The organism is Kitasatospora sp. NBC_01539 (assembly GCF_045040525.1).
Lineage (GTDB): Bacteria > Actinomycetota > Actinomycetes > Streptomycetales > Streptomycetaceae > Kitasatospora.
This window is the reverse complement of record NZ_CP109390.1, coordinates 230687-461372: the sequence shown is the minus strand read 5'-3', so window position 1 is coordinate 461372 and position 230686 is coordinate 230687. Positions and strand designations below refer to the sequence as shown.

The 230686-nt window shown below is 74.0% G+C and carries 175 protein-coding genes and 2 pseudogenes (2 of these 177 cut by a window edge); 96 read left to right on the top strand and 81 right to left on the bottom strand.

Annotated features, from left to right (window positions below):
* Positions 1-1172 carry the start of a GH92 family glycosyl hydrolase gene (locus OG335_RS01900; protein WP_405009187.1) on the bottom strand. The gene continues 1951 nt to the left of window position 1, outside the view, so the window shows 1172 of its 3123 coding nt (coding positions 1-1172); the start codon lies at positions 1170-1172; its stop codon lies off the left edge, out of view.
* A gap of 292 nt (positions 1173-1464) precedes the next feature.
* Between OG335_RS01900 and OG335_RS01895 the strand changes: the two genes are divergently transcribed.
* The 7 genes from OG335_RS01895 to OG335_RS01865 all read left to right on the top strand — a co-directional run bounded on the left by OG335_RS01895 (position 1465) and on the right by OG335_RS01865 (position 9341).
* The gene (locus OG335_RS01895; protein ID WP_405009186.1) at positions 1465-2304 is read left to right on the top strand and encodes an ATP-binding cassette domain-containing protein; all 840 of its coding nucleotides are present in this window, start codon (positions 1465-1467) and stop codon (positions 2302-2304) included.
* Complete coding sequence (locus OG335_RS01890) at positions 2301-3359, top strand: ABC transporter permease (RefSeq protein WP_405009185.1); 1059 nt, start codon at positions 2301-2303, stop codon at positions 3357-3359. Before OG335_RS01895 ends, OG335_RS01890 begins: the two co-directional genes overlap by 4 nt.
* A gap of 115 nt (positions 3360-3474) precedes the next feature.
* Complete coding sequence (locus OG335_RS01885; protein ID WP_405009184.1) at positions 3475-4470, top strand: ABC transporter substrate-binding protein; 996 nt, start codon at positions 3475-3477, stop codon at positions 4468-4470.
* A 292-nt stretch (positions 4471-4762) separates the two neighbouring features.
* On the top strand, positions 4763-6124 hold the full coding sequence (locus tag OG335_RS01880; RefSeq protein ID WP_405009183.1) for an ABC transporter substrate-binding protein: 1362 nt from the start codon (positions 4763-4765) through the stop codon (positions 6122-6124).
* Complete coding sequence (locus OG335_RS01875; RefSeq protein WP_405009182.1) at positions 6124-7131, top strand: carbohydrate ABC transporter permease; 1008 nt, start codon at positions 6124-6126, stop codon at positions 7129-7131. Before OG335_RS01880 ends, OG335_RS01875 begins: the two co-directional genes overlap by 1 nt.
* Positions 7128-8045, top strand: a complete 918-nt coding sequence (locus OG335_RS01870) for a carbohydrate ABC transporter permease (RefSeq protein ID WP_405009181.1) — start codon at positions 7128-7130, stop codon at positions 8043-8045. Before OG335_RS01875 ends, OG335_RS01870 begins: the two co-directional genes overlap by 4 nt.
* Positions 8046-8297: 252 nt before the next feature.
* The gene (locus OG335_RS01865; protein ID WP_405009180.1) at positions 8298-9341 is read left to right on the top strand and encodes a LacI family DNA-binding transcriptional regulator; all 1044 of its coding nucleotides are present in this window, start codon (positions 8298-8300) and stop codon (positions 9339-9341) included.
* Between the two features lie 168 nt (positions 9342-9509).
* On the opposite strand, the gene OG335_RS01860 is transcribed toward OG335_RS01865, so the two are convergent.
* From OG335_RS01860 to OG335_RS01850, 3 genes are all read right to left on the bottom strand, one after another.
* A complete protein-coding gene (locus OG335_RS01860; protein ID WP_405009179.1) occupies positions 9510-10640 on the bottom strand; it encodes a ricin-type beta-trefoil lectin domain protein in 1131 nt (376 codons plus the stop codon).
* A gap of 235 nt (positions 10641-10875) precedes the next feature.
* Entirely contained in the window at positions 10876-13260 is a 2385-nt protein-coding gene (locus tag OG335_RS01855; RefSeq protein ID WP_405009178.1) for a ricin-type beta-trefoil lectin domain protein, read from the bottom strand.
* 242 nt (positions 13261-13502) lie between these two features.
* The gene (locus OG335_RS01850; protein ID WP_405009177.1) at positions 13503-14897 is read right to left on the bottom strand and encodes a glycoside hydrolase family 76 protein; all 1395 of its coding nucleotides are present in this window, start codon (positions 14895-14897) and stop codon (positions 13503-13505) included.
* A 434-nt stretch (positions 14898-15331) separates the two neighbouring features.
* Here OG335_RS01850 and OG335_RS01845 point away from each other — a divergent pair, with 434 nt between their 5' ends.
* Together OG335_RS01845 and OG335_RS01840 are read left to right on the top strand one after the other, a co-directional pair.
* Positions 15332-17938: a lectin gene (locus OG335_RS01845; protein ID WP_405015284.1), complete on the top strand. Its 2607-nt coding sequence runs from the start codon at positions 15332-15334 to the stop codon at positions 17936-17938.
* A gap of 273 nt (positions 17939-18211) precedes the next feature.
* Positions 18212-19129, top strand: a complete 918-nt coding sequence (locus OG335_RS01840) for an aminoglycoside phosphotransferase family protein (RefSeq protein ID WP_405015283.1) — start codon at positions 18212-18214, stop codon at positions 19127-19129.
* Here OG335_RS01840 and fdxA read toward each other — a convergent pair.
* Positions 19114-19437 carry a ferredoxin gene (gene fdxA, locus OG335_RS01835; protein ID WP_405009176.1) on the bottom strand — a complete coding sequence of 108 codons (324 nt, stop codon included), beginning with the start codon at positions 19435-19437 and terminating at the stop codon, positions 19114-19116. The two genes, OG335_RS01840 and fdxA, sit on opposite strands and share 16 nt — an antisense overlap.
* A 97-nt stretch (positions 19438-19534) precedes the next feature.
* On the opposite strand from fdxA, the gene soxR reads away from it, so the two are divergent.
* The 3 genes from soxR to efeO all read left to right on the top strand — a co-directional run bounded on the left by soxR (position 19535) and on the right by efeO (position 22733).
* The gene (gene soxR / locus OG335_RS01830) at positions 19535-19999 is read left to right on the top strand and encodes a redox-sensitive transcriptional activator SoxR (RefSeq protein WP_405009175.1); all 465 of its coding nucleotides are present in this window, start codon (positions 19535-19537) and stop codon (positions 19997-19999) included.
* 978 nt (positions 20000-20977) lie between these two features.
* Positions 20978-21286 carry a MerR family transcriptional regulator gene (locus OG335_RS01825; protein ID WP_405015282.1) on the top strand — a complete coding sequence of 103 codons (309 nt, stop codon included), beginning with the start codon at positions 20978-20980 and terminating at the stop codon, positions 21284-21286.
* A 304-nt stretch (positions 21287-21590) separates the two neighbouring features.
* Positions 21591-22733: an iron uptake system protein EfeO gene (gene efeO / locus OG335_RS01820; RefSeq protein ID WP_405009174.1), complete on the top strand. Its 1143-nt coding sequence runs from the start codon at positions 21591-21593 to the stop codon at positions 22731-22733.
* A 97-nt stretch (positions 22734-22830) separates the two neighbouring features.
* On the opposite strand, the gene OG335_RS01815 is transcribed toward efeO, so the two are convergent.
* The 4 genes from OG335_RS01815 to OG335_RS01800 all read right to left on the bottom strand — a co-directional run bounded on the left by OG335_RS01815 (position 22831) and on the right by OG335_RS01800 (position 25748).
* Positions 22831-23064 (bottom strand): hypothetical protein, encoded by a 234-nt coding sequence (locus OG335_RS01815; RefSeq protein ID WP_405009173.1) that lies wholly within the window; start codon positions 23062-23064, stop codon positions 22831-22833.
* Between the two features lie 16 nt (positions 23065-23080).
* Complete coding sequence (locus tag OG335_RS01810) at positions 23081-24226, bottom strand: anion permease (RefSeq protein ID WP_405009172.1); 1146 nt, start codon at positions 24224-24226, stop codon at positions 23081-23083.
* A gap of 171 nt (positions 24227-24397) precedes the next feature.
* Positions 24398-25174, bottom strand: a complete 777-nt coding sequence (locus OG335_RS01805) for a class I SAM-dependent methyltransferase (RefSeq protein ID WP_405009171.1) — start codon at positions 25172-25174, stop codon at positions 24398-24400.
* A gap of 139 nt (positions 25175-25313) precedes the next feature.
* On the bottom strand, positions 25314-25748 hold the full coding sequence (locus OG335_RS01800; RefSeq protein WP_405009170.1) for a CBS domain-containing protein: 435 nt from the start codon (positions 25746-25748) through the stop codon (positions 25314-25316).
* A gap of 249 nt (positions 25749-25997) precedes the next feature.
* Here OG335_RS01800 and OG335_RS01795 point away from each other — a divergent pair, with 249 nt between their 5' ends.
* On the top strand, positions 25998-26528 hold the full coding sequence (locus OG335_RS01795) for a DUF5994 family protein (RefSeq protein WP_405009169.1): 531 nt from the start codon (positions 25998-26000) through the stop codon (positions 26526-26528).
* Positions 26529-26660: 132 nt separating this feature from the next.
* A complete protein-coding gene (locus tag OG335_RS01790) occupies positions 26661-27662 on the top strand; it encodes a magnesium and cobalt transport protein CorA (protein ID WP_405009168.1) in 1002 nt (333 codons plus the stop codon).
* A 146-nt stretch (positions 27663-27808) separates the two neighbouring features.
* Here OG335_RS01790 and OG335_RS01785 read toward each other — a convergent pair whose 3' ends face one another.
* A complete protein-coding gene (locus tag OG335_RS01785) occupies positions 27809-28735 on the bottom strand; it encodes an alpha/beta hydrolase (protein ID WP_405009167.1) in 927 nt (308 codons plus the stop codon).
* Positions 28736-29238: 503 nt separating this feature from the next.
* On the opposite strand from OG335_RS01785, the gene OG335_RS01780 reads away from it, so the two are divergent.
* From OG335_RS01780 to OG335_RS01765, 4 genes are all read left to right on the top strand, one after another.
* Positions 29239-32364 (top strand): discoidin domain-containing protein, encoded by a 3126-nt coding sequence (locus OG335_RS01780; RefSeq protein WP_405009166.1) that lies wholly within the window; start codon positions 29239-29241, stop codon positions 32362-32364.
* A 379-nt stretch (positions 32365-32743) separates the two neighbouring features.
* Positions 32744-33358 (top strand): hypothetical protein, encoded by a 615-nt coding sequence (locus OG335_RS01775; RefSeq protein ID WP_405009165.1) that lies wholly within the window; start codon positions 32744-32746, stop codon positions 33356-33358.
* 278 nt (positions 33359-33636) lie between these two features.
* A complete protein-coding gene (locus tag OG335_RS01770) occupies positions 33637-33807 on the top strand; it encodes a hydrophobic protein (protein ID WP_405009164.1) in 171 nt (56 codons plus the stop codon).
* A gap of 129 nt (positions 33808-33936) precedes the next feature.
* A complete protein-coding gene (locus OG335_RS01765) occupies positions 33937-34638 on the top strand; it encodes a metal-dependent hydrolase (RefSeq protein ID WP_405009163.1) in 702 nt (233 codons plus the stop codon).
* A 171-nt stretch (positions 34639-34809) separates the two neighbouring features.
* Here OG335_RS01765 and OG335_RS01760 read toward each other — a convergent pair whose 3' ends face one another.
* The gene (locus OG335_RS01760) at positions 34810-35001 is read right to left on the bottom strand and encodes a hypothetical protein (RefSeq protein ID WP_405009162.1); all 192 of its coding nucleotides are present in this window, start codon (positions 34999-35001) and stop codon (positions 34810-34812) included.
* A gap of 536 nt (positions 35002-35537) precedes the next feature.
* Between OG335_RS01760 and OG335_RS01755 the strand changes: the two genes are divergently transcribed.
* Together OG335_RS01755 and OG335_RS01750 are read left to right on the top strand one after the other, a co-directional pair.
* Positions 35538-35909 carry an STAS domain-containing protein gene (locus OG335_RS01755; protein ID WP_405009161.1) on the top strand — a complete coding sequence of 124 codons (372 nt, stop codon included), beginning with the start codon at positions 35538-35540 and terminating at the stop codon, positions 35907-35909.
* 206 nt (positions 35910-36115) lie between these two features.
* Positions 36116-36538, top strand: coding sequence for an ATP-binding protein (locus OG335_RS01750; RefSeq protein WP_405009160.1), 423 nt, complete (start codon positions 36116-36118; stop codon positions 36536-36538).
* Here the strand turns inward: OG335_RS01750 and OG335_RS01745 are convergent.
* Complete coding sequence (locus OG335_RS01745; RefSeq protein WP_405009159.1) at positions 36498-37535, bottom strand: hypothetical protein; 1038 nt, start codon at positions 37533-37535, stop codon at positions 36498-36500. The two genes, OG335_RS01750 and OG335_RS01745, sit on opposite strands and share 41 nt — an antisense overlap.
* Positions 37532-37891 carry a PadR family transcriptional regulator gene (locus tag OG335_RS01740; RefSeq protein ID WP_405009158.1) on the bottom strand — a complete coding sequence of 120 codons (360 nt, stop codon included), beginning with the start codon at positions 37889-37891 and terminating at the stop codon, positions 37532-37534. Before OG335_RS01740 ends, OG335_RS01745 begins: the two co-directional genes overlap by 4 nt.
* Before the next feature lie 406 nt (positions 37892-38297).
* Here OG335_RS01740 and OG335_RS01735 point away from each other — a divergent pair, with 406 nt between their 5' ends.
* The 3 genes from OG335_RS01735 (at position 38298) to OG335_RS01725 (ending at position 45756) form a co-directional block, all read left to right on the top strand.
* Positions 38298-42782: a HAMP domain-containing protein gene (locus tag OG335_RS01735; protein ID WP_405009157.1), complete on the top strand. Its 4485-nt coding sequence runs from the start codon at positions 38298-38300 to the stop codon at positions 42780-42782.
* Between the two features lie 82 nt (positions 42783-42864).
* Complete coding sequence (locus OG335_RS01730; protein ID WP_405009156.1) at positions 42865-45429, top strand: SpoIIE family protein phosphatase; 2565 nt, start codon at positions 42865-42867, stop codon at positions 45427-45429.
* A 6-nt stretch (positions 45430-45435) separates the two neighbouring features.
* Entirely contained in the window at positions 45436-45756 is a 321-nt protein-coding gene (locus OG335_RS01725; RefSeq protein WP_405009155.1) for a hypothetical protein, read from the top strand.
* 43 nt (positions 45757-45799) lie between these two features.
* Here OG335_RS01725 and OG335_RS01720 read toward each other — a convergent pair whose 3' ends face one another.
* The 3 genes from OG335_RS01720 to OG335_RS01710 form a co-directional block, all read right to left on the bottom strand.
* A complete protein-coding gene (locus OG335_RS01720; RefSeq protein ID WP_405009154.1) occupies positions 45800-46636 on the bottom strand; it encodes a hypothetical protein in 837 nt (278 codons plus the stop codon).
* A 98-nt stretch (positions 46637-46734) separates the two neighbouring features.
* Entirely contained in the window at positions 46735-46914 is a 180-nt protein-coding gene (locus OG335_RS01715; protein ID WP_405009153.1) for a hypothetical protein, read from the bottom strand.
* 106 nt (positions 46915-47020) lie between these two features.
* Positions 47021-47995: a helix-turn-helix transcriptional regulator gene (locus tag OG335_RS01710; protein WP_405009152.1), complete on the bottom strand. Its 975-nt coding sequence runs from the start codon at positions 47993-47995 to the stop codon at positions 47021-47023.
* A gap of 80 nt (positions 47996-48075) precedes the next feature.
* Here OG335_RS01710 and OG335_RS01705 point away from each other — a divergent pair, with 80 nt between their 5' ends.
* From OG335_RS01705 to OG335_RS01695, 3 genes and pseudogenes are all read left to right on the top strand, one after another.
* Positions 48076-48810 carry an alpha/beta fold hydrolase gene (locus OG335_RS01705; RefSeq protein ID WP_405009151.1) on the top strand — a complete coding sequence of 245 codons (735 nt, stop codon included), beginning with the start codon at positions 48076-48078 and terminating at the stop codon, positions 48808-48810.
* 22 nt (positions 48811-48832) lie between these two features.
* On the top strand, positions 48833-49225 hold the full coding sequence (locus OG335_RS01700; RefSeq protein ID WP_405009150.1) for a DNA glycosylase AlkZ-like family protein: 393 nt from the start codon (positions 48833-48835) through the stop codon (positions 49223-49225).
* Positions 49226-49430: 205 nt separating this feature from the next.
* Positions 49431-49571 (top strand): annotated as a pseudogene (locus OG335_RS01695) (IS5/IS1182 family transposase); the annotation flags it as partial.
* 23 nt (positions 49572-49594) lie between these two features.
* Here the strand turns inward: OG335_RS01695 and OG335_RS01690 are convergent.
* Positions 49595-49960 carry a YybH family protein gene (locus OG335_RS01690; protein ID WP_405009149.1) on the bottom strand — a complete coding sequence of 122 codons (366 nt, stop codon included), beginning with the start codon at positions 49958-49960 and terminating at the stop codon, positions 49595-49597.
* 115 nt (positions 49961-50075) lie between these two features.
* Here OG335_RS01690 and OG335_RS01685 point away from each other — a divergent pair, with 115 nt between their 5' ends.
* The 3 genes from OG335_RS01685 (at position 50076) to OG335_RS01675 (ending at position 53357) form a co-directional block, all read left to right on the top strand.
* Positions 50076-50960, top strand: coding sequence for a LysR family transcriptional regulator (locus OG335_RS01685; protein ID WP_405009148.1), 885 nt, complete (start codon positions 50076-50078; stop codon positions 50958-50960).
* A gap of 196 nt (positions 50961-51156) precedes the next feature.
* Positions 51157-52299, top strand: coding sequence for an MFS transporter (locus OG335_RS01680; protein WP_405009147.1), 1143 nt, complete (start codon positions 51157-51159; stop codon positions 52297-52299).
* Positions 52296-53357, top strand: coding sequence for a sugar ABC transporter permease (locus OG335_RS01675; RefSeq protein WP_405009146.1), 1062 nt, complete (start codon positions 52296-52298; stop codon positions 53355-53357). The genes OG335_RS01680 and OG335_RS01675 overlap by 4 nt, the downstream gene beginning before the upstream one ends.
* A gap of 50 nt (positions 53358-53407) precedes the next feature.
* On the opposite strand, the gene OG335_RS01670 is transcribed toward OG335_RS01675, so the two are convergent.
* Entirely contained in the window at positions 53408-54592 is a 1185-nt protein-coding gene (locus tag OG335_RS01670; RefSeq protein WP_405009145.1) for an acyl-CoA dehydrogenase family protein, read from the bottom strand.
* Between the two features lie 182 nt (positions 54593-54774).
* Here OG335_RS01670 and OG335_RS01665 point away from each other — a divergent pair, with 182 nt between their 5' ends.
* A complete protein-coding gene (locus tag OG335_RS01665) occupies positions 54775-56541 on the top strand; it encodes a CoA transferase (RefSeq protein WP_405009144.1) in 1767 nt (588 codons plus the stop codon).
* Positions 56538-58169, top strand: coding sequence for an AMP-binding protein (locus tag OG335_RS01660; RefSeq protein WP_405009143.1), 1632 nt, complete (start codon positions 56538-56540; stop codon positions 58167-58169). Before OG335_RS01665 ends, OG335_RS01660 begins: the two co-directional genes overlap by 4 nt.
* A gap of 65 nt (positions 58170-58234) precedes the next feature.
* Here OG335_RS01660 and OG335_RS01655 read toward each other — a convergent pair whose 3' ends face one another.
* The 3 genes from OG335_RS01655 to OG335_RS01645 form a co-directional block, all read right to left on the bottom strand.
* Positions 58235-58450, bottom strand: a complete 216-nt coding sequence (locus OG335_RS01655) for a heavy-metal-associated domain-containing protein (RefSeq protein WP_405009142.1) — start codon at positions 58448-58450, stop codon at positions 58235-58237.
* Between the two features lie 177 nt (positions 58451-58627).
* Complete coding sequence (locus tag OG335_RS01650) at positions 58628-59296, bottom strand: sigma-70 family RNA polymerase sigma factor (RefSeq protein ID WP_405015281.1); 669 nt, start codon at positions 59294-59296, stop codon at positions 58628-58630.
* A 135-nt stretch (positions 59297-59431) separates the two neighbouring features.
* Positions 59432-60229: a hypothetical protein gene (locus OG335_RS01645; protein ID WP_405009141.1), complete on the bottom strand. Its 798-nt coding sequence runs from the start codon at positions 60227-60229 to the stop codon at positions 59432-59434.
* A 442-nt stretch (positions 60230-60671) separates the two neighbouring features.
* Here OG335_RS01645 and OG335_RS01640 point away from each other — a divergent pair, with 442 nt between their 5' ends.
* Complete coding sequence (locus tag OG335_RS01640) at positions 60672-62219, top strand: DUF1214 domain-containing protein (RefSeq protein ID WP_405009140.1); 1548 nt, start codon at positions 60672-60674, stop codon at positions 62217-62219.
* Between the two features lie 89 nt (positions 62220-62308).
* On the opposite strand, the gene OG335_RS01635 is transcribed toward OG335_RS01640, so the two are convergent.
* Positions 62309-62683, bottom strand: coding sequence for a VOC family protein (locus OG335_RS01635; RefSeq protein WP_405009139.1), 375 nt, complete (start codon positions 62681-62683; stop codon positions 62309-62311).
* Between the two features lie 624 nt (positions 62684-63307).
* Between OG335_RS01635 and OG335_RS01630 the strand changes: the two genes are divergently transcribed.
* Positions 63308-64885 carry a carbohydrate-binding protein gene (locus tag OG335_RS01630; protein WP_405009138.1) on the top strand — a complete coding sequence of 526 codons (1578 nt, stop codon included), beginning with the start codon at positions 63308-63310 and terminating at the stop codon, positions 64883-64885.
* A gap of 176 nt (positions 64886-65061) precedes the next feature.
* Here OG335_RS01630 and OG335_RS01625 read toward each other — a convergent pair whose 3' ends face one another.
* Positions 65062-65691: a TetR/AcrR family transcriptional regulator gene (locus OG335_RS01625; RefSeq protein WP_405009137.1), complete on the bottom strand. Its 630-nt coding sequence runs from the start codon at positions 65689-65691 to the stop codon at positions 65062-65064.
* Between the two features lie 63 nt (positions 65692-65754).
* On the opposite strand from OG335_RS01625, the gene OG335_RS01620 reads away from it, so the two are divergent.
* The 9 genes and pseudogenes from OG335_RS01620 to OG335_RS01580 all read left to right on the top strand — a co-directional run bounded on the left by OG335_RS01620 (position 65755) and on the right by OG335_RS01580 (position 76393).
* Complete coding sequence (locus tag OG335_RS01620) at positions 65755-66345, top strand: peroxiredoxin-like family protein (RefSeq protein WP_405009136.1); 591 nt, start codon at positions 65755-65757, stop codon at positions 66343-66345.
* Positions 66346-66492: 147 nt separating this feature from the next.
* Positions 66493-67089 (top strand): TetR/AcrR family transcriptional regulator, encoded by a 597-nt coding sequence (locus OG335_RS01615; RefSeq protein WP_405009135.1) that lies wholly within the window; start codon positions 66493-66495, stop codon positions 67087-67089.
* A 121-nt stretch (positions 67090-67210) separates the two neighbouring features.
* Positions 67211-68134 carry a TauD/TfdA dioxygenase family protein gene (locus OG335_RS01610; RefSeq protein WP_405009134.1) on the top strand — a complete coding sequence of 308 codons (924 nt, stop codon included), beginning with the start codon at positions 67211-67213 and terminating at the stop codon, positions 68132-68134.
* Between the two features lie 162 nt (positions 68135-68296).
* A complete protein-coding gene (locus tag OG335_RS01605) occupies positions 68297-69619 on the top strand; it encodes an MFS transporter (RefSeq protein WP_405009133.1) in 1323 nt (440 codons plus the stop codon).
* 53 nt (positions 69620-69672) lie between these two features.
* Positions 69673-71382 carry an aldehyde dehydrogenase family protein gene (locus OG335_RS01600; protein WP_405009132.1) on the top strand — a complete coding sequence of 570 codons (1710 nt, stop codon included), beginning with the start codon at positions 69673-69675 and terminating at the stop codon, positions 71380-71382.
* Positions 71383-71537: 155 nt separating this feature from the next.
* A pseudogene (locus OG335_RS01595) lies at positions 71538-71888 on the top strand (AMP-binding enzyme); the annotation flags it as partial.
* Between the two features lie 103 nt (positions 71889-71991).
* Positions 71992-73815, top strand: a complete 1824-nt coding sequence (locus OG335_RS01590; protein WP_405009131.1) for a glycoside hydrolase family 15 protein — start codon at positions 71992-71994, stop codon at positions 73813-73815.
* Between the two features lie 61 nt (positions 73816-73876).
* Positions 73877-74767, top strand: coding sequence for a cyclase family protein (locus OG335_RS01585; RefSeq protein ID WP_405015280.1), 891 nt, complete (start codon positions 73877-73879; stop codon positions 74765-74767).
* Between the two features lie 45 nt (positions 74768-74812).
* Positions 74813-76393 carry a GMC oxidoreductase gene (locus tag OG335_RS01580; RefSeq protein ID WP_405009130.1) on the top strand — a complete coding sequence of 527 codons (1581 nt, stop codon included), beginning with the start codon at positions 74813-74815 and terminating at the stop codon, positions 76391-76393.
* A gap of 70 nt (positions 76394-76463) precedes the next feature.
* On the opposite strand, the gene OG335_RS01575 is transcribed toward OG335_RS01580, so the two are convergent.
* From OG335_RS01575 to OG335_RS01565, 3 genes are all read right to left on the bottom strand, one after another.
* Complete coding sequence (locus OG335_RS01575) at positions 76464-77483, bottom strand: cytochrome d ubiquinol oxidase subunit II (RefSeq protein WP_405009129.1); 1020 nt, start codon at positions 77481-77483, stop codon at positions 76464-76466.
* Positions 77480-78895 carry a cytochrome ubiquinol oxidase subunit I gene (locus OG335_RS01570; RefSeq protein WP_405015279.1) on the bottom strand — a complete coding sequence of 472 codons (1416 nt, stop codon included), beginning with the start codon at positions 78893-78895 and terminating at the stop codon, positions 77480-77482. Before OG335_RS01570 ends, OG335_RS01575 begins: the two co-directional genes overlap by 4 nt.
* Positions 78896-78962: 67 nt before the next feature.
* Positions 78963-79793: an SDR family oxidoreductase gene (locus OG335_RS01565; protein ID WP_405009128.1), complete on the bottom strand. Its 831-nt coding sequence runs from the start codon at positions 79791-79793 to the stop codon at positions 78963-78965.
* 264 nt (positions 79794-80057) lie between these two features.
* On the opposite strand from OG335_RS01565, the gene OG335_RS01560 reads away from it, so the two are divergent.
* From OG335_RS01560 to OG335_RS01550, 3 genes are all read left to right on the top strand, one after another.
* Complete coding sequence (locus OG335_RS01560; RefSeq protein ID WP_405009127.1) at positions 80058-80648, top strand: gluconokinase; 591 nt, start codon at positions 80058-80060, stop codon at positions 80646-80648.
* A 287-nt stretch (positions 80649-80935) separates the two neighbouring features.
* A complete protein-coding gene (locus OG335_RS01555) occupies positions 80936-84634 on the top strand; it encodes a S8 family serine peptidase (RefSeq protein WP_405009126.1) in 3699 nt (1232 codons plus the stop codon).
* Between the two features lie 88 nt (positions 84635-84722).
* A complete protein-coding gene (locus OG335_RS01550; protein ID WP_405009125.1) occupies positions 84723-85715 on the top strand; it encodes a helix-turn-helix domain-containing protein in 993 nt (330 codons plus the stop codon).
* A gap of 24 nt (positions 85716-85739) precedes the next feature.
* Here the strand turns inward: OG335_RS01550 and OG335_RS01545 are convergent, their stop codons facing one another.
* The 4 genes from OG335_RS01545 to OG335_RS01530 form a co-directional block, all read right to left on the bottom strand.
* Entirely contained in the window at positions 85740-87041 is a 1302-nt protein-coding gene (locus OG335_RS01545; RefSeq protein WP_405009124.1) for a DUF2254 domain-containing protein, read from the bottom strand.
* Positions 87042-87155: 114 nt separating this feature from the next.
* Entirely contained in the window at positions 87156-88925 is a 1770-nt protein-coding gene (locus OG335_RS01540) for a cation:proton antiporter (RefSeq protein ID WP_405009123.1), read from the bottom strand.
* 147 nt (positions 88926-89072) lie between these two features.
* The gene (locus OG335_RS01535; protein ID WP_405009122.1) at positions 89073-89336 is read right to left on the bottom strand and encodes a UBP-type zinc finger domain-containing protein; all 264 of its coding nucleotides are present in this window, start codon (positions 89334-89336) and stop codon (positions 89073-89075) included.
* 62 nt (positions 89337-89398) lie between these two features.
* Complete coding sequence (locus tag OG335_RS01530) at positions 89399-89878, bottom strand: DUF5709 domain-containing protein (RefSeq protein WP_405009121.1); 480 nt, start codon at positions 89876-89878, stop codon at positions 89399-89401.
* Between the two features lie 210 nt (positions 89879-90088).
* Between OG335_RS01530 and OG335_RS01525 the strand changes: the two genes are divergently transcribed.
* The gene (locus OG335_RS01525) at positions 90089-90454 is read left to right on the top strand and encodes a PRC-barrel domain-containing protein (RefSeq protein ID WP_405009120.1); all 366 of its coding nucleotides are present in this window, start codon (positions 90089-90091) and stop codon (positions 90452-90454) included.
* A gap of 148 nt (positions 90455-90602) precedes the next feature.
* Here the strand turns inward: OG335_RS01525 and OG335_RS01520 are convergent, their stop codons facing one another.
* The 5 genes from OG335_RS01520 to OG335_RS01500 all read right to left on the bottom strand — a co-directional run bounded on the left by OG335_RS01520 (position 90603) and on the right by OG335_RS01500 (position 95048).
* Positions 90603-92084, bottom strand: coding sequence for a cytochrome P450 (locus OG335_RS01520; protein WP_405009119.1), 1482 nt, complete (start codon positions 92082-92084; stop codon positions 90603-90605).
* A gap of 67 nt (positions 92085-92151) precedes the next feature.
* On the bottom strand, positions 92152-92769 hold the full coding sequence (locus tag OG335_RS01515; RefSeq protein ID WP_405009118.1) for a GTP-binding protein: 618 nt from the start codon (positions 92767-92769) through the stop codon (positions 92152-92154).
* A complete protein-coding gene (locus OG335_RS01510; RefSeq protein ID WP_405009117.1) occupies positions 92750-93109 on the bottom strand; it encodes a DUF742 domain-containing protein in 360 nt (119 codons plus the stop codon). The genes OG335_RS01515 and OG335_RS01510 overlap by 20 nt, the downstream gene beginning before the upstream one ends.
* Positions 93106-93513: a roadblock/LC7 domain-containing protein gene (locus tag OG335_RS01505; protein WP_405009116.1), complete on the bottom strand. Its 408-nt coding sequence runs from the start codon at positions 93511-93513 to the stop codon at positions 93106-93108. Before OG335_RS01505 ends, OG335_RS01510 begins: the two co-directional genes overlap by 4 nt.
* On the bottom strand, positions 93510-95048 hold the full coding sequence (locus OG335_RS01500; RefSeq protein WP_405015278.1) for a sensor histidine kinase: 1539 nt from the start codon (positions 95046-95048) through the stop codon (positions 93510-93512). The genes OG335_RS01505 and OG335_RS01500 overlap by 4 nt, the downstream gene beginning before the upstream one ends.
* Before the next feature lie 586 nt (positions 95049-95634).
* On the opposite strand from OG335_RS01500, the gene OG335_RS01495 reads away from it, so the two are divergent.
* Positions 95635-96648, top strand: a complete 1014-nt coding sequence (locus tag OG335_RS01495; protein ID WP_405009115.1) for a class I SAM-dependent methyltransferase — start codon at positions 95635-95637, stop codon at positions 96646-96648.
* Positions 96649-96740: 92 nt separating this feature from the next.
* A complete protein-coding gene (locus OG335_RS01490) occupies positions 96741-97178 on the top strand; it encodes an SRPBCC family protein (protein WP_405009114.1) in 438 nt (145 codons plus the stop codon).
* 171 nt (positions 97179-97349) lie between these two features.
* Here the strand turns inward: OG335_RS01490 and OG335_RS01485 are convergent, their stop codons facing one another.
* Positions 97350-97754, bottom strand: a complete 405-nt coding sequence (locus OG335_RS01485) for a cupin domain-containing protein (RefSeq protein WP_405009113.1) — start codon at positions 97752-97754, stop codon at positions 97350-97352.
* A gap of 217 nt (positions 97755-97971) precedes the next feature.
* Between OG335_RS01485 and OG335_RS01480 the strand changes: the two genes are divergently transcribed.
* The 12 genes from OG335_RS01480 (at position 97972) to OG335_RS01425 (ending at position 109410) form a co-directional block, all read left to right on the top strand.
* Positions 97972-98535 carry a carboxymuconolactone decarboxylase family protein gene (locus OG335_RS01480; RefSeq protein ID WP_405009112.1) on the top strand — a complete coding sequence of 188 codons (564 nt, stop codon included), beginning with the start codon at positions 97972-97974 and terminating at the stop codon, positions 98533-98535.
* A 38-nt stretch (positions 98536-98573) separates the two neighbouring features.
* A complete protein-coding gene (locus OG335_RS01475; RefSeq protein ID WP_405009111.1) occupies positions 98574-100100 on the top strand; it encodes a sugar ABC transporter ATP-binding protein in 1527 nt (508 codons plus the stop codon).
* Positions 100097-101104 (top strand): ABC transporter permease, encoded by a 1008-nt coding sequence (locus tag OG335_RS01470; RefSeq protein WP_405009110.1) that lies wholly within the window; start codon positions 100097-100099, stop codon positions 101102-101104. The genes OG335_RS01475 and OG335_RS01470 overlap by 4 nt, the downstream gene beginning before the upstream one ends.
* Before the next feature lie 34 nt (positions 101105-101138).
* Complete coding sequence (locus OG335_RS01465) at positions 101139-102092, top strand: sugar ABC transporter substrate-binding protein (protein ID WP_405009109.1); 954 nt, start codon at positions 101139-101141, stop codon at positions 102090-102092.
* A gap of 221 nt (positions 102093-102313) precedes the next feature.
* On the top strand, positions 102314-103225 hold the full coding sequence (locus tag OG335_RS01460) for a LysR substrate-binding domain-containing protein (RefSeq protein WP_405009108.1): 912 nt from the start codon (positions 102314-102316) through the stop codon (positions 103223-103225).
* A gap of 233 nt (positions 103226-103458) precedes the next feature.
* A complete protein-coding gene (locus OG335_RS01455) occupies positions 103459-104382 on the top strand; it encodes a VOC family protein (protein ID WP_405009107.1) in 924 nt (307 codons plus the stop codon).
* Positions 104383-104418: 36 nt separating this feature from the next.
* Positions 104419-105867, top strand: coding sequence for an NAD-dependent succinate-semialdehyde dehydrogenase (locus OG335_RS01450; RefSeq protein WP_405009106.1), 1449 nt, complete (start codon positions 104419-104421; stop codon positions 105865-105867).
* A gap of 4 nt (positions 105868-105871) precedes the next feature.
* Entirely contained in the window at positions 105872-106681 is an 810-nt protein-coding gene (locus OG335_RS01445) for a fumarylacetoacetate hydrolase family protein (RefSeq protein ID WP_405009105.1), read from the top strand.
* Positions 106682-106714: 33 nt separating this feature from the next.
* Entirely contained in the window at positions 106715-107086 is a 372-nt protein-coding gene (locus tag OG335_RS01440) for a VOC family protein (protein ID WP_405009104.1), read from the top strand.
* 29 nt (positions 107087-107115) lie between these two features.
* Complete coding sequence (locus tag OG335_RS01435) at positions 107116-107904, top strand: alpha/beta fold hydrolase (RefSeq protein WP_405009103.1); 789 nt, start codon at positions 107116-107118, stop codon at positions 107902-107904.
* The gene (locus OG335_RS01430; RefSeq protein WP_405009102.1) at positions 107901-108374 is read left to right on the top strand and encodes a heme-binding protein; all 474 of its coding nucleotides are present in this window, start codon (positions 107901-107903) and stop codon (positions 108372-108374) included. The genes OG335_RS01435 and OG335_RS01430 overlap by 4 nt, the downstream gene beginning before the upstream one ends.
* Positions 108367-109410 carry a methionine synthase II (cobalamin-independent)-like protein gene (locus tag OG335_RS01425; protein WP_405009101.1) on the top strand — a complete coding sequence of 348 codons (1044 nt, stop codon included), beginning with the start codon at positions 108367-108369 and terminating at the stop codon, positions 109408-109410. The genes OG335_RS01430 and OG335_RS01425 overlap by 8 nt, the downstream gene beginning before the upstream one ends.
* 60 nt (positions 109411-109470) lie before the next feature.
* Here the strand turns inward: OG335_RS01425 and OG335_RS01420 are convergent, their stop codons facing one another.
* Entirely contained in the window at positions 109471-109758 is a 288-nt protein-coding gene (locus OG335_RS01420; RefSeq protein WP_405009100.1) for a putative quinol monooxygenase, read from the bottom strand.
* Between the two features lie 176 nt (positions 109759-109934).
* Here OG335_RS01420 and OG335_RS01415 point away from each other — a divergent pair, with 176 nt between their 5' ends.
* From OG335_RS01415 to fdhD, 8 genes are all read left to right on the top strand, one after another.
* A complete protein-coding gene (locus OG335_RS01415) occupies positions 109935-111383 on the top strand; it encodes an aldehyde dehydrogenase family protein (protein WP_405009099.1) in 1449 nt (482 codons plus the stop codon).
* Between the two features lie 45 nt (positions 111384-111428).
* Positions 111429-112637, top strand: a complete 1209-nt coding sequence (lhgO, locus tag OG335_RS01410) for an L-2-hydroxyglutarate oxidase (RefSeq protein WP_405009098.1) — start codon at positions 111429-111431, stop codon at positions 112635-112637.
* Positions 112638-112768: 131 nt separating this feature from the next.
* A complete protein-coding gene (locus OG335_RS01405) occupies positions 112769-113629 on the top strand; it encodes an amidohydrolase family protein (RefSeq protein ID WP_405009097.1) in 861 nt (286 codons plus the stop codon).
* Between the two features lie 13 nt (positions 113630-113642).
* Positions 113643-115352 (top strand): thiamine pyrophosphate-dependent enzyme, encoded by a 1710-nt coding sequence (locus OG335_RS01400; protein WP_405009096.1) that lies wholly within the window; start codon positions 113643-113645, stop codon positions 115350-115352.
* Positions 115353-115372: 20 nt separating this feature from the next.
* Entirely contained in the window at positions 115373-116458 is a 1086-nt protein-coding gene (locus tag OG335_RS01395; protein ID WP_405009095.1) for an Ldh family oxidoreductase, read from the top strand.
* Positions 116459-116665: 207 nt separating this feature from the next.
* Positions 116666-117505: a siderophore-interacting protein gene (locus tag OG335_RS01390; RefSeq protein ID WP_405009094.1), complete on the top strand. Its 840-nt coding sequence runs from the start codon at positions 116666-116668 to the stop codon at positions 117503-117505.
* A gap of 386 nt (positions 117506-117891) precedes the next feature.
* Complete coding sequence (locus tag OG335_RS01385) at positions 117892-120186, top strand: FdhF/YdeP family oxidoreductase (protein WP_405009093.1); 2295 nt, start codon at positions 117892-117894, stop codon at positions 120184-120186.
* A gap of 48 nt (positions 120187-120234) precedes the next feature.
* Positions 120235-121059, top strand: a complete 825-nt coding sequence (gene fdhD / locus OG335_RS01380) for a formate dehydrogenase accessory sulfurtransferase FdhD (protein WP_405009092.1) — start codon at positions 120235-120237, stop codon at positions 121057-121059.
* A gap of 24 nt (positions 121060-121083) precedes the next feature.
* Here fdhD and OG335_RS01375 read toward each other — a convergent pair whose 3' ends face one another.
* The 9 genes from OG335_RS01375 to OG335_RS01335 form a co-directional block, all read right to left on the bottom strand.
* Positions 121084-121986: an aminoglycoside phosphotransferase family protein gene (locus OG335_RS01375; RefSeq protein WP_405009091.1), complete on the bottom strand. Its 903-nt coding sequence runs from the start codon at positions 121984-121986 to the stop codon at positions 121084-121086.
* Positions 121987-122142: 156 nt separating this feature from the next.
* On the bottom strand, positions 122143-127797 hold the full coding sequence (locus tag OG335_RS01370) for an amino acid adenylation domain-containing protein (protein ID WP_405009090.1): 5655 nt from the start codon (positions 127795-127797) through the stop codon (positions 122143-122145).
* The gene (locus OG335_RS01365; RefSeq protein WP_405009089.1) at positions 127794-131144 is read right to left on the bottom strand and encodes an amino acid adenylation domain-containing protein; all 3351 of its coding nucleotides are present in this window, start codon (positions 131142-131144) and stop codon (positions 127794-127796) included. Before OG335_RS01365 ends, OG335_RS01370 begins: the two co-directional genes overlap by 4 nt.
* Positions 131137-133035, bottom strand: coding sequence for a condensation domain-containing protein (locus OG335_RS01360; protein ID WP_405009088.1), 1899 nt, complete (start codon positions 133033-133035; stop codon positions 131137-131139). Before OG335_RS01360 ends, OG335_RS01365 begins: the two co-directional genes overlap by 8 nt.
* Entirely contained in the window at positions 133032-134360 is a 1329-nt protein-coding gene (locus tag OG335_RS01355) for a 2-oxo acid dehydrogenase subunit E2 (protein WP_405009087.1), read from the bottom strand. The genes OG335_RS01360 and OG335_RS01355 overlap by 4 nt, the downstream gene beginning before the upstream one ends.
* A complete protein-coding gene (locus tag OG335_RS01350; protein ID WP_405009086.1) occupies positions 134357-136408 on the bottom strand; it encodes a dehydrogenase E1 component subunit alpha/beta in 2052 nt (683 codons plus the stop codon). The genes OG335_RS01355 and OG335_RS01350 overlap by 4 nt, the downstream gene beginning before the upstream one ends.
* On the bottom strand, positions 136402-137754 hold the full coding sequence (locus tag OG335_RS01345; protein ID WP_405009085.1) for a glycosyltransferase family 4 protein: 1353 nt from the start codon (positions 137752-137754) through the stop codon (positions 136402-136404). The genes OG335_RS01350 and OG335_RS01345 overlap by 7 nt, the downstream gene beginning before the upstream one ends.
* Positions 137751-139274: a glycosyltransferase gene (locus OG335_RS01340; RefSeq protein ID WP_405009084.1), complete on the bottom strand. Its 1524-nt coding sequence runs from the start codon at positions 139272-139274 to the stop codon at positions 137751-137753. The genes OG335_RS01345 and OG335_RS01340 overlap by 4 nt, the downstream gene beginning before the upstream one ends.
* A 7-nt stretch (positions 139275-139281) precedes the next feature.
* Entirely contained in the window at positions 139282-139605 is a 324-nt protein-coding gene (locus OG335_RS01335; protein ID WP_405009083.1) for an acyl carrier protein, read from the bottom strand.
* Positions 139606-140326: 721 nt separating this feature from the next.
* Between OG335_RS01335 and OG335_RS01330 the strand changes: the two genes are divergently transcribed.
* The 3 genes from OG335_RS01330 to OG335_RS01320 all read left to right on the top strand — a co-directional run bounded on the left by OG335_RS01330 (position 140327) and on the right by OG335_RS01320 (position 146303).
* Positions 140327-141337 carry a hypothetical protein gene (locus tag OG335_RS01330; protein WP_405009082.1) on the top strand — a complete coding sequence of 337 codons (1011 nt, stop codon included), beginning with the start codon at positions 140327-140329 and terminating at the stop codon, positions 141335-141337.
* A 92-nt stretch (positions 141338-141429) separates the two neighbouring features.
* Complete coding sequence (locus tag OG335_RS01325) at positions 141430-143289, top strand: HSP90 family protein (protein ID WP_405009081.1); 1860 nt, start codon at positions 141430-141432, stop codon at positions 143287-143289.
* Complete coding sequence (locus tag OG335_RS01320) at positions 143289-146303, top strand: hypothetical protein (protein ID WP_405009080.1); 3015 nt, start codon at positions 143289-143291, stop codon at positions 146301-146303. The genes OG335_RS01325 and OG335_RS01320 overlap by 1 nt, the downstream gene beginning before the upstream one ends.
* A gap of 179 nt (positions 146304-146482) precedes the next feature.
* On the opposite strand, the gene OG335_RS01315 is transcribed toward OG335_RS01320, so the two are convergent.
* A complete protein-coding gene (locus OG335_RS01315; protein ID WP_405009079.1) occupies positions 146483-147472 on the bottom strand; it encodes an ornithine cyclodeaminase family protein in 990 nt (329 codons plus the stop codon).
* 254 nt (positions 147473-147726) lie between these two features.
* Here OG335_RS01315 and OG335_RS01310 point away from each other — a divergent pair, with 254 nt between their 5' ends.
* Together OG335_RS01310 and OG335_RS01305 are read left to right on the top strand one after the other, a co-directional pair.
* A complete protein-coding gene (locus tag OG335_RS01310; protein WP_405009078.1) occupies positions 147727-149349 on the top strand; it encodes an MFS transporter in 1623 nt (540 codons plus the stop codon).
* A gap of 391 nt (positions 149350-149740) precedes the next feature.
* A complete protein-coding gene (locus OG335_RS01305) occupies positions 149741-149989 on the top strand; it encodes a hypothetical protein (RefSeq protein WP_405009077.1) in 249 nt (82 codons plus the stop codon).
* Between the two features lie 406 nt (positions 149990-150395).
* Here the strand turns inward: OG335_RS01305 and OG335_RS01300 are convergent, their stop codons facing one another.
* From OG335_RS01300 to OG335_RS01290, 3 genes are all read right to left on the bottom strand, one after another.
* Positions 150396-150899, bottom strand: coding sequence for a hypothetical protein (locus tag OG335_RS01300; RefSeq protein ID WP_405009076.1), 504 nt, complete (start codon positions 150897-150899; stop codon positions 150396-150398).
* Between the two features lie 72 nt (positions 150900-150971).
* Positions 150972-157865: a polymorphic toxin-type HINT domain-containing protein gene (locus tag OG335_RS01295; RefSeq protein ID WP_405009075.1), complete on the bottom strand. Its 6894-nt coding sequence runs from the start codon at positions 157863-157865 to the stop codon at positions 150972-150974.
* A gap of 239 nt (positions 157866-158104) precedes the next feature.
* A complete protein-coding gene (locus tag OG335_RS01290; RefSeq protein ID WP_405009074.1) occupies positions 158105-162349 on the bottom strand; it encodes a LamG-like jellyroll fold domain-containing protein in 4245 nt (1414 codons plus the stop codon).
* Between the two features lie 1221 nt (positions 162350-163570).
* On the opposite strand from OG335_RS01290, the gene OG335_RS01285 reads away from it, so the two are divergent.
* Positions 163571-165541 (top strand): amino acid transporter, encoded by a 1971-nt coding sequence (locus OG335_RS01285; RefSeq protein WP_405009073.1) that lies wholly within the window; start codon positions 163571-163573, stop codon positions 165539-165541.
* Between the two features lie 72 nt (positions 165542-165613).
* Here the strand turns inward: OG335_RS01285 and OG335_RS01280 are convergent, their stop codons facing one another.
* Together OG335_RS01280 and OG335_RS01275 are read right to left on the bottom strand one after the other, a co-directional pair.
* The gene (locus tag OG335_RS01280) at positions 165614-166015 is read right to left on the bottom strand and encodes an STAS domain-containing protein (RefSeq protein WP_405009072.1); all 402 of its coding nucleotides are present in this window, start codon (positions 166013-166015) and stop codon (positions 165614-165616) included.
* A gap of 253 nt (positions 166016-166268) precedes the next feature.
* Positions 166269-166844 carry a MarR family winged helix-turn-helix transcriptional regulator gene (locus OG335_RS01275; RefSeq protein ID WP_405009071.1) on the bottom strand — a complete coding sequence of 192 codons (576 nt, stop codon included), beginning with the start codon at positions 166842-166844 and terminating at the stop codon, positions 166269-166271.
* 83 nt (positions 166845-166927) lie between these two features.
* Here OG335_RS01275 and OG335_RS01270 point away from each other — a divergent pair, with 83 nt between their 5' ends.
* Positions 166928-168121: a PP2C family protein-serine/threonine phosphatase gene (locus tag OG335_RS01270; RefSeq protein WP_405009070.1), complete on the top strand. Its 1194-nt coding sequence runs from the start codon at positions 166928-166930 to the stop codon at positions 168119-168121.
* A gap of 83 nt (positions 168122-168204) precedes the next feature.
* Here OG335_RS01270 and OG335_RS01265 read toward each other — a convergent pair whose 3' ends face one another.
* Both OG335_RS01265 and OG335_RS01260 read right to left on the bottom strand, forming a co-directional pair.
* Positions 168205-169629: an SGNH/GDSL hydrolase family protein gene (locus OG335_RS01265; RefSeq protein WP_405009069.1), complete on the bottom strand. Its 1425-nt coding sequence runs from the start codon at positions 169627-169629 to the stop codon at positions 168205-168207.
* A 151-nt stretch (positions 169630-169780) separates the two neighbouring features.
* A complete protein-coding gene (locus OG335_RS01260) occupies positions 169781-171139 on the bottom strand; it encodes an endo-1,4-beta-xylanase (RefSeq protein WP_405009068.1) in 1359 nt (452 codons plus the stop codon).
* A 571-nt stretch (positions 171140-171710) separates the two neighbouring features.
* On the opposite strand from OG335_RS01260, the gene OG335_RS01255 reads away from it, so the two are divergent.
* Positions 171711-173045 carry an ABC transporter substrate-binding protein gene (locus OG335_RS01255; protein WP_405009067.1) on the top strand — a complete coding sequence of 445 codons (1335 nt, stop codon included), beginning with the start codon at positions 171711-171713 and terminating at the stop codon, positions 173043-173045.
* A 96-nt stretch (positions 173046-173141) separates the two neighbouring features.
* On the opposite strand, the gene OG335_RS01250 is transcribed toward OG335_RS01255, so the two are convergent.
* The 3 genes from OG335_RS01250 to OG335_RS01240 all read right to left on the bottom strand — a co-directional run bounded on the left by OG335_RS01250 (position 173142) and on the right by OG335_RS01240 (position 174830).
* Complete coding sequence (locus tag OG335_RS01250) at positions 173142-173429, bottom strand: hypothetical protein (protein WP_405009066.1); 288 nt, start codon at positions 173427-173429, stop codon at positions 173142-173144.
* Positions 173430-173480: 51 nt separating this feature from the next.
* Positions 173481-173798 carry a hypothetical protein gene (locus OG335_RS01245; protein ID WP_405009065.1) on the bottom strand — a complete coding sequence of 106 codons (318 nt, stop codon included), beginning with the start codon at positions 173796-173798 and terminating at the stop codon, positions 173481-173483.
* A gap of 189 nt (positions 173799-173987) precedes the next feature.
* On the bottom strand, positions 173988-174830 hold the full coding sequence (locus tag OG335_RS01240) for a helix-turn-helix domain-containing protein (protein WP_405009064.1): 843 nt from the start codon (positions 174828-174830) through the stop codon (positions 173988-173990).
* 148 nt (positions 174831-174978) lie between these two features.
* Between OG335_RS01240 and OG335_RS01235 the strand changes: the two genes are divergently transcribed.
* The gene (locus OG335_RS01235; RefSeq protein WP_405009063.1) at positions 174979-175737 is read left to right on the top strand and encodes an SDR family oxidoreductase; all 759 of its coding nucleotides are present in this window, start codon (positions 174979-174981) and stop codon (positions 175735-175737) included.
* A 61-nt stretch (positions 175738-175798) separates the two neighbouring features.
* Here the strand turns inward: OG335_RS01235 and OG335_RS01230 are convergent, their stop codons facing one another.
* Positions 175799-176962 carry a tyrosine-protein phosphatase gene (locus tag OG335_RS01230; protein ID WP_405009062.1) on the bottom strand — a complete coding sequence of 388 codons (1164 nt, stop codon included), beginning with the start codon at positions 176960-176962 and terminating at the stop codon, positions 175799-175801.
* Between the two features lie 133 nt (positions 176963-177095).
* On the opposite strand from OG335_RS01230, the gene OG335_RS01225 reads away from it, so the two are divergent.
* On the top strand, positions 177096-177857 hold the full coding sequence (locus OG335_RS01225) for a GntR family transcriptional regulator (RefSeq protein ID WP_405009061.1): 762 nt from the start codon (positions 177096-177098) through the stop codon (positions 177855-177857).
* Positions 177858-177944: 87 nt separating this feature from the next.
* On the opposite strand, the gene OG335_RS01220 is transcribed toward OG335_RS01225, so the two are convergent.
* The 4 genes from OG335_RS01220 to OG335_RS01205 form a co-directional block, all read right to left on the bottom strand.
* Positions 177945-178256: a hypothetical protein gene (locus OG335_RS01220; protein ID WP_405009060.1), complete on the bottom strand. Its 312-nt coding sequence runs from the start codon at positions 178254-178256 to the stop codon at positions 177945-177947.
* A complete protein-coding gene (locus OG335_RS01215) occupies positions 178253-182458 on the bottom strand; it encodes a DUF6531 domain-containing protein (protein ID WP_405009059.1) in 4206 nt (1401 codons plus the stop codon). The genes OG335_RS01220 and OG335_RS01215 overlap by 4 nt, the downstream gene beginning before the upstream one ends.
* Positions 182455-183147, bottom strand: a complete 693-nt coding sequence (locus OG335_RS01210; protein WP_405009058.1) for a hypothetical protein — start codon at positions 183145-183147, stop codon at positions 182455-182457. Before OG335_RS01210 ends, OG335_RS01215 begins: the two co-directional genes overlap by 4 nt.
* A gap of 350 nt (positions 183148-183497) precedes the next feature.
* Positions 183498-183872: a transglycosylase SLT domain-containing protein gene (locus OG335_RS01205; protein WP_405009057.1), complete on the bottom strand. Its 375-nt coding sequence runs from the start codon at positions 183870-183872 to the stop codon at positions 183498-183500.
* 577 nt (positions 183873-184449) lie between these two features.
* Here OG335_RS01205 and OG335_RS01200 point away from each other — a divergent pair.
* Complete coding sequence (locus OG335_RS01200; protein ID WP_405009056.1) at positions 184450-185718, top strand: hypothetical protein; 1269 nt, start codon at positions 184450-184452, stop codon at positions 185716-185718.
* 52 nt (positions 185719-185770) lie between these two features.
* Here OG335_RS01200 and OG335_RS01195 read toward each other — a convergent pair whose 3' ends face one another.
* The 6 genes from OG335_RS01195 to OG335_RS01170 all read right to left on the bottom strand — a co-directional run bounded on the left by OG335_RS01195 (position 185771) and on the right by OG335_RS01170 (position 192667).
* Complete coding sequence (locus OG335_RS01195; RefSeq protein WP_405009055.1) at positions 185771-187996, bottom strand: FtsX-like permease family protein; 2226 nt, start codon at positions 187994-187996, stop codon at positions 185771-185773.
* On the bottom strand, positions 187993-188679 hold the full coding sequence (locus OG335_RS01190; RefSeq protein ID WP_405009054.1) for an ABC transporter ATP-binding protein: 687 nt from the start codon (positions 188677-188679) through the stop codon (positions 187993-187995). Before OG335_RS01190 ends, OG335_RS01195 begins: the two co-directional genes overlap by 4 nt.
* Entirely contained in the window at positions 188676-189200 is a 525-nt protein-coding gene (locus OG335_RS01185) for a PadR family transcriptional regulator (RefSeq protein WP_405009053.1), read from the bottom strand. The genes OG335_RS01190 and OG335_RS01185 overlap by 4 nt, the downstream gene beginning before the upstream one ends.
* Before the next feature lie 244 nt (positions 189201-189444).
* Entirely contained in the window at positions 189445-190719 is a 1275-nt protein-coding gene (locus OG335_RS01180) for a PQQ-binding-like beta-propeller repeat protein (protein WP_405009052.1), read from the bottom strand.
* A gap of 155 nt (positions 190720-190874) precedes the next feature.
* Positions 190875-191237, bottom strand: coding sequence for a VOC family protein (locus OG335_RS01175; RefSeq protein WP_405009051.1), 363 nt, complete (start codon positions 191235-191237; stop codon positions 190875-190877).
* A 116-nt stretch (positions 191238-191353) separates the two neighbouring features.
* Complete coding sequence (locus tag OG335_RS01170) at positions 191354-192667, bottom strand: D-alanyl-D-alanine carboxypeptidase family protein (RefSeq protein WP_405009050.1); 1314 nt, start codon at positions 192665-192667, stop codon at positions 191354-191356.
* A 275-nt stretch (positions 192668-192942) separates the two neighbouring features.
* On the opposite strand from OG335_RS01170, the gene gndA reads away from it, so the two are divergent.
* Positions 192943-194388, top strand: a complete 1446-nt coding sequence (gene gndA / locus OG335_RS01165; protein ID WP_405009049.1) for an NADP-dependent phosphogluconate dehydrogenase — start codon at positions 192943-192945, stop codon at positions 194386-194388.
* A gap of 84 nt (positions 194389-194472) precedes the next feature.
* Here the strand turns inward: gndA and OG335_RS01160 are convergent, their stop codons facing one another.
* Together OG335_RS01160 and sigK are read right to left on the bottom strand one after the other, a co-directional pair.
* Positions 194473-195225, bottom strand: a complete 753-nt coding sequence (locus OG335_RS01160) for an anti-sigma factor domain-containing protein (protein WP_405009048.1) — start codon at positions 195223-195225, stop codon at positions 194473-194475.
* Positions 195222-195806 carry an ECF RNA polymerase sigma factor SigK gene (sigK, locus tag OG335_RS01155; RefSeq protein WP_405009047.1) on the bottom strand — a complete coding sequence of 195 codons (585 nt, stop codon included), beginning with the start codon at positions 195804-195806 and terminating at the stop codon, positions 195222-195224. The genes OG335_RS01160 and sigK overlap by 4 nt, the downstream gene beginning before the upstream one ends.
* Positions 195807-196276: 470 nt before the next feature.
* Between sigK and OG335_RS01150 the strand changes: the two genes are divergently transcribed.
* Entirely contained in the window at positions 196277-197377 is a 1101-nt protein-coding gene (locus OG335_RS01150) for a M20 family metallopeptidase (protein WP_405009046.1), read from the top strand.
* Between the two features lie 94 nt (positions 197378-197471).
* On the opposite strand, the gene OG335_RS01145 is transcribed toward OG335_RS01150, so the two are convergent.
* The 3 genes from OG335_RS01145 to OG335_RS01135 all read right to left on the bottom strand — a co-directional run bounded on the left by OG335_RS01145 (position 197472) and on the right by OG335_RS01135 (position 200443).
* Entirely contained in the window at positions 197472-198437 is a 966-nt protein-coding gene (locus OG335_RS01145) for a hypothetical protein (protein ID WP_405009045.1), read from the bottom strand.
* Between the two features lie 136 nt (positions 198438-198573).
* A complete protein-coding gene (locus tag OG335_RS01140; RefSeq protein ID WP_405009044.1) occupies positions 198574-199707 on the bottom strand; it encodes an FAD-dependent oxidoreductase in 1134 nt (377 codons plus the stop codon).
* Positions 199708-200029: 322 nt separating this feature from the next.
* A complete protein-coding gene (locus tag OG335_RS01135) occupies positions 200030-200443 on the bottom strand; it encodes a contact-dependent growth inhibition system immunity protein (RefSeq protein WP_405009043.1) in 414 nt (137 codons plus the stop codon).
* A gap of 323 nt (positions 200444-200766) precedes the next feature.
* Between OG335_RS01135 and OG335_RS01130 the strand changes: the two genes are divergently transcribed.
* Together OG335_RS01130 and OG335_RS01125 are read left to right on the top strand one after the other, a co-directional pair.
* Positions 200767-202110: a 2-isopropylmalate synthase gene (locus OG335_RS01130; protein WP_405009042.1), complete on the top strand. Its 1344-nt coding sequence runs from the start codon at positions 200767-200769 to the stop codon at positions 202108-202110.
* Positions 202107-202835: a Sua5/YciO/YrdC/YwlC family protein gene (locus OG335_RS01125; protein ID WP_405009041.1), complete on the top strand. Its 729-nt coding sequence runs from the start codon at positions 202107-202109 to the stop codon at positions 202833-202835. The genes OG335_RS01130 and OG335_RS01125 overlap by 4 nt, the downstream gene beginning before the upstream one ends.
* Before the next feature lie 42 nt (positions 202836-202877).
* On the opposite strand, the gene OG335_RS01120 is transcribed toward OG335_RS01125, so the two are convergent.
* Both OG335_RS01120 and OG335_RS01115 read right to left on the bottom strand, forming a co-directional pair.
* Positions 202878-203798, bottom strand: a complete 921-nt coding sequence (locus tag OG335_RS01120) for a DUF6891 domain-containing protein (protein WP_405009040.1) — start codon at positions 203796-203798, stop codon at positions 202878-202880.
* Between the two features lie 91 nt (positions 203799-203889).
* Entirely contained in the window at positions 203890-204519 is a 630-nt protein-coding gene (locus OG335_RS01115) for a DUF899 domain-containing protein (protein WP_405009039.1), read from the bottom strand.
* Positions 204520-204688: 169 nt separating this feature from the next.
* Between OG335_RS01115 and OG335_RS01110 the strand changes: the two genes are divergently transcribed.
* From OG335_RS01110 to OG335_RS01095, 4 genes are all read left to right on the top strand, one after another.
* Positions 204689-208459 (top strand): S8 family serine peptidase, encoded by a 3771-nt coding sequence (locus OG335_RS01110; RefSeq protein ID WP_405009038.1) that lies wholly within the window; start codon positions 204689-204691, stop codon positions 208457-208459.
* A gap of 158 nt (positions 208460-208617) precedes the next feature.
* Positions 208618-209625, top strand: a complete 1008-nt coding sequence (locus OG335_RS01105) for a LacI family DNA-binding transcriptional regulator (protein WP_405009037.1) — start codon at positions 208618-208620, stop codon at positions 209623-209625.
* Between the two features lie 295 nt (positions 209626-209920).
* Positions 209921-211207 (top strand): sulfite oxidase, encoded by a 1287-nt coding sequence (locus OG335_RS01100; protein ID WP_405009036.1) that lies wholly within the window; start codon positions 209921-209923, stop codon positions 211205-211207.
* A 197-nt stretch (positions 211208-211404) separates the two neighbouring features.
* Positions 211405-211800 (top strand): ribonuclease, encoded by a 396-nt coding sequence (locus OG335_RS01095; protein ID WP_405009035.1) that lies wholly within the window; start codon positions 211405-211407, stop codon positions 211798-211800.
* 85 nt (positions 211801-211885) lie between these two features.
* Here the strand turns inward: OG335_RS01095 and OG335_RS01090 are convergent, their stop codons facing one another.
* Both OG335_RS01090 and OG335_RS01085 read right to left on the bottom strand, forming a co-directional pair.
* On the bottom strand, positions 211886-212248 hold the full coding sequence (locus OG335_RS01090) for a DUF4180 domain-containing protein (protein WP_405009034.1): 363 nt from the start codon (positions 212246-212248) through the stop codon (positions 211886-211888).
* On the bottom strand, positions 212241-212732 hold the full coding sequence (locus OG335_RS01085; RefSeq protein ID WP_405009033.1) for a helix-turn-helix domain-containing protein: 492 nt from the start codon (positions 212730-212732) through the stop codon (positions 212241-212243). Before OG335_RS01085 ends, OG335_RS01090 begins: the two co-directional genes overlap by 8 nt.
* A 516-nt stretch (positions 212733-213248) precedes the next feature.
* Here OG335_RS01085 and OG335_RS01080 point away from each other — a divergent pair.
* The 5 genes from OG335_RS01080 to OG335_RS01060 all read left to right on the top strand — a co-directional run bounded on the left by OG335_RS01080 (position 213249) and on the right by OG335_RS01060 (position 218391).
* A complete protein-coding gene (locus OG335_RS01080) occupies positions 213249-214505 on the top strand; it encodes an aminotransferase class I/II-fold pyridoxal phosphate-dependent enzyme (protein ID WP_405009032.1) in 1257 nt (418 codons plus the stop codon).
* A gap of 331 nt (positions 214506-214836) precedes the next feature.
* Entirely contained in the window at positions 214837-215490 is a 654-nt protein-coding gene (locus tag OG335_RS01075) for a hypothetical protein (protein WP_405009031.1), read from the top strand.
* Between the two features lie 188 nt (positions 215491-215678).
* Positions 215679-216089, top strand: a complete 411-nt coding sequence (locus tag OG335_RS01070; RefSeq protein ID WP_405009030.1) for an SgcJ/EcaC family oxidoreductase — start codon at positions 215679-215681, stop codon at positions 216087-216089.
* 116 nt (positions 216090-216205) lie between these two features.
* Positions 216206-216460 (top strand): hypothetical protein, encoded by a 255-nt coding sequence (locus tag OG335_RS01065; RefSeq protein WP_405009029.1) that lies wholly within the window; start codon positions 216206-216208, stop codon positions 216458-216460.
* Positions 216461-216642: 182 nt separating this feature from the next.
* Entirely contained in the window at positions 216643-218391 is a 1749-nt protein-coding gene (locus OG335_RS01060; RefSeq protein WP_405009028.1) for a serine/threonine-protein kinase, read from the top strand.
* A 149-nt stretch (positions 218392-218540) separates the two neighbouring features.
* Here the strand turns inward: OG335_RS01060 and OG335_RS01055 are convergent, their stop codons facing one another.
* Complete coding sequence (locus tag OG335_RS01055) at positions 218541-220331, bottom strand: S8 family serine peptidase (protein ID WP_405009027.1); 1791 nt, start codon at positions 220329-220331, stop codon at positions 218541-218543.
* 337 nt (positions 220332-220668) lie between these two features.
* Complete coding sequence (locus OG335_RS01050; RefSeq protein ID WP_405009026.1) at positions 220669-223641, bottom strand: AAA family ATPase; 2973 nt, start codon at positions 223639-223641, stop codon at positions 220669-220671.
* Positions 223642-223959: 318 nt separating this feature from the next.
* Here OG335_RS01050 and OG335_RS01045 point away from each other — a divergent pair, with 318 nt between their 5' ends.
* From OG335_RS01045 to OG335_RS01035, 3 genes are all read left to right on the top strand, one after another.
* Entirely contained in the window at positions 223960-224883 is a 924-nt protein-coding gene (locus tag OG335_RS01045; protein WP_405009025.1) for a DUF4394 domain-containing protein, read from the top strand.
* A gap of 628 nt (positions 224884-225511) precedes the next feature.
* Complete coding sequence (locus OG335_RS01040) at positions 225512-225715, top strand: cold-shock protein (protein WP_405009024.1); 204 nt, start codon at positions 225512-225514, stop codon at positions 225713-225715.
* A gap of 282 nt (positions 225716-225997) precedes the next feature.
* Positions 225998-227473, top strand: coding sequence for a DEAD/DEAH box helicase (locus OG335_RS01035; protein ID WP_405009023.1), 1476 nt, complete (start codon positions 225998-226000; stop codon positions 227471-227473).
* A 120-nt stretch (positions 227474-227593) separates the two neighbouring features.
* Here OG335_RS01035 and OG335_RS01030 read toward each other — a convergent pair whose 3' ends face one another.
* On the bottom strand, positions 227594-227974 hold the full coding sequence (locus OG335_RS01030; protein WP_405009022.1) for a hypothetical protein: 381 nt from the start codon (positions 227972-227974) through the stop codon (positions 227594-227596).
* 192 nt (positions 227975-228166) lie between these two features.
* Here OG335_RS01030 and OG335_RS01025 point away from each other — a divergent pair, with 192 nt between their 5' ends.
* On the top strand, positions 228167-228856 hold the full coding sequence (locus tag OG335_RS01025) for an SDR family oxidoreductase (protein WP_405009021.1): 690 nt from the start codon (positions 228167-228169) through the stop codon (positions 228854-228856).
* Here OG335_RS01025 and OG335_RS01020 read toward each other — a convergent pair.
* On the bottom strand, positions 228825-230686 hold the 3' portion of the coding sequence (locus tag OG335_RS01020) for an ATP-binding cassette domain-containing protein (protein WP_405009020.1). The gene runs 196 nt beyond the window's last position; only the last 1862 of its 2058 coding nucleotides appear in the window; its start codon lies off the right edge, out of view; it ends in the stop codon at positions 228825-228827. The two genes, OG335_RS01025 and OG335_RS01020, sit on opposite strands and share 32 nt — an antisense overlap.

Here is a 230686-nt window from a genome sequence, read left to right as displayed (position 1 = left end):
GTCGGCGCGATCAGGGCGATCAGCGCGGCCCAGGAGCGGTAGATGTCCCAGCCGGAGTAGTTCTGGTAGACCGGTCGTGACGAGTTGTGGACCGCTCCGTCGAAGCCCCGGTAGTCGCCGTTGACGTCGCTGGCGATGTTGGGACTCTGGAAGACGTGGTAGAGCGAGGTGTAGAACTTCTTCAGGTCGGTGGTGGAGCCGCCGGTGACGCGGGCCCGGTCGAGGATCTGGTTCCAGGCGGTGCCGGCGGCGGAACGGACGGCGCCGAAGTCCCAGCCGTTGTTCTCGGCGACCAGGTCGGCCTGGGCGTTGGCGATGCTCACATAGCTCAGGGCCACCTTGAACTGCACGGCCTGGGAGCCGGTGGTGTCGAAGGTGACGTAGGCGCCGGTGTTCGTGCCCGAGGTGTTCGTCGAGCCGGCGCTCACCGTGCCGCCCGACCAGGTGCCGAAGCCGCTCGGGGCGCGGTCGAAGCGGATGTCGAAGTAGATCTGGTAGGTCTTCGAGGAGCCGCAGAAGCCACCGGCGGTGACGCTTCCGGTCACCTCCGAACCGTTCACCTTCACCGAGCCGTTGCGGTTGCCGGTGGCGCTGCGGCTGGTGTTGATCAGCAGCTGCGAGGTGGTCGACGACGGGTAGGTCAGCCTGCCCATGCCGGTGCGGGTGGTCGCGGTCAGCTCCACCGAGGTGGCGTACCTGTCGAGCCGGTTCTTGTAGAAGCCGGGCGACGCGGACTCGTTGGCCTTGGTGTAACCCGAGGCGTAGCCGGTCCAGTTGGTGCCGGGGGAGGAGCCGAGGGCGCCGGTCACGGGTAACAGCGGCAGGTCCTCGTTGTTCTGGCAGCCGGCCCCGTCGAAGTGGGTGAGGCTGAAGTCCTCGATCGTGGTGTCGGAGTTGCGGTAGCCGGACGGCGAGGCCGTCGGTGTGTCGGGGCTGAACTGCACGCCGCCGAAGGGCACCACGGCGCCCGGGTACGTCGATCCGCCCGCACCGCCGCCGACGGGGTTCGGCGCGTTGCTGTCGTCGGTGCCGATGAACGGGTCGACGTACTGCGTGAGGTCGGCCGCTGCGGCGCGGGCCGGAGTCGAGGCGAATCCGCCGACGCCGAGGGTGGCCAGCAGGACGCTGCCGGCCACCGCGGCGACGCGGAACCTGAGGAGGGGTGAGAGCACGGGGGACCACCTTCGGCTGGAGACGGGTCGCGGCGGGAGAGCGGCGGCGAGCGGTCTCGGGGGAGGGGTGCGGTCATGGCTCCGAGCCATGTGAACGTTACCAAGCAGAACGCATTGTTTCCGCGCCGCCGATTGTGCGTCAAGCCTCTGATTCAACATCAAATACGGCTTGTGGCGCAGGACTTATGAGATGCATCGGTTGTCCGCACGGCTATTGACAGGCAGTCGGCCGCGCCCGCAGACTCCGGTCACTTGCGTGAACGTTACCAAGGCGCGTCCGGAGGACACCCTGATGACAGAACCCCTTTTGGAAGCCCGGAAGGTGAGCAAGCGTTACGGCCAGGTCCATGCCCTCCAGGGCGCCGACTTCACCGCCTACCCCGGCGAGGTCGTCGCGCTGATCGGAGACAACGGCGCAGGCAAGAGCACCCTGGTCAAGACGCTGTCCGGCACCATCCGGCCCGACGGCGGGCAGATCCTGGTGGACGGCGCACCGGTCGAGCTCACCAGCCCGCTCGATGCCAGGCGTTACGGGGTCGAGACCGTCTACCAGGACCTGGCGCTCGCCCAGGACCTCGACGCGGCGGCCAACCTGCACCTGGGCCGCGAGATCCACCGCCCCGGGCTGCTCGGCCGGCTCGGGGTCCTCGACCATGCCGCCATGCGCCGCTCGGCCGTCACCGCGTTCGCCGAACTCGGCGTCGACCTGCGGGATGTGGGCGTGCCCGTGGCGTCCCTGTCCGGCGGCCAGCGGCAGTCCGTCGCGGTGGCCCGCGCGGTCGCCTTCGCCAACCGCATCATCTTCATGGACGAACCGACCGCCGCACTCGGCGTGGTCCAGCGCGGCCGTGTGCTGGAGACCATCAGACGGGTCCGCGACCGGGGCATATCCGTGGTGCTGATCAGCCACAACATGCCCGAGGTCCTGTCGGTGGCCGACCGGGTCGAAGTCCTGCGACTGGGACGGCGGGTGGCGTCCTTCAACGCCGCGAACGCCTCGGTGGAGGAGCTCGTCGGCGCGATGACCGGCGCCCTGGACCCGCTGCCCGGCCCCGACGGAGCCGCAGGGACCGGCTCGCCCGGCCGCACCACGTCGGCAGAGCACTCCACCGGAAAGGACGGTGCCGCGTGAGCACCCAGGTACCAGACGAGGCGGCGGACACGACCACCGCACCGCCGAAGCCCCGGACGGCACCCGCCGTACCCGGCTGGGCGCGCCGCCTGGCCGCCGTGAACGAGGCCTGGACCTTCGGCGTCCTGGCCCTGCTCGTCGCGTTCTTCACCGCCGCCCGGCCCGACACCTTCCTGACCCGCTACGACATCACCCAGATCGCCACCAACGCGGCCATCTACCTGGTGCTCGGCGTCGGCATGACCTACGTGATCGTCGTCGCCGGCATCGACCTCTCCGTGGGTTCGGTCCTGGTGCTGTCCGCCGTGCTGTCCGCGGAGTACACCATCCACCACGGCGGTGCGGAGTCCGGCTGGGGCACCATCGGAGTGGCCACCGTGATCGCGCTGGTCACCGGCGTGGTCTGGGGCGCCCTGCAGGGCTGGCTGGTGGCGAAGGCCAAGGTCCCGCCGCTGATCGTCACCCTCGGAGGCTTCGGAGCCGCCCTCGGCATCGCCCAGATCATCACCGGCGGCCAGGACCCGACCGGCGCCGTCTCCAGCGAACTCCAGCACAGCGTCGGCTTCGGCAAGCTCTTCGGCCAGGTCCCCTGGCTTGTCGTCATCGCGTTCGCCACCACCGTCGTTTTCGGCCTGATCCTCGCCTTCACCCGGTTCGGCCGGTACACGTACGCCATCGGCTCCAACCCGGAGGCCGCCCGCCGGGTCGGCATCGACGTGGACCGGCACCTCGTCAAGATCTACGCACTGACCGGCCTGCTCTCCGGGCTCGGCAGTGTGATGTGGCTGGCGTACTTCGGCACCACCTCGATCGCCGGGCACTCCACCGACAACCTGAAGGTCATCACCGCCGTCGTGCTCGGCGGGGCGAGCCTGTTCGGCGGGCGCGGCAGCGTGCTCGGCGCGGTCATCGGCGTCTTCATCCCCGCCGTGCTCACCACCGGGCTGATCATCATGGACGTCCAGCAGTACTGGCAGGACGTCGCGATCGGCATCGTCCTGGTCGCGGCGGTCTACCTGGACCAGTTCCGCAGACGCGGCCGCGAACGGGGCTGAAGCCGCCGCGCCCCGTTCCGCCCCCGCCGACGTCCCTGCCGGCGTCCCCGCCGGGGCCTCCCTCCCTCCCTCTCCTCCTCTCCGTCAGATTCCCTCCCTCAGAAGGAAGTTCACCATGCTCGGATCCAGCAGACCCGGAACGATCGCCCGCTCGTGCGCCGTCCTCGCCCTGGTCGTCGCCGGCACCGCCGCCTGTGGCAGTGACGGCGGCAGCGGCCCGGCCGGCTCCAAGGGCACCACGCTGAAGCTCATCACCGGCGTCAAGAGCGACCCGTTCTACATCACCATGGCGTGCGCCGCCCAGGCGGAGGCCGAGAAGCGGGGGGTCAAGCTCACCGTGGACGGTTCGGCGCAGTGGGACGTCGCCGTGCAGCGGCCGATCGTCGACTCGGTCGCCGCCTCCCGCCCCGACGGCCTGCTGATCTCCCCGGTGGACACCGCGGCCCTCACGCCGGCGCTGTCGCAGTTGCAGAACTCCGGCACCAAGGTCGTCCTGGTCGACACCACGGTCAGCGACACGTCCATCGGCGTCTCCCGGATCTCCTCCGACAACGAGGCCGGTGGCCGCACCGCCGCCAAGGCCCTGGCCGAGCTGATGGGCGACAAGGGCTCGGCCATCGTGATCAGCGTCAAGCCCGGCGTGTCCACCACGGACGCCCGGATCAAGGGCTTCTCCGAGGAGATGAAGGCCAACCACCCCGCCATCACGCTGCTCCCGGTCCTCTACGACAACGACCTGCCCGCGACGGCCGCCTCCCAGATCCAGGCCACCCTGGCCGCGCACCCCGACCTCGGCGGGGTCTTCGCGGGCAACACCAACACCGCGCAGGGCGTCTCCACCGGCCTGCAGGCCGCGGGCAGGCAGGGCAAGGTCAAGGTCGCCGCGTTCGACGCGGAGCCCGACGAGATCACCGCCCTGAAGAACGGCACCCTGGACATCCTGGTCGCCCAGGACCCGGCCGGCATCGGCGTCCAAGGGGTCGACCAGGCGCTCGCCGCCATCGAGAAGAAGGAGGTGACCGCGCAGATCGGCACCACGATGGTGGCCATCACCAAGGCGAACATGGACGACCCCGCGGTCAGCAAGTACATCTACAAGGCCGCCTGCTGAACCCGGCGGACCGGATCCGTCCGGCGCCCGCCCGCGCGTACCGCTGAAGCGGAGGCAGGGGGCCGCAGCCCTCGGGCCGGCCCCCGCCCACCGGCCCCCGCCCACCGACCCCCGCCCACCGGCCCCTGCCCACCAGCTCCCGCTCACCGGCCTGCCCACCGGCCCCCCGCCCACCGGCCCCTGCCCACCAGCTCCCGCTCACCGGCCTGCCCACCGGCCCCCCGCCCACCGGCTCCCGCCCACCGGCTCCCGCCCACCGGCTCCCGGGCACCCCACACACCACGGAGGCACCATGTCCGATGTCGACCCGACCCGCGGAGACGATGTGAGAACGACGCCGTCACGCCGGGCGCTGCTCAGGAGCGCGGTCGGCGCCGCCGGGCTCGCGGCGGTGTCCGGGGGCCTGCTGACGGCCTGCGGCAGCGACCCGAAGCCCGCTCCGTCAGGCGGCGGGGCGCCCGGCTCCACCACGGTCGGCGGCACGGTCACCTTCGGGTCCAACTACTCGGACCCGTCCGCGAAGTCGGCCTTCGCGGCACTCACCACCGCGGCGTCCGCCGCCGTCGGCGGGGTGGACATCAAGATCAACACGGTCGACCACAACACCTTCCAGCAGAACATCACCAGCTACCTCCAGGGCACCCCCGACGACCTGTTCACCTGGTTCGCCGGATACCGCATGCAGTACTTCGCCGCGCAGGACCTCGCCCAGCCGCTGGACGACGTGTGGGAGAAGATCGGCGGCAACTTCGGCGAAGCCGCGAAGAAGCTCTCCACCGGACTCGACGGCCACCAGTACCTGGTGCCGATGTACAACTACCCGTGGGTCGTCTTCTACAGCAAGAGCCTCTTCGCCAAGCACGGATACACCGTGCCCACCACCTGGGACGCGTACGTGGCGCTGGCGAAGAGGATGAAGTCCGACGGCCTGGTACCGATCGCCTTCGGCGACAAGGACGGCTGGCCGGCGCTCGGCACCTTCGACATCCTCAACATGCGGATCAACGGCTACGACTACCACATCAAGCTGCTGAAGCACGAGATCCCGTGGACCGACCAGGGGGTGTACACCGTCTTCCAGCACTGGGCCGAACTCATGCCGTACGTACAGAGCGGCGCGAACGGGCGGATCTGGCAGGACGCGGTGAAGAGCCTGGAGAGCGGCGCGGCCGGCATGATGTTCCAGGGCAGCAACCAGGTCGCCGCGCAGTACGTCACGGACAAGGCCGACCTGGCCGACCTCGACTTCTTCCCCTTCCCCGCGGTCGACCCGCGGTGGGGACAGGACTACATGGACGCCCCCACCGACGGGTTCATGCTCAGCCGCAAGGCCAGGAACCCGGCCGCCGCCAAGGCCGTCCTGGAGTACATCGGCAGCGGCCGGGCCGAGGCCGAGTACCTGAGGACCGACCAGTGGGACGTCGGCCTCGCCAAGGGCCTGCAGGTGCCGACGTACAACGCCATCCAGCAGAAGTCGGTCGCCGCGATATCCGGTTGCAAGGCCGTGGCCCAGTTCATGGACCGCGACGCCGACCCGGCGATGGCCACCGCGATGATCTCGGTCATCCAGAAGTTCATCGACGACCCGAGCACCGGGAACATCGCCGCGCTGCAGAAGAGCGCGGAGACCCAGGCGAAGGCGATCTACACCTGATGAACTCCCCTTCCCAGGCACCCGGCCGGGTGCCGGCGGCGACCGGGGCGCCGGCCCCGGCCCGCCGCCGGCGGGGCGTCCGGACACTGACGCCCCGCGACCGCATCGTCGCCGCCGTCCTGCTGGGCATCCCGCTCCTGCTCGACCTCGCCCTCGTGTGGTTCCCGGCGGCCGGCACCACCCTGCTCTCCTTCACCCGGTGGAACGGCGTCGGATCCCTGCACGCCGACCCGTGCGATCCGAAGCTGCCGTCGGTGCTCAACAACGGCTGCCTGTACGGCATCCAGAACTACCACCAGGCCGCCACCGTCAGTCCGGAGTTCTGGCCGGCCGTCCGGCACAACCTGATCTGGCTGGCCGTCTTCGTGGTGATCGCCACCCCGCTCGGCATGCTCTTCGCCGTGCTCCTCGACCGCGGCCTCCGCGGCAGCCGCATGTACCAGAGCATCCTGTTCCTGCCGGTCATGCTGTCGCTCGCCCTGGTCGGCATCATCTGGGAGTTCATGTACTCCCAGAACTACGGGCTGATCAACGTGGTCCTCGGGCGCACCGGCGACGGCGACGCCATCGACTGGCTCGGCGATCCGCACCTCAACCTGTGGGCGGTGCTGACCGAGGCCACCTGGCGGCAGTCCGGGTACGTGATGGTGCTCTACCTGGCCGGCCTCAAGGCGGTCGACCCGACGCTGCGCGAGGCCGCCGTGATCGACGGCGCCAACGCCTGGCAGACCTTCCGGCGGGTGGTCTTCCCGGTGATGCGGCCGGTCAACATCGTCATCATGGTGGTCACCGTCATCGAGTCGCTGCGCGCCTTCGACCTGGTGTACATCACCAACAAGGGCATCAACGGCCTCGAACTGCTCTCGGTGCTGGTCACCTCGAACATCGTCGGGGAGACCCAGCGCGTCGGCTTCGGCTCCGCACTCGGAGTGGTGCTGCTGGCGATCTCGCTGGTACCCATCACCGTCTTCCTCCACCAGACCTTCCGCCGGGAGGACACGCCGTGAGCACCGACACCCTCGCCCGGACCCCCGCCACCTCCACGGCCGCGGGGGGCCGCCCGCCGAAACGCCCGCCCGCCCGGGTCGCCGCGCAGCTGTTCCTGGTCACCGCCTCGCTGCTGTGGCTGCTGCCGATCGCCTTCACCCTCTACGTGGCCGTCCGCCCCTACTCCGACACCCGCAGGTACGGATACGTCTCGCTGCCGCGGCACCTGACGCTCCGCAACTTCACCGACGCCTGGTCGCAGTCGGACATGCCGCACTTCTTCCGGAACTCCGCGCTGATCACCGTGCCCGCGGTGATCGTCGTGCTGGTCCTCGCGTCGGGGGCGGCCTTCGTCCTCACCCGGCTGAGGCTCAGGGTCAACGTGGCCCTGCTCATCCTCTTCACGGCCGGCAACCTGCTGCCGCAACAGGTCGTCATCACCCCGCTGTACCGGATGTACCTGAAGATCCACGTGCCGACGGCCCTGGCCGACAGCGGGCTCATGTACAACTCGGCCCTCGGCCTGATCGCCATCAACGTGGCGTTCCAGCTGGGCTTCTGCGTGTTCGTGCTGAGCAACTACATGAAGTCGATCCCCGGGGAGATGTACGAGGCCGCGCTCGTCGACGGGGCCGGCCTGTGGACCCGCTTCTGGCGGCTCACCGTGCCGCTCTGCCGGCCCGCCCTGGCCGCCCTCGCCACCCTGCTGACCACCTGGATCTACAACGACTTCTTCTGGGCCGTCACCCTGATGTCCTCCGGCGACAAACGCCCGGTCACCTCCGCCCTCGCCAACCTGCAGGGACAGTTCGTCAGCAACCAGAACCTGATCGCTGCGGGCGCCGTGATCGCCGCGATCCCGACGCTGGTCGTCTACCTGCTGCTCCAGCGGCAGTTCATCGCCGGGCTCGCGCTCGGATCGAGCAAGGGCTGAGTCCGCGGCGGTCCGCTGCGCCCTTATGGGCCACCGCGGACGCTTGCCGCCGTGCACCTTTCAGGAAAAGGTTGGTGACGGCCGATCGGCCGACGGGGGTCCGCATCACCCGGCCGGCGCCCCCCGAGGGCCGGGTGGCACTCCGCCGTAACCGGTGCCCCGCCGTGCCCGGGACGCCGGGCACCGTAGGATGCACTCCGGCGCTTGGGCAGACCGGCAGGCGATCCGGGAAGCGTGCCGAGGAGGAGGCTTGTGAAGCGCCCGACGATGAAGGACGTGGCCCAGGCGGCGGGGGTCAGCCTCATGACGGTCTCCCGGGTGATCTCCAGCGAACCGGGAGTGTCGCCCGACACCGCCGCCCGGGTCGAGCAGGCGGTGCGCAGACTCGGCTACCAGCGCAACGACAACGCGCGCAACCTGCGGCAGAAGAACCTCGGGACCTCCACGATCGGCCTGGTCGTCGACGACCTCGCCAACCCCTTCTACGCCCTGATGGCCCGCTCGGTCGAGGACGAGGCGCACCGCCGCGGCTACGTCGTCCTGGTCGGCAGCACGAACGACGAGCCGCGCCGGGAACGCGAGGTCATCGCCGCGTTCACCGCCCGCCAGGTCGACGGCCTGATCATCGTGCCCACCATCGGCAGCCACGGCTTCCTCAAACCGCCCATGGAGGCGGGCACCCAGGTCGTCTGCGCCGACCGCCCCGCCAAGGGCCTCGACGTGGACACCGTCACCGTCGACAACCGGGACGGTGCGAAGGGCGCCGTCGCCCACCTGCTGGGCCACGGTCACACCCGGATCGCCTACCTCGGCGACCGCTACGAGATCTGGACCCAGCGGGAGCGCTACGCCGGCTACCTGGACGCCCTCGCCGCCCACGGACTGCACGCAGACCCCGACCTCGTACGGCACGGGCTGCGCTCCCACCGGGAGGCGCGGGCCGCCCTGGCCGGCCTCCAGGCCCTGGCCGATCCGCCGACCGCCCTGTTCAGCAGCAACGACCTCATCACCCTCGGCGTGCTCGACGGCCTGGACCACCCCGCCCCGATGGCGGTCGTCGGATTCGACGACCTGCCGCTCGCCAAGCAGCTGGAACCGCCGCTGACCGTCGTCAGCCAGGACCCGGCCACGGTCGGCAGCACCGCGGCCAACCTGCTGTTCTCCCGGATAGCCGGCGATCGCTCCGCCCCGCGGAAGGTCGTCCTGCTGACCCGCCTCGTCGTGCGCAGCTCGGGGGAGCACCCCGTCCGGCGAACGGCCGCGGGGGCACCGGTCCCGCTGCGGGCAGCCGACTGACCCGCGGCCGCACGCCTGCGGGTATCCGACCGGCCCGCGGCCGCACGCCCCGGAACGTCCGGATGTCCCGGGACCCGGCCCCGGAGAGGAGATCCGGAGGGCCGGGCCCGGGACGGTGCCCGGGGTGCGAGCCGGGGCGGGGCCGGGAGCCACGGTGGGCGGGTGGCCCTAGGCGGGCTGCAGCGTTGTCCAGCGCTGGTTGACGTTGCCGTTGCAGTCCCACAGCACCAGTCGCGTGCCGTCCGTCGTGGAGGAGGCCGGATCGTCGAGGCAGCGTCCGGACACCGGGTTGCGGTACCCCCCGTTGTAGGCCTGCCAGACCTGGTTGGCGCCGCCGTTGCAGTCCCAGATCTGCATCCTGGTGTTGTTGGCGGTGCCGCGGGCCTCCGCGTCCAGGCACTTGCCCATCGACCGCAGGGTGCCGTCGGCGTACGCGTTCCACCACTGCGCCTGGGTGCCGTTGCAGGACCAGATCTGCACGGCGGTGCCGTTGGCGGTGCTGCCGGCGTTGACGTCCAGGCACTTGCCGGCGATGCCGGACTGCACCTGGCCCCCGAGGGCGACGGGCGCCTTGATCCAGCCTGCGGCGTCGGCGGCCTGGATGCCGGAGTTGAAGGCGGTGGCCATCTTCTCGAAGCCGTTGTCGTTCGGGTGCAGCGAGTCGGACAGGTCGGCGGCGGTCAGGGCGCCCATGTCGACGAGGCGGACGTGCTTGCCGGCGGACTGCTTCGCCTGGACGATGCCGGGCAGCTTCTGGTTGAAGGCGGGCCGGTTCGCCTCCTCGGTCGCGCTGGTGGAGATGATCAGGGAGCCGACCAGGACGGTGGCGTCCGGGGCGCCCCGGGTGATCTGGTCGATCACGGCGCTGAGGCGGTCGGCGGCCGTGGGCACCTCGTAGTTCTGGTTCAGGTCGTTGGTGCCGATCTCCAGCAGCACCACGTTGGGCCGGTAACGGGCCACGGTCGCGTCCGTGATGCCGGCGATCTGGTCGATCCGCCAGCCCGAGTGGCCCTCGTTGTCGGGATCGGCCATCGGTCCGTTGCGGACGGAGCCCACGAAGTCCAGCGCGTGGCCCTCCGCGGTCAGCTGGTTGGCGAGGAAGCCCCGGTAGCTGTTGCCGCTGGGGCTGCCGATGCCCCAGGTGATCGAATTGCCGAGGGGCAGTACCCGTAATGCTGCGGGTGCGGCGGCAGCGGCCCGGGCGTCCGCGGCCGTGGCGGTCGTCGCCGGCAGCAGGGCGGCGAGGCCGGAGGCGACGGCCAGCGCGGCGAGCAGGCCCGCTGTGGATCGTTTGGTCATGGTTCCTCTTCGAGGTCGGCGGATCGGTAGGTGCGGTGAGGTCCGTGCCCGGTGCGGCCAGGGGAGGCGCACCGGGTACGGACGAGGGGGGCACGGACGAGGGGGGCACGGCCGTCCGGACGCGCGACGGCCGTGCCCCGCCGATGAAGACCGACCGGCAATGGGGCCCGGGCTCACGGGCGTCCGGGCGGACGGTGTGAGGGGTGGTGGTGTCCGCCCGGGCGCCGTGGGTCGGTCAGGAGGCCACGGGCACGTTCCACTTCTGGTTCGCGCCGCCGTTGCAGTCCCAGATGTCGATCTGGACGCCGTTGGTGGTGTCGAACCCGGGGACGTCGAGGCAGCGGCCGGAGACCGGGTTCACCAGGGTGCCATTGGTCGGCTCCCAGCGCTGGTTGGCACCGCCGTTGCAGTCCCACAGCTCGACCGGGCTGCCGTTCGCGGTGGCGGCCCCGGTGATGTCCAGGCACTTGCCGTTGACCTGGAGGGTGCCGCTGTTCTGCGTCCACTGCTGGGCGCTGGAGCCGTTGCAGTCCCACACGTCGACCTTGGTGCCGTTGGCGTTCGAGGCGGTGTAGTCGTCCAGGCACTTCGCGGAGTTCAGGCCCGAGGTGATCGGGCCGACCGGGGGCTGCGCGATCCCGCTGCCGGCGACGATCGACAGGTTGTCGAACTGGTCGGTGCGGTAGCCCTGGATGCCGAGGCCCGCCTGGCCGGACAGGAACGACGAGTCGGTGACCGTGCCGATCTGGTTGCCGTCGACCTTGGCGGTGAGCCGGGTGCCCTGGAAGACGAACGACAGGTTGTGCCAGGTGCCGGTGCCCAGTGCGGTGGTGGTGCCGGTGGCCAGCGTGTGGTTGGAGCCGTCGGTGTACATCTTCTCGATCCACCACTGCCCGGTGTCGCGGATGCGCAGGTAGTACGCGTTCATGTGCGACTGCGGGCGCTGCTGGGTGTTGGCGCGGCCGATCAGTTCGGTGGTGCCCGCACCGCGCAGGAAGACGTCGGCGCTGACGGTGTAGTTGGACCAGGTCGTGTCGCCGATCAGCGAGTAGGAGTCCGAGTCGTCCTGCCACTCGATCGGCTTGACCGGTGCCATCTGCTGCAGGCACCGGCCCGAACGGCCGCCCGCGCACGTCTGGACCTCGTAGGAGCCCTGCATGTCGGACAGGTAGGTGGCCTCGTCGTTGATGGCAACGTTGTCAAAGTTGTCGGCGTAGGGCAGCGCGAGCGGGTGCGCGGCCGGTGCGGTCGCCGTGCCCTTGCCCTGGCCGGTCGTCGTGCTGACGGTGTAGACGTATCCGGGCTGCATGGTCAGCGAGTAGGAGCCGTTGCTCGGGGTGATGTCCTGGGTGTGGACGAAGGAGGTCGCCGGGCTCGGCGAGTTCACCCTGGTGGCCCACACGTGCACGGTGCCGGTCGACAGACCGCCCTGCACGTGGAAGTTGGCGGTCTGCGTGCCGGTGGAGGTGGTGGTCTCCAGGATGGTGGAGTAGTCGGAGTTGGTGTTCGACCTGATCGTCACGTAGGTGCCGTTGGACTCCGTGCCGCCGAGGTAGCCGGAGGCGGAGTCGATGAACTTCCAGCCCGGCTGGGTGAACTGGGTGACCTGGGCGGTGGCCCAGGTGCTGGCGCCGATGGTGTAGTTGCCCGACCAGGGGGAGTTGGCGGTGGCCAGGCCGACGGTGTTGTACGGCAGGTTGGGGTAGATCGCGGCGATCAGCGGCCAGTTGAAGTAGCTGACCATCTTCGCGTCGATGTAGCCCCGGGTGATGGCACGGATCAGCGCCGGAGCGCCGGTGTTCATGTCCTGCGAGCCGTTCTCGCTGTCCCACAGCGGCTTGCCGTTGTTCTTCGCCGCAGTGCTGCTGGAGCAGGAGTTGGCGTTTCCACCGTCGCCGCCCTCGCAGGAGTAGTGCGCGCCGATGATCGCGACGGCGTCGTTGAACGCCTTGTTCTTGGCCATGTCGTCGGCGACGCCCCAGCCGCTGTCGTCGGCGACGAGCTTCACGCCGGAGTACCCGGCGTTGTTCAGCGCCGAACGCAGCTGGACGAACCAGTTCGCGTCGTGGCCGCGCTCGTTCCAGCCGCCGAGGTAGCTGATGGTCAGGCCGTGCTGCTTGGCACAACCGAGCCAAGAGATCAGGTAGTTGATGGTGTCGGTGGACCAGAAGCCGCCGTTGATCCAGCCGGGCGCGGTCCACGCCAGCCCGTACAGGCCGATGGCGGGGTTGCGGGCCTTCGCCTGCTCGGCCAGCCAGAACTCGTAGCCGGCGTTGCAGTTGATCACGCCACGGCTGTGCTCGATCGACGGCTCCGAACCGTCGGTGGAGTTGGCGTCACCGCCGATCTCCAGCTTCAGCAGCTGCAGGTTCGCGCCGTACCCGGGCTTGAACAGGTAGTCCAGGATCTGCGCCTGCTGCGCGGCCGGATAGTCCTTCAGCAGACGGGAGTTGCCGCCTCCGCCGCTGATCGCGCCGATGCCGTCGAACGTGCGGCCGCCCTGGCCGCCGTCCACGGTGATCGTCGTCGTGGCCGCCTGGGACGGAGTGGCGCCGACCGCGAGCATCGCGGCGATCAGCCCCAACAACCACAGCGGGAGGAGTTTTCGGGTGTACTTCATCTGAAGGCCTTTCGGCTCGGGAGCCGCGCACGGCGTGCGGTGGCGTGCGCGACTCGGTTGACGTACGGATCCGTGGCTCCACGGCACCGGGTCGGCGTGCGGTGCGCGGAGCCGGGCTTCGTGCGGGTGCGACTGCCTCCCCGTCGGCCGACCGGCACCCGACCGGCCGTGGGTGGGCCGGTCGGGTGCCGGTCGGGATCCGGTCGGGCGGCCGACGGGTCGGTGGCGCGGCCCGCAGGCGGTCAGCCCGCGGCGTTGAGTAGGTCCAGCACGCTCTGCTGGCAGCCGTAGTCGGTGCTGCCGGCCCCACCGGCCCAGTGCGGCCCGTACTGGTCGAGCGGGTTGCGGTCCTTGGTGTAGGCGGAGTTGGCCCAGGAACTGAGGGTCGAGGCGTACGGGTGGTCGGCGAGCTGGGTGTTGAGCCGGCCGAGCCCGCGGACGTAGGCGCCCTTGAAGGACGGGCCGTCACCGGTGCAGCCGTCGCCCTCGCCGGGCTCGCGCAGCACCCCGCCGCTCTGGAGCCGGGTGGTGGAGGCGTTCGCGAGGGTGCGTGCGGTGGTCAGCAGGCTCGCGTCACCGGTCGCCCGGTAGAGCTCGGTCAGGCCGCCGAGTACCACGCCCTGGTTGTACGTCCAGGTGGGCTGCCCGTTGTTGGCGCAGGCGTCGTTCAGCCCGTCGTTGATCATGTGGTCGGAGTTGATCATCTTGCTGTTCTGGAACCAGGTCCACTCGTTCCTGGCCCGGTTCAGGTAGGTGGTGTCCCCGGGGATGCGGTTGTGCAGGGCGGCGGTGAGCTGGAGGAACAGCTCGTTGGTGATCGCGTTCTTGTAGTTGCCGTTCGTGCTCCAGCGCACCCCGCCGCCGCAGGTGCTGTTCCAGTTCGCGAACATGTGGTCGGCGTCGGCGCGTGCCGTGTTGAGGTACCGGCTGTCGCCGGTCCGGTCGTAGGCGGCCACCCAGGCGAGCCCCCACCAGCCGGTGTCGTCGAGGTACTCGTTGGTGAAGTTGCCGCCCTGGGCGCCGATGTTCTTGTTGTACGTGTCGGCGATCGCGTACATGTAGCTGCCCATGCCGCTGACCCGGGCGTTGTCGATGATCGCCGTCAGCGCGTTGGCGCTGGTCCACCAGCCGTTGCCGCCGAAGAGCTTGGTGGTGCGGTCGAACGACATCATGAGTGCGGTCGCCGCCGCGGTGCGCCGATCGCCGGCGTTCCAGGTGGTCCGGGCCCATGCTGTGCACGTGATGCCGGTGCCCACCCGGCCGCACGCCCGGAGCGCGCCGACGCCCTGGACGTTCCAGTCGTCCACGTTGTACATCAGCGTGCGCCAGCTGTTGCCCCCGGACGGCACGCTGGTGTCGCCGAGCTTGCTGCCGTTCGTCCAGGTCCGGCCGCCGTCCATCGAGCGGTCGAGCCACACCTCGTCGCCCGCCGCGCCGTTGGCGATCGAAGCCCAGCCCATCGCGTCCGTGTCGTCGAAGTGCAGTACGACGGAGCGGCCGGACAGGGTGGCGGACACCGGCTGGCGGTCCTGGGGGCTGAGCGAGGGGTCCCTGGTGTCGCAGTACTTGTTGCACACCGCTGCCGCGGTCGAAGCCGCCGTGGCAGTCCCGGTCAGGCCTGACAACGTTGTCGCCATGGTCGTGCAGAGGAGGGCGGCACAGAGTGATCTGGGCATACGCATGAGGAACTCCTAGGTACGCGTGGGGGGTGCGACGGCCCGGCGTGGGGGGCCGGCCGGGGGAGCGCTCTCCAGGAAGCTAGCCAGCCGTCGATGCTCCGTCAATGGTCTGAACATGTCGACAATCCGCGACGAGTGCCGGCAGGAGTCTCCGGCCGGTGTCGGCGCGGCCGCCCGAAACGGGGCAGAACCTGCTGGTGGCCCGGCAGTTCGGCTGCGGCCGGTCGCGCTCCGATCGGGTTTCGTCGGAGCGCGACGACCTGCGGGGTGGCCGTGAATCTTCGACGGGTTCGGTCGACCTCGTTGACAAGTGTCCACAACTTCCCCTTTGCTGGCCGACGTTCGAGTCCGACGGTCCGGCGAAAGCCGCAACTGCCCAACTCTGGAGCCGCATGATGAAGCGATGGCGTATTCCCGTCGCGGCCGGTCTGATGATCCTCGGGCTTGCCGCGCCCCCGACAGCGACAGCGGAGGCGGCCGTGGCCGCAGTGTCGGACCCGGCGTCCCTGGTCAACCCGCTGCTCGGAACGTCGCACGAGGGCAACACCTTTCCCGGCGCCGACGCGCCGTTCGGCATGGTCCAGTGGAGTCCCGACACTCCGTCACGGCCGCCGGGGGGTGACTATGCCTATTCTGACAACGTTGTCACAGGGTTCAGCCTGAACCACCTCTCCGGGCCCGGCTGCGGTGCGATGGGCGACATCCCGGTCCTGCCGACCGTCGGAGGCGTCGACGGCGGTGCGACGGTCGGCTTCTCGCACGCCAACGAGTCGGCGAGCGCGGGCGCCTACTCGGTCAACCTCAACAACGGCGTGAACACCGAGCTCACCACGACCGCCCGGTCCGGGATGGCGCGCTTCACGTTCCCCTCGACCACCCAGGCCAACCTGCTGTTCAAGCTGAACGCGGACAAGGCCACGAACCTCCACTTCAACAAGGTGAGCAGCACCGAGGTCAGCGGCTCGGTGGACGCCGGCCTCTTCTGCGCGTCCAGCCCGTCGTACACCGCGTACTTCGACATGGTCTTCGACCGGCCGATCACCTCCACCGGCACGTTCAACGGCGGCAACTCGATCACCTTCGACACCACGGGCACCCGCACGGTGCAGGCGAAGGTCGGCCTCTCCTACGTCTCGATCGCCGGCGCCACCGCCAACCGGGTGGCGGAGAACCCGAACTGGGACTTCAACGCCGTCCGCACCGCAACGCACAACGCCTGGAACAGCGTTCTGGGCCGGGTCTCGGTCACCGGCGGCACCTCGGACCAGCAGAAGGTGTTCTACACCGCGCTGTACCACGCGCTGCTGCATCCGAACCTGATCAGCGACAGCGACGGGAGGTACTGGGGCTTCGACCGCCAGGTGCACACCGTCAGCGGTCGGCAGAAGGCGCAGTACGGCACCTACTCCGGCTGGGACATCTACCGCACGCAGGCCCAGCTGGAGGCCCTGGTCGCCCCGCAGCAGGCCAGTGACAGCGCACAGTCGCTGGTCAACGACTTCGCCCAGGGCGGCTTCCTGCCGAAGTGGTCGCTGAACTCGGCGGAGACGCAGGTGATGAACGGCGACCCGGGGCCGGCCATCATCGCCGACTACTACGCCTTCGGCGCACGGGACTTCGACACCGCCGCGGCCAAGAACGCGATGGTCAGGCAGGGCACCACCAGCAACCCCATCCGGATGGGCCTGGACCTGCAGACCAAGTACGGGTACCTGCCCGCGGACGGCGCCTACCCGCGCGACTTCTACGGCTCGGTGGCCACGCTCCTCGAGTACTCGGCGCAGGACTTCGCGACCTCCGCGTTCGCGGGCGCACTCGGCGACACCACCACGCGGGACCAGTTCGCCAATCGGGCACAGGACTGGCGCAACGTGTTCAACCCCGCCTCCGGCTTCATGCAGCCGAAGCTGAAGGACGGTTCCTGGCGCAGTGGCTTCAACGCCACCAGCAGCGACCAGTTCGTCGAGGGCACCTCCTGGCAGTACACCGGCGCCGTCCCCCACAACATCCGCGGTCTCGCCGACGCGATGGGCGGCAACGCCAAGCTCGCCGCCTACCTCGACAGCGTCCTCTCCGACTTCCACGGCTCCGGCGGCTCCCACGCCGATCTCGGCAACGAGCCCTCCATCGAACTCCCCTGGGAGTACGACTACATCGGCCAGCCCTGGAAGACCCAGAAGATCGTCCGTGACGTCCAGAACCAGCTCTGGCCCAACAACCCGGCCAACTGGAGCGTGGGCAACGACGATCTCGGCACCATGAGCGCCTGGTACGTCTTCTCCGCCATGGGCTTCTACCCCGAGACCCCCGGCACCGGCGACCTGGCTCTCGGCTCACCCCTGTTCACCAACGTCACCGTCTCCCTCGCCAACGGCAGCAAGCTCACCGTCAACGCACCGCAGGCTGCCACCAACGCCCCCTACGTCCAGAGCGCCACCCTCAACGGCGCCAACTGGAACAACGCCTACCTCCCGGCCAACGCCGTGATCAACGGCGCCACCCTGGACCTCACCCTGGGCACCACCGCCAACACCAACTGGGCCACCGGCGCGAGTTCCGCACCCCCCTCCTACAACGGCAACGGCGGCGCGAAGCCGCCCGGCCCGCAGCCCGCCCCCACCGGAGCGGTCACCTCGGGCCTCAACACCGCCAAATGCCTCGACGACTTCGGTGGGTCGTCCACCGCCGGCACCGTCGTGGACATCTGGGACTGCAACGGCACCCCCGCCCAGCAGTGGACGTTCAGCGGCGGAACGCTGCAGGTCAACGGCAAGTGCCTGGACATCACCGGCGGTGGCACCACCAACGGCAGCCTGGTCGAGATCTGGGACTGCACCGGTGGCACCAACCAGCAGTGGCAGGCCCGCAACGGCGCACTCGTCAACCCCGTGAGCGGACGCTGCCTCGACATCCCCGGCTTCAACACCACCAACGGCACCCGGCTCGACATCTGGGACTGCGACAACGGCGCCAACCAGAAGTGGAACCTGCCGGGCTGAGGCCGGCCGGCGGGTCCCCCGGGCCCGGCCGACGGGCGGTTCGGGGTCACGGCACGCGCCACGACCCCGAACCGCCGTCACCCTCGCGACCGGAAGAGGAAGGAGCGATTCCTACCCTCTCCGTCCGTCGGAGACGCCGTGAGCGGACCGGCCACCGCTGCCCGGTCCACGGGCCCCGGGGTGGCGGCCATCCGGATGCTCACCCGTGCAGTGCACCGACCGCGTGTGCTCGACCGCCGGTGGCCGAGGAGCCGTTGATGGTTGAGTGGGACCATGGACGGCATCGAGATCGACGAGAACCTGGTGCGCTCCCTGGTGAGGGAACGGCACCCGGACCTGGCGGGGCTGGACATCCGTAGGGTGGCCGGCGGCTGGGACAACCAACTGTGGCGTCTTGGATCAGAGTTGGCCGTACGCATGCCGCGTACGGAGCGAGCGCCCGCCCTCCTGCGCAAGGAGTTCCGGTGGCTGCCCGCTCTGGCGCCGCGCCTTCCACTCCCGGTCCCGATCCCGCTGCGGATCGGTGAACCGTCCGCGCTCTTCCCGCGGCCGTGGACCATCGCCACCTGGGTGCCCGGCGAACCGGCCGACCACGCCCCGATCAGCCACGATCGTGCGGCTGACACCATGGCGGCCTTCCTCGGGGCGCTCCATACGGAGGCGCCCGCCGACGCGCCGATCAGTCCCGACCGCGGAGTTCCCCTCCGGACGCTCACGGACGGCTTCGGGAAGCTGGTCGGGGAAGTGGCTTCCGGCGGGGCTGCCGACGACCTCCGGCACGTCCGGGACATCTGGGACGAGGCCCTCGCGGCCCCCGCCTGGGAGGGCCCGCCGGTATGGCTGCACGCCGATCTCCACCCGGCGAACGTCGTCGTCTCGGACGGCACGCTCTCGGGCGTGATCGACTTCGGCGACATGTGCGCGGGCGATCCGGCAGTCGATCTCGCGGCGGCGTGGGTCCTGCTTCCCGCAGGCGCGGCACCGCGGTTCTTCGACGCGTACGCACGGGCGGACGAGGCGATGATCCGCCGCGCCCGAGGGCTGGCCGCCCTGAAGAGCCTCTTCCTCATCCTCATGGGCCAGGCCGGAGAACGGGGCCTTCCAGGCGGCAAGCCGACCTGGGGACCCGCGGGCCGGGCAGCCCTCGACCGCGTTCTGGCATCGGCCCGGCCGGATCACAAGGCGCACTGAGACGGCAGCGCCGCCACGACCGGATGGTCCCGTCCGATCGGGCCGAGCTTCGCGCTGCTGCCGGGGGAGCCCAGGTCGGCGAAGAACTCGGCGTTCACGGTGGTGAAGTGCTGCCAGTCCTGCGGTGTGTCGTCCTCGAAGAAGATCGCTTCGACCGGGCACACGGGCTCGCAGGCGCCGCAGTCGGTGCACTCGTCCGGGTGGACGTAGAGCATGCGCTCTCCCTCGTAGATGCAGTCGACAGGGCACTCGTCGATGCATGCCTTGTCCTTGACGTCCACACAGGGCATGGCGATCACAAACGTCATCGAACTGCCGTCCTCTCCGGATGGGTGCTGAGTGCCGTTCCGACACGGCCGACCGTAGGGCCTCAAGTAAGCTTGAGGTCAAGTGGAGGAGACCCGTATGGCGAGCGACCGTTCCGACAACGTCCGGGCGACCCCGGACGACTGGCTGAGCATCGGCGAGGTGAGCGTGCGGACCGGGGCGGCCGTCTCCGCACTGCGGTTCTACGAAGAACTCGGCCTGATCGCCTCCGAACGCGACCATCGCAACCAGCGCCGCTACCCGCGGCACATGCTGCGCCGTGTCGCGTTGATCTCGGTGGCGAAACGGATCGGCATCTCGTTGCAGGATCTCCAGGAGGCGTTCGCCGACGTGCCGCTCGACCGTCCGCCGAGTCACCAGGAGTGGCAGCGTGCCTCGCGCGGCTGGAAGCGCCGACTGGAGGAGCGCCGGCAGACCATCGAGCGCCTGGAGACCGAGCTCACCGGGTGCATCGGCTGCGGATGTCTCTCGATGAAGGCCTGCGCCCTGCTGAACCCCGGTGACGCGCTCGCCGGGGACGGTGTCGGGGCCCGGCGGTTGTGAGGGGCGGCCTCGTTCGTCCCGTGCCACCTGTGTCGGGTCACTTCGGCAGTTCACCGTCGCCGACTCCGGCCACCGCAGCCGCACCGCCCTGCGTGCCCGACTGTGGTGGCGTAGCAGGAGCGCCTGCCATGGCCGGGAGGTTCCGGCCGTTCGGCGCCGGGGGCGGCGCCTCGCGTCCGGGCCCGGCGGGCGGGCGTCGGGCCCGGACGTGTCACCCGCAATAAGGTCCCGCACCCGGGCGCGGAAATCTGTGCTGGCGAGAGTAGACATCGCCTGGTGGCGTGTGTAACGTTCCTGGTGTTGGAAGAGCAGGACAGCTGAACGGGCAGACACGAACTGCCCGGGCGGTCATGCAGTCGGCGGTACCAGTAGTGATGCAGGAGGCGTGCAGGTCGTCAGTACGCGGGACCCGGTTGCAGTCGGGGTTCCGGCGGAAGGCGGGTGACCTGCCAGGCGTCGCGGGCCCGGTTGTGCGTGGGGTCCGAGACGGTGGCGGTTGCGCACGTACGACGCAGTACCGGCAGCACTCGGCCGTACGGGGACCCGCAGGAGTGGAACTCGCACGACGCATCACCGGCAGGACGGGTGGTGTCGGCAGCTCGCAGTACCGGCAGTACCGGCAGTACGGACAGTGCACACCAGAGGAGAAGGGAAGGGTTCACCCCGTCGGATCGCCCGCCACGGCATGCATTCCCCCGCCGGGCGGTCACCGCAGTAGCCATCGTCATGGAACGTCATGGAAGAGGTGGTCCTCGGTCACGCATACGCGATCCCCGCGCCCTGCCCCACTCCGGGGCAGCGCGGACACCGCAGGCCGGCACACCAGCCGGCAGCAGTAGTGCAGTAGATGGTGCAGTGAATCCTCATATCCCTGGGCCCCGGCGCGCAAAAGCGCCGGGGCCCTCGACCCGTTTCCCGAGAAAGAAGGTGTTGGTGGAACAGGCCACCCTCGCCACAGACCCGATCACGGCGGACCACATGAGCGCAGAGACCAAGTTCGACGACGACGACTACCCCGCCTACACCATGGGCCGGGCCGCGGAGATCCTGGGCACCACGCCGGGCTTCCTCCGGACCCTCGACGAGGCGAAACTCATCACCCCTCAACGATCCGCCGGCGGCCACCGCCGCTACTCCCGCTACCAACTGCGCATCGCCGCCCGCGCCCGCGAGATCGTCGACCAGGGCACCCCCCTCGACGCCGCCTGTCGCATCATCATCCTCGAGGACCAACTCGAAGAAGCGCTGCGCATCAACGCCGAACTCCGCGGCGACCACCCCGGCTAGAAGGGGCCCCTGCCGCCTCGGTGGTGAAGCCGCACGTGCGGGCGGCCCGTCGGTACCCGACCGGCCGCCGTGCAGGGCTGCTGCCGTCGCCGTCGCCGTCGCCCGTCGAAGGGGCTGCCGTTCGCGGCCCTGGGCGCGCGGTCCGGGCGGCGTCCGTTTCGGAACGGGGTCGAGCCCGCGCAGATGACTACACGAAAGTAGACGGATTAGGCGACCCTCAGTAAGGTGTGCCTTGCCTTGCTGGTCGGGGCTCCGTCCCGTGCCCGGCCTGCCGACCGTCCTCGATGACTTCCCGGAGTGCGCCATGTCTGCCCGCCGCCGTTCGACCGCCGCGACCCTCCTGATCCTCGCCGTCGCCGGGGCCGCGCTGGCCGGTTGCTCCACGAAGGACGAGGCCGCCTCGGCCGACGCGGTCCAGGTCGACGCCTCGGACGACGCCTGCGCGCTCTCGAAGACGACCTTCCCGGCCGGCGCCGTCGAGTTCGCCGTGCACAACAAGGGCTCCAAGAGCACCGAGGTCTACGTCTACGCCGCCGGCGACAAGATCGTCACCGAGCGCGAGAACATCGGCCCCGGCACCAGGGTCACCATCCACGCCGAAATCAAGGCCGGCGCGTACGAGGTCGCCTGCAAGCCCGGCATGACCGGCGACGGCATCCGCCAGAAGATCACCGTCACCGGCGCCGGCGACGCCGCCGCCCCCAAGGCCGACGCCCGCCTGGAGGCCGCGGTCACCGCCTACCGCACCTACGCGCAGGAGCAGGCCGACGCCACGATCCCGGTCGTCGAACAGTTCGCCGCCGCGATCAGGGCCGGCGACACGGAGAAGGCCAGGTCGCTGTTCGCACCGTCCCGCGTGGGCTGGGAGCGCACCGAGCCGATCGCCGAGAGCTTCGGCGACATCGACCCGAAGACCGACGTCCGCGAGGACGGCCTGGAGCCCGGCCAGACCTGGACGGGCTGGCACCGCCTGGAGAAGTCCCTCTTCGCCGACAACCGGATCGGCGACGAGGAGAAGACCCTCGCCGACCAGCTGGTCACCGACCTGAAGGACTGGCAGAAGCGCGTCCCGACCGCGGAGATCACCCCGACCTCCATGGCCAACGGCGCCAAGGAACTCCTCGACGAGGTCGCCACCGGCAAGGTCACCGGCGAGGAGGACCGCTACTCGCACACCGACCTGTCGGACTTCGCGGGCAACGTCGAGGGCGCCGAGAAGGCCTACGAGCTGCTGAAGCCCGTCGTCGCCGAGAAGGACGCCGCGCTGGCCGCCACCCTGGACACCGAGTTCGCCGCGATCAGGACCCTGCTCGCGAAGTACAAGCAGGGCGACGTCTACACCTCGTACGACAAGGTCGGCGAGCCGGAGCGCAAGGTCTTCGCGACCGCGGTCAACGCCCTGGGCGAGCCGCTGTCGAAGCTGGCCGCCGCGGTCGTCGCCAAGTAACCCGGCACCCCGCACCCGCGCCCCGCCGTGGCGGCCCACCCGGCCGCCACGGCACCCGCGGGCAGGGGACCGGAACCGTGGCCGGTCCGGGGTCCGCTCAGCCGTGGAACTCCGGGATGATCAGGTACAGCCCGTAGAGCACGGCGCCGGCGCACACCAGGAAGCACAGGGCGGCCCCCGCCAGGGCGGCGACCGAACTCCGGCCCTCGTCCCTGGCGTCCTGGTGGCTCAGCATCGACCGCACCCCCAGGGTGAACACCACGGCGACGGCGACCGTCGTGCCGATGCTGACGGCGGCCACCTCGCCCAGGGCGCTGAAGTCCAGTGCCACGGCAGCGTCCTCGCTCTCAGCTGCCCGCCGGGGCGGGCTGCGGGTTGACGGTCACGGTGGAGGCGTCGTTGACGTTGTCGGCGGTGACCGGGCTGCGCCGGGACAGCAGGTAGATCACCGCTGCCGCGGCCACGGCGGCCACGGCCACCGCGACCGTCCCGGCCGTTCCGCCGTTCACCACGAGGGCGGAGGCGCCGCCGCCGATCAGGCCGGCCGCCGGCAGGGTGATCAGCCAGGCGACGGCCATCCGCCGGGCCGTGCTCCAGCGGACCTCCGCCCGGCGGCGGCCGAGCCCGGCGCCGATGATGCTGCCGCTGCAGACCTGGGTGGTGGAGAGCGCGAACCCGAGGTGCGCGGAGGTCAGGATGACGGTGGCGGAGGCCGTCTCGGCGGTGAAGCCCTGCGGGGAGCGGATGTCGGTCAGTCCCCGGCCGAGCGTCCTGATGATGCGCCAGCCGCCGAGGTAGGTCCCCAGGCCGATGGCCAGGCCCGCGGTGAGGACCACCCAGATCGGCGGCCCGGCGCCGGTCGGCAGCGCACCCGTGGAGATCAGGCTGAGGGTGATCACGCCCATCGTCTTCTGCGCGTCGTTGGTGCCGTGCGCGAGCGAGACCATCGAGGCCGACCCGATCTGCCCGAACCGGAAGCCCTGATCCAGGGACTTCTCGTGGGCCCGCCCGCTGAGTCGGTGGACCAGGTGGGTGGCCAGCAACGCGGCGATCCCGGCGACCACCGGCGCGGCGAACGCCGGAATGATGATCTTCTCGAACACCTCGGCGAAGTTCACGGCCTTCAGCCCCGCACCGACCCACACCGCACCGACCAGCCCGCCGATCAGCGCGTGCGACGAGCTCGACGGGAGTCCGACCAGCCAGGTCAGCAGGTTCCAGAGGATCGCGCCGACCAGCCCCGCGAAGATCATGCCCAGGGTGATCAGTCCGTCGTTCACGATGCCGCCGGAGATCGTCCTGGCCACCGCCGTGGAGAGGAACGCGCCGACCACGTTGAGCACGGCGCTCACCAGTACGGCCACCCGCGGGGGGAGCGCGCCGGTGGCGATCGAGGTCGCCATCGCGTTCGCGGTGTCGTGGAAGCCGTTGGTGAAGTCGAACGCCAGAGCCGTGACGATCACCATCACGAGGAGGAACGTGATGTGGGACATGCGGCCAGTAGAACAGTGTTCGGCGCCGACGGGCGGCAGGACACTCGCCGTTGCGGCCGACTTGTCCGTCGGCAGGTGGCATACACACGACCTTTTCCGGCAGGGCCGTCCTGCTCCGGGCAGGCCCGCCCTCCCACCCGGCCCCGCTTCCGTCCCGCCCCGGCCGCCGTCTCACAACCGCCGGAGGCGCAGCACGCCGGTCAGCATCGGCAGCGTGAACCCGCCGTGGGCGGTCTCCGGCCTGCTCGCGAGGAAGGCGCGGATCCGGCCGAGCGCCGCCGCCCGCTCCTGCGCCGGCATGACCAGCATTCCCGCGCGGGTGGCGAGCGTGGCGACGAGGGAGTCGGCGGTACGGCGCTGCCCGTGCGGGAACTCGGCCTGCTCCGGTGCGCCGAACCGGGCGGCGCCGGTGTCCGGGAGGTGCAGGTCCGACGTCGCGGTGCGCCAGCTGCCGAGCGTGTCACGCGGGCCGACGGCCGCGCTCCCGCCGACCCGCGCCAGTCCGGCCGCCCAGGCGACCCGGTCGTCGATGACGTTCCACAGGCCGCCCAGGACACCGCCGGGCGTCAGGACCCTGGCGATCTCGGGTCCCGCGACGGCCATGTCGAACCAGTGCATGGCGTTGCCGGCCAGCACGGCGTCGATGGACGCGTCCGGCAGCGGGATCGCCTCGGCGCTTCCCGGCAGGGCGCGGACCGCGGGCAGCGCACGGCGCAGCTCGGACAGCATCGCCGGGTCGGGCTCGACCGCGACGACCTCCGCGCCCGACGCGACCAGTGCGGCGGTGAGCTTGCCGGTTCCGGCACCGAGGTCGAGCACCCGCGGTCCGGGCGCGGCCTCCAGCACCCAGCGCACCGCGGCCTGCGCGTAGTCCGGGCGGTGCTCGGCGTACGCGGCCGCGGCCGCGCCGAACGCCGAACTGTGGAGAAGCCGTTCGTCGTGGTCCATGCGATGACCGTGCCCACGGGGGAGGCGGGCGACGCCGGTTCGTGCCCGGGTGATGTGCGGACGTGCTCGACCGGGCACCCCGGCCGGGCACGGCCGCGGCGAGCCCGGCACCGCTCCCGCCTCGACCTCGCACAGCCTGTCAGGCCGGGGCGTGCGCCATCATGCCGTCGACGTTCTGTGCGGTGATGATGCCGAGGACGTAGCCGTCGTCGTCGATGACCGGCCAGATCACCAGGCGTTTGATCCGCATGGCGAGCGCCGCCAGCGCCAGGGCCATCGACGGCCAGGCGAACGGGCCGCGCTGGTGCACGGCACCGTGGATCGTGACCTGCTCGCCGGAGCGGGGGTGGGGGCGGTCGAGGAAGGGGCGCAGGCTGTGCGGGGTCACCAGGCCCGCACAGCGGCCGTCGTGGCCGCGCACGACCAGGTAGCCGACGTGGGCGTTGTGGAAGATGTCGTCGACGCGGTCGACGCTGCTGTCGTCGGCGATCTGGTACTCGCACGGCTCCATCGCGTCGGCGACGGTCAGGGAGTTCACGGTTGCCGTTCGGCTGGTGGGGCGGGTCGTGGTCACGGTGTCACCGGGCCTGCCTCCGGGCCGGTCAGCGACTGCCCGGACGTGTGCCTCGCCCAGGACGAAGCCGGAACGGGGACCGGATACGGAATGCCCTGGACACCATCACCCTACTCCCGGCCTCCGCCCGGGGAGGACCGGCGCGGAGTACCGTCGGAGACAACCGAGGACATGTCGCACACCCGTACCCGCGCCGGTGTCGCCCTGGGTCATGATCGGTCCTCACCCGGACCGGACGGGCGGCTCCTCATGACGCCGATTCCCCTGCCGACCCCTTCCTCGCGACGGTCCAGGCCTGTCCCCGGCACGCTCCTCCTGCCACGCCTGGCGCTGGAACCGACGATGGCGCGCACCGGCATGTTCGACGGGGCGTGGTGGCCGCGGACGGCCGACGTGCGGGCCGAGCTGCCGGACCTGATCACCGCGCTCGGCGCCCACCTCGGCCCGATCCTCAGGGTCGGCCTCGACACCGTGGCCTGGCGCCACGTGCCCCGCTCGGTGGCCGTGAACGGCCTGGCGGTCAAGATCGGCCTGTTCACCGCCGACGGCGGGACGATCAGCCTCACCCGCGGCTTCCAGGACCACTTCCTCCTGCTGGTGGTACCGCCCGGCACGGACCCGCGGACCGCCGCCGCCGCCATGGCGGGCGCCGCCGAGACGGGCAACCGCACGCCGGCGGTGGAACTGCTCACCCCGGGGCTGCCCGGAGCCGTGACCGGTACGGTCCGCCTCGGACCCGAGGACCGGGCCGAACCGGTGGAACCCGCCTCTGACCGCTGACCGCTGACCGCTGACCGCCGACCGCCGGCCTCCGACACGAGGAGCCTGGGCGCGGTGGCGGTCGGGGTGGGCGACGGGCGGGCGTACCGGTTCGACGTGCGCGCCCGGTGCCCGCGGGGGAGGATTCCTTTCATGATCGTCGACTGTGCCGTCTACCGGGACGGGATGCGCACCGAGGGGTACGCGGACTTCTCCGGCGCCCTGGAGCAGGCACGGGCCTCGACCGGCGGCTTCGTCTGGGTCGGCCTCCACCAGCCGACGAAGGACGAGTTCGATCTGCTCGGCGACGTGTTCGGGCTGCATCCGCTGGCGGTGGAGGACGCGCTGGAGGCGCATCAGCGGCCGAAGCTGGAGGTCTACGACGGGTCGCTGTTCGTGGCGCTCAAGCCGGTGGTGTACGAGGCGGAGAGCGACACCGTCTCGACCGGTGAGCTCATGGTGTTCCTCGGAGACGCGTTCGTCGTGACGGTCCGGCACGGCGAGGGCGCGCCGTTGAAGGCCGTGGTGCGGCGGCTGGACGCCGAGCGGGAGCTGCCGCGCGCGTACGGCCCGACCGCGGTCCTGTACGCGGTCGTCGACGCCGTCGTGGACCACTACCTGGAGGTCGCGGCCGAGCTGCAGACGGACCTGCAGGAGCTGGAGGCGGAGGTCTTCTCGCCCGACGGCGGCGGCTCGCAGGCCGCGGCCGCGCGGATCTACACCTTCAAGCGGCAGATCCAGGAGTTCCGCAGGGCCACCGGTCCGCTGACCGCGCCGCTCGCCCGGCTGGCGGGCGTGGGCCCGCTCGCGGCCGCCGTGCCGTTCGTGGACGGGAGGGTCGAGCCGTTCTTCCGGGACGTCGCCGACCACGTGACCCGCGTGAACGAGTCCATGGACAGCCTGGACCGGCTGGTCTCCGACGCCCTGTCCGCCTACCTGGCACAGGTGGGGGTGCGGCAGAACGACGACATGCGGAAGATCTCCGCGTGGGCGGCGCTGATCGCCCTTCCGACGCTGATCGCGGGCGTCTACGGGATGAACTTCGAGCACATGCCGGAACTCCACTGGGTGTGGGCGTACCCGGCCGTGATCGGGGTCATGGCCGTCTTCGAGGTGCTGCTGTTCCGCCTCTTCAGACGGCGCGGCTGGCTCTAGGGTGTGTCCGACCATTCCCGACGGGCGCACGGCGCCGGGCCGGGCCGGGGGAGTGGGGGCGGGGCGGCGCGGTGGCCGCCCGGCGCGAGGGCGGCCACCTGCTGCTCTGAACCTGTGCGGCGCCGTGAGCCGTTGAGGACGTGGCGTCAGTCGGAGGCGGTGGAGAGGCGGTCCGCGAGCCAGCGCTCGATGTCGCGCAGCGCCGCCCGGGCCATGCCTGTCGGACGGGACGTGAAACCGTGCGGCGCTTCCGGGTAGATCCGGAGGTCGACCTCGCCGCCGGCTGCCGAAACCCGGGCGGCCATGGCCATGTTGTCCTCCAGCAGGATGTCCGAGCCGCCGACGACCATCAGCATCGGCGGCAGCCCGCGGAGATCACCGTAGACCGGGGAGACGTCCGGAACGGTGCGGTCGGTCACATGGCCGGCATACGCCCGGATGAAGTACTCGTCGACGATCAGCCGGCCTGCGGGGGTCAGACCGCTCAGGTCGTAGACGCCGAACTGCAGTGCGGCACCGGCGATCGCGGCGGTGAGACCGCGGTCGCGCAGGCGCAGGAGGGTCGTCACGGCAAGCGTGGCTCCCGCCGAGAAGCCGCCCGTCGTCAGCCGGTTCGTGCCGAAGCGGGCCTCGGCCTGCTCGACGAGCCAGAGTGCCGCCGTCTCGCAGTTGTCGGGCGCGGCCGGCCAGGGGTGTTCGGGAGCGAGCCGGTAGTCCACGCTCACGACGAGGATGCCGAGCGCATCCGCGAGCTGCTGGTTGCGCGCGTCCCGCCGTGCCGCCGGCCCCAGGTAGAAGCCGCCACCGTGGATGTCCAGATGGACGGCGCGCGGCACGCCGCTCCCGGGAGCGAGGATCCGCACGGGCACTCGCCGACCGGCGGCTTCGACCACCTCTTCGACGGCCGACGAGCCGGAGGGTGATGAGGCCGCGTCCCGCCGGGCTCGCGCCGCCCGCAGCTCGTCCAGGTTGCTCGGGCCCTTCGCGCCCCCCGACGCGGCCCTGGCCGCCCTGCACTCCTCGACGTGCACTGCGAGCTCCGTGTCGACGAGACTCTTCAACCCCAACTGCATGCGCGTCCTTCGGTCCACTGTGCCGCGGCGCTGCTTCGCCGCGGCTTCTCGACGGCAACCGGTCGACCCGATTGTCCCCTGCCGTCGTCGGGCGTGGCGTCGTGTTCGAGCCGGGCCGCGGGGTGCAGGTGCGCCCGGCGGTGCTCGCCGCGACGGTCCCCGGCGTTCCCGACGGGCAGCCGCAGGCGGCGACCCTTCCGAGGGTGCGGGCACATCGCGGGTGCCACGAACCGGCGGGGCCGGACCTGGACGGTCGCGGGGCAGGGGCAGGGGCAGGGGCAGGGGCGGGGACGGCCGCGTCGCCCCACCGCATGTGTGCGCACGGCATCCACTCGTCGCCGCACGGAGGTTGACAGTGGTCAGTCGTACCCCGAGACTCCCGAGAGAGCGCTCTCTGACGCTCGATGTGCGACCTGTCCCGCGCGTACCGCACCCGCCCGCAGCCGCCGTACCCCGCGACGGCTCCGGGTCGGTTCCGGCATCCCACCCCCAGGGAGATGCACATGCGACACCTGCCCCTGCTCTTACGACCCCTGGCCCGGGCCCTGCGACGACGACGCCCCCTGGTGGCCGTCCTGGTCGCGCTGGCCCTGGCGGCCGGCGGCGCGGTCGGCGTCTCGGCCGGCCCCGCGAGCGCCGTCTCCACCCTGCTGTCCCAGGGCAGGCCGGTCACGGCCTCGTCCGTGGAGAACGCCGGTACCCCCGCGTCGGCGGCGGTCGACGGCAACGCCGGTACCCGCTGGTCGAGTTCTGCCTCCGACCCGCAGTGGCTCCAGGTCGACCTCGGTGCCACGACCTCCGTCTGCCGGGTGGTGCTGAACTGGGAAGGCGCCTTCGCCAGCGGCTTCCGGATCGAGGTGTCCGACAACGCCTCCGCCTGGACGCCGATCCACACCAACGCCACCGGTGCCGGCGGCGTCCAGGACCTCACCGTGTCCGGCAGCGGCCGCTACATCCGCCTCTACGGCACCGCCCGCGCCACCGCCTGGGGTTACTCGCTGTGGGAGTTCCAGGTCTTCGCCGGCCCGGGATCCGGCCGCGGCGGCGGCGGAGGCGGCGGTGGTGACTTCTCCGGCACGGTGATCTCCGCCTACAAGCAGGTCACCGCCTCGTCGTACGAGGGCGGCAACGCCCCGGCGGCGGCGCTGGACGGACGCACCACCACCCGCTGGTCCAGCCAGCCCGGCGACGCCCAGTGGCTGCGGGTCGACCTGGGCGGCGCCGCCACCATCACCGGCGCCGTGCTCACCTGGGAGACCGCGTACGGCACCGGCTACCGCATCGAGGTGTCGGACAACGGCACCACGTGGACGCCGATCCACACCACCACCACGGGCACCGGTGGCACCGAGCGCCTGGCGATCACCGGCAAGGGCCGCTACGTGCGGTTCTACGGCACGGCGCGCGCCACCGCCTACGGCTACTCGCTCTGGGAGTTCCAGGTCTATGGCACGGTCGACTCCTCGGCCGCCACGCCGCCGCTGCTCTCCGGGCCCACCAGGGCGCCGGCCGCGCTCGGCCAGTTCGCGCTGTCCGCCCCGGCGGACAGGGCCATGGTCACCAGCACCCGTCGGCCTGCGTTCTCCTGGGCCGCGGTGCCGGGCGCCGCGCACTACGAGGTGTGGCTGAACCTCAGCCGCACCGACTACGACTTCACCCAGAACGTCGACCTGATCGACCTCTACACCAAGGTCGCCGAGCCCACCGGCACCACCTACACGCCGAGTTGGGACATCTCCGACCGCTGGACCTACCGGTGGTACGTGACCGCGGTGAGCGCCTCCGGGGTCCGCACCACCTCCGGCATCCGGACCTTCAGCCTCTACCTGCCCGACATCGAGACCACCGACGACGGCGTCGGCATCGTCAACGGCGCACGCGACCTCGACAAGAGCGGCACGATCGAGCCGTACGAGGACTGGCGGCAGCCCGTCGAGACCAGGGTCGGCGACCTCCTGGGCAGGATGACCCTGGAGGAGAAGGCCTACCAGATGTTCTACAACGTCCAGTCGTACCCCATGTCCGGCTGGCACTTCGGCCCGGCGCAGCCGGGTGACCTGCACCAGGTGCTGCTCTCCACGGCGGCCACCCGGCTGGGCATCCCGCCGGTCTCGGCGGGCGACACCACGGCCGGCTACCAGACGACCTATCCGCTGCAGAGTACCCTGGCGGCCGGCAAGGACTACGCGCTGGACTACCAACTGGGCAACATGCAGCGGCTGGAGGAACTGGAGGTCGGGGCGCGCGGCACCCTGTCGCCGCTGGCGGAGGTCGGCACCAAGGTGCTGTACCCCCGCATCCAGGAGGGCGGCGGGGAGAACGCCGAGGTCGCGGCCGCCCAACTGCGGGCGCTGGTGGCCGGTCTCCAGGGCGGCCCGGAGCTCAACCCCGGCTCGGTGCTGGCGACGGTCAAGCACTGGCCCGGCGAGGGCGCCGGGGGCGAGGCCGGGATCACCTACGACGGCGTCACCATCAAGTACCACATGATCCCGTTCCGGGCGGCGATGCAGGCCGGCGCGGTGAACATCATGCCGGGCTACGCGGGCAGTTCGTACCTGGACCCGGGCGGCCCGGGAGCGGGTGACAGCGCGAAGATCCTCGCGTACCTGCGGCAGAACCTCGGCTACACCGGCCTGATCACCACCGACTGGCTGCCCTCCTCGGCGTGGGTCGACGCGGCGAACGCCGGTTCCGACGTGATGGGTGGTGCCGACCCGGGCGCGCCCGGCTACACCATGGCGACCTTCGAGTCGCAGGTGCCCCTGGCCAGGATCGACGACGCGGTGACCCGCATCCTGCGGCTCAAGTTCCAGCTGGGCGTCTTCGAGCACCCGTACGGCGACCCGGTGAACGGGCCCTACCGGTTCCACCAGCCCGCCTACGTGGAACTCGCCGAGAAGGCCGCCAGGGAGTCCGACACGCTGCTCAAGAACACCGGCGTGCTGCCGGTCCGGCTGAACGCCGGGGACAGCATCGTGGTCGCCGGTCCGCGGGCCACCGACGGCTCGGCGTGCTGCATCTGGACCAGCTACTTCCACGACAACTACGGCTCCCGGACGCTGCTCGACGCGGTGAGGGCGCGGGCGGCCAAGGCCGGGGTCACCGTGTACCAGGACACCGCGCCCGCACCGAAACTGGCCGTGGTGGCGGTCGGTGAGCCCACGTACACCCACGCCACCGCGTGGGTGAAGGAACAGCCCCACCTGCCGGCCGACCAACTGGCCGTCATCCAGCGGTTCAAGCAGCAGGGCATCCCGGTGGTCGTGGTGCTGACGCTGCCGAGGCCGATCGTGATCAGCGAGTGGAACGACCTGGCCGATGCCATCGTGGTGACCTACCGCGGCGGCGAGGAGGTCGGCCCGGCCACCGCCGGGCTGCTGTTCGGCGACCACACGCCGTCGGGCAAGCTGCCGTGGCAACTGCCGCGGAGCCTGGACCAGGTGCTCAAGCCGGGCGGCACCGACACGCTTGCCGACGCGAACGAGAACTGGGACCTGCCGTACGACCTGGGCGCCACCGCCGCGGAACGGGCGGACATCCGGGCCAGGATCGACGCCGGGCAGCCGGTGCCGACGACCTACGGCAACCCGCTCTACCCGTACGGAGCCGGCCTGACCGGCTGGAACTGACGCCCGGTCGGCCGATCAGGTGCCCCCGCTCCCGGCGCGAACTCCGGGAGCGGGGGCACCTCGGACGCCGTCACGGGTGCCCGGCGCCGTCCGGGAGTTTCGCCGGGAAGGAGTCCGGTCCGGACCGGGAGAGGCAGGAGACGTTCAGTCGGGTCGGCCGCTTTCTGCGGCGGTTCGTGCCCGCCGGCGACTCCGGGCTGCGGTTCACCATGCGGGTCGACCTGACGGACCGACAGGCTGCTTTGCAGTCACCGTGGTTAGCCGTACGGGTTCCTCAGGTAGGTCCGTCACCAACCGGGAGATGACACGCTGTCCACGGAGGAACCGGTCAGCGTGGAACCCGTCCAACGGCAGCCGGACCCAACCGAAGGAGACCAGGGTGAACCGAAGCCAGGTCGTACGCCCGATCGCCGCGATCATCCTCACTGCGACCGTCCTCACCGGCTGCGCGTCGACCGGGGCCACGGAGGGAGGGCCCATCGCCGCGTCCAGCGGCACCGCTGGTGCGATCACTTCCACGGAGCTGCAGAACCTTGGGTTCGCTCTCAGCGAGCAGGGCAGGGAAGGACCGTACAGGGAGTTCTTCGGGTCGCTCGAACTGGACGACCGCACCGGCACCGTCACTCTTTACGCCACGGATGACGGCAAGGCGCGCGACATGGTCGACGCCGGGAAAGCCGCACACCCCGGCATCGACACCGGTCGGGTCCGCATCGCCAAGTGCCGTTACGCACGAGCGGACATCGATTCCGTCCTTGACGCGATCATGAGAGCATCCGACGCGCACACGCTGCCCTACGTGGTCCACCAGGCATCAGCGGCGCCCGGAGCGTCAGGCGTTCAGGTTGCCACCGACAAGGGCGGAGCGGCCTCCCCGGAGATGAAGAAGGCCCTCGAAGGCATCGCAGGCAGCATGCCGGTCACCGTTGCCGAGGGGCAGGCAGTCCACAACCTCGACGCCACTGCTCAACCGTCAAAGCCCTCCCCGTCCTGATCGGAAGGCGCGCCTCGGCCCGGCGTTCGTCCCGTAGGTCACTCGGCCTGCTGAGATCGGCTGGATCCGGGGGCGTGCGGGAGGACGTCCTGCTCGATCGAGGGACGGTTCATGGGTTGTGCCGGTCGTGGTGCCGGGAGCATGCCGGCCGCTGCCGCTGCCGCTGCCGCTGCCGCCGACAGTCGGTGCCGGGGTGGGGGCATGACGGTGCCGCAGGCCGGGCAGTCGCCCGGTGCCCGACCGCCGGGCCTGGACCACCGCCCACCGGGAGACCGCCCGTGCCTGTACTCGCCGCCGTCCTGCTGCTGGCCTTCCTGTTGTTCGCCGTGGGCTTCGCCCTCAAGGCCCTCTGGTGGGCCGCGCTCGCCGTCCTGGTGGTGTGGCTGATCGGGTTCGCCCTCCGCGGCACCCGTGCGGACGGCTCCCGCTGCCGCTGGTACCGCTGGTAGCCCGTGGCGGCCCGCCGAGACGGTCCGGCCGCGCACGGACCGTCTCGCGGCCGGGTGCATCGGCGGGCGGCGGCAGGGTAGCCGAACGGCGTCGCTGCAGGTCCGGACGGAGGGGAGTGGTGCCCGGTGATGGGGCACTCGCACGCGCTCGGCGGCGCGCTGGTGTTCGCGGGGGCAGGGCCGTTCCTGCTGCCGTCGCTGATCGGCCGCCCGCTGTCGCCGGGCGAGGTGCTGCTGGGCACGCTGCTCTCCGCCGGTGCTGCGCTGCTGCCGGACGCGGACCATCCGGACGGTACGGTTGCGCACCTCCTGGGCCCGGTGACGCGGCTCCTGTGCCGGGCCGTCGGGAAGATCAGCGGAGGGCACCGGCACGCGACGCACTCCCTGCTGTTCGCCGCTGCCGCCACGGCCGGCGCCGCTCTCGGCGTCGCCCGGCTGGGCCGGCCCTTCGTCCTCGGGCTGGTCCTCCTGCTGCTGTTCCTGGCGCTGCGCGCCCTGCACCTTCCCGCGCCGGGCCCGGGTCCGGCGGCCTGGACGACCGCGGCCGGGCTCGCCGCGCTCGGTGCGGCCGCCACCGACCGCTGGCTCCCCGGCACGGGCGGATGGCTGCCGTACGCGGTGGGTCTGGGCGTGCTGGCCCACCTGCTCGGCGACTTCCTGACCCGACAGGGCGTGCCGCTGTTCTGGCCCCTCCGGCGCCGGTACGAGGTCGTGCTGATCAGGCGGTCCGGCAACGGCGTCGAGACGCGGCTGCTCGTCCCGCTGATGACCGTGGCCACGTTCGTCCTGCTCTGGTTCGGCGCCTTCTCGGCGTCCCTGCCCACGTTCTGACCGCGGGGGCGAGCCGCCGTACGGCCCGGCGTCCGGCACGGATGTGCCGCGCCGCGGGCGGGCACGCCTCGGACGGCCACACCGTGGACGCCGGGTCCGTCCACCGGCGGCAGCGGGGGCGCCGTCCGCTCCTACGCCGTCTCCGTCGCCCCGCCTCGACCCGTCACGCGATCACCCACCCGCAGGCTCGCCCCCGGATCCGCAGGCGGGGTCCGTCACGAATCGGCTCAGGCGATACCCCGGCGGGTACGTCACCCGGCCGCACAGCGTGTCGATCCGGATCATCGACGCGTCGATCCCCGCCTCCCGCAGGCGGTGCAGGTGGACGCGCAGTTCCGCACGGTCCTCGGTCTCGAAGACCACTTCCCAGCGTCCCGGGCCTGGCGCCGCGGGCGCGGCAACCCGCTGCCCGTTCGGCCTCCTGCGGCCTGCTCTTCCCCTGTTCTGGCACCGGTTCAGAATCCTCGGTCGGAGGCGGCGGAGCAAGGGGAGTTGAAGCCGGCGCAAGCGGCGGAGTGAGCACTGGCCGGACACGGCCCGGTGGTCCGGCGGCAGCGGAACGCAGGTCGGCGCGTCTCCGGACGGGGCGGCCGGCGGTGTGCCTGGTGAGGACCGTGATCGCGCCGCCGGTGAGAGCCGCGGGTGAGAGCCCGGGTGAGAGCCGCCGGTCCGGGCGGCGGGCCGGCTCCGGCGGCTGCGGCGTGCGGTGGTCATGTCCCGCCCTGCGGCCGCCCGATGACGGTTCATGAGCGAACGGCACCGTCGGCAGGGGCCGTTCGGCCGCCCGCCCCGTGTGTCCGGCCGGTGAACACCACCGGCGACCAGTAGTGCCGGTGCCTGTCAGGCCCTAGGGTTGGCATGTCCGCGTAGGCCTGGGTGAGTGAAGGAAGGCGCCGAGAATGAGCGAGGGCATCGACAAGGTGTTCACCGCGCCTGTGCGGGACAGCCTGGCGGGCCCGGTCGTCGAGCCGAGCGGTGACCTCGACCTGGACGCGGTCCCGACGCTGCGCAGTGCGCTGCACCAGGCGATGTCCCGTCGGCCCGTGCCGCCGATGCTGGTGGTCGACCTCGCGCAGGTGACCTTCTGCGACACGTCGGGGCTCGACGCGCTGCTCGCCGCGCGGGTCGAGGCGGAGGGCCGCGGGATCTCGCTGCACCTGGCCAGACCCTCGCGCCAGGTCGCACGGCTGCTCGCGACCGTGGGCGCCGACCGGCTGCTGCCCGCCGACGGGGGTGCACCCGCCGAGGTGCCGCGCGCCCGGGCGTCCTGACCGAACCGGACGCCGGCCTCCTCCGCGCGGCCCCGACCGCGACGGACCGGCCCCGCCGCACACCCCTCCGGACGTCCCCGCCGCACACCCGTTCCGAACGTCCCCGGAAGCCTCCGTCGGTCCGGCACCCGCACCGCACCGTGCGTGCCCCGGCCGAACGGGAGCAGCCGTGAACCGAGAACACCCGACGGAGAGGGGACCGGAGCATGGACGGACAGGAGCCCGCGATGAAGGCGCTCGGCTGGGCCCGGACACTCCCGGTCTCCAGCGGGGTGCGGGCCGGCCGCGCGTGGGCCCGCCGACATCTCGACGAACTCGGCTGGACCGCACACGCACCCGAGACCGCCGACGCGGTCGTCCTCACCATCTCCGAACTCATCACCAACGCCCACATCCACGCCCGCAGCGACGCCGATCTCGTCCTGACCTGGGACGGGACGTGCCTCTACGTCAGCGTGCACGACGACTCCCCGCGGGCCCCGCGACCGCGCGAGGCCGGCCCGGACGCCACCTCCGGCCGCGGCATGGCCCTCGTCGACGCCCTCGCCGACCACTGGCAGGCCCGCACCGACCGCTGCGGCAAGACCGTCACCGCCTGCTTCCACCCGCCGGGCGACGCCGTCCACTGAGCACCGGGCGCCGAGCGGGTCCGGCGGGGCGAGGGCGCCGACCGGTGCGGCGCAGGATGCCGGCGATGGTGGCCACGGCCAGGAGGGCAAGGACCACGCCGGTGTTGCGGAGCAGGTGGTGGGCGTCGAGCGGGGCGTTCCGGTAGAGGGGCGGGGCGGCCATGACCGTCCAGGGCAGGACGGCCAGCGCGACGCCGGCGGCCCGCAGGCGGTCGGTGCGCGGGCTCGCGAGATGCAGGAGGTAGACGAGGGTCATCACCACCGCGGGCCAGGCGCTGGAGACGTCGAGCGGGATCCGGGTGGCGGGCGGGAAGACGACGTCGGCGTGGTCGTCGGGCCAGGTGCCGATCCAGAGGACGGCGATGCCGCTCATCGGCAGGGCGATCGCGAGGGTGGAGGCCACCGTCCGGGAACGGCTTCGCCGGGAGACGTCGACGGCGTCGGGCGGTGCGATCAGCGCCAGCACACCCACGACGACCCAGAGCCCGAGCAGGTCCGTGTCCTGGGCGAACGCCGTGCCCGGGCGGACCTGCGCAGCAAGGGCGGTGCCGATCCGGGTCGCGACGGCCACCAGGACGAGGGCCCGGGCCGGAGCCCAGCGGCGGAAGGCGACACTCAGCAGGGCGAGGCCCCAGGGGGCGGTCTGCGCGACGCCCACCGCGGCCCGGGCGAAGCCCGTGGAGGAGTCCGGGAGGAGGAGCCCGGTCAGCAGGTGGACCATGCTCAGGGCGGCTCCGCCGGCCAGCAGGAACGGCGCGGCACCGGCGAGCATCCTGCCTGCGGGGTCGCGCGAACTGAGCCGGGTGCGCAGCCGCAGGGCGTGGGCGGCGAGGGCGGCCCACTCGCACAGGGCGGTGCGCAGGTCGGCGTGCCGGACGGCCTCGGCGAAGACGGCGGTGATCTCCTCGCCGTGCGCGGCGCGGTACCCGGCCGGGTAGAGACGGTTCAGGGGAAGGCGCCGCAGCAGTGCGGGAGCGGAGATGCGCGAGTCGGTCACGCCGTCCCCCTGTTCGTCCGGAGCTTCGGCCGGAGGCCGCCGAGGGCGAGCCGACGCTCGGCCTCGGTCACGCCGGCGCGCAGCCGTTCCGTCTCCTCGGTCAGTGTCCGCCGGCCCTCCTCGGTCAGCGCGAAGCTGCGGCGCAGCCGTCCGGCCACGACCTCCTCGTGGTCGATGCGGATGAGCTCCTGCTGGAGCAGGCGGTCCAGCGCCGTGTAGAGGGTGCCGGTGAGCATCCTGGTCCGGCCTCCGGTGATCTCCAGGACTTCCTGGAGGATCGCGTAGCCGTGCCGGGGTGCGTCGGCCAGCGCCGTGAGCACCAGCCGTGTCGGTTCCTGCAGCTGACGGTGTGACATGACGCGACCATAGATCATCGAATGAGATATGTCGATGACTTAGCCATGGAGGGTGCGGGCCCGGCGGCCGCGGGCGGTGATGGTGCCGTGGGCGGGGCGCCGGTGACGGACGGCTTCCGCGCAGGCGGCAGCGGGTGAGCGTTCCTGTCACGGGATCGTCAACTCCGTCTTCGGGAGCCGTCCGGGGTGGGGTAGCCTCGCCAACGGCTCACTCCGGGTACTGGTGCGGAGCTGGGTCCGGACAGGCAGCGTGCCGACGGCGGTACCCGGACGGGGTCGGCGACGGCGTCGACGAAGTGGATGTGGGTCGGTTATGGCGGACACCTCGGTGAGCGGATCGCTGCCGAACGCGCGTCGCGGTCGATCGGCGGCCGGCGGGGCGGTCGGGGAACCGGAGCTCCGGCAGTTGCTCGCAGGTCTGACATCGGTGCGGGACGGCGACTTCGGCACCCGGCTCCCGGACGACGCCGACGGCCTGCTGGGCGAGATCGCCACCGTCTTCAACGGCATGGTCGACCAGCTGTCGCTGTTCACCTCCGAGGTCACCCGGGTGGCGCGCGAGGTGGGCACGGACGGGCGGCTGGGCGGTCAGGCCGAGGTGCCCGGGGTGTCGGGCACGTGGAAGGACCTCACCGACTCCGTCAACGCGATGGCGGGCAACCTCACCAGCCAGGTGCGCGACATCGCGCAGGTGGCGACGGCCGTCGCGAAGGGCGACCTGTCGCAGAAGATCGACGTGGCGGCCCGCGGCGAGATCCTGGAGCTGAAGAACACCGTCAACACGATGGTCGACCAGCTCTCGTCGTTCGCCGCGGAGGTGACCCGGGTGGCGCGCGAGGTCGGCAGCGAGGGCCGCCTGGGCGGCCAGGCACAGGTGCCCGGAGTCGCCGGCACCTGGCGAGACCTGACCGACTCGGTCAACTTCATGGCCGGCAACCTGACCGACCAGGTGCGCAACATCGCGCAGGTCACCACGGCCGTCGCGAAGGGCGACCTGTCGCAGAAGATCACCGTGGACGCGCGCGGGGAGATCCTGGAGCTGAAGAACACCGTCAACACGATGGTCGACCAGCTGTCCGCGTTCGCGGGCGAGGTCACCCGGGTGGCGCGCGAGGTCGGTACCGAGGGGCGCCTCGGCGGCCAGGCCGACGTCAAGGGCGTCTCCGGCACCTGGCGCGACCTGACCGACTCGGTCAACTTCATGGCCGGCAACCTGACCGACCAGGTGCGGTCGATCGCGCAGGTCGCCACCGCCGTCGCCGAGGGCGACCTGTCGCAGAAGATCACGGTCACGGCGCGCGGCGAGATCCTGGAGCTGAAGGAGACCATCAACACGATGGTCGACCAGCTCTCCTCCTTCGCGGGCGAGGTCACCCGCGTGGCCCGCGAGGTCGGTACGGAGGGGCGCCTCGGCGGCCAGGCCGACGTCCGCGACGTGTCGGGCACCTGGCGCGACCTCACGGAGTCGGTGAACGTCATGGCGGACAACCTGACGGCCCAGGTGCGGTCGATCGCGCAGGTCACCACGGCCGTCGCGAAGGGCGACCTGTCGCAGAAGATCCGGGTGGACGCGCGCGGCGAGATCCTGGAGCTGAAGGAGACCATCAACACGATGGTCGACCAGCTGTCGGCGTTCGCCGACGAGGTGACGCGCGTGGCCCGCGAGGTCGGCACCGAGGGCAACCTCGGCGGCCAGGCCACGGTGCGCGGGGTGTCGGGGACGTGGAAGGACCTGACGGACAACGTCAACGTGATGGCGTCCAACCTCACCGGGCAGGTCCGTTCGATCGCGCAGGTGGCGACGGCCGTGGCGCGCGGCGACCTGTCACAGAAGATCATCGTGGAGGCGAAGGGCGAGGTCGCGGCGCTCGCCGGGGTGATCAACACGATGGTCGACACCCTCTCGGCGTTCGCCGACGAGGTCACGCGGGTGGCCCGCGAGGTCGGCACCGAGGGCACCCTCGGCGGCCAGGCCCGGGTGCCGAACGTCGCGGGCACGTGGAAGGACCTCACCGACAACGTCAACTTCATGGCGCACAACCTGACGAGCCAGGTCCGCAACATCGCGCAGGTCACGACCGCCGTCGCGCAGGGCGACCTGACCCGCAAGATCGACGTCGACGCGCGCGGCGAGATCCTGGAGCTGAAGACCACCATCAACACGATGGTCGACCAGCTCTCCTCCTTCGCCGCCGAGGTCACCCGCGTGGCCCGGGAGGTCGGCAGCGAGGGCCGGCTCGGCGGGCAGGCCGAGGTCGAGGGCGTCTCCGGCACGTGGAAGCGCCTGACCGAGAACGTCAACGAGCTTGCGGGGAACCTCACCCGGCAGGTCCGGGCGATCGCCGAGGTCACCGGCGCCGTCGCGGAGGGCGACCTGACCCGCTCGATCACCGTGGACGCCTCGGGCGAGGTCGCCGACCTCAAGGACAACATCAACTTCATGGTGGAGTCGCTCCGCGAGACCACCCGGGCCAACGAGGACCAGGACTGGCTGAAGTCCAACCTCGCGCGGATCTCCAGCCTCATGCAGGGCCGCCGCGACCTGGGCGTCGTCGCCGAACTCGTCATGGACGAGCTGACCCCGCTGGTGTCGGCCCAGTACGGCGCCTTCTACCTCGCCGAGGACACCTCCGGCGGCACCGAACTCCAGCTCATCGGCTCCTACGCGTACCCCGCAGGCGCCGGGCTGCCCACCCGCTTCGCACTCGGCAGCTCCATCGTCGGCCAGGCCGCACGCTCCAAGCGCATGATCCTCGTCGAGGACCTGCCCGCGGGCTACGTCGCCGTCTCGTCCGGGCTCGGCTCCACCGCCCCCGTCCACCTCGTCGTCCTGCCGATCGTGGTCGAGGAGCAGGTGCTCGGCGTCATCGAGCTGGCCACCGTGCACCGGTTCACCGACGTCCACCGGGCCTTCCTGCAACAGCTGATGGAGACCATCGGCGTCAACGTCAACTCCATCGTCGCCAACGCCCGCACCGACGAGCTCCTCGGGGAGTCGCAGCGACTCACCGCCGAACTCCGCGTCAGGTCGGAGGAGTTGCAGGCGCGGCAGGAGGAACTTCAGTCCTCCAACGCCGAACTGGAGGAGAAGGCCGCCCTGCTGGCCGCACAGAACCGCGACATCGAGACCAAGAACCTGGAGATCGAGCAGGCCCGCCAGGAGCTGGAGGACCGCGCCCACCAGCTCGCGCTGGCCTCGAAGTACAAGTCGGAGTTCCTCGCGAACATGAGCCACGAGCTGCGCACGCCCCTCAACAGCCTGCTGATCCTCGCCCAGTTGCTCGCGCAGAACCCCACCCGCAACCTCACCGCCAAGCAGGTCGAGTACGCCGGGATCATCCACTCCGCCGGCTCCGACCTGCTCCAGCTGATCAACGACATCCTCGACCTCTCCAAGGTCGAGGCCGGCAAGATGGACGTGACGCCGGAACGGATCCCGCTGCGCCAGCTGCTGGACTACGTCGAGGCCACCTTCCGGCCGCTGACCGGGCAGAAGAGCCTCGACTTCGACGTCACCACCGCCGCGGGCGTACCGGTCGACGTGCTGACCGACGACTACCGGCTGCGGCAGGTGCTGCGCAACCTGCTCTCCAACGCGGTCAAGTTCACCGAACGCGGACGGGTCGCGCTGCGGATCGAGCCCGCCGACGAGTCGCGGATCCCCGAGGTCGCGCGCCGCGGCGGCCCGGTCGTGGCCTTCCACGTCGTCGACACCGGCATCGGCATCGCCCCGCAGCACCTGGAGAGCGTCTTCGGCGCCTTCCAGCAGGCCGACGGCACCACCAGCCGCAAGTACGGCGGCACCGGCCTCGGCCTCTCCATCAGCCGCGAGATCGCCTACCTGCTCGGCGGCGCCATCACCGCCGAGAGCGAGCCCGGCCGGGGCAGCACCTTCACCCTCTACCTGCCCGCCACCCACCCCGACGTGGAGTCCGCGGCCCTCGCGGCCGACCGGCCCGTCCGGGAGCTCGGCCCGACCGCCGCCGCCGGACCGCAGGAGACGGCGCGCATCCCCGCCCCGGCCGCCCCGGCCCCCGTGCCCCGCCGCAAGCACCTCCTCGTCGTCGAGGAACGCCCCCGGGGCCTGCTGTCGCTCGTCGCCGAGAGCGCCGTCGCCGACCTCGCCGGCCACGCGGACTCCCGCCCGGTGGAACTCGTCACCGCCGTGGGCGCGCAGGAGGCCGCCGCCGCCCTCGCGGGCCGGGCCTTCCACTGCGTCGTCCTGGAGCTCGACCTCGCGGACGGCGCCGCGCTGCGCTTCCTCGACCAGATGGAACGCGACCCGGCACTGCACGGCGTGCCCGTGCTCGCGCACAACAACCGCCGGCTCGGCAGCACCCAGGAGCGCGCCCTCCAGGAGCGTGCCGCCGTGCCGCCGCTCGAACTCCTCTCCAGCCTGGACGAGTTGCGCGAGCGCATCGCCCTGCACCTGAGTGCGGAGCAGCCCGGCGACGTACTCCCGCTGGTCCGCGCCGACGAGCCCGCCCGCCATGTCGCCCACGACGTGGACGGCTCCCTCGCGGGCCGCACCGTGCTGGTCGTGGACGACGACGACCGCAACCTGTACGCCATCACCGGGATCCTCGAACTCCACGGCGTCCGCGTGTTGCAGGCCGAGCACGGGCGGGCCGGGATCGACGTCCTCACCTCGCACCCGGGGATCGACCTCATCCTGATGGACGTGATGATGCCGGAGATGGACGGCTACACCGCCACCGCCGCGATCCGGGCGATGCCCGGCCACGCCGACCTGCCGATCATCGCGGTCACCGCGAAGGCGATGCCCGGTGACCGGGAGAAGAGCCTCGGTTCGGGGGCCAGCGACTACGTCACCAAGCCGGTGGACGCCCGTGACCTGATCGCCTGCATCCAGCGGTGGCTGCATCCCTAGGACCGACGCAGACCGACGTAGTGCCGACGGCGGCCCGCCCGGGCCCCTCACCTGCCCGCACCCGCCCATCGAGGAGCAGTCGGTGACCACACCCCCCGCACCGCACGGACGAGCCGTCGGCCGGCCACCGGTCGCGGCCGTCCCGCAGCAGCACACCCGCCCCGCCGACGACACCGCTGCCGCCGCCGGCACCACGGTCGACGCTTCGGGGGCCGACGCCTCCGGAGCCGACGGCGCCGCGAGGCCCCCCGCGGGCGGCGGGGTCGTGGGCAGGCTCGCGTCCACCGTCGAACGGCTGCGCGCGGAGGTCGCCGACGCGCACGCGGCCGCCGACGGGCGCGCCCTCGTCGAGCTCGCCACCGGGATCCTCGTCGAACGGCTCGGCTGCGGGCCCGCCCTCGCCGGGCGTCAGCTCGCGGACCTCGCCCGGAAGGCCGGGGTGCCGCCCCTCGAACTCGCGGCGGACCTCATCGACCAGGCCTCCCGTGACCGCTTCACCGAGGTGGCCCGCGAATTCGTCGCCACGGCCACCGCCACGGACAGCGCCACCGCCGCCACGTCCGCCACCGCCGCATCCACCGCAGCCGCCGCCGCCGCCCCGACCGCTGCGCCGCCGGGGAGCCTCTCGGTACGGCTCCGCACCGCCGGGACGAGCCTGCGGACCGGTGACGTCCAGGCCGTGGCGGACTCCCTCATGGCCCACGCGCTGGCACCGCTCGGCGCCACCGGGGTGGCCGTCTGGGCGGCGCAGGCCGACGGCTCGCTCGCCCTGGCCGGGAGCGCGGGGTTCTCTCCGGAGGAGGCCCGCCGCTGGCACCACGTGCCGCCCGGCGTCCACACCCCCGCCACCCGGGCCCTCGCCGACCGGGGCCCGGCCGTGCACGGGACCCTCGCGCTGCCGTCCATCGGGCAGTACCGGTTCCCCGGCGGGCGTGTCGCCGTCCCCGCGGGCGTCAACGGGCGCATCTCCGGCGTCCTGGAGCTCTGCTGGCCCGAGGCGATCGAGCCGCCCGCACCCCGCATCCTGCGCCAGATCGAGGCGCTCGCCGAGCTCTGCGCGCACGCCATGGAGGACCGGCCCGCCGCCGCCGACCGCCGCTACGGCCCGGGGGCCGACGCCCAGCTCTGGGAGCTCCGCGAACTCACCGACGGCCTCCAGGACGCGGCCCTGATCCTGCGGCCCGTCCTCGGCGGCGACGGCCGGCCGTCCGACTTCACGGTCGAGCACGTCAACCCGAACTTCCTCGACTTCGCGGGCCGCCCCCGCAGCGCCGTGGCCGGTGCCACCCTGCTGGAGGCGTACCCGATGGCCGCCGAGCCCGGCGGCCTCTTCGAGAAGGTCGAGAGCGTCCACGCCACCGGCGAGCCGTTCCGGGAGGCGAGGATGCAACTCGTCGCCCTGGTGGACGACGTGCCGCTGCGGTCGACCGCTGCCGTGGCCATCAGCCGGCACGCCGACCGCGTCGTCGTGGTGTGGCGCCTGGAGGACGACGCCCGACGCGTCGCCAGCCTCCTCCAGCACGCGCAACGCCTGGGCCGGATCGGCGGGTTCGAGGAGGACCTGCGGACCGGGGAGATCACCTGGAACGACACCCTCTTCGACCTGTACGGGCTGCCCGCCACCGCGGCCCCCGTCGCGCTCGAACAGCTCGCGGCGAGTGCCCACACCGACGACGCGCACGCCATCGGCAGGTTCCTGCGGGCGGTGCTCCACCACCGGCAGCCCGCGTCCACGGCCTTCCGCCTGCAGCGCGCCGACGGGGTCGACCGCCACATCCGGGTGGTGGCCGAGCCCGTCCTGGACGCCGTGGGCCGGCTCGTGGCCGTGCGCGGCGCCTACCAGGACGTGTCCGCCCAGCACTGGACGGAGGTCGCCCTCGCCGCGACCCGTGACCGGCTGGCGGACACCGAGGCGCGGTCCGCGGAGCGCGACCGGCTCGCGCTGCAGCTGCAGCACGCCATCATGCCGCCCAACCGGGGACCGCTCCGACTGGGCGGCCTCAACGTGGCCGTGCGCTACCGCCCCGCGGAGGAGGAGCACGCGGTGGGCGGCGACTGGTACGACACCGTCACCCTGCCCACCGGGCAGGTGATGCTCTGCGTCGGTGACGTCGCCGGACACGGCATCGACGCCGCCACCGGCATGGTCGCGCTGCGTAACGCGCTCCGGGGGCTCGCCGCCACCGGCGCCGGCCCGGCCCAACTGCTGTCCTGGCTCAACGTGGTGGCGTTCCACCTCACCGAGAGCGCCACCGCGACGGCGGTGTGCGCGCTGTTCGACCCGCAGACCAGGTCGATGCGGTGGGCCCGTGCCGGCCACCTGCCCCCGGTGCTGTTGCGGCGCGACGGCGCCGACACGCTGCCGAGGCTCGGCGGCATCCTGCTGGGGGCGATCGGCGACGCGGAGTACGAGGAGGGGCGCGTCCAACTGGAGCCCGGCGACACCCTGCTGATGTACACGGACGGTCTGGTCGAACGCAAGGACCGTTCGCTGGAGGAGTCGCTCGGCCAGCTCCTGGAGACCGCCCTCCGCCCCCGGCAGACGGAGGACCGGTCGCTGCTGGAGAGCAGGCTCGACCACCTGCTCACCTACAGCAGTGCGGACACCGACGACGACACCTGCATCATCGGGATCGAGGTCGGGTGAGCTCCCGTGGGCTCCCGTACGGTGGGACGGACGCGGCGCGGGCGGTGCTCGCCGCCGCGCCCGGAGCGGGAACGGGACGGGGCGGACGGGGCGGCGGTCGACGGAGGCGGGGAGCACGCGGGGAGCGACGTCCTGCTCGTCGTCCCGGAGCTGGTCGGCAACGCCGTACGGCACGCCCCCGGGCCGCCTGTGCTCACCGTTGAGGCCGCCGTCAGCGGCGTCCGGGTCACCGTCGGCGACGGCAGTGCGGTGCTGCCCGCCCCGCGCACGCCCGACCTCACGGGCACCCGCGGCGGCAAGGACATCCACGCCGTGCTGCCCTGGTAGGCGGAGCGAGCCGGCGCCGTCCAGGGCAGCGCGGCGTGGACGATCAGCGCGAGGGGCTCGCGGTGGCCGCGCCCACGGACCGAAGGACGGCCGTGAGGTTCTCCAGTCCCAGCCTGAGAATGGACGCGCCGGAGTTCACCTTGGACTTGACGTCCTCCTGCTCGGTCATCGCGTCGCGGCAGTCGGACGCGCCCTGGCCCAGTTGCCCGAGAGCCGCCTTCCAGTAGCCCTGTGTCCGGGAGTCGGGCACGGGAGCGTACGCCTCGGCGTCCTCGACGTCGTGAGCCAGCCGAGCGCAGGAACTGCTCAGGTGGAGGAGGCCGGCCTGGCTGGAACTCCCGGCGTTCATCGCCTCGATGTCGTCCAGCACCGACGTCGTCCGGGACACCAGCTGGGTGATCCTGCTGTTCGCACCCGAGGAGTACCACTTCGCGGAGTCCTGGGCGGCGTCGGTCGTGCCCGGCGAGCTGCTGCCGCAAGCGGTGAGCAGCGCCGCGACGGCAAGGACCGTCGGTGCGGAAGCGCGGACGCGCATGGAAGTACCCCCCCGGGTGGATGGGCTCACCCTGCCACAGATCCGGCGACCCGGGTGCGTTTTGTGACGGCGCCGTGCAGTGGGGTCCTGGCTGGCGACGTGCCGGGCGACGGCGTCGACGCCGGGCCGTGCGTACCGCTCCAGGGAGCGGACGGAGGCGTGGCGGGAGCGGGCCGGGAGCATGGGTGTGCTGGTGCCGGACTCGGCGTCGTGGGTGAGCGCGGTGTGCCGCCAGCGGTGCAGCGTGAAGCCCTGGAGCTCGTTCCATTGCTCGGGGCGGGCGAGGGGGTTGGCCGGTAGCCGGGTGCTCTCTTCGAAGATCTCCTCGGCTCGGCGGTAGGACAACCGAGCCCGTCCGGTGGTTGTGCAGACGTCCATCGTCGGGGTGCCTGCGGGCGCGCGGCGTTCGGTGAGGAACAGCGGCCCTTCGGTGCGGCCGGCGATCAGGCGGGGCAGCAGCCGGGCCGCACCGGACCCGTCGGGGTCGGCTCGCCCGCGAGCATCCAGCCCCAGTTCGTCAGCGAGATCCGGTAGATCCGCGCCGAGCCCTTCGAGATGCCCGCCGCTGTCGGGTAGCGGTCCACCGCCGCCGCATACGTCGCCGGACCGGTGGCCAGAGGCACGACACGAGCGCGCGGAAGTCGGAACGCCCCCGGGCTTCTGGCACGGCGGCCTGTTCGATCGCCACCGTTGCCCGCCCCTCCGTCGTTGTCGCGGTAAATCCGTGATTTACCGCGGCAGGGCTCCCGGCTGTCGTTCGGCGGCGGCAGCGAGTTGACCCGCCAGGTCCTTGAGGGCTTGGCGGAGTTCGTCGGGGCTGTGGATGGTGAAGGGCCACTCCAGCGAGGCGAGCAGGTGTGCCATGCCGTCGAGGCGTTCCGCCTGTGCCCGCATCAGCACGCCGACGGGTTGGGCGGTGAGCGTGACAGCCGTCCCCGGCAGCCTTCTGGCGATCTCGTCGAGAGGGCCGTGGATCGTCACCTCGACCTGCCAGCGGTAGGGCCCCTGGGCGAGGGCCGCAGTGAGGTGGGCGACCGGGTCGAAGCCGTCAGGGGTGGTGAAGGTCTGCGGGCGGGGGGTGACGGAGGCGATGCGGTCGATGCGGAAGGTTCGCAGGTCGTCGCGGAGGTGGTCGTGGCCGACGAGATACCAGCGGCCGGTGTGGAAGACCACGCCATAGGGGTCGATGTCGCGCTCGGTCTGGTCCTGCCGCCAGGACAGGTAGGCGATGCCGACGGTCGTCCTGGCACGCGAGGCCTGTGCCAGAGCCAGCAGGACACCGCTCCCGGGTGCCTGCGCGCTCACGGCGTTGGCGGTGAAGGACAGCGTCTCCCGCATGGCGGCGAGCGGCTCCCGCAGGGCCTGCGGGAGCACCCTCTCGATCTTGGCCCGGGCGCCCGCGCCGGCCAGCACCGTCGTACCCATCCCGAGCCGTTCGGCCGCGAGGAGTCCGAGGACGACCGCGAGGGCCTCGTCATTGGTGAGCACCAGGGGCGGCATCCGGTAGCCGCGGGCCAGCCGGTAGCCGCCATGGCGGCCGCGCTCGGCCTCCACGGGGATGCCCAGGTCGCGCAGGTGGGCGACGTACCGGCGGACCGTACGGACATCGGTGTCCAGCCGGTCGGCCAGCTCACTCCCGGTGAGCCCGGCGTTCGACTGGAGCACTTCCAGCAGGGTCAGCACGCGGGTCAGGGGATGCGACACGGATCACTCGACATTTCAGGGCTGATTCTGTCCTGTATCGACTCTACGCTCCCCGCAGCACCTCACTTCAGGGAGATCACATGACCACCTTCGTACTCGTTCCCGGCGCCTGGCTCGGCGCGTGGGCCTGGCAAGACACCGCCGACGCGCTGCGGGAGCACGGCCACACGGCGCTGCCGCTGACACTGACCGGACTGGCCGAGCGCGCCGGGGAGGGCGGGCCCCGGACGGATCTGGACGTGCACATCGCGGACATCACCGACTTCGTCGAGAAGAACGACCTGCGCGAGGTCACCCTGGTGGCGCACAGCTACGCGGCCGCCCCCGTCACCGGGGCGGCCGGGCGACTCGGTGACCGGCTGGAGCGTGTGGTCTACGTGGACAGCGCCCCGTTCGCCGAGGGCATGCGCATGCTCGACCTCATGCCACCGGAGGTAGCGGACCAGTTGAGCCGGCAGGTCGCGGCCCGCGGCGACGGTTGCCGGCTCCCGATGCCGCCGTTCGAGGTCCTGGGTCTGTCCAGCAGCCTCGACGGACTGGATGAGGGCCGGCGGGACGTGCTGAGCGCACGTGCCACCCCTCAGCCGTTCGGCACCTACACCCAGCGCCTCGCCGGTCCGGTCGAACCCGGCCCCGGCGTGGACCGTGTCCTGGTCGCCTGCCGCGACTTCCAGGGCCTGCTGGATGCCGGGGTGCCGATGCTGGCCTTCCTCGACCACGCGCCGTGGCGGCGCTTCGACCTGTCCACCGGACACTGGCCCATGCTGTCGACGCCCGCCGAGCTCGCCGACATCCTCCACGCGGCCGTCTCCTGACCGAGACGGCCACACACAGCCCATGCTTGACCACGAGAGCGTCCGCGGGCTGCGGGCCCGCGCGCCGGCCCTGGCCGACGGAGTGCGGGAAGCCTCCGCCGAGGCGGTCGTCCGCCGGGTCTTCGCCATCCAGGCCCAGGACGCCATGGCCGCCGACCTGGGCATCCGGGTGCGCGGGCGGAACATCACGGCCGCCGGCATCCGCGCGGCGTACGAGGACGACCGGAGCATCGTGCGCGGCTGGTTCATGCGGGGCACCCTGCACGCCATCCCCAGCTCGGATGCCCGCTGGGTGCTGCGGCTGCTCGCCCACGTCAACTTCCACGGCCGCTACGGCTTCGCACTGCCCGCCGAGGTCGAGGGCGGCCGGCTCCGCTCCACCCGCAAGCCCGCCGACGCCACCGCCTCGCTCTAGGAGGACCCGGCAGGCTCGCCCGACGCCCGGGCGAGCCGGTAGCGGACCTTCTCGTGCGACAGGCCAACCCCGCCGCCGATCTGCCGCAACCCCCAACCCTCCGCCTTCGCCGCCGCCATCCCGCTGTCCAAGGCCGTGTCCGTCACCTCGTCCAGCGCCTGCCGCAGCTGAACGACCAGCCGCAGCCGGATCGCGGGACCCCAAGACCGTGCACGCGGAAGCGATGATCAAGGTCGCCATGATCCGACTCATGGCCGCCCTCCTCGCCGGCGAGGAGATCGAGCCACGCGGCCCCATCAAGACCGAGGCAGCCCGTCGCCTCGCCGACGACATCAACAGCCAGTAGCCACCCAACGACCCGACACTTTTTCAGGCGGTGGGCGGGGCGAACTCGGGCTGGTCGAGCAGGCGCAGCCAGCTTCCGTCGGGCTGGCGCCGGACGACCTGGGCCCGGGCGCCGCTCCCGTCCTTCGGCGGGGTCGAGGTGAGGGCGATGTCGCCGCTGACCAGCGTCGGCAGCGGCTCCTCGGGGGTGAAGTGGGGACGGCCGGCGAGCACCTTCTCCCACAGCGCGCGGATCGCCTCCCGGCCCACGGTCAGCCGGCCGGGCGGGTAGGCCATCACCGCGTCCTCCTCGTAGAGGGCGGCGACCCCGGCCGCGTCACCGGCGTTGGACCGCTCGACGAACAGGCGGGTGATGTCCTCGGGCCGCAGGGCCTTCTCGTACTCCGGCACGGCTTCCTCCTGGTGTGCGGTTCCGTCCGATGCGCGGTTCCGTCGGTTCCCAGCCTGGTCGGCCGCCGACCGGAAGTCCAACAGCTGGATCTGCTGGAAGCTAGAATCCGCAGTCATGGAACTGCGGCAGCTGGAGTACTTCGTCGCCGTCGCCGAGGAGCGGAACTTCACCCGCGCGGCCGAGCGGGTGCACATCAGCCAGTCCGGGGTCAGCGCCCAGATCCGCCGGCTGGAACGCGAGCTCGGCGCCGAGCTGTTCGACCGGTCGGCCCGCACCGCCACGCTGACCGTCGCCGGGAAGGCCGCGCTCGAACCCGCCCGCGCCGCGCTCGCCGCAGCCCGGGCCGTCGGCCAGGCCGTGGGGGAGGTGACCGACCTGATCCGGGGCCGGCTCACGGTCGGGATGGTCACGGGCTGCACCGTCACCCCGCTGTTCGACGCCCTCGCGGCGTTCCACCGGGCGCACCCCGGGGTCGAGATCGCGCTGCTGGAGGACACCTCGGACCGGCTCGTCGAGGGGGTCCGCGCCGGTGCTCTCGACCTCGCTCTCGTCGGCACCGCGGCCGCCACCCCGGACGGGCTGGAGGCGCTGACCCTCGTCAGCGAGCGGCTCGTCGCCGCGGTACCGGCCGGGCATCCGCTGGCGGACCGGCGGCGGGTCACGCTGGGCGACCTGGCCGCCCACCCGATCGTCTGCATGCCGCCCGGCACCGGCCTGCGCACGGTGTTCGACCGGGCCTGCGCCGCGCAGGGCCTGCGGCCCGTGATCGCACTGCAGGCCGGTGCCGCGGACGCCGTCGTCGACCTCGCCGCCCGCGGGCTCGGCGTCGCCGTCCTCAGCGCCTCGATGGCCGCGGACCCCCGGCTGACCGCCCGCACCATCGACGACGTCGACACACCGGCGGTGCTCGCCCTGGTCTGGAGGAGCACGCACAACCCCGCCGTGCGCGAGCTGCTCGTGCACGCCGGGAGGGCGTTCGCCGCACCCGACCCGGGGTGACGGCCGCGCCCGGTCGGCGCCGCCGCACCCGCCGTCCGTCCGTGCGGTGGTGCGCCGGGCGGCCGAGCGGGGCGGCGGGAACCCGGCGCAGCACGGACACGACTGTCTGACGAGCGGCCAGGGCGGGCGCCGGCGCGGGAAGGCGGTCGTGGGGATGACGGTGCGTGGTGGCGGGGAGCCCCGGTCGGGACCGGGGGTGACGGCGCTGCTGACGTGCGCCATGGCCTTCTCGATGATGCAGCTGTTCCTGTTGGGAGCACTCGGACCGCGCCTGGTGGGCGGGTCGGTCCTCTCCCGGACGGAGCTCGGCCTCACCACCACCGTCGGGTTCGGCACGGCCGCGCTCCTCTCGCCGGTCGCGGGGCGGCTGGTCGACCGGGCCGGGCCGCGCCGGTGCGTGGTGGCGCTGCTGCTGCTGGCGGCCGTCTCGCTCGGGATGATCGCCGCGGCACCGGGGGCCGGCCTGCTGCTGGGCGCGGTGGCGCTCGGCGGGCTCCCGCAGGCGCTGGCCAACCCGGCGACGAACAAGGTGATCCTCGGCGCCTTCGCACCGCGGCGGCGCGGGGCGGTGACCGGGTGGAAGCAGTCGGGGGTGCAGGCGGGTGCGTTCGCGGCGGGCCTTCCGCTGTCGCTGCTGGCCGCCGGTGTCGGGTGGCGCGGCGCCGTGTGGACGGCGGCCGGCGCGGCGGCCCTCGCCGCCCGGTGGGCGGCGCGCGCCCTGCCCGCGGACCCCGCACCGGCCCGGGGCCGCGTGCCCTCCGGTGCGGCGGGTGCCGTGGCGGCCCGGCTGGCGGTGTTCTCGCTGCTGCTCGGCGGCGGCGTGGCGTCGGTCAACACGTACCTGGCGCTGTTCGGCACCCAGCGGCTCGGCCTCCCGGCGACGGTGGCGGCCCTGCCGGTGGCGGTGCTGGGCCTGGCCGGGATGGCCGGACGGGTCGGCTGGTCGCGGGTGGCGGACCGGGAGGGCCGGGCGGCGGCGCTGCCGTCGGTGCTCTCGCTGGGCGCGGTCGGTGCGGCCCTGCTGCTGGCCGCCGCGGTGCCGCTGCCGGCGCTGGTGTGGCCGGGCGCGGTGGCGGTGGGGGTGTTCGCGGTGTCGGCGAACGCCGTGTCGATGGTGCTGGTGATGCGGAGTTCGGCGCCGGGGCGCGCCGGGCAGGACTCGGCGATCGTGTCGGCGGGCTTCTTCGCCGGGTTCGCGGTCGGCCCGCCGGTGTTCGCCCGGGCCGTCTCGGCGGCCGGGTACGGGCCGGGCTGGCTGCTGGTCGCCGCCGAGTTCGCGGCCGCCGCGGCCGTCACCGCCCCGCTCGCCGTGCGCGGGGCCCGCCCGGTGACGGCGTGAACCGCGTCGGGCCGCACTGGGCGGGGCCGGCGCTGGCCGCCGTGCTCGGCCGGGCCGCGGCGACCGCCGCCGAGGTCGGGCCGCGCTTCCCGCTGTACGCCGACCCGGACACCGGCCGGTGGACGACGACCGGCCGCGGGTCGTGGACCGGCGGGTTCTGGGCGGGGCTGCTCCGGCTGCGCGCCCTGGCCTCCGGCGACCGTGCCGACGCGGAGGCCGCCCGCGCCTGCACCGGGCGCCTGGCGGGCTGGGCCGGGGAGGACACGGCGACGCGGGGCATGATCCTCTGGTACGGCACCGCGGCGGCCGGCGGCACGGCGGACGGGCTGCGCGAGCGGGCCGCGCACGCCTGCCTGGCCGCGTTCGACCGCGAGCTGGGCGTCGTGCCGTGGGGGAGCGCCTTCGGCGGGCCCCGGCTGCTGGCCCGCGCCGACGGCGTACCGGGCACCGTGCCGCTGCTGGCCCGGGCCGGGGCCGCCGGAGTGGAGGCCGCCCGCTCGCACCTGGTGCGGCACCTGGAGCTGTGCCTCGGCGAGGACCCGCCGCGCCCGGCCTGGGCGGCGCTGCCCGGCGGCGGCTGGCGGGGTTGCGCGGAGCCGGCGCCGGGCTGGAGCCGGACGGCGGCGTGGCTGCTGCTCGGTGCGGCCGACGGGACGGCCGTGCCCGGCTTCGGCGCCGGTGGAGCGCTGCGGGAGGCCGTGGACCGCCTGGTCGCGCTGCGGCTCGCGGCCGGGGTGCCGCCGGTGCCCCGGGCGGGCGCGGGCGGCGGACCGCCCGACACGTCGGCGGCGGCCGTCGAGGCGGTCGCCGCCCTGAAACTGGCCGCGCTGGCCCGGGCGTCGGCGGACGGGCGCACCGCGGACCGGCTGGCGGCCCGCGCCGAGCTGGTCCTGCACCGCCTCTGCACCCGCCACCTGTCGCCCGCCGGGGCGCTGCTCGACGGGTGCTACGACGCCGAGCGCGGCCTGGCCGTCCGTCATGAACTCGTCTGGGGCGACTTCTTCCTGGCCCTGGGACTGGCCGTGCTCACCGGACTGGTCGGGCCCTTCGCGTTCTGACCCCGGCCCCGTGCACCGGCTGGTCCCGCGGGGCGGGGCCGGGCCCGGGGTCAGCGCAGCACCCGGCGGGCGACGGCCGCGATGTGCAGTTCGTCGGGGCCGTCCAGCAGCCTGGCCGTGCGGCCGGCCCGGAAGAGTGCCGGCAGCGGGGTGTCCGGGCCGAGGCCGGCCGCGCCGTGGACCTGGACGGCGGCGTCGGTGACCTGCTGGAGCATCCGGGCCGCGGCGACCTTGGCGAGCCCGGTCTCGATCCGCGCGTCCTGCCCGGCGTCCAGGCGGGCCACCGCCTCGTGGACGAGCGGACGGGTGGTGCGGATGGCGAGCAACGAGTCGAAGACCAGCTGCTGGACGAGCTGGCGGTCGGCGAGCGGGCCCGCCGCCTGCGTACGGGAGCGGGCCCGCGCGCACATCAGCTCGTAGGCCCGCGCCGCCTGGCCGAGCCAGCGCAGGCAGCGCAGGAGGCGGCCCAGGCGCAGCCGCTCGCCGGCGATCCGCAACGCCTGGCCGGGTGCGCCGACCACGTGGTCGGCGGGCACCGTGACCCCGTCGAGCTCGATCTCCCACTGCCCGCCCGCGCCGAGGACCGGCAGCTCGCGGACCACCCGGAAGCCGGGCGCCGACGTGGGTACGAGCAGCAGCGACAGGCCGTCGGTGTCCGGTGCGCGGCCGCTCGTGCGGGCCATGACGGTGACCAGGTCGGCGTCGCCGGCCCCGGTCGTGAACCACTTGCGGCCGTGCAGGGTCCACCGGCCGTCCTCGCCCCGGACGGCACGGGTCGTGGTCGTCGCCGGGTCGGTGCCGGGGGAGTCGGGGTCGGTCATCGCGTAGCACGTACGCAGCCCGCCTGCGGTGATGCGTCGGAGGTGGCGCTCGCGCACGGCCGGTGAGGCGTGGCGCTGCAGCATCAGCACGTCGAGCAGCGGGGCCGATCCGAGGGCGGCCGGGCCGTGGTCGCTGGCGCCCTCCGCCTCGGCGAGGTGCGCGTGGACGGACAACGGCACGCCCTGGCCGCCGAGTTCGCGGGGCAGCGGCAGTGCCCAGAGCCCTGCCGCACGGGCCTCGTCCTGGAGCCGCGCCAGTGCCGTACGGGCGGCGGTGCCCCCGGCGTCGAGGACGGCCTCGCACGGCATCACCCGCGCCCGGACGAACTCCGCCACCCTGTCGCGCAGTTCGACCGCCGCCTCCGGACAGGCGGGAAGGCCGTACCCGGATTCGGCGGTTTCGTGATCTTTCATGGTGATTCCTCCGGACCCGTCGGGAACCCGACGACGTGACCGTCCGACGTTCTGGTCGTGGAACTGGTCGGCCCCGGACGCCGCCGAGTTCCCGCCCCTCCCCGCACACCTGCCGACGGGCACCGGGAGCCCGCACCCGAGACCCGGACAGCCGTACCCCGGCCGCCCGGACAAGGAGAGCCATGGTCCACCTCGCACCCGCCCCGCCGGCCCGACCGCTCGACGCACTGGACCTGCGCGTCTCCGGGCCGCCCGCGCTGACGGCCCCGGCCGTGGCCCACCTGCGGGCCCTCGGGGCGACGGTCGCCGGGGAACCCCGTGCCGACGGCCCGGCCAGGTTCGAGGCACCGGGCGGCCCGAGCGCCGAACTCGCCTGGGCCGACCTGTGGCGGCCCGAGGACGCCGCGGACGAGGCGACCGTCCAGGCCGTCACCGGCATCATGCACGTCCACGGCAGACGCGACGGCGCACCGCGGGGCCTCGCCCGGGATTACGCCGCGACCTGCGCCTCCGTCCTCACCGTGCAGGGCCTGCTCGCCGCCCTCCTCGGCCGGGCCCGCTCCGGCGCGGCCGCCGCACACGTCGCCACCGGTGCCGACCGCGCCGCGCTGCTGACGGTCTCCCAGTACCTCGCCGCCGCAGGCGCCGACGAGGACGAGGCGGTGCCGACCGGCCCCGGCGGGCCGCCGTTCACCGCCGCCGACGGCACCCGCTTCGAACTGGAGGCGCTGGAACCGGACGTCTGGGCGGCGTTCTGGCGCCGCCTCGGCGCACCCGCGGACGCGATCCGGGCCGGCTGGCGCCCCTTCCAGTTCCGCTACGCCACCGCCTGCGCCGCCCTCCCCGACGCCCTGCACCGCACGGCCCGGGCCGCCTCCTGGGCACAGGTCCGGCAGGCCGCGGCCGGCTCCCGCGCCGACGTGTGCCGCCTGCACTCCCTCGCCGACCGGGCCGCCGACCCGGCTCCCGGCCCGCCGTGGTCGTTCCGTCCCGGCCGCGCCACCGGCACCCCGCCCCGGGCCCCGGCCCGCCCCGCCGCGACCGATCCGGCTCTGCCACTCGCCGGACTGACGGTGCTGGAGGCCGGACGGCGCGTCCAGGCGCCGCTCGCCGCCCACCTGCTGGGCCTGCTCGGCGCCGACGTGGTGCGCATCGAACCGCCGGGCGGCGACCCGTTGCGCGGCATGCCGCCCTGCTGCGACGGCGTGTCGGCGCGCTGGCTCGCCCTCAACCGGGGCAAGCAGGTCACGGAGATCGACATCAAGGCCCCGGCCGGGCAGGCCGAACTGCGCGAACTCGCCGCGACCGCCGACGTGTTCCTGCACAACTGGGCGCCGGGCAGGGCCGAGCGGCTCGGTCTCGACGCCGACGCCCTCTCCCTCGCCAACCCCGGCCTCGTGTACGCCTACACCGGCGACTGGGCCGAGCGGCTGCCCGGAGCCCCCACCGGCACGGACTTCATGGTGCAGGCCCGCACCGGCGTCGCCGAGGCCGTCCGCACGGCGGACGAGCCGCCCGGGCCGTCCCTCATGACGCTCATCGACGTCCTCGGCGGCCTGCACGGCGCCGAGGCCGTGCTCGCCGCCCTGCTGCTGCGCGAACGCACCGGCCGCGGCGTACGCGCCGAGTCCTCCCTGCTCGGCGCGGCCGAGACACTCACCGCCCCCGCGGCCGGGCCCGCACCGGCCGGCTTCCGCCGACCACTGGCCACCGCCGACGGCTGGATCGCCCCGGCCGACCGGTCCGCCGCACCGGCCCTCCGCCACGCCGCCGCACTGAGGACCCTCCCCACCACCGACGCCCTGGCCGCCCTGCGCGCCCGCGGCCTCACCGCGACCGCCGTCACCACCGACCTGCGCACCCTGCCCGCCGACCCGCGCCTGCCCGCCGCCCTCACCCGCGACGGCCACGGCGCCCTCGCCGTCCCCACGCCCTGGAGGTTCTCGTGACACCCGCGATACCCGACCTCGTCCCCGCCGCCCTCCGCCGCACCTGGGCCGCCGACGGCCACTACCCCGACCTCGACCTGTACGCGCTCTTCCGCGCCCGCCGCATCGCCGACCCGCACCGCACCGCCGTCGTCGACCCCCGCGGACCGCTCAGCTACACCGCACTCGACCGCCGGGCCCGCTCGCTGGGGGCAGGCCTCCGGGCCGCCGGGATCTCCGCAGGCGACGTGGTGGGCGTCCAACTCCCCAACGGCCGCGACGCGGTGACCGCCGATCTCGCCCTCGCCGCCCTCGGCGCGATCGCCCTGCCCTTCCCGTCCGGGCGCAGCGCCCGCGAGGCGGTGTCGCTCCTCCGCCGCTCCGGCGCCCGCGCGGTGATCGCCCCCACCGCCCACCGCGACACCCGGCCCGCCCGCGACATCGCCGGCCTGCGCGGCGAACTGCCCGCCCTCGGAGCGGTGGTGGCCGCGGGACAGGGACGGCTGCCGGACGGCTGCCTGTCGTTCGCCGCACTGCTGCGCACCGACGCCACCGCCTTCACCCCCGCCCGTCCCGACCCGGACGCCGCCGCCCGGATCCTCGTCTCCTCGGGCACCGAGGCGGAGCCGAAGATGGTCGCGTACTCGCACAACGCGCTCGCCGGAGGGCGCGGCAACTTCCTGGCGGCGCTGCGCCCTTCGGGCAGCGAACTGCGCTGCCTCTTCCTGGTGCCGCTGGCGTCGGCGTTCGGCAGCAGCGGCACGGCCGTCACGCTCGCCCGGCACGGCGGCACCCTGGTGCTGATGGACCGCTTCACCCCGGCCGACGCCCTGGAGACGATCCGCCGCCACCGGCCCACCCACGTGCTGGGCGTGCCGACCATGGTGCGGATGATGCTCGACCGGCCGTCCGACCGGGCGCTGCCGCCACCCGCCGCCCTGATCCTGGGCGGGTCACCGCTCGACGAGGCCACCCGCGCGGAGGCCGAACTCGCCTTCGGCTGCCCGGTGGTGAACCTCTACGGCTCGGCCGACGGGGTCAACTGCCACAGCGGGCTCGGCGGCAGGCCCATCCAGGAGGACGGCCCGGGCGTCGCGGTCGGCCGCCCCGACCCCGCGGTGACCGACATCCGCATCGCCGCCTCCGGCGGTGCCTCGTGCGGCACCCCGGGGGAGATCGGCGAGATCGAGGCGCGGGGCCCGATGACCCCGCTGTGCTACGTCGCCGCACCCGAGCTCAACGACCGCTACCGCACCGCCGACGGCTGGGTGCGCACCGGCGACCTGGGCGTGTTCGACGCCGACGGTGTGCTGCGGGTCGTCGGCCGGCTCAAGGACATCGTGATCCGCGGCGGGGTGAACATCAGCCCGGCCGAGGTCGAGCGCGCGCTCGCGGCCCACCCGGACGTGCGGGACGTCGTGTGCACCGGCGTCCCGTGCCCGCTCATGGGCGAGCGGCTGGCGGCCTGCGTCGTGCCGAGGGCCGGCCGTACGGTCACCCTGGACGATCTGCGCGCCCACCTGGGGGCGTGCGGCCTCGACCGGTGCAAGCACCCGGAACGGCTGCTGCTGATGGACGCCCTGCCGCTGACCCCGGCCGGCAAACCGGACCGGACGGCCCTGCGCAGGGCGGCCACCGAGGCCCGGTGAGGCCGGCGTACGGGGTGGGCTGCCCGGCACACCGGGCAGCCCACCCCCACGCGCCCCCGGACGGGTCAGACCCGGCCGACCAGCGTGAAGCCGGCCCCGTCCACGGCACTGCGGACGACCGTGTCGTCGAGCGCCCGCTCGGAGACGACGGTGACCCGGCCGGCCTTCGCCCTGGCCGCCACCTCGGTCACGCCGTCGATGGCCGCCAGCTCCGTGCTGACGGTCCTCTCGCAGTGGCCGCAGCTCATGCCTTCGACGGTGAAGACGGCGGTGACGGACATGGGATACCTCCGGGGACGGGACGGGACGGGACGGGATCGGGCCGGGATCGGGCCGGGTCGGGACGCGACGGCACGGGACCGCTGCCGACGACGACAAGGACAACGACAGCGCACCGCCCCGAGGCGGCCACGCGGACACGCCGTCCTGTGCCCCCATCGGGTGGACCGGGGAACCGATCAGGCCGCGCAGCCGACCAGCGGAACCACCACCGGTACCGCGACGGGCTGAGCCGCTGCTGCTGCCGCCGCCGGGTGCCGTTCGGCGTCGGCGAGCAGCCGGACCAGCGTGGTGCGGGCCCGCGACACCCGCGAGCGCACCGTGCCGATCGGGCACCCGGCCGCCTCCGCGGCCTGCTCGTACGGCAGGCCGAGGACGGCCGTCAGCACGAAGGCGTCACGCCGTTCGGCGGGCAGTGACGCCAGCAGTTCGGCCAGTGCCACGCCCTCCTCGAAGCCGGGCGCCCCGCAGTACTGCGCCCGCTCCGCGGCCGCCTGCCAGTCGTCGGTGTCCAGCAGCCGCGGCCGGGCCGCCGCGAACCGGAAGCGGTCGGCGACCGTGCGGCGCGCGATCGACAGCAGCCAGGTCCGGGCGGAGGAACGGCCCTCGAAGCGCGGCAGGCCGCGCAGGGCGCGCAGGTAGGTGTCCTGGGTGAGGTCGTCGGCGGCCTGCGGGTCGCCGCTCAGGTAGGCCACGTAACGCCACACGTCGGGGCGGGTGGCGCGGACGAACCGCTCGACCGCGGCCTGGTCGCCGGTGCGGGCGGCCAGCGCCCACTCGGTGACGGCCGCGTCCTCGTGCGGGGAACGACATCGCGGGGCGCGCGGGTGCGGCAGGGCAGGAGTCATCGCCATGGGTCCTTCTCGGAGAGCGGGGAGGCGGCCTACGGGCCGCAGGACGGGGCCAGGGCACGCGCGGGTGCCGCCGTACCCGGCGGGGGCACGGCGTCGACGCGGCGCGGACCTGGGAGCGGCACGCCGTCCTCAGACGGCGGCGGCCCCGGCCGGTGGACCCCGGGAGGTGAGGGCATGAACGAGCAGCAGCTGCCGCAGCGACCGGGCGGGGACGGCACGGGCGGGCCGCGGCGGCGGCCGGTGCGGCGGGCGGACGAGCCCCACGAGGAGGAGCAGCGGGGCGAACAGCAGGGCGGCCGCGGTGCGGCCGAGCCGGAACACCGCCCGCTCGCCGGCCGCCAGCCACAGGCCGACCAGCAGCGCGGCCAGCAGGTGCGCGGCGAGCATGCCGGCGGTCCCGCCGGGGAGGTGCGCGGGCATGGCGGTTGCGGCGGCGGCCTGGTGCGCGGCGTGGGCGCCCATGTCCATCCCCGGCATGTCGGCGGCCATGCCCGCCATGTGCCCCATGCCCGCCGTGCCCGTCACGTCGGCCAGGTCGACCGCGACGACGGACAGGCCGTCGCCGGAGGTCCCGGCCCCGAGCCCGGCCGCCTCGGCGAGCCGGGCCGCTTCCGCCGGGGTCACCTCGTCGGGACCGCAGAGCAGTGCCGCCCACCGTGTCGCGGTGCCGCCGTCCGCGGGCCGCCGCGCGGCGGCCTGGCCCAGGGTGAAGACGAGGTGCAGTGCGGCCTGGACGCCCACGGTGAGGCCGGTCACCAGCACGGGGCCGCGCTCGCGGTCCGCGGGTACCCAGCCGATGCCCCAGGCGGCGGCGAAGGCGGCCGCCAGGGCCCACCACGGCACGTGCGTACCGGACATCAGGACGTGCCCGAGGGATGCGAGCAGCACGCAGACGGCCGCGAACACCGCGGCCCGTCCTGTACGCACTCCCCGTCCCAGTCGCATGGCGGCCCCATCGTCGCACCTGCCGACGGTCCGCCACATACCGCCGCTCGCGCCGATCACGGGCATCGACAGGTCCGATCATCAGGTCGCGCACGCCACCGCGGGCGGACCGCCGCCGGGCACAGCCCCACCGCCGCCCGGCGCAGCCCCACCGCCACGACGGCACCGCCACGACGGTCCGGTGCCGGGCGTCGCCGCGGCTCCGGTCGGTGCCCGGTCGGTGCCCGGTCGGGCCGACCCGCACGGCGGTGACGCCGCTGATGCGGCGGGCGCCCGCAGCGGTCCGCGGGAACCACGAGCCGGGGGCCGGTGCCGTCGAGCGGGGTGCCGTCGACGCCGGTGGCGAGGAGCATCTGCCGGCCTCCGAAGCCCGTGCCGCCTGCGGCCGGATGCGTGAGCCGGGGGCCGCGCGCAGCATGGGGGGATGAGCGACTTCGCACCCGTGCCGCCGTCGGTGACGACGGCCGACGTGGTGGCCACCCGCATCGGCGTGCTGAGGTTCGCCGACGGCGTCCCGGACGCGGACACCGCCGAGAAGGTGTACGACCACCTGGATCTGGTGCACGGGGTCAACGCCTACCTGGCCGGGCTGCCGGGCGTGTCGGCCCGGGCGGTCCGCCGGGGCCTCCAGCAGGCCGGGGTCGCGGACAGCCAGGTGCTGCTGTTCTCGGGGCTGATGGACAGTGCCTCGCTGTGCCTCACCGGCAGTGCCGACACCGTGGACTTCCTGAGCGTCCTCGACCTGACCGGGGGGCCCGTCGCGCTGCAGGTCCCGCCGGGGTGCCTGGGCGCGGTCGAGGACATGTGGTTCCGGTGGATCACCGACATCGGCGTGCCCGGCCCCGACCGCGGCCTCGGCGGCACGTACGTGTTCCTGCCGCCCGGCCACGACGGGCCGGAGCCGGAGGGCGGCGGCCTGTTCGTGCACCGCTGCCGCACCTGGCAGGCCGTCGTGCTGGGCCGGGCGTTCCTGGAGGACGGCGACCCCGCTCCGGCGGCCGCCCGGATCGAGCAGTCGCTGCGCATCCACCCGTGGACGCCGGGCGGTCGCGGCAGCGGCACCGGCGCCTTCCGGCCCGGCCGGGAGCCGCCCGACCGGTCGGACCCGCCGGTGTTCACCGAGGGCACCGGGCTGGCGGTGAACACCCTGCCCCCGAACGACCGCTCGTTCTACGAGCTGCTCGACACCCTGGTCCAGGAGCAGCCGGCCGGGTCCGGCGATCCGGAGGCCTGCGGGGCCCTCCGAGCCATCGGCATCGCCAAGGGGCAGGTGTTCAGGCCCGGTTCACGGCTGCGGGCGGTCCTGGACGAGGCCGTCGCGCTGGGCGACGCGACCGCCCGCACGCTGGGTCTGCGCGCCCGCGACCGGGACGGCTTCGCCTACTACGGCAGCGGCTCGGCCTGGTCCGACCCGCTGTGCGTCGGTGGCCACGACTGGACGCTGCCCCCGCCCGGACCGGTCGTCGAGGGCGGCCCCGGACCGCACCCGCCGGCCTCCGGTCGTGCGCTGAACTCCCGGACGGCCTTCCACTACGTGGCCACCGGCTGTTCGCCGTCGATGTGCACGCGCGAGACCGGTGTCGGCTCCCGGTCCCTCATGGTCGCCGCCGATGCGTACGGCCGTCCGTTCGACGGTGCCCGCCCCTACACGCTGACCCTGCCCGCGGGCATCCCGGCGGCCCGCCTCTGGTCCGTCACCGTGTACGACAGCCAGACCCGCTCCATGCTCCGGACGCCGCAGCGCTACCCCCGGGCGGGCAGCCAGTCCTGTCCCGGCCCGGCCGCCGCGCCGGACCCCGACGGCGCCACCACGCTCCACCTCGCGCCCGAACGCCCCGGGGCCGCCGCCGAGGGCACCTGGATCCGGACCGTGCCGGGCAGGGGCTGGTTCGCGGTCCTGCGCCTGTACGGCCCTCTGCAGCCGTTCTTCGACCGGACCTGGCGCCCCGGGGAGGTCCGGCCCGCCCCTTGACCTCCCCCGCCCCTTGACCTCCCCGGCGCCCCGGGGCCGGTACGCCCGGCCGGGCGCCGTGCGGGCCGCCCGGCCGGGTGCCGCCCCGGCTACAGGTAGGGGCGGGTGATGAGCTCGATCGCGTGACCCGAGGGGTCCTTGAAGTACACCCCCCGGCCGCCGTGCTCGGTGTTGGTCTCGCCCGCCCGGCGCATCTGCGGGTCCGCCCAGTGCTCGATCCCGCGCTCGCACAGGCGGCCGTACGCCCGGTCGAAGAGCTCGTCGTCGACGAGGAACGCGTAGTGCTGCATCTGGATGTCGACCGGCGGCTCGGCGAACTGGAGCAGGACGCCGTCGGCGAGCCGGATGTTGGTGAACGGGCCCCAGGACGGTGCGTCCGGGATCTCCAGCAGCTCCCGGAAGAACCGCGCCGACGCGTGGCGGTCCGTGGAGGCGACGATGGTGTGGTTGAACGTGGCTGTCATACGGGTGACCTCGGTGTTCGGCAGGGGACGTGGACGCGCGGTGCAGGTGCACCAGGAGGTCCGCGTGCCGAAGCGCGGGGGCGCCGTTCGCGCGCCCGTGGCGCGGTCAGCCGTCTACCGGATCGCCGATCCGTGTGTGGCGTGTCGCCGGTCCGGTATTCACGTCGGGTGACGCTACCCCCTCGTGCCGGTGGCGACAATGCCGCGGTCCGGTCCGGCCGCGGTCCGGCCTGCCCGAACAGGCCGACGCGGCGGGCGAGTCCGGTGCGAGGCCGCGGACGGTTCACGGCAGGTCGCTGTTCATGTGTATGAACATCAATCAAGTACACGTCTATTGACGCGTCCACGGTACGCCTCTAGGGTCCGACGAAAGCGCTTTTCCGCCCGGATGCGGTGTCCGGCTGCACGGCCTGTTCATGTACTCGAACGCGCCCGTTCCCCCACCCCGGAGCGCGAGCCCGGCGTCGGCCCTGCCACGCCCGCTCCCCGCTGCGCCCGCTCCCCGCCGCCCGCGCGAACCCTCCCGCAGGCGGCGGAGGCGGACCGGACACCCACCGCGCGGTTCTCCACCGCTCGTTCCACCCCACCCCTGGTCAGGCGAACCAACCCCACCTGGAGACGAACGTGCACCTGAGAGCAGCCATCGCATCCGCCGGCCTCCTCGCCGGCGCCCTGGTCGCGGTGTCCGGCACGGCGCAGGCCGCGACCACCACCCGCTACGAGGCCGAGAGTTCCCCGGCCTCCTGCACCGGCACCGTCGACTCCGACTGGGCCGGCTACTCCGGAAGCGGCTTCTGCAACGGCACCAACGCGACCGGCGGCGTCCTGCAGTTCACCGTCAGCGCCCCCGCCGCGGGCACCGCGACGCTGACGGTCCGCTTCGCCAACGGCACCACCACCGCCCGGCCCGCAAGCCTCGCGGTGAACGGCGCGGCAGCCTCGACGGTGTCGTTCGAGAGCACCGCCGCATGGGGCACCTGGGTCACCAAGACCCTTACCGTGCCGGTGATCCCGGGCAGCAACACCATCCGCTTCACCCCGACCACCTCCGCCGGCCTGCCCAACATCGACTACCTCGACGCCGCGGTGCCGGACGCCACCACCACCCCGCCGTCCGGCACCGCGCTGTACGTGGCGCCCAACGGCACCGACGGCGCGGCCGGCACGCAGGCCGCCCCGACGACGCTCACCTCGGCGATCGGCCGCGTCGCGTCCGGCGGCACGATCTACCTGCGCGGCGGCACCTACAGCTACGCCCAGACGGTCACCATCCCGGTCGGCAGCAACGGCACGGCGAGTGCCCGCACGAACCTCTCCGCGTACCCGGGGGAGACCCCGGTGCTCAACTTCTCCGCCATGGCGGAGGATCCGGCCAACCGCGGGCTCGCCCTGAACGGCTCGTACTGGCACATCAAGGGCATCGTCGTCGAACGCGCCGGTGACAACGGGATCTTCGTCGGTGGCAGCAACAACGTCATCGAACGCACCGTGACCCGCTTCAACCGCGACTCGGGGCTGCAGATCTCGCGGATCGCCTCCACCACGCCCACCAGTCAGTGGCCGTCCAACAACCTCGTCCTGAGCTCGGAGTCGCACGACAACGCCGACTCCGACGGGGAGGACGCCGACGGCTTCGCGGCGAAGCTCACCGCGGGCACCGGCAACGTCTTCCGCTACACCGTCTCCCACAACAACATCGACGACGGCTGGGACCTCTACACCAAGACCGACACCGGACCCATCGGCCCGGTGACCATCGAGGACTCCCTGTCGTACGGCAACGGCACGCTCTCGAACGGCACCGTGAACTCCAACGGCGACCGCAACGGCTTCAAGCTCGGCGGCGACGACATCGCGGTCGACCACGTCGTCCGGCGCAGCATCGCCTACCGCAACGGCCACCACGGGTTCACCTACAACAGCAACCCGGGCACGATCGCGATGTCGAACAACGTCGGCATCGACAACGCCGAGCGCAACTTCTCGTTCGACAAGGGCACCTCGGTGTACCGCAGCAACACCTCGTGCCGCAGCGGCAGCGGGTCGAACGACAAGACCGTCGGCGACGCCGACGGCTCCAACCAGTTCTGGACCGGCACCAACGGTTCGCGCTGCTCCGCCTACACCGGCGCCATGGCGTGGTCGTTCGCCTCGGACGGCCGCCTCGTCGTGACCTTCGGCGGCAGCCCGGTCACGCCGTAACGCGCTCCGTCCCCCCCGCAGGTCGCCCCGGTGCCCATCACGGGGCGCCAGGCCTCCGGGCCCGGCGCGACCGCTGCCCTCGCCGATCCGACGGGATCGGACGGCGAGGTCGGCGGCGCCGGGCCCGGAGTGCTGTCCGGCCGCCGCCGAGGACGTTCCGGCGGGCCCCGCGGGTCTCAGGTGATGCCGAGGCCGCGCAGCACGGCCTCCGCACCGGCGAGGAACTCGGCGCCGGGGTCGGCCTGTTGCTGCTCGGCGAGCGAGGACGTCAGCAGCGGGAAGGCGTCGGGCGCGGCCAGGGCGGCGTGGCCGGCGGCCCCGCCGGGCGCGAGGCCCTGGTGTTCGAGTTCCAGTGCGCCGATCAGGTAGGAGGTCAGCGCCTGGAGCGCGCGTCGGCGGCCGGGGCCGTCGAGGCCCGCCCGGCCGAGGGCCTCCAGCACGTGTTCCGCCCAGCGCAGGGCGGGCAGGCAGCCCGTGTGGTGGCGGACGGCCAGCGGGAGGACCCCGGGATGGGCGCCCACGGCCTCGCGCATCAGTTCCATGAGCGCGATCAGCCGCTCGCGCGGCGGGGCCGGGTCGGGGGCGGGCGCCGTGCGGGGGCGGTCGAGGACGGTGCCGAGCGCGAGTTCCACCACGAGGCACTCGAGTTCCTCGCGGTCCTCCACGTAGCGGTAGAGCGCCATGGTGCGGCGGTCGAGTTCGGCGGCGACGGTGCGCATGGAGAGGGCCGCCAGGCCGTCACGGTCGATCACCGTGATGGCGGCGGTGGCGATCTGCCGGGTGGTCAGGGAGCGGGGTCGTGGCACGACTTGACAGCGTACGGGATACGCCTACAGTTTTAAGCGTACGGTCTACACCTAAGGAGTCCCGTGCCCCGCCTTCAGATCGGCACCACCGCCCCGAACCTCACGCCGACCGACGTGACCGGCGTGCCCGTACCGGTTCGATCCGCCGCCGGGCTCGTCCACCTGCAGTTCCGCAGGTTCGCCGGCTGCCCCGTCTGCAACCTCCACCTCCGCAGCTTCGCGCTGCGCCACGACGAGCTGCGCGCGGCCGGGGTGCTGGAGGCGGCCGTCTTCCACTCGCCCGCCGCCGAGCTGAGCCCGTACGCGGACGGCCTGCCCTTCCCGCTGGTCGCCGACCCCGGCAAGGACCTCTACCGCGCCTACGGCGTCGAACGCGGCGTCCGCGCCCTCCTCGACCCGCGGGTCTGGCCCACGGTCGTCCGGAGCCTGGTCAGGAGCTCAGGCCTCGTCCTCCGCGGACGCGAGCGGCCCCCCGCGGCCCGCCCCCTCGGCGGCCGGTTCGGTCTCCCCGCCGACTTCCTCGTCGGATCCGACGGCCGGATCCTGGCCGCCCACTACGGCGCGCACGCCTCCGACCACTGGACCGTCGACCAGGTCCTCGCACTGGCCGCGGAGCACCGCACCGCGCCCGTCGCCCGCCCGGCCGGCGCCTGAGCACGCCGCTCCCGTCGCTCTTCCGCCGCACGGCGCCGAGCGCGGCCCCGTGCCGGGGCCCGGATCCGCTGCGCCCCGTACGCCCCGGCCTGCGGCCGGCCGCCCCCTGCGTCGTCCGGGCGGCGGTGCAGCTCGTAGGGTCTGGGCATGGTCGACAAGCAGGGTCGGGGAGCGGTGCGGGGTCCGGGGCGTCCCCGTGAGGAGCGGGTCACCCGCGCGGCGCTGGACGCGGTCGTCGCGCTGGTCGCGGAGCAGGGGATGGGCGCGGTCACGATGGACGCCGTCGCCGAGCGGGCGGGGGTGAGCAAGCCGGCCATCTACCGGCGCTGGGCCGCCAAGCAGGAGCTGGTCATCGCCGCCGCCGAGGCGCGGATCGGCGAGCTGTCCGTCCCCGACCGGGGGGACTTCCGTGCGGAGCTGCACGAGCTGCTCACCGCGCGCATGGAGTCCTACCGGCAGCCCGGTGTCGACCGGCTGCTGGCCGGTGTCATCGGTGCGTCGGCCGAGGCGGGCGCCGACCGCGGCGCGTACGGCGCTTACCCGGCACGGGTCATGGGGGAGACCCGGCGCATCCTGGAGCGCGGGATCGAGCGCGGCGACGTGCGGGCGGACACCGATGTCCGGGCGGTGGTCACCCTGGTGGCCGCACCGATGCTGTTCCGCCTGCTGGTCGAGCTGGAGCGGCCGGACCGGCACCTGGTAGACGCGGTGGTCGAGCTGATCGCCCGCGCCGTGGCGGCGTAGCGCCGGTGCGCGGCCGGGGCCGTCCGGGCTCCTGGAACCGGTGTCCCGCAGACCCTTGCCGAGGCATGCCCCGATAACGATACTTCCGGTAACGAATTGCTGGTCGTCCCGGAGGTTCCCCATGGCAACATCTGCCGCCGCATCCGCGTCCATCCTGGCCAAGCCCCTGATCCACTTCGGGCGCCGCGTTCTGGACCGCACCGCTCCCGGAACCCCGGAAGCCACGTACCGGCTCCTGAACGTCACGCCGCTCACCCCCCACATCGGTGCGGAGATCTCCGGCGTCGACCTCGCCGACCCGATCGGCGGCGACCTCGCCGAGGAACTGCGCCAGGCCCTGCTGGAGTGGAAGGTGGTCTTCTTCCGCGACCAGCACGCCTTCGGCCCGGAGCACCACCTCGCCCTCGCCGCGGTCTGGGGGGAGCCGGAGGCCAACCCGTTCTTCCCCACGGGCGACACCGTCGGCGTCTCCCGCCTGGCCAAGGACGCCATGGCCGTCGGCAACGAGAACATCTGGCACAGCGACCACTCCTTCATGGCCGATCCCGCCCTCGGCTCCGTGCTGCGCGCCGTCGAGGTGCCTGAGGCGGGCGGCGACACCATGTGGGCGGACATGGGCGCCGCGTACGACAACCTCTCCGAGGCCCTGAAGGCCCGGATCGAGAACCTCACCGCAGTGCACGACTGGGTGCCCAGCTGGGGTTCGCTGATGACGGAGGAGCAGATCGCCCGGCTGCGCGAGCGGCTCCCCGCCGTGGAACACCCGGTCGTCGTCCGCCACCCGCGCACCGGGCGGAAGCTGCTGTACGTCAACGAGCCCTTCACCACCCGGATCACCGGCCTGTCCGACGCCGAGAGCCAGGAACTCCTCAACGAGCTCGTCCTCCAGGCCCGCATCCCCGAGTTCCAGGTGCGCTTCCACTGGCAGCCGGACTCCGTCGCGATCTGGGACAACATCGCCGTCCAGCACTACGCGATCAACGACTACTACCCCGCGCGCCGCGTCATGGAGCGCATCGCGATCGCCGGCGTCCCGCTCTCCTGAGCCCCGCGCGCCGCAGCCCCGCCGATCCGCCCGGAGCGCTCGCAGCCGCCCGGCTCGCCGTGCCGACCGGTCCGCCGTACCTGTCCGACGGACCCGCCCGGGCTGCGGTGCCCGCGCCCTCCCGCGTTCCCCCCTGCCAGCACCTCTCCCGGAGGAACCCCCATGACCGCCGCCCACACCCCGGCGAGACCGGGCGCCGAAGCCCCGCCGGCAGAGCGCCCCTCCGGCGCCCGCGCCTGGACGGTCACCGCCCTGCTCGTGGTCTTCATGATGGTCAACTTCGCCGACAAGTCCGTCCTCGGCCTCGCGGCCGACGAGATCCGCGCCGACATGGGCCTGTCCGCGACCGACTTCGGACTCGCCAACAGCGCCTTCTTCCTGCTGTTCTCCGTCGCCGCCGTCGTGGTGGGGCTGCTCGCCGACCGTGTGCGGCCGAAGTGGCTGCTGCTGGGCATGGCCGTGCTCTGGTCGGTCGCGCAGGTGCCGGCCGCCATCGGCGGCGGCCTGGCCGTCCTGATCGGCTCGCGCGTCCTGCTGGGCGCGGCGGAGGGGCCCGCCTTCCCCGTCGCCCAGAAGGCCACGCTGGCGTGGTTCCCCGACCACAGGCGCAACCTGCCCGGTGCGCTGATCACCCTCGGTGTGACCCTGGGAGTGATCACCGCGGCCCCCGGGCTGACCTGGGTCATCCACGAGCACGGCTGGCGGGCGGCGCTCTGGGTGGTCGCGGCGATCGGCGCGGTGTGGGCCGCGGTGTGGGCCGTGTGGGGCGCCGACGGCGGGCACCGCACCGACGACGAGGAGGACGGGCCCGCCGGGAGAGCCCCCGCCTGGGCGGTGCCCGCCACTGCGGACCGCGCCACGTACCGGAGGATCCTCGGCACCCGCACCTGGATCGGCGCCACCGTCGCCTACTTCACCACCTACTGGTGCGTGGCGCTGTCGCTCGTGTGGCTGCCCTCCTACCTGCGCAACGGCCTCGGCCACTCCTCCGGGACCGCGGGCCGGCTGATCGTCCTGCCCTGGCTGCTGGGCGCGGTCGCGCTGCTGGGCCAGGCGTGGCTCACCGGCCGGCTGATGCGCCGCGGGGTCCCCAGCCGCAAGGCCCGCGGCTGGGTCGGCGGCAGCCTGCTGCTCGTTGCCGCGGCCGCCTGCCTCGCCCTGCCGCTGGTGGACGGCACCGCGGCGAAGACCGTCCTGGTGGCCGTCGGCTTCGGCCTGGGCGGATCCTTCGCGACCGTCGCGGTCACCACCGTCGCGGAACTGGCCCCGGCCGCACGGCGCGGCGGTGCCCTGGGCTGGATGAACGCCGCCGTCACCACCGCCGGCCTGATCGCCCCGGCCGTCGTCGGACGCCTCGTCGACGGCCAGGGCACGGCGGGCTACCAGAGCGCCGCGCTGCTCTCGGGCGTGCTGCTGACGGTGGGAGCGCTGTCCGCCTTCACCCTGATCGACCCGGCCCGCGACATCCCGCGCCTGCGCGCCTGACCGGTGCCCGCCGCCCCGCCCTCCCGCACCCCCGCCGCCCCGAGGAGCACTCCGTGACCACCCCGGTCGTCGACACCGCCCTGCTGGACCGAGCCGTCGCCGAGCTCCGCGCAGGCGCCCCATCGTGGTCCGCCACCCCGCTCGCCGAACGCATCGCGCTGCTGGAGCGCATGATGCCGCGCATCGCCGACGGTGCGGCGGAGATGGCCGCGGCCGGTGCGCACGCCAAGGGCTACGGCCCCCGCTCCCCGTGGGCGGCGGAAGACTGGATCGGCGCACCCTGGGCACTCGCCCAGAACGTCGGCGCCCACCTGCACGTCCTGCGTCGCCTCGCCGCCGGGCGCGAACCGCTCGACCCCCGCGCCGTCCACGTGCGCGACGGTCGCACCGTGGTCGACGTCTTCCCCGCCACCGGCTGGGACGCCCTGCTGCTCAACGGGTTCACCGCCGAGGTGCGGATGCGCGTCGGCACCACCGCCCGGCAGGTACGGGACCGCGCCGCCGGCCCGTACCGCGGGCGGCCGACGGGCCCGGCCGTCGCCCTCGTGCTCGGCGCCGGCAACGTCGCGGCCATCACCGCCCTCGACGTCCTCCACAAGCTCTACGCCGAGGGCCAGGTCGTCGTCGCCAAGATGAACCCGCTCAACGCCTACCTGCGCCCGCACTTCGAACGGGTCTTCGCCGAGTTCACCGAGCGCGGCTGGGTGCGGTTCGTCGACGGCGGCGCCGCCGAGGGCGCCCACCTCGCCGCCCACCCCGGCGTGGACGCCATCCACGTCACCGGCAGCGAGCGCACCCACGACGCCATCGTCTGGGGCACCGACGAGCAGGCCGAGCGGCGTCGCCGCGACGACACCCCACTGACCGACAAACCGTTCAGCAGCGAACTCGGCGGCGTCAGCCCGTACATCGTGACGCCCGGGCCGTGGTCCGACGCGGACTTCCGCTTCCAGGCCGAGCACATCGTGACCAGCAAGATGAACAACTCCGGCCACAACTGCATCGCGAGCCAGATCCTGCTGGTGCCCCGGGCCTGGAACGGCACCGAGCGGCTGCTGGCGGAGATCCGGACGGTGCTGCGCGCACTGCCGCCCCGCTCCGACTACTACGCGGGCGCCGCACAGCGACTCGCCGCCGTCCGCAGGGCCCACCCGCAGGCCGAGTCCCACGCCGACGGCGGCTGCCGCCTCCTGGTGCCCGACATCACCGGCCACGACGACATGCTGATCACCGGCGAGGTCTTCGCCAGCGCCCTCGGCGTGGTGCGGCTGCCCGGCGACACCCCGGTCGAATTCCTGCGCCAAGCCGTCGACTTCGCCAACGACCGGCTGCCGGGCACCCTCGGCGCGACCCTCCTCGTCCACCCCCGGACGGAGAAGGAGCACCGCGCCGCGGTGGAGGCCGCCGTCGCCGACCTGCGCTACGGCACCCTCGGCGTCAACTGCTGGTCCGGCGTGGGCTTCCTCCTCGGCTACACCCCCTGGGGGGCCCACCCGGGCCACACCCGGCAGGACATCGGCAGCGGCATCGGCTTCGTGCACAACGCGTTCATGCTGGAGGACGTCGAGAAGACCGTCCTGCGCGCGCCCTTCGCCCCCGCCCCGCGCGGCCTGTTCACCGGTTCCCCGTCGCTCTCCCCCCGCCCGCCGTTCTTCGTCACCAACCGCACCGCGCGGACCACCGTCGAACGCGTCACCCGCTTCACCGCCGCGCCGGGCCTGTCGAAACTGCCCGCCGTCCTCGTCTCCGCGCTGCGCGGCTGACCCCGCCGTCCCGTCCCGAACCGCCCACCCGCGGCCCGCCACCCGAAACGAGACCCGCGGTGAACCTCGCCGACCTCCTCCGCCGTGCCGCCGACACCCACGGCCACCGCACCGCCCTCGACCTCGCCGACCGCTCCCTGACCTGCGCCGAGTTCGAGGACGGCTACTGCATCGTCGGCCGCAAGAAGGACCTGATCATCCGCGGCGGCTTCAACGTCTACCCGCGCGAGATCGAGGAGGTCCTGCACGAGCACCCGGCCGTCGCCGGGGCCGCGGTCGTCGGCGTCCCCCATCCGGCCCTCGGCGAGGAGGTCGCCGCGGCGGTCGCCCTCCGCCCCGGCGCCGACGCCACGGCGGACGACCTGCGGGAGTTCGTCCGGGCCCGTGTCGCCCCCTACAAGTACCCGCGCGACGTCCGGATCGTCGACGCGCTGCCCAAGGGCGCCACGGGCAAGATCCTCAAGCGGGCGATCGTCCTCCGGGCCTCCGGGGGCGATGGCAGCTGACGGCTGCCGGGGGCCGCCGCCGGGGCGCCCGGCCCCGACAGGCGCCCTCCCGTGGCCTGTCGGATAGTGGACGGCGTCGGAACCCTCGTGGGATTGGACGCACATGGACCGCTATCCCCCCATCGCCGACCACGGCCTGGTGGGCGACCTCCAGACCGCCGCCCTGGTGTCCTCCCAGGGCGTGGTGAACTGGTTCTGTTCGCCGAGGTTCGACTCGCCGAGCGTGTTCGCCTCGCTGCTCGACCACGACCGGGGCGGGTACTTCAGGCTGGCGCCCGAACACTCGGACGTGTCGTGCAAGCAGCTCTACTATCCGGACACCGGCGTGCTGGTGACCCGGTTCATGTCGCCGGACGGCGTCGGCGAGGTCGTCGACTGGATGCCGGCGAACACCAGCCGGACCCCGACCGACCGCCACAGCCTGATGCGGGTGATCCGGGCGGTGCGCGGCACCGTGCGCTTCGTGCTGGAGTGCAGGCCCCGCTTCGACTACGGGCGGGCCGGCCACGAGCTGGAGCTGCACCCCCAGGACGCCGTCTTCCGCGCTCCCGGCATCACCGGGCACCTGCAGGCCAGCTTCCCGCTGGAGCGCGACGGGGACGACGTCCGCGGCGCGGTCACCCTCGGCATCGGGGAGTCCGCCGCCGCCGTGTTCACCACGTGCGCCGCCGACGGAGAGGCACCGCCTCCGTTCACCGTCGAGGGCATCACCGACGGGCTGTGGGCGGAGGTCGACTTCTGGCAGAAGTGGCTGCACACGTCCCGCTACCGGGGCCGCTGGGGCGAGATGGTGAACCGCTCGGCCATCACGCTCAAGCTGCTCACCTACCACCCCTCCGGTGCCCCCGTCGCCGCCGCCACCATGGGCCTGCCCGAGCAGGTCGGGGGCGAGCGCAACTGGGACTACCGCTACTCGTGGGTCCGGGACGGCTCGCTCTCGGTGCGAGCCCTGCTCGACCTGGGGTTCGTTGAGGAGGCGACCGCGTTCACGAAGTGGCTGGGCGACCGGATGCACGACCGGGCCGACCTGCCCGGCGAGCGGCTGCAGATCATGTACCGGGTCGACGGCGACCCGCACCTGACCGAGGAGATCCTGGAGCACTGGGAGGGCTACCGGGGATCGCGTCCGGTACGGGCGGGCAACGCCGCCGCCGACCAGCTGCAGCTCGACATCTACGGCGAGGCCCTCTACGCGATGGCCGAGGGACTGGACGTCGGTACGGAGCTGGGCTACCACGGATGGAAGGGCCTCGCACGGACCCTGGACTGGCTCTCCGACAACTGGGACCGCCCGGACGAGGGCATCTGGGAGACCCGCGGCGGGCGCAACGACTTCACCTACAGCCGGGTGATGTGCTGGGTGGCGTTCGACCGGGGGATGCGCCTGGCGACCGAGCTCAGCCGGCCCGCCGACATCCCGCGCTGGCGCAACGCCCGGGACGCCATCCTCGAACAGGTGATGGACAAGGGCTGGAGCAAGTCCGAGCAGGCCCTGGTGCAGCACTACGGCGGCGACGTCCTGGACGCCTCCCTGCTGCTGATCCCGCGGGTCGGCTTCCTCGCGGCGAAGAGCCCGGGCTGGCTCTCCACGCTGGACGCGATGGAGCGCAAGCTCGTCTCGGACAGCCTCGTCTACCGTTACGACCCGGCCGCGTCGCCGGACGGCCTGCGCGGCTCCGAGGGGACGTTCAGCCTCTGCACGTACCTCTACGTCGACGCGCTGGCCCGGGCCGGGCGGGTCCGTCCGGCGCGCTACACCTTCGAGAAGATGCACACCTACGCCAACCACGTCGGTCTCTTCGCCGAGGAGATCGGCCCGAGCGGCGAGCAACTCGGCAACTTCCCGCAGGCGTTCACCCACATGTCGCTCATCATGGCGGCATCCACCCTGGACGAGGCCCTTGACCGGCAGCGGCAACGGGACTGAGCCGGGCCCGCTCGCGCCGGGCCCCGGCGGCCGCCCCCAGAGCCGGGCCGCGTTCGACGAACTGTACGCGCGCCTCAGGGAGTCGGCGGCCGGTGCACGGCCCGGCGGACGCGGAGCACTGGCCGCCGTCACACCCGCGAGGGTCCGCGCCGCGGCGGCGGAGGTCCGCTCCGGCCGGACCGTCACCCTCGCCGCACCGGTCGAGACCCGCGCCGCCCCCGACAACCCGCACCCGGCCGGCCACCGGCTCACCAGCCCCCCGGAGGCCGAGGCCCCGGACACCGGACTCCACTTCGCCACCGACCACTTCTCCATGCACGTCCACGGCGACGCGGACAGCCACCTCGACGCCCTGTGCCACGTGGTCTACGACGGCACCCTGCACGGCGGCGTCCCGGCGGACACCGTGACCGCGGAGGGCGCCACCGCCCTGTCCGTCGAGCTCGTGCGGAACGGCATCGTCGGCCGGGGCGTCCTGCTCGACATCCCGCGGCTGCGGGGCGTGCCGTGGCTGGAGCCGGGCGACCACGTGACCGCCGACGACCTCAGGGCCGCCGAGGCCGCGCAGCGCGTACGGGTCGGGGCGGGGGACATCCTCCTCGTCCGCGTCGGCCACCGCCGCAGGCGCGAGGAGTCGGGGCCCTGGGACGCCGCACACAGCAGGGCCGGACTGCACCCCGCTGCGGTGGAGTTCCTGGCCGAACGCCGGGTCTCCGCACTGGGCAGCGACGGCAACAACGACACGGCCCCCAGCCTCACCGAGGGCGTGGACTTCCCCGTGCACGTCCTGGGCATCCACGCCCTCGGGCTCCACTTCATGGACTACCTGCAGTTCGAGGACCTGGTGCCGCTCTGCGAGGAGGAGGGCCGCTGGTCGTTCCTCTGCGTGGTCGCGCCCCTGCGGCTCCCCGAGGCCACCGGTTCCCCCGTCAACCCCATCGCCATCCTCTGACCCCCGCCGCTCCGCACGGCACCGACCCACGATCCGAGGCGACCCATGGCAGGCACCGAGCACTACGACGTCATCGTCATCGGCACCGGAGCGGGCGGCGGCACCCTCGCCCACCGCCTCGCCCCCACCGGCAAGCGCGTCCTCATCCTGGAGCGTGGCGGCTACCTGCCGCGCGAACGGGACAACTGGGAGTCCACCGCGGTCTTCGTCAAGGGCAAGTACCGCGCCCCCGAGTTCTGGTACGACAAGCACGGCGACCGCTTCCCGCCCGAGGTCAACTACTACGTGGGCGGGAACACGAAGTTCTACGGCGCCGCACTGTTCCGGCTGCGCCCGGAGGACTTCGGCGAGTTGCGGCACCACGGCGGCATCTCCCCGGCCTGGCCGATCCGTTACGAGGACCTGGAGCCCTACTACACCCAGGCCGAGCACCTGTACCTGGTGCACGGCCACCACGGCGAGGACCCGGGGGAGGGCCCGGTCAGCGCCCAGTACGCGTACCCGCCGGTGCGGCACGAGCCGCGCATCCAGCAGCTCAGCGACGACCTGGAGAAGCAGGGCCTGCACCCCTTCCACCTGCCGATCGGCGTGAACCTCACCCAGGACGCGACGGGCGGCGCGGCCCACGGAAGCGTGTGCATCCGCTGCAACCGCGTCGACGGATTCCCGTGCCTGGTGCAGGGCAAGGCCGACGCCCAGGTCGTCTGCGTCGACCCGGCGCTGGAGCACGACAACGTCACGATGGTCACCGGCGCGAACGTCCGGAAGCTGGAGACGGACGCCGGCGGCCGCACGGTGACCGAGGTGGTCGCGGAACTGGAGGACGGCTCCACGGCCCGCTTCCGCGGCGACATCGTGGTGGTGGCCTGCGGCGCCGTCAACTCCGCCGCGCTGCTCCTGCGTTCGGCGAACGACCGGCACCCGGACGGGCTGGCCAACAGTTCCGGCGTGGTGGGACGCCACTACATGCGGCACAACAACCTCGCGCTGATGGCGGTGTCGAAGGAGCCCAACGACACGCAGTTCCAGAAGACCCTCGCGCTCAACGACTGGTATCTCGGCGCCGATGACTGGGAGTTCCCGCTGGGCGGCATCCAGATGCTCGGCAAGTCCGACTCCGACCAGATCCGCGGCGAGGCGCCCCGGTGGGCCGGACTCGCCTCACCGGACATGCCGTTCGAGGTGCTGGCCCACCACGCGGTGGACTTCTGGCTGTGCGGCGAGGACCTCCCGCACCCCGACAACCGCGTCACCCTCGACGCCGACGGCGCCATCCACCTCGCCCTCGACGAGAAGAACAACACCGAGGGGCTGAAGCGCCTGCAGCACAAGCTCCAGAAGATGCTGGGCCACCTGGGCATGCACCCGCACCACCTGCTGCCGCACAGCCTCTACCTGCACAAGGGGATGCCGATCGGCGCCACCGCCCACCAGGCCGGCACCGTGCGCTTCGGCACCGACCCGCGGACGTCGGCCCTCGACCCCGACTGCAGGGCCCACGACCTGGACAACCTCTACGTCGTCGACACGAGCTTCTTCCCGAGCATCGGCGCGGTGAACCCCTCGCTGACGGCCATCGCCAACGCCCTGCGGGTCGGCGACCGCATCGCGGAGCGCCTCGCCTGAGCCCGTCCGCCCGCTGCTCCGTCCGCCGTGCCGCCGCCGACAACGACCCGGCGGTGGCACGGCGGTGGTGTCACCGCGCGACGTCCTCGTCGGTCAGCGGTTCCAGGGCGCCGCGGGTGTCGAGCCGGTAGAGCACGGTCACGGCCGGGCCGATCAGGACGAGCGCGACCACGGAGACGATGAGCATCCACTGCAGGGTGGCGCTCGCCCCCGCGGCTTCCCGGACGGTCAGCGAGGTCGGCACGAGGTACGGCCGTTGGGCGACGCCCCAGGCGGCGACGGCCAGGGCGACGGCGGCGACCGCGCTGTACCGGGCCCATCCGAGGGCCGGGCCGCCGACCAGGAGGACGGTGACCGCCCCGGCCGCCACCGACAGCAGGACGAGCAGCAGCCCCCAGCCGTGGGTGAGCCCGTGGTGGACGTACGAGGCGTCGTCGGCGGTCACGGCGAGGCCGACCGCGCCGACGGTCACCAGTGCCGCGACGGCGATCCGGGCGCGCAGCCGGAAGTAGCGGACGAGCCCGGCCTCGCCGAACCGGCGGGCGTCCGCGGTGAGGAAGACCGCGCCCAGCACGGCGGTCGCGCAGACGGCGAGCAGCCCGGCGATCACCGAGGTGGTGTTGGCCCAGGCGTCGGCGGAGGCCGTGGTGCCCGGGGCGACCCGGCCGGAGGCGACGCTGCCGATGACGGTGCCGAGGAAGAACGGGGTGAGCAGCGAGGCGACCGCGAAGGCGGCGCCGAAGACCCGGCGCGCGGCGACCTTGCGGGTGGGCTTGCGCAGGGCGAAGCCGGCGCCGCGCAGGACCATGCCGACGGCGGCGAGCGCGAGGGGCAGCCACAGGGCGGTGAAGACGGTCTGGAAGAACTCGGGGAAGCCCGTCCACATGAGCACCAGGACGAAGATCAGCCAGACGTTGTTCACCTCCCAGACGGGGGCCATGGCGTGGTCGATCAGCCATCGGGGGCGCCTGCCGCGCTCGGTGCCGCCGGCCAGGAGGTCCCAGAAGCCGGCGCCGTAGTCGACGCCGCCGCCGCAGGCGTACGCGGCGATCGCGAGCAGCAGGACCCAGGAGAGGACGTCGGCGGTCACTCGTGCTCTCCCGGCGCCCGGTCCGGGCCGTCGGAGGGGGGCGGATGCGCTGCGGTTGCGGCGAGTTCGGGGCGCGGGCCGTACGGGGTGTCGGTCTCCGGGCCCTCCGCGGCGGCCGTGCCGCCCCCGGCCAGGCGCCAGCGGGTGCGCATCTTCAGCAGCACGGTGAGGAACGCCCCGAAGATGAGGACGTACACCACCGCCACGACGGCGAACATCGTCCACAGGGAGGCGGCGCGGGTGGGCGTGACCGCTTCCGAGACGCGCATGTTCTGGTAGACGATCCAGGGCTGGCGGCCGACCTCGGTGGTGATCCAGCCGCACTCGACGCAGAACACGCTGGCCGCCCCGGCGATCGCGGCGCAGCGGAAGAACCACTTCGACCGGGGCAGGTCGCGGTGGCGCCACCAGCACCAGGCGTACCAGAGGGCGAGCAGGATGAGCACGCTGCCGATGGTCGCCATGATGTCGAAGGCCCAGTGCACGATGGTCGCCTGGAGCGCGGTCGGCCGGTCGGAGGCGGGCACCGAGGCGAGGCCGGTGACCTGGGTGTCCGGTGTGAACCCGGCGAGGATGGAGTCGAGTTGGGGGATCTTGAGGCCGCCCTTGACGGTGCCGTCCTCCTGCAGGCGGCCGAAGAGGTACTCGGGGACGTGGGTGTCGGTGTCCCAGACGAGTTCGGCGGTGGCGAACTTGATCGGCTGCTTGTGGAAGATCTGCCGCGCGATGTTGTCACCGAGGAAGAACTGGATCGGGGTGAGGATCGCGGCGACGGTGAACGGCACGGTGAAGCCGAGGCGGTGGTAGCGGTCGCGGCGGCCGCGCAGCCAGCCGACCGCGTAGACCCCGGCGACGACGTACCCGGCGGTGAGGAACATCGCGACGACGAAGTGCCAGTACTCCGGCCCGAACATCGGGGTGAAGATCGCCTGGCGGACGTCGACGTCGACCGGGTTGCCGCCGGCGTCGAGGGCGAAGCCCTGCGGGGTGTTCATCCACGAGTTCGCGGCGATGATGCCGAACGCGCCCATGAGGGCGGCGAGGGGCAGCGGCACCGCGAGCCGGAAGTGCGTCCACGGCCTCAGCCGGCGCCAGCCGTAGAGGTAGATCGCGATGAGGATGGCCTCCAGGAAGAACGCCCAGGCCTCGACGCCGAATCCGAGTCCGAAGACGTCGCCCCAGCGGCCCATCATGCCGGGCCACAGCAGGCCGAACTCGAAGGACAGCACGGTGCCGGTGACGATGCCGACGGCGAACTGCACGGCCATCACGGCGGACCACCGCCGGGCCAGCAGCAGGGCGACGGGGTCGTTCTTGCGCAGCCCCCGGTAGTGCATCACCAGGGTGATGAACGGCAGGGCCACCCCGAACGGCACCAGCATGATGTGGGTGGCCAGGGTGAACGCCATCATCTCGCGGGCGGGCAGGAGTTGCGCAGGGGCGTCGGCGAGGAGCCGGGTCACGGTGTCCACCTGCGGGTCAGCCTCCGGTCGCGAAGCCGGGGAAGAGCGTCATGCCGCCGTCGACGTAGATCGTGGCGCCGACCACGTAGTCCATGAGGTCGGAGGCGAGCACGGTCACGGCGTGGGCGATGTCGTCGGGGTCACCGACCCGGCGGTAGGGGATCAGCCTGAGCAGGTCGGCCTCGGCCTCGGGGGTCTCCCAGGCGCTCCGGTTGATGGGGGTGCGGATGGCACCGGGTGCGACCGCGTTGACCCTGATGCCCTTCGGGGCGAACTCCTGCGCCAGGGTCTGCATCATCATCAGGATGCCGCCCTTGGACGCCGCGTAGTTGACGTGCCCCGACCACGGGATGATCTGGTGGACGGAGCTCATGCAGACGATCTTCCCGGCCGAGCGGGACACCTCGGGGACGACGCCCCGGCGCACGAACTCCTTGGCGGCCTCGCGCGCGCACAGGAACTGCCCCGTGAGGTTGACCTCCAGGACCTTGTTCCACTGGTCGAGCGTCATCTCGGTGCTGGCGGCGTCGCGCTGCAGACCGGCGTTGGCCACCAGGACGTCGATCGTGCCGAACTCCTCGACCATCCGCGCGACCATGGCGACGACCTGGTCCTCCTGCGAGACGTCCGCCTCGTGCGCGTACGCCTGCACGCCGAACGACCTGATCTCCTCGACCACTTCGTCCGCCGCCTCGCGGCCGAAGACGTAGTTCACGACCACGTCGGCACCGGCCCTGCCCAGGCCGATCGCGGTGGCCTTGCCGATGCCCGAGTTCGCGCCGGTGACCAGCGCCTTCTGCCCGCGCAGCAGGGGTGGCAGGTCGAGCCGCCGTCCGTCCGAGGCCATGGTCGTCTCCCGTCGTGGGTTCCCGTTCGCTGTCGCAGGCACCCTGCCCGGCTGCGCCGCGCGCCCGGGGTGAGGCTCGCGGTGCGCTCGGCCGATCGGGTGCGGTGATGCGCCCGGACGGGGTACCGCGGTGCGGCCGGCGTCCCGGCCGTGCGGCCGTCCGGGTGCACCGCGCCGGGCGCGGCGATGGCGGCCGGGCCGGTCGGGCAGCTTGTGCGGGAAGCTCTCCCCGGGAGCCGTTTCGGGGACGACGCGAGGAGCAGCATGGGGAGACCGGCAGCGGAACCGACGGTCGTCGTGGTGATGGGCGTCTCCGGCTCGGGCAAGACGACCCTGGGCCGGCTGCTCGCCCGCCGCCGCGGTGTGCCGTTCGTGGAGGGTGACGACCTGCACCCGGCGGAGAACATCGCGCGGATGTCGGCCGGGGAGCCGCTCGACGACGAGGCCCGCAGACCCTGGCTCCTCACCCTCGCCGACCGGATCCGCGTGGCTACGCGGAACGGGGAGGGAGCCGTGATCTCGTGTTCCGCCCTCAAGTACGAGTACCGGCGGCTCTTCCGTGCGGCCGGGGCCGGCGTGTGGTTCCTCCACCTGGACCTGGACCCCGAGGTCGCGCGGGCCCGGATCACCCACCGGCCCGGGCACTTCATGCCGCCCGCGCTCCTCGACTCCCAGTACGACACGCTGGAGCCGCTGCGGGCCGGTGAGCCGGGGCTGACCGTGGACGCCGCCGCCGGCCGCGAGGCGGTCCTGGAGGCGGCGGAGGCGGCCATCGCGGACTTCGAGGGCTCCGAGGGCTCCGAGGGCTCCGAGGGCTCCGAGGGCTCCGAGGGCTCCGGGGGTTCCGCCGGGTGAGCCCCGGCCGGGGGCGGGGCCCGGTCCGCGGCGGCCGGTGGCGGTGGCGCATGTGAGACCTGGCTCCTTTGTGCCAGGTCAGGGCGTTCCGGAGCTCCGGCACGCACCTGTAAGACCGTCACATGACTCCCCCCATACCCCGTCGCCGCCCCGGTCGGAGGATCCTGACCGCAGCGGTGGCCTGTACCTCGGTGGTCGTCCTCGTGGCCGGACCGGCCGACGGTGCGACGGCGCGCGGCGCGCTTCCGACGGCGTCCCCGGCCCGGCCGGGCAGCACCACCCACAGCGTGACCCTGATCACCGGCGACGTGGTCCGCGTCACGGACCTCGGACAGGGCCGGCAGGCCGTCGACGTGAGCCGGCCGGCCGGTGCCCCCGGCGGCGTGCGGACCGAGAGCGTCGGCAAGGACCTGTACGTCCTCCCCGACGAGGTCATGCCGTACCTCGCCGCGGGCGCGCTGGACCGGCGGCTGTTCGACGTCTCGTCACTGATCGCCCAGGGGTACGACGACGCGCACAGCGACGGCATCCCGCTGATCGTCGGCTACGACACGGCCGCCCCCGGTACGGAGGCCGCTCCCCGCACGTCCGCCGCTCCCGGTGCCGGCCCCGCCGCGGGCCGGGCGCCGAAGGGCTCGGCCACGGTGCGGACGCTGCCCAGCATCGACGGCGCCGCCCTCAGGGTCGCCAAGAAGCACACCCGGGACACCTGGAACACGGTGGCCGCGCCCGTCCCCACGGCCGTGACGGCCTCGGCGGAGCCGGCCGCCGCCCGGCTGTCGGGCGGTGTGAACCGGATCTGGCTGGACGGGAAGGTCCACGCCTCGCTGGCGACGAGCACCGCCCGCATCGGCGCCCCGGGCGCCTGGGCCGCGGGCCTCGACGGCAAGGGCGTCAAGGTCGCGGTGCTCGACACCGGTGCCGACCGCAACCACCCGGACCTGGCCGGCCGCGTCTCGCAGGCCGAGAGCTTCGTGCCGGGGGAGAGCGCCGGCGACGGCCACGGCCACGGCACCCACACCGCCTCCACCGTGGGCGGCAGCGGCGCCGCCTCCGACGGGCGGGAGAAGGGCGTCGCACCCGGTGCCGACCTGCTGATCGGCAAGGTGCTCGCCGACGACGGCTCCGGCGACGACTCCTGGGTCATCGCGGGCATGGAGTGGGCCGTCGCCCAGCACGCCAGGGTGGTCAGCATGAGCCTCGGCGGCTCCGACCCCAGCGACGGCACCGACCCGATGAGCCGGGCGCTTGACCGGCTCAGCGCGGAGAGCGGCGCCCTGTTCGTGGTCGCCGCGGGCAACGCGGGGCAGGAGGCCGTGATGGGCGCGCCGGGCGTCGCCGACGCGGCCCTGACGGTGGCCGCCGTCGACGACGAGGACCGCCTCGCCTCCTTCTCCACGACGGGCCCGCGCTACGGCGACTACGCCCTCAAGCCGGACATCGCCGCCCCCGGCGTCGACGTCCTGGCGGCGAAGGCCGGCGGTACCGCGGAGAGCGGTTTCTACCAGGCGATGAGCGGCACCTCGATGGCGACCCCGCACGTCGCCGGCGCGGCGGCGATCCTGGCGCAGGAGCACCCGGACTGGACCGGCACCCGGCTCAAGGACGCGCTGATGAGCACCTCCGTGCCGCTGGCCGGGACGACCGCGTACCAGGTCGGGGCGGGTCGGGTCGACCTCACGTCCTCGGTCGCCTCCGCGGTGACCGGCACCGGTTCGGTCTGGTTCGGCTTCGACGCGTGGCCGCACACCGACGAGCCGGCCGTCGCCCGCACCGTCGTCTACCGGAACGACGGCGACACGGACCTCGTGCTGCGGCTCGCCGAGAGCGTCGAGGTGGCCGGCGGCGCGTACGACGTGGACCCGGGCGCCGACGCCGGTGCCGCCGCGCCCGCGGGGATGTTCACGCTCTCCGCCGACACGGTCACCGTGCCCGCGCACGGCAGTGCGAGCGTCACCGCGACCGCCGAGCCGCGCATGGGCGCGAACGGCCGCCGCTACCTCGGCCGGGTCACCGCCACCGACACCACCGGTGCGGTGCGGGTCCGGACGCAGTTGGGCCTCTACAAGGAGGACCAGCGGTACACCCTGCACGTCTCGCTGAAGGACCGCGCGGGCAGGCCCGCCGCGGGCACCGTCGAGCTGCAGACGTTCGGCGTGCCCGACCCGTCGTACATCGCGGTCGACGCCACCGGCCGTGCCGACGTGCGGCTGCCCCGGGGCACCTACAGCGCGGTGAGCTACCTCCCGGTGGCCGGCAGCCACGGCCCCGACTCGGCCGGCCTGGCGCTGCTGGGCGACCCGGAGATCGTCCTCGACCGGGACCGCAGCGTCGACCTCGACGCGTCCCGGGCGGTCGAGGCGACCGCGCAGGTGCCGCTGGAGAGCGAGGATCGGCTGGTCTCCGCCGACTGGTACCGCTCCGACGGCGCCGGCAGCACCATCGCCGGGCAGTACATCCTCTCCTCGACCGACGACAGCCTGTTCGTGCTGCCCACCCGCGCGGTGACCCGCGGCGCGTTCGAGTACGAGACCCGCTGGCGCAAGGCCATGCCGCAGCTGACCGTCAGCCGGGACGGCCGGCCCGTCACGATCCAGCACCAGGCCGGGTCGTCGGTGTACGACGGCACGGCCCGCCTGAAGGCCGTCCGCGCCGGTACGGGCACGCCCGCCGACTACGCGCACCGCAGTGCCAGGGGCAGGATCGCGGTCGTCACGGCCTCCGACGCGCTGACCGGCAGTCAGCGGGCCCGGGCCGCCGCGGACGCGGGCGCCGCCCTGCTGATCGTGGTCGCCGACGGCCCCGGCAAGCTCTACGAGTGGGTGGGCACCGACGAGGGCACCGAGAGTCCCGTGCCCGTCGTCTCGGTCACCGCGCGGGAGGGCGCGGCGCTGCTGGCCGCCGCCGACCGCGGCGCCGAGCTGGCGCTCCGGGGCGTGCGCAACTCGCCGTACGTCTACGACCTGGTGGACCCGAAGCCCGGCCGGATCCCGGCGGACCTGGCGTACCGGCCGAAGGCGGCGGAGCTCGCCACCGTGCGGATGCGCTTCCACGGCGACACCACCTACGCGAGCGCCGAGTACCGCTGGGACTACCGTCCCTACCGGGCCTACTCGGTGGGCATCATGCAGCGGGTCGACATGCCCGGCACCCGCACCGACCTCGTCTCCGCCCAGGCCGGCACCACGTGGTCGGAGGACGCCCTCACCGGGCCCGACCTGGCCGTCGAGTCCCGGTCCGGCATGGTGACCTACCGGCCGCACACCGACACGACCCGGGACTGGTACGCGCCGGTCGCGCACCCCCGCAACGGCAGCGGCTTCTGGTGGTCGTCCCGGCAGCTGGGCTACGCGGAGGTCAACGTCCAGCCCTGGACGGACAGCGGCACCGACCACGGCGGCTACATGCTCGACGACCACAACACCGTCGAGCTGAAGGCCTACGAGGACGGCCGGCTCGTGAAGACCTCGGCCTGGCCCTCGCTCTACCTCGACTCGGTGCCGGACCGGCCGGTGACCTACACCTTCGACATGAGGGCCGAGCGCGACCCGGCGCTGTACCGCCTCACGCCCCGCACCCACTCGGTGTGGACGGTCCGGTCCGCCCCGGTGACCGATCCCTACGCGGTCGACCTGATGGCGCTCCTGCAGCTGGACTACCAGGTCTCCACCGACCTCGCGGGCGACCGGCCCGGCGGGCGGCAGACGGTCGGCCTGTCCGCGAGCCACCTGCCCGGCGCCGCGGGCACCGGCAGGGTCACCGACGGCACCCTCGCGGTCTCCTACGACGACGGCGTCACCTGGCATCCCGTCGGCCTGGAGCGCACCGGCACCGGGAGCTGGACGGCCCGGTTCGACGCACCCTCCCACGGCTTCGTCTCCCTCCGGGCGACGGCCCGGGACAGCGCCGGCAACCGCGTCACCCAGGACGTGATCAGGGCGTACGGGCTGTCCGGCCCGCCCCGTCGCGGTCACGCCGAGCCGTAACCCGCCGCGGTCGGCACGGCCCCGGGCGCTCCGCCCGGGGCCGTGCCCCGTATCCTCACTCGCCACCACCGGGAAGTGAGGACCGCTCATGTTCGCTGCGCTCGGGCTCGACCCCGCCGAGGAGGAGGTCTACCGCCTCCTGGCGACCCGGGTCGACCGAAGTGTCGCCGGACTCGCCGCCGACACCGGGCGGACGACGGACGACGTCCGCGGCCTGCTCGCCGCACTCACCGCCCGCGGACTGGCCACGGGCACCCCGGGCCCCGGCGGCCCGGACGCCGACACCGTCTACACCGCCGCGCCCCCCGACGTCGCCCTCGGTGCGGTGCTCCGCCAGCGGCGCGACGACCTGCACGCCGTCGAGGCCGCCCTCGCCGACCTCGCGGAACAGCACCACCGGGCGGCCCGCGACCGCGCCTCGGGCGTCGTCGAGGTCATCACCGACGTCGCCGCGGTGCGCCACCGCTTCGCCCAGCTCCAGCAGTCCGCCCACCACCACGTGCGGTCGATGATGGTGCCGAACCTCACCGTCGTCCCCCACACGCAGAACGAGGCCGGGCAGGCCGGTGTGCGCCGTGGCGTGCTCTACCGCGCGATCCTCCAGCGCTCGGCACTCGTCGAACCGGGCATGGTCGCGGGCGTCCTCGCCAGCCTCGCCGAGGGCCAGCAGCTCCACGTCGCCGACCACGTGCCGGTCAAGCTGGTGATCGCCGACAGCCGGGTCGCCATGGTGCCGCTCCGCTCGGCCCAGAACACGGCCGCCGCGTCCGTCCTCGTGCACGCCGGCGGCCTGCTCGACGCGCTGATCGCGTACTTCGAGACGTCCTGGCAGGCGTCCTTCCCCATCTCGGCGAACACCGTCGGCGACGGCCTGACGGAGAGCCGGCCCGGCGAGATCGACGAGCTCGACTCCCGCATCCTCGCCCTGGTACTGGCCGGGCTGACCGACCAGGCGGCCGCCGGCCAGCTCGGCATCTCCCGCCGCACCGTCCAGCGCCGGCTCACCGACCTCATGGCGCGGGCCGGCGTCGAGACCCGCATCCAGCTCGGCTGGCAGGCGGCCCGCCGTGGCTGGGCGTGACCCGTCCTCCCGCCTGCCGGGCGGTCAGGGGACCGCTGTGCCGCCCCCGTCCGGGTGCCGTCCGCCGCCGATGCCCTGCGGGTCCGCCGTCCGCGCCGCGGCGCGGCGCGGCGCATCGGCGAACTCCCGCCCGACCGCGTCGGCGAGCAGGGCGAGCTCCGCGAGGAGGGCCGGCCGGCACGCGGCGGGCAGGGACTCCAGGAGCCCCTCCAGCATCGCCCGGAGCCGCCGGCAGACCTGGACGGAGCCCGCGCCGTAGTCGCGGATCTCCGTGACGGCGAGCTGGAGGTAGTCCTCCCAGGCCCGGCCCGGCACCACGAGCCGGGGCCGGCCGCCGCCGTCGCCGAGCACGTAACGGCCGCGGAGCCCGACCCGGCCGACGGCGTGCAGGAACGCCTCGACGTGGTTGAGCACCTGCACCGCCGTGGTGGGGTCGTTGACCGCGGGGGAGAGCGCCCGGATCGCGACGTCGACGAGGATGCGCAGCGCGAAGGCCGGATCCTGCTCGATGGTCCGCTCCGCACCGAGGGCCAGGAGCCCGGCCACCTCCCGCCGGTCGGGCGCCGAGGCGCCGCCGTGGACCTCGACGACGATGCCGCCGGGCGACACGAAGTCACCCACCACGCGGGCCATGACGAGGACGCAGTCGTGCCGGGCCGCCAGCCGCACCATCCCGGCCGCGTCGAACGCCTGGACCACCCCGCCGCGCCCGGCACGGACACGGGTCACCGGCCCGGCCGGCAGGGCGGGGCCGGCACCGGGTACGGCAGCGTCCCGGACCTGCGCCGCGGTGCTGTGCAGCACCTTCTCGCCCATGCGGGCCACCAGGTCGGCGATCGCCACCGGCCGCAGGTTGTGGGTGAAGCGGTTGAGGTAGATCAGCAGGAGCAGCAGGCTCACGGAGACGGCGACGCCGGCCAGCGTGACCCCGAGGTTGGGGACGGAGTCGGACTCGATGCTCCGCAGCAGGGTGTAGGCGAACGAGAACGTGCCGGTGAACGTGGCCAGCACGGCCTTCTGCAGCCGGTCGCGGTACCAGAGCCGCATGTAGCGCGGCGACAGCGTGCCGGTGGCCTGCTGGATCACGAGGACGCCGATCGTCACGACGAACCCGAGCAGCGCGATCATCGAGCCGACGACGGAGCTGAGGACGCTGCTCGCGGTCGACGCGGAGTAGGCCCAGGTGTTCGGCAGCCAGGAGGCCCCGTCCACGGCGGCCGCGCACTCGGCCAGGACGACCCCGAGCAGGAGCCCGAACAGCGGCACGATCCACAGGCTGGCCTTGGCGTACTGCCGCAGCCGGAAGCGGGCGGCCCACGACGTCATCGGGCCCGCCCGAGCGGGGAGCGTCCTCGACGGGCCGGCGGGGAGGAGGACCTCACAGGGGGCACCTTCCGGATTCGGCTTCGGGACGGGGTCGCGGCGCTCGCCGCCGTCCGGTCACCCCGCGCCCGCTGCGGGGCCCAGCAGCACGGCGGTGCCGCCCTCCTGCGGCGCGGCGGGCCGTGACGCGGTGACCGGGTCGAGCCTGCCGTCGGGGCGGAGGGTGAACAGCGTGTCGTGACCCGGCGGGACCGGCGCGCCGCCGGACTGCACCAGGAAGCGCGCGCCCTGCCGGTAGCGCTCCGCCAGGACGTGCCGGACGAGCGTACGGCCGAAGAGGATGTCGCCCCCGGTGTACGGGGCGACCACGCCGTGGCTGTCCCGCGGGGGCCCCACCCGGTAGACCGGCCCCTCCACGTTGTCCTTGACGACGACCGAGGCGAGCGCGTTGAAGTCGTCGTCGTCGGTGAGCAGGAACACCGCGGTGACGCCCTCCAGGCGCGCCCGCGGGTTGGTCGCGGTCGCCAGCATCTCGCCGTGCGCGAGTTCGATGCCGGCCGCCCTGATCCGCTCGCGTTCCTCGTCGAGCCCCGCCCACATCAGCACGTCGAGCCCCGCCGTCTCCAGTGCCGTGCCCAGGCCGATCACCCACGGGTCGCCGCCGACGAGCAGCGGCCGGGTCCGGCTCGGCCGCACGACGCCGAGGCGCCGGGCCACCGGGGCGGCGGTCAGGGCGTAGAGCAGGACCGTCCCCACGATCACGAGGAAGGTGATCGGGAGGATCTTGGCGGCACCCGGCAGCCCCTTCTGCACCAGGGTGGCGGCGAAGGCGGACGCGGTGGACGCGGCGACGATGCCGCGGGGCGCCATCCACCCGATGAAGCCCCACTCCCCCCGGGTGAGCCCCGAACCGCGGGCCGCCGCGTACGCGATGAGCGGACGCAGCACGAACACCAGGACCACGATCATGATCAGGGACGGGACGAGCACGGGCGTCACGGACGCGGGGGTGACGGCGGAGGAGATCGAGATGAACAGCAGACCGATGATCAGCTGGACGAGCGTTTCGAGGAAGGGCCTGCGGGCCGGCATGTCCAGGCCCGGCAGGTTGGTGACGGCGAGTCCGGTGACGATCGCCGCGATGAGGCCCGTGTCGTCGCGGGCGATGTCGCAGCCCGCGGAGACGACGACGACCGTCGCCAGCTGCGCCAGCGTGCCGAGCGTCTCGCCGAGCCGCAGTTTGCGCAGTGCCAGCCAGAGGAGGCCGGTGCCCACGGCGCCGCCCACCAGGCCGACGCCCATGCTGATGAGGAACTGCCCGATCTGGTAGCCCCGGCCGATGTCGATCTGGCCGGTCGTCGCGACGGCGTGGAAGACGATGGCGCCGAGGATGCCGCCGATCGGGTCGGTCAGCGTGCCCTCCCAGATCAGGATGCGCCGTACCTTGTCCGTCGGCCGCACGTACTCGAGCAGGGGGCCGACGACGGTGGGGCCGGACACGACGAGAATCACGCCGATCATCGCGGCCACCCGCAGGGGGATCCCGAACAGCGCCGGTCCGATGGCCGAGACGGCGAAGAAGGTGACCAGGATGCCGATGAGCAGCAGCCGCCCGACGATCCCCCGGGTGCGCCCGGTGAGGTTGCGCAGGTTGAGCCCGAGGCCGGCGTCGTAGAGGATCACGGCGACGGACAGCGAGACCAGCGCGGGGAAGTCCGGTCCGACGAGCCGTGCGGGATGGATGACGTCGGTCAGCGCGCCCGCCGCGAAGCCGACCGGCAGCAGCACGATCAGGGCGGGGACGCGCAGCCTGTTCGCCAGGACCTGCGAACCCGTGGCGAGGGCGACGGTGAGGGCGATGCCCAGGAGGATGTCTTCGTCGGTCACGGCCGCCTTCCTTGTCGAGCGCCCGGCGCACCGTGGGATTGAATCGCACTCCCCACGGCGCCGCGTGCCGCCCGCACCGGGACACGGCACGCGCCACCCGATCGGCCCCGGGCGGCCCCGCGGCGGGCCCGGGATGGCGGGCCGGGCTCAGACCACGGCTTCGTGGACGTAGCACCAGCGCCAGTCCTCGCCCGGCTCGAACGAGCGGACGACCGGGTGGTCGGCGGTCGCCGCGTGGGCGCTCGCATGGCGCAGCGGCGAGGAGTCGCAGCAGCCCACGTGGCCGCAGGTGAGGCAGAGCCGCAGGTGCACCCAGGACGATCCGAGGCGCAGGCAGTCCTCGCAGCCCTCCGGCGTGCGCGGCGCGACGTCGCGGACCATGGCCAGGTGCGGGTCGGGCGGGGTCGTCATGGCAGCCTCCGGGCGGGTCGCCGGGTCGGGGCGGCCTGCCCGGGGGCGGGCCGCCCGCCGTCCTACGGGGCTTCGGTGCCGGGCTCCTCCGGCGGCACGATGTGCATGGCGGCCTCCTCGGCGCAGGCCGCCCCGCCGTCGATCCCGACGTCGGAGGCGAGGAGCTCCCGGTCGACCGTCCCGTGGGTGCCCTCGTCGGGGGCCACCAGCCGTCCCGCCCGGTCGTCGCCGACCTCGCGGTCCACCGGTTCCCCGTCGCCGCCCGCCAGGTCGCCGATGCCGTCGCCGTCGTCCGGCGCGACGTCGGGCAGCTCGCGGGCCAGCCGCAGGTCGAGGCTCTCCCCGTCGCGCTGCTCCGCCACGGTGGTGCCCGGCCGGTCGACGCCGTACGGGCGCTCCGGTGGCGAGTAGCCCTCGTCCAGGACGTCGTCGTACCCGCGGTCGTCCAGTGTGTTCTCGGGATCCAGGGGACCGGTGTCCTGCTGGTCGTCGCCGCCCCCGGTGGGCGGGCCGTCGTTCTCCGTGCCGCCGTTGCTGCTCATGATCACCTCCGGGCGCGGTGCGCCGCAGCCGCCACGCCCACCGTACGGCGCCTGCCCGGCGGCCGCCCACTCGGCGGCGCTCCCCGGCCCCGGGCCGGGGGGAGCGCAGGGCCCACCCGTGTGGGCCGCCGGGTGCGGGGCAGGCGGAGCCCTGCACGACCGACCGCGCCGGGTACAGCCGGTGCGGCACGAGGACGCAAGGGAGGCGCCATGAGCGGCACCGAGATCTGGGAGTTCCGTACGACGGCCGGCCATGTCTCCGGCACGGACCTGGTGGGGTACCACGTCGAGGCGACCGACGGCCACATCGGCAGGATCGACCGGCTGTCGGAGGAGGTCGGCTCGGCGTACCTCGTCGTGGACACCGGCCCGTGGATCTTCGGCAGGCGTGTGCTGCTGCCCGCCGGCACCGTCGTCCAGGTCGACCGGGAGGGCCGGAAGGTCCACGTGGACCGCAGCAGGGACGAGATCAAGGGCGGACCCGAGTTCGAGCCGGACCGGCACGGCCCGGACAGCGCTCTCCAGGACGCCTACACGGGCTACTACGGCCCGTTCTACAGCGGCCCGTTCCTCTGACCGCCCGTTCCTCCACGCGCCTGCGGGCCGCCACCCCGGGGTGGCGGCCCGCAGGCGCGTGTCGGTCGGACCGGTCGGACCGGTCGTGCCGGCCCGGGTGGAGTCCCGGTCGAGCCCCGGTCGAAGCCCGGTCGAAGTCCGGGAGCCGTCAGCGCCGGAACCGCGCGGTGAGTGCGCTCCACCAGCGCCGCTGCCGGGGGACGGCGGCCGTGGCGGCGGGGTGCGGGGCCGGTGCGGGCGGGTCCACGGGCCGCGCGGCCGCGGGCGGCGGTGCCGTCGTCGGTGCGGTCGGTGCGGTCGGTACCGTCGTCGGGGTGGCGGGCACCGTGCCGCCGGCGGCCGGGGGCTCCCCGGCGGTCGCCGTCCGCGGGGTGAAGCGGACCGGGAGCTCGACCAGGTGACGGGAGATCCAGGCCGATGTCCAGGTCAACTCGCTCTCGTGCACGGCGAGTTCCAGGTCGGGGAGGCGGGTCAGCAGGATGTCGATGCCGGTCTCCGCGATGGCCCGGCCGATGTCCTGGCCGGGGCACTCGTGCGGGCCGCCACCGAACGCGAGGTGCGAACGGTTGCCGTGGAGCGGCGCCGTGAGGTCGGGGCGGATGGCCGGGTCGACGTTGCCTGCGGCGAGACCGAGCAGCAGCATGTCGCCGGCCCTGATCTCCTGGCCGCCGAGCTCGGTGTCGCCGGTGGCCCAGCGCCCCGCGACCAGCGACATCGGGGCGGAGTCCCAGAGCACCTGGTCCAGGGCGTCGGGCAGGGTCATGTGCCCGCCGGAGAGGTGGGCGCGGAACCGCCGGTCGGTCAGGACGAGTTTGAGGGTGTCGGCGATCAGGTTGACGGTCGTCTCGTTCGCGGCGAGCAGCACCACCCGCAGGTGCTCCAGCACCTCGTCGTCGGTCAGTTCCGCATCGTGCCGCATGAGCCAGGACACCAGGTCGGAGCCGGGCTCCTCCCGCTTGCGCTCCATCATCCGGCGCAGCGTGGCGACGACGTAGTCGTTGCTCGCGATGGCCGTCTCGGTGCCCTTCATCAGGTCCCGCGCGGCGTCGACCAGCCTGGGGCCGTACTCCTCGGGCATGCCGACGACCTGCGTCATCACGAGCATCGGCAGGTGCTCGGCGAACCGGGCGATCAGGTCGGTCCGGCCGTCGGGTCCGAACTCCCCGATCAGCTGGTCCGCGAAGCGGGTGACGTAGCGGCGGATGCCGCGGCGGTCGAAGCGGTTCAGGCTGTCGGTGACCGCCCCGCGCAGGCGCTTGTGCTCCTCGCCGTCGGCGAACACGCACAGGGGCTGCCAGGCGATCACCGGCATCAGCGGGTTGTCCGGGGTCACCCGGCCCTCCTGGAAGGCCGTCCAGCGACGGGAGTCCCGGGAGAACCTGGACGGCGTGCGCATGGCCGTGAGGTTCGCGGCGTGGCCGAGGATCAGCCAGGCCGGGAGGTCGCCGTGCAGCAGGACGGGCGCCACCTCGCCGTGCTCGGCGCGCAGCTTCTCGTAGAGTCCCGCCGGGTCGGCCTCGGCCTCCGGCCCGTAGAGCCGCCGGAGGCCGTCGGCCCCGAGCCCGAGCCCGTGGGCGGGGCAGCCGGGCGGCGGGGTGAGGGAGGCATCGTCAGGGAACGCGGTGGTCACGGCATCTCCGGGGTCGGCGTGAGGCGGTCGGCGTATCGGGCGATCGGGCGGTGGGGGCGGAGCACGGTCAGTGCACGGCCGGGGCCGAGAGGTGGTACAGGTAGCGCATCAGCGCCATCAGGACGTCGCGGCTGGACTCCCGGGTCCGGGCGTCGCACGCGACGATCGGCACCTCGGGGGGCAGGTCGAGCGCGGCGCGGAGCTCCTCGGTCGGGTAGGCCGGCGACTCGGGGAAGGTGTTGGCCGCGACCACGAAGGGCACGCCGCGGTCCTCCAGCCGCCCGATCACGTCGAAACTGACTTCGAGGCGGCGGGTGTCGACGAGGACGACCGCGCCGAGGGCCCCCTCGAACAGGCCGTTCCAGAGGAACCAGAACCGTTCCTGCCCGGGCGTGCCGAACACGTACAGCACCAGTTCGTCGCTGATGCTGATGCGGCCGAAGTCCATCGCGACGGTGGTGGAGGTCTTGCGCTCCACCCCGGCGGTGTCGTCGATGCCCGCCCCGGCCTGCGTCATCGTCTCCTCGGTGGTGAGCGGACGGATCTCGCTCACGGAGCCGACCAGGGTCGTCTTGCCGACGCCGAAACCGCCCACGATCACCACCTTGACCGCCGTGGCGGCCGTGGCCGGGAGCAGGTCCGCGTGCTGCGGCCCCACCACCGTGTCAGAGCTTCTGAAGTCCATGGATCACCGCCTCCAGCAGGGCACGGTCGGGAAGGGCCGCGGGCGGGACGGAGGCGCGGGCCTCGATCCGCTCCTCGGCGAGGAGGTCCGTCAGGAGCACGGTGATCACGCTCACGGGCAGCCGCAGGTGGGCGGAGATCTCCGCCACGGAGAGCGGCGAGCCGCAGATCCGCAGGATCGCCGCGTGCTCCGGCGGCAGGGTGGGCGTCGGCTCCGAACGGGAGACGACCAGGGTGACCAGGTCGAACGTGGTCCGTGCGGCCATACCGCTGCGGCCGCGCGTGATCACGTAGAGACGTTCGGGGTGGCCCTCGTCCCAGTCCTGGTCGGCTGCACTCACGCGACCTGCTCGCCGCTGCGCGGAGGCGTACTGAGGTGTTCGCCGATCCGGGCGACGAGGTCGCGCATCCGCTGGCCCATCAGCCCCGCGTCGACGCCCGCGTCGGCCAGCACCGCGAGGTACGCCCGGGCGCCGGCGGCCATCAGGTAGAAGAAGCCGCCGCCCATCTCGATCACGACCAGCCGCATCCGCCCGTCGCCGTGCGGGAATTCGTGGCCCACGGCGGCGGCCAGGCTCTGCAGGCCGGCGCAGGCCGCGGCCAGGCGGTCCGCGGTGTCGGCATCGGTGCCGTACTGCGCCATCCGCAGGCCGTCGGCGGAGAGCACGACGACGTGCCGGGCGTGCGGGACGCCGTCCGCCAGTTCCTTGAGCATCCAGTCCATGTTGGTCCGCTGCTGAATCACTGCTCGCCCTTCCCTGCAGACTCGTCACTGGTGCGGCCGCCGCCTTCCGCAGGCGATGCGTGGCCGTTCACCCCGTCGTTGAACGCCGCCAGCCACATTCCCGGCTGCACCGGCGCCTGCGCCGGCTCGGGGACCGCGGGCGCCGCCGGGGTGCCCGCGGCGCGGGAGGGCGCGGCATGGCGGCGGCGCTGCGGCAGGCCGTTCGGGGTCCGGCGGCTCACCACGGCGATGTCGCCGTCGGCCGTGACCGGCCCGGAGAAGGCCCCCTGGGCCGACCCGAAGGACTGCTCCGTGGACGGCGCGGGCACCGTCCAGGTGCCCCGCACCCGTCCCGCGCCCGACGGCGAGAGGCCGGGGCCGGCGCCGATGCCGTGGGCCCGCCCGGGGGCGGGCGCCGTGGTCAGGAGGTCCTGCGGCACGATCAGCACGGCGCGGACGCCGCCGTACGCGGAGGGGCGCAGCGAGACCTGGAAGCCGTACGCCTGCGCGAGCCGGCCGACGACGGCCAGACCGAGCCGGGGGGTCTCGCCGAGGTCGTTGAGGTCGATGCCCGCCTGGGCCTCCTTGAGCATCCGCTCGGCGCGGGCCCGGCCCTCCTCGCTCAGGCTGAGGCCGCCGTCCTCGATCTCGATCGCTATGCCGGTCTGCACCTCGACGGCGGTCAGATGGACGTGCGTGTGGGGCGGCGAGTAGCGGGTGGCGTTGTCGAGGAGTTCGGCGAGCGCGTGGATGAGCGGTTCGACGGCGGGGCCGACCACGGCGACCTCGGACACCGGGTGGAGCTCGACCCGCTGGTAGTCGAGGATCCGGGAGATGCCGCCGCGCAGCACGCTGTAGAGCGGCACCGCCTTGCTCCACTGCCGGCCGGGGCGGGCGCCGCCGAGCACGGCGATGCTGTCCGCGAGGCGCCCGACCAGCGCGTTGCCGTGGTCGAGGCGCAGCAGGTCGTCGAAGACGGCCGGGTTGTTGCCGTGCCGGTCCTCCATCTCGCGGAGGTCCTGTGCCTGCCGGTGGACGATGGCCTGGACCCGGCGGGCGATGTTGACGAAGGCCCGCTGCGCGGACTCGCGCATGCCCTCCTCGTTGTCGACGGCCTCCAGCACGGTGCGCAGCACGGCCTGGCGCGCGGCCTGGAACTCCGGTCCGGTGACGGTCTCGTGCGACTCGTACGCCTTCAGCACGTCCTCGGTGAACTCGCCGCGCTGGAGGCGCGACACGGCCTCGGGCAGGGCGACCGTGGCCAGCAGGACCGTTTCGGTCTCCTGCCGGGCCAGCCGTCGGCGCAACTCGGCGTCGTGCCGGGCGTACTGCACGCGCAGGGCCTCCAGCACGCGCCCGCGGCGCGCAGCCTCGGCCGCCACCACGGCCACCGCCGCCGTACCCACGACGCCGCACCAGACGACACCCGCACGGGCGCCGGCGGAGGACGCCGCGACGGCGACGACGGCGGCGACGGCCGTCAGGGCCGTGGGCAGCAGCCACACGAGGACGTGAGCGTGGCCCTGACCTCCGGGTGACGATCCAGCACGAAGCATCAGCATCCTCAAACGATCGGGAGAGCAGGGGTGGACGGGCGGGGGGTGGCGGCGCCGGAGGCTGCGCGCCACCCGTGGCCGGGGGCGCGCGCCACCCCACGCCACCCGGGTGCGGCGGGGGAGCGGTGCGCCGGGCGGGAAGCAGCATAGCCGGTTGCGGCGGGTATCTGACGAAACCTCAACAATGCTTCTGTATAGATGATTTCGTTCCTTTCGGGTGGATGTTCAGGTGACTCGCACACCAGTGGGAAGGGGGCGCGTGCCGGGCCGGTGGTGCACCAGGCTTGCCCCGGAAGGGGGTTGACGTACCGGTGTCAGCCCGTGGTTCGCCCATGAGGACGGACTCTGCCGGAATGTGCCGCGCGGCCCGTCCGGCCCGTGGTACCGGGCCCGCCGAGCAGTGCGCTCGCGCTGCGGCCGGGCGGCCGGGCGTCCGGGCGTCCGGGCGCGGTCGACCGCGGTCGGGGTGCCGTGCGGTACGGGAGCATCGGCGGCGCCTTGCGCATGGCGCCGTCGAATCCGCCGCCTTCTTGCGTCATCGGCAAGAGTGCATGCCTCTGCTGCAAGGTTCTGTAGGGTCGGCCGCATGGCACACCCCGCACCACACGACCCGCACACGCCCGAGTCGCACCGCCCCGGCGCGCCCGCCCACGCCGACGGCCACCACCACGGCCAGGGCCACCACCACGGTCCCGGCCACGACCACGGCCCCGGCCATGACCACGACCACGACCACGGCCCCGGTCACGAGGACGGCCTCGCCGAGATGCTCGACCTCGACGCCGTGGTGTTCGCCCCGTACCTCGCCGCCGTGACCGGCCGGCTCGCCGACCTGGCCGGTGACGCCGTCACCCACGTCGTCGACCTCGGCGCGGGTACCGGCACCGGCACGTTCGCGCTGCTCGAACGCTTTCCCGCGGCCCGGGTGACGGCGGTCGACACCTCGCCCGCGATGCTCGACCGCCTCACCGCGGCCGCCCGCGCGAGGGGCCTCGGCGACCGCGTCCGCACCCTGGAGGCCGACGCCGCGGCCGGCCTGCCCGGCATCACCGACGCCGACCTCGTCTGGGCGTCGGCCTCCCTGCACCACCTGGACGACCCCGCCGCGGGACTCGCCGGGATCCGGGCCGCGCTGCGCCCCGGCGGCCTGCTGGCCGTCGTCGAGATGGACGGGCTGCCGCGCTTCCTGCCGGAGGACGCGCCCGACGCGCCCGGGGAGCCGGGCGACGGGCCCGGGACGAGCGGCCCGGGCCTGGAGGCACGCTGCCGCGAGGTGCTGTCGGTGGTCCACGCCGAGCAGGTGCCGCACCTGGGCGCGGACTGGGGTGCACTGCTGGTGGCGGCAGGTCTTACGGTCGAGGCCGAGCGCACCGAGCAGTTGGAGGTGCGCGCCCCGCTGCCGGCCGGTGCCGGTCTCTACGCGCACCAGGTGCTCGACCGGATCCGCGGCGCCGTCCGCGACCGGGTCGGCCCGGCCGACCTGGACGCCCTCGGGGCCCTCCTCGACGGCGGCCCGCAGGACGTCCGCCACCGCGACGACCTCGTGGTGCGGTCCACGCGCACGCTGTGGGCGGCCCGCCGCCCCGCGGACGGATCCTGAGCCCGACCGGTTCACGGGCTGCCCGGCCGCCGGCTGTCGGTCCCCGGCTGTCGGTCCCCGGCGGCCGGGCCGGCACGGCCTAGGATCGCGGCATGGCGCTCCTGAGGATCACCCGTCGTTCCGCGCTGTCCGGCACCGAGGCCTGGCGCCGGATGACGGACTGGGAGCGCCACGCCGCCCCTGTGCCGTTCACGGTGATCCGGCTGACCGGCGCGTCCCCGCAGGGCGAGGGAGCCGGCTTCACGGCGCGGACCGCCCTCGGGCCGTTCGGCTTCGACGACCCGATGACCGTGACGGCCTGGCAGCCGCCGGAGGCCGACCGGCCGGGGCTGTGCCGGCTGGAGAAGCGCGGGCGCGTGGTGACCGGCTGGGCCGAGATCGAGGTGCGCCCGTACCGGGGAGGGTCGGTCGTGCAGTGGCGCGAGGATCTCCGGGTGGCAGCGCTGCCGCGCCTCCTCGACCGCCCGACCGCCTGGTGCGGGCGACTGGTCTTCCGGCGCGTCATGCGGCACCTGCTCGACCGCGGCTGACGCCGCGGCGCCCGGGCGCGCGTGCGCGGCCCGGTCATGAGGAAACCCTCGACTTCCACGATCGGGATCCTGTGGGGCCGTCTCCGCTGTTCACGGTCGCGGAGAGGAAGCCGGACGGTCCACCGCCGTCCGTTGCCGGGCCGGGGCGGGCCGCTCACGCCCACCGGGGTCTCACGCCATCTGGTCCTGCGCCGACAGGTGCTCGACGGTCACGCCGGTGTCGCTGAACGTCCGGGTCACGGTGCCCGAGGTGTACACCCAGAGGATCCGCAGCGGGGTGGTGCCGACGTTGCGGAAGAGGTGCGGGACCGGCGACGGGATGTAGGTGGTGTCGAACTGCTCCAGGCGGGTCACCTGCCCCTCCACCAGCACTTCCGCCTCGCCCTCCAGGATCGTCACGTGCTCGTCGCAGTTGTGCGAGTGCATGGGGGCGCCGGATCCCACCGGGTACACGCTCATGCCGCTGGTGATCAGGTTCTCGCCGTCCGCGGCCGCGGTGGTGACCAGCGGGGTCGTGACGATCGCCCCGCCGCGGTCGAGCCGGCGGACGACGGCGGCCTTGATGATGACGCTCATGGTGAATCCCTTTCGAGGTCGGTGTCCCGTCCGACGGTAGGTGCCGTCCGGGTGAACGAGGGGGCCCTGGCGTGCAGTTTTACCTTGCATTCCTGGAGGGGTGGATCGCTCCCGGTCCGGAGGTACGGTCAGCAGCCAGCAGACAGATGTTCCACCCGTGTTAACGGATGAGAGACAGGACCCGACCATGAGGCTTCCCGTTCTGGCAGACGAAGAGATGAGCGATCACCAGAAGGAACTCGCCGCGCGGATCGTCGCGCGGCGGGGTGGCGTCCGTGGCCCGTTCCGGGTCTGGCTCCAGAGCCCCGCGCTGTGCGAGCGGGTCGAGTCGCTCGGTGCGTTCGCCCGTTTCGACTGCAGCCTCCCCGAGCACCTGCGCGAACTCACGCTCCTGATGGCGGCCCGCAACTGGGACGCGCAGTACTCGTGGAACGCCCACGTGGCCTCGGCCGTCGAGGCGGGCGTGCCGGAGGCCGTGGTCGAGGCCATCGCGGAGCGCCGCGAGGCGGTCTTCGAGAACGACGGGGACCAGGCGTTCTACCAGTTCTGCAGGGAGGTGCTCGTCGACCACTTCGTGTCGGACGAGACCTTCGCCCGGGCCCACGGCTACTTCGGCTCGCAGGGCCTGGTCGACGCGATCGGCGCCCTCGGCAACTTCACCATGCTCGGGATGTGTCTGAACACCTTCCAGGTGGACCTCCAGGCCGACCGCCGGCCCCCGTTCCCCGACATCCGCGGGTTCGAGCGCGTCTCCGACGGCGGGGACAGGTCCAAGCCGTGACGGCCCGTACCCACCGGCCGTCCGGCGGAGGGTCCCCGGTGCACGCCGGGCCCGCGACGAACCGGGCGGCGACCGCGACGGCGCCCGTGGTCCGGATCCGCGACCTCGGCAAGAGCTTCGGCGGCGCCGCGGCCCTCAAGGGGGTCTCCCTCGACATCCGCCCCGGCGAGGTCCACGCCCTGATGGGCATGAACGGCGCCGGCAAGTCCACCCTCGTCCAGGTGCTGGCCGGCGTGTACCAGGCCGACAGCGGCACCATCGAGATCGACGGACGGCCCCAGCCGGGGCTGTCCGCCCGGCGGGCCCGCCGGCTCGGCATCTCGACGGTGCCCCAGCGCCGCGAGCTCGTGAAGGAACTGACGGTCGCGGAGAACATCCTCCTCGGCGACCTGCCCGCGCCCCACGCGTTCGTGTCCTGGAAGTCCGTGGAGGAGAAGGCCCGCCGGGCCCTCACCGACCTGGGCCTGGACATCGACGTGCGCCGCCCCGCGGGCGGGCTCACCGTGGCCGAGCAGACGATGGTCGAGGTCGCCCGGGAGGTCCGGCGCGGCGGCAGGGTGCTCATCCTGGACGAGCCGACCGCGTGCCTGGGGGCGGACGCGGCCGAGCAGATCCGGCGCCTCGTCCGCACCCTGCGCGACGACGGCATGGCCGTCGTCTACATCTCGCACTACATCGACGAGGTGCTGTCGATCGCCGACCACGTCACCGTCATGCGTGACGGCGCCGTGGTCGACAGCGGCCCCGCCTCGGAGACCGACCCGGCGAAGCTGGTGCGCACCATGGTCGGCCGCGACGTCGTCTCGCACCGGCCGGAGCGCCCGCGGCCCAAGGACGACGTCGCCCTGACCCTGCGCGGCGTGCGGCAGGGCCGGGCCGTCGCGGACTTCTCCGTCGAGGTCCGCAAGGGCGAGATCGTGGGGGTGCTCGGCCCCGCCGGCGACGCGCAGTCGAGGCTGTTCGACGTGCTCTCCGGCCGCCGCCGCCCCGACACCGGGACGATGCTGGTCGACGGCGCCGTGGTGCCGTTCGGCCGGATCTCCCGCTCGCTCGCCAGCGGCTTGCGCTGCGTGACGGGCGACCGCCGGGCCCTCGGCCTCATCCCGGACCTCTCCGTGGACGAGAACCTCATGCTGGCCACCGACCGGCTGTCGCGGCGCCGCCTGCAGCGCTGGTCGGACCTGGCGAGGCGGGCGAGCCCGCTCCGCGAGGCGTACCGGGTGAGGACGCTGACCCGCGACCCCGCGGTCGGCGGACTGTCGGGCGGCAACCAGCAGAAGGTGCTGCTCGCCAAGTGGCTGGAGACCTCACCGGTCGCCGTCTTCCTCGAAGACCCCACCAACGGCGTGGACGTGGCGGCCATGGCCGACATCCACGCCCTGGTCGACGACCTCGCCTCCCGCGGCGTGGCCGTCCTGCTCGCGTCGTCCTCCGCCGAGGAGGTCATGCGGCTGGCCGACCGGGTGATCGTCGTCAGCGCCGGCCGCGTGGTCGCCGAGCACGACGTCACCGCCATCACGCGCGACGAACTCGTCGCCGCCGCCCTCAAAGGACAACCCCGATGAGCATCACCGCGCCCCCGGAGAAGCCCGCCGCCAAGGGCCCCGCGCAAGACTCCCCGTCGCACGGCCCGCTGCGGGTGCTGCGCGGCCTCCCGCACACCGGCCTGTTCGCCGTGCTGATCGTCGTCGTCACGGTCGCCACCCTGGAGACCGACTCGTTCGCGAGCTCCACCAACCTGGTCAACATCCTCCGGCAGGTCAGCGTGGTCGCGGTCATCGCCGCCGGTCTCACGCTGCTCATGACCGCGGGCGGGATGGACTTCTCGATGGGCGGCACCGCCGCCGTGGTGACGGCCGTCGCGGCGCAGCTCCTGGCGGACGGCACGTCCCCGACGGTCACGGTCGTGCTGTCGATGCTCCTGGCGACCGCCATCGGCCTGATCAACGGCGCCGTGGTGACCTACACCAACGTGGCACCCTTCGTGGCGACCCTCGCATCGGCCACCCTGCTCGACGGCGTCGCCCTCCTGGTGCTGGACGGACACAGCGTCTCCATCGGGACGCACCTCTCGACGCTCGGCAACGAGTCGACCCTCGGCCTGCCGAACCTCCTGATCGCGGCCGTCCTCGTGATGGCGGTGACCGCCGTGGCCATGAAGTTCACCGTCTTCGGCCGCGACGCCTTCGCCATCGGCGGCAACGAGCACGTCGCCAGGCTCAGCGGCATCAACGTCGCCTGGCACAAGATGGCGCTCTACGGCCTGACGGGCGCCCTCGCCGGACTCGCCGGCCTGATGCTCCTCTCCCGGCTCGGGGCCAGCAGCCCCGGCACGGGTGGCCTCACCCTCCAGCTCACCGCCGTCGCCGCGGTGGTCATCGGCGGCACGTCGCTGGCCGGCGGGCACGGCACCGTGGTCGGCACCGTGCTCGGCGTCGTCCTGCTCGGCGTCGTCGCCAACGCGCTCAACCTGCTCCAGGTGTCGAGCTACTTCCAGCAGATCTCGGTCGGCGGTGTCCTCCTCGTGGCGGCCGTCGCCAACCAGCTCCACCGCTCCTCCCGACGCTGACCCCTCCCTCACACGCTCGGAAAGGCACTCACCCATGCCTCAGTTCCCCCACCTCCGCAGAGTCGCGGCGGCGGCCTCGATCACCGGCCTCGCCCTCTCCCTGGCCGCCTGCACCTCCGGGTCGGGCAGCGGAAGCTCCGCGGACGGCACGGTCACGATCGGGTTCGTCAACGGCGGCGACACCGAGTTCCACACCTGCCTCCAGAAGTCCGTCGAGGCCACGGCGACCGGCAGCAAGGTCAAGCTCTACACGGCGAACTCCCACCAGAACCCCGGCACCGAGCTGTCCAACATCGAGGACATGATCTCGCGGAACGTCGACGCGCTCATCGTCCAGACGGTGAACGTCGACGCCCTGAAGGGCGACATAGCCAAGGCCAGGGCGGCGAAGATCCCGATCTTCCTCACCTCGGTCGTCACCGACGACCCCACGGAGATCCTCGGTGCGGTCGTCGTCGATCTCACCAAGGTGGGACAATTGGATGCCGACTGGGTGGCCGAGGACGCCGCCGGCAAGGCGGCCGAGGTCGGCATCATCGCCGGCGCACCGGGTGCCGCGTCCGACCTGCTCACGTCGGGCTTCAGCAAGCAGCTCCCGTCGAACGCCAGGGTCGTGGCGAACCAGCCCGGCATGTTCAACGCCGCGAAGGCCCAGGACGTCGCCGAGAACATGATCCAGGCGCACCCCGACCTGGCGTACGCGTTCGTGGCGAACGAGGAGATGGCCTTCGGCGCGCGCAAGGCCTTCGCCGCCGCCGGCAAGAACGTCAAGATCGTGACGGTCAACGGCACCGAGCAGGGCCTCGCGGCCGTCAAGGACGGACGGTTCTCGGCCACCGTCGCCAACTCCGCCATGACCACCGGCCGACTGGCGATCGACAACAGCCTGAACCTGCTCCGCAAGGGCGGCGCCGACAAGATCGCGAAGACCCCGATCACGCTCATCACCAAGGAGAACCTGGCCGAAGCCCCCCGCTACTGCCCCTGACACCCACCCGCTCCCGGATACGCGCCGCCCGGTCCACCGGTGCGGCGCGCACCGCGTGCACCCGGTGGAACCCGACCGCCCGCGCCGGCCGGAACCCACCCCGCCGCCCGGCCGTTACCCCGATCCGCACCCCTGCGCGCACCGCGCACCCGTGCACCCGCACCAACCGCGCCCGCCGCGGCCCGGACACCCTCCGGCGCCCCGGGGGGCCAGGAGGAACCATGGACCGTCTGCTTCTCATGCGCAGCTTCGTCACCGTCGCCGACGTCGGCAGTTTCAGCGGGGCGGCCAAGCTCCTGAGTTCCTCCGGGTCGCTCGTGTCGCGCCACGTGGCCGAGCTGGAGCGGCAGATCGGGGTACGGCTGGTCAACCGCACCGCCCGCTCGGTGAGCCTCACCGGCCCCGGCCTGCGGTACGCCGAGTTCGCCGGCCGTATCCTCCAGGAGATCGAGGCGGAGGACTCCGAGATCGCCCACCTCCACGACCGGGCCGAGGGGTCGCTCAATATCATCTGCCCGAAATGGATCGGCAGTCTCGATCTCGGGGAGGCCATTGCGGCGTTTTCCGCGGCCCATCCGAAAATCCAGATCAGATTCGAGCTGGGAGGAATGTCGGACCGCACCTACGACTTCCTCGACAGCGGATTCGACGTGGCATTCCACACCCGCGACCTCCGGGATTCCAGCGTCCGGCTGAAGAAGATCGCCTCCCTGCCGTTCGTGCTCTGCGCGTCGGCCGGCTACCTGGAGGAGCACGGCACCCTGGAGCACCCCAACGACCTGGCGTCCCACGACTGCCTGATCCACGTCAACGACCCGGTCTGGCGGATCGGCCACGGCCACGCGAGCACCCTGCACAAGATCCGCAACGTCGCGTTCTCGTCCAACTCGTACCTCGCCCTGCAGAAGGCCGCCGTGCACGGCCGCGGCATCGCGCTGCTGCCCCAGCGGCCGGCCTACGACGACCTCGTCTCCGGCGCCCTGCAGGTGCTGCTGCCCGAGCTGGCCGTGCCCGACCGGCCGCTCTACGCCATCTACGGGCCCGGCCAGGAGACCCCCCGCAAGATCACCGTCTTCCTGGACTTCCTCACGCGCTGGTTCTCCGAGAACCCGATCCCGGCGATCTCCCGCTGACCCGCGCCCGGCCGCGGCCACGCCCTCGCCGCCTCCCCGGCCGCCCCTTCGCCGTCCCCGGGGCGGCCGCGGCCGGGCGCCCGCCCGCGGATGCGGAACGCGACCCGCCCTGCAACACATGCTTGCGGAACGCGTGCCGCGCGACCGCCGAAACCCGGGCGCCCGAAGATTACGATCACATCAGCCGTCGGGCCGCACACCTGCGGCGGACCGGTCCGCGAAATGAGGAGTCCATGGGAATCCAGAGAATCGAATCGGTGACGTACGGCGTCGACGACCTCGATCGGTGCGTGCGTTTCTTCGAGGACTTCGGCCTGGCACTCGTCGGCCGGGACGACCGGCGCGCCACCTTCGAGACCCTCGTCGGGCAGACCCTCCACCTCGACACCGAGCCGGACCCGTCGCTGCCGCCGGCCCTGGAGCCGGGGCCGACCCTGCGCGAGGTCGTCTGGGGCGTCGACACCCGGGAGGAACTGGAGACGCTGACCGCTCTCGTGGCCGTCGACCGCGAGGTCACCGTCGACGCCGACGGCACCCGGCACACCGCCGACGAGACCGGCTTCGGCCTCGGCCTCGCCCTGGCGAAGCCCCGCCCGCTGCCCGAGCCCGCCGTCCGCACCCCGAACGTCTCGGGCGGCGTGCGACGGTGGAACGAATCCCTGAGCTCCGTCGGCCGGGTCCGGCCGCTGCGCATGTGCCACGTCGCCCTGAACATCCCGAAGGCCGGCCGGGAGGAGGCGGTGGCGTTCTACCTCGACCGCCTCGGCTTCCGGGCCACCGACATCGTCAAGCCGATGGGCACCTTCATGCAGTGCGAGGGCGACGACGACCAGCACAACTTCCTGCTGTGCCACCGGCCCGACCGCGCCGGGCACAACCACGTCTCGTTCGAGGTCCCCGGCTTCGACGACGTGATCGAGGGCGGCAACCACATGATCGCCCAGGGCTGGCAGGAAGCCCGCAGGCTCGGCCGCCACACCGTCGGCTCCAACGTCTTCCGCTTCGTCCACGCGCCGTGCGGCGGCCGGGTCGAGTACGCGGCCGACATGGACCGCGTCGACGACTCGTACGGGACCCGGGTGCACGAGACGACGCCCCCGCACCACATCTGGACCCTGCGCAGCTCCCGCGACACGCCGGACGACTCCCACTCCTGACACCCACCCGCCGAGCGTGAGAGGCCACACACCCCCATGACGACCGACCACGGTTACCCCGCACTCCGCCTGTACATCGCCGGCGAGTGGTGCGAGGGCGAGACCGGACGCACCACCGAGGTGGTCAACCCGGCCACCGAACAGGTGATCGGCCACGTGCCGCTGGCCACCACCGCCGACCTCGACCGGGCCGCCGCCGCGGCCGCCGCCGGGTTCGAGACCTGGCGCAGCACCCCGATCGCGCAGCGCACCGCCATCCTGCACCGCGCCGCCGACCTGCTGGTCTCCCGCGCCGCCGAGGTCGGCCGGATCATGACCCTGGAACAGGGCAAGCCGCTGGCCGAGGCCGCCAACGAGGCCCGGCGCGTCGCCGGAGCGCTGCGCTGGGACGCCGACGACGCCCGCCGCGCCTACGGCCGGGTGATCCCCTCCGAGGACGGCACCCTGCTCTCCGTGCGCCGCCACCCCATCGGGCCGGTCGCCGCCTTCACCCCGTGGAACTTCCCGGCCGGCTCGCCGATGCGCAAGATCGCCGCCGCGCTCTCGGCGGGCTGCTCCATCGTCATCAAGGCCTCCGAGGAGACCCCGGGCACCGCCTGCGAGCTCGTCCGCTGCTTCGCGGACGCGGGCCTGCCCGCCGGGGTGCTCAACCTCGTCTTCGGCGAGCCCGCCGAGGTCTCCGCCCACCTCATCGCCCACCCGGCGACCCGCCTCGTCGCGTTCACCGGCTCCGTGCCCGTCGGCAAGCTCCTCGCCGCCGCGTCCGGCGCGCAGATGAAGCCCTCCATCATGGAGCTCGGCGGCCACGCCCCGGTCATCGTCTGCGCCGACGCCGACCCGGTGACCGCGGCCCGCCGCGCCGCCGCCGCGAAGTTCGCCAACGCCGGCCAGGTCTGCACCTCGCCCAGCCGCTTCCTCGTCCACGAGAGCCTCGTCGAGGCCTTCACCGAGGAGTTCGTGCGGGCCGCGGAGGCAGCCGTCGTCGGCGACGGCCTCGACGAGGGCGTCACCATGGGCCCGCTCGCCAACGAGCGGCGCCTCACCGCGATCGAGGCCCTGGTCGCCGACGCCGTCGCCCGCGGCGCCAAGGTCCTCACCGGCGGCAGCCGCCTCGACCGGCCCGGCTACTACTACCCGCCGACCGTCCTCACCGACGTGCCGGACGACGCCGCGCTGATGACGGACGAGCCGTTCGGCCCGATCGCCCCGATCGTGCCGTTCACCGACCTCGACGAGGCGCTGCGCATCGCCAACGCGCTGCCCTACGGCCTGGCCGCGTACGGCTTCACCCGCTCCACGGCGACGGCCGAGCGCCTCACCCGCGAGCTGGAGGCGGGCATCCTCTCCATCAACCACTGCGGCGGCTCGGTGCACGAGGCGCCGTCCGGCGGCGTGAAGTCCAGCGGCTACGGCCGCGAGGGCGGGCCGGAGGGGCTGGACGCCTACCTGGTCACCAAGCGCGTCTCCCACCTGCTGACGGACTGAGCCGGTGCGATACACCCGTGTCTCGGTCGACGGGGCGCCCGTCTGGGGCCGTGTCGAGGGCGACGACGTGCACCTGCTCTCCGGATCGCCCCTCGACGGCGACCCGTCCGTCACCGGCAGCGTGCCGGCCGCCACGGCGGTCTGGCTGCCGGTCGTCGTCCCGCCGGTCTTCTACGCCGTCGGGATGAACTACCGGCGGCACATCGAGCACGCGCGCGCCCTCGGCGACCCCAACGGCGTGGTGCCCACCCGCCCCGAGGTCGGCTACCGCGCCAACAACGCGCTCACCGGCCACACCGCGCCCATCGTGAAGCCGGCCGGCGTCGAGGGCCGGTTCGAGGCCGAGCCCGAACTCGTCGCCGTCATCGGCCGCACCCTGCGGAACGCCACGTACGAGGAGGCCCGCGCGGCCGTCCTCGGCTGGACGATCGGCAACGACGTCAGCGCGCGCACCTGGCAGCACCGGGACCGCACGTTCTGGCGGAGCAAGAACAGCGACACGTTCAAGCCCATGGGCCCGTGGATCGAGACCGACGTCGACGCGCTGGCCCAGACGACCACCCTGCGGGTCAACGGCGAGGTCCGGGCGGAGTTCGCCACCGGCGACATGGTCTTCGACCCGTACGACTACATCGTCGAGATCACCCGCCACAACACGATGCACCCCGGCGACGTGCTGTGGATGGGGGCCGAGTCGGCCTGCCAGATCGAGCCGGGCGACACCGTCGAGGTCGGGATCAGCGGCATCGGCGTCCTCTCCAACCCCGTCCTGGCGGAGCCGGCGCCCCTGCGGTCCGGCTCCGCCCGGCCCTGAGACAACCCCGCGACGAAGCGAAAGGCGACAGCCGTGAGCAAGGAACCCCGCTACATCCACCACGTCAACTTCCCCACCACCGACCCCGAGCGGACCAGGGAGTGGTACACCAAGGTCTTCGGGATGCGGCACATCCAGGCCAAGAGCAACACCCGCGTGCTGCTGATGACCCGCGGCAACTTCGACCTGCACTTCACGCCGGTCGAGGAGATGGACCGCATGGCGCCGTACCACTTCGCCGTCGAGGTCGACGACTGGGACGACTTCCTCGCGCACCTCAAGGAGCTGGGGATCCGGCACACCCGCCCGATCGAGCGGCCCGAGAACCAGTCGAAGTTCTGCTACATCCACGACCCGGACCACACCATGATCGAGCTGGTGTTCCACGGCAAGCGCCCCTCCTGACCCCCACCCGCACCACGCAAGGAGCACCCATGGCCCGCGCCGACTCCGGCGGTACCTCCATCTACTACGAGCGCCACGGCAGCGGCCCGGCGATCATGTTCGTGCACGGCTCGGGCGGGCACCACGCCGCCTGGTGGCACCAGGTCGCCACGCTCAGCCGGGACTTCACGGTCGTGACGGTCGACCTGAGGGGCTTCGGCAACTCCGACTCCTCCATGCCCGAGTTCGACGGCCAGGACTTCCCCGGCGACCTCATCGCCGTCCTCGACCAGGAGGACCTGACCGACGTGATGGTCGTCGGACAGTCCATCGGCGCCGTCGCCGCGCTGCGCGCCGGCCTCAGCCGCCCCGACCGCATCAGCATGGCCGTCCTCGCGCACTCCCTCGGCGGCATCTCCGACCCGGAACTGACCCCGCTGGTGGACGCCGACCGCGCCGAGGCCGTCAAGCTGCCGGTGATCGACCGCCTGCTCAGCAGGAGGTTCCAGCGGGAGCAGCCGGAGAAGACCTTCCTGTTCCGGCAGATGGGCACCTTCAACGTCGCCACCATGCAGGACCTGCGCAACCTCAGCGCCAACGGCCCGACCATCGCCGAGATCGCGGCCTCCCCCGTGCAGGTCGCGTTCCTCGCCGGCGAGAAGGACGCGGTCATCAGCGTCAGGACCGTCGAGCGGGCCCACGAGATGGTCGAGGGCTCCGTCCTGAAGGTCATCCCGAACGCGCCGCACTCGATGTACTGGGAGACCCCGGCGCTCTTCAACGCGGCCGTCACCGTGCTGCGCAACGAACTCACCGCCCGGAAGGCAGCCACCGCATGACCCTCTCCTCCGCAGCAGCCGAAGAGATCATCACCGCGTGTCTCGCACGCGGCCAGGAGATCGGCAAGGCGTTCAGCATCGCCGTCGTCGACGCCGGCGGCTTCGTGCTGAGCGTGCGCCGCTCGGACGGCGCCCGCCCGCTCACCCCGGACATCGCCCGCGCCAAGGCGTTCAGCGCCGCGGTCATGCAGCGCCCGACGAAGATGCTCCACGGCTGGGCCGAGAGCAACCCGGTGTTCTTCTCGCAGCTCTCCCAGATGACGACGTACCCCATCGTCGCCACCGAGGGCGGCGTCACCATCAAGCGCGACGGCGAGATCCTCGGCGGCCTGGGCGTCTCCGGCGGCACCGGCGACGAGGACCAGCAGGTCTGCGACGACGTGCTGGCGGCGCTCGGCTACGAGCTGGAGTTCGCCGCCTGGGCCGGCGCGAAGCAGGCGGACGCGAAGAAGGCGGAGAAGAATGGCTGACACGTACAAGTTCCGCATCGACCACCACGGCGGGCTCGTCCGCCCGCCGGAGGTGCTGGCGGCCCGTGAGAAGCACGCCGCGGGCGGGCTCGGCGCCGCGGAGCTCCGCGAGGTCGAACGCCTGGCCGTGGTCGACGCGGTGGCGCTGCAGCGCAAGCTGCGGCTGTCCGTCGTCACCGACGGCGAGTACCGCCGGGCCGACTTCCGCAGCGCCGTCCTCGACGCCGTGTCGGGCTTCCGCCGCACCGGCGGGACGGTCGACGGGATGGACCGCTGGATCGCCGACGGCGACCCGAAGGCGGTGCGGCCACTGGTCGCCGACGACGCCGTGGAGCTCGCCGGGCTGACCGTCATCGCCGCGAAGGCGACCCTGCCCGCGCCGTCCTACCTCGCCGCGCAGTGCTTCGAGGCGGGCACCGGCCCGGCGAGCGCCCGCGAGCTCGGCGAGGCCCTCGCCGCGATCGTCCGCGAGGAGATCGAGCAGCTCGTCGCGCGTGGCATCCGCTACGTCCAGCTCACCAACCCGGACTACGCCCGGGACCTCGACGCCGCCGCCGACGCCGGCCGCACCGCGCTGTCCTTCGAGGACGCGCTCGCCGTCGACGCGCTGGCCGTCGGCCTGGCCTCGAAGCCGGACGACGTCCGCATCGGGCTCTGCCCGGTCTGGACGGCCCCGGCCGAGGTCGACCGCGCCGCCGCCGAGCGGCTGTACGCCGCCGTGCCGGTCGACCGGTGGATCCTGCCGTACACCACCGGATCGGCGGGCGAGACGGCACTGCTGGCCGGCGTGCCCGTCGAACGGGACGTCTGCCTCGGCATCGTGGACGCGACCCTCCCCGGGCTGGAGGACATCGACGCGATCATGGCGCGGATGGACGTCGTCGCCGACCTCAAGGACATCGAGGACGTCGCGGTGAGCCCGGACCGCAGCTTCTCGTCCGTCGCCGGGGTGGCGGCCCTCACCGCCGACCAGCAGCGGCGCAAGCTCATCCACGTGGAGACCGTCGCCCGCATGTGCTGGGGCAACGAGCTGTGACGGAGCACCGGGAAGGGCACGAGGCCCTTCCCGGTGCCGCAGGACCGTCCTGAGGCCGGGTCAGAGCACCTCGGCGAAGGTGACGGTGCGCTCCACGAGCACCGGCCGCACCCGGCCCAGGATCAGCTCGGCGAAGTGGTCGGCGGCCGCGTGCGCGTCGAACGCGGCACGGTCGGCGTACTGCTCGTACAGCACGAACGCGCCCGGCTGCGCGGTGTCCTCGTGCACGACGTACGCGAGGTTGCCGGGCTCCGCGAGCGTGTGCTTGCGCATGTCCAGCAGGGCCGAGCGGACGGCCGGCCCGTCCGCGGGCTCGCAGCGGTAACGGGCGATGACGGCGAATGCCACGGTGTTCTTCCTCCTTGGTCGGTGACGGCTCGGGGCGGTGCCGATTCCAGCACGGATCGGGCACGTCCGGCCGTGCGCGGTGCGCAAGCTATGTCTGCCGCCGCAGGTCTGGCCCGCTCGCCGCGGATGCGGTGTCGTCGTCACCACACACACCACCGACGGGAGAAACGATTCCGATGCGCAGCTTGGAGACGCTGTCAGGCGGGCAGTGGGTGACGACCGGCGAGTGGCTGCCGGTCCACGACCCGGCCGACCTCCGCACCCCGGTCGCCCGGGTCCCGGCGCTGGGCGCCGCGGACGTCACCCGGATCCACGACCACGCGGCGGCCGGCTTCGACGTCTGGCGGCGCACCAGCCCCTTCGACCGGGCCCGCGTCCTCTTCGAGACCGCGCGGCTGCTGCGGGAGCGGGCCGACGGCATCGCCGCCGACGTCGTCGCCGAGAACGGCAAGACCTTCAAGGAGGCGAGCGGCGAGGTGCAGAAGGCCGCCGACTTCTTCGAGTACTACGCCGGGATCGCCCGGGACGGCTACGGCACCCTCGTCCACGACGCCCGGCCCGACACCCGCACGAGCTTCCACGGCGAGCCGATCGGCGTCGTCCTCGCCATCACCCCGTGGAACGACCCGCTGCTCACGCCGGCCCGCAAGCTGGCGCCCGCCCTGGCGGCCGGCAACGCGGTCGTCCTGAAGCCGGCCTCCGAGACCCCGCTGTCGGGCCTCCTGCTGGCCCGGGCCCTGCACGACGCGGGCCTGCCCGCCGGTGTGCTCGGCGTGGTGACCGGCCGGGTGGGCCGGATCTCGGACGCCCTGACCGGCGACCCCCGGATCGCCGCCGTCACCTTCACCGGCAGCAACGCGGTGGGGGAGGGGCTGCGCCGCTCGCTCGCCGACCGCAACGTCCGCTTCCAGGGCGAGCTGGGCGGCAAGAACGCCACCGTCGTGCTCGCCGACGCCGACCTGGACAAGGCCGTCGGCGCGCTCCTCGTGGCGTCGTTCGGCCAGACCGGCCAGCGCTGCACCGCTACCAGCCGGGTGCTCGTCGAGCGGTCGGTGTACCGGGAGTTCACCGACCTGCTGCTCGCCGCCGTCGCCGCGCTGCGGATCGGTCCGGGCGGCGAGGACACGACCGTCGTCGGCCCGCTGTCGAGCAGCGGCCACCGGGACGGCGTCCTCGCGGACATCGCCCGTGCGGTGAAGGAGGGGGCGACCGTGCTGGCCGGCGGCGGCGTGCCCGAGGGCGAGGCGCACGCGCACGGCTGCTACGTCGTGCCCACCGTCCTGGGCGACGTGACCCGGGAGATGGCGATCTGGCGGGAGGAGGTCTTCGGCCCGGTCGTCGTCGTGCGGCCGGTCGACGGCCTCGACGAGGCCCTCGCGGAGGTCAACGACTCCGACTACGGGCTCGCCGCCGCGCTCTTCACCCGCGACCTGGGGGCCGCGCACCGGTTCGCCGAGGCGGCCGACTGCGGCCAGGTCGCGGTGAACACCACCACCTCCGGCTGGGACGTCCACCACCCCTTCGGCGGTTTCCGCGCCTCCGGATCCGCCTTCAAGGAGCAGGGCGGCGAGGCCCTGCGCTTCTACACCCGCGTCAAGACCGTCGCCTTCCACTTCGGTCCGTGACCGGCCGCACCACCGCCCACCGCACCCCAGGAACGGAGCACCACCATGGCTGACGAGACGATCGGCATCATCGGTGCCGGTATCGTCGGCCTCGCCGTCGGCCGCGAACTCGCGCACCGGCGACCGGGCACCCGCATCGTGGTCCTGGAGAAGGAGCCCGACGTGGCCCTCCACCAGACCGGCCACAACTCCGGCGTCGTGCACGCCGGCATCTACTACAAGCCCGGCAGCCTCAAGGCGCAGCTGTGCACCCGGGGCAGGGACCTGCTGCGCGCGTACTGCGCGGACCGCGCGCTGCCGTACGAGGAGAGCGGCAAGCTCGTCGTGGCGGTGAACGCCGACGACGTGGCCCGGCTCGACAGGCTGGAGGTGACGGCCGCCGAGAACGCCGTGCCCGGCCTGCGGCGGGTCTCCGCCGCCGAGATCCGCGAGATCGAGCCGTTCGCCACCGGACTCGCCGCCCTGCACTCCCCGCGGACGGCGATCACCGACTACGGGCGGATCGCCAGGTCCTTCGCGCAGGACATCGCCGACTCCGGCGGCGAGGTGAGGCTGGGCTTCCCGGTGACCCGGGTCGGCCGGGTCACCGGCGGCCTGGAGGTCGCCTCGGGGGAGCGGACCGTCCGCGTCGACCGGCTCGTCGTCTGCGCCGGCCTGCACGCCGACACGGTGTCGCGGCTCGCGGAGGACCGTGCGGAGCCGCGCATCATCCCGTTCCGCGGCGAGTACATGCGCGTGTCGGACGAGAAGGCGCACATGGTGCGGAGCCTCGTCTACCCGGTGCCCGACCCGCGGTACCCCTTCCTCGGCGTGCACTTCACCCGGCGCGTCACGGGGGAGGTGGAAGTGGGGCCCAACGCCGTCCTGGCGTACGCCAGGGAGGGCTACACGCGCTCCCGCGTCGACCCGCGCGAACTCCTGCGGATGGCCGCCTGGCCGGGCAGCTGGCACATGGCGCGACAGCACTGGCGCACCGGTGTGCGGGAGATGCGCGGCTCGTTCTTCACGTCCGTCTACATGAGGGCCGCGGCCGACTACGTGCCGGACATCGGGCCGAAGGACGTCGCGCGGACGAAGAACGGGGTCCGTGCGCAGGCCCTGGACCGCGACGGCAGCCTCGTCGACGACTTCCGCATCCACCGGCTGGGCGCCGTCACGACCGTCCGGAACGCGCCCTCACCCGCGGCGACGTCCAGCATGGCGATCGCCGAGTACGTCTCCGACGTCGTGCTCGGCGAGCGCGACGCGTCCTGACGCCGGGCGGGCGGAAGACGCCCTGACGTGCAACAGATGCTTGCACGCCGGGATCTCCGCAAGACCCCCGACCAGCCCTAACGTCTATTCCACACCCCACCACCGCACCACCCGAACGAAAGAGGCCCACCATGTTCGTGGTCGACACCCAGATCCACATCTGGAAGGAAGAGTCCGCCGACCGCCCCTGGGTTCCCGGCGCACGTGAGCGGATCCGCCTCAACGGCCACCGCGAGGACCCCTTCTCCTACGAGGAGGCGCTGGAGCTGATGGACGAGGCCGGCGTCAACCGGGCGCTGATCCTCCCGCCGTCCTGGGAGGGCGACCGCATCGACTACGCCCTGGAGGCGTGCGAGGCCCACCCGGACCGCTTCGGCATCATGGCGCGCATCCCGCAGAACAAGCCCGAGGAGGGCACGGCCATGCTGCGGGACTTCGCCCAGAACCCGCACGTCAAGGGCACCCGGCTGACCTTCCACCGCCCGCAGGACCGCAACTGGATGATCGACGGCACCAACGACTGGTACTGGCCGGTCGCCGAGGAACTGCGGGTGCCCACCATGGTGCACGCCCCGGTGTGGAAGGCCGAGCTCGGCCGGATCGCCGCGAAGCACCCCGACCTGAAGATCATCATCGACCACATGGGCATCATGGCCCGCTGCGTCGACGACGCGATCGGCTACTGGGCGGAGGAGACCGCCGACCTGCACAAGCACCCGAACATCTACGTCAAGGTGTCGGCGCTGCCCGGCTACTCCACCGAGCCCTTCCCGAACAAGAACATCGAGAAGTACGTGCGGGCGATGGTCGACAAGATGGGCCCGGAGCGCTGCTTCTACGGCACCGACATCACCCGCCTGCTGGGTCACGGCATCACCTACACCGACACGATCGAGCAGTTCACCAAGCACTGGGACTTCACCCCCGAAGAGCTGGAGTGGATGATGGGCCGCGGCATCTGCGAGGTCCTCGACTGGCCGGCCCAGGGCTGAGGCAGGCACCGAGATGACGGACACCAGCAACACGCCAGGCGCCGACGGCGGTGACGCCGTCGTCTCCGCCTTCAACGCCGTCGGCGCCGACTACCTCTTCTGTTCCTCCGGGTCCGAATGGGCCCCGGTGTGGGAGTCCCTGGCCCGGCGTCACCGCGACGGTGACCCGGCGCCGGACTACCTCGACCTCACCCACGAGACCGTGGCGGTCGGCATGGCCACCGGGTACGGCCTCGTCACCCGGCGCCCGCAGGGCGTGCTCCTGCACGCCGCCCCCGGGCTGCTGCAGGGCTCGATGGCCGTGCACGGCGCCCTGCTCGCCGGCGTCCCGATGGTGGTCACCTCCTCGGAGTCGAGCACCTACGGCGACGGCCCCGGGCAGGACCCGGGCGGCCAGTGGTACCGGAACCTGTCGATCGTGGGCGGGCCGCAGGGCATCGCCCGGCCGTTCACCAAGTGGGCCACCGAGGCCGCCAGCGTCCACACCCTGCCGACCATGATCACCCGGTCGGCGGAGCTGGCCTGGCGGGCACCCGCGGGCCCCGCGTACCTGAACATCCCGCTGGAGATCCTCCTGGAGGACTGGGACGGGCGCGAGGCCAAGCCGATCGTCCGCCCGGGCTCCACGCACAGCTCGCCCGAGGAGGTCGACCCCGTCGCGGAGATGATCCGCGAGGCGAGGAACCCCGTGATCGTCACGGAGACGGCCGGCCGCGAGGCCGGCGGCTTCGAGGCGCTCGTGGCCTTCGCCGAGGCGTGGAACATCCCGGTCGTCGAACCCGACTCGGCGGTGTGCGGCAACTTCCCGCGGAACCACCCGCTGCACGCCGGCAGCGACATCGGGCCCTGGATGGACGAGGCCGACCTCATCCTGCTGGTCAACTGCCGCGTCCCGTTCTACCCGCCGAGCCGCAAGCCCTCGAAGGCCCGGATCGTCGTCATCGACGAGGTGCCGCAGCGCCCGCACGTCGTCTACCAGGTGCTGTTCGCGGACAGGTACCTGGAGGGGAACGTCACCAACACGCTGCGCCAGCTCGCCCGGCGGGCGGCGAACCTCGACACGGCCGCCGTCGCCGTGCGCCGCACGGCGCAGGACGAGCGGTACGCGGCGGAGCAGGCCGCCATCGTCCGCGCCGAGGCGAAGGCCGCGGAGAGCGAGGGCGTCGACCCGGTGCTCGTCGCCGCGACACTGCGCCGGCTGCTCGACGGCAGGGACGGCATCGTGGTCGACGAGACGATCACGCACAGCCGGGTCGTCAAGCGCCACGTGCAGACGTCCACCCCCGACTCGTACTTCTACGTGCAGGGCGGACTCGGCCAGGGCATCGCCGTGGCGCTCGGCGTCAAGCTCGCCTCGGGGGAGCGCCCGGTGGTGCTCACCATCGGCGACGGCGCGTTCGCCTACAACCCGGTCATCCAGTCGTACGACGCCGCCAAGGCGTACGGACTGCCGGTGCTGATCGTGGTGTTCAACAACCGTGTCTACAAGTCGATGAACCTCAACCACCGCAGGTTCTACCCCGACGGCGCGGCGGCCGAGACCGGCGAATGGCTCGGCACCGACCTGCACCGCCTGCCCCGGCTCGCGGCGTTCGCCGAGCCGTTCGGCATGCACACCGAGACGGTCGACACGACCGACGCGCTCGTGCCCGCGCTGGAGCGCGCGCTCAAGGCGGTCGCCGAGGGTACCACCGCCGTCGTCGACGTCCTCGTCACCCGCTGACCCAGGAGGCTTCCGCCACCATGTCCGACACCCCCACCCCCAAGCCGGGGAAGGTCGTCGTCCCCGCCGAGGACCTCCGCACCTTCTCCGCCGCCCTCCTCGAGAAGGGAGGGCTGAGCGCGGACGACGCCCGCACCACCGCCGACGTGTTCGTCTGGGCCGCCCGGCGGGGCGTCGAGTCGCACGGCATCGCCCGCGTGCCGGCCTACCTCGACCTCCTCGCCAAGGGCGTCGCCAACGCCGCCGCGCAGATCACGGTCGAGTCGTCCACACCGGCCGCCGCCGTGCTGGACGCGGACCGCGCGCCCGGCCCGGTGGCGCTGACCGCCGCCGCCGACGAGGCGGTGACCCGCGCCCGGACGAACGGCATCGCCGCCGTCGGTGTGCGCCGCACCGTGCACACCGGCGCCATCGGCTACTACGTGTCCCGGATCGCCGAGCAGGGCCTCGTCGGCATCGGCTACGTCGCCGGAATGCCGAACATGGGCTACACCGGCGCCAGGGGCGCGGCCGTGGCCACCAGCCCGCTCGCCATCGCCGTGCCGGCCGCCGACCACGCCCCGCTGCTGCTGGACATGGCCACCGCGACCGTCGCGCTCGGCAGGATCCGGCAGGCCAGGGCCAGCGGCACGGCGCTGCCCGAGGGCGCCGCGGCCACCGAGGACGGCACCCCCACCACCGACCCGGAGAAGGCGGTCATGCCGCTGCCGCTGGGCGGCGCCAAGGGGTCGGGCATGTCGCTCGCCTTCGAGCTGCTGACCAGTGTGCTCGTCGGCGCGCCCATCTTCTCGTCCTTCCACTCGGACGACCCGCAGGGGCGCAAGCACCGGCAGAACGCCCTGCTGATCGCGCTGGACCCGGCGGCGTTCGGCGACACGGGCATCTTCACGGCGGACGTCGACGCGACGCTCGCCGCGGTGAAGAACCTGACCCCGGCGGACGGTGCGGCGGGCGTCTTCTACCCCGGCGAGCGCAGTGCCGCGGTGGCCGCGGAGCGCGACCGCGCCGGGGTGCCGGTGGCACCGAAGGTGTGGAGCGAACTCCTGGCCAAGGCCGAGGAGTTCGGCATCACCCCGCCCGCGGCCGGTATCCCCGCCGGCCGCTAGCGGGGGAGCGGTCGGCGCCGCTCCCGGGGCCCGGCCCCCGCCGGCCGGCAGGTGCTCCCCTGCCGGCCGGGCCGGGTCGGCCGCCCCGGCGCGCCCGGGCGGCGCCGTCCTCGCCGCCCGCCGTCCCCGCCGCCCCCGGCGGCCCGACGCATCGACGGCCGCAAGTGGTAAGTTAGTGAGCCTAAGTAATTGATGCGAGGGAGAGCCATGGCAGAGCGACCGGACCGCAGGCCCCGCAAGCCGCACACCGCACAGGTCATCCGCACCGAACGACTGACCCCGCACATGCAGCGCGTGGTCCTCGGCGGCGAAGGGCTCGCCGCCTTCACGGCGGGCACCTCCACCGACCACTACATCAAACTGCTGTTCCCGGCCGAAGGGGTGACCTACCCCGAGCCCTTCGACATGGAGCAGATCCGCGCCGAGTTCCCGCGCGAGCAGTGGCCCACCACCCGCACCTACACGGTGCGCGCCTGGAACGCCGAACAGCGCGAACTCGTCGTCGACTTCGTCCTCCACGGCGACGAGGGCCTCGCCGGTCCCTGGGCACTGCGCGCCCGCCCCGGCGACACCATCCGCTTCAACGGCCCCGGCGGCGGATACACCCCCGACCCCGCCGCCGACTGGCACCTGCTGGCCGGCGACGAGAGCGCCCTGCCCGCCATCGCCGCAGCCCTCGAAGCGCTGCCCGACGGCGCAGCCGTCCACGCCTTCGTCGAGGTCGACGGGCCCGACGAGGAGCAGAAGACCGACTCCCGGGCACACGTCGTCTGGCTCCACCGCGGCGACCGGCCGGTCGGCGAGGCCCTCGTCGAAGCCGTCCGCGGCCTCGACTTCCCCCAGGGCCGGGTGCACGCCTTCGTCCACGGCGAGGCCGGCTTCGTGAAGGAGCTGCGCCGCCACCTGCGGACCGAACGCCGGATCCCGCTCGAAGACCTGTCCATCTCCGGATACTGGCGCCTCGGCCACAACGAGGACGGCTGGCAGGCCTCCAAGCGGCAGTGGAACGCTCAGGTCGAGGCGGAGCAGGAGACCGCCACGTCCTGAGGGGCGGCCACCGGGACGCACCCCCGCAGCCGCCCGCCCGCCCGCACCGCCGGCCCTCGCGGCACCGGCGGTGCGGGACCGGCCCCCGTACCGGGCCCGTACGCCCCCCGTACCGGGCCCTCGTACGGGGCCCCCCGTACCGGGCCCGTACGCCCCCCGCACAGCCCCGCACACCCCCCTCGACCACCTGCCGCACCCTCACCGCCCGCCGGTCCCGCGCCCGGACAGCCACGGGACCGGCGGGCAACACCCCGCCGCGCAGGCGCCGCAGACCGCCCTGGTGCCCGTTCCGATCCCGCCGGGCACCAGGGCGCCCCACCCGGCCTCCCCTCGCCGCCGCACCGCCGGACGGCACCCGGCAGCAGCAGAACGGAAGGAACGGGGCCATGAGCGCCACCGACGACGACCCGACGGACGACCTGACGGTCACCCCGCCGAAGACCTGGGCCACCGGCCTGCCCGCCGTCACCCACGCCCTCGGCTACGCCCTCGGACAGACCACCGTCCGCCGTACCGCCCTCACCCTGCTGACGGTCAACCAGACCGGCGGCACCGACTGTCCCGGCTGCGCCTGGCCGGACCCGGGACCCGCCGACCGCCACCGCAACGAGTACTGCGAGAACGGCGCCAAGCACATCGCCGACGAGGCCACCTCCCGCCGCGTCACCCGCGAGTTCTTCCGCCGCCACTCCGTCGCCGAGCTCGGCGCGAAGTCCGACCTGTGGCTCAACCAGCAGGGCCGGCTCACCGAACCCATGGTCAAGCGGTCCGGCGCCGAGCACTACGAGCCGATCGGCTGGGACGAGGCCCTCGGGCTCCTCGCCACCGAGCTCAACGCCCTCGACTCGCCCGACCAGGCCCTCTTCTACACCTCCGGGCGCCTCAACAACGAGGCCGCGTTCCTCCTCCAGCTCCTCGCCCGCGCCTACGGCACCAACAACCTGCCCGACTGCTCCAACCTGTGCCACGAGTCGAGCGGCTCCGCCCTCAACGAGACCCTGGGCGTCGGCAAGGGCAGTGTCACCCTCGACGACATCCACCACAGCGACCTCGTGTTCGTCGTCGGGCAGAACCCCGGCACCAACCACCCGCGGATGCTCTCCGCCCTGGAGGAGACCAAGCGCAACGGCGGCCGGGTCATCGCCGTGAACCCACTCCCCGAAGCCGGCCTCATGCGGTTCAAGCACCCGCAGAAGGCCCGTGGCATCCTCGGCCGCGGCACCGCCATCGCCGACCGGTTCCTCCAGATCCGGCCCGGCGGCGACCTCGCCCTCTTCCAGGCACTCAACCGCCTCCTCCTCGAAGCCGAGGACGCCGCCCCCGGCACCGTGCTCGACCACGCGTTCGTGGAGGAGCACAGCACCGGCTTCGACGCGTTCGCGGCCCACGCCCGCACCATCGGCTGGGACGACGTCCTCGCCGCCACCGGACTCCGCCGCGAGGAGATCGAGGACGTGCACCGGCAGGTCCTCGCCAGCCGCAGCGTCATCGTCTGCTGGGCGATGGGGCTGACCCAGCACAAGCACGGCGTGCCCACCATCCGCGAGGTCGTCAACTTCCTCCTGCTGCGCGGCAACATCGGCCGCCCCGGCGCGGGCGTCTGCCCGGTGCGCGGCCACAGCAACGTCCAGGGCGACCGGACGATGGGCATCTGGGAACGCATGCCGCAGCCGTTCCTCGACGCTCTGGGCCGGGAGTTCGGCTTCACCCCGCCGACCGCCCACGGCCTCGACTCGGTCGACGGCATCAGGGCCATGCTCGACGGACGCGCCACCGTCTTCCTCGGTGTCGCCGGCAACTTCGTCCGGGCCAGCCCGGACAGCGACGCCACCGAACGCGCGATGCGGCGCTGCCGCCTCACCGCCCACATCTCGACCAAGCTCAACCGCTCGCACACCGTCTGCGGCGACACCGCACTGATCCTGCCCACCCTCGGCCGCAGCGACCGCGACGTGCAGTCCGCCGGCGAGCAGTTCGTCACCGTCGAGGACTCCATGAGCGAGGTGCACGTCTCCCGCGGCCGCCTCGCACCGGCCTCCGACCACCTCCTCAGCGAGGTCGCGATCATCGCCCGGCTGGCCCGCCGCACCCTCGGCGACACCCCCCGCATCCCGTGGGAGGAGTTCGAGGCCGACTACGGCACCGTCCGCGACCGGATCGCCCGCGTCGTCCCGGGGTTCGAGGACTTCAACACCCGCGTCGCCGCCCCCGGCGGCTTCCGCCTCCCCAACCCCGTCGACGCGCGCGTCTTCCGCACCCCGAGCGGCCGGGCCGTCTTCACCCGCAACGAGTTCACCATGCTCCGGGCACCCGCCGGACACCTCGTGCTGCAGACCCTGCGCTCCCACGACCAGTGGAACACCGTGCCGTACGCCATGGACGACCGCTACCGCGGCATCCACCACGCCCGCCGCGTCGTGCTCGTCAACCCCGCCGACCTGGAGGCGCTGAACCTCGCCGACCGCGCCGAGGTCGACCTCGTCGGCGTCTGGCACGACGGCGTCGAACGGCGCGCCCGGGGCTTCCGCGTGGTCGCCTACCCCACGCCGCCCGGCTCCGCCGCCGCCTACTACCCGGAGACCAACGTCCTCGTACCGCTGGACAGCGTCGCCGACATCAGCAACACCCCCACCTCCAAAGGCATCGTCGTCCGGCTGGAGCCGGCGGCCGCCGGAGGCTGACGGCACCGCGCCCCGCCCGGGGGCCCGGCCGCACAGGAGAGGACACCCATGGCCCGATCGACCGCGCGACGGAGCGTGCTGCGCATCCGGGACGGCGTCCGCACCCTCCGGCCGGACACCCTCGCCGCCGAGGAACCGATGGAGATCCGGGTGGGCGGCCGCCCGCTCGCGGTGACCATGCGCACCCCCGGCCACGACTTCGACCTCGCGGCCGGCTTCCTCGCCGGCGAAGGCGCGGTGCACCGCGCCGACGAGATCGCGGGCATGCGCTACTGCGCCGGGGCCACCGACGGCGACGCCAACACCTACAACGTCGTCGACGTCGTCCTCGCCCCGGGCACGAAACCGCCGGACGCCTCGCTGGAACGCCGCTTCTACACCACCTCCTCGTGCGGCGTGTGCGGCAAGGCGAGCCTCGACGCCGTACGGACCACCACGGCCCGGGCGCTCGGACCGGGGCCGCGGGACCTCGCACCGCAGCTGCTGGCCGCACTCCCCGCGCGGCTGCGCGCGGCGCAGCGGGTCTTCGACAGCACGGGCGGCCTGCACGCCGCCGGGCTCTTCACCGCCGACGGCGAGCTGCTCTGCCTGCGCGAGGACGTGGGCCGGCACAACGCCGTCGACAAGGTCGTCGGGCACGCCCTGCGCGGCGGACTGCTGCCGCTGCGCGACACCGTGCTCATGGTGAGCGGCCGGGCCTCCTTCGAGCTGGTGCAGAAGGCCGTGACGGCCGGGATCCCGGTGCTGGCGGCGGTCTCCGCGCCGTCGTCGCTGGCGGTCGACCTGGCCGCCGAGTGCGGGCTGACCCTGGTCGGCTTCCTCCGCGGCACCTCGATGAACGTCTACACCGGGGCCCACCGCCTGGAGGCCTGAACCCCCACCGGCCGACCGGCGGTGTCATCGGCCGCCGTGCGCCCGGTCGGCGAGGATCCGCCCGACGACACGGCGCGCGGTCCCCGCCATGCCCGGGTCGGTCTCCGCGTAGTACCAGAGCTCGTCGAGCGCGATCGACAGCGCCCAGCCGCGGCCCCGGGCCCAGCTCGCCCCGTCGGCCCGCGTACCGGTCCGCAGGACGTCGCGCGCGCCGGCCGGCAGCAGGTACCAGGCCGCGATGAGGTCGACGGCGGGATCGCCCAGCCCCAGGCAGCCGAAGTCGATGACGGCGCCGAGGCGCCCGTGCGCGACCAGCACGTTGCCCGGCTGCAGGTCGGCGTGGATCCAGACGGGCGGGCCGGCCCACGCGGGCGCCCGTAGCGCCTCCTCCCAGGCGGTGGTCACGGCCGCGGTGTCGACCCTTCCGCGGAGGCGTCCGATCGCGGCCCGCGTGCCGGCGTCCCGGTCGGCGAGCGCGCCGCCCCGGAACGAGACCGGCGCACCGCCGGGGTCGATCCGGTGCAGGGCGGTGAGGAAGGCCGCCAGGTCCGCGGCGAGCAGGGCGGGTTCGGCGACCCGGCCGGCCGCCACGGTCTCCCCGTCGAGCCAGCGGTAGACCGACCACGGCAGCGGGTAGCCCTCGCCCGGCACGCCCCGGCCCAGCGGCACCGGTACCGCGGCCGGCAGGTGCGGCGCCAGCCGTGGCAGCCACCGGTGCTCCCGCTCCACGTCGCCGACCGCCCCCGCGGTGCGGGGGAGGCGGACGGCCAGGCCGTCGCCGAGCCGGTACATCGCGTTGGTGGTGCCGCCCGGTTCGACCCGGGCGAGGGGGAGCCCCGCCCACTGCGGGAACTGCGCGGCGACCAGCGCCCGTACCAGGGCGTGGTCGACGGTGATCTCGTCGGCGTGCAGCCGGGGAGCGCTCATGCGGGACCTTCCGGGCGGGGGAGCGGCCGGGGTCGATGCAATCGGCCGGGCCCTCCGCCCGTCAACCGCTTTGATGCTCCCGGGCCGTTCCGCCGTCCTCCGGCGCGCCGGGCCCGGCCACCGCCGACGGGTGGCCGGGTGGCTGCCGACGGGTGGTCAGGGCCGCCCGGCGGCGGCCCGCTCCTGCAGCGCGTCCAGGCCGACGAGGTCGTCGGCGCGGGCGTCGGGCACGTCCCGGTCGAAGCGGGCGAGGACGGTGATCCGCCGGGCGAGCAGGCCCACCGCGGCCAGCACCAGCGCGAACAGCACGTAGGTGAGGCCGAGGCCGCGACCGGGCCCGGTGCCGACCACCAGGCCGACGGTGCCGGCCAGCGCGCCGCCCGGGTCCAGGGCGGGCTGGAGCAGAGCGGCCGTGCCCGGCCCCAGCACGACGAAGCCGATCGGCATGGTGCACCACGCGAACACCGTGTTGACGGCGAACGCGCGGCCGTGGAACCGGGCCGGGATCTTCACCTGCACGATCGTCGCGTAGATGGTGTTCATGACGGTGAGCCCGAGGAACATCCCGAACACACCGGCCGCGACCACCGTCGTCGACGGCCGCAGCCCGGTGACCAGGCAGCCCGCGGCGAGGAGCAGGAAGGAGGTCAGCACGCCGTGCATCCTGCGCTGCGACGGGCCGCCCCAGACCGCCATGAGGGTGCCGCCGGCCATGATGCCGAGACCGCCCGCGAGCGACACCCGGGCGACGTCCGCCAGGGTGCCGAAGCCCAGCACGAGCGGCTGGAAGAAGATGAAGAGCGGCCCGACGAGCAGGTTCGTCCCGGCGAAGAAGAACAGCATCGCGCGGAATCCCGGCGTGCCCGTGGCCAGCCGGAACCCGGCCCGGATCTCCTCGCCCACGCTCTCCCGGCGGCGCCACCCCAGGCTCCGCGGGAAGCGCAGCGAGGCGGTCACCGCCACCGCCACCACGTAGGTGCAGACGTCGGCGATCAGGATGCCGCGCAGCCCGACCGTGGCCAGGGCCGCGGTGGCCGCCAGCGGCACGGCGAACTGCACGATGCCGCCGGCTGCCTGGACGAGACCGTTGGCGTGGCCCAGGTACCGCTTGGGCACCAGTTGGGGCACGGCGGAGGAGTAGGCGATCCGCTGGAACGTCAGGGCGACCGACAGCACCGTCATCAGGGCGTAGACCGCCGGCCTGGCGAGGGCGTCGGCGAGCAGCAGCCCGAGCATCGCGGCCTGGGTGAGACCGGCGGCCGCGTCGGCCGTGATCATGACGGCCCGGCGGCTGTACCGGTCGGCGACGGTGCCCGCGACCGGGGCCGCCAGCAGGCCGGGCACCAGTGCGAGCGACGAGAGCAGGGCGAGCTGCAGCAGCGAGTTGCTGCTGAGGTAGAGCCAGAGCGGCAGGGCGAACTCGGTGGTCGCCGTACCCGCCATGGAGACCAGTTGGCCCGCCGCCACGGCGAGGAAGCGCGGCATGCCCGGTGCCGGGGGCCTGCGCCGGACGCCGCGCGGGGCCGGGCCGGTCGCCGGGGTGGCGTCGGTCGCCGGGGTGGCGTCGGGCCCGGTGGGGGCGGGGGCGGCGTCGGGGGAGCGGCTCGACACGTCGGCGAGGCGCCAGGCCCGCGGCGGTGCGGTACCGGGCCGCCCGCCGACCGTCCCGGAGCTCGGTTCGGAGCTCGGTTCGGAGCTCGGTTCGGGGGCCGTGGGGGTGCGGTCGGCGGCCAGCGCCGGGTGGACCCCGGTGACGATCGCGGCGACCTCCTCGGCGCGGTACTTGAGGAAGTAGTGCCCGGCCTCGTCCAGGACCACCAGGGCGGTGGTGCCGGTGACGAAGTGCCACTCCCTGAACCGCTCCTCGTGGTAGGAGGTGATGTCGTCCCGCTCGCCGACGACGGAGATCACCGGCGCCGCCAGCGGCGTCACCCGGCGTCGCAGCAGCGCGGTGAAGTACTCCTCGGCCTCGATGTTGTCGGTGCGCAGGTCGTGCACCATGCGGCGGGCCTGCTCCGGGTCGACCTCGTCCAGGCCGAGGCCCAGGGAGGTGAGCCAGTCGCGGTAGCGCCGGTCGCTGCCCAGGCGCTCCAGCCGGGCGAGCAGCCGGACGAGCGGTCCGCGGGGCCGGGCGAAGGGGAAGATGCCGCCGACGTAGACGGCGTCGACCGCCCGCCCGCTCTCCTCCAGGGCCAGCGCGAGGGCGACGGCCAGGGCGCCGCCGACCCCGCAGTGCCCGTACAGCGCGACGGGGCCGCGCACCTGCGAACGGATCTCGGCGACGGCCGCGGCGACCAGCTCGGGGAACGCGGCGCGGCGCTCGGCCAGTCCCATCTCCTCGCCGGTGCCGGCCAGCGCCAGCAGGGCGTGGCCCGGCGGCAGGGCCTCGGCGAGCGGCTGGTAGACGGCGGCGCTGCCGCCGCCGTACGGGATGCAGACCAGGGTGAGGGCCGGCTCGCAGGTCTGCCGGGGTGTCAGTTCGTGCAGGACGCGGGCGGGTCCGCGGTCGGCTGCCGGGGTGTCGGCCAGCGCCGCCAGGGCGCGGACGGTGGGGTGCTTGAAGAGGTCCATCAGGGAGAGCGCCGCGCCGCCCGGGAGGGTGGCCCGCAGCCTGGCCACGACGCGGATGCCGAGGAGGGAGTGCCCGCCGAGGGCGAAGAAGTCGTCGTCGAGCCCCGGGGTGGGGATTCCGAGCGCTTCGGCCCAGACCGCGGCGACGGCGAGTTCCGCGTCGGTGGTCGGCTCGGCCCGCTCGCCGGTGGCGGGGGCGAGCACCGGGGCGGGCAGCGCGGCACGGTCGAGCTTGCCGGTCGGGCCGACGGGCAGCGCGTCCAGGGTGACGTGCGCGGAGGGCAGCATGGAGTCGGGCAGGGTACGGCGCAGCCCGGCGCGGAGGGCGGCGGCGCCGGTGTCGGCGCCGGAGCCGTCGGGCACGGTGTACGCGACGAGCCGGCGGTCGCCCGGCCGGTCCTCGCGGACGGTCACGGCGGCGTCCCGGACGCCGGGCAGGGCCCGCAGGGCGGCCTCGATCTCGCCGGGTTCGATGCGCAGGCCGTGCAGTTTGACCTGCTGGTCGGTGCGGCCGAGGTAGTCGATGGTGCCGTCGGGCAGATGGCGGGCGAGGTCGCCACTGGCGTACATGCGCGCGCCGGGCGGGCCCCACGGGTCGTCGCGGAAGCGTTCGGCGGTGAGCTCGGGCCTGCCGAGGTAGCCGCGGGCCACGCCGGGCCCGGCGATGTGGAGTTCGCCGGGCAGTCCGGTGGGCACCGGGCGGCCGTGCCGGTCGAGGAGGTGGACGCGCATGTTCTGGATCGGCCGGCCGATGGGCGTGCGGCGCAGCCCCTCCAGGGCCTCCGGTGTGCACGTCCAGGCGGTGCAGTCGACGGACGCCTCGGTGGGCCCGTAGAGGTTGTGGAGGGCGCAGCCGGGGAGGCGGGCGAGGGCGCGGCGGGCGAGGTCGGCGGGCAGTTCCTCGCCGCTGCAGACCATGGTGCGCAGGGTGGTGCACCGTTCGACGCCGTCCTCGGCGAGGAGGACGGCGAGCATGGACGGCACGAAGTGCACGGTGGTGACGGAGTGGCGGATGACGGCGTCGCGCAGGTAGGCGCCGTCGCGGTGGCCGCCGGGGCGGGCCATCACGAGGCGGGCGCCTTCGCGGAGCGGCCAGAACAGCTCCCAGACGGAGACGTCGAAGGCGGCCGGGGTCTTCTGGAGCACGGCGTCGTCGGGGCCCAGCGGGTAGGCGCGCTGCATCCAGTCGAGCCGGTTGTCGATGCCACGGTGGGTGCAGACGACCCCCTTGGGCCGGCCGGTGGAGCCGGAGGTGAAGATGACGTACGCCGCGTCGTCGGGCCCGGCGGGGCGGCCCGCGGGCCGGTCGGCGCCGTCGGCCGGCTGGTGCCACAGGGCGGGGTCGTCGAGGCCGATCACGAGCGTGCCGGCGGGGAGTTCGGCGGGGAGGCGGTCGCGGACGGCGTCCTGTACGAGCAGCACCGGGGGTGCTGCGTCGCCGAGCATGCCGGCCAGGCGGTCCGCCGGGTGGTCCGGGTCGAGGGGCAGGTAGGCGCCGCCGGCCTTGAGCACGCCCAGCAGGCCGGCGACGAGCTCGGCGGAGCGCTCCGCGCACACGGCGACGATCTTCTCCGGTCCGACGCCGTGGCCGCGCAGTCGGACGGCCAGCGCCTCGGCCATGGAGTCGAGTTGACGGTATGTCAGGACATCGCCGGTGGCGTCGACGGTGAGGCAGGTGCGGTCCGGCGTGCGGGCCGCCTGCTGCTCGAAGCGCCCGTGCAGGGTGCCGGGGGCGAGGTCGACGACGGCGCCGTTCCACTCCGCGAGCGCGGTGCGGTGTTCGGCCTCGTCCGTCAGGTCGAGCCGGGAGAGCGGGAGTTCGGGGTGGAGCGCGACCTGCTGCAGCATCCGCCGGAAGAGCTCGGCCAGCCGCGCGAGGGTGGCCGGGTCGAACAGGTCGGAACTGTACGTGAAGAAGCCGTGCAGCCCCTCGTCGGTGTGCCGCAGGTACAGCTCCAGGTCGAACCGGGTGGAGCCGGTGGTGAACGGGTGGTGCTCCACCGTCGGGCCGTCGCCGCGGCCGGCGGCGGACGCCTCGGCACGCTCGTAGTTGAGCAGGGTGAAGGAGGTCTGGAACACCGGCGGCCGGCCCGGGTCGCGGGGCAGCGCGAGCTCCTCGACGAGCTGCTCGAACGGCATGTCCTGGTGGGCCAGGTCGGCCACGAACCGGTCGCGGACCCCGGCCAGCAGCGCGGCGAAGGACGGGTCGCCGGAGAGATCGGCGCGCAGCGCCAGCACGTTGGCGAACAGGCCGACCAGCGGCTCCAGTTCGGGCAGCGTGCGGCCGGCGACGGTGGAGCCCACCGCGAAGTCCTCCTGCCCGCACCAGCGAGCCAGCAGCGCCTGGTAGGCGGCGAGGAGCGTCATGTAGGGCGTGGCGCCGTGGGCGGCGCCGAGCGCCAGGACGGCCCGGCTCAGGTCGGGGTCGAGCGCGATGCCGTGCCCGGCGCCGCGCAGGCTGGGCACGGCGGGGCGGGGCCGGTCGGTGGGCAGGTCGAGCGGGGGCACGCCGTCGAGCCGGGCGCGCCAGTGCGCGAGGTCGGCCCGGCGTACGGCGCCCTGGTAGCGCTCGCGCTGCCAGGCCGCGAAGTCGCCGTAGCGGACGGCGGGTTCGGCGACCGGAGCGGTGTCGGCCGGGTGACCGGCGCGGTAGTCGTCGAGCAGCTCGCGCAGGAACAGCTCGCTCGACCACCCGTCGGAGACGATGTGGTGCTGCACCACGACCAGCCGGTGGTCCTCCGGGTCGGCCCGCAGCAGACACGCGCGGACGACGGGGCCGTCGGCGAGGTCGAAGGGCCTGCCGGTCTCCTCCTGCACCCAGCGGCTCAGCTGCTCCTCGCGGGCCTCCGGCCCGAGGTCCGGATCGGCCGTGCGGACGGTCGGCCGGAAACGGCCGGGCGGGTCGACGACGACCCGCGGGGTGCCGTCCTCGGCGGTGGGGAAGCGCATCCGCAGGCTCTCGTGCCGGGCGACGACGCGTTCCACCGCCCGGACCAGCCGTGCGGTGTCGAGCGGACCGCGCAGCCGGACGACCAGGGGCACGGTGTAGGCGGTGCTGTCGGGCACGAACCGGTCCATGAACCAGAGCCGCTCCTGGGCGAAGGACAGCGGCGGTTCGCTGCCCTCCGGCCGCCGGGGCACGGTCGTGACCGGGCCTGCGGTGCGGGCCGTGCGCAGCCGTCGGGCGAGGAGTTCGGCCCGTGCGTCGTGCGGTCGTGCGGTGTCGGCGCCGGTGGTCATCTCGCCGGGCCCCCTTCCTGGATCAGTGCGTGCACCTCGTCGTCGCTGAGGGCGTCGATCTCGGCGAGCAGGAGGTCCTCCACGGCCGCGGCCGTGCCGGCCACGGTCGGTGCGGTGAACAGGGTGCGCACCGGGAGGTCGAGCCCGAGGGCGGCCCGCAGCCGGGCCAGCACCCGGACGGCGAGCAGTGAGTGGCCGCCCAGGGTGAAGAAGTCGTCGTGCACGCCGACCTGTTCGAGGCCGAGCACCTCGGCCCACACCTCGGCGACCAGGTGTTCGGCGTCGGTCCGCGGCGGGGTGCGGACGGTGGCGGGGCCGGTCGCACCGTCCGCGGCGCCACCGGGCGCGGGGAGGGCGGCGCGGTCGACCTTGCCGCGGACGGTCAACGGCAGCCGGTCCAGCACCGCGTAGGCGTCCGGGACGAGGTGGGCGGGCAGGAGCCCGCGCAGATGCCGCCGCAGGGCGTCGGGCTGCGGCGCGTCGGTGCCGGGGGCGGCGACCACCCAGGCGGCCAGCGTCTGCCGGCCCGCATCGTCGTGCAGGTCCACGACGGCCCGGGCGACGCCGGGGTGGCGCAGCAGGGCGGCCTCCACCTCGGCCGGTTCGACCCGGTGGCCGCGCACCTTGAGCTGCCGGTCGCGGCGGCCGAGGAACTCCAGCGTGCCGTCGGGCCGCAGCCGGGCGAGGTCGCCCGTCCGGTACATCCGCCCGCGGCCCGCCGCCGCCGGGGGCGCCCCCGGGCCGGGCGGTCCGTACGGGTCGTCGGTGAAGCGGTCCGCGGTGAGGTCGGCGCGGCCGAGGTAGCCGTCGGCGATCCCGGCCCCGGCCAGCCACAGCTCGCCGGGCACGCCGGCCGGCACCGGGCGCCGGCCGTCGTCCAGCACGTACGCGCCGGTGGCGGCGATCGGGCGGCCGATGCCGGGCCGCCCGTGGGTGTCGGCGGCGCCGAGCCGGGTCGCGGTGGCGATCACGGCGGCCTCGGTGGGGCCGTACGTGTTCCACAGCTCGACCCGGTCGCCGAACCGTTCGCGCCAGGCCGCCACCGAGGCCGCCGCGACCTGGTCGCCGCCGAGCACCACGGTGCGCAGCGCGGGTGGCCACGGCACGGAGGGACCGGCGGCCACGAGCTCCTGCCAGTAGGCGGTGGGCAGGTCGAGGACGGTCAGGGCGCCGCCGTCGGGGCCGCCCAGCCAGTCGGGGAGTTCGGCGGCGGGCACGGGCAGCAGCACGACCTCCGCACCGTGGGTGAGGGCGGGGAAGATCTCCTCCACGTGGGTGTCGAAGCCCAGCGCGGCGAACTGCAGCACGCGCTCGCCGGGGCCGAGGCCGTAGGCCTCGCCCATCCAGCGCACCCGCGCGGTGAGGGCGCGATGGGGGACGGCCACCGCCTTGGGCTCGCCGGTGGAGCCGGAGGTGTGCAGGACGTAGGCGAGGTCGCCGGGCGCGGGCCCGGCCGGGTCGGCGAACGTGGCGGGATCGGCGGGGTGGGCGGGATCGGTGGGGTGGGCGGGCGTGCCGGGGTCGGCGATGTGGGGGGAGAGCGCCGCGGTCGGCAGCCCGAGGCCGGCATCCGTCGTGCCGGAGGCGGTTGTGGCGGTGGTGGTCGTGGCGGTGGTGGTCAGGACGGCGGTGGCGCCGGCCCGGTTGAGCATGGCCCGGGCCCGTTCGGGCGGCAGGCCGGGGTCGAGCGGCAGGTAGCCACAGCCGGCGAGGAGGATGCCCCAGATCCCGGCGACCGACGCGGCCGACCGCTCGCCGTGGAGCCCCACCGGCGTCCCTGGGAGCGCTCCCATCGCGCGCACGGCGACTGCCGCCCGCTGCGCCTCGGCCAGCAACTCCCGGTAGCTGAGCACCCGTTCGCCGTCGCGTACGGCCGGCGCGTCGGGCGTACGGGCGGCCTGGCGGAGCAGCAGCGAGACCACCGTCTCGTCCTCGTCACCCGCCGCCGCGGTGTCGGCCGGACCGTGCAGCAGCGAGCCGTGTTCGCCGGGCGCCAGGAGCGACAGCTCGGCCACCGGCACGCCGGGCTGCGCCACGGCGGCCCGGGCCAGCAGCGGCAGTCTGTCCAGCAGGGCCTGCGCGGCCGCGCCGTCCAGCACCGCCGGGTCGTGACCCAGCACCAGGTGGAGGCCGTCGGCGTGCGGCCAGGCGTCCAGCGCGGTGTCGAACGGCGTCGGCGCGGGCTCGCCCGGCAGCGCCTCGACCCGCAGCACCCCGGGCGCCGTGGCGCCGGACGCGGCGGCAGCCCGCGCAGGCGCCGGTGCCGCCTCCGTGTGCAGGTTGAACCAGTGCCGGAACAACTGCCGCTGCCCCTCCTCGCGGGCCGTGCCCAGGGCGCCGAGCAGCCGCTCGTACGGCACCTGCGGGTGGGAGAGCGCCCCGGTGACGGCCGACCGGGTGCGGTCGAGCAGGCCCTCGAAGGTGACGTCGCCGCCGAGGTCGGCGCGCAGCGGCAGCACCGCGGTGAAGCACCCGATCAGGTGCTCGTCGGCGCTGCGCTCGCGCCCGGCCGTCGGCGCACCCACCACCAGGTCGTCCTGCCCGGTGTGCCGGGCCACCAGCAGCTGGTAGAGCGCCAGCCAGGCCATGAACGGCGTGCACCCGCGGCTGCGGGCGCACCCCTCCACGGCTGCCGCGAGGGCGCCGTCGACCCCGGCCCGCACCCAGGAGGTCGCCCGGTCGCGGTCGGGTGCCGGGCGGGCCGGAGCCGCCGCCGGGGGCAGCCCGCGAGCCGGCGGCGCCGCCAGCTCGGCCGACCAGTGGGCCAGCGCCCGGTCCGCCGCCGGTCCCGCCGCCCGGGACCGCTGCCACATCACGTGATCGCCGAAACCGCCCTCCACGGACGGCAGTCGGGGCACCTGGCCGGCCACCGCCGCGTCGTGCGCGGTGACGAGCTCGTCGAGCAGCAGCCGGATCGACCAGCCGTCGGAGACCAGGTGGTGCGCCGCGACCAGCAGCACGTGCGTCCGCTCCCCGGTGCGGTACAGCTCCACCCGCAGCAGCGGGCCGCGGTCCGGTGCGTACGGCTCCAGGCCGCGCCGCCCCGCACGGCTCACCGCGGCCGCCTCCGGGTCGGCGGCCGCCCGCAGGTCGTGCACCGCCACCCCGACCCGCGCCCCGCCGTCGATCCGCTGCACGGGCGCACCGTCGACCTCGGCGAACGAGGCGCGCAGCGGCTCGTGCCGGCCGACCACGGTGTCCACCGCCCGCTGGAACGCCGCCGGATCGAGCGGGCCGGTCAGACGGCGCACGGTGACGAGGTTCTCCGACACGTCGTCCGGGTCGACGCGCTGCAGGAACCACATCCGTTCCTGCCCCGGCGTCAGCGGGTACTCGCGGTCAGACATGCTGGTGCTCCTCGGTGAGACGGGCGAGTACCGCGCCGAATCCGGCAGGGGTGGGGGATTCGAAGAAGGCCGAGGCCGGGACGGCCACGCCGTACCGCTCCTCGATGCGCGCGGCGATCCGCACGACGGCCAGCGAGTCGCCGCCGAGGGCGAAGAGGTCGTCGTGGTCGCCGACCCCGGCCCGGCCCAGGACCTCGCACCAGAGGGCTCGCAACTCCCCGACCGGGCCGCCGCCCGCCGGTGCGGCTGCCGCGCCGGTCGTGGCGACGGCCGCCCGGCCGGTCGGCGCGGCGGCCCGCACGGGCGCCCGCCAGGGCTCGGCCGTCCGCAGCGTGCTCACCGGGGCGTCCGGCCGCTCCGCCAGCTCCGCCAGCAGCTCGGCGAGCGCCTCGGCCAGGCCCGTGACGGACTTCCGCGTGTACCGCGCGCACGGATACGTCAGCACCAGCTCCGCGCCGTCCGGTCCGGCGCCCGCCGCCAGCGTGAGGTCGTAGGCGGTGCCGTCGACCTCCTGGCCCCAGGGGTGCGCGTCCACCCCCGGGCCCCAGCCCGTGTCCGGCGCCCCGGCGACCGCGGTGCCCTCGTCCCTTTCCACGAACAGCACCTGGAACAGCGGGTGCACGCCCGGCGCCCGGCGCGGGGCCGCGGCCGCCACGATCCGGTCGAACGGCGCGGCCTGCGCCAGGCCCGCCGCGAGCGCGTCCCGCACGCGCAGCGCGAGCACCCGGAACGCCGGATCGTCCGCGAGCGAGACCCGCAGCGGCAGCAGATCGGTGAAACAGCCCACCACGGGGTCGAGGTCACGGTGCGGCCGGCCGCCCGAGACCACACCCACCGTGACGTCCCGCCGGTCCGCGCAGCGCGCCACCACCACCAGGAACCCGGCGAGCAGCACGGTGTGCGCCGTCAGCCGCGCGCCCGCCCCGACCGCGCGCAGCCGCTCCACCGTCCCGGCGGTCAGCCGCACGGTCACCGAGGCCGTGCTGCGCCCCGTCGCCGCCCGGGCCTCCCGCGGGGCGGCCAGGCCGAGCTCGAGTACGGGCGCGGCACCCTGCAGCCGGTGCCGCCAGTAGGCGAGCCGCTCGGGCAGCACCTGGTCCAGGCGGTGCCGCGACCACACCGCGTAGTCCGCGTAGTCCGGCCCTTCCGGCTCCGCCGCGTCGGCCGCGTCGGTTGCGTCGGTCGTGTCGGTGGGAGCGGCCGTGTCGGTGGCGGCGAGCGCCCGGTAGGCGTCGGCCAGTCGGCCCGTCAGCAGGGCCGCCGACCGGGCGTCGGCCGCGATGTGGTGGCAGACCAGCAGCAGCCGGTGACGGTCGGGTGCCAGCCGCAGCACCGTCAGCCGCAGCATCGGCCCGGTCGCCAGGTCGAAGCGGTGGCTCCCCGCCTCCACGGCGACGGCCTGCGCGAGCGCCTCGCGCTCCTCCGCGGGGACGGGCGTCAGATCCACCGTCTCCAGCAGCGTGCGGGCCTCGTCGGGCGTCAGCGGGTGCTCGGGCAGCAACTGCACCGGCTCGCCGTCGTGCTCCGCGTAGCGGGTGCGCAGGACGGGGTGCCGGTCGACCACGGCGGCCAGCGCCGCGGCCAGCCGGTCGAGGTCGAGCACACCCTCCAGCGCGAGGCCCGCGGTGACCGGCGGCGAGGCGGACGGCCCGCCGATCCGGTCGGCCAGCCAGAGCCGGCGCTGCTCCGCGGAGCAGATCAGCGGGCCGCCGCCGCGCGGCACCCGGGGGATGCCGCGGCTGCCGGAGGCCGCCTGCCGCCGGGCCGCCAGCAGGCGCAGGGCGAGGCCGCGGCGGTCGTCCGGCCGCGCAGGGCCCGTGCCGGGCGCGCCGTCGGCGTCCGGGCCGTCCGGGACGTCCGTGGTGCGAGGGGTGGTGCGGGGCGTGGTCACTCGTCCTCCCCGGCGAGGCGCAGCGGCGCCTCCAACAGGTCCTTCACGCCGGTGAGCAGGGCCACCACCTGGCGGCCGTTCAGCAGCCGGTGGTCGAAGGCGGCGCCGAGGTGCACGAGGCTGCGGGCCCGGAACCCGCCGTCGGGTCCGGGCAGGACGACCGTGCGGGGCGCCGCCAGGGACAGGGCGCACGCCTGCCCGGGGAAGACCACCGGCAGCGCGAAGGCCACCCCGGGGTCGGTGTGCAGGGTCAGGGTGATGTTCGCGCCCTGCAGCTCCCGGTCGCGGAAGGCACCGCGCAGCGCCGCCATGCGGTACTGCATCAGCGTGCGGGCCAGGTCGCCGAGCGGGGCCCGGTCGGCGTCGTGCACCACGGGCACGAACAGTCCGCCGCCGAGGTCGAAGGTCACCCCGACGTGCGCGCCGGGTACCAGCCGGGTGGCCGTGCCGTCCGCCGTCAGCGCGGCGAAGCAGGCCGGGTCGGTGCCGCGTCGCGCGGCGAGCGCGGCGAGCGTCAGTTCGGGGAGCCCGACGAGCGTGCCGGCGGCCGCACGGAGGGCGGGTCCGGCGCCCAGGGCCTCCGTCACGTCGACCTCCACGGCGGTGAACGCCGCGGGGATGTCGCGGTGGGCGGCGGTGACCGTGGCGGCCACCGCCCGCTGGATCCGCGGCAGCGGCGTCACCGTGGTGCCGGGCGGGTCCTGCGCGGCCTGTACGGCCGGCGCGTCCAGGGCCTGCGCGGTGACCCGTACGTCTGCCGCCCGAAGGCCGGTGTCCCCGGGCGCGGTGCCCACGGGTGCGGTGTCCCCGGGTGCGGTGTCCCCGGGTGCGGTGCCCACGGGCACGGCCGCCGTACGGGCCGCCGCCAGCCGCTCCACCTCGGCCCGCCGCACCAGCGGCACGCCGAGCGCGAGCGCCTCCGCCTCGGGGATGCCCAGCTCGGCGAGCAGCGCCCGGGCGGGCGCGGTCAGCACCGGGCCCTCACTGCGGCCCGGTGCGTCCGCGGGTGCCGCGGCCGTCGGTGCGGCGGCTTCTGCCACGGCGGCCTCCGCCGCGGCCGGCACCGGCCGCCGGGCGGCCTCCAGCGACCCGGCGTCCGCGTGCAGCCGGGCGATCAGGTCGCCCGGGGCGTACTCCTGCCCGGGCCGGCCCAGCTGCTCCAGCAGGCCGTCGGCCGGGGCGGCCAGCTCCTCGATCGCCTTCGACGTCTCCACCTCCAGCAGCGGCTCGCCCTCGGCCGCCTTCCCGCCGTCCGGCACCAGCCAGGCCAGCAGGGTGTAGGCCGCGTCGTTGTTGTTGACCTTCGGCATCCGGTACTCCGTCACCGCGACCGTTCCTCTCCGTGCTGTACCGACGCGCGGACCGCCCGCCGGATGTCCTCGGCCTGCAGGAACACCTCGTCCTCCAGGTGCGGTGCGGCCGGCACGACCGCGTCCGCCGCGCTCAGCACCCGCACCGGGGCGCGCAGCTCCGACCAGAGCCGCGTGTGCAGCGCGTGCGCCACCTCGGTGCCCCAGCCGGCCCCGGGGGTGCCGTCCTCCACCACGACGACGCTGCCCGCGCCGGCGCACAGCTCGGCGAGCCGGTCGGCGTCGAGCGGGTGGAGCTGCACGGGCACCAGCAGGCGGCAGCAGAGCTCGTCCTCCAGCAGGAGCAGGCGCGCGGCGTCGACCGCGCGGCGGGCGAGCCCGCCGGGCGCGATCAGCACCGCGTCGACCTCCTCCACGCCGGCCGGGCCGACCACCGCCGTGCCCAGCGGGCCGCCGTCGAGCCGGTAGCCCAGCACGTCGTCGACGACGCCGTCGGCGTACCGCCGCTCGGTGTAGAGCACCTTGTCCTCGAAGAGCACCGACGGGGTGCCCGTGGTGAGGGCGTGCCGCACCAGCGGCACCGCGTCGTGGAACGGGCTCAGCTCGTACAGGTCGAGGTCCGGCACGCCCAGCAGGTGCTTCTGCGGGCTCTGGCTGTGCGTGGGGCCGTAGCCGCGGCGCCCCCCGACCGGGCAGCGCACCAGCAGCGGCACGGGCACTCTCCGGCCGTACATCGAGACGGACTTCGCGGCGAAGTTGACCAGCTGGTCGAAGGCCAGGGTGACGAAGTCGCCGAACATCATCTCGACCACGGCCCGGTCGCCGGCGAGCGCCAGACCGGCGCCGACGCCCGTGATGGCGCCCTCGCTGAGCGGGGTGGACCGCACCCGGTCGCCGAACCGGGTCGACAGGCCGCGGGTGACCTTGAAGGCGCCGCCGTACGGGTCCGACACGTCCTCGCCGAGCAGGTGCACGGAGGGGTCGGACTCCATCAGGCCGTGCAGGGCCCGGTTGAGGTTCTCGGCGACCCGCTCGCGTCGCGGCGGCGTGCCGTCGACGACCGCCGCCGCGTCGACGACCGCCGGCGCGGGGACGACCGCCGGCGCGCTGCCCGTACGGCTCGCGCGGGCCCGCCCGTCGGACGGGGGCCGCGCCGACACCTCGGCGACCAGCCGGTCGACCAGCGCGGCCTGCCGCGCGTCCCATGCGGCGAACCGCCCGGGCGACGCGCCCGCGCGGGCGGCGTACCAGTCGCGGTCGTGCAGCGCCGCCAACTCCTCGGCGCCGCGGGTGTCGTCGCCCTTGCTGTGCGGGCCGAGCCGCGGCACGTCCAGCTCGACGACCAGCGGGCCGCCGCCCGCCCGTACCCGCGCGAGCAGCGGCTGCAGCTCGGCGCGCAGCGCGCCGGGGCGGGTCTCCGCCGAGTGGTGGTGGGCCGCGCCGAACGCCTCCGCGCGGGCCCGCACGGTGCCCGCCATCTGCAGCCGGGTCGGCGTCGACTGCGCGATGCCGTTGTGCTCGACCACGACGACGAGCGGCAGGTGCCACAGCGCGGCCATGTTCAGCGCCTCGTAGACTGCGCCCTCGCCCCAGGTGCCGTCACCGACGAAGGCGAGCGCGAGGGCGCCGTCGCCCGTCCGGCTGCGCCGCAGGGCCGCGCCGACCGCGACGGGCAGGCTCTCGCCCTGCACGCCGGTGGAGAGGAAGCCGTCGGTGTAGAGGTGCTGGCTGCCGCCGACGCCGCCGCAGACGGCGCCCTGGCGGCCCATCACCTCGGCGAGCAGGCCGTCGGCGTCGCCCGTCAGGGCGAGGTAGTGGCCGTGGCCGCGGTGGTTGCTGAACACCATGTCGTCGGCGCGGAGCAGAGGGGCCAGTGCCACCGGCACGTACTCCTGGCCGAGGCAGGTGTGGGTGGTGCCGCTGACCCGTCCCTCGCCGAACAGGCGCAGCAGCGCGAGCTCGACGTGGCGGATCAGCAGCAGCGTGGCCAGGTCGTCGTCGGCCGGGCCGTCCGGCGCCGCGTCGGCGGGGGCGGGCCCGGGGCGGGCCAGGGGGTTCAGCACGGGGTCGGCTCCTCGGTGCGCTGGGTGGGTGCGGCGTCGGGTGCCGGGTGCCGGGCGGCGGCCCGGCGGGCGGCGAGCAGCCGGAGCACGGCCGTCCGGTCGGCACCGGGGTCGGCACCGGTGCGGGGTGCGGGGGGCGGCTGCACCGGTGCGGGCGGTGCCGGGGGCGTGACGGGTTCGGCGAGGTAGTGCTCGAAGGCGTCCGGGTCGAGGCCGGTGGCGAACGCGGCCGCGGCGGCCCGCGAGTGCGCGGCCAGGCCCTCGTAGTGGCCGCGGTCGGTGAGCAGCGCGGTGAGCGCCTCCCGCCACGGGCCGAGGTCCTGCGCGGGCACCACGGGCAGCGGCCGGGCCGACCCCGCGCCGGGGAGGTAGGAGGTGACGGGCCGGACGGGCAGCCGGCCCGGCACGCCGAGCTTGGCCTCGGTGAGGCCGCCGACGTCCGACGCGAGCACCGGGATGCCGCGGAGCATCGCCTCCACGCAGGTGTAGCCGAACGTCTCGTCCCACAGCGAGGGCATCAGCAGGACGCCGGTGCGGCGCAGCACCTCGTCGATGTCGTCCACCGGCGGGGCGACGGTGATGTTGGGACGGCGTTCGAGCTGCTCCCGCTCCGCGCGGTCGGCACCCCAGGTGGGAACGGCCAGGAACGGCACTGCGGGCAGCGCGTCGGCGAGGCCGAGCAGGATCGAGATGCCCTTGTACGCGCAGGGGTTGACCATGGTGACCGCTCCGCGGCCGAACCGGCCGAGCGCGGGGAACGGTCCGTCGCCGTACACCTGCGGATGGATCACCCGGGCGTCGAGCCCGGCGTGCTGCCGGACGTACTCCCGGGCGGCCCGGCTGACCGCCATGACGGCGGCGGCCCGCCGCACCATCCGGGTGCCGGCCTCGCTGGGATGGAACGCCCCGGGGCCGAACGGCAGTTGCTGGATGGTGTGCACGAGGTAGACGACCCGGTCCGGGGTGGCCGCCAGGGCCGCGCTCAGCATGACGTGCCCCGGATCGTCGCCGGGGACGAGCGTGCGGTCGGGCCGCAGCTCGGCCGCCACCGCCCGGACCCGCCCGGGCAGCAGGGACGGCGTGCGCACCGCGTGCACGGTGACGCCCCGGTGGGTGTAGACGACGGCGTCCGGTCCGTCGGACAGCACGGTGGCGCCCCGCTCGGTCAGCGCGCGGACGGCGTCCGCCGCGCCGCCCGTCACGGTGGCGAGCGCGCCGGTGAGCGGGCCGACGACCGTGCAGGTGTGGCCGCGTGCGGCGAGCCGTTCCAGCAGCAGCCGGTTCGACCGGTTGGCGCCGCCGTGCGACGGGAGGTGGATGAGGTTCTGGGCGAGCAGGATCCTCACCGCTCCACCCCCAGCAGCAGGCCGTCCGGCGCGTCGCCGGCGCGGCGTGCGGTCCGCGCGGTGGCCTGCTGCGGGATCGCCGTGGCGGGCCGGTCGGCCGGTGCGGGCCCGGTGACCGGGGTCGCCGTGGCGGGCAGGTCGGCCGGGGCTGCCGTGGCGGGCCGGTCGAGCCGCAGGCGCAGGCGCGCCCGGATCCGTTCGAGGTCGCGCGGCGGCAGGTCGCGCAGGCGGTCACGGACGGAGCCGTCCGGGGCCGCGGTCTCCGTACGGTCGAGCAGCCGGACCAGGCGGTCCGCGGCGGCGTCCTGGGCGCCGTGCGGGTCGGGCAGTCCGGCGACGGCCCGGGCCCGCGCCCGGTAGCCGTGGTCGGAGGCCGCGGCGCGCACGGCGGCGGGCAGGTCGGCCGTCCGCCAGCGGGCGGCGGGCACCGTGCGGGCCAGGCCCCAGCGGGCGAGCCGGGCGGCGTTGTCCGGCCGGTCGATGCCGTCGGCCATCAGCACCTGCGGTGTGCCGGAGGCGAGCACCCGTGCGGTCGTGCCGATGCCGCCGTGGTGCACCACCGCGGCGGCCCGCGGCACGGCCGCGGCGAAGCTGAGCCCGGGCGACCAGCGGAGGTTGCCGGGCAGCGAGGCCGGCAGCAGATCGCGGTGCCGGACGACCAGGAGGGTCGGCAGCCCGGTCTCCGCGGCGGCGGCCACCAGGGCCGGGTAGTAGTCGGGGTCCAGCATGCGGCCGGTGCCGCCGGTGGCGAGCACGGGCCGGACGCCGGGCGCGAAGGCACCGCCGAACACGTCGGCCGGCCCGTCCGCGGGGCCGCCGCGCAGGGTGCCCGGTGCGTCCGTCGGCCCGGCCTGCCGGGCGCCGAGGGCGTCCGCCGTGCCGTCGGGCAGCGGGAAGCCGGTCAGGGAGGTCCGGGCCGGCGAGCGGGTGCCGGCGGCGTCGAACCAGCTCGGCCACAGGCCGATCTCGGCGTCGCTCGCGGCGAACCAGGCCCGCCAGTCGCGGATCGGCGGCTGCCCGAGGCCGGCGCGGACGGCCTGCAGGCCGTCGGCGAGTTCGGTGCCGTAGAGGTGGGCGGCGACGGGTGCGGCCATCAGCTGGGTGGGTGCGAGGGCCACCCAGGCGGCGGGTGCGCCGAGGAGTTCGGCGGTGAAGCGCACCGAGACCGCCGAGGTGTGGCGGCCGACGAGGACGGTCTCGCCGGGGGAGTGCAGCCGCCGCAGGGTGCGGCACTCGGCGGCGATCTGCTCGAACATGCCGTTGCGCCGGTAGAAGGCGTCCCAGCCGAGCCGGGCCCGCGTGCCGCCGAGCAGGTGGGGCGTGTCGGCGAGGACCCGCTCGAAGGCGTCCTCGCCGTCGATCGGTTCGAAGCCGAGGCCCGCGCGGGCCGCGGCCTCCCGGTACGGCGCGTGGGTGAGCAGCACGGCCCGGTGGCCGGCGCGGACGAGCGCGGCGCCCAGGCTCACGAACGGCAGGACGTCGCCGTCGCTGCCGTGTGTCACGAGCAGGAACAGGGCCATGGCGGGGTTACACCTCCTCGGCCAGGAGGGCGCGGATCTCGTCGTCGCTCAGGCCGTCCAACTCAGCTGCCAGTGCGTCGAGTTCTTCCTGACTGACGCCCTCCGTCAGCAACTGCTCGACCGCTGCCGCGGCCCCGGCGACGGTGAAGCCCTCGGTGAACAGCCGGTCCAGCGGCAGCTCGACGCCGTACGCGTCGTGCACGCCGGCGAGGAAGTGCACCAGCGCCAGCGAGGTGCCGCCCGCGTCGAAGAAGTCGGTGTGGGGGGTGGCCGGCGCCGCTCCGACGGACTCCGCCCAGATGCGGGCGACGCCCTCCTCGGTGGCGCTCACCGTCTCGCTCCCGGCGACGCGTCTGCGGAGGTGGCGGCGCTGCCGCGGGCGGGCAAGGCGTGCATGGCTGTTCTCCCTGTGCAGGTACGGCGGCACGGCCACTTCGCGGCGCGGGACGTGCAGGGCAGCGTCGGGCGCCGGCTGGGCCGGGCGGTGAGGGTGGGTGCGCCGGGGTCGGTGGTCGGCGCGCGCGGGTGGAGCCCGCCAGCTGTGGGAGCGCTCCCACGTAGTAGTGGACCGCCGCTCCCGTCCCATCGGGCGACGCCATTTCAGCAGTGGGTCCGGACGGTGTCAATGGATCGGGGGCAGCGCCTTCCGGCCGCACCACCTGCACGGTTAGTCATGCCCATGGCGGTCAGCGGCGGACGGCTCCCCCGCAGAGGCCCGTCCGGGCGCGGCCTCCGCCGCCGCCCGACTCCGACCGCGCCCGGTTCCGACCCGCCCCCGGCGCTCCCCGCGGGACGGCGTCGCGGCCTTCCCGCACGCCGCCGCCGGACTCGCCGAGCACCACACCGGCCCGCCGATCGGCCGAAGCGCCGTCCGCCGGGCCCGCCGCCGCGGGCCCGGGCACCGGGCGGACCACCGCGGGCGCCCCCAGCAGCGGCGTTCGGCACACGAACACCCGGGGGCGGCTCGGGCCCCGCCCCGCCCTCCGTGATATGTACTGCGTTCGAACGGCCGTTGAAAGGCCGGCTGACGTACCGACACCCTGGGGGCCCGCATGCCGCTCTTCCGCCGCCGCGACGACAGCGAGACCGCGAACGGCCCCGCCGGCCTGCGCGGACTCCTCCGCGGCCGGTCCGCCCCCGACACGACGGCGGCCGACCCGGCGTGCGGCGACGCGGAACTCTCCGCCCTCCGCACCGCCGCCGCGGCCGGCGACTGGGCGACCCTGCGGGGCGGGCTGACGGGCGTCCACGACTCCGCCGACCTCACCTGGATGCTCGCCGTCGTCTCCGAGACCCCCGGAGTCGAGGCGTGGATACCCGCCGCCGTCGCCGCCGAGCCGGACTCCGCCCTGCCGCTGCTCCTCTCCGGCGCCCGGCAGATCGCCTGGGCCTGGGAGGCCCGCACCAGCGCCCGGGCCAAGTACGTCTCCGAGGAGCAGTGGAAGACCTTCCACGAGCGGCTGGAGACCGCCGAGGCCCAGCTGTACGAGGTGGCCGAGCGGGAACCGCAGTGGCTCGCCCCCTGGTACTTCCTGCAGATCAGCGCCCGCGGCGCCTCGCTCGGCGCCGACATCGGCCGGTACCGCTTCGAGGCCGCGCTGCGGCGCCGCCCGGACCACCTGGGCTCGCACCGGCAGCGGCTCCAGCAGGTGTGCGCCAAGTGGGGCGGCTCGCACGAGGAGATGCACGACTTCGCCCGGACGGCGATGCTCTCCGCCCCCGAGGGCAGCCCGCTGGGCGAACTCGTCGCCCTCGCCCACCTGGAGCACTGGCTCGACCTCGACCCGGGCGACGACCGGGCGTACATCCTCCGCCAGGACGTCCGCGACGAACTGCACGAGGCCGCCGACCGCTCGATCCGCCACCCCGCCTACGCGCGGCCGCGCGGCTGGAAGTCCGCCCTCAACACCTTCGCGATGGTGTTCCACCTCTCCGGGCAGCCGAGGGCCGCCGACCTGCTCTTCCGTGAACTCGGCGGCACCGTCACCGAGTCGCCGTGGAACTACCTCGACAACGACCCGGTGAAGGCGTACCGCGCAGCCCGCCGCGCCTGCGCGCGCTGACCCGCGCACCCTTCGGCGCCTCGTCCCCGGCCCCGTACCCTCCGGCCCCGCACCTTCCGGCCCCGCACCCCTCCGTCGCGAAAGAACCCACGGTGTCCGAAACCGAGCGCGCCCCGAGCGCCCACACCTTCCAGGTCGACCTGCGCGGCCTCGTCGACCTCCTCTCCCACCACCTCTACTCCAGCCCCCGCGTCTACCTGCGCGAACTCCTGCAGAACGCGGTCGACGCGATCTCCGGCCGCCACGCCCTCGACCCCGGCGCGCCCGCCGCCATCACCGTCCACGCCGACGACGGACTCACCGTCACCGACACCGGCGTGGGCCTCACCGAGGCCGACGTCCACACCTTCCTCGCCACCATCGGCCGCAGCTCCAAGCGCGACGCCGACGGCGGCCTCGACGGCACCGGACTCGCCGCCGCCCGCGGCGACTTCATCGGGCAGTTCGGCATCGGACTGCTCGCCTGCTTCGTCGTCGCCGACGAGATCACCGTCGTCACCCGCTCCGCGGCCGCCGCCGACGCGCCCGTCATCGAGTGGCGCGGCCGCTCCGACGGCAGCTACACCATCACGACCCTGCCGTCCGCCGCGAAGCCCGAGCCCGGCACCACCGTGCGGCTGACACCCCGCGCCGACGCCGCCGAGTGGACGGCCCCCGGCCGCGTGCTCGAACTCGCCCGCAACTACGGCAGCATGCTCCGCCACGAGGTCACCGTCGTCGACCCGCGCGGCACCCGCACCCGCATCAACGCCACCCCGCCGTGGGCCGAACGGCACGCCTCTCCGCAGGCCCGCCGCGACGCCTTCACCGCGCACTGCCGCCGGGCGTTCGACTTCACCCCGCTGGACAGCATCGAGCTCGACCTCCCGCTGGTCGGCCTGCGCGGTGTCGCGTACGTCCTGCCGGACGCCGCCCCGCCGTCCCGCCGCGCCGGGCACCGCGTGCACCTCAAGGGCATGCTGCTCTCCGAACAGGCCGACGAACTCCTCCCCGACTGGGCGTTCTTCGTGCGCTGCGTCGTCGACACGGACGGCCTGCGGCCCACCGCCTCACGCGAGGGCCTGTACGCCGACGAGACCCTCGCCGCCGTGCGCGACGCCCTCGGCGCCCGCGTCCGCGACTGGCTCACCGGCCTCTCCGCCAGCGACCCCGCCCTGCTCCACCGCTTCCTCGGCGTGCACCACCTCGCGGTGAAGGCCCTCGCCCGCTACGACGACGAACTGCTGCGCATGCTGCTCCCGTGGCTGCCGTTCGAGACCACCGACGGCAACGTCACCCTCGACGAGTTCGCCCGCTCCCACCCCGTGATCCTCGTCGCCCGCACGGTGGAGGAGTTCCGCCAGGTCGCCCCGATCGCGGGCGCCGCCGGCCTCGGCGTCGTCAACGGCGGCTACACCTACGACCGCGACCTCGTCCACCGCCTGCCCGAGATCCGCCCGGGCAGCTCCGTCGCCGACCTCGACCCCGGCACCGTCACCGCCCACCTCGACAGCGTCGACCCCGCCGCCGAACTCGCCGCCGCCGCCTTCCTCACCGTCGCCCGCGAGGTCGTCGGCCGGTTCGACTGCGACGTGGCCCTCCGCAGCTTCCACCCCACCAGCGCCCCCGCCCTGCTGCTCGACAACCGGGAGGCCCGCCACGAGCGCACCCGGGCCCGGCTCGCCGACGAGGCCGACGGCCTCTGGGCCGACATCCTCGGCTCGCTGCGTTCCGAGGTGCCGCGCGCACAGCTCGTCCTCAACCACCTCAACCCGCTGGTGCGGCGCGCCGCGTCCATCACCCACCGGGAGCTGGTCGTGACCGCCGTCGAGGCGCTCTACGGCCAGGCCGTGCTGCTCACCCGCCGCCCGCTGCGCGCGGCCGAGAGCGCCCTGCTCAACCGGTCGTTCATCAGCCTGCTCGACCACGCCATGCTCGGCCACGAGCCGGACGCCCCGCGGAAGGACGTGTAATGCTCGACACCAAGGAAGCCGTCCAGCAGGCCCTGCGGGACAACGACGCCCGCCCCTACGGCCGGACACGGACCGTCACCGCCGAGGAACTCGTCGACACGGCAGAGCAGTTCGACGACCCGGAGCTGTCCGCGTCGGCGCTGCTGGAGCTGATGGAGGCCTACGAGTACGACGGCGAGCCCCGCAAGGCGCCCGTCGTCTTCGCCCGCGTGCTCAGGCTCTGGGACACCCACCCCGAGGCGTTCGGCGACTGGGCACGCCTGCAGGTTTACTGGCGCTTCAAGTGGGTCGCCTCCGCGCTCCTCAGCACCCCCGACGTGCCCCTCGACGCGCTGCACCGCTGGCACACCGAGATGCGCGACCGGTACGTCGCCGCCGAGTTCGACCTGCAGCCGTACTACGCGCAGCGCCACCACCTCGCCGCGCACACCGGCCTCGGCACCGACGACGCCTTCGACCTGTGGGCGACCCGCCCGCGCAGCCGCCTCAGCGACTGCACGGCCTGCGAGATCCGCGCCACCGCCCTGCACCACCTCCGCGCCGGCGACGACGCCCGGGCCCTGGCCGTCTGGCAGCCCGTCCTCGACGGCAACAGCTCGTGCAGCGAGGAGCCGTACACCAGCCACGCCCACGCGCTGCTGCCGATGCTGCGCCAGGGCCGCACCGACGAGGCGCGCTCCGCCCACCTCACCGGCTACCGCTGGGCCCGCGGCAAGAGCAGCACCGCCACCCAGATCGGCCTCCACCTGGAGTTCTGCGCGCTCTCCGGCAACGAGCCGCGCGGCCTGGAGATCCTCGCCGAGAACCGCGACCTCTTCGACGGGCAGGGCGACCTGCTGGGCCGCCTGCAGTTCCTGACCGGCGTGCAGGTGCTCGCCGCCCGGCTCGGCGAACTCGGCCACGGCGCCCTCGCCGTCGGCGGCCCGCCCGGCGCCACCTGGACGGCCGACACCCTGCTCGCGCACGTCGCCGCCGAGGCCGACGCCCTGGCCGCGCGCTTCGACGCCCGCAACGGCAGCGACACCGTCGGCGCGGGCCGCCGCGAACGCCTCGCCCGGCAGCCGCTGCTCGCCGAGCCCCTCGCACTCGGCGTCCGCGCCGCCGCCGTCCCGGCCGCGGCCGACGCCGCACCCGCCGTGCCCGGCCACCCGGCCCCCACGCTCGGCACGGCCCGCCGCACACCCGCGGAGCCCGTACCGGAGGACTTCACCGCCCTCGTCGAGCGGGCCCGCGAACTCGCCCGGCAGACCCACCCCGACGCCACGGCACTGTGGCGGCGGATCGCCGAGCGGACGGCCGCCGGAGACCACACCGCCGAGGCCGGCAGCGAGCGCCTGCTCCGCGCCGAACTCGCCGAACGCGAAGCCGTGGACGCACCGGACGACGCCGACGTGCCGACCGTGCAGGCAGCCCTGCGCACCGCCGCCGAACTCTTCGACGCCGAAGGGCTGCCCGGGCGGGCCCTCGGCGCCCGGGTCCGCGCCGACGTCTCCCCCCTCGGCCACCGCGGCACGGAGAGCCGCGAGGTCGCGGCGGACTGGGCGCTGCTGGACGCGCACCTGCAGCAGGCCGACGACCTGCTGGCCGCCGGCCTGCTGGAGCCCGACGACCACCTGACCCTCCGGCAGGCCCGCGCCTTCGCCGCCCACCACGACGCGCTGGCCGCACAGCCCGACACCGGCACCCCGGCCGGGGGCGACGCGCCCGCCCCGGCCACCGACGGGCCGGAGGCCGCAGCCGCGGCCGCGCGGTTCGAGGACGCCGCCCGGCGGTTCGACACCGAGGTCGCCGCCTACCGTGAGGCCGCCGAAGGCCACGGCCACCTCCACCGGGTCGCCGCCGCCCTCCAGTTCAGCGGAGACCTGGCCGCCCGCCGCGGCCGGTTCGAGCAGGCCGAGGCCGACCTCCTGCGCGCCCTCGACCTGGTGGACGCCGCCGACCGCCCCTGGCGCGCCCCGCGCGTCCTCGGACTCCTCGGCCAGGTCAAGGCCGTCCAGGGCAAACACGCCGACGCGGTGCCGCTGCTGCACCGTGCCCTGGCCGAGAGCGTCCGGTGGGCCGACGACTTGTTCCCCGCCGCGACCACGTACATGATGCTCGGCCACGTGTCCGTCCACACCGGCGACCACGGTGGCGCCGTCCGGGCCCTGTCCGAGGCCGCCGCCCGCTTCGACCGGGCCGGCGAGACCGTGGACGCGGCCGGCGCCCGGCTCGAACTCGCCGACGTGCTCGACCGGACCGGACAGCCGGCGGACGCCGTCGCGGTGCTGGAGTCGGTGCTCGGCGCCGGTGCCGGGGCGGACCTCCCCGTGCGGCTCGCCGCCCAGGCCCGGCTGAACCTCGCCCGCGGCCTCGCCGGCCTGGGCGAACACCGCGAGGCGGCCGAGGAGTTCCTCCGGCTCGCCGAGATCACGGCCCAGTGGGAGGACGACCCGGACACCCACACGATGGTCGCCTGCGAGGCGACCGTCGCCCTCGCCGAGGCCGGCATCTGGGAGGCCGCCCACGCCGCCCGCCTCCGCACCCTCGCCGCGCACGACCGGGCACCCCGGCCCGACCAGGTCGCCGCGATGCTCCGCGAGATCGCCCGGCTCACCATGGAGGCCGAAGGCCCCGACGGGCTCGACGCGGCCCTGGAACGCCTCGCGGAGGCCGACGGCCTCCGCGAGCGCGCCGAGGCCGCGGGCGACCCGGTCACCTCCTGGTACCTGACCGGCGCCGCCCACTACGAGCGGGCCCGGGCCTACGCCGTCGCCGACCGGCACGAGGAGTCGCTCACCTGGGCCGAACGCGCGATCACCGCCTACGAGGCGGGCGGCCCGGAGGGCGAACGCCCCCGCGCCGAGGTCGTCCGGGTTGCCGCCCTCGTCGAGGGCAGCACGCTCGGCCGCACCGCCGACGCGCAGGCACGGCTCACCGCCGCGATCCGGCGCTGCTCCGGGCGGCCCGACCTCACCGACGTCGTCGGGATCCTCACCGCCGTGCACGACCGCCTGGCCGCCCGCGCGGACTGACCCCGGCACCCGCCTGCCGTCCGCCCTGCCGGTCCGCCCGGGCGGGCCGGCGGGCCGGGGCGTCCGGCAGCGCGGCGGCGTCCCCGGCCGGACGAGTCCGGAGCGGTAGGCGGCGGCGAGGAGCCGGACGCGGGCGTCGCGCTCGCTCACGGCCCGTCCGGGCGCCCGGCACGGGCAGGTCATCCGAGCGTGATCCGTTCGCCGACGCCCCGCTCGCGGGCGGCACCGACCACGAGTGCCGCGGCCGCGGCGTCCTGGACGGACACGCCGACCGACTTGTAGAGGGTGATCTGCTCCGCGGACGAGCGCCCGGGCCGGGTGCCCGCGACGAGTTCGCCGAGCTCGGCGTGGACGTGCCCGGCGGAGACCACGCCTGCGCGGATCGGAGCCAGCAGGTCGTTGCTGCCCGCAGGGAAGGGCGCGAGCGCGGCCTGCCGGGATTCGACGCACACCAGTGCCTCCGCCACCGTCGCGTCGTCGACCTCGCGCCCGGCCGGGTTGAACCCGACCGACGTGACGTGCACCCCGGGTGCCAGCCACGAGCGGCGGACCACGGGTTCGACGGCGTGGGTGGCCGCCGCGGCGATGTCCGCACCGTCGAGTGCCTCGGCGTACGTGGCCACCGCCCGGACCTCGGCCTCCAGCGAGGCGGCGAGCTCCCCGGCGAGGGTGGCGGCCTTCGCCTGATCCCGTCCCGCCACCCGGATCTGCCGGATCGGTCGGACCCGGCACATCGCACGGGCGTGGGACCGGGCCTGCACGCCGGTGCCGAGCACCGCCAGCACCGTCGCGTCCGGGCGGGCCAGCAGCCGGGCCGACAGTGCGGAGCAGGCCGCGGTCCGCGCCGCCGTGATCGCCGCACCGTCCAGCAGCGCCGCGGGCTCACCGGTCCGCGGATCGAACACCACGATCACGGCCTGATGGGTCGGCAGCGGCGTGCCGGCGTTGCGGGGGAAGAGCGAGACCAGTTTGGCCATCAGCATCCCCACCGACGGCACGTAGCCCGGCATGGCGGCCAGGAGGCCGTCCTGCTCGGGCACCGTCGCGGCCACCCGGTCCGGTGCCGACGCGCGGCCCGCGCTCAGATCCGCCATCGCCGCCGCGAGGGCGTCGATCAACGTGTCCGTGTCGAGCAGCGCCTCGACCTGCGAGCGCCCGATGACGAGCATGTGCCCCGACCTCCCGGTGTCCGGCGTTCCCGCCGACGGCCGGCGGCGGACAACCGCCGGTCACAGGGTCGCCCGCGGCCGCCCGCCCGGGGCGCCGACACGCCCTGTGGCCGGTGTGGCACGTTCCGGCCCGCCCGGCGCGATCCGTCGGGCAGGCCGCCCCGTGGTGTCGGCCGTCAGCGCCGGGAGCCGAACGGGTGACCCCCGGGGCGGGTCGGGCACCCGCCGCGCAGCGCCGTTGGGACGATGCGGCCATGGCATCCAGAACGGGCACTCCTGCCGGGGCCGGGGCCGCGGCTGCCGGCCTGGTGCTGGCGACCCTCGCCGCCGGCCAGTTCCTGATGGCACTCGACAGCTCGGTCATGAACGTCGCGATCGCGACGGTCGCCGACGACGTCGGCACGACCGTCACCGGCATCCAGGGCGCGATCACCGCGTACACGCTCGTCATGGCGATGTTCATGATCCCCGGCGGCAAGGTCGGCGTGCTGATCGGCCGCCGGCGCGCCTTCATGATCGGCTGCGCCGTGTACGGCTGCGGCTCCCTGACGACGGCCCTCGCACCGAACCTGCCCGTGCTCCTCCTCGGCTGGTCCTTCCTGGAGGGCGTCGGGGCGGCCCTCATCCTGCCCGCCATCGTCGCGCTGGTCGCTGGCAACTTCCCCGCGGAACGCCGACCCGCCGCGTACGGGCTGGTCGCGGCCGCGGGCGCCGTGGCGATCGCGCTCGGCCCGCTCATCGGCGGCATCGCGACCACGTACTTCTCCTGGCGCTGGGTGTTCGCCGGCGAGGTCCTGGTGGTCGTCGCGATCCTGCTGGTCGCCCGCCGCATCGCCGACGCACCCACCGGTGGCCGCTCCCGACTCGACCTCGTCGGGGCGGCGCTCTCCGCGCTGGGCCTCGGCATCTTCGTCTACGGCGTGCTCCGCTCCGCGGAGTGGGGCTGGTTCGTCCCCAAGGCGGACGCCCCGTCGTGGCTGGGCGTCTCGCTCGTCGTCTGGCTCATGCTGGCCGGTCTGCTGCTCGTCTGGCTCTTCCTCCGCTGGGAGGCCCGGGTGGTCCGCGGCGGCCGCGAACCGCTGGTCGACCCCGGCCTCCTGCACAACCGGCAGCTCACCGGCGGCCTGACGATGTTCTTCTTCCAGTACCTCGTGCAGATGGGGGTGTTCTTCGTCGTCCCGCTGTACCTGTCGGTCGCGCTCGGCCTCTCCGCCCTCGCCACGGGCGTGCGCATCCTGCCGCTCTCGCTGACCCTGCTCGCCGCCGCGGTGCTGATCCCGCGCCTGCTGCCGCACGTCTCGCCGCGGCGGGTGGTGCGGTGCGGCGTCATCGCGCTGCTCGCGGGCGCCGTCGTGCTGCTCGCCGCGCTCGACGCGGACGCGGGCGCCGAGATCACCACCGTGCCGCTGCTCCTCATCGGGCTCGGCATGGGGGCCCTGGCCTCGCAGCTCGGAGCGGTCACCGTCTCCGCGGTGCCGGACGAGCAGAGCGCGGAGGTCGGCGGGGTGCAGAACGCCGTCACCAACCTCGGAGCCTCCATCGGCACGGCACTCGCCGGCTCGCTCATGATCGCCGCACTGACGACCTCCTTCCTGACCGGCATCGGCGAGAGCCCGGACATCCCGGCGCAGGTCACGGACAAGGCGACGGTCCAGCTGGCGAGCGGTGTGCCGTTCCTGTCGGACGCCCAGCTCACCGCCGCACTCGACGACGCCGGGGTCCCGCCGGAGGTCTCCGCGGCCGCGCTCGACGCCAACGCCGCGGCCCGCCTGGACGGCCTGCGGGCCGCGCTGGCGATCCTCGCGCTGGCCGCGACCGTCGCACTGTTCTTCACCGGACGCATCCCCACCACCCAGCCCGGCTCGACAGCTTCCTGACGGCCCGCCGTGCGCCGTGGCTCCGGCCCGGAGGCACGTCGGGCGAGGCCGGGTGCGACGGTCGGCACGGCCGCGGACATCCTCCGCCGGGCGAGGGAATGCCTGGCATGGTCGTACGACCCGGTGCGCTCACGCGGGGACCGCGGCGCGGAGCAGGTGCGCGAGCCGCTGGGCGAAGCGGCGGATCCTGTGGCCAGGGCCGTTGCACATTCCTGTGATCTTGTAATCGCGCTGGTCAGAGATGCCCAGCAGGTCGAGCGGGCGGATGAAGGGCTCGTAGGAGGCCTGCCGGATACCGGCGGCGATGTTGCGATGCCCGGGCGCGGAGGGTGTTGATCGCGAGGCTTCGCAGGTCGCTATGTTCTCCGGGCCGTGGCCGGTCAGTATCTTTGTGTGGGTACCCCAGGCCGGAGGCCGGGAGAGCGTCCTCAGCGAAGGCGGTGTCGCGGCCGAAGTGGAGCCGGTTCTTCGATGTCCCACCGCAACCCCCAAGCCCCTGCGCTACCGCATCCTGCATGTCCCGGCCCGGCTCGTACGCGGCCAGCGCAGACGCCGCCTGAAGATCCCCTCGACCTGGCCCTGGGCCGACGCCATCGTGCGGGCCTTCACCCGCATCCAGGCCCTGGCCCGACCCACCTGACCAGCGCATCTGGCCCCGCCGAACAGTGAGAGGAGGCCGACCCGCAGTCCACCGGGCCCGTGGAACCCGGTGTCACTGGCACGGCAGCCGACGCGCAGCCCTACCCGACACCGCCCCCGGGAACGGACCAACGCGACATCACGGGCACGAGATCAACCGGCCGCTGCCGTGAAACAACGAGGCCTGGCCGTCAGGACGCCCAGCGGCCCCGCTGAAGATTCTTCAGCGGGGCCGCTGGGCGTGAAATCTAGTTTCGCCGAAATTGCGGCTGTGAGCTCGTATAAATCATCCGGATGGTCGAATTTTCGCGCAATTCCAGAATCTCTTTAGTTGGTTGCGAATGCGCCGATCGAAGAAACTCTTAGAACTTTGCCAGCGCCTGACCATCGGAGGCGTGGCCCGTTTCCTATTCGTAAAATCCCATGCCGATGATATTTGCGTACTGTTGGCGAATAAACGTACCCGCCTCCTGAATTTCAGGATCCGAGCTCGCCATCGCGTCAGATGCGACACCAGCCAAAGCCTCGGCTGACTCAAGGGAGGCCAAAATCGAAGCAAGCTGCAGGTAGTCCTCGACATCAGGTCTAGGCAGGTATTCAGCTGCACGACGAATCACCTCGGGAAGGACTTCACCTCGAGGGCCTGCTGCCAGAACCTCGCGGGCCTCGCGCTCCCATCTTCCACTGACCGCAAACCCGAAAATCTGCGGAACGAACTGCGAGACGTCTCGAGTGAACAACCTCAGGAAGTTCAAGGCTGCACCTTGATCCCATACGCTCGCCTCCACTCTCAGTGCAGCAGTCAGCATCTCGATTCGCGTGCTCGAGTTATTTACAGCAGCCCGCAACTTTGCCGCACTTTGCTCCATCGAGACCAAGGACTCCCACAGGGCTGTATCGCCAGTGGTCATATATGACATCTCCTTCACTAATGACTTGCTAAGTTGCAGGCCAGTCTGCCACCCGCGACTGGCCTTGGGAGTTTATGGGGTCTTCTGTCCAATATTATTCCATCCGCCGTCCGTCAGGAGCTGGTCGAATTCCCCCCTGGTCATGACCCGTGTGGGATATAGGGTCACGTGCCCCGCGGGCATGGTCCCTCCAACATTTACACCATCAGCGATCGATCCCACGCCATCGGGCAGCTCAGAAAACGAGCGGATCTGTTGGCCAGCGGACAGTCTTGCCGATACAAGATCATCAACGCTGGAATATGCGGACTTGCCGTGGACGTTTAGATTGGCGAGATCCTCGGGCGTGGGAGGGTGGATATTGCCATCAGCGTCCACAGGAAGGTCGTCTGGGCGAGCCTTCGCTGCTCCCGCGAAGAAGCACCTATCTTCATTGTGCACCAAGATCGGGGTGCTGCCTGCGAGCACATAGTACGTGTGGAGGTCTCGGACAGTCAGGTTGAAGGCGGCCTGCAGCCCGGCCCAGTGATTGGTCTTGGCGATGGTGACCGTCGAACCGGTGCTCGTGCGCAGTGAGTCGCCCGCCACCAGATCCGCAGCATCGAGCCACTGGTGCCGGTTCTCGGACCAGAACGGGTGGTGATCGGTTGCTGTCAGGGAACTTGTTGCGCCGTCAGCAGTCCGGATGGTGAGGGTGGTGAACTGGCGGTCGTCAGGCGTCGCGATGGTGGCGTCGACCTTGCGGGGGCCGGTCTCGCCGGTCTCAGGGTCGGTTGCGGTGATCTCGTCGCCGACTGCCAACTGTTCGATCGGCACCATCGAGCCGTCGGCTTCGAGGACAAGAGTGCCGGCGGGGAAGCTGTTCTTGCAGGTCTTGGGGTTGGTCGTGGGCTCGGCGCCCGGCTTCTTGCCCTTGAGCTTGTCGTAGCGGCCGGACGGCAAGTCACCGAACATGTCATTGATATTGCTGCCGGCGATGATCGCACCAGCGAGCATCCTGGAGTCACAGCTGTCGGCATCGACGCAGCCGAGGAAGAGGTCCCGGGCAAGGATGGACTGGGTGACAGTGCGACCCTCGTCCGACATGGTGTTGTAGGCCGTGACGTCCAGGCACCCGAACCCGTGGATCCAACCATCGCAATCCGCTTCGATCGCCTTGTAGAGCGCGGTGCGGATCTTCTTAAACAGGCGGTGGCTGTTGCGGATGACAATTCCGGGATAGACCTCGGTGTACTTGCCGTCGGTGGGAAGTTCCTCCTGCGGCAGGTACTGCATGGTGCAGGATGCGCCTTCGCATCCGGTGCCGCCTCCGCCGTCGACCGGTGCCAGCCTGAGGCCGCTCGGATCGCTGTAGGCCAGGGGGTTGTTGTTGCTGTAGGTGTAGCCGGCGAGGGACTGCGGGTCGGTTGCGGCCAGGACGGGGTCGACCGAGATGAAGCGGCCGGTGGTGGGGTCGTAGTCGCGGGCTCCGAGGTGGGTGAGTCCGGTGGGTTCGGTGGTGCCGCCGAGGAAACCGTGGGCGCCGGCCCAGCCGGTGGGCGGGGTGCCGCGTGTGCTGCCGAAGGGGGTGGTGCGGCGCTGGTCGACGGCGCCGGTGGTGGCGTTGATGTTGAGTTCGGCGGTGCCGTGGTGGTCGCCGGTCTGGAAGGTCAGGGTGTTGTCGTCGGTGCGGACGGCCGTGGCCGCGCCGAGGGGGTAGTAGCGGGTGGCGGCGGGCTTGGCCATGCCCTTGGTGAGCTTGAGTTCGGTGCCACCGAGGTAGAGGGTCCAGTTCTCGGCGGTGGGGGCGGCGGTGTCGAGGTTGTGGGCGAGGAGGCGGTTGCCGTCGGCGTCGTAGAGGTAGTCGGTGGTGCGGTTGGTCGTGGTGGTGGTGCTGCCGCTGGTGGTCTTGACGGTGTCGGCGACCTGGGTGAGGTGGTTCTCGGCGTCCCAGGTGAGCTTCTGGTCGCTGGACTGGTTGGCGGCGGGCTTGAGGTGGCGGTCGGTGGTGTTGCCCGAGAGGTCGTAGGCGTAGGTCTCGGAGACGGGGCTGCCGAGGGCGCCGGTGACGGTGGAGGTGTCGCCGAGGCGGTGGGTCTGGGGGTAGGTGTAGGTGCTGGTGGCGTCCTGCGCGGTGTTGCCGGCGGGGTTGTGCCGGGTCTCGGTGGCGCGGGTGCCGTCGGTGTTGTAGGTCCAGCTGGTCCAGTACGCGGCCGGGCCGCCGAGGGCCGCGCCGGTGGGCGTGGCCGGGCAGGTGCCGGCGGTGGGGGTGAACGCGTCGGTGAGACGGGTGAGGTAGTCGTACTGGTAGCACTGCCGGTCGGTACCGGAGGCGCTGGCATCGGTCAGGGAGGTGACGTTGCCGGCCTGATCATAGGTATAGCCGGCTTGGCGGAGAACGGTCGTCGCGTTGACGTCGGTGGTGGACGTTTTCAGCCGCTGGGTGCCGCTCTCGTAGGCGTTGGTGACGTGGAACACCTTGTTGGCGGTGCCGTTGGACAGGGTGGACTGCAGCGGCTTGCCGACGTAGTCGTAGATCTGGCCGGTGAGGTAGGTGTTCAGGCCGGAGGCCTTGGTCGGCCGGTGGAGCAGGTCGTAGGTGAGGTTGAGGGTCTCGGCGGCGAGGTTGCCGGCGGCCGGGTAGGAGACGGACTTGGTGGTGCCGTCCGTGTTGTAGGTGGTGAGGGCGTCGTAGGTGCCGGCGAGGTTCTGCTGTCCGTTGGGGACGGACGGGACGGTGTAGCTGGTCCTGCGGGGGCGGTAGAGCGTGTCGAAGAGCGAGTAGGCGGTCTTGTACTCGTACGTGGTGCCGCCGACCGTGGTGAAGCGGCTGCTGGAGGCGAGTTGGCCCTTGTAGCCGGACGGGTCCCAGGTGCGGGAGGTCAGCAGCGGGCCGGTCGCGGAGCCGTCGCGGGTTTCCAGGAGGCGGCCGATGTTGTCGTAGACGGTCGCGATCGTCTTGCCGCGCCCGTCGGTCGTCGAGGTGACCTCGCCCCGGGTGTTGTAAGCCTTGGTGCTGGTGCCGGTGTCGGGGTCGACGGCCTTGGTCTGCCGGCCGAGCTGGTCGTACAGCCAGGCCCACTGCGCGCCGCCGGGGCCGGTGAGCCCGGTCAGGTGACCGGCCGGGTCGTAGCTGTAGCTGACGGTGTCGTAGGCCGTACCGGGGCCGGGGGGCGAGGCTTTGTACTGCCGCAGCTCCGTGACCTGCCCGGCCGCATCGCTGATCGTGGTGGTGGCGGTTGCTCCGGCGGGCGGAATGACGGTGACGCGGTCACCGCCGTACTCGGTCACTGTGGTCGCCAGCGGCGTTCCGACGCCACTGCCCGCCAGCACGGTGGACTTGGTGACACGTCCCAGGCCGTCGAACTCGCTGCGGGTCTGGGTGTCGACGCCGGTGGCGTCCTCCACCTTGGACAGGGTCTTGGAGGGGGCGCCGGTGGCGTAGTAGGGGGCGTAGGCGAGGACGGCTTGGCCTCGCTCGTCGTAGAAGGTGTCGGCGATCAGGCGCCCGCCGGTGTCACCCGGGACCTGAGCCTGGCGTGTGCGTCCGAAGCCGTCGTAGAGAGTGTAGGAGGTCTCCTGGGACTGGTCGTTCGCAACCGTCTTCGTAGAGACCGCAGTGATCTGCTGATCGGTCAGGGTGTAGGCGTACTCGTAGTTGGGGGTATTGCCGCTGGACTTGGACTGGTCGGGCAGCCAGACCTTCAGAACCCGGCCGAGTGCGTCGTAGGTGCTGTCGGTCCTCTTCGTGTTGGCGTCGGTCGCGGTGACCGTCTGGCCCCGCAACAGGTCGAAGGTGTTCGTCGTGACCTGGGTGGTCGTACTGTCGGTGGCCTTGGCGGGGGGTGATGTGATCACCGACTGCGTCGGACGACCGGAGGCGGGGGTGTAGACGGTGGTGGTGGTGCGGGCCTCGGGCAGCGCGGTGCTGGTGCTGGTGCCGGTGGTGTTGTCGACGGCGGTGCTGTTCGCGAGTTCGGTGGTGGACAACACGCGGCCGTACACGTCGAAGGTGCTGGTGTTGTCGAGGTAGGTGGCGGCGGCCGAGGTACGGCTCTTGAGGGCTCCGGTGACGGTGATGTCGCCCTTGGTGGGGGCGCTGCCGTAGGCCTGGCCGTCGAAGCGGATCCGGTTGTCGGTGAGGACGGCGGAGGTGCCGTCGGCCTTCGTCACGCGATCGACGGTCGTGGCGCAGTCCGCGGCGACGGTCTCGGTGCGGATCGCACCGACGAGGATCCAGGCGGTGGCGTTGTCGGCGTAGGTCGTGCGGGTGCACCGGTTGTCGGCGGCAACCGCGGTGTCACCGAGGTCCTCGCTCTGGGTGGCCCGGCCGTAGGCGTCGAACGTCGTATTCGCTCGCGTCTCGCGCCACGCCGCACCGACGCCTTGGTCGAGGGAGGTGAACGCCCTGGTGATCTGCGTGCCGGTGAGGTTCGCCGTGGTGGTGCCCCAGTCACGGACCCGGGTGGCGGTGGTCTTCTTCCACGGCGTGTTGACCGCCTTGGTGAGGATCTTGCCGGCGGGCTTGTCGTACTGCTCGGTGCGGTACTCGAACCCGGCCCACGCCTGGTCGTCGGTGATGGTGGTGCCCTGGCCATCGGGGACGGTGACGGTGCGCTTCTGCGTCTTGTCGGTGGGGCTGGTGCGGTCACCGTCCATGCCGCGCAGGAACCAGTGGTCGGTCTGCGTGGACATGGCGGTGGTGCCGCCGGTCTCGACCTTCACATGTTGGTAGCCACGCCACTGGGACCAGGTCTTCAGCTTCTCCTTGGTGATGCCGTCCAGGTCGTCGAAGTGCCAGGCCGCATCACCGAGGTAGGTGTAGTGGGTGACCATGTCGGGGGCGTGACCGGTGCGGTCGGTGCCGGTCACCGACTCGACCACGTACTTGTTGAACCACTCGGTGGTCACCGGGGTGTCGTTGTTCGGCTGGTACTGCTGCGGGAAGCAGCGGGTGATGTTGGTCTGTGGGGTGGGCAGTGCGGCCGGGTCGCACGCTGCGGCGGAGTAGTTGACGTCGGTCTGGCCGCCCTGCTCGTCGGTGACGGTGCCCAGCCGCTGCTTGATGAACGGCAGTCGGCCGTCACCGGTGCGGTCCATCCGGTTGACCAGCTGCTTGTAGGCCAGTGTGGTCTTCGGCAGGGTGACTGTGGGGGTGGTGGCGGTGCCGGTGTGCAGGATGGTGTCCAGCAGCAGCTGGTAGTCGAAGTCGGCCGTACCCCACTTGTGGGTCAGGTCCCAGGTGTCCATGCCCTTGTACGTGCCGTCGCCCTGCAGTGTGGAGGCCACGACCTGGGTCAGGCGGGTGCGGGTGAAGAACGAGGGGCTGAGCACACCGGTGCAGTCGGTGTTGTCCTTGCAGTTCTGGTCCCACGGAGTGTCGTACCAGTACTGCCTGTTGGTGTCGATGTTCGCGGCGTCGCACAGGGAGGCCGTTGTCTCCAGGCACCGTTCGGCGGTCTTGAACTCCACCTTCGCCATCGGCTTGACCGTCGCGGAGTAGATGTCGCTCTGCCGCTGGCCGTACTCGATGTGGTCCAGGCGTCCGCCGCGCACGTACGGGGTGCGGTCGGTGGCCTTGAGGTTGCGCCCGTAGTTGTTGGTCTCCGGGGTGTACCAGTACGTGATGTCGTTGCCGTGGGCGTCGACGACCAGGTCGAGGTTCCACCGCCAGCCCTGCTGGCACCACGACGACCCGAAACCACTGCTGCTGTAGCAGGGCTCGCCGGCATTGTTGCCGAACACCGGCACCGTGTAGACGGACTTCGTCTCCGCCTTGCCCGAGGTCCAGTTCGTCAGCCGGTTGTAGCCGAAGAAGTAGCTGGTGCCGTCGGGGGTGGTGGCCTTGAAGTACTCGCCGTCGTTGTCGCCGTTGCCGCGGCCGGTGTCTCGCACCCGGACGACCTTGGTGTTGTCGTCGCCCTTGATCCGCCACTCGTCCGCCGAGACGGGAATCAGCTCACCGGCGTGCCCGGCGAAGGAGATCGTCGCGTTGTCCGTCGCCCAGCACTGGTCACCGGGGTCGGAGCCGTCGGTCTTCGGCGCACCGTCGTCCGCGCACGCCTTGTAGGTGCGTTCCACGGAGCCCGAGTCCAGCGTGAAGCCGTCGCCGGCCCAGGACCCCTGGTTGTTGGAGTTCGACGTGCGGCCGTCGACACTGCCCGAGTCGTACGCGAGACCGACCTTCGGGGTCAGGCCGCCGGGCATCGCGGTGAGCGGCATGTCGTAGGACCACGTGAACGAGCCGCTGTTCAGCGACGTCGACCACGTGGAGGCCGCCGACAGCGGCGTCGCCTTGTAGTCACCGGTCGGACCCGCATCGCCTGCGGTCGCAGCCAGCACCGTCACCCCGCCCGACGCGGACTGCACACGCACTTGCCCCACCGGTGTGGCAGGTGCGGTCAATGGCACGGCATCGGCGGTGACGGCCTGGTGCTCGGTGTCGTTGCCGCCCTCGAGCTGCGTCTGCACCCGGCACTCGGGCTTCTCGGGCGTGGTCAGTACGCACGCCTGCAGCTGTACCAGGTGCAGGCGGGCGCCGAAGCCGGCGCCGACGGCCTGGGCGAAGCCGGAGTAGTCGACGGCGACCTTGGCACTCGTGCCGGCAGGAGCGCCCGGGGCGGCAACGGTGAGCAGGACGCCGGAGATACCGGCCTTGCGGGCCGTCTCCTGGTCGAGGACCTGGACGTCGGCGGACGGCGAGGTGCCACCGCCGGTCGTGGTGAGGGTGACGGGGAGGTCGCCGGCCTTGATGGGCTTGCCGGGGGGTGCGGTGACCTTCGCGGTGCCGGCTTTGGGCCAGGCGGTGTGCTTGGCCTCCGGCTTGCTGACCGTGGTGTCGGGCTTGCGAGCCTTCACCTTGGTGTCGCTGACCCTGACCGGCTTACCCGGTGAGGGGGGAGCGAGTTTCGGGGATCCGGCCGCGGACGCTGCTGCGGCCATCGGGAGCGTGGGCAGCAGGGACCCGACCAGGACGGCAGCCACCACGGCAGCCGTCCTGGGCCGGGACCGCCGCCAGGCAGCCCTGTTCACAATCATGGACATATTTCCTCAGGTCGGCGTCCCGTTTTGGGGCGCTGTCGGCCGAGCGGCCACGGATGGTGGGGCCCGGAAGACTGCCGCCCCCACCGCAGCGGTGGGGGCGGAGCAGGAGGGAAAGCAGGCCGGGCAGCGATCGCTGCCCGGCCCCGTGTGGCGCCGCGGTCAGACCGGACGCCGGGTACTGGTCAGAACGACGTCGACAGGGCGCTGACCTGCTCGCCGGTCAGAACTCCCTGGTAGACGCGGACGTCGGCGAGTTCTCCGGAGAAGTACTCGCCCCAGGCGGCCGCTGACTCCGTGCGACCGAACTGCAGGCCGCCGCCGGCCGCTTCGAACGGTCTGTACGAGGAGAGCGACAGGCTGCGGCCGGCGCAGGACAGGTCGCTGGTCTCGCAGCCTGGCCGGTCCAGGTCGCCGTTGACGTAGAGCGCAAGGCTCCCGGCGAGGCCGTCGTAGACCAGTCCCAGGTGCGACCACAGCCCCCACTCACTGTCCGGGACGTGCGTGATGGTGGTCTGGGCGGCTCCTGCCGTGTCGGTGGACCGCACCGACGCCTGCCACTCACCCAGGTGCGCGCCCGAACCGGGATCGTCTCCGAGGTAGTGCCAGCGCAGCGTCACCGAACCGCCGTTCGCGCCGGGTACGGACAGGGCCGTCATGTCCCGCCCGGGAGCACCCGCGGTGGCCGCCCACACGGACAGGCTGAAGCTGCGGTCGGTGTGCAGCAGGGTGGGGGTGTTCTCCGCGAAGCCGGTGGTGCCGTTGAGGGACAGGCTCCCTGCGCCGATGACACCGCCTGTCGGGTTGACTTTGGCGCTGCCGCCGAGGACGACGGCAGCGCCGCCGCTGATCTCGTTCGGCGAGGCGAGCGGGTCGCCGCTGGAGGTGGCGAGCTTCCAGTGGCCCAGCAGCTGGGGCACGCTGTTGACGAGGTCGCCGACCTCCGGGGTGGTGATGACGCGGTCCCAGACGCGGACGTCGTCGATGTCGCCGCCGAAGAACTGTTCACTGGCGCCCTCACGGGAGGCGGCACCCAGTTGAAGCGGTCCCGGGGTCGGCCACGGGGTGGTCTGCGTGTAGTCGGCCTCGCCGGCGAGGTAGCCGTTGACGTAGAGGCGGATCTTCTGTGCGACGGCGTCCGAGACCCCGACGAGGTGGGTCCACTGGCCGTCAGTGGCACCGAAACACGGCGTGGCACCGACGGGAGCGGTACAGGCCACCTGGTTGGCGCTGATCAGGGTGGCGCCGGTCGAGTCCTCCTTGTAACGGCCGAAGACCCACTTCTTCGCGTACGCCGAGTAGTAGAGGGACAACTCGCTGTTGTGCACGCCGGTCTGGTTGAGCACCACACGCGCGGCCGTCGAACCGTTGGTGATCGCCGGCAGACGAACCCAGGCCGCCACGGAGAAGCTCCTCGTCGCGTCGACGGCGGTGCGGGCGGTGAGGGCGGTGTCGTCCGTGCCGTCGAACGTGACGGCGCTGCCGCTGACACCGACGGCAGTGCCGGCCTGGGCTCCGCCGTTCAGCGTGAGGGTGTCGGTCTCCGGTGCGCCGGACACCGAGGTGGCGCCGGCTGCCTCGTCCAGGTGCCATACCGACTTCGCCGGTACCCCGGTGGTCAGAGGCTGGTCGGTGGCGACTTTGGTGATATCTGCCGGGGACAGTGCGCGGTCCCACATCTTGACTTCGTCGATGGAACCGGACCATGGAGCAGCCCACAGCTTGTTCCAGCGGTCACGCCCGATCTGAAGGGTGGCGTGGCCGTCCCAGACGGAGGACGGGACGACGGCCGAGCCTGCGGAGGTGCCGTTGACGTACAGCCGGATCGTGTTGGATGCCTTGTCGTAGACACCGGCGAGGTGGGTCCACTGTCCGCTCGCCGCGGTCGCGGCGGAGACGACGTAGGTGCTGGTCGAATCCTGGCCCGCGCCGTCGCTCTGAACCTTGAAGGACCAGCGCGGGTCGGTGCCGACCATGCCGATCCCGAGGGTGAACGAAAAGGAGTCGGCCCCGTTCTGGCTGACTGCGACGCGAGTGGTCGTCGCAGCGTCCGGGCGCACCCATGCCGAGACCGTGTAACTCATGGACGTGTCGAGGACAGCCGAGTCGGTCTGGGCGTAGCCGGTCGAGGCAGCGCCGTTGAACGCCAGGGCCTGGCCGGCATGGCCCGCCGCACCCGCAGTGACGGTGCTGCCGAGGGTGGCGGTGGCGCTGTTGCTGCTACCCGCGAGGGTTGTGCCGCCTCCGGAGTCGTCCAGGGACCAGATGTCGCGCGCGCCCTGCCCGCTCAGCACGTTGAAGTAGTAGGTCTCCAACTGGGACGACACACCCGCGCCGCTGATCGCCCGCACCGAAAGCAGGTGTGGGCCGGGCTTGTCCATGAGCACGCTGATCGTCTGTGCAGCGCCGGCGGTCGTGGCGACCTCGTGGGCCGCGGACGCGGCGGTGTCCAGGCCCCACTGGTACTTCACGACGTTGGTCTCCACCGAGTCGATCGTGAAGGTGCCGTAGCGTCCCACGCCGTCAACAGGCGGGACCGATCCGGCGGACGTACTGATCGGATACGTGCTGGAGGTGACGCCCGGCCCTGCCGGGATCGAGGAGTCGACCCGAACGTAGCAGGCTGTCGGGTTACCGTCGGAGTTCCACGGGCCCCAGGCCGCGCCGTCCCAGGCCCGCACCTCCCAGGTGAAGGAGCGGTCGGTCGGGGTGTTCGCGGGCGGCGTCTGGTTGAAGAGCGAACCGGATGCCTTGAACGTGTTCGACGCCGGGACGGTCGCCTCGGTGCCAGTGCTGAACCAGCGGCGCTTCCACCCGGTGCCGTCGTCCCAGCCGAGCGCGAACTGCGCACCGACCGCCTCGCCGTCCGGGTCCTTCAGCACTGCGGTCAGCTGCGGCACCGTCTGCACCTGCACGGCCGTGCCCGAGCACACGGAACCCGGCTGCATCGACAGATCCGCGTTGGCGGGCTGACGGGGCGGCAGATTGTAGTACACCTGCAGGTAGGCGCCGTCGGTGAACTTCTTCCAGCCGTTCAGATCGCTCTCGTTGGATGCCCTCAACCCGAACGAGGAACTCTGCCACCCCCAGTTCGCACCGTCCTGCACCAGCGTGCGCACGGCGTCCGAGTATTCCCCGCCGAACTCCAGCCAGCCGCCCGCACTGCAGGAACTGCCCGGACCGGTCCAGCCCTTCGCATCGTCGATCGTCTGCAGGTACCGGCTCCAGAACGTCGAGTTGTTCTGCGAGTTCCACGTCAGCTTGTTGGTGAAGTGCCCGGTGTTCCACAGCTCCACCGACGTCTTCTGGCAGCTGTACGACCAGCTCTCGTACGCGCCGAACGTCGCCTTGAGGATCTGCTTCCCGACGAACTGCCCTGTCGGGAACTGGAAGAACGCCCGCTTCACATCAGTGGGCTGGCACCGGGTGGTGTCGCCGCAGTAACCGACGCCCCAGTCATGCACCACGTTCGAGTTGTACGTGAAGTGGTTGTACGCCTGTGTCGGGTAGTACTTCGACACGCCCGCCCAGTCACTCGCGTGCGGGGTGTCCCACGAGGGGTCGATCATCACCGGGAACACCGTCGCCGGATCGTCCAGCATCCCCTGATCCGGCGTCAGCACGAGCTGGTCCTGCGCAGCGGGAAAGTCGACTGCAATCTTCGCCACTCGCGTACCCGCAGCGGGCACAGTGGTTGCGGAAACGGCCGGTACGGCGGTCGCCGCGGAGCGGCCCGCCGCCTTCGCGCCGTCGGCGGACGGCGACGGCGCACCGGAAGCGGACGCCGCGACGGGTGCGGCCGGAGCGCTGGCCCCGGTTGCCGGGGCCCCGGTTGTGGTGGAGTCCCACATCACCGGTACCGGCGCCTTGAAGATCGTACCGCCGGCCCCCGTGTCCACAGCCGACAGAGAGCCGTCAGCGGCCTCCTCGATCCGCAGGCCGTCGCCCTTCATTCCCAGGCGCAGCGCGTTCAGGGCGGGGTTCTTGGCTGCCTCGGCGGTGTGGACGACGAAGACCTGGGTGAAGCCGGTGCGGGTCGCGGTCAGCTTCAGGTCGACGTCGGGCAGGATCGTGCGGTACTCCGCCGTCGCGCCGTCGATGACCGGCTCGGGCAGCGGCTGGGGCCAGGACAGGCTCAGCGATTTTCCGGCGGATGTCATGCGCACCAGTGGTGCGCTGTTGCCGCCTCCGGAGAACGTCACGTCGGCGACCGCTGCTTTCGGGGCGACGGTGCCGTCCGTCCGTTTCCGCAGCGCCGGGTCGATGTCCACCCACCCGCCGGCGCGGCGTACCCGCTGCGGCTGCGCGTAGACGGTCGACTTCAGCCGGCCGTCGGGCTGTGCGACGACATCGACCGATTCCGTGCGCATCGACGGTACGTCGACCGGTTTCCCGGTCCGCTTCGCCTCCGCGACCGCGATGCTCTCCACGGTCCCTGTCGACGGCTTGGTCGACGACGACCCCGAGGCGGGCACGTCAACGGTTCGCGCGTCTCCGGCGGCTGCAGCCGGAACAGCACCCGCCGCCCCGGCACTCGCTATCAGACCGGCGGACAGGCACACCGCGAGCGCTCGGCGCCCCGCGGTCCACCCCCACCGGCCGTGGTCACTTTCAGACCCCATGAACGGCACTCACTCACACTCGGAGATTCGACTGCGAAGCCTCGGGCACGCACACATGGGCAGTCAACGACAAAATTCGTCTGACCAGCATGTTTTGACGCTCCGTAACCAGACGCATGCGACCAAGGGGGGAGTAATCGGGATCAGATGACCCAGGCGATGTGCCGCATATCACATTGCTGTCGTCCCAGGTGGAGGTCACCCAAGGAACCTGCACTCAGCGGGTCTTTGCCCTCGCCGTGACAGTCCGGCCGCGTCTCGTCGGAGGCCTGCCACCGGGCGTCGAAAGTCAGTGGGGCCGGGTCGGGCCGGGCGGCGGTCCGTCAGTGATGTCGGTCCGGGACGGGACCGTGTCCGCATGGCTGACATGGAAGGGGCGGTCGCGGAGAGCGGCGCCGAACTCGCGCGGGTACCGGCCCGCGGACGGCGGCTTCGGTGCGTCCGGCTACCGGGCAGCGGTCCGGGATGTTCGGGCGCGCCTGGACCGCGCGGTCGAACAGGCCGGTGTCGGCGAGTTCGACGGTCACGTCGTCGTCGGCGGCGACGCCCGGCCCTGAGCCTGCGGCGTGGCGTGGCCGAGCGCGGGGACGCGCGGCGTTAAGGATGCGTCAAGGTTCGCCCCGCCGCTCCGGCCCGCAGGGCCCGCCGCCCGCCCCGAGGGTGCCGCCGGGAGGGCGGCGCGGCCCGTGCGTCCGGGCCCTGCGGGTCGGCCGGCCGGCCGGTCGGCGCGGCTCGGCAGGTGCCTCCGGCGGTCGGCCCGTACGGCTGCGGTCCGGCGCCGACTGGCTTGCGGAGCAGGCACGTTGAGGCGTGAGCGGGGAGCCGGACCGGGTGCTGCGCCGGGCGGGGTACGGCGGCGGCAGCGCGGGGCCGGCGGCAGCGGGTGGCCGGTGGGCCCGGCGGGGTACGCGTGCCCCAAGTGGCCCGGGGCGGCCCGGACGGGGCGGCGGGCCGGGTGACGGCTCCGCCTACGCTGGCGTCGCCGCCCTGCCGGGCGGCTCGATCGTCGGCGTTTCCCCGGAGTCCACCGTGTCCGTTTCTCCTGCTCCGCTCCCCGATCCCTCGTCGTCCGGGTCGCCGGGCCGCCTCCGGGCGTGGCTGCTGGAGGGGCTGGCGGACCGGGCCAGCCGGCATCCCGGCCCGCACGCGAAGGCGCCCGCGCACCAGGGGCAGCGGTGGTGGCGGGTGATGTGCCTGACCGGCCTGGACTACTTCTCCACGCTCGGCTACCAGCCGGGCATCGCCGCGCTCGCCGCCGGGCTGCTGTCGCCGATCGCGACGATCGTGCTCGTCGTCGTCACGCTCTGCGGGGCGCTGCCGGTCTACCGGCGGGTGGCCCGGGAGAGCCCGCACGGCGAGGGTTCGATCGCGATGCTGGAGCGGCTGCTGACCTTCTGGCAGGGCAAGCTGTTCGTACTGGTGCTGCTCGGGTTCGCGGCGACGGACTTCCTGATCACCATCACGCTGTCCGCGGCGGACGCCACCGCGCACCTGATCGAGAACCCGCATCTGAGCGGCGTGCTCCACGGCCGCCAGGTGATCGTCACCCTCGTGCTCGTCGCCCTGCTCGGCGCGGTGTTCCTGAAGGGGTTCGGCGAGGCCATCGGCCTGGCCGTGGGGCTGGTCGGGGTCTACCTGGCGCTGAACGTCGTGGTCGTCGCCGTGGGCCTGTGGCACGTGGCGACGGCGCCGCACGTGGTCGCGGACTGGTCGCACGCGCTGACGCTCGAACACGGGAACGTGTTCGCGATGATCGGGGTCTCCCTGGTGGTGTTCCCGAAGCTCGCCCTGGGCCTGTCCGGTTTCGAGACCGGTGTCGCCGTCATGCCGCACATCGAGGGCGGGCCGGGCGAGACCGAGGAGGAACCCGTCGGCCGGATCCGCGGCGCCCGCAAGCTGCTCACCACCTCCGCCCTGATCATGAGCGTGTTCCTGATCGCCACCAGCTTCATCACCACGCTGCTGATCCCCGCCGACGCCTTCCAGCCGGGCGGGGAGGCCAACGGCCGCGCCCTCGCCTACCTCGCCCACGCGTACCTCGGCGGCGCGTTCGGCACCGTCTACGACGTGTCGACCATCGCGATCCTGTGGTTCGCCGGGGCGTCCGCGATGGCCGGCATGCTCAACCTGCTCCCGCGCTACCTGCCGCGCTACGGCATGGCGCCGCACTGGGCCCGGGCCGTCCGGCCCACCGTGCTGGTGCTCACCGCGGTGGCCTTCCTGGTCACGTGGATCTTCGACGCCGACGTCGACAAGCAGGGCGGCGCGTACGCGACCGGCGTGCTCGTGCTGATCAGCTCGGCCGCGATCGCCGTGACCATAGCCGCCCGGCGCGCCCGCCAGCACGGCCTGACGGCCGCGTTCGGCGTCATCGCCGCGGTGTTCCTCTACACCACCGGCCTCAACATCGCCGAGCGCCCGGACGGCGTGAAGATCGGCGCCTGCTTCATCGCCGGCATCCTCCTCATCTCGTTCGCGTCCCGGCTGGCCCGCGCGTTCGAGCTGCGGGTCACCGAGGTGGTCCTCGACGACACCGCCGAGCGGTTCGTCCGCGACTGCGCGCACCGCTCGATCCGGCTGATCGCCAACGAGCCCAGCGGCCGCGACCTCGCCGAGTACCGCGACAAGGCGCACCAGATCCGCACCGACAACGGCATCCCGGCCGAGGACGACCTGGTCTTCGTGGAGGTGGTGGTCCGCGACCCGTCCGACTTCGAGGCCGAGCTGCGGGTGCGCGGCGAGGTGCTGCACGACCGCTACCGCGTCCTGACCCTGGAGCACTCGTCCATCCCGAACGCGCTCGCGGCGCTGCTCCTGCACGTGCGCGATTCCACCGGGCGCCAGCCGCACATCTACTTCGAGTGGACGGAGGGCAACCCCTTCGCGCAGCTGCTGCGGTTCTTCCTGTTCGGTCAGGGGGAGGTCGCGCCGGTCACCCGCGAGGTGCTGCGCGAGGCCGAGCCCGACCGGGCCCGCCGGCCCCGGGTGCACGTCGGCTGAGGGCGCGGGTACGACGGCGCGGACGGGCCCCGGGACAGCGTGCTCCCGGGGCCCGTCCGCGCCGTCGCGTGGTCAGTGGCCGGCGCCGACCACGGCGCTCTCGGGGCGGGCCGGTCCGGTCCGCGCCGCGGGCAGCGCCCCCGGCAGGCCGAGGACGTGCGAGGTGCCGCTGAGGGCCGCGAGGCGCAGGAGGGCGGGTGAGGGGTTCTCCAGGTGGAAGGTGGCGCGTGCGCCGTCGATGCGCTGCCGCGCCCGCAGCAGGCTGCCGAGGCCCGCGCAGTCGCAGAACGTGAGCGCCGTCGCGTCGAGGACGACGATGCGGGGATGGGCGAGGAGGGACTGCCGGACGGCCTCCTCGACCTGTGGGGCGGTGTCCATGTCGAGTTCGCCGGACAGTTCGACGGAGATGACGCTCGTGCCCGTCCTGATGCGCACCGCCAGGTAGCCCGGTGCCGTGCTGGGTCGTTCGGCCACAACGGCCTCCCTTCACCGGGCGGCGTGCAGGACGCAGCCCGGGGCCGCGAACTGCGGCACGTGCCCACCCTAGAGGCAACGTTTGCACTTCGACAACAATCCACCCTCGGCAACGATCGGCGGGTCGCTCCGGGCACGGCCGTCCGGGGCGGCCGCCGGCAGGTGGGAGGGGCCCGTCGGGCCCGGTGGGAGAGGCCCGCCGGGAGAGGCCCGGACCGGCTGCGGGACGGCCGGGTCAGGCGCTCCGGGCGGGTCAGGCGCTGCGGGCGGCTCCGGCGCCGTGCACGCTCCCGGACGCTCCCGTGTCCCCGGCGGTGCCGCCGACCGGCCCCGTGCGCGTCCCCGCGGCGGGGACGCCCGACGCCGCCGTGTCCAGCGCCGCCGTGTCCAGGGCGGCCGTACGGAAGGACCGCAGCCCGGCCAGCAGGGCACGGCGGTCCGCACCGGGCATGCCGTCGAGGATCCGCTCCAGCGCCTGCTCCCGGGTGGTGCGCAGATCGGTGAGGAACGTCCGGCCGGCGGGCGTGAGATGCAGTTCGAGCTCCCGGCGGCTGGCCGCGCTGGCGGTGCGCTGCACCAGGCCGATCGCCTCCAGCCGGTCGCACAGCCGACTCACCGAGGACGGCCGGGAGTCCAGCGTCTCGGTGAGGGTGCGGAGGTTGATGCCGTCGTTGCTCTCCAGCACGTACAGCACCCGCAGCTGCGACACCGACACCGGCGCGGAGACCAGGTCGCGGCCGCCGCCCCAGAGCACCTCCAGCAGCTCCACCACGGACGACGCGACGGCCGCGGTGTCTGAGCGGCCCGGAAGCGGGGAGACGGTGTTCATGGGGCCTATCTTGACACCCCTGCCACACCACAGGACAACCCGTCGGCCGGAACGGCCGGCGGTCGGACGAGAAGGCGGATCGAGTGACAGCCAATCTGTCGACGGTCGAGCGCGCACTGCGCACTGCTGCCCCCTACGCCCTGCTCGACGCCGCGCGGGAGTGCCTGACCGGCCTCTACGGCGCACGGCGGGTCGAGCTGCTGCTGGCCGACTACAGCCTGACCGTGCTGCAGCCGGTCACGGAACTGCCCCGCACGGCCCGGCCGCTCCCGGTGCACACGACGGCTCCCGGCCGCGCCTTCGGGGCGCAGGAGCCCTTCACCGAGCCCGGTCCGGCCGGCGGCGCGGTGCTGCTGCACCTGCCGGTGACCGTCCGGGGCGACCGGCTCGGGGTCCTGAGCCTGGAGCTCGACCGGTCCGGCCTCACGCGGGCCGTGCAGGACGAGCTGTGGGAGGTCGCCGAGATCCTGGGGCACCACATCGTCGTCGCGGAGCGCGACACGGACCTCTACCTCCAGGCCCGCCGCAAGGACCGCCTCACCCTGGCCGCCGAGATGCAGTGGCAGCTCCTGCCGGCGCGCGCCTGCATCCGTGACGAGTACGCCATCGGTGCCCAGCTCGAACCCGCGTACGCGATCCACGGTGACAACTTCGACTGGTCAGCCACCGAGGACCGCCTCACCCTGACGGTCACCAACGGCATGGGCGAGGGCATTGAGGCGTCCCTCCTCACCAACCTCGTCATCAGCGCCCTGCGCAACGCCCGCCGGGCCGGCGTCGACATCGCCGACCAGGCGGCCCTGGCCGACCAGGCCGTGTACGGGCAGTACCGCGGCAAGGCCCACGTCTCGGTGCTGCTCCTGGAGTTCCACCTGGACACCGGCCTGGTGGAGATCGTCGACGCCGGATCGCCGCAGCTGCTGCGGCTCCGCTCGGGGACGGTCGAACACATCCCGTTCGAGGCGCAGCTGCCGCTCGGCCTCGCCGACGACACGCCGTACGAGGCGCAGCGCATCCGGGTCGAGCACGGTGACCGGCTGATCTTCGTCAGCGACGGCGTCCACGCGGTCGCCTCCCGGGCGGGCGAGCCCTACGGCGAACGCGCCCTGTCCCGTGCCATCCTGGAGACCCAGCTGCTGCCCGCCGCGGAGGTGCCCCGCGCGGTGCTGACCGAGCTGGCCCGGCACCGTGACGACGACCCCCGTGACGACGCCCTCCTCGTCTGCCTCGACTGGTACGGCCGGCATCCGGCCCCCGCCGACGCCCCGCCCGCCTGAGTGGGGCCCGCCCGCGCCGTGCCGCCTGCGCCGTACCGCCCCAGCGCGGGGCGCGGTACGGCGCGGGACGCGGCAGGCTCCGGCTACCCGCGGTCGAAGCCGGGCGGCAGGGGAGCCTGCCGGAACAGCGTGCCGGGCACGGCGTCGGCGAGCGCGCCGTAGCCCACCGGGCCGAGGTGCAGGTGGTCGCCGACGTCGTACGCCGGCAGCAACCGCCGCGGCGCCTGCGGGTCGCGTGCCACCCGGTCGAAGTCGATCACGCTGTCGAACCGTCCGCTCGTGCGGATCCACCGGTTGACCCGTTGCCGTGCCGCCTCGCGGCGGCCGTCCGGGTCGTCGTAGGCGGCGTTGCCGCCGAAGGGCGTCAGCGTCGCCCCGTAGACCCGGATGCCCTGGGCGTGCGCGCGGGCCACGATCTGGTCGTACGCGGCGACGAGGTCGTCGGCGACCCGGGTCTGGGCCTCCTCGGTGGCGGCGGCGGTGCCGATGTCGTTGACGCCCTCGAAGACGATCAGCCACTGCACGCCGCTGCGGACCAGCACGTCGCGGTCGAGCCGGGCGAGGGCGTTGGGGCCGAGGCCGTCGTCGAGCACCCGGTTGCCGCCCGCGGCTTCGTTGATCACCGCGGTGCCGGCCGTGTCCGGCCGCGCCTGCAGGCGGCGGAGCAACTGGTCGGGCCAGCGGTCGTTCCGGTTGGTGGTCGAGCCCCGGCCGTCGGTGAGCGAGTCGCCCAGCACCACGGCCGCGGCCTCGCCCCGGGGCGACCACACCTCGACCCCGCTGAGGAAGTACCAGTGGTCGGTGGGGGTCGCCCCGGGCAGGTCCGTGTCCTGGACGTGGCTGCCCGCCAGCAGGTAGCTGGTGGTCCGGGAGCCGGGGTGCGAGGTGATGGCGTCGGACGCCTGGCCCTGGGCCAGGTGGAGCGTGACGGTGAGGTCGGTCCCGGGGGCGAGGTCGAAGTCGAGGGGGTCGGAGACCACCTGGGCGCCGACCGGCACGGACACCGACGGGCGCGCGTGGAAGGTGACCGGCCGGGAGCTGCCGGGCCGGATGCCGCTGGCGCCCGCCTGCCCGCCGGCGGGCAGGGCCACCGAGACAGCGGTCACGGGCAGGGCGGCACCGCCGAAGGCGTTGGAGAACCGCAGCCGCAGCTGCCGCCCGCCGGCCGACACGTGGACGGTCTGCCGCAGCGTGGTGTCGGGGAGCACGAGATGGTCCCGGGTGAACGGCGCCGGCGGCATGTTGCCGGGTTCGGTGAGCTGGGGCATCGACGCCCAGGTGTCCAGCCAGTGCCCCGGGGCCGCCCGGCCGTCGGTGGAGGCGGCGGATCCGGCAGCAGGCGCGGCGGTGGGGCGGCCGCCGTCGCCCGGCGCACCGTTGCCCGGCGCACCGGCGGCGAGCGAGGTGGCGGCGAGCGAGGTCGCGGCGACCACTGCGGCCACGGCTGCCACCGCGGCGGCGCCGGTCGCGACGGTGGCCAGGGGGCGGGTGGGGGTGGTTCGGTCCATGGTTCGGGTGTCCTCCGTGAGCGGCTCGGAGCGCGGACGCACGACGTGACGAGGCCCGCACCGGCGGCCCCCGGCGGATGGGGCCGCCGGGGGCCGCGCGGTGACGGGCCGGCTCCGGCGGCAGCGGGGGAGCCGCCGGAGCCGGGACGGGTCACGAGGCGGTGCAGGCTCCGATGCTGGGCGCGTTGGTGTTGCCGTTGGTCATGACGGTGAAGCCGAAGCTGGTGGACGCCCCGGCGGCGAGGCTCCCGTTGCCGTTGGGCTTCATGGTCATGACGTTGCCGCTGCTGTCCCAGGTCGGGGTGCCGCTCCAGGTGGCGGAGATCTTCTGCGGCGAGGTGAGCGTGACGTTCACGCTCCACGCGGTGATGGCGCTGCTCCCCGCGGTGACGGTGACCTGGCCGTTGAAGCGGTCCGACCACACGTTGGTCCGGGCGTAGGTGGTGGTGCAGGTCGCGGTGCCGCCGCCGCCCCCGCCTCCGCCGGTGGTGCCGCCGAGGGCGTTCAGGACGGCGGTGTAGGCCGGCTTCTTGCCGTAGTTGTCGTCGAAGAGCAGCGGGGTGCCGCTGCTGCGCCACGAGTACTTGTCGGGGATGCCCCAGACCGTCATGCCGGTGCAGCGGGTGACGGCGAGGCAGGCCGTGGTGACCTTGCCGTAGCTGGTGGCCTGGGCGGTGCCGGAGCCCTCGATGTCGAGCTCGGTGATCTGCACGTCGACGCCGAGGTCGGCGAAGCGCTGCAGGTTCGCCTGGTAGTCGGACGGCACGGGCGAGGCGCTGTTGAAGTGCGACTGGAACCCGACGCAGTCGATGGGCACGCCGCGCTGCTTGAAGTCCTTGACCATGGCGTAGACGGCGTTGCTCTTCGCGTTCTGGCCGTCGGTGTTGTAGTCGTTGTAGCAGAGCTTGGCGTTGGGGTCGACGGAGCGCGCGGTGCGGAAGGCCTCCTCGATGTAGCCGCTGCCGAGCTTGTCCTGGAACGGGGAGCTGCGGCGGGCGCCGCTGGATCCGTCCTGGAAGGCCTCGTTGACGACGTCCCAGGCGTAGATCTTGCCCTTGTAGTGGGTCATGACCTGGGTGATGTGGTTGTTCATCGCGGTGCGCAGGTCGGTGGCGCCGAGGCCGCCGACCCAGCCGGGGAGCTGGGAGTACCAGACCAGGGTGTGGCCGCGGACCTTCATGGACTTGCTCTGGGCGTGGCTGACGATCTGGTCGGCGGCGCCGTAGGTGAACGTGTTGCGGGTGGCCTCGACGGCGTCCCACTTCATCTCGTTCTCGGGTGTGACGGCGTTGAACTCGGCGTCCAGGGTGGAGGCGTAGGCACTCTCACCGAGGTGGTTCGCGGCGACGGCGGCGCCGAAGTAGCGGCCCTTCGCGGCGGCGGACCCGGCCAGCGTGGACGCGGCGTGGGCGCTGCCGGCCAGGCCGGTCGTCACGACGGCGCCGGCGAGGCCCGTCGCGAGGAGGGCGCGGACGACGGTCGGGCGGATGCGGCGCGGGAGTTTCCTCAACGTCGGTCTCCTTCGTCGGACCGGGCCCTGGGGAAGTGGGGGTGCCCGGTCGAGTGGGGTGGGTGGGGTGGATGGGTGGGGGGTCGGGGCGGTTGCGGGCTCCGGGTGGCACGGGTGGCACGGGGTGCTCGGGGTGCTGGGGGTGCTCGGGTGCGTCGACAGGCGGCCGACACGTTCCGGAAACCTTGCGGAGTATGGTCCGGCTGTTTTCGAGCCCGCAAGAGTTACCCCCAAGTAACTTTTGCCGCCACCGGTGCGGACCTCCGGGCGTGCCGCGTTCCTGACGGCAGGTCAGTTGCCCTTTCGCGCACCGTTGTCGAGCCTGGCCGGACGGGGTGAACCTGCGGGTCGACGCCGGGTCGGGGCCTGCCGGGGGCGCTGTTCCCCACCCGCGGTCGGCGGGTTGTCGCCCCCGGATGTGCGGGCGTGGCGTGGCCGGGAGGTCGGTGCGTCACGTTCCGATAACCCTGTGCACGGGGGTTGACCCTCTGTCAGGGCGGGTCCTAGCGTCGCAGCCGCGCCACAGATTTCGGCAATGATGCCGAAAAGTTTCGAAAGGCTTGATGCTCCGATGCAACGCCCCATCCGGCTCCCTCACCTGCTCGCGGGCGGCACCGCCCTGCTCCTCGGCCTGACACTGGCCGGCTGCGGATCCGACCCCGGCGCCGACGCCGAGGCCGTCGACAGCGGCACCGGCGAGATCCACGTGCTCGTCTACGGCGACGCCGCGAACAAGGTCGAGAAGCAGCTCGTCGAGACCTTCAACAAGACCTCCGAGGTGAAGGCCGTCCTGGACACCATCCCGGGCGCCGACTACCAGCAGAAGCTCCAGACCGTCATCAACACCAAGCAGGCGCCGGACGTCTTCTTCAACTGGGGCGGCGGCAGCATCAAGCCCTTCGTCGACGCGGGGCTGCTCATGCCGCTCGACGACATGATCGTCCAGGACCCCGGTCTCAAGGCCAACTTCCTGCAGTCGGTCTTCAACACCGCGGTCATCGACGGCAAGGCCTACGGCGTGCCGATGCGCGGCACCCAGCCCGTGCTGCTCTTCCACAACAAGAAGGTGCTCGCCGACGCGGGCCTCACGCCGCCGAGGACGTGGAGCGAACTGCTCGACGCCGTACGCACCCTGAAGGCGAAGGGCGTCACCCCCATCGCCCTCGGCGGCGGCGACCAGTGGCCCACCCTGATGTGGTTCGAGTACCTCTACGACCGCATCGCGGGCCCGAGCGGCCTCACCGACCCCGGCCTCTTCCAGAAGGCGCTGAACGGCAACCGGGACGCCTGGGCGGGCGACGACAGCAGGAAGGCCCTCCGGCTGATCCGGCAGCTCGTCGACGCGGGGGCCTTCGGCACCTCGTACGACTCGGTGAAGTTCACCGACGGGGGCTCCCCGGCGCTGCTGGCCCACGGCAGGGCCGCCTTCGAGCTGATGGGCTCCTGGGAGTACTCCACGCAGCAGGACGCCGCCCCGGAGTTCGCCGCGTCCGACCTCGGCTACGGCTCCTTCCCGACCGTCCCCGGCGGCAAGGGCGACCCGAAGAACGTCGTCGGCAACACCAACAACTTCTACTCCGTCGCCAAGCGGACCAAGCACCCGGCCGCCGTCGCGGAGTTCCTCAAGCTCCAGTACTCCGACGAGTTCGTGCAGGCGCAGTTGGGCGTCGGCAACCTGCCCACCACCACCAACACGCCGAAGTTCCTGGCCACCGCCCCCAACCCGGCCTACTCCACCTACCAGTTCGACCTGGTCAGGGCCGCGCCGTCGTTCGAGCTGTCCTGGGACCAGGCGTACCCGCCGGCGGCGAGCACGCCCATCCACCGGGCCGTCCAGGACTTCTTCGCCGGCCGGATCGACGAGAACGGCTTCGTCAAGGCCATGCAGGCCCTGCCGACGGGCTGATCCACGGGCGGGTCACGGCAGTTCCTCCTGAAGCTCCTCCTGCGGCACCGGTCGGCGGTGCCGCAGGAGGTACCACGGGCGGCCCGGCGGGGCCGGTCAGCAGAACCAGCCGTCCTGCACCCAGCCGTGCCGGTTGATGTCGCCGTAGGCGAAGCCGTACACCCAGCCGCTCTGGGTGCGCTCGACCAGGAACGTCTGGCCGGTGTACAGCGTGCCCGTCCAGGCGCCGCCGGGTGCGGTGCGGACGTACAGGTCGTGGGCGCAGACGGTCTCGCGCCGCCCGACGGTGCCGTCGGCGGCCAGGGCCGGTGCGGCCGTGAGCGTCGCCGCGGCGAGGGCGGCCGATGCCGCGACGGTGCGCAGGAGGGTGCGGGTGACGGTCACGGAGATGCTCCTCGGTCGGGCGGGTCGGGGGAGTGGGCGCGGCGTGCCGCGTCACCAGGAGCCGTAGCCGCCGAGGCACTCGATGCGCACGTAGCCCCAGTCGCCCTTGCCGAAGTCGAAGGTCGCCGCCCAGCCGTTGTAGACCGGGTGGGCGCCCCTGGTGTGGCCGACCTTGTTGCCGGCGCCGAGCACCCGGACCAGCCCCACCGGGCCGGAGGCGCTGTCGTAGTTGGCGTAGAAGCTCGCGCTCTGACAGACGATGACCGCGTGTTCGGGCGGGACGACCGCCCCGGCGGTGCCGGTGGCGGCGACGGAGGGTGCCGCCACGGCGGCGACCGCCACCAGGGCGCGAGCGAGGGACATCCGCATGGTCGGCTCCTCTGCCGGACGGTGCTCCTGACGGTGCGGCCGGGACGCGCCGGTGCCGTCGCGGCACGGGCCGTTCGTGCGCGGCGCGCGGTGCGGGCACCAGTGTGCCGTGTCCATGTCCACCCTGGGTAGGGGTGGTCGGTGAACTCCGGGTTTCCGGCCGCCGTGTCCGGGGCGGCCCGCGACGGGTCAGCCCGCGCCCGCGCCCGCCATCGCCGGGGCCGACAGCTCGGCGAGCAGGGCGATCCGCTGCGCCGTCCGCGAACCGGGCTCCGCGGTGTAGGCCACGATCAGGACGTCCGGGTCGCCGGGCAGGGTGAGGCTCTCGTAGGCGAAGTCGAGCGCGCCGGTGGCCGGGTGCCACAGGTGCTTGCGGCCGTGGGTCTTGTCCTTCACCCGGTGGGCCGCCCACATGGCGCGGAAGTCGCCGCTCCGGTAGGAGAGTTCGGCGATGAGCGCGGTCAGCCGGGGATCGTCCGGGTGCCGGCCCGCGTCCAGGCGCAGGAAGGCGACGGCGTCGGCGGCCACCTCCTCCTCCCAGCGGGTGAAGAGCGTCCGCGCCGCCGGGTCGAGGAAGATCTGCCGTGCCGCGTTGTAGCCCCCGGGCACGGCCGAGAAGCCGAGGAGGGCGTCGGCGATCGCGTTCCACGCGAGCACCTGCATCCGGCGGCCGAGGACGAAGGCGGGTGCGCCGCCCAGGGCGTCCAGCACCGACCGGACGCCCGGCCGGACGGCGGGCTGCGCGGGCGTCCGCGGCGCCGGAGGGCGGGCCAGGTCGAAGAGGTGCCGGCGTTCGACCTCGTCGAGGGCCAGCGCGCGGGCGACCGCCCCGAGCACGGAGTCGGACGCCGCGGGCCCCCGGCGCCCCTGCTCCAGCCGCACGTAGTAGTCGACGCTCACCCCGGCGAGCCGGGCGACCTCCTCGCGGCGGAGCCCCGGCACGCGCCGCGGGCCGTATCCCACCAACCCGACGTCCTGCGGGCGCAGCCGGGCGCGACGCGAGCGCAGGAAGTCCCCCAGGGCGTTGTCCATCGGCCCAGCTTACGGGCCGTCGGCCGGGCGAGCCTGGTACTGCCGGACCTACGACGGGCCGAGCCCTGGGCGGAACCCCGTGCCCGGGGCGAGGGTGGGACCGCCGACCCGTCCGGGCCGGCACCGGAGCCGACCGAAGGACACCCGCATGACCTACCCCTCCCTCGCCGGACGCACCGCCCTGGTCACCGGAGCGGCCAGCGGCATGGGCGCCGCCACCGCACGGCTCCTCGCCGCGGGCGGTGCCACGGTGGCGCTCCTCGCCCGGCGCACCGACCGCCTCGCCGAGCTGGCCGCGAAGATCGCCGCCGACGGCGGACGCGCCCTCGCGGTGACCGCGGACATCACCGACCGGCACGCGGTGCAGGGCGCCGCGGACACCGTCCGCACGGCGCTCGGCGGCATCGACCTCCTGGTCAACGCGGCCGGGGTGGCCCTGCCCAACCCGGCGGACCTGCACCGGCTCGACGAGTGGACGCGGATGGTCGACACCAACCTCACCGGCACCCTGCACGTCATCGACGCGTTCGCCGACGACCTGGTCGCCGCGGCCGCCGCCGGCCGGTCCGCGGACCTCGTCACCGTCTCGTCCGTCTCGGCCCGCACGACCTACCCGGCGTTCGCCGTCTACGCCGCCACCAAGGCCGCGGTCAGCCACCTGTCCGCCTCGCTGCGCACCGAGTACGGCCCGAAGGACGTGCGGGTGAGTGCGGTCGAGCCGGGCCTGACCGACACCGAGATCGTGCAGCACATCGACAACCCCGGGCTGAGCGCGCAGTTCGCCGCGATGATGGACGCCGTCCCGGTGCTGCGCGCGGAGGACGTCGCGGACCTGATCGCCTACACCGTCAGTCGCCCCCGGCACGTCCACCTCGCGCACTCGCTGGTCGTCCCGACCCGGGGCTGAGCCCGGGCCGGGATCGCCCCGCGGCCCGGGACCGAACCGCGGGTGCGGGCTGCGGGTCGGCTCAGCCGACGAGCAGCTGCCGGCGCAGGTCGCGCAGGTCGCGCGCGTCGAGGCCGAGGCCGGTGCGCAGGTAGCCGTCGAAGGAGCCGTAGACGCGGGTGACCTCGGCGAAGCCGGCGTCGAGGTAGGACGGGCGCACGTCGAGGAGGGCCTGGTAGGCGGGCCGCATCGACGCGGGCACCTGCTGGAGGGCGGCGGCGTTCTCGGCGGCGCGGTAGGTGTTGCTGGCGAGGTAGTCGGCGTTCACGGTCGCGCGGGGCACGCCGAGGGCGGTGAGGACGGCGGCGCTCGCCCAGCCGGTGCGGTCCTTGCCGGCCGTGCAGTGGTAGAGGACGGCGGCCGCGCCGCGGTCGGCGGCGGCGCCGACCAGCGTGGTGTACGCCGCGCGGCCGCTGTCGGAGGAGACCATGGTGCGCTCGACGTCCTCCATCATCTGCACCGCGGCGGCCTCCGTGGCGGGCAGCGAGCCGGCGATGCCGCTGCCGAGGACGTCCGCGACGACGTAGGTGGTGCCGGTGGGGACGCGGTCCGGGGAGGCCGCGCGCTCGGAGGCGGTGCGCAGGTCGATGTCGGTGCGGATGCCGAGGCGGCGGAGCGTCGCCAGGTCGGCGTCGGTGAGGCGGGCGAGGTCGCCGGAGCGGTAGAGGACGCCCATCCGTACCCAGTGGCCGCCGCTCGTGCGGTAGCCGCCCGCGTCGCGGAAGTTGGGGGCGGAGGCGAGGTGCAGGGAGCGGTCGGCGAGGGTGAGGGACGCGCCGTGGTCGGGCACGATCTCGAACCACCAGCGGTCCGCGCTGCCGAGTCCGGTGATCGTGGCGGTGTCGCTGCCGCGGCCTGTGGCGACGGCGTGCCGCCGGTCGATGTGCTGGGGGTCGCGGCCGGCGAGGACGGTGACGTGGCGGACGCCGGGGGCGGACCAGGCGACGGTGAACGAGCCGTCGGCCTGCCGGGTCACGGTCGCCGCGGTGAAGGGGATCGCCTGCGCGGACCGCGCCGGTCCGTGCGCGGCGGCCGGGTGGGCGGTGGCGGCGTCCGCGACGGAGGCGGTGCCGGCCATCGTGCCGAGGGCGAGCGCCCCGGCGAGGCCTGCCGTGACGAGCCGGCGGGCGGTGGGGCGGGCCGTGGGGTGGCCGGCGGCAGCGGCGGCGTTCAGGGGCTGGGACATGCTGTTCTCCAAGGTCAGGGCGGACATCTATACGTCTAGATGTCGGAGCTGACGCGCAGGGCGACCGCACGAGGAGCGGAGATGAACGTGACGTGTCGGCGCCGCTCCACCGCGCTGCCGTAGGATGCGCCGGGTGTTGCAGCGCCACGGGACCGTGCCCCTCTACCTCCAGCTCGCCCGGCACCTGCAGGGCCGCATCGACAGCAGGGACCTCCCCCCGGGCGCGCGACTGCCGAGCGAGTCCGAGCTCGCCGACCGGTACGCCGTCAACCGGCTGACGGTGCGTCAGGCCGTCGCCGAGCTCGACCGCGCCGGGGCCGTCGAGATCCACCGCGGCATCGGCACCTTCGTCCGCACACCGCCCACCCAGGTGTCCGTCGACGTCAGCCCGCGCAGCCAGCGGATCGCCTCTGGGAGCCCCGCCGCACCGGCCGACCCCACGGCCCCGCAGCCCGACCCGGCGACCGCCCGGGTCGAACGCGTCCTGCGCACCGCCGACACCGCCGAGGGCGAGGCGACCCGCGCCCTCGGCCTGCCGGCCGGGCACGTCCGCCGCATCGACACCCTCATCGACCCCGGGGGCAGCCCGCTCGCCGTCAGCAGCTACTGGCTCGCCGCCGACCTCCTGCCCGCCGTGCTGCCCGCGCTGGAGGACACCGCCAACCTCGCCGCCGCGCTCCACCGGGTGCTCGGCGAACCCGTGCGGTACGCCTGGCGGGCGTTCTCCGCGACCGCCGCCGACCTCACCGACGCCCCGCTGCTCGGCGTGCCGACCGGCCACCCGCTGCTCGTCCGCGAGGGCGTCAGCTGCACCGCCGACGGCACGCCGGTGTACTTCGTCCGGCGCCGCCTGCGCGGCGACGCCGTCCGTTTCGTCCTGCACTACCAGGACTGAGAGCCGAGAACTGAGGCCTGATGGCTGAGAACTGAGGGCCGGGAGCCCGGGCCAGACCGCCCGGGCCGGGCTCCCGGTCCTCCGGCGTCAACCCTGCGGCGGCGCCGTCCAGGCCGCCGACCCGGCCGGCGGCGGAGGCAGCACCGGCCACGCCGACCGGTCGGCGTCCGCCTCCCAGTACGGCACGTCGCCGTGGTAGAGGAGGTACGCCCAGTGCTCCGGCTCCTCGTGGCACACCAGGTCGGGGTACGGCTCGAACTCCACCGCCCCCCACTGCGCGTTCAGCCGGGCCACGGCCTCGGCCCGCGGGATACCGAAGAGCGCGCACAGCGCGTCGGCGACCTCGGAGAAGTACGCGGTCGTCTCCGCGTCGGCGTGCATCAGGAACGCGTCGCTCATACGAGCCCCGCGTACGAGTTCTGCATCAGGCTCGCTCCCCGGTCCGTGTAGAAGGCCATCTGGTGGCCGCGCAGCGTCATCGGGATGTTGGGATTGCGCAGCGCGGGCATGTTCATCAGCATTCTGCCCTCCACCATGTCGTAGTCGTGCATCGCGCCGCCGCCGCGGTTGTGGCGGATGAAGTCGCCGAGCGCCTGGTCCTCGTTCGCCCCGAACCGGCGGCTGTTCAGCGCGTCCAGCTCGTTGCGCGGCACCTGGAAGTGCATCACCGCGGGCCCGCCGTTGGTGTCGTTGCCCAGCCGCTGCGCCCAGCGCTCCGCCTGTCGGCGGTCGTTGGTGACGTAGAAGCCGCCGCGGCCGAAGTCCATCGGCCGGGGACGGAAGTTGGGGTTGATGCCGTTGTCGACGATCGACTGGGCACCGTTCCCGGTGGTGCCGTGGTAGAGGTTGACCATGCCCGCGTCCAGGCCGAGCGGGTCGCTCCACGCGTGCGGGTTCGGCACGTACCCGTACGGGTCGGGTCCGGCCTCCAGTCCGAGCGGGTCCGGGCTGATGTAGCGGGCGGTGCGCGGGTCGTAGTAGCGCAGCACGTTGTAGTGCAGGCCGGTCTCGGCGTCGGCGTACTGCCCGGGGAAGCGCAGCGGGCAGTCCGCGGCGCCCGGCACGGCCGGGTCGCCGGCGGCGGGCGCACCCCACAGGGTGGACCGCGCCTGCCACGCCACCGTGCCGTCCGCGCCGACCAGTTCGGTCGGCGCGCCGACCAGGTCGGTGACGATCGCGTGGAAGCGCCGGTCGACCTCGTCCTGCGGCAGCGCCCCGGCCGGCAGGTGCCGGCGGGTCTGCGCGACCGGCCGCTGCCCGCCGACGCTCCAGTCCCAGCTTGTCACGGTGGTGCCGGACGCGTCGGCGTGCACCTCCTCGGCGAGCTGCGCGCCGTCCCACGCGAACCGGGTCTGCGCCAGCACCGCGGTGCCGTCCGCCGTCAGGTGCACCTTGCCCGTCCGGCGGCCCGTCGGGTCGTACCGGTAGCGCCAGAGCGTCCCGTCCGGCACCCGCACCTCGACCAGCTGGTCGTGGCTGTCCCAGCGGTACTCGCGCACCTGCCGCCCGCCGGACAGCAGTCGGCGGGTCTCCCGGACCAGTCGCCCCTGCCCGTCGTACTCGTACGCGGTGCGCCCGGCCGTCCGCAGCCGGCCCAGCTCCAGCAGGCGTGCGCCGTCGCTGTCCTCGACGGCCGGGCCGGGGGCCTCGCCACGGGTGACGGCGCCCTCGCTGTCGTAGGCGTACCGCTCCGTCCAGCCCGCGCCGGTGACGGCCGTCACCCGGGCCGCCGCGTCCAGCTCGAACGTCCGGTCGCCGCCGTCCGGGCCGGTGATCCCGACGAGCGCGCCGTCCGCGCGGTAGTGGTAGCCGCGCCGCCGCGCCGGCCCGCCGGCGGAGGCCAGCGCCAGCGCGGTCAGGCGGTCGGCGGCGTCCCAGGTGCTGGTGAGTTCGGCGGCGCCGAAGGTGCGCCGCACCTCCCGGCCCGCCGCATCGTACTCGAAGGCGATGGTGCCGTCCGGCCCGGCGAGGGACTGCGGCAGCCCGTCCGGCCCGTAGCTCCACCGCGACTCCGTCCCGCTCGGCGTGCGGCGCAGCACCCGCCGGCCGGTGCCGTCGTACTGCGAGGTGACGACCGCGCCGTCGCACTCCTCGGTGAGGGGGCGGCCCGCGGCGTCGTAGGTGTGCCGCAGCACGCTGCTGCCGTCGGAGACCGTCAGCACGCGCCCGGCCGCGTCGTACGTGTAGCGGGTGGTGCGGCCGTCGGCGACGAGCTCGACCGTGCGGCCGCGCGCGTCGCGGCGGTACTCGACCGTCTGGCCCGCGCCGTTGGTGCGGGCGACGATCCGCCCGGCCGGGTCGCGGGTGTAGGCGATGCTGCGCCCGGCGAAGTCCGTCTCGCCGACGATGTCGCCGACCTCGTCGTACCGGTACGTCCACCGGGCGCCGTCGCCCCGGGCCACCTCGACCAGCCGCAGCTGGGTGTCGTAGCGGAAGGCGTACCGCGTGCCGTCCGGGGCGGTGCGGGCGGCGAGCCGGCCGAACGCGGTGTACGCGAACCGGGTGACCGCCCCGGAGGTGTCGCGGTGCTCGACGAGGTTGCCCTCCGGGTCGTAGCCCCACTCCTGGCGCGAGCCGTCCGGCTCGACCTGCCAGGCGGGCCGCCCCTCGACCGTCCAGCCGTACGAGGTGACCGCGCCGAGCGGGTCCGTCATGGTGGCCGGGCGGCCGAAGTGGTCGCGGACGACCTCCACCACCGCGCCCGTCGGGTCGCTGGTGCGCACCGGCAGCCCGGCCCGGTCGGTCGCCACGGAGGTGGTGCGGCCGAGCGGGTCGGTGACGGTACGGGCGTGGCCGCCGGGACCGTTGCGGTAGACCGTGCGGGCGCCGAGCGGGTCCGTGGACTCGGCCAGCGCGCCGTGCTCGTCGTACCGGTAGCGCCACTGCGCGCCGTCGAGCGCGGTCAGGGCGGTGATGCGGTGCTGCTCGTCGCGGACGGCCTCGCCGGCCGTGCCGTCCGGCAGGATGCTCACGGCGAGGTTGCCCGCGGCGTCGTAGCGGAACGCCGTGGTGCCGCCCAGCGGGTCCGTTCGCGACAGGAGGCGGCCGCGGTCGTCCCACTCCGTCAGCGCGACCGCGCCGTGCGGGGCGGTCTCGCGCACGGTGCGGCCGTGCTCGTCGAGGTGGAAGACGGTGCGGTGGCCGAGCGAGTCGGTCATCGTGGTGGTGCGCCGGACGTCGTCGTAGGCGAACACCGCGTCGAGGTGGCCGCCGTCGCCCCGGGTCTGCACGCAGCGGCCGGCCCGGTCGTACAGGTAGCGGTAGCGGTAGCCGAGACGGTCCGTCCAGGAGCTGATCCGGCCGGCGGGGTCGTAGGTGAACCCCATGGCGAGGCCCGAGGAGTTGGTGACGGCCGAGAGGTGGCCGTTGCCGTCGTAGCCGAAGCCGACCAGCACGATGTCGGGTTCGGCCGGCGCGGCGTCCGCGCCCGCGGTGTCCGGCTGGACGGCAGCCGCCTGGGCGGCATCCCCCTGGACGGTGTCCGCCGGTGCCTGCCCGGCCGCCACCGGGTCCGGTGCCGGTGGTTCGGCCGGGAGCAGCCGCAGACCGGTGATCCGCGGCCCGGCGGTGTCGATGCCGACCCGGTAACCGCCGCTGTGCCGCAGCTCGGTGGGCACGCCCCGCGGTCCGTGGAGGATCTCGATGCGGTTGCCCGCCCGGTCGGTCACCGCGGCGAGCGGCAGCGGCAGCGCCCCGGTGCGGCGCGTCGGCGGGCGGGCGCCGTCGGGCAGCGGGGCGAAGTGCCAGCAGGTGCCGGAGTAGGGGTCGGTGACGCGCAGTCCGCCGTCGGGGCCGTCCCAGGAGAGCGGCCAGGCCGGGCCCTGCACGGGCTGCACCTGCTGCCCGTGCGCGGGCACCGGGTAGACCAGCAGCATGCCGTCCTCGGTGGCGAACACCACGCCCTCGTCGTCGAGTTCGAGGTACTGGTCGAGGGTGGAGGCCCAACTCGGCCCGAACCAGCCGCCGCTGCGGTAGCTCGACACGTGCGTGCGGGAGAGCACCAGGGGCAGCACACCGGGCAGGGTGACGTCGGTCTGCGCCAGGACGACCTCGCCGGAGGCGATGTCGACCGGGTCGCTCCGGGTGTTGCGGCGGTTCGACTGGATGTCCGTCCGGCCGGGCCCGTCGGCGTTGCCGCGGAGGTCGGCCGGGGGCTTGGGCGGGGCGGGCTTCGGCGGGGTCGGCTTGGGCGCGCCGCCGCCGCTGCCGCTGCCTCCTGCGACGCTCGCCCAGCTCCGGGTGCCGGAGCCGGCGGCCGGGACGGTGCGCGGGGCGGGGGTGCCGCTGGTGATCCCGCCGAGACTCCGGGCGACGTCGGCCTCGTTGGCGCGGTGGTTGGCGGATGTCTGCTTCAGCCCCTTGCCGACGTCGTCGAGGTGTTTGCCCAGCGCCTTCTGGCCCTTGGTGACGGCCTCCATCAGCTGGTCGACGCCGGTCTCGGCGGCCTGCGCGAGCGCGCCCCGGCCCCGGGTGCGGCCCTGGGCCCGGCGCGCGCGGCCGAGATGCCGGTCGCCGGAGTCGTTCATCTTCTCGGAGTGCTCGCCGAACCTGCCCGCGAGGGTGTCGACTTCGAGGGGGTCGTGCCGGAACTCGCCGCTCATGCCTGGGTCCTCGTTCCGCCGATGCCCAGCTGGTCCATCGAGTCGTCGGCGCCGCTGCGCAGTCCGTCCTCGCCCGCCCGTGCGACCTCCGTCATGTCGACGCCGTCGCCGAGGCCGACGGCCTCGGAGCCGAGCTGGATGACGAGGTTCGCGGCCATGCCCGCGACGGCGCTGATGATCGGCCCGGTGGCGGCGGAGACCAGCTGTTCGACGATCTGCTCCTCGGCCTCCTTCAGCGCGCGCCGGACGATCACCCGGGTCGCCTGGGTGGCGCTGACCGCGGCGACCTCCGACAGGCCGAAGGTGAAGGGCGCCGCCGCCTGGGCGGCGATCACCTCGGCCGCCATGATGACGAGTTGGACGATGGCGGCGATCTTCGCGGCGGTGATGACGACGGCCACCCCGTCCAGCACGGCGGCCGCCACCCCGCAGCCGGTCACGAGCTGTTCGATGTGCTCACCGGAGAGTTTCTCCCAGTGCGCGTTGAAGGCCTCGGCCGAGGCTCCGGAGTTCGAGGCCATCATCCGCTGGACGGCCTGGTGCGACTCCGCCGCGTGATCGCGGATGTCCGCGGCGAACTCCCGTAGCGAGTCCGCCATCTCCCGGTAGTCGTCCTCGTCGACGTTCGGCCAGTCGATGCCTATCAGGTCGAGCACCCACGCCAGTTCGTCGGGCAGCACAACGCCCACCCCACCCACCCCCGTACATGTTCACGTTCGTCTTGCTGTGTACAGGGCAGGTTAACCTGAAAATATTACGGACCGTCATGTCGCCGGGTCCGTGTCGCGCGCGCCGTGCGGCGGCGACCGACCTGCCGGAAGCGGTAGTGCGGGGTGCGAGGCGGGATTCGGGTCTGCGAAACGGGCCGGGTGCGGAGACGGGTCGAGGGGGCCCGGCGGCGGTGTGTGCCTGCCGGGCCCCCTCGGGCGCCCCTGGTGGTCCCTGTCCGGCCACCGGGGCGGTGGGGGGAGTGGCTCGTGCCGGACGGGTGGTGCGGGTGGTACGGGTGGTGCGGGCGCTCGGGGGGAGCGGCCGGTTTTTAGTACCAGTGGTGGGTCTGCCAGAAGGACCAGGCGGCGTTGGGGCTGCCGTAGCGGGAGTTCATGTAGTCGTAGGCCCACTTGATCTGGGTCTTGGGGTTGGTCTTCCAGTCGGCTCCGGCGGAGGCCATCTTGGAGCCGGGCAGTGCCTGGGCGAGGCCGTAGGCGCCGGAGGAGGGGTTGGTGGCGTGGACGTTCCAGCCCGACTCGTGGCTGATGATCTGCTTGAACGAGGCGAGCTGGCCGGCGGGGACGATCTGCGCGGCGATGCTCTGCGGGGAGGCGGTCGCGGCGGTGGCGGTGGCGGGCATGAGGCCGGCGCCCAGGGCGGCGATTCCGGCGGTGCCGGCGAGAAGAGCAGCGGAAGTGCGCATACGAAGCTTGAAAGCGGGCATGAAGAGCTTGACCTCGATCAGGTTGGGCCGGTGTCCCGTCCGCCGACCTTCCCGGGCCGGACAGGGGCCGTGGGAGCGAGGGCGGGACTCGGCGATTCGCCGCACCCGGCGGGACAGGTGCCGGTACGGCTTCGACTCGGCCAAAGCTGCCAGACCACCCCGGGCCCCGCCAAGACCCCCGGCTACGACCCTCCGTCGTAGACCGGCCCCGACGGTGCGCCCGGGAATGCACTCCGCCGCCGAGGGCCCCCGCCGATGACCGGGCGCCGGTCCGTGCCGTCCGACCTGCGGGGACGTGCCGCGGCGGATGCGTGCCGCGCGGTGGCGAGCCCGCCGCCGTACTGCCCGTGCGCCGCTACTACCCACCGTCGTGGAAGGGTCGTTCGTGTGAGGACCCTCACCGGGGGCCCCGGCCCGCCCGTCACCCGGTGAACTCCTGCCACCACGCGCGGTCGCGACCGCCGACCCCGAATGCGACCGCCGCCACACCGCCGCCGGCCCGGCCGCGGCCGAAAAGCGTTGGCGCGGACGCCCGTTCCCCGGCAGGCTCCGCGCGATGAACGATGCGACGCCCGACGGACCGCACGCCCCGCACCCCGAGCCCGCCCCGGATCCCGGCCAGGCCTACGCGCCGGTCTCCACCCTCCGCGGGCTGCTGCAGCGCGGCCGCGGCCTCGGAGCCGCTGCCGCGCCCCGCGACTCCGGGGCCGCCGCGCCGGTGCACGAGATGATCCGGCAGGACTGGAGCTGGGACTCCCTCGTGGACGAGCGCCACCTCTACCTGGCCCGTCTGGTCCGCGACCTCGACCTGCCGACCGGCCCGATCGCCGATCTGCTCACCGGCGACGCGGACGCCCGCGAACAGGCCACGGGGGTGCTGGAGCTGCTCGCCCTCTCCGGTTCCCTCCCGGCCCGCGAGGCGCTGCGGACGTACATCAGGGAGGGCGAGCACTGGACGGACGTCCTCGAAGCGGTCGCGCGCCGATGGCCGGCAGCCTGGTGGGACGACCTGGCGGGCACGGCGCGGGCCCGGCTCACCGGCGAGGAACCGCTGCTCCGGTGCTCCGAGCCGTGGACCCGCTGGGGCCTGCCCGCGACAGCGCCCGCACCGCCCCCGCGGCCGCGGGTACGCGCCGTCGAGGTGGAGGCGAGCAGCCGCCGTCTCGTCGCCGTGCTCGCCGACCCGGCGGCCGACCCCGCCGCCCGGGCCGCCGCCCTGCTCAGGCTGGCCCACCGCCCGGGTCGGCCGGACCTGCTGCCGCTCGTGCCCTCGCTGGGCTCGGCGGACGGCGAGCGGCCGCTGTCGGGGCTGCCGCGCGCGGTCTCCCGGATCGGCGCCCCCGCCGTGCCCGCCGCCCGCGAGTGGGCGGCCGACGGCAGGCCCTGGCTGGCCCGGATCGGCCTCGCCGTGCTCGCCCGGCACGGCGAGCCGCGCGACCTGCCCGTCCTGGTGGCCGCCCTGGAGGCGAACTGGCGGGAGCGTGCCTGGTGCGGCCCCGAGACCCTGGCGGCGGGCCTGGCCCGGTGCGGCCCGGCCGCGGCGGAGGCCGTCCCCGTACTGCGCCGGTTCTGGCTGCGTACACCGCACTCGTACGAGCGCCCCGCCTACCTGCGGGCGCTCGCCGCGATCGACCCATCCGGGCTGGACGAGGCGCACGTCGAGTCGCTGTGGGACTGCCAGGCCGAGGCCCGCCTGCTCGGCATCGCCGAGGCCCCCGACCGGCCGGGCGTACGGGAGCAGGTCGCCGCTCTGCGCGACGACCCGATGGAGGAGCCCGAGGTGCGGGCCGCCGCCGCGCGCCGCAGCGCCGACGCCGGAGGGTGAGGACACCGCCCCTCACCCCGCCCTCCGGCTCCGCACCCCCCGGCGCGGCCCGTCACCCGTTGCGTGCCGCCTCCGGACCGGTGATCCGCCGCAGCACCGGCAGGGTGGAGGCGATGATCCCGAGCGATGCAGCCAGCGCGAGCCCGCTCAGCCCGTAGAAGGAGAGGCCCGGCAGCACGAGGTCGTAGTGCATCTGCGAGGTGAGGAACATCTGCGCCGCGAGGAATCCCGTGCCCGTCGCGACCACCGCCGCGACCAGCAGCGGCAGCGCGCTCTCCAGGGCGATCACCCGCTGCAGCAGGCCGAGCGGCGCGCCGGTCAGCCGCAGCATCGCGAACGGCCGCCGCCGGTCGGACAGCCCCGCGACCACGCCGACCGCGAGGCTGCACCCGGCGATGGGCAGGGTGGTGAGCAGCACCACGTCGGCGAGCCGCCGCCAGCCCGCCAGCTCCTGCTGCTGGGACGAGCCCCAGTCGCCGACCGTCCGGGCCTGCTGGGCGGGGAAGGCGCGGGTGAGCACGGTGCGGGTGCGTTCCATGGCGGCCGTCGACCCGTCGGTGGTCGCGTACACCATCTGGACGGGCAGCCGGGCGACGCTCTCCGGGGCGATCGCGGCGGCCGGCCACTCCGTGCCCGTCTTCGCGCGCAGGTCGAGGAACTCGTACAGCGGCACGGCCGCGACGCTCGCCCCGGCCGGGCAGTGGCCGACGACGGGGATCTGTGCGAGGTCCGAGCAGAGCACCAGCCCGGGGGCCCAGCGGCGGGCCGGGTCGGCCTCGATCCCGATCCGGTCGGGGTTGGCGTGGACGACGGCCAGGCCGCGGGCGCCGGGCACGGCCCGGAGGCCGGCGAGGACCCGCTCCGGCACCGAGTCGGCCATCGGCGGCTCGTCGAGCATCGCGCCGTGCTCCACGGCGGCGCGGGTCAGCGGATCACCCGCGAGCCCGCCGCGGTTGGTGTCGATGGTGCCGATGATGCCGATGGTGGCGCTGGTCACGAACAGTGCCAGCACGAGGCCGCTGACGGCGCGGAACCCGGCCTTCGGGTCGTCGGCGAGCCGCCGGACGGCGATCAGTGTGGCCGGCCGGCGGGTGTGCAGGGCGACGGCCCGGGCGGCGGTCATGGTCAGCCACGGCCCGGCGACCACCAGGCCCAGCATGATCAGCAGGAAGCCGGTGAGGTAGGCGGCGGTCTGCGCGTTCGTGGACTCGGGGCGGCGGCCGACGAACCAGGCCAGCTCGGCCAGGCCGGCCAGCAGCGGCCCGAGCCGCCAGGCCTGCGGGGGCCGAGGCGTCACCCGGCGGCTGACGCCGAGCGGCGAGACGACGACCCGGCGCAGGGCGAGCCGGGCGGCCACGGCGGCCGCCACCGGGACACCGACGGCGACCGCCGCGATCTGTACGGCCGTGAGGGTCAGGTCGGTGGTGAAGAAGCGCTCACCGGTGAACGGCACGGTCGCGACGACGGGCCGGAGCGCGGCGAACACGGCGAAGCCGGCCGCCGTGCCGACCGCTGCGGCGAGGGTCGACTCGACCGTGGAGATCACCGAGATCTGCCGGGGGGTCGCGCCGACCAGCCGCATCGCGGCGAACCGCTGCTCACGGGTGGCCGCGGAGAGCCGGGTGGCGGTGCCGATGAACATCACCACCGGGAAGATCAGCGCGCCGGCGACCACCGACAGGATGAGCGTCATGGCGTCACCGCGGACACCGAGACCGGGGCAGTCCTGGCAGCGGGCGGGGAGCGAGTCGGCGACGGCGGTGACCGACCGGACGTCCGGCACGGCGCGGAGCTGCTCCGGGGTGCGGCCGACGACGGCGACCAGCGAGTCCGGCGACTGCAGCGCCTCCTCTCCCAGCAGCCCGGCCATCCGGCCGGGCAGCCGGTCCGCGAGCAGGTCCGCCGGGGTGTCGCGCAGGAGGTCGGCGAGCGCCGGCGAGGCCCGGTACTCCCCGGGCGCCGGCACCTGCGACAGACCGGGCGGGACGGGCGAGGTGGGGCCCGTCGCGGCGACGTCCACCTCGACGATCGGCCGGCCGGCGTAGTAGTCCTCGTGCGCCCGCCACAGGAGAGGGGCGACGTCGGCCGTTGCGGTGTTTCCGGCCGACCCGCTGTTGAGCCACAGCAGCCGGTCGTTGGCCGCGGCGACGGCGTTGATGCCGGCGAGCGTGGAGAGCAGCAGGCCGACGCCGATCGCCACGGCCGCCGCGATGACGACGAGCCGGGCCACGGCCTCCCGTCCGCCGCTGACGGCGAGGCGCAGCGCGAACCGGATCACGAGGCGAGCCGCTCGGTGCGCAGGGAGGTCGCCCGGCCGTCGCGGACGACGGCCTCGCGGTCGGCGAAGGCCGCGACCCGCGGCTCGTGGGTGACCAGGACGACGGTGGTGCCCTCCGCGCGGGCGGCGGCGACCATCAGCTCCATCACCTGCTCGCCGGTCAGGGAGTCGAGGGCGCCCGTCGGCTCGTCCGCGAACAGCACCTGCGGGCGGGTGACGAGTCCGCGGGCGAGGGCGACGCGCTGCGCCTGGCCGCCCGACAGTTCGCCGGAACGGCGGTGCTCCAGCCCGTCGAGGCCGAGCCGGGCGAACCACGGGCGGGCCTCGGCGAGGGCGGAGGCGCGGCGGGCGCCGCCGAGCAGCAGCGGCAGGGCGACGTTCTCCTCCGCGGTCAGTTCGGGGACGAGCTGGCCGAACTGGAAGACGAAGCCGAACCGGTCGCGGCGCAGGGCACTGCGCCGGGCCTCGTCGAGGGTGTCGATCCGCAGGCCGTCGACGTGCACCTCGCCCGCGTCCGGCACGAGGATGCCGGCCAGGCAGTGCAGCAGGGTCGACTTGCCGGAGCCGCTGGGACCCATGACGGCGAGCATCTCGCCGGCGTCGACGGCGAGGTCGGCCCCGCGCAGGGCGGGCGTCTCGCCGAAGGAGAGTTCGAGGCCGCGGGCCTCGATGAGGGCGGTCATGGACGTACCTCCTGCGCGAGCGCGTCGAGACGGGCGGCGGTCAGGTCGATCCACCGCAGGTCGGCCTCCAGGTGGAAGAGGCCGTGGTCGGCGAGCAGGGCGTCGACCAGTGCGCCGTTGCGGCGCAGTTCGGTGAGTTCGCGCATGCGCTGCATGTGCGCGGCGCGCTGGGTGTCGAGGTACTGCCCGGCGTCGCGCCCGAGCATCAGGGCCAGCACGACCTTGGTGAACAGCACGGTCTGCAGGTGCGGTTCGGCCGCGACGGGCTCGGTGAGCCAGGTCTCGAACTCCGTCACCCCGGCGTCGGTGATGACGTACCGCTTGCGCTCGGGCCCGTCGCCGGGCTCCGCGTCCGCGGCGACGACCTTGCCGTCGCGGGCGAGGCGTCCGAGCGTCGCGTAGACCTGGCCGTACGGCAGCGGTTTGCCCCGGCCGAAGAGGGCGTCGTAGTCGCGCTTGAGGTCGTAGCCGTGGCTGGGCTCGCGCTCCAGCAGGCCGAGAAGCGTCAGGGGAACACTCATGGGGCGACCGTACACCACGTGTATACACTCGGTGTATACATCGCGGGAATGCGCCCGAACCGGGCCCTGCGGACAGCGCGCCCCCGACCGGAGGGAAGCGCCCCGGCAGCCGTCACCGCTCCCGGGCGACGCGCGGCCGGGCAGGCGGCCGGACAGACAGGCGGGCAGGCAGGTGGATGGACGGGCAGGCGGGCAGGCCGGCAGGTGGACGGACAGGCAGACAGGCGGGCAGGTGGACGGGCCGTCAGACCCGCAGGGCGTGCAGGACGCTGTCGTGCCCGGCGTACACCTGACGGCCGTCCGTGTCGAGCTGCCAGTAGCCGGCCCCGGGGGCGTAGTCCTGGAAGGTCCACCGGAGTTCGCCGGTGGCGGCGTCGAGCGCGGCGATGCCGCCCGTCCGCGGGCCGGGCACGAACAGCGTGCCGCCGGCGAGGACGGGCCGGCAGCGGGCGTCCGGACGGAAGGGCAGCCGGCACGACCACACCTCGCCGCCGTCGCCGACCGCGTGACGGGTCACCACCCCGTCGTCCCGGGGCACGAACAGCGCCCCGCCCGCCGCCAGCGGCCGAAGACGCCGCCATGCCGCGTCGGCCGGCGGCAGCGACCACGCCGGCCCGCCGTCGGCGAGGCGCACCGCCCGCAGACCGGAGCCGCGCTGCGCGACGTACACCCGGGTCGCGTCGGTCTCCGTCCAGCGCAGTGCCTGGTCGGCGGCGACCAGCCACCGGCGCGAGCCGTCCGCGGTGTCCAGGGCGACCAGTTCGTCGCGGCTGCTCCGCGCCAGCAGCAGGCCGCCGGTGGCCGGCCGCAGGTCGAGCAGCTGCCCGCCGCCCTCGCCGGCCGGGCGCACCCAGCCGGCCGCGCCCGGGCCGGTGCCGAGCCCGAACACCAGCGGCGCCGCGGGGCCGCCGGCCGCCGCCCGGCCGTACGCGGTGCCCTCCGCCCAGCCGTCCAGGGCGAACGCGGCCGAGCGGCCCAGCAGCCCGGTCGCGGCGGCCTCGCGGTCGCGCACGCCGTCGGTGAGGCGGTAGCCGTGGACGGTCGTCGCCGTCGTGGAGTACACCCGGCCGCCGCCCACGACCAGCCGGTCGGGGTCCGGTGTCCCGCCGGTCGGCCCGGGCGCGGGGCGGCGGCCTTCGGGGAGGCGGAGCGTGTGCCGGACGGAGCCGGTCGCCGGATCGAGCAGCAGCAGCGCCGCAGCGGTGACGTAGGCGGCACTCGGCAGGGTGCCGACCAGCCGCTCGGGGGTCCGTGGTCCGGGGCCGTCGATGCTCCACACCGGCGCGGGGCCGGAGAAGAGGCGCGGCTCGCGCGGCGGTCGGCCGTCACGGGTGAGCCGCCAGGCCGCCGCGCCGCCGAGAAGGGCCGCGCCGGCGCCGAGCAGCACCCGCCGCCGGCCCGGGGCCGCGGGTGGCTCGTGGAGCTCCTCGCCGGCCGGCACCGCGGAGGCCGGCCACGTGTCGCCGGGCGCCGGGTCGAGTGCTGTGCCGCCCGCCGGGCCGCCGGACCATTCGGACACGGACGCCCCCTCCCCGTGCGGCCCCGGCCGGGCCGTCCCCGCCGGGAGGATAGCCGCAGCACCCGGGCCGGGGACCCGCCGGGGGAGGGGTTGCCGGGCCGCGGCCGGGCCGGGCTGGGCCGAGGAAGCGGTGGCGGGGCCCGGCGCCGGAGGGCTCAGGGCCGTCCGGCGTCGCCCTTGCGCTCGACCAGCTCGTAGAGCTCGCCGTCGGGCGCCCGGAAGTGCAGGTAGCGGTCACGCGCGTTCTCGCCGACCGGACCCGTCTCGACGCCGGCCTCCCGCAGGGCCCGCCCGGCGGCGTCGAGATCGTCCACCAGGAAGCCGACCGACCGTGCCGTGTCACCCATCCCGCCCGGGGACGCCACCGCGAACACGGACCCGTCGGGCAGGTCGAACAGGTCGGCCTCGACCCCCTCCACCCTGCTGACGGGCAGGGCCAGCGTGTTGCGGAGGAACCGGGCCATCTCAGGGCGGTGCGGTGTCGAGGAACCGGCGAAGGTCAGTCCGAGGATGCGCATGCCGCCCATGCTGCCGCAGTGCCGGAGCCGGCGTCCCGCCGGGTGCAGGAGCGGGCGGGCGCAGGCTCGTGCGCCGGGGCGGAGGCGGCGGGGCCCGGACACCGTACCGGCCGGGGTCAGCGCGCCCGCCGCCGTCGGCGGGCCGTCCCGACCATCCTGCGGACGGCCCGCCGCACCGGCCGCCTCGCCGGGCCGGCCACCGTGCGGGGCCGGAGCGCGACCGCCCCGCCCGCCCCGCCCGCTGTCGGACCTGCCGGACCTGTCGGACCTGCCGGACCTGCCGAGGGGCGGCGGCCGCCCCGGCCCGTGACCGCCGCTGCGCCCGCGAGCACCACCGCGGTTCCCGCCGCGGCGCCCGCCGCCCACCAGGCCGCGCCGATCCCGTCGTCACCGGCGGGCAGCGGGGTGGCCCGGGGGAGTTCGTCCGGCGCCGCGGCGGCGGGCTGCGCGCCGTCCGGTGCCAGCACGCCGACCGGCCGGACCCGGCCGGCCGCGGCGAAGCCCCAGTCGAGCAACAGAGCGGCCTCGTCGTAGACCGTGCCGGAGGATTCCGGGTGCATCACCGTGACGAGCAGCGTGCGGCCGTCGCGGACGGCCGCGCCGGTGAAGGTCGCGCCCGCGTTGGTGGTGTAGCCGTTCTTCACGCCGATCAGGCCGGGGTAACTGCCCAGCAGCCGGTCGGTGTTGGCGATCGCGTAGCTGCTGCGCACCCCGGTGGCGAGGTCGACCGCGCCGGGGAACTCCGCGGTGCGCGTGGCGCAGTAGCCGCGGAAGTCCGGGTCGCGCAGCCCGGCGCGGGCGAACAGCGTCAGGTCGTACGCCGAGGAGACCTGGCCGTCCTCGTCGTAGCCGTCCGGCGTGACCACGTGGGTGTCGAGGGCCTGCAGCGCCTCCGCGCGGGCCTGCATCTGCGTGACGGTCCGGGCTATGCCCCCGTTCATCCGGGCGAGGACGTGGACGGCGTCGTTGCCGGAGCTGAGGAACACCCCGCGCCACAGGTCCTGGACCCGGTAGCCCAGACCCTCCTTGACCCCGACGAGGCTGCTGCCCTCGCCGATGCCGGCGAGGTCGGCCGTGGTGACCTGGTGCACCAGCGACCGGTCGAACTTCGGCAGCAGCGTGTCGGCGAAGAGCATCTTCAGGGTGCTGGCGGGCGGCAGCGGCAGATGCGCGTTCTGCGCGGCGAGCACGTCGCCCGTGGTGGCGTCGGCCACCAGCCAGGCCAGCGCGGTGAGTTCGGACGGCAGGGCCGGAGCGCCCACCAGCGGGTCGGCCTGGACGCCGGAGCGTCCCAGCCGAGGGCCGCCGACGGGGGAGACCGCGCCCTGCGGGCGGCCCGTGGCGGCGGCGGGGACGGCGGGGGCGAGCAGCGGCCCCACACCTATCGCGGCGGCCGACACCAGGCATATGAGGTGACATGACAAGCGCACGCTGCGACCGTACCCACGGCCTCCTCCGGCCCGCCCCCGTACTGCGCCGTCCGGGAACGCCGCCCCGCGGACGGGAGCGACCCGCCCCGGCGGGAGCGGGTTCCTCGACGCCCGCCGGGCCGGATGCCGTCCGTATCGCGGCCGTATCGCGGCCGTATCGCGGCCGTATCGCCGCCGGGTGCGGTCCGGGTGCGGTCCGGATGCGGGCCGGCGGGGATCGCGGGAGGGTGGTGTCGGTGTGTGTCCACCCGTCGAGTCCCCTGGAGTTCACCGTCATGACTGCGCGGCCCCTGGCTCAGATCGGCGTCACCGGATTGGCCGTCATGGGCCGCAACCTGGCGCGCAACTTCGCGAGACACGGTTACCGCGTCGCGGTGCACAACCGGACCGCGTCGCGCACCTCCGCACTCGTCGAGGAGTTCGGCGCGGAGGGCGCGTTCGTCCCGGCCGGGTCGGTGGAGGAGTTCGTGGCGGCACTCGAACGGCCCCGCCGCCTCGTGATCATGGTCAAGGCGGGTGCGCCCACCGACGCGGTCATCGAGGAGCTGGTGCCCCTCCTCGACGAGGGCGACATCGTCGTGGACGGCGGCAACGCGCACTTCCTCGACACCCGCCGCCGCGAACAGGCCCTGCGCGAACGCGGACTGCACTTCGTCGGCGCCGGCATCTCCGGCGGCGAACAGGGCGCCCTCGAAGGTCCCAGCATCATGCCCGGCGGCACCGACGAGGCGTACCGGGTGCTGGGCCCGCTGCTGGAGGACATCGCGGCCGAGGTCGACGGCGAGCCCTGCTGCACCCACGTCGGGCCGGACGGCGCCGGACACTTCGTGAAGATGGTGCACAACGGCATCGAGTACGCCGACATGCAGCTCATCGCGGAGGCCTACGACCTGCTGCGGCACGCCGGGGGACGGCAGCCCCGCGAGATCGCGGACATCTTCCGGGAGTGGAACGGCGGCCGGCTGGAGTCGTACCTCGTCGGGATCACCGCGGAGATCCTCGCGCACACCGACGAGGCGACCGGCGAGCCCTTCGTCGACGTCGTGCTCGACCGGGCCGAGCAGAAGGGCACCGGGCGGTGGACGGTGCAGACCGCACTCGAACTCGGCGTGCCGGTGAGCGGCATCGCCGAGGCGGTGTTCGCCCGGTCCCTCTCCGGGCACGCCGGACTCCGCGCCGCCGCCGCCGACCTGCCCGGCCCCACGGAGACCTGGCTCGACAGCGCCGCCGCCGACCGGTTCGCCGAGGACGTCGAGCAGGCGCTGTACGCGTCGAAGATCGTCGCGTACGCGCAGGGGTTCCAGCAGATCCAGGCGGGCAGCGAGGAGTACGGCTGGGGCGTCGACCCCGGCGCCATGGCCACGATCTGGCGGGGCGGCTGCATCATCCGGGCCCGCTTCCTCGACCGGATCAGGGCGGCGTACGAGGGCGGCGGCGACCTGCCCACCCTGCTGACCGACGACCACTTCCGCACGGCGCTCGACGGCGCCCAGTCGGCGTGGCGCCGGGTGGTGTCCACCGCCGCCCAGCTGGGCGTGCCCACCCCGGGCTTCTCCACCGCCCTCGGGTACTACGACGGCCTGCGGGCCCGGCGCCTGCCCGCGGCGCTCGTGCAGGGGCAGCGCGACTTCTTCGGCGCCCACACCTACCGGCGCACCGACCGGGAGGGCACCTTCCACACCCGCTGGGAGCTCGACGGCCGGCCCGAGGAGGAACGCTGACCGGCGGCCGCCCCGGCCCGTCCTGCCCGGCCCGTGTCGGCCCGTGTCGGCCCGTGTCGGCCCTGGCCGGGCGGACGGCCGCCGTCAGCTCACCGGCACCAGCAGCACCGGGTCGCTCGTCGGCTGCGGGGAGCCGCCGGCCGGTTCGAGGGTGACACCGATGCCGGTGGCCTGACCGAGCGGGCCGTCCAGCAGCCGGGCGCCCTGGGCCGACGCCATCAGCCCCGCCGGGCGGAAGTCGCCGCCGTCGGCGAACCACAGCTCGTACGTCGTGCCCGACGGCAGCGCCGGCAGGCCGGTCGTGAGGAAACCCGCCCGGTTGCGGCTCTCCGACCAGACGGCGGTGCCGGTGCCCTCGCCGTCGGCGGCCGTCGTGGTCGCCGTCCGGGCGTCCGGGGCCGTCAGCAGGGCGCTGAACCGGTCGAGCTCGGTGTGCAGGCGGCCGGCCTCCGCCCGGCTCTGCCGGGCCTCGTCGTGCTGCTGGACGGCCACCCCGCCGAGCACGGCGGCCGCCGCCAGGCAGGCCGCCAGGGCGAGCCCGGTCCAGCGCCGGGGGTGCGCGAGCCTGCGCCTCGGCGTCCCGGACGGTACGGCCGCCCCGGCGGGCGGCAACTGGCGGAGGGTTCCGATCGCGGCCAGCGCGCGGTCCTCCGCGCCGGGCGGGACGGCGGACGCCTCGCAGGCGGCCAGCCGCGCCAGGGTGGCGGCGAACCCGTCCACCTCCGCCGCACACACCTCGCAGCCGGCGAGGTGCTCCTCGAAGGCCAGCCGCTCCTCCGGCCGGAGGGCGTGCGCGGCGTAGGCGCCGCTGAGCGCATGCAGGTCGGGGTCGTTCATGATCCCACCCCCAGGCAGTCGCGGAGGCGGATCAGCCCGTCGCGGATCCGGGTCTTGGTGGTGCTCAACGGCGCGTGCTGCAGTTCGGCCACCTGCTGGTACGTCAGCCCGCGGTAGTACGCCAGGGTCAGCGACTGCCGCTGCACCTCGGTCAGGGCCTTCAGGCAGTGCCGTACGCGCTCGCGCTCCAGGCTGTCCTGCACCTTCTCGGCGACCTCGTCGAAGGCCGTCGTGTGCTGGTGCGCCGCGGCCCGGGCCTCGCGCTCCGCCGAGGCCTGCGCCTGACGGACCCGGTCGACCGCACGGTGGTGCGCCATCGTCAGCACCCAGGCGACCACCTCGCCGCGCTCCGGCCGGTAGCGCGCCGCCGCCTGCCACACCTGGAGCATCACCTCCTGCGCGACCTCCTCGGACTGCGCCGGGTCGCGCAGGATCCGGCGCACCAGGCCGAACACCTGACCGGCCACCGACCGGTACACCAGCCGGTAGGCGTCGTGGTCGCCGACGGCGACCTCGGCCATCAGCTCCCGGAGGCGGTGGTCGTCCGGCCGGCGGGCCGGTGCCGGGCAGGGATCGCTCATCGCGCGGCCCTCCGCGTGCAGCCCCTGCGGACGGGCCCGGGGACGTGCCCGCGGACGGGCCCGCGGACGCGCGGTGCGTCCGGGCGGGTGCGGTGTCGGCGGGGTGCCGGTCGGCGGGGCGCGGATGCGGCGGACACGGGGGCACCTCCTGGCGGGCGGCGGGCGGCGAATGGGGGAGGACGGTTCGCGGACGGTTCGCGGACGGGGCGTCGGGAGGGCCCCGTACAGGTAGTTCGAAGCCAGGCCCGCCCTGGACGGGACCGGGCGCCGCAGCCGCTCGCGGGACCTCCCGATCATCGCCGTTCGTCCGCGACCCCGCCCGTCGTGTCGGTCGTGCAGCGGACCGGGTGCGCGGCCGCGCCGCACTCCGCCGGGGCTGCTCCCCGGAGTGCGGCGACGGGCACTCCCCGCCACCGCCCGGTGCGGGGGCGGTCCCGCCGGAGCCCCGGGGTGCGGGCTACCCTCGCACCATGCCGATGCCCAGGACCGCGCCGTTGAGCGTTGACGCGATGATCGAAGACCTCAAGGCGCTCGTCGAGGTCGAGTCCCCGTCGCGTGACGCCGACGCCCTCACGGCATCGGCCAAGGTCGTCGCCGAGGTCGTCGAGAGCCGCCTCGGCGGTCGGGCCGTCCTCGTCGGGAGCGAGGCCGGGCCGCACGTCCACTGGTCGGGTGGCGGCGAGCCCAAGGTGCTCGTCCTCGGCCACCACGACACGGTCTTCCCGCTCGGCACCCTCGAACGCCGTCCGTTCGCGGTCGAGGACGGGCGTGCCACCGGCCCCGGCGTCTTCGACATGCTCGGCGGTCTGGTGCAGGCCGTGCACGGCCTCGCGACGCTCGACGACCGGACGGGCGTGGAGATCCTGGTCACCGCCGACGAGGAGGTCGGCTCCCGCACCTCCCGGGCCCTGCTGGAGGAGCGGGCCCTCGCCTGCGGCGCCGTCCTCGTCCTCGAAGGTGCCGCCGACGGGGGCGCCCTCAAGACCGGCCGCAAGGGCTGCGGAACGTTCCAGGTGACCGTCACCGGGCGGGCGTCGCACGCGGGCCTCGAGCCGGCGGCCGGCATCAACGCCCTGATCGAGGCGGCCCACCAGGTGCTGGACATCGCCGCGCTCGGCCGGCCCGACATCGGCACGACCGTCACCCCGACCGTCGCGTCCGCGGGCACGCTGGACAACGTCGTCCCCGCGGAGGCGACCGTCGTCGTCGACGTCCGGGTCGAGTCGGCGAGCGAGAAGGCGCGGGTCGAAGCGGCGTTCGCGGCGCTGGCCCCGCACCTCGACGGGGCGGAGATCGCCGTCCGGGGCGCCGTCGGCCGGCCCCCGATGCCCGAGTCGGCGTCCGCCGGGCTCCTCGCGGTGGCACGGCAGCTGCTGCCCGGCCTCGAAGGCGTCGCAGTCGGCGGTGGGAGCGACGGCAACTTCACGGCCGCCCTGGGCGTGCCGACCCTCGACGGCCTCGGAGCGGTCGGCGGCGGCGCCCACGCCGACCACGAGTACCTGGTGGTCGACGCCATGGCCGAGCGGGCGAACCTCGTCGCCGGACTCGTCCGGGCGATCCAGAACGCGTAGACCGACCGGCGGGGTCCACCGGGGCGCCGCGGTCGCCTGGCAGACGGGCAGGCGGGCAGGCGGGCGCGCGTGGCGGAGGGGGCCGGGAGCGGGCTCAGCCGTGGAGGAAGGCGGAGACCTCGGCGAACGGTGCGGCCGTGCCGGGCGTGAAGCGCCTGGTCTCGCCCCGGAAGGAGCGGGCTTCGAGCCAGCTCTGCGCTGCCGCGGCCGGGAGTACGTCCAGGAGCATCCGGAGGTCCGCGGATCCGAAGACCTTGAAGGTCGGCGTCCGCCGGTAGAAGGACGGCTGGACGTCGAACCTGAGGTCGACGACCGGGTGCGGCTGCCGGCTCCAGCCGCTGTGGGGCAGTGCACCGTGGCCGTGGATCCGTGCGTCGACGAGGACCTCCGGATCCGCGTCGCCGATCTCGCAGTCGAAGATCGGGAAGGCTGTCGCGACGCGCGCCGCGACGGCCGGATACGCGACGCAGGACCGCCCGAGCGCCGGCGAGCAGAACAGGGCGTGCCCGAAGGGGCCCACCGGCTCCGGCAGCGGCACCTTGTGGTGGGACCGCCCGTCGAAGGGCAGGTCGCGCCGGTCGGCGAGGAAGGCCAGGAACGACGACACGGCGGCGGGGTCGTGGCACTGTTCCCGCACCGTGAAGCGAACGGCGCCGCGTCCCTCGTCCCGCAGCACGAAGTACTCGTGGAACCCCCTCGGGTGATCCGGGGCATGGCTGCGGTGGTACGTCTCGTCGAAGCCGTCGACCGGGAGGTAGGCGGGGACGGGCGCATGCGGCCGTGCACCCGCCCTGATCACGTCGAGGACGGGCGTCTGCCGGTCGAGTTCGGCCGGGTCGGCCGGGCGGTCGACCTCGACGAAGCCCTTCCGGAGCCATGCGTCGACCTTGCGGGAAGCGTGGCGGCGGGCATGCCGTTCGTCGTCCAGCGTCGACGTGCTCCCCTTGCCGCCGGTGGTCGCCGCACCCCAGCGGAGGAAGCAGCGGATCCCCTCCTGGCGTATCTCCCGGTACCCGGACCCGGGCCCATGGGGGAGTTCGAATCGCCGCCAGCCCGTCACCGGTTCCTCCAGCGCATGTGGACGGGGACCGGCGCCGTGCGGTCCGGGCCGTCCTCCGGCCGCCACGGTATCCGGTGACGGAGAGGGTGGTCCCCGCAGGTGGCGGCACGGGCGGGTCGACTCCGGGACCCGTGGATCACGGGGCCTGCTGCTCCCCGGTGAACATGGCGACCAGGCTGTGGGGCGCGTCGGCGCCGAACATGCGCGCGTGGAGGCCGACGGCCTCGACGGCTTCCGCGGCGCTGCGGGGGAACAGGTCCTGCTCGTACGCGGCGAGCGCGGCCTCGACGTCGTCGGGGTGCGCGGCGATGGCCCTGGCGAGTTCGGCGCCGTCGTACATGGCCAGGTTGGCGCCCTCGCCGGACGGGATCATGAGGTGGGCGGCGTCGCCGAGCAGGGTCACCCCCGGCACCCGGTCCCACCGGTGGTCGGTCGGCAGGGTGTGGAGGGGGCGCAGGACCGGTGGCGTCCCGCCGTCGGTGATCAGCGCGGTGAGCTCCGGCGCCCAGCCGTCGAACTCCCGGGCGATCCGTGCGCAGGCCGCGGCAGGATCGGCGAAGTCGATACCGGCGAACCAGTCCTGCGGCCTGGAGAGCGCCACGTAGGTGTGGAGGGTGCCGCCGCTCTCCCGGTGGGCCTGGATGCCCTTCCCCGGCGCGAGCACGAACAGCGACCCGCCGCCGACCGCCTTCGCGCTGGCCGGGTGGCGGGTGTCGCCGTCGAGGAGGTAGGTCTCGACGTACGAGGTGCCGACGTACTCGGGCACGGCGTCGGAGAGCAGCGGGCGGACCTTCGACCAGGCGCCGTCGGCGCCGACGAGGAGGTCGGTGGTCACGGTCGTGCCGTCGGCGAACGCCAGCGCGTGCCGGCCGTCGCCGAGGGACCGGACGCCGGTGACCTTGTGGCCCCACCGGACGGTGCCGGCCGGGAGCGAGTCGAGCAGGATCCGGCGCAGGTCTCCGCGGAGCACCTCGGGACGCCCGCCCGTGCCGTCGTCGGGCTCGTCGTAGAGCGCCGCGCCGTGCCGGTCGAGCACGCGCAGCGCCTCGCCGCCCTCGTGGATGATCGCGCGGAACTCCTCCGTGAGACCGGCGGCTTCGAGCGCGAGCTGCCCGTTGTGCTCGTGGATGTCGAGCTGTCCGCCCTGCGTACGGGCCTCCGCCGAGGCGTCCGCCTCGTAGACCGTCGCGGGGATGCCGTGGACGTGCAGGACGCGGGCGAGGGTGAGGCCGCCGAGGCCGGCGCCGATGATCGTGACGGGAGTGCGCATCGTGGTTCCTTCGGGGCTGGGGCGTCCGGTGGGTTCCGGCCGGACTGCTATGGAATGTCGTTCCAGTTCCATGGTGGAACAGGATTCCATTCATGTCAAAGAGGCAGCACGACGCCGCGGACCCCAGGTCGCAGCCGCAGCCGCGTGCGGAGGCGCTCTCCGGGAGCGCGTCGTCGCCGCCGTCGCGGGGCGGGCCCTCGTCGGACCGCGGATCGAACCGCGGATCGGACCGCGGACAGCTACGTCGTGTCCGTCGTGGACGTCGTGGACGCCCGGGTCGGATGCCCGGTCGGACGCCCGGCAGGCGGTGCTGCCCGCCCGGTCAGAGGTGTCGCGGTGTCAGGAACTCGTCGACCCCGGCCCGCAGGGCGGGCGGCAGGGCGGGCAGCGGGGCGGTCGGACTCGCGAGCGCCAGCCGCAGGGTGTGCCGCAGATCGGGGAACGCCGCCCAGACCGCCGGGTGCCTGGTCACGACCGCCGACAGCAGGTCGCCCGGGTAGAGGTCGCCCTCCGCGGTCGGGTCGTCCCGGAGCACCGCCACGGCGAGCGGCAGGACGTACGGCAGGCCGACGTTCTGGCCGATCAGCACGCGCAGCTCCTCGACCGACAGGTCGCCGACCGGCCGTCGCCGCGCGGCGTGCACGGCCGTGACGAGGCGGGTCGCCCCGGGCAGCGGGGCGGGCCAGGCGCCTTCGAGCTCGTCGAGCGAGCGGGTGCGGTCCGGGGGGCGGGTCACCGGACGATTCTCCCGCAGCCGCCCCGGCCCGCCCGTTCGGCGTGCGGCGGAGACGGTGGCGGACACCGAGCCTGGGAGGTGCCGCCGACAAGTCCGTGCCCGGCACATCCGGAACGGCGGAGGGTGACTATCTCCCGTGTCCGCCGTCCACGGTGCATCTGACGCCGCGTTCCGCCCGAACGAGTGATCCGGGGGCGGAGTCCTGACCCGGGAGCCCCGGCCTTGGAACGATCGCTACGCCTGCCCTGCGCCCCGGCGCACCGGCGGTGATCCGGCAGCGGTGCACGGCCCCGACGGGGCGGTGTGCCAGGGAGGGGGAGACGATGGGAACACCCGTGACGGGCGACCTGGTGCGCGAGTCCGCGGCGGCGGGCCGGCTGGTGGTGTGGGAGGAGTCCGCGCGGGACGGGGCACAGGCCAAGACGCTGATGGACGCCGCGTTCCGGGTGCGACTGGCCCGCGCGCAGGGCCGGATGTTCGGCGCCGACGGGCCGCGTCACGTGGTCTTCGCCGCCGGGTTCCCGGCCGTCTGCGGCGAGGAGTTCGAGGCCGTACGCCGCGTCGCCGTCGAGGCCGAGGGAGCCGTGGGCGTCGCCGCCGTCTGCCGTGCCACCCCCGACGACGTACGCCAGGCCGTCGCCTCCGTACGCGGCAGCGCCCACGCCCGCGTCATGGTCGTCGTGCCCGCCTCCGAGGCGATGGCGTACGTCATGGTCGGCAGCGGCGCGCGCGAGGCCCTGGCGCGCGGCGTCGACCTGGTCAAGCGGGCCCGCGACCTCGACGACGCGGTGGCCGTCGACGTCTGCCTCGCCGACGCCTCCCGGGCCGACCACGCCCTGATGGCCGACCACGCCGGCGCCGCCACCGCCGCGGGCGCCGGCACGCTGATCCTCGCGGACACCGTCGGCCGTCAACTTCCCGGGGAGGCAGCCGAGATGTTCAGCCGGGTCGCCGCGCTGGCCGGCGACGGCGTGGTGCTCGGCGCCCACCTCCACAACGACCTCGGACTCGGCCTGGCCAACAACCTGGAGGCCCTCAAGGCCGGGACCAGGGTGGTCTCCACCTCCTGGCTCGGCATCGCCGAACGCGCCGGACTGGCCGCCACCGAGCAACTGCTCTTCCTGCTCGCCCACGACCCCGGCCGCACCGGCGAACTCACCGGCAGCCGCACCGGCGACGACCTCTGGTGGACGCCCCCGGACCTCACCCGGCTGCCCGGGATCGCCCGCGAGGTGTCCGACCGCACCGGCGTGCCCCTCGCCGTGACGACGCCGATCGTCGGCACCGGCGTCGCCACCATCTCCACCGGCACCCCCTTCGTCCGCCCCGACCTCTTCCAGCCCTACGACCCCGAGGCCCTGCTCGGCCTCGCACCCGGCGTGGTCCTCACCCACCTCGCCAGTGCCCGTGTCGTGACCGCCGTCGCCGGCCGCCTCGGCCACCGCCTGGACCGCCGACAGGCCCGGGCCGCCATGGGATGGGTGAAGACGCAGGCGTACCGCACCGGCCGGGCCGTCGTCGACGACCAGGCATTCGGCGCCTACCTCGACGGCCTCACCTCGGCGGCCGCCCACGCCGACCTGACCGCCGCGACGGCCCCGACGGCGCTGACCGCCTCGACCGCCCCGACGGCGCTGACCGCCTCGGCCGCGGACGGTGCCCGGTGAACGCCGACCGCAGGCCGACCGGCACCGTCGGACTCGCCGGGGCCCGGCAGGCCCTCGCCGCCGGCACCGCCGTCGTGCTGCCGAACCCGGCGCCGCTCACCTGCGTCGTCGCCGGAACCGACCCTGCCGCCGTCAACGGCGCCAAACACCGCCCCGCCGACCAGCCCGTCGCCCTCTGGGCCCACCACCCCGACACGTTCGCCGACGTCGCCGACGCCCTGGACCTCGACCGGACCGCCCTCGCACGCGCCCGGCACCTGCTCACCGAGGAACTCCTCACCCTGCTGGTGCCGCTGCGCCCGGCCGCCCGCCGGCCGGCGTGGCTGGCCCCGGCGAGCAAGGACGGCTGGACGCTGCTCTTCGGCGCCCGGTGGCAGCCGCTGCGCCCACTCCTCGACGCGTTCCCGGTGCTGTACGTCAGCAGTGCCAACCGCACCGGCCACCCGCCGGCCGCCGACACCGCCGAGGCGGTCGCCGTCTTCGGCGCGGACACAGCCGTGCTGGCCGTCGCCGAACCGCCGGAGTCCGCAGTGCCGGAGTCCAGTACGCGGGAGGCCGCCGCGGCCGGTGGCCCGGCCGTGGAGCCGTCCGCCCGGCGCCGGGCGACCACCACCCTGCGCCTGCACTCCGACGGCCGGCTCACCCTGCACCGCCACGGCGCGCAGGACCACCCCTACCCGGACGCAGCCGCCTACCTCGCCCACCTTCGCGGCATCTCCGGCTGACGCTCCGGCCCGGCGGCGCCCCCCGGGCTTCCCGCCGACCCGTCAGCCGACGAGTCGGCGGCGCCAGTCCAGCGGGGTGACGGTGACGGCCCGGTCGGGGTCGCCGTCCCACACCACCGGCAGTCCGGCGTCGGAGAGCGCGGCCACCACCTCACGGCCGACGGCCGCAGTGGTGGCCGAGGTGCCGTCGAACCCGCCGTACAGCAGCATCAGGCCCTGCCCGGACGCCGCGGAGTCCGTGCACTGGGAATGGAAGTAGACGAAGCCGCGAGCGTCCGCGGCACCTTCCGAACGGATCTCCGCCTGCCCGCAGGTGCGGCAGCAGGTGAAGTTCTCGCGTGCGGTGATGCCGGACGCCTCCAGGGCGGCGAAGGCGCGGGTGAGGCGCTCCGGGTCCGTCTCGCCCTCCCACCCGTGCTCCTCCCCGACGCGGTCCAGCCACAGCCGGTCGGCCAGCAGCCGCGCCTGCTCGGGGGAGACCGGCCGGTGGCCGTCGGAGACGAGGTACTCCTCCGCGAGTTCGGCCAGCTCCGCACGGGTGGCGTAGCCGGCGACGAGCACCTCGCGGACCCGGGCCTCCAGCGCCGCGCGATCGTCGTCCGCGAGGTCGAGCGCCGGGACGGGGGCGGGGAGCGGGCCCAGGTCGAGGGCCGTCCACACCGGGCCGTCCTGCCAGCGGTCCTCCTGGCGCGCCCAGCCCGCCATCGCCGCGACCACGGGGCCGGGGCCGTCGAGGCGCGTCTCGAAGTGCCGGTCGGGCGCGCCGTCGCGGTACTCCAGGGTGTAGTCGCCCCCGGCCTCGTGCCAGACCTGGACGAAGACGTCCGGCAGGTCGGGGATCCGTTGGACGACGAGGAACCGGTCACCCTCGTCCCCGATCCGCCGGACGAGTCCGTCGAGCTCCTCGGCACTCACCCCGACCCGTCGCGGGCCGCGCTCCGCCACCACCGTGATCTTCAGCATGGCGCCACTGTGGCACGGGCCGCCGACAGCCCGTACGGGGGCCGGGCGCGTGGTGCCGCGAGCCGCCGAACCGCCGTGACGCGTGCGGTGGTCACCCGTACGTCGGCCGCTGCGGCCAGCCGGGCGGGGAGTCCTCCCAGTCCTGCTGGCGGCCGTACGGGGTCAGGTCGAGGACGTTGTGCGTGAACAGGAGCCGGTCGACGCCGCGGGAGCCGGTGGTGTAGGTCAGGTACACCTCTTCGCCGTCGCGCAGGAACACGCTGAGCTGGAACCCGCCGCCCACGCCGCAGTCGTCCGAGAAGGACGTGCCGAGCGACGAGACGAACGGGAGCGTCCAGCCCCTGCGGGCGACATGGGCCTCGATCACGTCGAGCGGCATGTCCGAGACGGTCACCCAGGTCACGCCGGTACCGGCGAGCAGGCCGGGAGCGAGCGCGGGCACGTTGTCGGTGAAGTGCGTGCAGCCCGGGCAGATGTGGTCGGCGCCGCCCTTCATGAACTGGTAGACCACGAGCTGGTTCCGGCCCTCGAAGAGGTCCGGCAGGCTCTTCGTGCCGTCGGGTGTGGCGAAGGCGTACGCGGTGTCGAACCGGACCATCGGCAGGCGGCGACGCCGGGCCGCCAACGCGTCCTGCGCGCGGGTGAGTTCCTTCTCGGCCGTGAGCAACTCGTCCCGGGCGAGCCGCCACTCGTCGGCGGAGACGATCGTGGGTTTCTCCATACCCGGCATCCTCCTCCCGGGGTCGGACAATCCGGCCCGCACAGCCGTGGCCCGGCCGGGGAGTTGGCGGTTTGCTGCCCAGGCGGATCTCCGCCAGCCGACGTCATGGCCGGTCAGCCGCCGTGTCTGCCAGGCTCACCGGCCAGATACCCGACTCTCGGAGGTGCCCATGACATCGTCGACGCGCATCCGCGCCGCGATGGCACTGGCAGCCGTCGGCCTGCTCGGCGCCACCGCGCTGACGCCGGCCCAGGCGAGTGCAGCCCCCATCACCGGCTCGGCGGCGGACCGGACCGCCGCCACGGCCGGCCGGCACGCCGTCACCCTGATCACCGGCGACACCGTGGACGTGGTGACCGACGCCGCCGGACGCACCCGCGTCTCCCTGCGGCCGGACGAACACGGCGCCGTCCCCGTCTACTTCACCCGGCAGGTCAACGGTGACCAGTACGTCTTCCCGCAGCGCGCCAACGCGGCGATAGCGGCCGGAGCCGTCGACACCGGCCTGTTCAACATCAGCGCCCTCATACGCCAGGGCTACGACGACACGGCCGCCGCCGCCCTTCCCGTCATCGCCGTCTACCGCGACCAGCAGGCAGCCGACACCAGCCCGCCCGCCCGCAGCCGGGCCGCCGGCACCCGCAGCCTGAAGGCCGCCCACGCCGTCGCCTTCCGCACCGACAAGAAGGCCGCGGCCCGCACCTGGGACACCCTGGTCGACGGCACCGGCCACGGACGCTCCGGCCTCACCGGCCTGTGGCTCGACCAGAAGGTCCGCGCCGCGCTGCAGAGCGAGACCCGTCAGATCGGCGCCCCCGCCGCCTGGGCGCTCGGCCTCGGCGGCCAGGGCGTCAGGGTCGCCGTCCTCGACACCGGGGTCGACGCCGACCACCCGGACCTCGCCGGACGCGTCGTCGACTCCCGCAACTTCACCGCCGAGACACCCGACGCCGACGTGCACGACTCCGTCGGCCACGGCACCTTCGTCGCCTCCGAGATCGCCGGCAGCGGCGCCGCCTCCGGCGGTGCGCAGCGCGGCGTCGCCTCCTCGGCGCAGCTCCTCGTCGGCAAGGTGCTGGACGACTCCGGCTCCGGCAGCACCTCGCAGATCATCGCGGGCATGCAGTGGGCGCTCGACTCCGGCGCCGACGTCGTCTCGATGTCGCTCGGCAGCGCCGAGCCCACCGACTGCACCGACCCGATGTCGGTCGCCGCGCAGTCGATGGCGCGGGAGGGCAAGGCGCTCTTCGTCGTCGCCGCGGGCAACCTCGGCCGCTACCAGTCGGTCTCCTCGCCGGGCTGCGCCCCGGACGTGCTGACCGTCGGCGCCGTCGACTCCGCCGACCGCACGGCCTCCTTCTCCAGCCGCGGTTCGGTCACCGTCGCGCACACGCTGAAGCCGGAGATCGCGGCGCCGGGCGTCGAGGTCACCGGTGCCGCCGCGGGAGGCCGCGGGGTCTACGCGTACACCTCGATGTCGGGCACCTCGATGGCCACCCCGCTGGTCGCGGGCGCCGCGGCGCTGCTCAAGCAGCAGCACCCGGACTGGACGGGCGCCCGACTCAAGGCGGCGCTGGTCTCCTCCGCGCTGCCGTCCGTGCCCGGCGACGTCCAGCAGACCGGCGGCGGACGGCTGCGCGCCGACGCGGCGGTCACCCAACGCGTCCTCGGTACGCCTGCCGCGCAGTTCGGCACGTTCGCGTGGCCGCAGCGCCGGGCCGACGCCCGGACCGTGCAACTGCCCTACACCAACACCGGATCGCGGCCCGTCACCCTGACCCTGGCCGTGCAGCGCACGGACGGCGACGACGACTCGGCGGTCCGTTCGACGATCGCCGGGCTCGGCGCGGACCGCGTCACCGTGGCGGCCGGAGCCACCGTGCAGGTGCCGCTGACCTTCGACCCGACCGCGCGGCTCACCGGCGCGCAGTACGGCGACGTCACCGGCCGGGTGGTCGCGACCGCCGGTGACGGATCCACCGTCAGCACCCCGTTCAACGCGTACGTCGAGCCCGAGTCGCTCGCGGTGCGGGTCCGGCTGATCGACCGTGACGGCCGGCCGGCGACGGCCGGCAGCGGCAGCTCCGTCGACATGATCGACATCAGCCAGTCGACCGGCACACGTGACGTCCCGGACGCCAACGGCGAGATCGTCTACCGCCTGCGGCCCGGCGTGTTCTCGCTGACCGGTCTGGTCGTCACGCCCGACGCCCGCGACACGACCGGGGAGGCGGCCCCGCTCTCCGTCACCGCCCTCGCCAGGCCGCAGTTCACGCTCACCGAGGACACCGTGATCACGCTCGACGCCCGCCGCGCCGCCAGGGTCGAGGTGCAGGGCGACCGGCCGCTCGCCCGGCAGGCGGGCGTGCTCGAACTCGGCCGCTGGTGGGGCGAGAAGTGGGTCGACTCGATCGGCGCCAGGGTCGGCAGCCAGCCCGTCGACCTCTACCTCGGGGGTGACGGCAAGGCCACCACCGGCGGCTTCGAGGCCGACACCTACCTGCGGCTCGGTGCGCCCGAAGCCGTCCTCACCGGCGCCGGCGTCACCCTGCGCCCGCACTACTCCGCCTACGCCGACGAGGCGCACCTCCCCGCGAACGGGTCGGCCCGGCTCGTCGCCGCGCGCGGCTCCACGCCCGAGGACCTCGCCGCGGCCGGGGTGAAGGGCCGACTGGTGCTCGTACCCGACGACGGCACCAGCGCGAACACCGTCTCCACCCGGGCGCAGGAGGCCGGCGCCGTCGGCGTGCTGACCTACCGGCCGACACCGGGCAGCTTCGGCAAGAACGACATCTCGCAGGCCGCCCCCGTCCTGCAGATCACCCGCGACGAGGCTGCCGCGCTCACCGCGAAGCTCGCGGCCGGGCCCGTCACCCTCGGCTGGACGTCCACCCCGGACAGCCCGTACGTCTACAACCTCGCCTACCACGACACCGGCAGGGTGGCCGGCCGCCAGTCGCGCACCGTGCGCGACGCCGACCTCGCGCGGACCACCGAGCAGTGGCACTCCATGGGCACCGCGACCCGCATGTCCGAGTACGTCGACGCCGGCCGTCCGTGGAACGCCGCCGCGGCCGTGCCCGTGGCGCAGGGCCTGGTCGCCACCCCCGGCACCCGCACCTCCTACTACACCGCCGACGGCACCGCCTGGACGCACTCCGCCCAGAGCAGCTGGCCGTTCGCCGAGTTCCAGCTCGACCGCACCCGCACCTACAGCCCGGGGCAGCGGCGGACGGAGGAGTGGTACCGCGGCGTGGTGCGGCCCACCGCCGGCCTCACCGCCGACGGCTCCGCGCCGCTCGTCGCCGAGCGCCAGGCCGACCTGATCGGCGTGGACTTCTCGCAGTCCCTGTGGAGCGACGCCGACCCGGACCACACCGGCACCCAGTCCTACTTCGGCGACGGCGCGACCGTCGAACTCGCCGCCGACGGCACCTCGCTCGGCGCCTCCTGGTACGGCCCGTTCAACGTCTGGGAGCTGCCGGCCGGCGACCACGCGTACGTGCTGACGCTCGACCAGGAACGCTTCCACCACCTCGACCTGTGGCAGCGCTCGACGGCCGTCACCACGGCGTTCGCCTTCCGCTCGCACGGCGACCCGGCCGCGTACTCGCAGGCGCTGCCGCTGCTGTTCCCCGCGTACGCCCTCGACGTCGACGGTGCCAACACCGTCGCCGCCGGGCATCCGAGGATCACCCTGACCGCCACCGGCCAGGCCGGCTACACCCCGGCCGCCCTGACCGCCGCCACGCTCTCGTACTCCTACGACGGCGGCACCACCTGGACGAAGGCCCCCACCGCCCGCACCGCCGCCGGCTGGACGGCCACCCCCGACCACACCGGCGCGGCCGGCCGGAAGGTCAGCCTGCGGGTCACCCTCACCGCCGCCGACGGCGCCTCCGTCACCCAGACCGTGACCGACGCCTACGCGGTGCGCTGACCCGGCCTCCGGCCCCTCGCGACCGTCGACCCCCGCCCGCCCCGGCCCGCCCCCGCAGGCCGGGGCGGGCGGCGGTGCGGCGGGCATGGGACCCGGCGCCGACCTGCAACGGGAGGGAGGTAGGTTGATCCCCCCGGCGGGACGGAGTGGAGACGGCGATGGACACGGTGCGCCTGAAAGACGTGGCGGAGCACGCGGGTGTCTCGATCAAGACGGTCTCCAACGTCGTCCGCGGCGAGGTGGCCGTCGCCCCGTCGACCCGCGAGCGGGTCATGCGCTCCGTCTCGGAGCTCGGCTACCGCCCGAACGCCTCCGCCCGGCACCTGCGCACCGGCCGCAGCGGCATCGTCGCCCTCGCCCTGCCCGAGCTGAGCGCCCCCTACTTCGCCGAGCTGTCCGCGGCCGTGATCGCCGCGGCCAAGGCGCGCGGCTGCACCGTGCTGATCGACGAGACCGGCGGCGACCCGGCCGAGGAGCTGCGCATCGCCTCCGGGCTGGGCGAGCCGCTCATCGACGGCGTGCTGCTGAGCCCGCTCAACCTCGACCAGGCCGCGCTCCTCGGCCGCAGCCGCCGCGTGCCGCTCGTCCTGCTCGGCGAGCGCGAGTACGACCTCGCCGCCGACCACGTGCTCATCGACAACGTGGCGGCCGCCCGCGAGGTGACGGCCCACCTCCTGGCGCTCGGCCGACGGCGTGTGGCCGCGGTCGGCAACCAGCGGGGCATCGCCGCGGCCACCGCCCACCAGCGGATGCGCGGCTACCAGGAGGCGCTGTACGCGGCCGGGGTGCCCTTCGACCCGGCGCTCGCCCCGTACGTCACCGCCTACCACCGGGCGGACGGCGCCCACGCCATGCGGGCGCTGCTCGATCTGCCGGAGCCCCCGGACGCGGTGTTCTGCTTCAACGACCTGCTGGCCGCCGGGGCGCTCCGCACGGCCGCCGACCGGGGTGTGGCGGTGCCGGGACGGATCGCCGTCGCGGGCTTCGACGACGTCGAGGAGGCGCAGTACTCGGTGCCCTCGCTGACCAGCATCGCGCCGGACAAGCACGAGCTGGCGGGCCTCGCGGTCGACGCGCTGCTCCGCCGGATCGGCGGCGACACGTCACCCGCCCAGGTGCGGCACGCCGGCCACCGGCTCGTCGTCCGGGAGAGCACGACGCCGTAGGCCGTCCGCGGCCCCCGGCCCCGGTCCCCCGGGGCCCTGCACCGCGGAACCTGCCGAACCCGCCGAACCCGTGCGGTCGGAACACTAGGATGCCGGGCATGACCGGACTCCTGGCGCCGTCCGCATCGCAGCACGGCCGCACCCGTCGCCCCTGCGCCGGTGCCACCTGTCCGTGTCGCCCGTACTGCCGTTGACCCTGCCGGTGCGCCCGTCCGCCCGGCCGCGGGCGGTCACGGCCGCATCCGCTCTGCCCGGTCCCGGCGTGCGCACCCTCCTGCCGAACGGATGGTGCACCATGAACGAGCTCACCTACGACCGCCTGCGCCGCCGCCAGTGGCTCGCGGGCGAGGCCCGCGCCGACGGCGTGGACCGCCGCACACTGCTGCGCATGCTGGCCGCCGCCGGCGTGGTGGCCGCACCCGCCCTGCTGCCGCCGACCCGCGCCGTCGCGGCCACCGCCGCAGCCGCAGGGGGGACCGCCCCGGCGGCCCCCGGGCCGGTGCCAGGGATCGTGAAGCCGCTGCCGGCCGAGTGGTTCGTGCCGCGCGGAACGAACGCCGAGATGCGGTGGGACGCCGTGCCCGGCACCGGACTCCACACGCCGAACGAGCGGTTCTTCGTCCGCAACCACACCGCCACCCCGCTGATAGAACAGGCGAGTTGGCGGCTCCGGGTGCACGGCAGCGGGCTCCGCGGCGGCGGCGCGGAGTTCTCGCTCGCCGACCTGCACCGGCTGCCCTCGCACCGGCTGAGCGCCCTGGTCGAGTGCGCGGGCAACGGCCGCAGCTTCTACGCCTCCCAGCAGGGCCAGGCCGTGCCGGGCACGCCGTGGACCCTCGGCGGCGTCGGATCGGCCGAGTGGCGCGGGGTACGGCTCGGCGACCTGCTGCGCCGGGCCGGCCTCACCCACGGGGCCGTCGACGTGATGCCGTCCGGGCTCGACGCGGAGTACCGCGGGGCCGACGGCGTGAGTCTCGGGCGGGTGCGCAGGCCGCTGCCGATCGGCAAGGCCGTGGACGACGTGCTGGTGGCGTACGCGATGAACGGTGCGCCGCTGCCCGCCGACCACGGTGCGCCGGCCCGGCTGGTGGTGCCCGGCTGGGTGGGTATCGCGTCGATCAAGTGGCTGGGCGAGATCGAGGTGTCGGACCAGCCGCTGTACTCGCCGTGGAACACCGACTTCTACCGGCTGTTCGGCCCGGACCACCCGGAGGGCGGCAGTGCGCCGCTCACCACGCAGGTGGTGAAGAGCGCGTTCGAGCTGGGCCGTGGTGCCGTCCTCGCACCGGACCGTGTCCACCGTCTGGAGGGCAGGTCGTGGTCGGGCACGGCGCCCGTCCGGGAGGTGGAGGTGAGCACGGACGGCGGCCAGGTCTGGCGGCGCGCCCGGCTGCGCGACGTGCCGCGACGTCACGGCTGGACCCGGTGGAGCCTCGACTGGCGGCCGGCCGCGCCGGGCCCGTACGAGCTGCTGGCGCGGGCCACCGACCGGGCGGGCCACACGCAGCCGGACACGGCGGTGTTCAACCGGGAGGGGTACCTCTTCGGAGCCGTCGTCAGGCACCCGGTGACGGTCGGCTGAGACCGCGTCCGCCTGCCGCCCCGGGCCGGGCCGTGCGCCCGGCCCGGGGCGGGCCGGGGCGGGCCGGGGCGGGGCCGGGCGGCGCGCGGGTGGTCGGCGGACGGCGCAAGTCGGGTGCGTTCCATGTCAGTTACCGACAGATGAAGTCTTGTCATGTCACTTTCGGAATCGCCCCGCAGGCCGTCACACTGCTGGGCATGGCCAACACTCTACGCGCGTGGAAGACCCGCGCCGCCACCGTCGCCGCCGTCGCCCTGCTGACCCTGGCCCCCGCCGTGGTCAACGGCACCGAGGCCCACGCCACCGTCAGTGGCACCGTGTGTCTCTCCGTCCTGCCGGACCAGGCGGACACCACCCTCGCCCTGATCGCCAAGGGCGGCCCCTACCCCTACTCGCAGGACGGCGCCGTCTTCCAGAACCGGGAGGGCGTGCTGCCCGCCCAGTCCACCGGCTACTACCACGAGTACACCGTCGTCACCCCGGGCTCCTCGACCAGGGGTGCCCGCCGCATCGTCACCGGCAAGGTCTACCACGAGGACTACTACACCTCGGACCACTACGTGACCTTCCGGCTCATCAACTTCTCCTGCTGACACGCCGGTCCGTACAACGGCCCGCCTCCGCGGAGCGTCACCCCCGACGCGCCGCCGGGAGCGGGCCTCCGCCGTGCCGGTGGCGCTACGCGAACCGGGCGGCGAGCTCGTCGAGGTCGGCGACGAACCAGACGTGCCGTCCGCGGTTCGACTCGCGGACGAGGTCCGGCAGGGCCGAACTCGCCGCGAGCTCACGGGAGATGTCGCCCACGACCACCAGGTGCAGCCGGTAGGTGGCGAACTTCTGCACGACCTGCCCGGCGAGGCCGCTGCTGAGGTCGAAGAAGCGCCCGTCGAGCCTGCCCGTCGGCACCGCCACGACCTCGGCCCGCCCGAAGGCGACGCCCACCAGGTGGTCGAGGGCGTCCTGTTCGGTGGCGATCGGCGCGCCGTCGGCGTCGCAGACCAGCACCGGCACGCCGTGGAGTTCGTCCACCCGGTCAGCCATGTGCCGGCTCCCGTCCGGCGGGGCCGGTCATGCCGTTGTCCGCTCCGAGGACGCCGTCGAGCAGGAGGAGGAGGTCGGCGGTGGCGGAGGCGGGCCCGAGGACCACGATCTTCATGCGTGCACGCTCCCTGTCGTGGATCGTCTGGATGCGCAACGGGTCGGGTGTGGCCTGCCGGGACTGCGCCCCCGCCGTGAGCAGGGTGCTCAGCCGGGCCGCCGCCCCGGCGTCGATGCCGTCGATCTGCACGATGCTCGACACCTCCACGTGCCCCCGGGCGGAGGCCGGGGCCGGCGGCGCCGCGGGCGGTGCGGCGGGACGGCCCGTCAGGGCCTCGAAGTCCGCCCGGGTGATCCGGTACTGCTTGCCGATCCGGGCGGCCTTCAGCCGCCCGTCGCGGACGTAGCTCCGGACGGTCCGTACGTGCAGTCCGAGCAGCTCGGCGACCTCGCCGACCGAGTACAGCTCGCGATCAGTGGTATCCATCGATCCGTATCGTACGTCATCCTTCCCCATGATGGGGACTGATGGGGAGAAAAGAGGAAGGATGAGTCACTCGGAGCCCGGCGGTGACCGGCGCAGGCGCGGTGCCGCGGGGGATGCCTCCGGTGACGGCCAGCGCGGCCAGGGCGGCCAGGGCGGCCGCAGCCCGGGGGAGTTGTGCCCCGAGGCGGCGTCGACCGGCGGTGAGGTGGTGCTCGGGGGAGGACCGTCCACGGCGCGCCCGGGCTGTCCGTCAACGGCACTCCACCGCCGCACCCGCGGGGCGGCAGCCGCGCGCCGACCTGCTGGAAGGGCGAACCCGAAAGGCCCGGAACGGAGTTGACCCCGGCGCCGCCCGGCCCGGCCGCGCGCCGCCGTGTCCCGGGTACCGGCGGCCCGCGGACGGATGCGGCGGCGCTGGTAGGTTGGCAGGTGCCGTGGCGCCGCGCATGGGCGCCGCATCTCATCGGAGGAGTACCCGTCGTGTCGTCGTCGTCACAGGCAGTCGGACAGCACCCCGTGGATCTCGCGGACGCACGCGCCGAGTACGAGAAGCTCCTCGCCCTCGGCCTGCGCCTCGACCTCACGCGCGGAAAGCCCTCGTCCGAGCAGCTCGACCTCTCCGACGACCTCCTCACCATCCTGCAGCCCGGCGACGTCCGCGCGGCGGACGGCACCGACGTCCGCAACTACGGCGGCCTGCAGGGCCTGCCCGAGGTGCGGAGCGCCTTCGCCGAACTGCTCCAGGTGCCCGCCGACCAGCTGTTCGCCTGCGGCAACGCGAGCCTCAACGTCATGTACGACGTGATCGCGCACGCCATGCTGACCGCCCTCCCGGGCGCCGAGCGGCCCTGGGCCCAGGAGGAGGAGGTCCGCTTCCTGTGTCCCGTGCCCGGCTACGACCGGCACTTCACCCTGTGCGACCGGTTCGGCATCACCATGATCCCCGTGCCGCTCACCGGCGAGGGCCCCGACATGGACGTCGTCGAGGAGCTCGTCGCCGCCGACCCGCGGATCAAGGGCATCTGGTGCGTGCCCAAGTACAGCAACCCCACCGGTGAGACGTACAGCGACGAGACGGTCCGCCGCCTCGCCGCGATGACCACCGCGGCCCCCGACTTCCGCGTGCTGTGGGACAACGCGTACGCGGTGCACCACCTCGCCGACGAGAAGTCCGAGATCCTGCCCGTCCTCGCGGCCTGCGCCGACGCCGGCCACCCGGACCGCGTGTTCGTGTTCGGCTCCACCTCCAAGATCACCCTGGCCGGCGCGGGCGTCGCGTTCCTCGGCTCCTCGGCCGCCAACATGGCCTGGTACGCCAAGCTCGCCGCCGCCCAGACCATCGGCCCGGACAAGGTCAACCAGCTCCGTCACGCCCGGTTCCTCCCCGACACCGACGCGGTGCTCGCCCACATGGAGCGTCACCGCACCCTGCTCGCCCCGCGCTTCGCCGCCGTCTACGAGGCCCTGGAGAGCGAACTCGGCCCGCTGGGCATCGCGACCTGGACGGCCCCCCGGGGCGGCTACTTCGTCAGCCTGGACGTCCCCGAGGGCTGCGCCTCCGAGGTCGTGCGACTCGCCAAGGAGGCCGGCATCGCGCTCACCCCGGCCGGCGCCGCCTTCCCCGGCGGGCACGACCCGCGGGACAGCCACATCCGTCTCGCCCCGTCCTTCCCGACGGTCGACGAGGTGCGGACGGCGATGCGGGGCGTCGCGACCTGCGTGAAGCTGGCGGCCGCCGAGCAGGCGGCGAAGGCGGGCACGGCCTCCGCGTGACGGTCCGGCACCCGGCTGCGGCCGGGTGCCGAGCGTGCGCCCACGGCGGCGGAGCAGCACCACGCTCCGCCGCCGTTCGCATTCCCCGCCCGCGGCATCCGCCGACCCGTGCCCCGGGCCGTGCGGGCACCACGGCCACCGGGACCGGACGCCCGCCGCAAGATCACGACCCGCTACGCTGACCGCCGGGCATCCCGCCCCGGCCGAAGGCCGTCCACCCGCGGAGCGACGGACCCGCACCCGGTGGACGGCGGCCGACCCGTGAGCGACCACGTACCCCCGGCGCCCCGCCGGCGACGACGGTCGTACGCCACCCGACCGAGGCCCGCAGATGACCACCACCACGCCGGCACCGAGCGACGCCGCGCACCGCACCGCCCACCGCACCGCCCACCGCACCGCCCACCGGATCGCCCGGCGGCTCTCCGACTGGGTCGACCCGAAGAACACCATCGTCGGCGTCAGCCTGGTGATCGGTTGCGGACTCCACGGCTGGAAGGGCCTCGGCTGGGCGGTCGTCGCGATCGTGTTCGCCGCCGTGCTGCCGATGACGTACATCGTCCGCGTCGCGGGCGAGGCCGGCTGGGCCGGACGCCACCTGACCGAGCGCCGCCAGCGGATCACCGTGCTGCCCGTCATCAGCACGTCGGTCGCCGTCGGGCTCGCCCTGCTGGCCGCCACCGGCGCCCCGCGGCCGCTGCTCGCGATGACCGCCGCGATGTGGGCCACCATCACCGCGATCTGGCCCGTCACCGTCCTCGCCGCGTACAAGATCAGCGTGCACGCGGCCGTCGCCGCCGGCAGCGTCGCCATGCTCGCGCAGGCCTACGACCTGCGCTGGTGCGCCGGCTTCGCGCTCGTCGCGGCGGTCGGCTGGGCCCGCGTCACCGTCCGCGAACACACGCTCTCGCAGGTCGTCACGGGCACCGCCCTCGGCACGCTCGTGGCGGGCGCCGTGTTCGGGGCGGTCCTGGGGCGTGTCTGACAGTTCGCGGCGGTTCGCCGAGGCACGTACGGCCCGCACGGGGACGCCCCGGCCGGCATGGCACGGGCCCGTCCGGTAGGCCGCGCCGTTTCCCGACCGCGGGCGCGATGAGTTCCGGCCCGCCCGCCGGTATGTATCGACGAGTCCGCCGGAACACCCCGGGCGGACCGTTCACAAGGGAGAACCCGATGTCGGACAGGCGTGCGGAAGACGAGGCCGCGATCAAGGCCGTGCTGGTCGAGTCCTACAAGGCGTGGGACGCCGGCGACGCCGACGCCATGGTCGCCGACTACACCGCGGACGCGACCGCCATCATGACCGGCTCGCTCCGCGACGGCCGTGACGCGATCCGCCGGAGCATGGCCCTGAACTTCGAAGGGCCGCTGAAGGGCAGCTCGACCCGCAACAGGCAGCTCGGCATCCGCTTCATCGGCGAGGACGGCGCGATCGTCGTCAGCGAATCCGGCATCCTGTTCGCCGGCGAGACCGAGGTGCCGGAGCCGCGCAAGGTGAACGCCACCTGGGTCTTCGAGAGGCGGGACGGCCGCTGGCTGATCGCCGCCTACCACAACAGCCCGGTGCTGACGCCCCGGAGCTGAGCCGCGGCCGTACGGGCCGGGGCGGACGGGTGCTGCGGTGCCCCGTTCGGCCGTATCACGGGCGGACACGGCCCGTCGACTGGTGCAGCGGGGGCGTCGCGGGTCAGGGTGGTCGAATGGACGAACGCTTCGACGACGTACTGCCCGATGACGCCCCCGCAGGGCTGGCCGCCCTGCCGGACCTCTCCGCGACGGCGCTCGACTGCTGGCGGCGCGGCGACCGGGACGGCGCGTTCGACGCCGTCGCCCGGGTGATCGCCGCCGCCGAGAAGGCCCTGGACGAGCTCCGCAGGCCGCCCGCGGCCGAGGAGCTGCGCCCGGTGCCCGCGCGAAGCCCGGAAGACACCGAGAGCTCCGCCTGGCTGGGCTGACCCGGGGCCGCCCCGGTCCCGGCCCGGTCACCCCACCCGCACTGCCGTGCCCACCGCCGGCTCCGCAGGTCCGCGCGCCGCTCCCGGCGGGTCCGGCGGCCGGACGGATCGTCAGCGCGGCCCGGCACCCGGTACGGTCGGCCCGAACGGTGGCGCCGGCACGGTGGGGGAGTGGTGGGGCAATGGAGTCGTTGAGAGCGGGCGACCCGCGGCAGGTGGGGGAGTACCTGCTGCTCCGGAGGCTGGGCGCGGGCGGCATGGGAGAGGTCTACCTCGGCCGCAACCCGGGCGGCCGGACGGTCGCCGTGAAGATGGTGCGCGGCGAGTACGCGGCCGACCGCGAGTTCAGGCTCCGCTTCCGGCAGGAGGTGTCGGCGGCCCGGCGGGTCGGCGGCCGGTGGACGGCACCCGTGCTGGCCGCCGACACCGAGGGCGACCACCCGTGGGTCGCGACCGGGTACGTCGCCGGGCCGCCGCTCTCCTCCGCCGTCCGGGAGTTCGGGCCGTTGCCCGCCCCGGTCGTCCGGGCGCTCGGCGCGGGACTGGCCGAGACGCTGGAGCACGTGCACGGCATGGGCCTGGTGCACCGCGACATCAAGCCGTCGAACGTGCTGCTCGCCCTCGACGGCCCCCGGCTGATCGACTTCGGCATAGCCCGGGCCCTCGACGCGGCGACGGCGCTCACGCAGTCCGGCTTCGTCGTGGGCTCGCCCGGCTTCATGTCGCCCGAGCAGGCGCAGGGCCGCCCGGCCGGACCGCCCGGCGACGTCTTCGCCCTCGGCGCCGTCCTCGCGTACGCCGCCACCGGGATCGCACCGTTCGGCGAGGGGGTCAGCGCGGCCGTCCTGCTCTACCGCGTGCTGCACGAACCGCCGGAGCTCGGCGAGCTCGACGGCGAGCTGCGCGCACTGATCCTCGACTGCCTCGCGAAGGCGCCGGGTGACCGGCCGACCCCGGCCGCCCTGCGGGAGCGCCTCCGCGCGGGCGAGGGCGGCACCGTGCGGCTCGGCCGGAGCGGCTGGCTGCCGGCGGCGGTCTCCGAGTCCGTCGCCCGGCTCGCCGTCGACCTCCTGAGCCTCGACCTGGAGGGTGCGGAACCGGACGGTGCGGAACCGGGCGGCCCGCACGGCCCGGGCGGTGCCGACGGCGATCAGGGGCCGGCCGGGGACGGCGGCGGCGCGATGCCGTCCGCACGGGACGACGGCGCGGACGGCCGCACCCCCACGGCGCCCGGGACGGTACGGGCCGTGGGCGATCCGGCACCGGCGGCCGCAGTGGCCGACACGGCTCACCCGGGCGGCACCGGCGGCACCGGTGCCGCCGCCGCGGCGACCGCGGACGTGGTCGCCGCACCGGGCCCCGCCGCCCGCCGCCGGCTGGTGCCGGTCGCGGCCGGGATGGCGGCCGTCCTCGCGACGGCCGGGCTGACCCTGTGGCTGTCCGGCTCCCCGGCCGGCGGCGGGACACCGGGCGCGGCGCCTGAGGCGTCCCGGTCCGCGTCCCCGTCCGCCTCGCCGTCACCGTCCCCGTCACCGTCCCCGTCACCCTCCCCCACGGCTCAGCCGATCGCCGAAGGTGCCGTCCCCGCGGTGTTCCTGGGCACCTGGGAGGGGACGGTGGTGCCCAGCCGCGGCAAGGGCTCCGGCAACACCCTCACCTACCGCGTCCAGCTGTTCCAGGGCCGGATCGGCGAGACGGTCAGCCGCGCCACGACGGCCTTTCCCAGCATGAGCATCACCTGCGGCGGCGGCACCGGGATCCTGATCTCCGCGACGCCCGACACCCTGGTGGTCTCGGAGTCGTGGCCCGCGAGCAGCAACGGGTGCAACGGCCTGGTGGGGGTCGAGGTGGCCCTGAAGCTGAACCCCGACGGCAGCGTCACCTGCTCCCAGGACGGCTTCAAGCCCGGCAGGCTCACCCGGGCGCACTGACACAGCCGCCGACGCGGCCCGGGGCGGCCCGACGCGGCCCGGAGCGGTCGTCCGGACATACGAGGGCGGGCCCGGTCGTGGTGACCGGGCCCGCTCCCGTCGTCCGTCGTCCGGCCCGCCGCCCGGCGCGTCGTCCGATCCGCCGTCTGTCAGCCGGCGAAGCAGAGGGCGCTCGCGCCCATGGGGTAGCAGGCGATGCTGCGGGTGGTCGTGCCGGTGAGGCCGGTCCGGTCGGTGACGGTCAGCTGGGCGGTGTACGTGCCCTGCCCGGCCGGGTAGCGGTGGGAGACGGTGGCCCCGGTCGCACCGGTGGAGTCGCCGAACTTCCAGCTGTAGGAGGCGATGTCACCGTCGGGGTCGGTGCTGCCGGTGGCGTCGAAGGTGCAGTCCTGGTACCAGCAGGACGCCACCAGGGAGGCCTTCGGGGCGTTGCCGGTGGGCGGGGGCGTGCTGCCGGCCGTGACCTGCTTGGACGTACTGCCGGTGAGGCCGCTGTTGTCGGTGACGGTCAGCTTGACGGTGAACGTGCCCGCCGCGGCGTAGGTGTGCGAGGGCTTGACCGCGGTGCCGGTGGTGCCGTCGCCGAAGTCCCAGGCGTAGGAGGCGATCGAGCCGTCCGCGTCGGTGGAGGCGGAGGCGTCGAAGGCGCAGCCGAGCCCGGAGTTCGCGCACGTGGCGGTGAAGTCGGCCACCGGGTTGCCGGGCTGCGGCGTGGTGCCGCCCAGGCCGTTGACGATCAGCAGCTTGTTCGGCGAGCCGCTGCCCGCACCGGTGACCACGCCGGAGGCCGCCGCGGCGACCAGGGCGTCACGGACCTGCTTGGGGGTGGCGCCGGGGTGCGCCGAGAGGTACAGCGCGGCGGCGCCCGCGGCGTGCGGCGTCGCCATCGAGGTGCCGCTCATGGTGGCGGATCCGCCGCCGTTCTTGGTCGACACGATGCTGCCGCCGGGGGCGAAGAGGTCGAGGCAGCTGCCGTAGTTGGAGAAGCTGGAGCGCGCGTCGTTGCTGTCGGTCGAGCCGAGGGTGATGGCGGCGGCGACCCGGGCGGGGCTGGTGGAGCAGGCGTCCTTGCTGTCGTTGCCGGCCGCGATCGCCACGGTCACACCGGCGTTGATGGCGCCGGTCACCGCGTCGTCCATCACGGTGTCGGCGCTGCCGGCGAGGCTGAGGTTGGCGACGGCGGGGCCGGAGTGGTTGCGTGCGACCCAGTCCATGCCGGCGGCGATCTGCGAACTCGTACCGGTGCCGGAACAGTTGAGGACCCGGACGCTGACGATCTTCGCCTTCTTGGCGACGCCGTACTCCTTGCTGCCCGTGGTGCCGGCGGTGTGGGTGCCGTGGCCCTGGCAGTCGCTCGCGTCGGAGTCGTTGTCGATGAAGTCGTAGCCCGAGGTCGCCCGGCCCTCGAAGCTGGGGTGTTGGAGGTAGACGCCGGTGTCGACGACGTAGATCGTCACGCCGGAGCCGTCGTTGGGGTAGGTGTACGTGCTGTCCTTCGCACCGTCGATGCGGTCCAGCCCCCAGGACGGCGGATTGGCCTGACTGCCCGTCAGGTGCACGGTCTTGTCGGCCTGCACGTACCGGATGCCGGGCGCCGCGGCGATGCGGCGGGCCTGCGCCTCCGTGGCGGAGAGGACGAATCCGCGGAGCGCGCTGGAGTAGACCTGGCCGACGGCGCCGCCGTGCGCGGCGACCAGCTCGGCGGCGCGACTGCGGACGTCGGAGGCGGCGGCCGCCGGGGAGGGCGTTCCGTCCATCGCGACGACGTAGCGGCCGGGCACCGCATCGGCGTCCTGCACGCCCCGGATCTCGCCGAGGGCCGGTGTCGGGGCGGGGGCGGCCGTCGCGGCGGCCGCACCGGTGAGGGTGAGCAGGGCCGCCAGCGCGGCGGTGCCTATCGCGCGCAGTGGTGTGGGGGTCGGTGCGGGGGGCGTTCGCATGCTCGTGCTCCTGGGGCGTGGGGGTGCGCGGGCCCGTCGAGGGACCGTGCTGTTCTGTTCGGGACGTCACCGGTGCTGCGCGGCGGCGGAATCGGGGGCCGCCGCGGTGACGCCGATCAGCCTCGGTGCCCGTGCAGTGCCGGAACAATCCGTAGGGGCATGGGTAGGCGTACGCATTCGTGCGTACGGCCCGGCGGCCGGGTGGATACGTACCGCCGGGCCTGGTGGGGGCCGGCGTCCGCCGCGTAGCGTGGGCCCGCGGCGGGAGGCCGGGCGCGGCGTCGGGTGGGACGCGGCGTCGGGTCGGGCGCGGCGTGGGGTCGGGCGCGGCCGGAGATCAGGCGTGCCCCGCGGGCACCTCGTCCGGCAGTGGCACCACGGCAAGCGCTGCGGCGACCCCGCCGCGGCCGGCCACGTCCAACTTCCGCAGCACCTTGGCGACATGCTGTTCGACGGTGCGGGGCGAGAGGAACAGGGTCTCGGCGATCTCGCGGTTCGTCGCGCCGGTGGCGACCAGCCGGGCGACCTCCTGTTCGCGCGGCGAGAGCAGGCCGCTGTACCCGCGCCGTCCGCGGCGCGAGGGGGTGGGCACGCCGACGGCGCGCAGCGTACGGCGGCACCGGGCCGCGTCGTGCACCGCCCCGAGCGCGTCGAACTCCTCGATGAGGGACCGCAGTCGGTCGAGGTCATCGGCGGCGGGCACGCCCGCGCCGGGGCCACCGGGTTCGGGGGCGGCCGCCCTGCGGCTCCGGACGGCCGCCTCGGCGCAGCGTGCGGCCGGATACGGCTTGGGCAGCCGGGCGTAGCGTGCCTCGGCGAGGGTGAACCATTCGGCCGCGTCGGTGTCCCGGCCCGCGGCGCGGGCGAGCAGCCCGTTGCAGACGGGCACGGCGGCCAGGCCCAGGGGGAGGGCGCGGCCGTCGACTCCGGCGGCGAACTCGTCGGCGAGCGCGGTCGCGTCGGCGGTGCGACCGGCCCTGATGAGCGCGGTCAGCGCGGCGGGGACGAGGTCGGCGGCCCAGGCCCAGAGCGCCTTGCGGCGGATCCGGGCGACGGTGCGTTCGGCCTCGGCGCAGGCTGCCGGGACGTCGCCGCGGGCGAGCAGGATACGGACCATCGCGCCGGACGCCGCGGCCAGCAGGGGGGTCGGCGCGTTGTCGGGGTCGGCCAGGGCGGCGGCCTCCAAGTGGTCGGCGGCTTCCTGCCACTCGCCCCGGGCGGCGCCGAGGAGGCCCAGCACGAGCCCGGCGTCGGAGCGGATGTCGGAGGGGCCCTCGGCGATGTCGACGGTGTGCCAGGCGCGTTCGGCGAGTCCGGGCCACCGGCCGTGGCTCCACTCCAGCCGCAGTGCGGTGCCCTCGATGATGCCGGCGAGGAACGGCGCCCGGTTGGCGGCGGCGAGGCGGCGGCCCTCGTCGGCGTAGCGTGCGGCGTCCTCCTGGAGGCCGAGCCAGGCGGCCTGGTCGGCGAGGTTGGCGCACATGCGGGCGAGTTCGAGGCGTTCGGCGGGCTCTGCGGGCCGGGTGAGGAGTGCCTCCGCCTCGGCCCGTACCGCCGGGTCGCCGGCGCTGAGCCGCAGTGCCAGGTGGTTGCCCCGCACGGCGAGCCGCAGGGCGCCGCTGCCGTGGGCCCGCGCGAGCCGTTCGGCGCGGCGGATCCACTCCTGGTGCACGGGCTGCGGGTCGGTGCCCCAGGTGGGCATGGCCAGGCTCGCGAGGGCGCGGGCGGCGAGGTCGGGTCGTTCGTGCAGTTCCTCGACGGCGACGGCCGTGTCGGCCCGGCCCTGTTCGTGGTTGCCCGCCTGGTTGTTGAGGAGGAGGCCGAGGTTGAGCCGGATCTCGCCGCGGACGGCGTCGGGGAGGTCGCCCGCGTCGACGATGCGGCGCAGGAGACGGCTCGACCGGCGGTGGGTGAGCCCGATCATGGCGAGGCGGCTGAGCCGGACGGCGAGCCGTCCGCGGTCGGCGTCGGGCAGGGACGCGTCGTCGAGGAGCCGTTCGAGGAGTTCGACGGCGAGCGCGGTGTCGCCGAGCGCGCGGGCGGCCTCGGCCGCCGCCTCGCCGTACTCGCGCCAGGCCGGCAGGTCGCCCGCCTGCTGTGCGTGGTAGGAGAGTTGGACGAGGGGCGGCTTCTCCTGCGCGGCGAGGGCGTCGATCGCCCGGCGGTGCAGGCGGCGCCGGTCGAGCCGCAGCAACTGGTCGTGGACGGCCTGTTGGGCGAGGCCGTGCCGGAAGCCGTAGCGGTCGTCGCCGTGGTCGTAGAGGACTCCGGCGTGCAGGGCCTCGCTCAGTGCGTCCAGCCCGGCCTCGCCCGGGTGGCCGGAGACGAGGGCGAGGAGGTCGTCGTCGGCGGCGACCCGCAGCACGGCGGCGGCGTGCACGACGTCGACCGCGGACGGCGAGAGGGAGGCCATGCGGTCGGCCATGGCCTCCTGCAGCAGTGTGGGCACGGCCATCGTGTCGAGGCCGACGGGTCCGGGCCCGTCGCCGTCCCGCGGGAGCGCGCGGACGGTCTCCTCCAGGACGAACGGGATGCCCGCCGTGCGGTCCAGCAGCCGGGCGGCGAGCGCGGGGCCGACGGGCCGGCCGGTGAGCGCCGCGGTGAGCGAGCGGACGCCCTCGGCGTCGAGCGGCCGTAGCGGCATCACCACCGAGGCGACACCGGGCGGATGGCGGTAGGCGCGGCCCAACGGCATCCCGGCGCGGGGGAGTTCCTCGCGGCGGTGGCTGAGTACGGTGACCAGCCCGGGCGGTGGCGCGTCGACGAGGAAGCGTACGAGGTCGCGGGTGCCGTCGTCGGCCCAGTGCAGGTCCTCCACGACGAGGGTGACCCGCCCGAGCGCGCCGAGGAGTTCGCGGACCGCGCGGAACACCCGGTGCGTGTGCGCGGCCTGGTCGGCGAGCGGCTCCGGTGCGGGAGGCAGCCGGTGGGCGAGCTCGGGGAGGTACGGCCGCAGCGCACCGCAGACGGGGTTGAGGCCGAGCGGCAGCGCACCCTCCAGCGTGCGCAGCACGTCGAAGAACGGCCCGTACGGGAAGGGTTCGCGCAGCGGCGGGCAGGCCCCGGCGAGCACCACCCCGAGGCCGCCCGGGGGACTCCCCCCGGCGCGGGCGCCGCGCTGCGGGACGGCGCCGTCCCGCGGGCGCCGCAGGGCCTCGCGGATGAGCCGGGTCTTGCCGATGCCGGCTTCGCCCTCGATCAGGACCACGGCCGGGGCGGACCTCAGCGCCTCGGTCAGGCGGTGGAGTTCCTCGGCGCGTCCGACCAGGACGGGCGAGCCGTCGCGACCGCCCGGTGCACCGTCGGCCATGGGCGCCTCCACAGGGCCACGGGAAACGGATGATGCGAGAACCTACTGGCTCCGCCCGAAGGCGGCAAGGGCCGCCCCGGGCGGCCAGCCCCGGCAGGTCCGCCGCAGGCGCCCGGGGGAGGTCCGCGACAGGCGCCCGGGGAGGTCCGCCGTAGAGGCCGTTCCCGGCGTGGGCCGCCGGTCCGTGCCGACGGCGCGTCAACTCCTGCGCCGTGCGGGTGAGGCCCCGGGGTTGCGAACGTTCGTCCGGTGCCGGCGTGTGTGTTCCTTGGGTCAGCGGTCGCCACCCGGGCGCCGCGGACCCCGACAGGAGTCGTCTTGCGCAGGACACTGCTCACCACCACGCTCGTACTCGCCGCCACCGCCGTGGCCGCCCTGCCCGCCCACGGTGCGGCCGCGCCGGGCGCCGCCGTCCCCGGATCCACCGCGCACCGCCCGGCCAGGCCGGCCGACGGCAAGGTCCGGGACGACCTGCGCTCCGTCGGCCTGACGGACGACCAGCGGCTCGTGGCCTTCCCGGTCGTCCACCCCGACCAGGCCCGGACGATCGGCGCCGTCGACGGACTGCAGGGCGACACCCGCCTGATCGGCATCGACTACCGCGTCCAGAACGGCATGCTCTACGGCGTCGGCGACCAGGGCGGCATCTACACGATCGACGACACCAGCGGCTGCTCCACCAAGGTCTCGCAGCTCTCCGTGGCCCTGCAGGGCACGTACTTCGGCGTCGACTTCAACCCCGCCGCGAACCGGCTGCGGATCGTCTCGGACACCGGGCAGAACCTCCGCCACAACATCGACGACCCGAACGGCGCGCCCGCCGCGGGCACCACCGCCGTCGACGGCGTGCTCGGCAACCCGGCCGTCCCGCCCGCGACCACCCCCACCACGGCGACCGGCGTCACCGGCGCGGCCTACACCAACAACGACCTCGACCCGGCCACCGCCACCACCCTCTTCGCCCTCGACACCGCCAACGACCGCATCTCCCTGCAGTCGCCCGCCAACGCCGGCACCCTCGCCCCCACCGGCCGCCTGGGCGTGGACGCCGGACCGGACGCGGGCTTCGACGTCTACTACTCGGCGAGCCACGGCAGCAACCACGGCTACGCCGCGCTGGGCGTCGACGGACAGCGGTCCTTCTACCGGGTCGACGTCCTGACCGGCCGTGCCGTGGCGCTCGGCACCTTCGGCGCCGACGACCGGGTGGTCGACATCGCCGTACCGATCGGCCAGGACTGAACGCCCCGCCCGCCCGCCCGTTCCCGTTCCCGCCCGCGCCGCTGACGGCGCGAGCGAGCCGCTCCACCCGCTCCGCCCGTACGACCTGAAGCCCTGTCCCCGACAGAGCTGAAGGCGGAACCGCCCGCCACGACCCGCGTGCCGACGGTTCCGCCCCGCAGTCCGGCGCCTGCCTGAGAAACACCCGCCCGACTGCACCCCGCATTCGACGCAGCACACCGCGTGGATTGGCCCGTCATCCGATCGGGTTCCGCGGTCCTGCGATCCGGTGTCCGCCGCCGTGTCCACCCGGCCCCGCGATGCCGCCGGTACCGAGGGACGGGGCGTTGCGGACGCGCTCCGCAGCCGGTCCGCGCCCGCCCGCCACGGGCTGTGACGGGGCCGTTCCGGCAGGTCGCGTGACGGTCGGCACAGGGTGTGACCGGCGCGGACGGTGAGGGTGCGGGGCCGCTGCCTGCTACAGTCGATGCAGTTGCAGTTGTGGTTCCCATGAACTCTGTGTGCGCCTGCTGATTACTCGCGGGTGTCTTGTTTTTTCCCGGCTCTTTCCGGGTGGGCCATCATCTCGGCGACGCGTGGTGCGCGTGGTGCGCACCTCGGCATAGCCCCCTCGAAGGAGATTTCTTTTATGGCTTTCGGCACTGTGAAGTGGTTCAACTCGGAAAAGGGCTTCGGCTTCATCGAGCAGCAGGACGGCGGCGCTGACGTCTTCGCCCACTTCTCGAACATCAACGCCAACGGCTTCCGTGAGCTGCTCGAGGGCCAGCAGGTCGAGTTCGACGTCGTGCAGGGCCAGAAGGGCCTGCAGGCGGAGAACATCCGTCCGCTCTAGTCCTGTCCGCTGTGGGCCCCCGCCGTGCGGGGGCCCACAGCGTGTTCGCGCACCGTGCACCGCCGGGCACTCCCGGTGGCCGCGGTGCGCGGGGCCGTGCGAGGTCGCACACGGTCCGCGGGCCCGCGCCCGTACGCCGGCGGCTGCCCACCGCAAGGGGGTGCCCCGGACGGTTCCACCGTCCGTGCCGGGCGCCCGTCCCCCGGTTCGTTCTGGCAACTCCGTCCGGCCGTGGCCCGCGGAGCCTTCCCTGCGACGTGCCGCCCCGAGGAAGGTCTCCGCATGAACCGTTCCAGCCGTTCGCCGTACCAGAACACCCGCTCGCGCCCCGCTTCCGGCGCGAGCTCCTTCGGTTCCGGCGGTTCCGGCCGCCGCCCGGCCCCGTCGAGGGGCCGTCAGGCGCCCGCCGGCCGCCAGGAGTTCGCGATGCCCGTGGACACCACGCCCGGGCTGCCCGCCGTCGAGGCGTTCGACGAGCTCGACATGCCCGCCGCGCTGCTCACCACGCTGGCCCGGCACGGGGTCACGGAGCCCTTCCCGATCCAGGCCGCCACGCTGCCGAACTCGCTGGCCGGCCGTGACGTGCTCGGCCGCGGCCGCACGGGCTCCGGCAAGACGCTCGCCTTCGGCCTGGCCCTGCTGGCCCGCACCGCGGGCCGCCGCGCCGAGCCCGGCGAGCCGCTGGCGCTGGTGCTCGTGCCCACCCGTGAGCTGGCCCAGCAGGTGACCGAGGCGCTGACCCCGTACGCGCACTCGGTGCGGCTGCGGCTCGCCACCGTGGTCGGCGGTGTGTCGATCGGCCGCCAGGCGCAGGCGCTCAAGCGCGGTGCCGAGGTCGTCGTGGCCACGCCCGGCCGGCTGAAGGACCTGATCCAGCGCGGTGACTGCCGGCTCGGCGAGGTCGCCGTGACGGTGCTCGACGAGGCCGACCAGATGGCCGACATGGGCTTCCTGCCGCAGGTCACCGAGCTGCTGGAGCAGGTCGCCGTGGGCGGCCAGACGATGCTGTTCTCGGCCACGCTGGACCGGAACGTCGACCGGCTCGTGCGCCGGTTCCTGAAGGACCCGGTGACGCACTCCGTCGACCCGTCCGCCGCCACGGTGAGCACGATGGAGCACCACGTGCTGCACGTGCAGAGCCACGAGAAGGACGCGACGATCGCGCACATCGCCTCCCGCGAGGGCGGCGTGATCATGTTCACCGACACCAAGCACGGCGCCGACCGCCTGGTCCGCGACCTGCTGGCCAACGGCGTGAAGGCAGCGGCGCTGCACGGCGGCAAGTCGCAGCCGCAGCGCACCCGCACCCTGGAGCAGTTCCGCACCGGCCGGGTGACCGCGCTCGTCGCCACCAACGTCGCCGCCCGCGGCATCCACGTCGACGGCCTCGACCTGGTCGTCAACCTGGACCCGCCCGCCGACCACAAGGACTACCTGCACCGTGGCGGCCGTACCGCCCGGGCCGGGGAGACGGGCACCGTGGTCACGCTCGTCCTGCCCAACCAGCGCCGTGAGATGAGCCGCATGATGGCGACGGCCGGCATCACCCCCGCGACCGCGCGGGTGCAGCCGGGCGACGCGGAGCTGACCCGCATCACCGGTGCCCGGGTGCCCACCGGGGTGCCGGTCGTGATCGCCGACCCGGTGGTCGAGCGGCCGCGCCGCAGTGCCGCTCCGGGCCGCGACCGCCGTAGCCGTCCCGCCCGCGGTGCCGCGGCCGGCAGCCGTGGCGGCCGTCGCCCCACCCGCACCGCGTAGTCGCCCGGATCGGGCCTCGGGCCCGCCGCAAGCAGCGGCGGGCCCGAGGCCGGTCAGCGGGAGTCGGTCAGCTCATCGGGAGTCGGTCAGCCGAGGCCGGTCAGCGGGGGTCGGGGGCGGTCACTGGTCGGAGTAGCTGAGGTCGCCCACCGTCCAGCTACTGATGTCGGCGATCGCGATGCGGTACATGCCGCCGGTGTGGGGCAGGCCGAAACTGCCCTGCAGGATCCGCGCCACGTGCAGGTGCAGGTAGGTGGGCCCGGCGCCCGGTGCCGTGCGGGCGTTCGGTCCGGTGGCGTCCGCTGCGAAGAGCGAGGCGAACGGCTTGAGATGTTCGGAGGCTTCGAGCACCTCGGCCACCCGCTGCCGCCACACGGACTCCGGCGCGAGCCTGCCCGTGATGACGGCGCCTGGGACGACCACGGTGAGGGGCATCTGGTTGCTTCCCCCGGATTCCACCATGGCGGCGATGTCGACAAGCAGCCCATCGGGTTTCGTCATGCGGACAGGGTAGTCCCGGGCGCTCCGTGCTGTCGGCACCCTGTGGACTCCGCCCCCGGCCCCACCGGTGCGGCCCACGGCGGACCGGGTGCACGCCGGTCCGGTACAGGACGGTCCGGGTACGGGACGGCCTGGTGCACGTCGGCCGGAAATCGGCTCTGGTGCGCCACCGCTGCGGGTACACGCGATGACATGGGCACACATCTCATCACGGGCGCGGGCTCCGGCATCGGCGCGGCGACGGCAGGTCTGCTCGCGGAGCGCGGTGACGAACTCTGGCTCCTGGCCAGGGATACGGTGCGGGCCGCACAGCTGCGCGAGCAGTACCCCGGCAGCCGGACGCTCGTCGCGGACCTCGCCGCGCCCGACGGTCTGGCGGCGGCCCTGCAGGGCCAGGAGCGCCCGGGCCGACTCGACTCGCTGCTGCACGTCGCCGGCGTCATGGAGCCCGGCGCGGTCTCCGACCTGGCGGCAGGCCCGTGGCAGGAGACGTTCGCCGTCAACGTGCTGGCGCCCGCCGAACTCACCCGGCTGCTGCTGCCCGCGCTGCGGGCCGCGGGCGGGCACGTGGTGTTCCTCAACTCCGGTGCGGGCCTGCACGCCCCGCCGGGCCTGGTCGCGTACGCGGCGTCGAAGTTCGCCCTGAAAGCGCTGGCCGAGGCACTGCGCGCGGAGGAGCACCGGCACGGTGTGCGGGTCACCACCGTCTACCCGGGCGAGGTCGACACGCCGATGCAGGCGAGGCTCCACGACCGGCTCGGGCTGCCCTACGACCCGCGGACCTGCATCCGCCCGGAGTCGGTCGCCGCCGCGGTGGCCACCGCCCTCGACCTGCCGCGGGACGGCACGCTCAGCGATCTGATGATCCGTCCGGGCTGTTGACCGCGCCGACCGGGCGCCACACCCCGCCCGGCCCGTCGCCGCCATCCGGCCCGTCGTGGTCCGGCCCGTCGCCGCCATCCGGCCTGCTGTCACCGGCCGGGCCGCCGTGGAGGTCGGCGTAGGCGGGCACCGTCGCGAGCAGCTGCGCGTGCGTGCCGAGGTGTGGAGCCGCGCCGTCGAGGAGGAGGACGCGGTCGGCGCGGCGGGCCGGCCCCGGCCGGTGGGTGACGGTGACGACGGTGCCGGGCCGCCCGCGGAACGCCTGCTCGACCCGCAGCTCCGCCGCCGCGTCGAGGTGGCGGGTCGCCTCGTCCAGCACCACGAGGCGGGCCGGTGAGAGGTAGGCCCGGACGAGGGCGACCAACTGCCGTTCGCCCGCCGACAGGGCGGCGGGTTCCAGCTGTCCGTCGAGGCCGCCGGCCCGCGCCACCAGAGCGTCCGCACCGAGCGCGGAGACCGCCGCGGCGACGGCCCCCGCGGACGCGTCCGGGGCGAGCCAGCGCAGGTTCTCGCCGAGCGGACCGGCGAACACATAGGCGTCCTGCGGCAGCAGCACCCGGCTGCGGGCCAGCACCGCCTCGGGGACCGCACCGGGCGGCACCCCGCCCAGCAGCACCCGGCCCCGCCCGGGCGGCACGATGCCGCACAGCACGTCGGCGAGCGTCGACTTGCCGATCCCCGACGGCCCGACCACGGCGAGGTGCTCCCCGTCCGCCAGGGCGAGGTCGAGCCCGTCGAGGACGGGCTCCGGTGCCGCGCCGTACGCGAACGTGACGCCGGCGAGTACGACCGAGCCGTCCGCCGGTCGCGCCTCCGGGCCGTCCGCCTCCAGGCCCTCCGCCCGTTCCTCCGCCTCCAGGCCCTCCGCCTCCGGGAGGCGGGCCGCGTCGGCGAGGCGCTCCGCGGCCACCGCCATGCGCAGCCAGGACGCGCCGACGCCCTGCACGAGGAGCCGCAGCGCGGGCTCCAGCGTGCCGGTGACGTACGCGAGGACGCCGACCACCTCGCCCGCGGTCATGCCGCGGCGCACCAGTGCGGGAGCGGCCAGCACCACCAGCAGCAGCGGCAGGTGGGCGCCCGCCGCCACGACCAGGCGGCGGACCGCCGCCACCCGGGCCAGCGCCCGCCCGGCCGCGGCGTTCGCCGCCACGGCCGCCACGAGCTCGTGCTCGGCCCGCCCCTGGGCCCCGCACGCGACGAGGTCGCGCAGCGCCTGCACGGTGTCGACGCAGAGCCGCGCCAGCTCCTCCTCCGCGAGGAACGCCCGCCGCTGCCGCCGGACGGTGGCCGGGGCCAGCGCGGCGAACGCCAGCAGCGAGCCCAGCAGCGGCCCGGCGACCAGCGGCACCGCGGCGGGCGCGAGCGCGGCGGTGCCGGCCACGACCGCCACCGCCGTGAGGGCGAAGTGCGAGACGACCAGCAGCTGCCCGGCCGCGGCGTCGCGGACCGCCTCCACCTGGCGGGTGAGCTGGGCGACGGCCACGGCGGCGGAGCCGTCCCGGCGGCCGCGGGCCGCGACGGTCCGGTGCAGGGTGCCCGTCACCACGGCGCGCATCAGGCGGTCGCGCAGCGGTTCGACGATCTCGGCGAGCCACGGGTAGGTCTGCCGGGACGCCCAGGCCCCGAGCAGGGTGACGGCCGCGAAGACGGCCAGCCACAGTGCCGCCTGGCCTGGCCGGTGGCCGAGGAAGCCGCGGTCGACGGCGAGGGCCAGCGCCTTGCCGGAGACCAGGGCGGGCGCCGCGGAGAGCATCGTCCAGAGGGCGAGCCGGAGGGCGGCGCGGCGGCTGTCGGCGAGGGCGGAGCGCAGCAGCCGGGCAGCCGCCCGGC

Coding starts and splice junctions, on each gene's coding strand:
- OG335_RS01875 (WP_405009182.1), top strand. CDS start 6,124: ATGAACTCCCCTTCCCAGGCACCCGGCCGGGTGCCGGCGGCGACCGGG.
- sigK (WP_405009047.1), bottom strand. CDS start 195,806: ATGAGCGATCCCTGCCCGGCACCGGCCCGCCGGCCGGACGACCACCGC.
- fdhD (WP_405009092.1), top strand. CDS start 120,235: ATGGCCCGATCGACCGCGCGACGGAGCGTGCTGCGCATCCGGGACGGC.
- OG335_RS01610 (WP_405009134.1), top strand. CDS start 67,211: ATGGCAACATCTGCCGCCGCATCCGCGTCCATCCTGGCCAAGCCCCTG.
- OG335_RS01845 (WP_405015284.1), top strand. CDS start 15,332: ATGATGAAGCGATGGCGTATTCCCGTCGCGGCCGGTCTGATGATCCTC.
- fdxA (WP_405009176.1), bottom strand. CDS start 19,437: ATGACGTTTGTGATCGCCATGCCCTGTGTGGACGTCAAGGACAAGGCA.
- OG335_RS01365 (WP_405009089.1), bottom strand. CDS start 131,144: ATGTCTGACCGCGAGTACCCGCTGACGCCGGGGCAGGAACGGATGTGG.
- efeO (WP_405009174.1), top strand. CDS start 21,591: ATGTCTGCCCGCCGCCGTTCGACCGCCGCGACCCTCCTGATCCTCGCC.
- OG335_RS01790 (WP_405009168.1), top strand. CDS start 26,661: ATGATCGTCGACTGTGCCGTCTACCGGGACGGGATGCGCACCGAGGGG.
- OG335_RS01375 (WP_405009091.1), bottom strand. CDS start 121,986: ATGAGCGCTCCCCGGCTGCACGCCGACGAGATCACCGTCGACCACGCC.
- OG335_RS01810 (WP_405009172.1), bottom strand. CDS start 24,226: ATGTCCCACATCACGTTCCTCCTCGTGATGGTGATCGTCACGGCTCTG.
- OG335_RS01040 (WP_405009024.1), top strand. CDS start 225,512: ATGGCTTTCGGCACTGTGAAGTGGTTCAACTCGGAAAAGGGCTTCGGC.
- OG335_RS01265 (WP_405009069.1), bottom strand. CDS start 169,629: ATGGACCGAACCACCCCCACCCGCCCCCTGGCCACCGTCGCGACCGGC.
- OG335_RS01705 (WP_405009151.1), top strand. CDS start 48,076: ATGACCACCTTCGTACTCGTTCCCGGCGCCTGGCTCGGCGCGTGGGCC.
- OG335_RS01235 (WP_405009063.1), top strand. CDS start 174,979: ATGACCTACCCCTCCCTCGCCGGACGCACCGCCCTGGTCACCGGAGCG.
- OG335_RS01205 (WP_405009057.1), bottom strand. CDS start 183,872: ATGCGCACTTCCGCTGCTCTTCTCGCCGGCACCGCCGGAATCGCCGCC.
- OG335_RS01065 (WP_405009029.1), top strand. CDS start 216,206: ATGGACGAACGCTTCGACGACGTACTGCCCGATGACGCCCCCGCAGGG.
- OG335_RS01415 (WP_405009099.1), top strand. CDS start 109,935: ATGCGCAGCTTGGAGACGCTGTCAGGCGGGCAGTGGGTGACGACCGGC.
- OG335_RS01310 (WP_405009078.1), top strand. CDS start 147,727: ATGGCATCCAGAACGGGCACTCCTGCCGGGGCCGGGGCCGCGGCTGCC.
- OG335_RS01075 (WP_405009031.1), top strand. CDS start 214,837: ATGACCACCACCACGCCGGCACCGAGCGACGCCGCGCACCGCACCGCC.
- OG335_RS01590 (WP_405009131.1), top strand. CDS start 71,992: ATGGACCGCTATCCCCCCATCGCCGACCACGGCCTGGTGGGCGACCTC.
- OG335_RS01495 (WP_405009115.1), top strand. CDS start 95,635: ATGGCACACCCCGCACCACACGACCCGCACACGCCCGAGTCGCACCGC.
- soxR (WP_405009175.1), top strand. CDS start 19,535: ATGGCGAGCGACCGTTCCGACAACGTCCGGGCGACCCCGGACGACTGG.
- OG335_RS01095 (WP_405009035.1), top strand. CDS start 211,405: ATGGCCAACACTCTACGCGCGTGGAAGACCCGCGCCGCCACCGTCGCC.
- OG335_RS01245 (WP_405009065.1), bottom strand. CDS start 173,798: ATGCGGATGTCCCTCGCTCGCGCCCTGGTGGCGGTCGCCGCCGTGGCG.
- OG335_RS01485 (WP_405009113.1), bottom strand. CDS start 97,754: ATGAGCGTCATCATCAAGGCCGCCGTCGTCCGCCGGCTCGACCGCGGC.
- OG335_RS01430 (WP_405009102.1), top strand. CDS start 107,901: ATGACCCTCTCCTCCGCAGCAGCCGAAGAGATCATCACCGCGTGTCTC.
- OG335_RS01175 (WP_405009051.1), bottom strand. CDS start 191,237: ATGCGCATCCTCGGACTGACCTTCGCCGGTTCCTCGACACCGCACCGC.
- OG335_RS01860 (WP_405009179.1), bottom strand. CDS start 10,640: ATGACCAAACGATCCACAGCGGGCCTGCTCGCCGCGCTGGCCGTCGCC.
- OG335_RS01100 (WP_405009036.1), top strand. CDS start 209,921: ATGAACGAGCTCACCTACGACCGCCTGCGCCGCCGCCAGTGGCTCGCG.
- OG335_RS01120 (WP_405009040.1), bottom strand. CDS start 203,798: ATGCTGAAGATCACGGTGGTGGCGGAGCGCGGCCCGCGACGGGTCGGG.
- OG335_RS01370 (WP_405009090.1), bottom strand. CDS start 127,797: ATGACCACCGGCGCCGACACCGCACGACCGCACGACGCACGGGCCGAA.
- OG335_RS01605 (WP_405009133.1), top strand. CDS start 68,297: ATGACCGCCGCCCACACCCCGGCGAGACCGGGCGCCGAAGCCCCGCCG.
- OG335_RS01220 (WP_405009060.1), bottom strand. CDS start 178,256: ATGAGCGACGCGTTCCTGATGCACGCCGACGCGGAGACGACCGCGTAC.
- OG335_RS01455 (WP_405009107.1), top strand. CDS start 103,459: ATGGGAATCCAGAGAATCGAATCGGTGACGTACGGCGTCGACGACCTC.
- OG335_RS01500 (WP_405015278.1), bottom strand. CDS start 95,048: ATGCTTCGTGCTGGATCGTCACCCGGAGGTCAGGGCCACGCTCACGTC.
- OG335_RS01615 (WP_405009135.1), top strand. CDS start 66,493: ATGGTCGACAAGCAGGGTCGGGGAGCGGTGCGGGGTCCGGGGCGTCCC.
- OG335_RS01465 (WP_405009109.1), top strand. CDS start 101,139: ATGCCTCAGTTCCCCCACCTCCGCAGAGTCGCGGCGGCGGCCTCGATC.
- OG335_RS01085 (WP_405009033.1), bottom strand. CDS start 212,732: ATGGATACCACTGATCGCGAGCTGTACTCGGTCGGCGAGGTCGCCGAG.
- OG335_RS01050 (WP_405009026.1), bottom strand. CDS start 223,641: ATGGCCGACGGTGCACCGGGCGGTCGCGACGGCTCGCCCGTCCTGGTC.
- OG335_RS01140 (WP_405009044.1), bottom strand. CDS start 199,707: ATGCGCACTCCCGTCACGATCATCGGCGCCGGCCTCGGCGGCCTCACC.
- OG335_RS01470 (WP_405009110.1), top strand. CDS start 100,097: ATGAGCATCACCGCGCCCCCGGAGAAGCCCGCCGCCAAGGGCCCCGCG.
- OG335_RS01580 (WP_405009130.1), top strand. CDS start 74,813: ATGGCAGGCACCGAGCACTACGACGTCATCGTCATCGGCACCGGAGCG.
- OG335_RS01700 (WP_405009150.1), top strand. CDS start 48,833: ATGCTTGACCACGAGAGCGTCCGCGGGCTGCGGGCCCGCGCGCCGGCC.
- OG335_RS01755 (WP_405009161.1), top strand. CDS start 35,538: ATGAGCGAGGGCATCGACAAGGTGTTCACCGCGCCTGTGCGGGACAGC.
- OG335_RS01535 (WP_405009122.1), bottom strand. CDS start 89,336: ATGACGACCCCGCCCGACCCGCACCTGGCCATGGTCCGCGACGTCGCG.
- OG335_RS01400 (WP_405009096.1), top strand. CDS start 113,643: ATGACGGACACCAGCAACACGCCAGGCGCCGACGGCGGTGACGCCGTC.
- OG335_RS01230 (WP_405009062.1), bottom strand. CDS start 176,962: ATGTCCCAGCCCCTGAACGCCGCCGCTGCCGCCGGCCACCCCACGGCC.
- OG335_RS01275 (WP_405009071.1), bottom strand. CDS start 166,844: ATGAACACCGTCTCCCCGCTTCCGGGCCGCTCAGACACCGCGGCCGTC.
- OG335_RS01150 (WP_405009046.1), top strand. CDS start 196,277: ATGCCGATGCCCAGGACCGCGCCGTTGAGCGTTGACGCGATGATCGAA.
- OG335_RS01885 (WP_405009184.1), top strand. CDS start 3,475: ATGCTCGGATCCAGCAGACCCGGAACGATCGCCCGCTCGTGCGCCGTC.
- OG335_RS01340 (WP_405009084.1), bottom strand. CDS start 139,274: ATGGCCCTGTTCCTGCTCGTGACACACGGCAGCGACGGCGACGTCCTG.
- OG335_RS01405 (WP_405009097.1), top strand. CDS start 112,769: ATGTTCGTGGTCGACACCCAGATCCACATCTGGAAGGAAGAGTCCGCC.
- OG335_RS01740 (WP_405009158.1), bottom strand. CDS start 37,891: ATGTCACACCGTCAGCTGCAGGAACCGACACGGCTGGTGCTCACGGCG.
- OG335_RS01670 (WP_405009145.1), bottom strand. CDS start 54,592: ATGAAAGATCACGAAACCGCCGAATCCGGGTACGGCCTTCCCGCCTGT.
- OG335_RS01060 (WP_405009028.1), top strand. CDS start 216,643: ATGGAGTCGTTGAGAGCGGGCGACCCGCGGCAGGTGGGGGAGTACCTG.
- OG335_RS01390 (WP_405009094.1), top strand. CDS start 116,666: ATGGCAGAGCGACCGGACCGCAGGCCCCGCAAGCCGCACACCGCACAG.
- OG335_RS01685 (WP_405009148.1), top strand. CDS start 50,076: ATGGAACTGCGGCAGCTGGAGTACTTCGTCGCCGTCGCCGAGGAGCGG.
- OG335_RS01650 (WP_405015281.1), bottom strand. CDS start 59,296: ATGACTCCTGCCCTGCCGCACCCGCGCGCCCCGCGATGTCGTTCCCCG.
- OG335_RS01565 (WP_405009128.1), bottom strand. CDS start 79,793: ATGGCCTCGGACGGACGGCGGCTCGACCTGCCACCCCTGCTGCGCGGG.
- OG335_RS01655 (WP_405009142.1), bottom strand. CDS start 58,450: ATGTCCGTCACCGCCGTCTTCACCGTCGAAGGCATGAGCTGCGGCCAC.
- OG335_RS01110 (WP_405009038.1), top strand. CDS start 204,689: ATGACATCGTCGACGCGCATCCGCGCCGCGATGGCACTGGCAGCCGTC.
- OG335_RS01385 (WP_405009093.1), top strand. CDS start 117,892: ATGAGCGCCACCGACGACGACCCGACGGACGACCTGACGGTCACCCCG.
- OG335_RS01825 (WP_405015282.1), top strand. CDS start 20,978: ATGAGCGCAGAGACCAAGTTCGACGACGACGACTACCCCGCCTACACC.
- OG335_RS01560 (WP_405009127.1), top strand. CDS start 80,058: ATGGGGAGACCGGCAGCGGAACCGACGGTCGTCGTGGTGATGGGCGTC.
- OG335_RS01635 (WP_405009139.1), bottom strand. CDS start 62,683: ATGACAGCCACGTTCAACCACACCATCGTCGCCTCCACGGACCGCCAC.
- OG335_RS01880 (WP_405009183.1), top strand. CDS start 4,763: ATGTCCGATGTCGACCCGACCCGCGGAGACGATGTGAGAACGACGCCG.
- OG335_RS01200 (WP_405009056.1), top strand. CDS start 184,450: ATGAACGATGCGACGCCCGACGGACCGCACGCCCCGCACCCCGAGCCC.
- OG335_RS01300 (WP_405009076.1), bottom strand. CDS start 150,899: ATGACCACTGGCGATACAGCCCTGTGGGAGTCCTTGGTCTCGATGGAG.
- OG335_RS01240 (WP_405009064.1), bottom strand. CDS start 174,830: ATGGACAACGCCCTGGGGGACTTCCTGCGCTCGCGTCGCGCCCGGCTG.
- OG335_RS01665 (WP_405009144.1), top strand. CDS start 54,775: ATGGTCCACCTCGCACCCGCCCCGCCGGCCCGACCGCTCGACGCACTG.
- OG335_RS01055 (WP_405009027.1), bottom strand. CDS start 220,331: ATGCGAACGCCCCCCGCACCGACCCCCACACCACTGCGCGCGATAGGC.
- OG335_RS01395 (WP_405009095.1), top strand. CDS start 115,373: ATGTCCGACACCCCCACCCCCAAGCCGGGGAAGGTCGTCGTCCCCGCC.
- OG335_RS01330 (WP_405009082.1), top strand. CDS start 140,327: ATGCCGCTCTTCCGCCGCCGCGACGACAGCGAGACCGCGAACGGCCCC.
- OG335_RS01480 (WP_405009112.1), top strand. CDS start 97,972: ATGAGCGATCACCAGAAGGAACTCGCCGCGCGGATCGTCGCGCGGCGG.
- OG335_RS01450 (WP_405009106.1), top strand. CDS start 104,419: ATGACGACCGACCACGGTTACCCCGCACTCCGCCTGTACATCGCCGGC.
- OG335_RS01530 (WP_405009121.1), bottom strand. CDS start 89,878: ATGAGCAGCAACGGCGGCACGGAGAACGACGGCCCGCCCACCGGGGGC.
- OG335_RS01160 (WP_405009048.1), bottom strand. CDS start 195,225: ATGAACGACCCCGACCTGCATGCGCTCAGCGGCGCCTACGCCGCGCAC.
- OG335_RS01850 (WP_405009177.1), bottom strand. CDS start 14,897: ATGGCGACAACGTTGTCAGGCCTGACCGGGACTGCCACGGCGGCTTCG.
- OG335_RS01570 (WP_405015279.1), bottom strand. CDS start 78,895: ATGATGGCGTTCACCCTGGCCACCCACATCATGCTGGTGCCGTTCGGG.
- OG335_RS01130 (WP_405009042.1), top strand. CDS start 200,767: ATGGGAACACCCGTGACGGGCGACCTGGTGCGCGAGTCCGCGGCGGCG.
- OG335_RS01025 (WP_405009021.1), top strand. CDS start 228,167: ATGGGCACACATCTCATCACGGGCGCGGGCTCCGGCATCGGCGCGGCG.
- OG335_RS01840 (WP_405015283.1), top strand. CDS start 18,212: ATGGACGGCATCGAGATCGACGAGAACCTGGTGCGCTCCCTGGTGAGG.
- OG335_RS01035 (WP_405009023.1), top strand. CDS start 225,998: ATGAACCGTTCCAGCCGTTCGCCGTACCAGAACACCCGCTCGCGCCCC.
- OG335_RS01115 (WP_405009039.1), bottom strand. CDS start 204,519: ATGGAGAAACCCACGATCGTCTCCGCCGACGAGTGGCGGCTCGCCCGG.
- OG335_RS01525 (WP_405009120.1), top strand. CDS start 90,089: ATGAGCGGCACCGAGATCTGGGAGTTCCGTACGACGGCCGGCCATGTC.
- OG335_RS01215 (WP_405009059.1), bottom strand. CDS start 182,458: ATGAGCGGCGAGTTCCGGCACGACCCCCTCGAAGTCGACACCCTCGCG.
- OG335_RS01105 (WP_405009037.1), top strand. CDS start 208,618: ATGGACACGGTGCGCCTGAAAGACGTGGCGGAGCACGCGGGTGTCTCG.
- OG335_RS01855 (WP_405009178.1), bottom strand. CDS start 13,260: ATGAAGTACACCCGAAAACTCCTCCCGCTGTGGTTGTTGGGGCTGATC.
- OG335_RS01490 (WP_405009114.1), top strand. CDS start 96,741: ATGGCGCTCCTGAGGATCACCCGTCGTTCCGCGCTGTCCGGCACCGAG.
- OG335_RS01640 (WP_405009140.1), top strand. CDS start 60,672: ATGAGCGACTTCGCACCCGTGCCGCCGTCGGTGACGACGGCCGACGTG.
- OG335_RS01190 (WP_405009054.1), bottom strand. CDS start 188,679: ATGACCGCCCTCATCGAGGCCCGCGGCCTCGAACTCTCCTTCGGCGAG.
- OG335_RS01550 (WP_405009125.1), top strand. CDS start 84,723: ATGTTCGCTGCGCTCGGGCTCGACCCCGCCGAGGAGGAGGTCTACCGC.
- OG335_RS01185 (WP_405009053.1), bottom strand. CDS start 189,200: ATGAGTGTTCCCCTGACGCTTCTCGGCCTGCTGGAGCGCGAGCCCAGC.
- OG335_RS01805 (WP_405009171.1), bottom strand. CDS start 25,174: ATGGACCACGACGAACGGCTTCTCCACAGTTCGGCGTTCGGCGCGGCC.
- OG335_RS01895 (WP_405009186.1), top strand. CDS start 1,465: ATGACAGAACCCCTTTTGGAAGCCCGGAAGGTGAGCAAGCGTTACGGC.
- OG335_RS01435 (WP_405009103.1), top strand. CDS start 107,116: ATGGCCCGCGCCGACTCCGGCGGTACCTCCATCTACTACGAGCGCCAC.
- OG335_RS01070 (WP_405009030.1), top strand. CDS start 215,679: ATGTCGGACAGGCGTGCGGAAGACGAGGCCGCGATCAAGGCCGTGCTG.
- OG335_RS01765 (WP_405009163.1), top strand. CDS start 33,937: ATGGGGCACTCGCACGCGCTCGGCGGCGCGCTGGTGTTCGCGGGGGCA.
- OG335_RS01320 (WP_405009080.1), top strand. CDS start 143,289: ATGCTCGACACCAAGGAAGCCGTCCAGCAGGCCCTGCGGGACAACGAC.
- gndA (WP_405009049.1), top strand. CDS start 192,943: ATGACTGCGCGGCCCCTGGCTCAGATCGGCGTCACCGGATTGGCCGTC.
- OG335_RS01545 (WP_405009124.1), bottom strand. CDS start 87,041: ATGACGTCGTGGGCCGCCCGCTTCCGGCTGCGGCAGTACGCCAAGGCC.
- OG335_RS01780 (WP_405009166.1), top strand. CDS start 29,239: ATGCGACACCTGCCCCTGCTCTTACGACCCCTGGCCCGGGCCCTGCGA.
- OG335_RS01030 (WP_405009022.1), bottom strand. CDS start 227,974: ATGACGAAACCCGATGGGCTGCTTGTCGACATCGCCGCCATGGTGGAA.
- OG335_RS01090 (WP_405009034.1), bottom strand. CDS start 212,248: ATGGCTGACCGGGTGGACGAACTCCACGGCGTGCCGGTGCTGGTCTGC.
- OG335_RS01785 (WP_405009167.1), bottom strand. CDS start 28,735: ATGCAGTTGGGGTTGAAGAGTCTCGTCGACACGGAGCTCGCAGTGCAC.
- OG335_RS01255 (WP_405009067.1), top strand. CDS start 171,711: ATGCAACGCCCCATCCGGCTCCCTCACCTGCTCGCGGGCGGCACCGCC.
- OG335_RS01750 (WP_405009160.1), top strand. CDS start 36,116: ATGGACGGACAGGAGCCCGCGATGAAGGCGCTCGGCTGGGCCCGGACA.
- OG335_RS01515 (WP_405009118.1), bottom strand. CDS start 92,769: ATGGACTTCAGAAGCTCTGACACGGTGGTGGGGCCGCAGCACGCGGAC.
- OG335_RS01460 (WP_405009108.1), top strand. CDS start 102,314: ATGGACCGTCTGCTTCTCATGCGCAGCTTCGTCACCGTCGCCGACGTC.
- OG335_RS01795 (WP_405009169.1), top strand. CDS start 25,998: ATGACGCCGATTCCCCTGCCGACCCCTTCCTCGCGACGGTCCAGGCCT.
- lhgO (WP_405009098.1), top strand. CDS start 111,429: ATGGCTGACGAGACGATCGGCATCATCGGTGCCGGTATCGTCGGCCTC.
- OG335_RS01315 (WP_405009079.1), bottom strand. CDS start 147,472: ATGCTCGTCATCGGGCGCTCGCAGGTCGAGGCGCTGCTCGACACGGAC.
- OG335_RS01425 (WP_405009101.1), top strand. CDS start 108,367: ATGGCTGACACGTACAAGTTCCGCATCGACCACCACGGCGGGCTCGTC.